General features: G+C 50.7%; 193 protein-coding genes, 4 tRNA genes and 1 riboswitch (2 of these 198 cut by a window edge). Of the genes, 78 read left to right on the top strand and 119 right to left on the bottom strand.

The annotated features are described in order from the left end of the window. Positions 1 to 449 carry the 3' portion of an HD domain-containing protein gene (locus HF324_RS07685; RefSeq protein ID WP_168862226.1) on the top strand. It extends 199 nt beyond the left edge of the window, so the window shows 449 of its 648 coding nt (coding positions 200-648); its start codon lies off the left edge, out of view; the stop codon is at positions 447 to 449. Beyond that, on the top strand, positions 446 to 1,027 hold the full coding sequence (locus tag HF324_RS07680; protein ID WP_168811071.1) for an LOG family protein: 582 nt from the start codon (positions 446 to 448) through the stop codon (positions 1,025 to 1,027). Before HF324_RS07685 ends, HF324_RS07680 begins: the two co-directional genes overlap by 4 nt. Before the next feature lie 106 nt (positions 1,028 to 1,133). On the opposite strand, the gene HF324_RS07675 is transcribed toward HF324_RS07680, so the two are convergent. Next, positions 1,134 to 2,219: a DUF4421 domain-containing protein gene (locus HF324_RS07675; RefSeq protein WP_168811069.1), complete on the bottom strand. Its 1,086-nt coding sequence runs from the start codon at positions 2,217 to 2,219 to the stop codon at positions 1,134 to 1,136. 35 nt (positions 2,220 to 2,254) lie between these two features. Further along, the gene (locus HF324_RS07670; RefSeq protein ID WP_258539453.1) at positions 2,255 to 2,728 is read right to left on the bottom strand and encodes a metallophosphoesterase family protein; all 474 of its coding nucleotides are present in this window, start codon (positions 2,726 to 2,728) and stop codon (positions 2,255 to 2,257) included. Positions 2,729 to 2,792: 64 nt separating this feature from the next. Between HF324_RS07670 and purU the strand changes: the two genes are divergently transcribed. Further along, positions 2,793 to 3,659, top strand: a complete 867-nt coding sequence (gene purU / locus HF324_RS07665) for a formyltetrahydrofolate deformylase (protein ID WP_168811065.1) — start codon at positions 2,793 to 2,795, stop codon at positions 3,657 to 3,659. A 97-nt stretch (positions 3,660 to 3,756) separates the two neighbouring features. Here purU and HF324_RS07660 read toward each other — a convergent pair whose 3' ends face one another. Then, a complete protein-coding gene (locus HF324_RS07660) occupies positions 3,757 to 4,350 on the bottom strand; it encodes a hypothetical protein (RefSeq protein WP_168862225.1) in 594 nt (197 codons plus the stop codon). A 106-nt stretch (positions 4,351 to 4,456) separates the two neighbouring features. Here HF324_RS07660 and HF324_RS07655 point away from each other — a divergent pair, with 106 nt between their 5' ends. Then, positions 4,457 to 5,284 (top strand): CHAD domain-containing protein, encoded by an 828-nt coding sequence (locus tag HF324_RS07655; RefSeq protein ID WP_168811061.1) that lies wholly within the window; start codon positions 4,457 to 4,459, stop codon positions 5,282 to 5,284. Positions 5,285 to 5,445: 161 nt separating this feature from the next. Here the strand turns inward: HF324_RS07655 and hutG are convergent, their stop codons facing one another. The 6 genes from hutG to HF324_RS07625 all read right to left on the bottom strand — a co-directional run bounded on the left by hutG (position 5,446) and on the right by HF324_RS07625 (position 12,467). Further along, positions 5,446 to 6,447: a formimidoylglutamase gene (gene hutG / locus HF324_RS07650; protein ID WP_168811059.1), complete on the bottom strand. Its 1,002-nt coding sequence runs from the start codon at positions 6,445 to 6,447 to the stop codon at positions 5,446 to 5,448. 4 nt (positions 6,448 to 6,451) lie between these two features. Next, on the bottom strand, positions 6,452 to 7,681 hold the full coding sequence (gene hutI, locus HF324_RS07645; protein ID WP_168862224.1) for an imidazolonepropionase: 1,230 nt from the start codon (positions 7,679 to 7,681) through the stop codon (positions 6,452 to 6,454). Positions 7,682 to 7,782: 101 nt separating this feature from the next. Then, the gene (gene hutU, locus HF324_RS07640; RefSeq protein ID WP_168811055.1) at positions 7,783 to 9,453 is read right to left on the bottom strand and encodes a urocanate hydratase; all 1,671 of its coding nucleotides are present in this window, start codon (positions 9,451 to 9,453) and stop codon (positions 7,783 to 7,785) included. Next, the gene (hutH, locus tag HF324_RS07635) at positions 9,431 to 10,999 is read right to left on the bottom strand and encodes a histidine ammonia-lyase (RefSeq protein WP_168811053.1); all 1,569 of its coding nucleotides are present in this window, start codon (positions 10,997 to 10,999) and stop codon (positions 9,431 to 9,433) included. The genes hutU and hutH overlap by 23 nt, the downstream gene beginning before the upstream one ends. 39 nt (positions 11,000 to 11,038) lie before the next feature. Then, complete coding sequence (locus tag HF324_RS07630; protein WP_168811051.1) at positions 11,039 to 11,530, bottom strand: MarR family winged helix-turn-helix transcriptional regulator; 492 nt, start codon at positions 11,528 to 11,530, stop codon at positions 11,039 to 11,041. A gap of 523 nt (positions 11,531 to 12,053) precedes the next feature. Next, entirely contained in the window at positions 12,054 to 12,467 is a 414-nt protein-coding gene (locus tag HF324_RS07625) for an SET domain-containing protein (protein ID WP_168811049.1), read from the bottom strand. A gap of 178 nt (positions 12,468 to 12,645) precedes the next feature. Between HF324_RS07625 and HF324_RS07620 the strand changes: the two genes are divergently transcribed. Next, on the top strand, positions 12,646 to 13,521 hold the full coding sequence (locus HF324_RS07620) for a bestrophin family protein (protein ID WP_168862223.1): 876 nt from the start codon (positions 12,646 to 12,648) through the stop codon (positions 13,519 to 13,521). Positions 13,522 to 13,580: 59 nt separating this feature from the next. Further along, positions 13,581 to 14,957, top strand: coding sequence for a magnesium transporter (mgtE, locus tag HF324_RS07615; RefSeq protein ID WP_168811045.1), 1,377 nt, complete (start codon positions 13,581 to 13,583; stop codon positions 14,955 to 14,957). A gap of 209 nt (positions 14,958 to 15,166) precedes the next feature. Here mgtE and HF324_RS07610 read toward each other — a convergent pair whose 3' ends face one another. Continuing rightward, positions 15,167 to 15,739, bottom strand: coding sequence for a histidine phosphatase family protein (locus HF324_RS07610; protein WP_168811043.1), 573 nt, complete (start codon positions 15,737 to 15,739; stop codon positions 15,167 to 15,169). A 65-nt stretch (positions 15,740 to 15,804) separates the two neighbouring features. On the opposite strand from HF324_RS07610, the gene HF324_RS07605 reads away from it, so the two are divergent. The 4 genes from HF324_RS07605 (at position 15,805) to HF324_RS07590 (ending at position 23,126) form a co-directional block, all read left to right on the top strand. Next, positions 15,805 to 18,174: a S9 family peptidase gene (locus HF324_RS07605; RefSeq protein WP_168862222.1), complete on the top strand. Its 2,370-nt coding sequence runs from the start codon at positions 15,805 to 15,807 to the stop codon at positions 18,172 to 18,174. 340 nt (positions 18,175 to 18,514) lie between these two features. Then, positions 18,515 to 20,350: a glutamine--fructose-6-phosphate transaminase (isomerizing) gene (gene glmS / locus HF324_RS07600; RefSeq protein WP_168811039.1), complete on the top strand. Its 1,836-nt coding sequence runs from the start codon at positions 18,515 to 18,517 to the stop codon at positions 20,348 to 20,350. Between the two features lie 14 nt (positions 20,351 to 20,364). Continuing rightward, the gene (locus tag HF324_RS07595) at positions 20,365 to 22,566 is read left to right on the top strand and encodes a DUF4954 family protein (protein WP_168862221.1); all 2,202 of its coding nucleotides are present in this window, start codon (positions 20,365 to 20,367) and stop codon (positions 22,564 to 22,566) included. Beyond that, on the top strand, positions 22,554 to 23,126 hold the full coding sequence (locus HF324_RS07590; protein WP_168811035.1) for a DNA-3-methyladenine glycosylase I: 573 nt from the start codon (positions 22,554 to 22,556) through the stop codon (positions 23,124 to 23,126). Before HF324_RS07595 ends, HF324_RS07590 begins: the two co-directional genes overlap by 13 nt. Positions 23,127 to 23,187: 61 nt before the next feature. Here the strand turns inward: HF324_RS07590 and HF324_RS07585 are convergent, their stop codons facing one another. The 9 genes from HF324_RS07585 to HF324_RS07545 form a co-directional block, all read right to left on the bottom strand. Then, positions 23,188 to 24,252 carry a cytochrome-c peroxidase gene (locus tag HF324_RS07585; RefSeq protein WP_168811033.1) on the bottom strand — a complete coding sequence of 355 codons (1,065 nt, stop codon included), beginning with the start codon at positions 24,250 to 24,252 and terminating at the stop codon, positions 23,188 to 23,190. 8 nt (positions 24,253 to 24,260) lie between these two features. After that, positions 24,261 to 25,037: an MbnP family protein gene (locus HF324_RS07580; RefSeq protein ID WP_168811031.1), complete on the bottom strand. Its 777-nt coding sequence runs from the start codon at positions 25,035 to 25,037 to the stop codon at positions 24,261 to 24,263. A gap of 64 nt (positions 25,038 to 25,101) precedes the next feature. Continuing rightward, positions 25,102 to 26,340, bottom strand: a complete 1,239-nt coding sequence (locus HF324_RS07575; protein ID WP_168811029.1) for a sugar MFS transporter — start codon at positions 26,338 to 26,340, stop codon at positions 25,102 to 25,104. A gap of 58 nt (positions 26,341 to 26,398) precedes the next feature. Further along, complete coding sequence (locus HF324_RS07570) at positions 26,399 to 27,181, bottom strand: L-fucose dehydrogenase (protein WP_168811027.1); 783 nt, start codon at positions 27,179 to 27,181, stop codon at positions 26,399 to 26,401. A gap of 22 nt (positions 27,182 to 27,203) precedes the next feature. Beyond that, positions 27,204 to 28,031, bottom strand: a complete 828-nt coding sequence (locus HF324_RS07565) for an amidohydrolase family protein (RefSeq protein ID WP_168811025.1) — start codon at positions 28,029 to 28,031, stop codon at positions 27,204 to 27,206. A 104-nt stretch (positions 28,032 to 28,135) separates the two neighbouring features. Continuing rightward, entirely contained in the window at positions 28,136 to 28,465 is a 330-nt protein-coding gene (locus tag HF324_RS07560; protein ID WP_168811023.1) for an L-rhamnose mutarotase, read from the bottom strand. Positions 28,466 to 28,471: 6 nt separating this feature from the next. Next, positions 28,472 to 29,323: a fumarylacetoacetate hydrolase family protein gene (locus HF324_RS07555; protein WP_168811021.1), complete on the bottom strand. Its 852-nt coding sequence runs from the start codon at positions 29,321 to 29,323 to the stop codon at positions 28,472 to 28,474. Positions 29,324 to 29,347: 24 nt separating this feature from the next. Beyond that, on the bottom strand, positions 29,348 to 30,100 hold the full coding sequence (locus HF324_RS07550; RefSeq protein WP_168811019.1) for a hypothetical protein: 753 nt from the start codon (positions 30,098 to 30,100) through the stop codon (positions 29,348 to 29,350). Positions 30,101 to 30,175: 75 nt separating this feature from the next. Beyond that, entirely contained in the window at positions 30,176 to 30,958 is a 783-nt protein-coding gene (locus HF324_RS07545) for an SDR family NAD(P)-dependent oxidoreductase (protein ID WP_220100698.1), read from the bottom strand. Between the two features lie 145 nt (positions 30,959 to 31,103). Between HF324_RS07545 and HF324_RS07540 the strand changes: the two genes are divergently transcribed. Continuing rightward, on the top strand, positions 31,104 to 31,787 hold the full coding sequence (locus tag HF324_RS07540; RefSeq protein ID WP_168862220.1) for a M15 family metallopeptidase: 684 nt from the start codon (positions 31,104 to 31,106) through the stop codon (positions 31,785 to 31,787). 59 nt (positions 31,788 to 31,846) lie between these two features. Here HF324_RS07540 and HF324_RS07535 read toward each other — a convergent pair whose 3' ends face one another. The 6 genes from HF324_RS07535 to leuC form a co-directional block, all read right to left on the bottom strand. Beyond that, positions 31,847 to 32,212, bottom strand: coding sequence for a hypothetical protein (locus tag HF324_RS07535; protein ID WP_168811014.1), 366 nt, complete (start codon positions 32,210 to 32,212; stop codon positions 31,847 to 31,849). Between the two features lie 124 nt (positions 32,213 to 32,336). After that, positions 32,337 to 33,842, bottom strand: coding sequence for a 2-isopropylmalate synthase (locus HF324_RS07530; protein ID WP_168862219.1), 1,506 nt, complete (start codon positions 33,840 to 33,842; stop codon positions 32,337 to 32,339). A gap of 27 nt (positions 33,843 to 33,869) precedes the next feature. After that, positions 33,870 to 34,949, bottom strand: a complete 1,080-nt coding sequence (gene leuB / locus HF324_RS07525) for a 3-isopropylmalate dehydrogenase (protein WP_168811011.1) — start codon at positions 34,947 to 34,949, stop codon at positions 33,870 to 33,872. 38 nt (positions 34,950 to 34,987) lie between these two features. Then, positions 34,988 to 35,587: a 3-isopropylmalate dehydratase small subunit gene (gene leuD, locus HF324_RS07520; RefSeq protein WP_168811009.1), complete on the bottom strand. Its 600-nt coding sequence runs from the start codon at positions 35,585 to 35,587 to the stop codon at positions 34,988 to 34,990. A gap of 12 nt (positions 35,588 to 35,599) precedes the next feature. Then, complete coding sequence (locus HF324_RS07515) at positions 35,600 to 36,349, bottom strand: methyltransferase domain-containing protein (RefSeq protein WP_168811007.1); 750 nt, start codon at positions 36,347 to 36,349, stop codon at positions 35,600 to 35,602. Positions 36,350 to 36,373: 24 nt separating this feature from the next. Further along, entirely contained in the window at positions 36,374 to 37,771 is a 1,398-nt protein-coding gene (gene leuC, locus HF324_RS07510; RefSeq protein WP_168811005.1) for a 3-isopropylmalate dehydratase large subunit, read from the bottom strand. 265 nt (positions 37,772 to 38,036) lie between these two features. On the opposite strand from leuC, the gene HF324_RS07505 reads away from it, so the two are divergent. Further along, positions 38,037 to 39,479, top strand: a complete 1,443-nt coding sequence (locus HF324_RS07505) for a hypothetical protein (protein WP_246269456.1) — start codon at positions 38,037 to 38,039, stop codon at positions 39,477 to 39,479. 17 nt (positions 39,480 to 39,496) lie between these two features. Continuing rightward, positions 39,497 to 40,066: an NADPH-dependent FMN reductase gene (locus HF324_RS07500; RefSeq protein WP_168811001.1), complete on the top strand. Its 570-nt coding sequence runs from the start codon at positions 39,497 to 39,499 to the stop codon at positions 40,064 to 40,066. Positions 40,067 to 40,576: 510 nt separating this feature from the next. On the opposite strand, the gene HF324_RS07495 is transcribed toward HF324_RS07500, so the two are convergent. After that, entirely contained in the window at positions 40,577 to 41,698 is a 1,122-nt protein-coding gene (locus HF324_RS07495; protein WP_168810999.1) for a hypothetical protein, read from the bottom strand. A gap of 1 nt (position 41,699) precedes the next feature. Next, positions 41,700 to 42,341: an ABC transporter ATP-binding protein gene (locus tag HF324_RS07490; protein WP_168810997.1), complete on the bottom strand. Its 642-nt coding sequence runs from the start codon at positions 42,339 to 42,341 to the stop codon at positions 41,700 to 41,702. A gap of 495 nt (positions 42,342 to 42,836) precedes the next feature. Here HF324_RS07490 and HF324_RS07485 point away from each other — a divergent pair, with 495 nt between their 5' ends. The 6 genes from HF324_RS07485 (at position 42,837) to HF324_RS07460 (ending at position 52,900) form a co-directional block, all read left to right on the top strand. Then, positions 42,837 to 43,811 carry a ribonucleoside-diphosphate reductase small subunit gene (locus HF324_RS07485; RefSeq protein WP_078671978.1) on the top strand — a complete coding sequence of 325 codons (975 nt, stop codon included), beginning with the start codon at positions 42,837 to 42,839 and terminating at the stop codon, positions 43,809 to 43,811. 134 nt (positions 43,812 to 43,945) lie between these two features. Continuing rightward, positions 43,946 to 46,321, top strand: coding sequence for a ribonucleoside-diphosphate reductase subunit alpha (locus HF324_RS07480; RefSeq protein WP_168810995.1), 2,376 nt, complete (start codon positions 43,946 to 43,948; stop codon positions 46,319 to 46,321). Between the two features lie 140 nt (positions 46,322 to 46,461). Beyond that, a complete protein-coding gene (locus HF324_RS07475) occupies positions 46,462 to 47,910 on the top strand; it encodes a coiled-coil domain-containing protein (protein ID WP_168862218.1) in 1,449 nt (482 codons plus the stop codon). Positions 47,911 to 48,655: 745 nt separating this feature from the next. Next, the gene (locus HF324_RS07470) at positions 48,656 to 49,087 is read left to right on the top strand and encodes a hypothetical protein (protein WP_168862217.1); all 432 of its coding nucleotides are present in this window, start codon (positions 48,656 to 48,658) and stop codon (positions 49,085 to 49,087) included. 11 nt (positions 49,088 to 49,098) lie between these two features. Beyond that, positions 49,099 to 51,984, top strand: coding sequence for an SGNH/GDSL hydrolase family protein (locus tag HF324_RS07465; protein ID WP_168862216.1), 2,886 nt, complete (start codon positions 49,099 to 49,101; stop codon positions 51,982 to 51,984). A gap of 145 nt (positions 51,985 to 52,129) precedes the next feature. After that, on the top strand, positions 52,130 to 52,900 hold the full coding sequence (locus tag HF324_RS07460) for a M57 family metalloprotease (protein WP_168810985.1): 771 nt from the start codon (positions 52,130 to 52,132) through the stop codon (positions 52,898 to 52,900). Between the two features lie 301 nt (positions 52,901 to 53,201). Here HF324_RS07460 and HF324_RS07455 read toward each other — a convergent pair whose 3' ends face one another. From HF324_RS07455 to HF324_RS07445, 3 genes are all read right to left on the bottom strand, one after another. Beyond that, entirely contained in the window at positions 53,202 to 53,582 is a 381-nt protein-coding gene (locus HF324_RS07455; RefSeq protein WP_168862215.1) for a hypothetical protein, read from the bottom strand. Positions 53,583 to 53,594: 12 nt separating this feature from the next. Next, positions 53,595 to 53,864: a hypothetical protein gene (locus HF324_RS07450; protein ID WP_168862214.1), complete on the bottom strand. Its 270-nt coding sequence runs from the start codon at positions 53,862 to 53,864 to the stop codon at positions 53,595 to 53,597. Between the two features lie 325 nt (positions 53,865 to 54,189). Beyond that, a complete protein-coding gene (locus tag HF324_RS07445; RefSeq protein WP_168862213.1) occupies positions 54,190 to 54,444 on the bottom strand; it encodes a hypothetical protein in 255 nt (84 codons plus the stop codon). Positions 54,445 to 54,865: 421 nt separating this feature from the next. Here HF324_RS07445 and HF324_RS33850 point away from each other — a divergent pair, with 421 nt between their 5' ends. Together HF324_RS33850 and HF324_RS07435 are read left to right on the top strand one after the other, a co-directional pair. After that, positions 54,866 to 55,036, top strand: coding sequence for a helix-turn-helix domain-containing protein (locus HF324_RS33850; protein ID WP_220101283.1), 171 nt, complete (start codon positions 54,866 to 54,868; stop codon positions 55,034 to 55,036). After that, positions 55,026 to 55,172 (top strand): hypothetical protein, encoded by a 147-nt coding sequence (locus HF324_RS07435; RefSeq protein WP_168862212.1) that lies wholly within the window; start codon positions 55,026 to 55,028, stop codon positions 55,170 to 55,172. The genes HF324_RS33850 and HF324_RS07435 overlap by 11 nt, the downstream gene beginning before the upstream one ends. 4 nt (positions 55,173 to 55,176) lie before the next feature. On the opposite strand, the gene HF324_RS07430 is transcribed toward HF324_RS07435, so the two are convergent. The 12 genes from HF324_RS07430 to HF324_RS07375 all read right to left on the bottom strand — a co-directional run bounded on the left by HF324_RS07430 (position 55,177) and on the right by HF324_RS07375 (position 78,325). Further along, positions 55,177 to 55,515, bottom strand: coding sequence for a hypothetical protein (locus tag HF324_RS07430; RefSeq protein WP_168862211.1), 339 nt, complete (start codon positions 55,513 to 55,515; stop codon positions 55,177 to 55,179). Further along, the gene (locus HF324_RS07425; RefSeq protein WP_168862210.1) at positions 55,515 to 63,671 is read right to left on the bottom strand and encodes an RHS repeat domain-containing protein; all 8,157 of its coding nucleotides are present in this window, start codon (positions 63,669 to 63,671) and stop codon (positions 55,515 to 55,517) included. The genes HF324_RS07430 and HF324_RS07425 overlap by 1 nt, the downstream gene beginning before the upstream one ends. A 34-nt stretch (positions 63,672 to 63,705) precedes the next feature. Beyond that, positions 63,706 to 64,494, bottom strand: coding sequence for a hypothetical protein (locus HF324_RS07420; protein ID WP_168862209.1), 789 nt, complete (start codon positions 64,492 to 64,494; stop codon positions 63,706 to 63,708). Positions 64,495 to 64,515: 21 nt separating this feature from the next. After that, positions 64,516 to 71,175: a PA14 domain-containing protein gene (locus HF324_RS07415; protein ID WP_168862208.1), complete on the bottom strand. Its 6,660-nt coding sequence runs from the start codon at positions 71,173 to 71,175 to the stop codon at positions 64,516 to 64,518. Further along, positions 71,172 to 71,696 carry a hypothetical protein gene (locus HF324_RS07410; protein WP_168810958.1) on the bottom strand — a complete coding sequence of 175 codons (525 nt, stop codon included), beginning with the start codon at positions 71,694 to 71,696 and terminating at the stop codon, positions 71,172 to 71,174. The genes HF324_RS07415 and HF324_RS07410 overlap by 4 nt, the downstream gene beginning before the upstream one ends. A 10-nt stretch (positions 71,697 to 71,706) precedes the next feature. Beyond that, on the bottom strand, positions 71,707 to 72,810 hold the full coding sequence (locus HF324_RS07405; protein WP_168810956.1) for a DUF928 domain-containing protein: 1,104 nt from the start codon (positions 72,808 to 72,810) through the stop codon (positions 71,707 to 71,709). A 6-nt stretch (positions 72,811 to 72,816) separates the two neighbouring features. After that, positions 72,817 to 75,261, bottom strand: coding sequence for a hypothetical protein (locus HF324_RS07400; protein WP_168862207.1), 2,445 nt, complete (start codon positions 75,259 to 75,261; stop codon positions 72,817 to 72,819). A 273-nt stretch (positions 75,262 to 75,534) separates the two neighbouring features. Next, positions 75,535 to 75,729 carry a hypothetical protein gene (locus HF324_RS07395; protein ID WP_168862206.1) on the bottom strand — a complete coding sequence of 65 codons (195 nt, stop codon included), beginning with the start codon at positions 75,727 to 75,729 and terminating at the stop codon, positions 75,535 to 75,537. A gap of 319 nt (positions 75,730 to 76,048) precedes the next feature. Then, a complete protein-coding gene (locus tag HF324_RS07390) occupies positions 76,049 to 76,390 on the bottom strand; it encodes a hypothetical protein (protein WP_168810952.1) in 342 nt (113 codons plus the stop codon). Positions 76,391 to 76,449: 59 nt separating this feature from the next. Further along, positions 76,450 to 76,986: a hypothetical protein gene (locus HF324_RS07385; RefSeq protein ID WP_168810950.1), complete on the bottom strand. Its 537-nt coding sequence runs from the start codon at positions 76,984 to 76,986 to the stop codon at positions 76,450 to 76,452. A 39-nt stretch (positions 76,987 to 77,025) separates the two neighbouring features. Continuing rightward, positions 77,026 to 77,424, bottom strand: a complete 399-nt coding sequence (locus HF324_RS07380) for a hypothetical protein (RefSeq protein WP_168810948.1) — start codon at positions 77,422 to 77,424, stop codon at positions 77,026 to 77,028. 301 nt (positions 77,425 to 77,725) lie between these two features. Continuing rightward, the gene (locus HF324_RS07375) at positions 77,726 to 78,325 is read right to left on the bottom strand and encodes a TrmH family RNA methyltransferase (protein ID WP_168810946.1); all 600 of its coding nucleotides are present in this window, start codon (positions 78,323 to 78,325) and stop codon (positions 77,726 to 77,728) included. Positions 78,326 to 78,455: 130 nt separating this feature from the next. On the opposite strand from HF324_RS07375, the gene HF324_RS07370 reads away from it, so the two are divergent. Then, a complete protein-coding gene (locus HF324_RS07370; RefSeq protein WP_168862205.1) occupies positions 78,456 to 81,164 on the top strand; it encodes an AsmA-like C-terminal region-containing protein in 2,709 nt (902 codons plus the stop codon). A 101-nt stretch (positions 81,165 to 81,265) separates the two neighbouring features. Continuing rightward, positions 81,266 to 81,649 carry an SdpI family protein gene (locus tag HF324_RS07365; RefSeq protein WP_168810943.1) on the top strand — a complete coding sequence of 128 codons (384 nt, stop codon included), beginning with the start codon at positions 81,266 to 81,268 and terminating at the stop codon, positions 81,647 to 81,649. A gap of 66 nt (positions 81,650 to 81,715) precedes the next feature. Here the strand turns inward: HF324_RS07365 and HF324_RS07360 are convergent, their stop codons facing one another. The 5 genes from HF324_RS07360 to HF324_RS07340 all read right to left on the bottom strand — a co-directional run bounded on the left by HF324_RS07360 (position 81,716) and on the right by HF324_RS07340 (position 89,574). Next, positions 81,716 to 84,898: an efflux RND transporter permease subunit gene (locus tag HF324_RS07360; RefSeq protein WP_168810941.1), complete on the bottom strand. Its 3,183-nt coding sequence runs from the start codon at positions 84,896 to 84,898 to the stop codon at positions 81,716 to 81,718. 29 nt (positions 84,899 to 84,927) lie between these two features. Continuing rightward, positions 84,928 to 86,064 (bottom strand): efflux RND transporter periplasmic adaptor subunit, encoded by a 1,137-nt coding sequence (locus HF324_RS07355; RefSeq protein ID WP_168810940.1) that lies wholly within the window; start codon positions 86,062 to 86,064, stop codon positions 84,928 to 84,930. Positions 86,065 to 86,082: 18 nt separating this feature from the next. Then, on the bottom strand, positions 86,083 to 87,417 hold the full coding sequence (locus tag HF324_RS07350) for a TolC family protein (RefSeq protein ID WP_168862204.1): 1,335 nt from the start codon (positions 87,415 to 87,417) through the stop codon (positions 86,083 to 86,085). A 384-nt stretch (positions 87,418 to 87,801) separates the two neighbouring features. Continuing rightward, positions 87,802 to 88,701 carry a lipoyl synthase gene (gene lipA / locus HF324_RS07345; RefSeq protein ID WP_078671940.1) on the bottom strand — a complete coding sequence of 300 codons (900 nt, stop codon included), beginning with the start codon at positions 88,699 to 88,701 and terminating at the stop codon, positions 87,802 to 87,804. Positions 88,702 to 88,737: 36 nt separating this feature from the next. Further along, the gene (locus HF324_RS07340) at positions 88,738 to 89,574 is read right to left on the bottom strand and encodes a hypothetical protein (protein WP_168810936.1); all 837 of its coding nucleotides are present in this window, start codon (positions 89,572 to 89,574) and stop codon (positions 88,738 to 88,740) included. A gap of 185 nt (positions 89,575 to 89,759) precedes the next feature. Here HF324_RS07340 and HF324_RS07335 point away from each other — a divergent pair, with 185 nt between their 5' ends. Beyond that, a complete protein-coding gene (locus tag HF324_RS07335; protein ID WP_168862203.1) occupies positions 89,760 to 90,167 on the top strand; it encodes an OsmC family protein in 408 nt (135 codons plus the stop codon). A 188-nt stretch (positions 90,168 to 90,355) separates the two neighbouring features. Here the strand turns inward: HF324_RS07335 and HF324_RS07330 are convergent, their stop codons facing one another. Then, positions 90,356 to 91,636, bottom strand: coding sequence for a DUF2851 family protein (locus tag HF324_RS07330; protein WP_168862202.1), 1,281 nt, complete (start codon positions 91,634 to 91,636; stop codon positions 90,356 to 90,358). Positions 91,637 to 91,765: 129 nt separating this feature from the next. Continuing rightward, positions 91,766 to 91,886: riboswitch (SAM riboswitch) on the top strand. 178 nt (positions 91,887 to 92,064) lie between these two features. Here HF324_RS07330 and HF324_RS07325 point away from each other — a divergent pair. Together HF324_RS07325 and HF324_RS07320 are read left to right on the top strand one after the other, a co-directional pair. Then, positions 92,065 to 93,243, top strand: a complete 1,179-nt coding sequence (locus tag HF324_RS07325) for a trans-sulfuration enzyme family protein (RefSeq protein WP_168862201.1) — start codon at positions 92,065 to 92,067, stop codon at positions 93,241 to 93,243. 63 nt (positions 93,244 to 93,306) lie between these two features. Then, complete coding sequence (locus HF324_RS07320; RefSeq protein ID WP_168810930.1) at positions 93,307 to 94,488, top strand: homoserine dehydrogenase; 1,182 nt, start codon at positions 93,307 to 93,309, stop codon at positions 94,486 to 94,488. 99 nt (positions 94,489 to 94,587) lie between these two features. On the opposite strand, the gene HF324_RS07315 is transcribed toward HF324_RS07320, so the two are convergent. From HF324_RS07315 to HF324_RS07300, 4 genes are all read right to left on the bottom strand, one after another. Then, entirely contained in the window at positions 94,588 to 95,157 is a 570-nt protein-coding gene (locus HF324_RS07315; RefSeq protein WP_168810928.1) for a Maf family protein, read from the bottom strand. Between the two features lie 24 nt (positions 95,158 to 95,181). Beyond that, positions 95,182 to 96,123 (bottom strand): geranylgeranylglycerol-phosphate geranylgeranyltransferase, encoded by a 942-nt coding sequence (locus HF324_RS07310; protein ID WP_168810926.1) that lies wholly within the window; start codon positions 96,121 to 96,123, stop codon positions 95,182 to 95,184. Between the two features lie 13 nt (positions 96,124 to 96,136). After that, on the bottom strand, positions 96,137 to 96,658 hold the full coding sequence (locus HF324_RS07305) for a KdsC family phosphatase (RefSeq protein ID WP_168810924.1): 522 nt from the start codon (positions 96,656 to 96,658) through the stop codon (positions 96,137 to 96,139). A 127-nt stretch (positions 96,659 to 96,785) separates the two neighbouring features. Further along, positions 96,786 to 97,550, bottom strand: coding sequence for a Rossmann-like and DUF2520 domain-containing protein (locus HF324_RS07300; RefSeq protein WP_168810922.1), 765 nt, complete (start codon positions 97,548 to 97,550; stop codon positions 96,786 to 96,788). A gap of 293 nt (positions 97,551 to 97,843) precedes the next feature. On the opposite strand from HF324_RS07300, the gene topA reads away from it, so the two are divergent. Both topA and HF324_RS07290 read left to right on the top strand, forming a co-directional pair. After that, entirely contained in the window at positions 97,844 to 100,198 is a 2,355-nt protein-coding gene (topA, locus tag HF324_RS07295) for a type I DNA topoisomerase (protein WP_168810920.1), read from the top strand. 6 nt (positions 100,199 to 100,204) lie between these two features. Continuing rightward, positions 100,205 to 101,077 (top strand): transglutaminase-like domain-containing protein, encoded by an 873-nt coding sequence (locus HF324_RS07290; RefSeq protein ID WP_078671929.1) that lies wholly within the window; start codon positions 100,205 to 100,207, stop codon positions 101,075 to 101,077. Between the two features lie 164 nt (positions 101,078 to 101,241). On the opposite strand, the gene HF324_RS07285 is transcribed toward HF324_RS07290, so the two are convergent. The 5 genes from HF324_RS07285 to HF324_RS07265 form a co-directional block, all read right to left on the bottom strand. Beyond that, entirely contained in the window at positions 101,242 to 101,529 is a 288-nt protein-coding gene (locus HF324_RS07285) for a hypothetical protein (protein ID WP_220100695.1), read from the bottom strand. 27 nt (positions 101,530 to 101,556) lie between these two features. Beyond that, a complete protein-coding gene (gene der / locus HF324_RS07280; protein ID WP_168862200.1) occupies positions 101,557 to 102,870 on the bottom strand; it encodes a ribosome biogenesis GTPase Der in 1,314 nt (437 codons plus the stop codon). A 108-nt stretch (positions 102,871 to 102,978) separates the two neighbouring features. Next, positions 102,979 to 103,848: a GTPase Era gene (gene era / locus HF324_RS07275; RefSeq protein ID WP_168810916.1), complete on the bottom strand. Its 870-nt coding sequence runs from the start codon at positions 103,846 to 103,848 to the stop codon at positions 102,979 to 102,981. Between the two features lie 117 nt (positions 103,849 to 103,965). Continuing rightward, positions 103,966 to 104,037, bottom strand: a tRNA-Met gene (locus tag HF324_RS07270). Positions 104,038 to 104,146: 109 nt separating this feature from the next. Further along, positions 104,147 to 104,554, bottom strand: a complete 408-nt coding sequence (locus HF324_RS07265; protein ID WP_168862199.1) for a single-stranded DNA-binding protein — start codon at positions 104,552 to 104,554, stop codon at positions 104,147 to 104,149. A 340-nt stretch (positions 104,555 to 104,894) separates the two neighbouring features. Here HF324_RS07265 and HF324_RS07260 point away from each other — a divergent pair, with 340 nt between their 5' ends. Further along, positions 104,895 to 107,270, top strand: a complete 2,376-nt coding sequence (locus tag HF324_RS07260; RefSeq protein ID WP_168862198.1) for a TonB-dependent receptor — start codon at positions 104,895 to 104,897, stop codon at positions 107,268 to 107,270. 582 nt (positions 107,271 to 107,852) lie between these two features. On the opposite strand, the gene HF324_RS07255 is transcribed toward HF324_RS07260, so the two are convergent. From HF324_RS07255 to HF324_RS07185, 16 genes are all read right to left on the bottom strand, one after another. Continuing rightward, positions 107,853 to 108,955, bottom strand: a protein-coding gene (locus HF324_RS07255; protein ID WP_168802981.1) for an IS3 family transposase whose coding sequence is annotated in 2 segments (ribosomal slippage) — positions 107,853 to 108,689 and positions 108,692 to 108,955 — 1,101 coding nt in all. Because the reading frame shifts where the segments join, the coding sequence is not laid out codon by codon here. 89 nt (positions 108,956 to 109,044) lie between these two features. After that, positions 109,045 to 109,458 carry a hypothetical protein gene (locus HF324_RS07250; protein WP_168810910.1) on the bottom strand — a complete coding sequence of 138 codons (414 nt, stop codon included), beginning with the start codon at positions 109,456 to 109,458 and terminating at the stop codon, positions 109,045 to 109,047. A gap of 16 nt (positions 109,459 to 109,474) precedes the next feature. Next, positions 109,475 to 110,374, bottom strand: a complete 900-nt coding sequence (locus HF324_RS07245; protein ID WP_168862197.1) for an RHS repeat-associated core domain-containing protein — start codon at positions 110,372 to 110,374, stop codon at positions 109,475 to 109,477. 45 nt (positions 110,375 to 110,419) lie between these two features. Further along, positions 110,420 to 111,286 (bottom strand): IS3 family transposase, encoded by an 867-nt coding sequence (locus HF324_RS07240; RefSeq protein ID WP_220100703.1) that lies wholly within the window; start codon positions 111,284 to 111,286, stop codon positions 110,420 to 110,422. A gap of 23 nt (positions 111,287 to 111,309) precedes the next feature. Then, positions 111,310 to 111,576 carry an IS66 family insertion sequence element accessory protein TnpA gene (gene tnpA / locus HF324_RS33360; RefSeq protein ID WP_168804560.1) on the bottom strand — a complete coding sequence of 89 codons (267 nt, stop codon included), beginning with the start codon at positions 111,574 to 111,576 and terminating at the stop codon, positions 111,310 to 111,312. Between the two features lie 31 nt (positions 111,577 to 111,607). Beyond that, positions 111,608 to 112,828, bottom strand: coding sequence for a hypothetical protein (locus tag HF324_RS07235; protein ID WP_168862196.1), 1,221 nt, complete (start codon positions 112,826 to 112,828; stop codon positions 111,608 to 111,610). A gap of 168 nt (positions 112,829 to 112,996) precedes the next feature. Continuing rightward, on the bottom strand, positions 112,997 to 113,503 hold the full coding sequence (locus HF324_RS07230) for a hypothetical protein (protein WP_168862195.1): 507 nt from the start codon (positions 113,501 to 113,503) through the stop codon (positions 112,997 to 112,999). 82 nt (positions 113,504 to 113,585) lie between these two features. Further along, positions 113,586 to 114,920, bottom strand: coding sequence for an argininosuccinate lyase (argH, locus tag HF324_RS07225; protein WP_168862194.1), 1,335 nt, complete (start codon positions 114,918 to 114,920; stop codon positions 113,586 to 113,588). Between the two features lie 71 nt (positions 114,921 to 114,991). Further along, the gene (locus tag HF324_RS07220; RefSeq protein ID WP_168810889.1) at positions 114,992 to 116,056 is read right to left on the bottom strand and encodes a M20 family metallo-hydrolase; all 1,065 of its coding nucleotides are present in this window, start codon (positions 116,054 to 116,056) and stop codon (positions 114,992 to 114,994) included. Positions 116,057 to 116,059: 3 nt separating this feature from the next. Continuing rightward, entirely contained in the window at positions 116,060 to 116,848 is a 789-nt protein-coding gene (gene argB / locus HF324_RS07215; protein ID WP_168862193.1) for an acetylglutamate kinase, read from the bottom strand. 2 nt (positions 116,849 to 116,850) lie between these two features. Beyond that, positions 116,851 to 117,801, bottom strand: coding sequence for an N-acetylornithine carbamoyltransferase (locus tag HF324_RS07210; RefSeq protein WP_168810885.1), 951 nt, complete (start codon positions 117,799 to 117,801; stop codon positions 116,851 to 116,853). Between the two features lie 5 nt (positions 117,802 to 117,806). Continuing rightward, the gene (locus HF324_RS07205; protein ID WP_168810883.1) at positions 117,807 to 118,931 is read right to left on the bottom strand and encodes an aspartate aminotransferase family protein; all 1,125 of its coding nucleotides are present in this window, start codon (positions 118,929 to 118,931) and stop codon (positions 117,807 to 117,809) included. Between the two features lie 33 nt (positions 118,932 to 118,964). After that, positions 118,965 to 119,948 carry an N-acetyl-gamma-glutamyl-phosphate reductase gene (argC, locus tag HF324_RS07200; RefSeq protein WP_078671910.1) on the bottom strand — a complete coding sequence of 328 codons (984 nt, stop codon included), beginning with the start codon at positions 119,946 to 119,948 and terminating at the stop codon, positions 118,965 to 118,967. A gap of 15 nt (positions 119,949 to 119,963) precedes the next feature. Beyond that, positions 119,964 to 121,154, bottom strand: coding sequence for an argininosuccinate synthase (gene argG, locus HF324_RS07195; RefSeq protein ID WP_168862192.1), 1,191 nt, complete (start codon positions 121,152 to 121,154; stop codon positions 119,964 to 119,966). Positions 121,155 to 121,211: 57 nt separating this feature from the next. After that, the gene (locus tag HF324_RS07190; RefSeq protein WP_246269449.1) at positions 121,212 to 122,006 is read right to left on the bottom strand and encodes a GNAT family N-acetyltransferase; all 795 of its coding nucleotides are present in this window, start codon (positions 122,004 to 122,006) and stop codon (positions 121,212 to 121,214) included. Between the two features lie 415 nt (positions 122,007 to 122,421). Then, entirely contained in the window at positions 122,422 to 124,479 is a 2,058-nt protein-coding gene (locus tag HF324_RS07185) for an alpha-L-fucosidase (RefSeq protein WP_168862191.1), read from the bottom strand. A gap of 259 nt (positions 124,480 to 124,738) precedes the next feature. Between HF324_RS07185 and HF324_RS07180 the strand changes: the two genes are divergently transcribed. Then, the gene (locus tag HF324_RS07180; protein ID WP_168810877.1) at positions 124,739 to 126,133 is read left to right on the top strand and encodes a Gfo/Idh/MocA family protein; all 1,395 of its coding nucleotides are present in this window, start codon (positions 124,739 to 124,741) and stop codon (positions 126,131 to 126,133) included. 94 nt (positions 126,134 to 126,227) lie between these two features. On the opposite strand, the gene galK is transcribed toward HF324_RS07180, so the two are convergent. After that, positions 126,228 to 127,403: a galactokinase gene (galK, locus tag HF324_RS07175; protein WP_168862190.1), complete on the bottom strand. Its 1,176-nt coding sequence runs from the start codon at positions 127,401 to 127,403 to the stop codon at positions 126,228 to 126,230. 315 nt (positions 127,404 to 127,718) lie between these two features. Further along, the gene (locus tag HF324_RS07170) at positions 127,719 to 129,041 is read right to left on the bottom strand and encodes a sugar MFS transporter (protein WP_168810873.1); all 1,323 of its coding nucleotides are present in this window, start codon (positions 129,039 to 129,041) and stop codon (positions 127,719 to 127,721) included. 195 nt (positions 129,042 to 129,236) lie between these two features. Here HF324_RS07170 and HF324_RS33355 point away from each other — a divergent pair, with 195 nt between their 5' ends. From HF324_RS33355 to HF324_RS07085, 18 genes are all read left to right on the top strand, one after another. Then, positions 129,237 to 130,562 (top strand): MFS transporter, encoded by a 1,326-nt coding sequence (locus HF324_RS33355; protein ID WP_220101282.1) that lies wholly within the window; start codon positions 129,237 to 129,239, stop codon positions 130,560 to 130,562. Then, complete coding sequence (locus HF324_RS07160; protein ID WP_193114987.1) at positions 130,538 to 131,155, top strand: MFS transporter; 618 nt, start codon at positions 130,538 to 130,540, stop codon at positions 131,153 to 131,155. The genes HF324_RS33355 and HF324_RS07160 overlap by 25 nt, the downstream gene beginning before the upstream one ends. Further along, the gene (locus HF324_RS07155; protein ID WP_168810871.1) at positions 131,127 to 132,092 is read left to right on the top strand and encodes an ROK family protein; all 966 of its coding nucleotides are present in this window, start codon (positions 131,127 to 131,129) and stop codon (positions 132,090 to 132,092) included. Before HF324_RS07160 ends, HF324_RS07155 begins: the two co-directional genes overlap by 29 nt. An 87-nt stretch (positions 132,093 to 132,179) precedes the next feature. Next, positions 132,180 to 133,070 (top strand): glycosylasparaginase, encoded by an 891-nt coding sequence (locus HF324_RS07150; protein ID WP_258539452.1) that lies wholly within the window; start codon positions 132,180 to 132,182, stop codon positions 133,068 to 133,070. 8 nt (positions 133,071 to 133,078) lie between these two features. Further along, positions 133,079 to 133,240 (top strand): hypothetical protein, encoded by a 162-nt coding sequence (locus HF324_RS33565; RefSeq protein WP_258539451.1) that lies wholly within the window; start codon positions 133,079 to 133,081, stop codon positions 133,238 to 133,240. 98 nt (positions 133,241 to 133,338) lie between these two features. Continuing rightward, entirely contained in the window at positions 133,339 to 134,103 is a 765-nt protein-coding gene (locus HF324_RS07145; RefSeq protein ID WP_168810867.1) for a copper homeostasis protein CutC, read from the top strand. 78 nt (positions 134,104 to 134,181) lie between these two features. Continuing rightward, complete coding sequence (locus HF324_RS07140) at positions 134,182 to 135,066, top strand: alkaline phosphatase family protein (RefSeq protein WP_168862189.1); 885 nt, start codon at positions 134,182 to 134,184, stop codon at positions 135,064 to 135,066. Between the two features lie 110 nt (positions 135,067 to 135,176). After that, on the top strand, positions 135,177 to 135,953 hold the full coding sequence (locus tag HF324_RS07135) for an endonuclease/exonuclease/phosphatase family protein (protein ID WP_168810862.1): 777 nt from the start codon (positions 135,177 to 135,179) through the stop codon (positions 135,951 to 135,953). A gap of 29 nt (positions 135,954 to 135,982) precedes the next feature. Further along, positions 135,983 to 138,271, top strand: a complete 2,289-nt coding sequence (locus HF324_RS07130; protein WP_168810860.1) for a glycoside hydrolase family 20 protein — start codon at positions 135,983 to 135,985, stop codon at positions 138,269 to 138,271. 261 nt (positions 138,272 to 138,532) lie between these two features. Beyond that, positions 138,533 to 140,458: a glucosamine-6-phosphate deaminase gene (gene nagB / locus HF324_RS07125; protein WP_168810858.1), complete on the top strand. Its 1,926-nt coding sequence runs from the start codon at positions 138,533 to 138,535 to the stop codon at positions 140,456 to 140,458. 198 nt (positions 140,459 to 140,656) lie between these two features. Beyond that, a complete protein-coding gene (locus HF324_RS07120) occupies positions 140,657 to 141,094 on the top strand; it encodes a phosphohydrolase (protein ID WP_168862188.1) in 438 nt (145 codons plus the stop codon). A 55-nt stretch (positions 141,095 to 141,149) separates the two neighbouring features. Next, complete coding sequence (locus HF324_RS07115; protein WP_168802062.1) at positions 141,150 to 141,719, top strand: hypothetical protein; 570 nt, start codon at positions 141,150 to 141,152, stop codon at positions 141,717 to 141,719. Between the two features lie 101 nt (positions 141,720 to 141,820). Continuing rightward, a complete protein-coding gene (locus HF324_RS07110) occupies positions 141,821 to 142,198 on the top strand; it encodes a hypothetical protein (protein ID WP_168810854.1) in 378 nt (125 codons plus the stop codon). Between the two features lie 137 nt (positions 142,199 to 142,335). Next, the gene (locus HF324_RS07105) at positions 142,336 to 143,178 is read left to right on the top strand and encodes a hypothetical protein (RefSeq protein ID WP_168862187.1); all 843 of its coding nucleotides are present in this window, start codon (positions 142,336 to 142,338) and stop codon (positions 143,176 to 143,178) included. A 96-nt stretch (positions 143,179 to 143,274) separates the two neighbouring features. Continuing rightward, complete coding sequence (locus HF324_RS07100; RefSeq protein ID WP_168862186.1) at positions 143,275 to 144,234, top strand: YeiH family protein; 960 nt, start codon at positions 143,275 to 143,277, stop codon at positions 144,232 to 144,234. Between the two features lie 176 nt (positions 144,235 to 144,410). Further along, positions 144,411 to 145,262 carry a class I SAM-dependent methyltransferase gene (locus tag HF324_RS07095; RefSeq protein WP_168810848.1) on the top strand — a complete coding sequence of 284 codons (852 nt, stop codon included), beginning with the start codon at positions 144,411 to 144,413 and terminating at the stop codon, positions 145,260 to 145,262. 82 nt (positions 145,263 to 145,344) lie between these two features. Then, on the top strand, positions 145,345 to 146,043 hold the full coding sequence (locus tag HF324_RS07090) for a type 1 glutamine amidotransferase (protein ID WP_168862185.1): 699 nt from the start codon (positions 145,345 to 145,347) through the stop codon (positions 146,041 to 146,043). Positions 146,044 to 146,056: 13 nt separating this feature from the next. After that, positions 146,057 to 147,019: a YpdA family putative bacillithiol disulfide reductase gene (locus tag HF324_RS07085; protein ID WP_168862184.1), complete on the top strand. Its 963-nt coding sequence runs from the start codon at positions 146,057 to 146,059 to the stop codon at positions 147,017 to 147,019. Positions 147,020 to 147,118: 99 nt separating this feature from the next. On the opposite strand, the gene murB is transcribed toward HF324_RS07085, so the two are convergent. Then, positions 147,119 to 148,132 (bottom strand): UDP-N-acetylmuramate dehydrogenase, encoded by a 1,014-nt coding sequence (murB, locus tag HF324_RS07080; RefSeq protein ID WP_168810842.1) that lies wholly within the window; start codon positions 148,130 to 148,132, stop codon positions 147,119 to 147,121. Between the two features lie 210 nt (positions 148,133 to 148,342). Here murB and HF324_RS07075 point away from each other — a divergent pair, with 210 nt between their 5' ends. Both HF324_RS07075 and HF324_RS07070 read left to right on the top strand, forming a co-directional pair. Further along, positions 148,343 to 148,999 (top strand): NAD(P)H-binding protein, encoded by a 657-nt coding sequence (locus HF324_RS07075; RefSeq protein WP_168810840.1) that lies wholly within the window; start codon positions 148,343 to 148,345, stop codon positions 148,997 to 148,999. 14 nt (positions 149,000 to 149,013) lie between these two features. Further along, positions 149,014 to 150,987: a hypothetical protein gene (locus HF324_RS07070; protein ID WP_168810838.1), complete on the top strand. Its 1,974-nt coding sequence runs from the start codon at positions 149,014 to 149,016 to the stop codon at positions 150,985 to 150,987. Here the strand turns inward: HF324_RS07070 and priA are convergent, their stop codons facing one another. From priA to HF324_RS07055, 3 genes are all read right to left on the bottom strand, one after another. Then, positions 150,988 to 153,429: a replication restart helicase PriA gene (gene priA, locus HF324_RS07065; RefSeq protein ID WP_168810836.1), complete on the bottom strand. Its 2,442-nt coding sequence runs from the start codon at positions 153,427 to 153,429 to the stop codon at positions 150,988 to 150,990. Continuing rightward, the gene (locus HF324_RS07060; RefSeq protein WP_168810834.1) at positions 153,426 to 154,199 is read right to left on the bottom strand and encodes a lysophospholipid acyltransferase family protein; all 774 of its coding nucleotides are present in this window, start codon (positions 154,197 to 154,199) and stop codon (positions 153,426 to 153,428) included. Before HF324_RS07060 ends, priA begins: the two co-directional genes overlap by 4 nt. Positions 154,200 to 154,624: 425 nt before the next feature. Beyond that, positions 154,625 to 155,074 (bottom strand): DUF4258 domain-containing protein, encoded by a 450-nt coding sequence (locus tag HF324_RS07055; protein ID WP_168810831.1) that lies wholly within the window; start codon positions 155,072 to 155,074, stop codon positions 154,625 to 154,627. 170 nt (positions 155,075 to 155,244) lie between these two features. Between HF324_RS07055 and mtaB the strand changes: the two genes are divergently transcribed. After that, on the top strand, positions 155,245 to 156,453 hold the full coding sequence (mtaB, locus tag HF324_RS07050; RefSeq protein ID WP_246269447.1) for a tRNA (N(6)-L-threonylcarbamoyladenosine(37)-C(2))-methylthiotransferase MtaB: 1,209 nt from the start codon (positions 155,245 to 155,247) through the stop codon (positions 156,451 to 156,453). Positions 156,454 to 156,461: 8 nt separating this feature from the next. Here mtaB and HF324_RS07045 read toward each other — a convergent pair whose 3' ends face one another. From HF324_RS07045 to HF324_RS07030, 4 genes are all read right to left on the bottom strand, one after another. Beyond that, complete coding sequence (locus HF324_RS07045) at positions 156,462 to 157,877, bottom strand: MFS transporter (RefSeq protein WP_258539449.1); 1,416 nt, start codon at positions 157,875 to 157,877, stop codon at positions 156,462 to 156,464. A 117-nt stretch (positions 157,878 to 157,994) separates the two neighbouring features. Further along, positions 157,995 to 158,603, bottom strand: a complete 609-nt coding sequence (locus HF324_RS07040; protein WP_168810825.1) for a DinB family protein — start codon at positions 158,601 to 158,603, stop codon at positions 157,995 to 157,997. Between the two features lie 56 nt (positions 158,604 to 158,659). Further along, on the bottom strand, positions 158,660 to 159,301 hold the full coding sequence (aat, locus tag HF324_RS07035; protein ID WP_168810823.1) for a leucyl/phenylalanyl-tRNA--protein transferase: 642 nt from the start codon (positions 159,299 to 159,301) through the stop codon (positions 158,660 to 158,662). A 15-nt stretch (positions 159,302 to 159,316) separates the two neighbouring features. Further along, positions 159,317 to 159,625 (bottom strand): ATP-dependent Clp protease adaptor ClpS, encoded by a 309-nt coding sequence (locus tag HF324_RS07030; RefSeq protein ID WP_168862182.1) that lies wholly within the window; start codon positions 159,623 to 159,625, stop codon positions 159,317 to 159,319. Between the two features lie 168 nt (positions 159,626 to 159,793). Between HF324_RS07030 and HF324_RS07025 the strand changes: the two genes are divergently transcribed. The 5 genes from HF324_RS07025 (at position 159,794) to HF324_RS07005 (ending at position 163,466) form a co-directional block, all read left to right on the top strand. After that, positions 159,794 to 161,956, top strand: coding sequence for a cation:proton antiporter (locus HF324_RS07025; protein WP_168810819.1), 2,163 nt, complete (start codon positions 159,794 to 159,796; stop codon positions 161,954 to 161,956). Positions 161,957 to 162,148: 192 nt separating this feature from the next. Beyond that, positions 162,149 to 162,223, top strand: a tRNA-Val gene (locus HF324_RS07020). A 36-nt stretch (positions 162,224 to 162,259) separates the two neighbouring features. Then, a tRNA-Val gene (locus HF324_RS07015) sits at positions 162,260 to 162,334 on the top strand. A gap of 32 nt (positions 162,335 to 162,366) precedes the next feature. After that, a tRNA-Val gene (locus HF324_RS07010) sits at positions 162,367 to 162,441 on the top strand. Positions 162,442 to 162,530: 89 nt separating this feature from the next. Further along, complete coding sequence (locus HF324_RS07005; protein ID WP_168810817.1) at positions 162,531 to 163,466, top strand: phosphate/phosphite/phosphonate ABC transporter substrate-binding protein; 936 nt, start codon at positions 162,531 to 162,533, stop codon at positions 163,464 to 163,466. 142 nt (positions 163,467 to 163,608) lie between these two features. Here the strand turns inward: HF324_RS07005 and HF324_RS07000 are convergent, their stop codons facing one another. Beyond that, the gene (locus HF324_RS07000; RefSeq protein ID WP_168810815.1) at positions 163,609 to 164,586 is read right to left on the bottom strand and encodes a DUF4174 domain-containing protein; all 978 of its coding nucleotides are present in this window, start codon (positions 164,584 to 164,586) and stop codon (positions 163,609 to 163,611) included. Between the two features lie 129 nt (positions 164,587 to 164,715). On the opposite strand from HF324_RS07000, the gene HF324_RS06995 reads away from it, so the two are divergent. Together HF324_RS06995 and HF324_RS06990 are read left to right on the top strand one after the other, a co-directional pair. Beyond that, positions 164,716 to 165,375, top strand: coding sequence for a metal-dependent transcriptional regulator (locus HF324_RS06995; RefSeq protein ID WP_168810813.1), 660 nt, complete (start codon positions 164,716 to 164,718; stop codon positions 165,373 to 165,375). 96 nt (positions 165,376 to 165,471) lie between these two features. Further along, entirely contained in the window at positions 165,472 to 167,343 is a 1,872-nt protein-coding gene (locus tag HF324_RS06990) for an Nramp family divalent metal transporter (protein WP_168810811.1), read from the top strand. A 9-nt stretch (positions 167,344 to 167,352) separates the two neighbouring features. Here the strand turns inward: HF324_RS06990 and HF324_RS06985 are convergent, their stop codons facing one another. After that, a complete protein-coding gene (locus HF324_RS06985) occupies positions 167,353 to 168,945 on the bottom strand; it encodes an MFS transporter (protein WP_168810809.1) in 1,593 nt (530 codons plus the stop codon). Between the two features lie 48 nt (positions 168,946 to 168,993). Then, positions 168,994 to 169,419, bottom strand: coding sequence for a MarR family winged helix-turn-helix transcriptional regulator (locus HF324_RS06980; protein ID WP_168810807.1), 426 nt, complete (start codon positions 169,417 to 169,419; stop codon positions 168,994 to 168,996). A gap of 144 nt (positions 169,420 to 169,563) precedes the next feature. Between HF324_RS06980 and HF324_RS06975 the strand changes: the two genes are divergently transcribed. Then, entirely contained in the window at positions 169,564 to 169,953 is a 390-nt protein-coding gene (locus HF324_RS06975; protein ID WP_168862181.1) for a thioesterase family protein, read from the top strand. Here the strand turns inward: HF324_RS06975 and HF324_RS06970 are convergent. From HF324_RS06970 to HF324_RS06945, 6 genes are all read right to left on the bottom strand, one after another. Next, positions 169,948 to 170,685 (bottom strand): LytR/AlgR family response regulator transcription factor, encoded by a 738-nt coding sequence (locus HF324_RS06970; protein WP_168810803.1) that lies wholly within the window; start codon positions 170,683 to 170,685, stop codon positions 169,948 to 169,950. The two genes, HF324_RS06975 and HF324_RS06970, sit on opposite strands and share 6 nt — an antisense overlap. Beyond that, entirely contained in the window at positions 170,663 to 171,727 is a 1,065-nt protein-coding gene (locus HF324_RS06965) for a sensor histidine kinase (RefSeq protein WP_168810801.1), read from the bottom strand. Before HF324_RS06965 ends, HF324_RS06970 begins: the two co-directional genes overlap by 23 nt. 22 nt (positions 171,728 to 171,749) lie before the next feature. Next, positions 171,750 to 172,103 (bottom strand): DUF4288 domain-containing protein, encoded by a 354-nt coding sequence (locus HF324_RS06960; protein ID WP_078671871.1) that lies wholly within the window; start codon positions 172,101 to 172,103, stop codon positions 171,750 to 171,752. 57 nt (positions 172,104 to 172,160) lie between these two features. Next, on the bottom strand, positions 172,161 to 172,901 hold the full coding sequence (locus HF324_RS06955) for a LiaF transmembrane domain-containing protein (RefSeq protein ID WP_168862180.1): 741 nt from the start codon (positions 172,899 to 172,901) through the stop codon (positions 172,161 to 172,163). A 317-nt stretch (positions 172,902 to 173,218) separates the two neighbouring features. Continuing rightward, positions 173,219 to 173,887, bottom strand: a complete 669-nt coding sequence (locus tag HF324_RS06950; RefSeq protein ID WP_168810797.1) for a ferredoxin reductase domain-containing protein — start codon at positions 173,885 to 173,887, stop codon at positions 173,219 to 173,221. A gap of 45 nt (positions 173,888 to 173,932) precedes the next feature. After that, on the bottom strand, positions 173,933 to 174,538 hold the full coding sequence (locus HF324_RS06945; RefSeq protein WP_168862179.1) for an SGNH/GDSL hydrolase family protein: 606 nt from the start codon (positions 174,536 to 174,538) through the stop codon (positions 173,933 to 173,935). Positions 174,539 to 174,728: 190 nt separating this feature from the next. Between HF324_RS06945 and icd the strand changes: the two genes are divergently transcribed. Together icd and HF324_RS06935 are read left to right on the top strand one after the other, a co-directional pair. After that, positions 174,729 to 176,000, top strand: a complete 1,272-nt coding sequence (icd, locus tag HF324_RS06940) for an NADP-dependent isocitrate dehydrogenase (RefSeq protein ID WP_168810793.1) — start codon at positions 174,729 to 174,731, stop codon at positions 175,998 to 176,000. A 375-nt stretch (positions 176,001 to 176,375) separates the two neighbouring features. Then, the gene (locus tag HF324_RS06935; RefSeq protein ID WP_168810791.1) at positions 176,376 to 177,605 is read left to right on the top strand and encodes an NADP-dependent isocitrate dehydrogenase; all 1,230 of its coding nucleotides are present in this window, start codon (positions 176,376 to 176,378) and stop codon (positions 177,603 to 177,605) included. Positions 177,606 to 177,766: 161 nt separating this feature from the next. Here HF324_RS06935 and HF324_RS06930 read toward each other — a convergent pair whose 3' ends face one another. The 8 genes from HF324_RS06930 to HF324_RS06895 all read right to left on the bottom strand — a co-directional run bounded on the left by HF324_RS06930 (position 177,767) and on the right by HF324_RS06895 (position 186,162). Beyond that, positions 177,767 to 179,395: a L,D-transpeptidase family protein gene (locus tag HF324_RS06930; protein WP_168862178.1), complete on the bottom strand. Its 1,629-nt coding sequence runs from the start codon at positions 179,393 to 179,395 to the stop codon at positions 177,767 to 177,769. Positions 179,396 to 179,693: 298 nt separating this feature from the next. Further along, positions 179,694 to 180,263: a helix-turn-helix domain-containing protein gene (locus tag HF324_RS06925; RefSeq protein WP_246269442.1), complete on the bottom strand. Its 570-nt coding sequence runs from the start codon at positions 180,261 to 180,263 to the stop codon at positions 179,694 to 179,696. A gap of 7 nt (positions 180,264 to 180,270) precedes the next feature. Beyond that, complete coding sequence (locus HF324_RS06920) at positions 180,271 to 181,125, bottom strand: hypothetical protein (protein ID WP_168810787.1); 855 nt, start codon at positions 181,123 to 181,125, stop codon at positions 180,271 to 180,273. A 14-nt stretch (positions 181,126 to 181,139) separates the two neighbouring features. Next, on the bottom strand, positions 181,140 to 181,685 hold the full coding sequence (locus tag HF324_RS06915; RefSeq protein WP_168810785.1) for a heavy-metal-associated domain-containing protein: 546 nt from the start codon (positions 181,683 to 181,685) through the stop codon (positions 181,140 to 181,142). 80 nt (positions 181,686 to 181,765) lie between these two features. Continuing rightward, positions 181,766 to 182,161 (bottom strand): HYC_CC_PP family protein, encoded by a 396-nt coding sequence (locus tag HF324_RS06910; RefSeq protein ID WP_168862177.1) that lies wholly within the window; start codon positions 182,159 to 182,161, stop codon positions 181,766 to 181,768. Positions 182,162 to 182,245: 84 nt separating this feature from the next. Further along, positions 182,246 to 183,262, bottom strand: coding sequence for a hypothetical protein (locus HF324_RS06905; RefSeq protein ID WP_168862176.1), 1,017 nt, complete (start codon positions 183,260 to 183,262; stop codon positions 182,246 to 182,248). 80 nt (positions 183,263 to 183,342) lie between these two features. Next, the gene (locus HF324_RS06900) at positions 183,343 to 185,268 is read right to left on the bottom strand and encodes a putative porin (protein WP_168810779.1); all 1,926 of its coding nucleotides are present in this window, start codon (positions 185,266 to 185,268) and stop codon (positions 183,343 to 183,345) included. Between the two features lie 72 nt (positions 185,269 to 185,340). Then, positions 185,341 to 186,162 (bottom strand): purine-nucleoside phosphorylase, encoded by an 822-nt coding sequence (locus HF324_RS06895; RefSeq protein ID WP_168810777.1) that lies wholly within the window; start codon positions 186,160 to 186,162, stop codon positions 185,341 to 185,343. A 129-nt stretch (positions 186,163 to 186,291) separates the two neighbouring features. Here HF324_RS06895 and sucC point away from each other — a divergent pair, with 129 nt between their 5' ends. Further along, positions 186,292 to 187,503: an ADP-forming succinate--CoA ligase subunit beta gene (sucC, locus tag HF324_RS06890; RefSeq protein ID WP_168810758.1), complete on the top strand. Its 1,212-nt coding sequence runs from the start codon at positions 186,292 to 186,294 to the stop codon at positions 187,501 to 187,503. A 180-nt stretch (positions 187,504 to 187,683) separates the two neighbouring features. Here sucC and HF324_RS06885 read toward each other — a convergent pair whose 3' ends face one another. Continuing rightward, positions 187,684 to 190,089: a penicillin-binding protein 1A gene (locus HF324_RS06885; RefSeq protein ID WP_168810754.1), complete on the bottom strand. Its 2,406-nt coding sequence runs from the start codon at positions 190,087 to 190,089 to the stop codon at positions 187,684 to 187,686. Positions 190,090 to 190,331: 242 nt separating this feature from the next. Beyond that, on the bottom strand, positions 190,332 to 193,364 hold the full coding sequence (porW, locus tag HF324_RS06880) for a type IX secretion system periplasmic lipoprotein PorW/SprE (RefSeq protein WP_168862175.1): 3,033 nt from the start codon (positions 193,362 to 193,364) through the stop codon (positions 190,332 to 190,334). Between the two features lie 335 nt (positions 193,365 to 193,699). On the opposite strand from porW, the gene HF324_RS06875 reads away from it, so the two are divergent. The 5 genes from HF324_RS06875 (at position 193,700) to HF324_RS06855 (ending at position 195,837) form a co-directional block, all read left to right on the top strand. Continuing rightward, entirely contained in the window at positions 193,700 to 193,984 is a 285-nt protein-coding gene (locus HF324_RS06875; protein ID WP_235021630.1) for a hypothetical protein, read from the top strand. A 230-nt stretch (positions 193,985 to 194,214) separates the two neighbouring features. Further along, positions 194,215 to 194,634, top strand: a complete 420-nt coding sequence (locus tag HF324_RS06870) for a bactofilin family protein (RefSeq protein WP_078671852.1) — start codon at positions 194,215 to 194,217, stop codon at positions 194,632 to 194,634. Further along, positions 194,558 to 194,824, top strand: a complete 267-nt coding sequence (locus HF324_RS33845; RefSeq protein WP_373997298.1) for an AtpZ/AtpI family protein — start codon at positions 194,558 to 194,560, stop codon at positions 194,822 to 194,824. Before HF324_RS06870 ends, HF324_RS33845 begins: the two co-directional genes overlap by 77 nt. Continuing rightward, positions 194,824 to 195,210 carry a hypothetical protein gene (locus HF324_RS06860; protein ID WP_168810746.1) on the top strand — a complete coding sequence of 129 codons (387 nt, stop codon included), beginning with the start codon at positions 194,824 to 194,826 and terminating at the stop codon, positions 195,208 to 195,210. Before HF324_RS33845 ends, HF324_RS06860 begins: the two co-directional genes overlap by 1 nt. Positions 195,211 to 195,216: 6 nt before the next feature. After that, entirely contained in the window at positions 195,217 to 195,837 is a 621-nt protein-coding gene (locus tag HF324_RS06855; RefSeq protein ID WP_168810744.1) for a SprT-like domain-containing protein, read from the top strand. Positions 195,838 to 195,858: 21 nt separating this feature from the next. Here the strand turns inward: HF324_RS06855 and HF324_RS06850 are convergent, their stop codons facing one another. From HF324_RS06850 to pyrG, 3 genes are all read right to left on the bottom strand, one after another. After that, positions 195,859 to 196,788, bottom strand: a complete 930-nt coding sequence (locus HF324_RS06850) for a M20/M25/M40 family metallo-hydrolase (protein ID WP_246269440.1) — start codon at positions 196,786 to 196,788, stop codon at positions 195,859 to 195,861. Positions 196,789 to 196,862: 74 nt separating this feature from the next. After that, positions 196,863 to 198,497 (bottom strand): membrane protein insertase YidC, encoded by a 1,635-nt coding sequence (gene yidC, locus HF324_RS06845; protein ID WP_168862475.1) that lies wholly within the window; start codon positions 198,495 to 198,497, stop codon positions 196,863 to 196,865. A 448-nt stretch (positions 198,498 to 198,945) separates the two neighbouring features. Then, on the bottom strand, positions 198,946 to 200,598 hold the full coding sequence (gene pyrG, locus HF324_RS06840) for a CTP synthase (RefSeq protein WP_168810740.1): 1,653 nt from the start codon (positions 200,596 to 200,598) through the stop codon (positions 198,946 to 198,948). Positions 200,599 to 200,936: 338 nt separating this feature from the next. Between pyrG and HF324_RS06835 the strand changes: the two genes are divergently transcribed. Next, a complete protein-coding gene (locus HF324_RS06835) occupies positions 200,937 to 201,458 on the top strand; it encodes an acyl-CoA thioesterase (RefSeq protein WP_168810738.1) in 522 nt (173 codons plus the stop codon). A 142-nt stretch (positions 201,459 to 201,600) separates the two neighbouring features. Here the strand turns inward: HF324_RS06835 and HF324_RS06830 are convergent, their stop codons facing one another. Beyond that, positions 201,601 to 202,251, bottom strand: a complete 651-nt coding sequence (locus tag HF324_RS06830; protein WP_168862174.1) for an HD domain-containing protein — start codon at positions 202,249 to 202,251, stop codon at positions 201,601 to 201,603. Between the two features lie 53 nt (positions 202,252 to 202,304). Between HF324_RS06830 and HF324_RS06825 the strand changes: the two genes are divergently transcribed. Beyond that, on the top strand, positions 202,305 to 202,646 hold the full coding sequence (locus HF324_RS06825) for a DUF488 domain-containing protein (RefSeq protein WP_168810734.1): 342 nt from the start codon (positions 202,305 to 202,307) through the stop codon (positions 202,644 to 202,646). Here the strand turns inward: HF324_RS06825 and HF324_RS06820 are convergent, their stop codons facing one another. The 3 genes from HF324_RS06820 to HF324_RS06810 are packed head-to-tail and all read right to left on the bottom strand — an operon-like array spanning position 202,647 to position 206,152. Then, positions 202,647 to 203,237 (bottom strand): precorrin-2 dehydrogenase/sirohydrochlorin ferrochelatase family protein, encoded by a 591-nt coding sequence (locus HF324_RS06820; protein ID WP_168810732.1) that lies wholly within the window; start codon positions 203,235 to 203,237, stop codon positions 202,647 to 202,649. It lies immediately after the preceding gene. After that, positions 203,237 to 204,013 (bottom strand): uroporphyrinogen-III C-methyltransferase, encoded by a 777-nt coding sequence (gene cobA, locus HF324_RS06815; RefSeq protein ID WP_168810730.1) that lies wholly within the window; start codon positions 204,011 to 204,013, stop codon positions 203,237 to 203,239. The genes HF324_RS06820 and cobA overlap by 1 nt, the downstream gene beginning before the upstream one ends. 27 nt (positions 204,014 to 204,040) lie before the next feature. Continuing rightward, positions 204,041 to 206,152, bottom strand: a complete 2,112-nt coding sequence (locus HF324_RS06810; RefSeq protein WP_168810728.1) for a ferredoxin-like domain-containing protein — start codon at positions 206,150 to 206,152, stop codon at positions 204,041 to 204,043. Positions 206,153 to 206,709: 557 nt separating this feature from the next. Here HF324_RS06810 and HF324_RS06805 point away from each other — a divergent pair. The 5 genes from HF324_RS06805 (at position 206,710) to HF324_RS06785 (ending at position 210,269) form a co-directional block, all read left to right on the top strand. Then, on the top strand, positions 206,710 to 206,910 hold the full coding sequence (locus tag HF324_RS06805) for a hypothetical protein (RefSeq protein ID WP_168810726.1): 201 nt from the start codon (positions 206,710 to 206,712) through the stop codon (positions 206,908 to 206,910). Positions 206,911 to 207,096: 186 nt separating this feature from the next. Beyond that, on the top strand, positions 207,097 to 207,759 hold the full coding sequence (gene hxpB, locus HF324_RS06800) for a hexitol phosphatase HxpB (protein ID WP_168810724.1): 663 nt from the start codon (positions 207,097 to 207,099) through the stop codon (positions 207,757 to 207,759). A gap of 19 nt (positions 207,760 to 207,778) precedes the next feature. Further along, positions 207,779 to 208,540 carry a cyclase family protein gene (locus HF324_RS06795; RefSeq protein ID WP_168810722.1) on the top strand — a complete coding sequence of 254 codons (762 nt, stop codon included), beginning with the start codon at positions 207,779 to 207,781 and terminating at the stop codon, positions 208,538 to 208,540. Between the two features lie 218 nt (positions 208,541 to 208,758). Beyond that, positions 208,759 to 209,556, top strand: a complete 798-nt coding sequence (locus HF324_RS06790; protein ID WP_168862173.1) for a hypothetical protein — start codon at positions 208,759 to 208,761, stop codon at positions 209,554 to 209,556. Further along, on the top strand, positions 209,496 to 210,269 hold the full coding sequence (locus HF324_RS06785; protein WP_168862172.1) for a LamG-like jellyroll fold domain-containing protein: 774 nt from the start codon (positions 209,496 to 209,498) through the stop codon (positions 210,267 to 210,269). The genes HF324_RS06790 and HF324_RS06785 overlap by 61 nt, the downstream gene beginning before the upstream one ends. Positions 210,270 to 210,341: 72 nt before the next feature. On the opposite strand, the gene rpsA is transcribed toward HF324_RS06785, so the two are convergent. Then, complete coding sequence (gene rpsA / locus HF324_RS06780) at positions 210,342 to 212,237, bottom strand: 30S ribosomal protein S1 (protein ID WP_168810718.1); 1,896 nt, start codon at positions 212,235 to 212,237, stop codon at positions 210,342 to 210,344. A 414-nt stretch (positions 212,238 to 212,651) separates the two neighbouring features. Here rpsA and HF324_RS06775 point away from each other — a divergent pair, with 414 nt between their 5' ends. Both HF324_RS06775 and HF324_RS06770 read left to right on the top strand, forming a co-directional pair. Next, positions 212,652 to 213,452 (top strand): rhomboid family protein, encoded by an 801-nt coding sequence (locus HF324_RS06775; RefSeq protein WP_168810716.1) that lies wholly within the window; start codon positions 212,652 to 212,654, stop codon positions 213,450 to 213,452. A gap of 34 nt (positions 213,453 to 213,486) precedes the next feature. Continuing rightward, positions 213,487 to 214,710, top strand: coding sequence for a 4-hydroxy-3-methylbut-2-enyl diphosphate reductase (locus tag HF324_RS06770; RefSeq protein WP_168810706.1), 1,224 nt, complete (start codon positions 213,487 to 213,489; stop codon positions 214,708 to 214,710). A gap of 312 nt (positions 214,711 to 215,022) precedes the next feature. Here the strand turns inward: HF324_RS06770 and HF324_RS06765 are convergent, their stop codons facing one another. The 7 genes from HF324_RS06765 to HF324_RS06735 all read right to left on the bottom strand — a co-directional run bounded on the left by HF324_RS06765 (position 215,023) and on the right by HF324_RS06735 (position 227,905). Next, on the bottom strand, positions 215,023 to 215,790 hold the full coding sequence (locus HF324_RS06765) for a LytR/AlgR family response regulator transcription factor (RefSeq protein WP_168810704.1): 768 nt from the start codon (positions 215,788 to 215,790) through the stop codon (positions 215,023 to 215,025). 48 nt (positions 215,791 to 215,838) lie between these two features. Further along, positions 215,839 to 217,788, bottom strand: coding sequence for a tetratricopeptide repeat-containing sensor histidine kinase (locus tag HF324_RS06760; protein ID WP_168862171.1), 1,950 nt, complete (start codon positions 217,786 to 217,788; stop codon positions 215,839 to 215,841). A gap of 637 nt (positions 217,789 to 218,425) precedes the next feature. Beyond that, on the bottom strand, positions 218,426 to 219,115 hold the full coding sequence (gene cmk, locus HF324_RS06755; protein WP_168810700.1) for a (d)CMP kinase: 690 nt from the start codon (positions 219,113 to 219,115) through the stop codon (positions 218,426 to 218,428). Between the two features lie 74 nt (positions 219,116 to 219,189). After that, positions 219,190 to 220,773, bottom strand: coding sequence for a T9SS type A sorting domain-containing protein (locus HF324_RS06750; RefSeq protein ID WP_168862170.1), 1,584 nt, complete (start codon positions 220,771 to 220,773; stop codon positions 219,190 to 219,192). Between the two features lie 8 nt (positions 220,774 to 220,781). After that, positions 220,782 to 222,788 carry a phage tail-like protein gene (locus tag HF324_RS06745; RefSeq protein WP_168862169.1) on the bottom strand — a complete coding sequence of 669 codons (2,007 nt, stop codon included), beginning with the start codon at positions 222,786 to 222,788 and terminating at the stop codon, positions 220,782 to 220,784. A gap of 97 nt (positions 222,789 to 222,885) precedes the next feature. Beyond that, positions 222,886 to 224,559 carry a phage tail-like protein gene (locus tag HF324_RS06740; protein WP_168810694.1) on the bottom strand — a complete coding sequence of 558 codons (1,674 nt, stop codon included), beginning with the start codon at positions 224,557 to 224,559 and terminating at the stop codon, positions 222,886 to 222,888. An 811-nt stretch (positions 224,560 to 225,370) separates the two neighbouring features. Beyond that, entirely contained in the window at positions 225,371 to 227,905 is a 2,535-nt protein-coding gene (locus HF324_RS06735) for an ATP-dependent Clp protease ATP-binding subunit (protein ID WP_168810692.1), read from the bottom strand. 305 nt (positions 227,906 to 228,210) lie between these two features. Between HF324_RS06735 and HF324_RS06730 the strand changes: the two genes are divergently transcribed. After that, on the top strand, positions 228,211 to 228,585 hold the full coding sequence (locus tag HF324_RS06730; RefSeq protein WP_168810690.1) for an STAS domain-containing protein: 375 nt from the start codon (positions 228,211 to 228,213) through the stop codon (positions 228,583 to 228,585). A 73-nt stretch (positions 228,586 to 228,658) separates the two neighbouring features. Beyond that, positions 228,659 to 229,567, top strand: coding sequence for a ribonuclease Z (locus tag HF324_RS06725; protein ID WP_168810688.1), 909 nt, complete (start codon positions 228,659 to 228,661; stop codon positions 229,565 to 229,567). Between the two features lie 116 nt (positions 229,568 to 229,683). Here the strand turns inward: HF324_RS06725 and dapA are convergent, their stop codons facing one another. Together dapA and HF324_RS06715 are read right to left on the bottom strand one after the other, a co-directional pair. Next, complete coding sequence (dapA, locus tag HF324_RS06720) at positions 229,684 to 230,559, bottom strand: 4-hydroxy-tetrahydrodipicolinate synthase (RefSeq protein WP_168810686.1); 876 nt, start codon at positions 230,557 to 230,559, stop codon at positions 229,684 to 229,686. An 82-nt stretch (positions 230,560 to 230,641) separates the two neighbouring features. Next, positions 230,642 to 230,686, bottom strand: partial view of an acetyl-CoA carboxylase carboxyltransferase subunit alpha gene (locus HF324_RS06715; protein ID WP_192023237.1) — the 3' portion only. 909 nt of this gene lie beyond the right edge of the window; the window shows 45 of its 954 coding nt (coding positions 910-954); the start codon falls outside the window, past its right edge; its stop codon occupies positions 230,642 to 230,644.

The raw sequence follows: 230,686 nt of genomic DNA, 5'->3' as shown, positions 1-230,686 counted from the left end.
CCGTGTTATATGCCATCTTCTTTCACGATATTGTATATGATGTACAGCGACGCGACAACGAACAACAAAGCGCCCTGGCCGCCGGGGAATACCTCCGGCAGACCCGCTTTCCCCCGGCAGACATCAATGCCGTGGAAGAATTTATCCTCGCCACGCAAACACATGTCAACCCCCTGCAGCATTCCGACCTGGACTACTTCCTGGATTTCGACCTTCAGATACTGGGGACCGCTCCGGACATCTACCAGGCCTATACGCAGCAGATCCGCCGGGAATACAGCATCTATCCCGATCAACTGTACCATCCCGGCAGAAAAAAAGTATTGCAACATTTTATGGAGATGCCTGCCATTTACCGTACCCCGCGTTTCAACAGCAATATGAAACACAGGCCCGGCAAAACATACAGGCGGAAATCGACAACTTATAACGGAAACAAATGCATATGAAAAATATCGTCGTTTTTTGCGGATCCAGCGCCGGACAGGAGCCGGTTTATATGGAACAGGCCTCTCAACTGGGCGCAGCTCTCGCCCGGCGCAACATCGGGCTGGTATATGGCGGCGCCAAAGTGGGCCTGATGGGCGCGGTGGCCGACGGCGCCCTGCAGGCAGGCGGTAAAGTGACCGGCGTACTGCCTCATTTCCTTCAGCAGAAAGAACTGGCGCATAACGGTCTCACCGACCTGATACTGGTAGACACCATGCACGAACGCAAAACCAAAATGAATGAACTGTCAGACGGCGTCATTGCGCTGCCGGGCGGCTTCGGCACCATGGAAGAATTATTTGAAATGCTGACGTGGGGGCAACTGGGGCTGCATCAGAAACCCATAGGCCTGCTCAATGTAAACGGTTTTTACGACGCGCTGCACCAGCTGTCGCAAACCATGACGGAGAAAGGCTTCCTGTCGGCCGCCAATCGTGACATGCTGCTGTACAGCGACCGGATCGACGACCTGCTGACGAAAATGGAACAATACCGTCCGGTGGAAAAACCGAAATGGATTACGCCGGCGCAAAGCTAGGCTCGCAAAGCAGGAAAGGAAGCAAAGGTGCTAAGATGGAGCGGAGGCTCGCGGAGAGGCACGCAAAGGCGCTAAGCAGCAAAGGAGCGAAGGGGTTTTGTGCCCCTTATATTTCGTCTTTTGCGGTCTTTTGTGTCTTTATATAGCCACCGCTTCCCCACAAGGGTTTCTTTAATGCGAAACGGCGGACCAGGCTCACCCTGAAATTGCCCGTACCAAAAGCCTGATAGGTATTCGGTACGGGCATTTTGCTGCGGGTGGTCATACCCACATAGTGGATCCCTGCAAAATACCGGCTGGAGTTATATCCCAGCGACGCCCTTACCGTGTTGCTGAACTGAACGCCCACATTATGGCTCACGTCGCCGTTGTCGTAGTGTAATCCTGTTTTAGCCGCGCCGATGCCTGTTGTCACCGACAGCGACAGGAAAAAATGCTGCCGGTAAACAAACGTATGTGCATACCCGACATTGGCAGCCAGGCTGGCGATACCGCTTTTATAATAGTGCTGGTCCCGCAGGAAGGCCGTATCCGCGATATTGGAGGGTACCAGCGAAGAATCTCCTTTTATATTTGCCAGGAAAAACTCCCCGCCAAGGATGAACGATCCGGCGCTTTTCTTCTGATATTCATTTTGCAGGTTAGGCGCGCGGTAGGAGAAGCGCCTGTCATTAAAAATATACTGCACATTCATGCCCAGTCCCCTGTTGCGGATATCCGGCCTTTGGGGATAAGGGTTTTGCCGCGCATATTCTTTTCCGAAAACGCTTTCCGGGTTAGCGACATAGTACCCTTTATAGGATTGCCCGTAGAAATCCACCACCAGTTTACGCAGGTAGATATGAGACTGCAGGTCAATATAACGGGTTTTGCCGAACCGGTCGTTTTGCCTGTTGATAAAAGGGAAGTTAAACCCCAGGTTGATGCCTATAAAGCGGTAGTTGGCCCCCACCCCTATGTTAAAAGGGGTATTGGGACGATATAATATGTCCTTTTTCTGCTTTCTGTCCCTGATGTCGTAGCTGGTAAATTTGCGTGAGCCATACAGGCGGAAGGTGATATCTTCCGTATGGTCTTCGATGTAGGCTGTATCATTCTCTGTCTGCAGCCACCTGAAGAATTTCCCCTGGGCAGCCGCTGTCGCCATGCATCCGCATAGTATTACCAATGTTACTAAAGTGCGTTTGATCATAAACATTTTTTACAGTTACAGGTCCATACAGGGGGTTAACCAGGTAATTCAATCACTTCCAGTTGTTCGATACGGCCCTGATCGAGCCGGAACCGGAGCAGGGTTTTTACTTTATGCCATCCTTGCTGGCCACAGGCGCCCGGGTTCATATGTAACAATTGCAATGCCGGGTCCGGCATTACTTTCAGAATATGGGAGTGCCCGCAAATAAAGAGTTTGGGAGGATTCTTTTTCAGTATTTCGCGGACACCGGGGGCATATTTCCCCGGATAGCCGCCAATATGGGTCATTAACACCTCTACACCTTCCACAGTAAAGCGCAACGTTTCCGGGTAACGGATACGGATATCCGCTCCGTCGATATTGCCGTAAACGGCCCTGAAAGGCTTAAAGGCCTCCAGCTGGTCTGCCAGTGCTACGTTGCCGATATCGCCTGCATGCCATACTTCATCTACTTCTTCAAAATATTTAAACACCTGTGGATGCAGATAACTGTGCGTATCTGACATTAACCCGATTTTTTTCAACGGAAATACTTTATAGCTTTATATGATTATTTTTTATTTTAGATCTATGCAAAAGCCCCCTGTACAAACGATCGCCTGCCTTTTGATATGCTGTCCCGACCAGCCCGGTATTGTGGCCGGCGTGTCCACGTTTTTTTTCCAACTCGGTGCAAATATACTCGATGCGAGTCAACACAGTACCGATCCGCGTGAAGGATTGTTTTTCATGCGTATGGAGATACAGCTGGACATTGCTGACAGAGCGGGACTGGAGCAGTCTTTCCAGGAAAAAGTGGCAACGCCGCTGTCCATGGAGTGGCAGCTGCATTACAGCGACCAGCGCAAGAAAATGGCCATTATGGTCTCTTCCTACGACCATTGCCTGATGGAGCTTCTGTGGCGCTGGCGTAACGGTGAGCTGGCCGTAGACATCCCTGTGGTGATCTCCAATCATACCAAACTGGAGAAAGAATGCACCCTGCTGGACATCCCGTTCCATTACCTGCCGGTCAATGCCGGCAACAAAGCCGAACAGGAGCAGGCTGCCATCGGCCTGCTGGAGCAGCACCAGGTCGATTTCACTGTGCTGGCCCGTTATATGCAGATCCTTTCGCCCCGTTTCGTGGGACTGTATCCCCAACGGATCATTAACATACATCACTCCTTCCTGCCCGCTTTCGCCGGCGCCCGCCCTTACCTCAACGCCTACACGCGCGGGGTGAAGCTGATCGGCGCCACCGCCCACTACGTGACCAACGAACTGGACGAAGGTCCGATCATTGAACAGGACGTAGCCCGCGTAAGCCACAAACACTCCGTAGACGACCTCGTGATGCTGGGCCGGGACATAGAGCGGCAGGTACTGACCCGTGCCGTCAAAGCTCATATCGAAAACAGGGTGATCGTGCATGGTAATAAGACAATCGTCTTCTAAAAGCCCCCTGTCAAAAGACAGTATATAAAAAAATCCCTGCTGATACGATGACCGGCAGGGATTTTTTGTATGATCTTTTATGTCAGACGTCAGATCACTATTTGTTGATGAACTTCGCCAGTTTCTTTCCGGAAACGGCGTAAGCTTCTTTAATACGTTCACCGGTATCGAAATCGAAGCCGCCGAACATACGGCCGGGCGCATTGTCTACGGAGATTTTAGCCACCGTTTTGCTTTTGTTGGCGGTTTCCACGATGAGCACTTCTGCATCGATGTAAGCGTTTTTACGCATCACGCCTACGTTGAAGCCCGGCTCCATGAAGGTGGTGTGGAAGATCAGGGTGTATTTGGCGCCGGAATAGTCGCCTACTTTGGTGTCGCTGTTTTCGTTGAAAAGAGATTCGAAGCTGGGCTCGAAGCGGTCTTTACGATCGTTTTTCCAGGCTTTGGCCCAGGTGTCGCCTTTACCGGCTTCTTTCTGATTGTATTCAGCTGTTTTTTTCTGAATGTAGTCTGCCTCATTATCAAACTTGCCTACTTTCAGCTGGTCGTAGGTGAATTCAACATTCAGCTGTTTTTCATTTTTCAGGGCAGTCAGATCGCCATCGACCAGCTTGATTTTCTGGGCTATGGCAGGTAGCCCGATCGCTGCCAGCAGCACCACTGCTGCCATTTTGGGGATGATTTGCATAATCGTGTGGATTTTGGGCAAAACTATGAAAAGGGAGAAGTATAACCGTGCGTATTTCTACCTATTTTTTCGCGGGGCTTCCCCCTTTTTCGTTAACTTTAAGATAATGCTGAAAACCATTCTGCACGAGTATCTGGAGACTACCTGCGCCGCTATTGTGACCGCATTTGAGCAGCTCCCGCATCCCTCCCGGCGGCAACAGGCTATCCATCAGCTGCGGGTGGGCAGCAAGAAGGTCCGTGCCCTGCTGAGGGTAGCCAAAGAGATACCCGGTTATCACCTGAAAACACGGAACTACCTCACTACCCTTCAGTTACTGCAAAACCTGGGCGGCACTTCCCGCGACACCCGTTTGCAGGAACAGGCGCTGACGCGCTATGAAAAGGCTATCGGCTGGCGTTTCTCCGTAGCGCACCTGTTGCTGAAAACGCGGCTGGTTACCGCTGACAGTGCGCTGGAAGCCACAGTAGAACGGCTTTCTATCAAAAAGCTCTCCCGGCTGCCGGATGCTTTTAAAGCCGCCATAGCCGGCATCGATGAAGCCGCCGCCACAGATGCCATCATCAGCCATGCAGCTTCAACCTACAACAACACCGTGTTGCCGGAAAGCCGCGCCCCGGCAGCAGCCTGGCATGATCTCCGGAAACGTATGAAACAGCTCTATTATCAACTAAGCATTATCACACAACTTCCTCACCATACCCATCGGCACCGGGAACAGCTGCGGCACACCAAAAAAGCCGGCCAGCTGCTGGGGCAGTGGCATGATGCCAGTGAACTGTTATTGTTTATAAAAACGACGGCAGCACAGGTCAGAAAGGAAAAAATAAGACTGCCGGCAGCAGCGGCACAGCTGACGCAGTTGTTGCAACGGGAAACCAGGGAAAAACTGGCGGACAGTGCCAAACACCTAAGAGATTTAGGGATTTTTTGATGTACGATTTTTTGATTTCGCGAATAAAAAAGACGGAAGCGGATGTGGACTGTTCCCTAAAAGTGTCTAAACTCCCGGGAAGCAATCTACATCCGCTTCGGTCTTCTCTTTCATTTATCGCTACATCAAAAAATCGTACATCAAAAAATCTCCAAATGATTTTATTCTTCCCCGCAATACGCCATGAGTGTTTCAAACACAATAGCAGCGCCCAGTTTAGCAGTGCGATTGTCCTGATCAAGCGAAGGGTTCAGTTCGGCGATATCCACTCCCCTTACTTTTCCGCTGTGCATGATAGCCCTGTAACATTGCAGGAACAGGCCTCCCGGCAGAATACCGTTGTAAGCGGCAGCGCTCACGCCGGGCGCGAAAGCTGCTGCAAACACATCGAGGCAGGTGGTCAGGTATACATGGTCCACCTGGCTGAGGAAATGTTGTATCGCGGCCAGCAGGGTATCTTTATCGTTCAGGTGGAAGGCGTCGGCACTGACGTGGGTAACGCCTTCTTCCCCGGCTATGTTAAAGAGCTGACGGGTATTGCCGTTTTTCTGGATACCGAGGGCGAGGTAGTTAAATGCTTCTCCGCTTTGTTTACAGTCCTGTGCCAGTTGCCAGAAGCCGGTGCCGGAGCTGGGACCTTCTGTGCCGGGGATGCGGATGTCGAAGTGTGCGTCGAAGTTGATCAGTCCGAGGCATCCTTTCTTTTGTGTGAATTTGCGGATACCACTGGCATGGCCATACGTAATTTCATGGCCGCCGCCCAGCAATACGGGCAGGTAACCGGCGGTGAGCAGGGCGTGCACCGCCTGGCTGAGCACTAATTGCGCTTCTTCCAGCGCGGCGCCGTTACAGACGATATCGCCGGCATCCAGCAGGACCGTATTTTCCACGAAGTGAGCGGGGAAGTTAGCGACGGCCTTTCTCAGGGCGCCCGGTCCTTCAACAGCGCCGGTGCGGCCTTTGTTGCGGCGTACGCCTTCATCGCAGGCGAACCCGAGGAATGCCACGCCTTTCTGGTCTTTTCCCAGGGGAGGAAGCGGCTGTTGCAACAGGTCCACCGGGCGGACCACCTGATGCCAGCGCAACAGGTCTGTTTCAGTACCATCGGTACGGCCGGTCCACACATCGGGGGCTGTTGGCCGGTAGCTATCCTTTGTTATCATAAGTCTATTGAACTAATTCTCCATTTTTCCACACCATTACCGGTTTCATTTTACCCTGGTAGTACAGGATATCCCTGAAATCGGCGGTGGGGTACGCCTGCATGTCGGCGGCGAAGCCTGCCAGCAGCTGGCCGGCTTCTTTCAGCTGCAACGCTGGTGCGGCCCTGAAGGTCAGGGCTGCCAATACTTCAGCGGTTGACAGTTTCTCCGCAGCGCTCATCACGGCCGCCTGCACCAGCAGATCGCCCATGGGGGCTGATCCCGGGTTCCAGTCGCTCGCAATGGCCACCGATGCACCAGCATTCAGCAATCTGCGTGCCGGGGCGTAATGCATGCCTAATCCGAGGGAGGCGCCGGGCAGTACCACCGCCACGGTGTCAGATTTGGCCAGCAGGTCCACTTCTTTGTCGCTGCTGGCTTCCAGGTGATCGGCTGACAGGGCGCCGGCCGCCACGGCTACCGCTGCGCCGCCGGCGCTGAACTGGTCCGCATGCACGGTGGCCGCAAAGCCCAGTTCACGGGCTTTCTGCAGGTAAGTGAGGGCTGCTTTCGCAGAGAAAGCAGTTTCTTCGATGAAGATGTCCACCCTGTCTGTCAGCGATTCCGCTTTCAGTACGGGCAACAGCTCTTCCAGCGCCCATTGCAGGTATTCGTCTTCCGTGCCGGAAAAATCGCGCGGTTTCATATGCGCTGCCAGGCAGGTAGGCACCAGGGTGGCGCCGGTGTGCAACGACGCCTGCCGGATAGCGCGCAGCATTTTCACTTCACTTTCAAAGTTAAGTCCGTAGCCGCTTTTCACCTCTATGGTGGTAACGCCCTCCTGAAGATGGCGGTTAGCCCGCGCCACCGTATTCTCTACCAGGGTAACGAGGTCGGCTACACGCGTTTTGGTCACCGAATCCCAGATACCGCCGCCGGCGCGGGCTATCTCGAGATAACTTTTCCCGGCGATGCGCATGGCGTAATCGCGGCTGCGGGTGCCGTCGTAACAGATATGGGTGTGGCAGTCGATAAAGCCGGGCAACAGCACCATGGGCTTATCGATGAAAGCCACTTCACAGTCGGGATGTTCTTTTAAGAGTGTTTTATAAGGCCCTGTGGCCACGATCTTTCCCGCGCTCACCACCACACCGCCTTTTTCAATAACGGTCAGCTGTTCGTCCTGCAAAGTACCTTTCAGCGGCAGGCCGCTGAGGGGAAAGATTTGCGAGAAAGGCCCCAGTAATATTTTCATGGTGCTTTTATTAATCATGGAATTTGGGGATTTTTTGATGTACGATTTCGGCGTTGGGAGGTTATTGTTCAAAAATCCCAAAATCAAAAAATCCCTGAATGTTATATGTTTATGCCGAATTTATCGGCCCATTGTTGTGCTTTTTCGTAGCCGGCGTCAGCGTGGCGGAAAATGCCCATGGCCGGATCGTTGAACAGCACGCGGCTCAGGCAGGCCGCTGCGCGGTCTGTACCGTCGGCCAGTACCACCATGCCGGCGTGCTGGGAGTAGCCCATGCCTACGCCGCCGCCGTGGTGGAAGGATACCCAGGTAGCGCCACCGCCGGTGTTGGACATGAGGTTGAGCAGCGTCCAGTCGCTGACAGCATCGGAGCCGTCTTTCATCGCTTCTGTTTCACGGTTGGGGGAAGCTACGGAGCCGCAGTCGAGATGATCGCGGCCGATCACGATGGGTGCTTTCACTTTACCGGTGCGTACCAGCTCGTTGAAGATCAGTCCTGCCTTTTCTCTTTCGCCGAGGCCGAGCCAGCAGATACGGGCGGGCAGTCCCTGGAACGCCACTTTTTCCTGTGCCTGTTTGAGCCAGTTGATCAGGTGGGTGTTTTCAGGGAAAGCTTCCATGAGGGCGCGGTCGGTGGTGTAGATATCTTCCGGGTCGCCGGAGAGGGCTACCCAGCGGAAGGGGCCTTTACCTTCGCAGAAAAGTGGGCGGATATAAGCAGGCGTGAAACCGGGGAAGTTGAAGGCGTTGGGTTCTCCTCCTTCTCTGGCGAATTCGCGGAGGTTATTGCCGTAGTCGAAGGTGACAGCGCCTTTCTGTTGCATTTCCAGCATGAAGCCAACGTGGCGGGCCATACTTTTGAGCGACAGTTCGCGGTAGCGGGCGGGATCTTTCTTACGCAGTTCCAGCGCGGCTTCCAGCGTCATGCCGTTGGGAACGTAGCCGTTGATCGGGTCGTGTGCGGAAGTCTGGTCGGTGAGCATATCGGGGATGATATTGTCTTTAAGCAGACGTTCCAGCATATCGCCGGCATCGCTGACCAGGCCGATGGACAGTGGTTGTCCTTTCACCATGGCTTCTTTGGCCCAGGCTACGGCTTCGTCATAGGAGTTGGTCATGCGGTCGAGGTAGCGGGTATCGATACGTTTTTGGATACGGGTAGGATCGATGTCGGCAGCGAGCATCACGCCGCCGGCCATGGTGGCGGCCAGTGGCTGGGCGCCGCCCATACCGCCGATACCGGCGGTGACGATCAGTTTACCCGACAGGTTGCCGTTGAAGTGCTGGCGGCCGCATTCCATAAAGGTTTCGTAGGTGCCTTGCAGGATGCCTTGAGTGCCGATGTATATCCAACTGCCGGCGGTCATCTGGCCGTACATCATGAGGCCTTTGGCGCGCAGTTCGTTGAAATGCTCCCAGGTGGCCCATTTAGGCACGAGGTTACTGTTGGCCAGCATCACGCGGGGTGCTTGCGGGTGGGTACGCACGATGCCTACGGGTTTGCCTGACTGCACCAGCAGGGAGTGGTCTTCATCCAGTTCCAGTAAGGTTTTAATAATTTTCTCCAGGGCTTCGCGGTTTCGGGCAGCCTGGCCAATACCGCCGTAAACCACCAGTTCATCGGGGTTTTCGGCTACTTCAGCGTCGAGGTTGTTGAGCAGCATGCGCAGCGGGGCTTCCGTCTGCCAGGATTTAGCATGCAGCTGTGCGCCACGGGGCGCTTTGTAGTGCGGGTGAGCCGCGTATTGTTTAATAAAGTCCAAACTGGTCATGGTAGATGCCATTTAAAGGTAATTGATGTTGTGCGGCGGCTTCGTTGGCTACGCGCACAAGAGAGTGGTCCGTGATGATTTGGTGTAATGCTTCGATATCGTAAGCGAAGATGCGGTCTTTGTCAGCGAAAGACACTTTTTCGCGGGCGTAGCGGTGTACGGCTTCCAGGATGGGGCCGGATTTGAGCGGCCGGCGGAAATCCACTGCCTGAGCGGCGTAGAGCAGTTCGATGGCGAGGATGTATTCCAGGTTGCCGATTACCTGGTTAAGTTTGCGGCCGCTGATGGAGCCCATGGACACGTGGTCTTCCTGTCCGAGGGAAGTGGGTACGCTGTCGGCGCTGGCGGGGAAACAGAGGGTTTTGTTTTCCGTTACCAGTGCGGCGGTGGTGTACTGTGGTATCATAAATCCGGAGTTGAGGCCGGCGTCAGCGATGAGGAGTTTAGGCAGGCCGTATCTTCCTTCGATCATCATGTAACTGCGCCTGTCGGAGATGTTGCCCAGTTCAGCTGCCGCAACGGTGGCGTAGTCCAGGGGCAGCGCCATTGGCTGGCCGTGGAAGTTGCCGCCGCTGATGGTGTCTGTATCGCTGAAGATGATCGGGTTGTCTGTCACCGCGTTGAGTTCAATGGTAGTGAGTTCGAGCAGGTGCAGCCATGCGGTGCGGGAGGCGCCGTGTACCTGTGGCATACAGCGGAGGGAGTACGGGTCCTGTACGCGGCCGCAGTCCACATGCGAAGCCATGATTTCGGAGTTGTCCAGCATGGTTTTGAGGCGGTGGGCCACCAGCTGGTTGCCGGGGAACGGGCGGATGGCGTGCAGGCGCGGGTCGAATGGTTTATGGGTGCCCATGAGTCCTTCGAGCGAGAGGGCGCCGATGATGTCTGCCGCTTCCAGCGCGTTGTACAGGCGTTGCACTGCTTTTACGGCGAAAGAGAGGATAAACTGGGTGCCGTTGATCAGCGCCAGCCCTTCTTTGGGGCCGAGCACCACGGGTTGTATGCCTTCCTGTTGCAGCACGGCTTCCATGGAGGTCGCCTGCCCTTTGTACCACACTTTTCCGAGGCCTATCAGGGGCAGGAAGAGGTGCGACAGCGGGGCGAGGTCGCCGGAGGCGCCCACGGAGCCTTTTTCAGGCACCAGCGGGGTGACATGGTGCTCTATATGCCAGATGATCCGCTCCAGGGTGGAGAGGGCGGCGCCGGAGTAACCCTGTGCCAGCGCGTGTACTTTGGTGATGAGCATGATCCGCGCGATCTCTTCGGGGATAGGGTTGCCTACGCCTACGCTGTGGCTTTGCAGGATATTGTACTGCAGGGCGCGGGTGTCTTCTTCAGAGATTTTGGTATCGCAGAGGGGGCCGAAGCCGGTGTTGATACCATATACCGTGGTATGCTGCGATACGATCTGTTGTACGTACCCGTTGCTGGTATTGACTTTGGTGATGACTTCCGGAGTGAGGACGCCTTTCGTTTTGCCTGCGGCAATGTCGAGCACCACGCCTACCGTCAGCTGGTCGATACCGTATTTGAAAATAACACTCATGGTTGTTGGTTTATGGACAAAAGATTGTCTGGTGTATGATTAGTCGTTTTGCTGAATGGCTTTGATCACTCTGGATGAAAGCGGCTGCTGTTGCACCGCCTGTTCCACCTGCGCGATGGCGGCCAGCAGTTGCTGGCTTTGTTTGTTTTCCGTGACCAGTTCCTCCATGGCAGTGGAAATCGCTTTCCAGATGGGCTGTATCTGATGCAGCATGTCTGTCCCTTTTTTGGTGAAGGCTACCAGTTGCCGGCGGCCGTCGTCTTTGCAGGGCGTGGTTTTGAGCAAGCCTTTTTTACGCAGGTTGGTCACCATCTGGCTCACGGCGGAGTGGGATATTTCCAGCTGTTCAGCGATGTCTATGATGGGCATCGGCTGCTGGCCGGCCAGGAGGTAGAATACGGGGAACCAGCTGGCGTCGAATGGGATGCCTGCCTGTTCATATACCTTGTTGACTTCCGCGAGGAAGTATTCGCTGAGCCGGCGCAGGCGGCTGCCGAAGACAAGGTACCCGAGTGAAGGATAAAAACTCATTGCGATTTATGGATTTTCTGATTTACGGATTTTTTGATTTCGGATTTCCTGGTCCGGAAACCGTGGTATTCCGGTAATCAAAATTATATAAGCGCTTATATATTTATCTTTTAAAAAGATGATAAACAGACGGAAGGTGCCAATGGAGGGCATCCGCGGTTATCATCGATCACTGATATCTGACAATGTATCTTTTATTTATTGCAACCACCTACAAGGCTAATGTCGTCCGACATCTTTTATAAAAAGGCACTTCCCGGCCGAGCGTCAGGCACATCTTCCTAACGCTTTATAAAGCCGTCGGGCCCCAAGGGGGTACAAGGCAAACCACATCTCTCCTAAAAATCACACTGCCAAAGCATAAATTGTATAAGTACTTATACAATATTAAGAAAAAATAACCAGGCACCAAGGGAGGTCAGGATTTTTTTCCTGTATCAGCCACGGGCCGGGCCATGTGCCGGTACCGGGGCTGATACAGGAAAAGTTACCGGGCGGAAAGCCGTATGGCCACCGTCCGTCCTTATTTGGCCTTGGCCTGGTTTTCCTTGTTGCGTTTCATATCGAACCAAACGGGGGAATCATCTTCCACGTCGCCGTTATAGTTAATAAACAGCTCTTCTCCCTTTTTGATATCGCGACGGGTGATGATGCTCATGGTTTCAGCCTCAAAATCCATTTCGTATATGCAATTGGGGTTATACTCGTGGTTATAGATGGAGCAGAACCCCAGAGCAATGCAGGAGCGGGTTTCGCGGACGCCCCAGAGGAAAATGTAGTTATGGAGCTTTGTTTTGTCAACAATCTCCGTATCGTCATAAGAGAGGACCAGCACGGGTGACGTTTCGATCCGGGTACCGGCGGGTATCCTTTCTTTGGTATATACGCCGCGGCCTCTTCCCTTAGACTTATCAATGTACAAGTATGGCTTTATCATAGCACTTATCGAATAAAAGAAAGGCGTAAAGTAAAGTTAAAGGAAGAAGTTATCAAAATCATCTTGAAAAATTTTAGGTTTGCGGCCCGATTTTATTTAGTTATTCCGTTATTTGGTTATTGGAAGGGGGTTCTTTGAATATCAAAATACCCAAATATCAAAATATCAAAATAGTAAAATGATCAATTACAACCCAAAGGACTGGTTTACCTTCATTTTCCGTATTCACAAAGCGGACACGGTGCGGAAGCTCTTTCCCATGTTTATTGCCCTGTCTATTTATTCCGCCATTGTAGCCTGGCTGGAGCTGTCGTTCTGGAAGCTGTCGGCCAACAGCGAGGTCAAAAACATATCCCTGATGCACGGGCTGCTGGGGTTTGTGATTTCTCTGTTGCTGGTATTCCGCACCAACACTGCCTATGACCGCTGGTGGGAAGGCCGTCGTCAGTGGGGCACGCTGGTGAACAGCTGCCGTAACCTGGCCATCAAGCTGCAGGCCATGCTGCCGGCAGACAATACAGAAGCCCGGGCGTTCTTCCGGGTCATGATCCCCAACTATGCTTTCGGCCTGAAGAACCATCTGCGGAAGCTCTACAAGGCAGAAGAGATGGAGGCGTTGCCGGAAGGCCAGGCCCCGCTGGACCTGACGAAACACGTGCCCAACCAGCTGGCCACCCGTATCCTGCAGAAAATCGCGGACCTGCAGCGTGAAGGGCAGCTGACCGGCGATCAGCTGATCGTGCTCAACAATGAGCTGCAGTCGTTCACCGAAGTATGCGGCGCCTGCGAACGTATCCAGAGTACGCCTATCCCCTTCAGTTACAGCGTATTCATCAAAAAATTCATCTTCTTCTATATCATGACCATGCCCTTCGGGTATGTCTTCAGCCTGGGATACCTCATTATCCCCATGGTGGTATTCCTCTTTTTTGTACTGGCCAGCCTTGAACTGATCGCGGAAGAAATAGAGGACCCGTTTGGGTTTGATGCCAACGACCTGCCTACCGACACTATTTCCAATAATATCCGGAAACACGTCGGAGAATTATTATAGCGTTAATCCCGGAGGCGTTTTATTTTAACTTATTTTCGCGCATAGAGTCAAATTAGTACATGGAAAATGAAGCATTACTGGAAAAATTCAGCACACTGAAGAAAGAAAAAAACTATCGCGAGCTCTCGGTGTACCTGGATGACCAGTTAATTACGGATATAGCGGACCTGATCCATGATAATCCCGAAGATGCGGGCATCATCATCCATCAACTGTCGATCACCCGGGCGGCAGCGGCTTTCCGTATCCTGGACTTCCCCCTGCAGGAAGATGTGATCCGGGCATTACCCCCGGCCAAGATAGCCGAGCTGATGAACGAGCTGCCGGCGGATGACCGTACCGCTTTCCTGGAAGAACTGCCCAGCGAAGCGGTAAAAGAACTGATCAAACTGCTGGACCCTGAAGAACGACGCATCACCCTCTCCCTGCTGGGTTACCCGGAGAACAGCGTAGGGCGTATCATGACGCCCGATTATATCGCCGTAAGGGAAGAGTGGACCGTAAAACAGGTACTGGACTATATCCGCGAGCATGGCAAAGACAGCGAGACCATTGACGTTATCTATGTGATCGATGAGCGGGGCCACCTGCTCGACGACTTCCGTATACGCGAGTTCCTGCTGGTAGCGCCCGACACGGTGGTGCATACCCTGATGGACGACCGCTTCGTATCCCTTCATGCCAACGACGACCAGGAAGAAGCCGTACAGGTGTTCCGGATGGAAAACCGGGTGGCATTGCCCGTTGTGGACGACAACGGCGTACTGCTCGGCATTGTGACCATCGACGATATCCTGTGGATCGCCAACGAAGAGCACACTGAAAACATCCAGAAGATCGGTGGTACCGAAGCCCTGGACGAGCCCTACCTCGACATGCCCCTGCTGAAGCTGGTAAAAAAACGTGTAGGCTGGCTCGTGGTACTGTTCATTGGTGAGATGCTGACCGCCACCGCCATGGGATTTTTTGAAGACGAAATAGCCAAAGCCGTCGTGCTGGCGCTTTTTGTACCGCTGATCATCTCCAGCGGGGGCAACAGCGGCTCTCAGGCTTCCACCCTTATCATACAGGCCATGGCACTGGGCGAAATCAGTATCAACGACTGGTGGCGCGTAATGCGGCGTGAGATCGTTTCCGGCCTGCTGCTGGGCAGCGTGCTGGGATGCATCGGCTTCATCCGCATCCTGCTGTGGAACAGCCTTTTTCATACCTACGGCGAACATACAGTGCTGATCGGGGCTACCGTCGGCATATCCCTCGTTGGCGTGGTGTTATGGGGCACCCTCTCCGGCTCCATGCTGCCCATTATCCTGAAAAAAGCCGGCGCCGACCCCGCCACTTCCTCCGCCCCGTTTGTGGCCACGCTGGTGGATGTGACCGGACTGCTGATTTATTTTTCCGTGGCGTATACGTTTATGAGAGGCATCTTGTTATAAATCACGCGGAGTTCACGCGGAGTTCTCGCAAAGCACGCAAAGGAGCAAAGAGCGCAAAGATTTTTTTAAGTTTAAATAAGAAAGCAAAGGAGCGGAGATCAAATCGAATTGATCTCCGCTCCTTTGCTTTCTCTGCTCGCTTATTTTATTCTTTGCGCTCTTTGCTCCTTTGCGTGCTTTGCGAGAACTCCGCGAGAACTCCGCGTGAGCTAGTAGCAGTCCTCCGTAAGGCTTGTTCCGGCAGATGTTTTATGAACAATGAACAGCCAGTTGTATTCGTCCTCTCCCAGCATGTTCATATGCGGTTTGGCGCGCAGGCCGCGCAGCGCGGGCACCAGCGTATTACTATGGCCAATCACCAAAATCCGTTTGCCCCAGTCGCCATGCCTTGTGATCTCATAAATCAGCGATTCCCCGGTGGTATCCGCCTTATAGAAGCAGGTATCCAGCTTTTGTTTGATCCGGAGGCTGTCGGCCGTCTGGACGCTGCGGAGGTAAGGCGTCAGGTAAATCTTGTCGAGATGGGCGTTTTTCAGCCGTTCATATAAAAGGCCGGCGCGTTGGAAGCCTTCCGGGGTGAGGGTGGTATCGGCGCCGCCGGGATAACGCTCCGCATGCCGGACGAGATAGAACGTGCCCGTGAGGAAAGTAGTGTCTTCCGATACCGGCACCGGTTGCCTTACAGGCGCCTTGGGTTTGCAGGCAGCCAGCAAGAGGAGGCAAAATATGACAGGCAGTAAACGCATAAGCTGCATGGTGAAAGACAGCCAACCGGCGTCCATCCAAAATTTGTAGCAATTTATGATTAAACTGTTACATTTATCGCCCAACAAAATACTGAACCGCTATGACAAAATGGGTATTGCCCGCCATTATTTTTTTATCAGCCAACAGTCTCTATGCCCAGCAACCAGGGCCGCTTACGGTAGAAAAAATCATGCGCGATCCTAAATGGATAGGCACTTCTCCAGATAATCTTTTCTGGGGGACCGACAACCAGACCGTCTATTTCAGCTGGAACCCTGACCAGCAAATGGCCGATTCTCTCTATGCCGCCGGCATCAAAAATCATACGCCGGTAAAGACCAACGCCGCCGACCGCGGCCTGATCTCAGCCAGGTCCCGTGGCTGGTACAATACCGACAGGACGCTGCTCACCTACAGTTACCAGGGCGATGTATACCTGATGGAGATAAAATCAGGCAAAACGGTCCGCGTTACACAGACCGCCGCCGCGGAAGTTAACCCGGAGTTCAGCTTTGGCGGCCGGCAGATCGTATATTCACAAAACCGCGACCTCTTTGCCTGGGACAGGGCCACCGGCGTTACCACCCAGCTCACCAGCTTCACTGCCGGTAACAAGCCTGCCGCAGAAAAAGACGAACTGCAGAAAGGCAACGACCAGGAGAAATACCTGAAAGCACAGCAGCTGGAACTGCTGGCCGTTGTGCGGGACCAGAAGGCCCAAAGAGACGCCCTTACTGCATTTAACAAACAATACGAAGCGAAGCCATTGCGTAAACTATACCTGAGCGACAAGAAGCTGAGTGCCGTACAGATCAGTCCCGATGGCCGTTATATCACCTATAAACTTTATAAGGAAGGTGACGGTAAAAATACCATTGTGCCTGAATTTGTAACCGCGACCGGCTTTACTACGGATATCCATTCCCGTGAGAAAGTAGGCGCACCGCAGGGCACACAGGAATCTTTCATTTACGACCGGGAGCGGGACACTGTGCTGCCGATAGTGCTGAAAGACCTGCCCGGTATCAAAGACCTCCCCGACTACAGTAAAGACTATCCCGGAAGAGACAGCGCCCGGGTGCGGCCTGTGGCCGTCAGCGGCATCATCTGGTCCGACAAAGGGACCCATGCCATTGCCGACATACGTTCCGATGATAACAAGGACCGCTGGATCGTGTTGCTGGACCTCAGTACCGGTAAGGTTAAATCCCTGAACCGGCAGCGTGACGAAGCCTGGATAGGCGGCCCCGGTATCAGCGGATGGCAGATCAGTTCCGGCCTGGGATGGATCGATGAAAATACCTGCTGGTACCAGTCAGAAGCCACCGGGTATTCCCATCTGTATACCACGCAGGTGGTGACCGGCCAGACCCAACAGCTCACCCAGGGCAACTACGAAGTACAGGAAGCTACGCTTTCCAACGATAAAAAACATTTTTACATCGTTACCAATGAAGTACATCCCGGTGAAAAACAACTTTATCGTATATCCGTTACCGGTGGCAAGGCTGAGCGCATCACTACCATGGAAGGAGCACATGAAGTAAGCATCTCGCCGGACCAGCAGTGGATCGCTTACCGTTATTCCTATTCCACCAAACCGTGGGAACTGTACCTGCAGCCCAACAAGCCGGGCGGCAAAGCGGTGCAGATCACCCATATGGCGCAATCGGCCGAATTCAAAGCTTATCCCTGGCGGGATCCGCAGGTGATCACTTTCACTGCGCGCGACAACCAGCCGGTATATGCACGGTTATACACGCCGGACCCGGCGAAGCGGAACGGCGCTGCCGTGATCTTCGTACATGGCGCCGGTTACCTGCAGAATGCCCACAAATGGTGGAGCAGCTATTTCCGGGAATACATGTTCCACAACCTGCTCACCGACAAAGGCTACACCGTACTGGACGTGGACTACCGCGGCAGCGCCGGCTACGGCCGCAACTGGCGCACCGGTATTTACCGCTACATGGGAGGCAAAGACCTGGACGATGAAGTGGATGCCGCCAAATACTTGGCAGAGAAATTGCAGGTTGACGCCGGCCGCATTGGAATTTACGGTGGCAGCTACGGCGGTTTTATGACGCTGATGGCGATGTTTACCAAACCAGGCGTGTTTGCAGCCGGTGCCGCTTTACGCTCCGTTACCGACTGGGCGCACTATAATCACGGATACACCAGCAATATCCTGAATGAACCGTTTACCGACAGTATTGCCTACCGCCGCTCTTCGCCCATTTATTTTGCGGAAGGGCTGAAAGGCAAACTGCTGATGTGCCATGGCATGGTTGATACCAACGTACACTTCCAGGATATTGTACGGCTGTCGCAACGACTGATAGAACTGGGAAAAGATAACTGGGAACTGGCAGTATACCCTGTGGAAGACCACGGGTTTACAACACCCAGCAGTTGGACGGATGAATACAAAAGAATCTTACATTTGTTCGATAATACATTGTTGAAATAATTACGAATTACGAATTACGAATTGAGGGCTGATTCGGGGATAAGCGTACTAACTTATTCAGATTTTAAATTTTAATGCTTAATTACGAATTAAAAATTCGTAATTCGTAATTGATCAAGAGGGAATATAGTGAACGATGGTCCGATATTAACATTCGGTTAATCGTGCACGATATTCCCTTTTTCATTTTAATTTTCATGTTGCGAAGAATGCACGTTATGTGAAAACGCACGCGTAAAACCATATCTTATATTATATTTTATTAACATCAAGTGATGTTATTTTAACAATTAATGCGATATTGCAATGAACACCCTCACCAAAAAACACGCTTAAACACATGTGTGGAATTGTAGCTTACATCGGGCACAGAGAAGCATACCCGGTAGTATTGAAAGGCCTTAAAAGACTGGAATACCGCGGTTACGACAGCGCTGGCGTAGCCATTATCAACGACGGACTGCGGGTTTACAAAAAGAAAGACAAAGTAGCGGCACTGGAAGAATATGCCTCCAGTTACGACATGCGCAGCCCCATCGCCATCGGGCATACCCGGTGGGCGACGCATGGCGAACCGTGTGACCGCAACGCGCATCCCCACGTTTCCAGTGACGGAAAACTGTCGATGGTACATAACGGCATCATCGAAAACTATGTACAGCTGAAACAGGAACTGGTCAACCAGGGACATGTTTTTCAAAGCGATACCGACACCGAAGTGCTGCTGCACTTTATTGAAGAGATCAAAAAACAAAACCAGTGCCCGCTGGAAGAAGCCCTGCGCATCGCCCTTAAAAGGGTCGTGGGCGCTTATGTGATCGTACTGATCGACGAAGACAACCCGGACACGCTGATTGCGGCGCGTAAAGGCAGCCCCCTCGTGATCGGCGTTGGCAAAGGAGAACATTTCCTCGCTTCCGACGCCTCTCCCATCGTGGAATACACTAAAGAAGTAGTCTATGTCAACGATTACGAAATTGCCATTATCAAAGCGGATGAACTGATCCTGAAAAATATTTCCAACGAAAGACAGACGCCGTACATACAGAAGCTGGACATCGAGCTGGCAGCCATCGAAAAAGGCGGCTACGCCCACTTCATGCTGAAAGAAATTTTTGAGCAGCCGCAAACGATCTTCGACAGCCTGCGCGGCCGTCTCGATGCTAAAAAAGGTACCCTCACCATGGGCGGTATCCGCGAATACGCCGAAACGCTCAGCAACGCCAAACGTATCATCATTGTTGCCTGCGGCACCTCCTGGCATGCGGGCCTCGTAGCGGAATATATGATCGAGGAGCTATGCCGTATCCCCGTGGAAGTGGAATACGCCTCCGAGTTCCGTTACCGTAATCCGGTGGTAGGCCCCGGTGATGTGATCATCGCCATCTCCCAGTCCGGCGAAACAGCCGACACGCTGGTGGCGATTGAAGCCGCCAAAGAAAAAGGCGCCATCATCCTTGGCGTATGTAACGTAGTAGGTTCGTCCATCGCCCGCCTCTCTCACGCCGGCGCCTATACGCACGCAGGCCCTGAAATCGGCGTAGCCAGCACCAAAGCCTTCACCGCGCAGCTGGCCGTGCTGTGCCTCGTAGGCCTGAAAATAGCCGCAGAGAAAGGCTCCGTTACCGCCCAGCGTTTCCAGCACCTGCTCGATGAACTTGACCAGGTACCTGAAAAAGTGGCGACAGCCCTTAAGCTGGACGACCAGGTACAGAAGATCGCCGCCAAATACAAAGACGCACGCGACTTCCTCTACCTGGGCCGCGGTTATAACTTCCCGGTGGCGCTGGAGGGAGCGCTCAAACTCAAAGAAATTTCCTACATCCACGCAGAAGGTTATCCCGCAGCGGAAATGAAACACGGTCCCATTGCACTGGTAGACGAAAACCTGCCTGTGGTGATCGTGGCCACCAAAGACAGCTACTACGAAAAAGTAGTATCCAACATACAAGAGATCAAAGCCCGCAAAGGTAAAGTGATAGCGGTTGTGACGGAAGGAGACCAAACCATTCCTCCCATGGCAGATGACGTTATTTTTGTACCTTCAGCAGATGAACTCGTTGCACCTATTATCTCCGTTATCCCCTTGCAACTGCTCGCTTATCACATCGGCGTCATGAAAGGGTTTGACGTAGACAAACCGAGGAACCTGGCGAAGAGTGTGACTGTTGAATAACCTAGATCTTATCCATGAACAACATCAAAAAGAAACCACTATCCGAACTGGGTTACAACTTTATTGAAACCCCGTTACCCAAGGGAAAAGACGAATACTACCTGCGCAATGAGCAATGGAGCCGGCAGGGCGAATACAGAAGACTGCTGGCGCATGAGGTGGAAGCCCTCGTGCGCAACGACAACAGTTCCGACGACTGGAACAATATTTTTGTGTCCAACGAATTCAACCCGCAGCTGGTGCAGCACTGCCACTTCTTTGGCATGGTGCGCATCGGTAAACTGGAACCGTATTATCTCGAGTTCCACAACCTGCGGCTGCCGGTAGGACTGTACAACAGCACCATCTGCGCCTGCGACTTCGGCGACAACGTCGTGGTACACAATGTCAACTACCTCTCCCACTATATCCTGGGCAATGAAGTGATCGTCGCCAATGTCAACGAGATGGCCACCACCGACTATGCCAAGTTCGGGAACGGGATTTTGAAAGAAGGCGAGTCAGAAAGCGGCCGTATCCAGCTGGAGCTTTGCAACGAAAACGGCGGCCGCAGCGTCATGCCCTTCGATGGCATGCTGCCCGGCGACGCCTACCTCTGGACACGTTACCGCGATGACCTGCAGCTGCAGCAGCAGTTTAAAGCTTTCACCGAAAAGCAATTCGACAAGCGCCGCGGCTACTACGGCATGGTCGGCGACCGCTGCGTGATCAAAAACTGCAAGATCATCAAAGACGTGACCATCGGCACCGACGCTTACCTTAAAGGCGCCAACAAGCTGAAAAACCTCACGATCAACAGCAGCAGCGACGCCGCCTCACAGATAGGAGAAGGATGTGAACTGGTGAACGGTATCATCGGCTACGGCTGCCGCGTTTTCTACGGCGTAAAAGCCGTTCGTTTTGTGATGGCCTCGCATTCACAGCTGAAATACGGCGCCCGCCTGATCAACTCGTACCTCGGTAACAACGCTACCATCTCCTGCTGCGAGGTGCTCAACTCCCTCATATTCCCGGCACACGAACAGCACCATAACAATTCGTTCCTCTGTGCGGCGCTGGTGATGGGGCAAAGTAATATGGCCGCCGGCGCTACTATCGGCTCCAACCACAACTCCCGCGGCGCTGACGGCGAAATCCTCGCCGGCAGGGGCTTCTGGCCGGGACTATGCGTAAGCCTGAAACACAATTCCAAATTCGCCAGCTTCACGCTCATCTCCAAGGGCAATTATATGTCTGAACTGCATATCAATATCCCTTTCTGCCTCGTGCTGAACGATGAGCATGATAACCGGCTCAAGATCATGCCCGGCTACTGGTTCATGCACAACATGTACGCCATTGCCCGCAACTCCTGGAAATATGTGGACCGCGACAAACGCACCGACAAAACCCAGCTGATAGAATATGATTTCCTGGCCCCGGACTCCGTAGAGGAAATGTTCCAGGGACTGGCTATCATGGAAGCTGCCGTAGGCAAAGCATGGTACGCGCTGCCGGAAAACACGCCAAAAAAGGAGATAACGGAAAAGGATATACGTAAAAAAGGAAAGGAACTCCTGTTGCAGCAGCCGGAAGAAGTGGCCCGCCTGACCGTCCTGGTCAGGGGCATGGAAAACAGCTCCCGCGAAGTGCAGCTGCTGAAGGTGCACAAAGCTTACGCGCTCTTCCGCGAACTGATTGTTTTCTACGGCATGAAAAACATCATTGCCGCCAAAAAGCCGTCATTCCTCGCTTTACAGGCTGCCATCAAAACAGCCAAACGCGGTGAGTGGCACAACATCGGCGGACAACTGATGAAAGCAGAAACCGTCAACCTGCTGAAGCAGAAAATCCGGAAAAATAAAATCGCCAGCTGGCCGCAACTGCACGAACAGTACATCGAAATCGGTAAGGAATACGCCACCGACAAACTACAGCACGCCGTTGCCAGTATGCTGGAAATAAAAGAGGTATCTTTGAAAAACTTTACCCCTGCATTACTCGCAGAATGGCTGGAAGACTCTACCCGCACCATGGAATGGATGGCACACAACATCCGCCATTCAAGGGAGAAAGACTATAAAAATCCTTTCCGCCAACTGGCCTACGAAAATGCCGACGAAATGAACGTAGTGGTAGGCAGCCTGGAAGACAATGCCTTTATCAACGAGACATTGAACGAACTGGGCGAATATAAAAACCGGGTCAGAAAAATTATCAATGAATGGGAACTGTAGAAAAAACCAGATGCGGCTGGAGCCTGAAAGATCAATTGTATAAAGACTATCACGACCATGAATGGGGAACGCCCAGTCACGACGACCGGCATCTCTTTGAAATGCTTTGCCTCGAAGGCGCACAGGCCGGCCTTAGCTGGCACACCGTGCTCACCAAACGGGAAAACTACCGCAAAGCTTTTGACAACTGGGATGCGAAAAAGATCGCTAAATACGATGATAAAAAAATCGCCAGGCTGCTGGAAAACGAAGGCATCATCCGGAACAAGCTGAAGATCAATGCCGCGGTCACCAATGCTAAAGCCTTCCTGGCTGTGCAGAAGGAATTCGGCACCTTCGATAAGTACATCTGGTCATTCGTCAATCACAAACCCATTGTCAACAATTTCAAATCATTACAGGAAGTTCCGGCGAAAACGCCTGTCTCCGACGCTATGAGCAAGGACCTGCTGAAACGCGGGTTCAAATTTGTAGGGTCTACTATCTGTTACGCCTATATGCAGGCTACCGGTATGGTGAACGATCATATAGCCTCCTGCTATAAAAGATCGAAGGGATAATACTTTCAGCGCATACTTCCTGCGAAGCCGCCATTGATATTTTATCGATGGCGGTTTTGTTTCAGGGCTCTATCAATACTTCGGAAAGATCTTTATTGTTGATCAGCGTATAATCGGTAAGGGTATTAAGGAACAGGTACAGCTGCCGCTGCTGTTGGCTGGTGAGCGGCACACCCTTGCGCACCAGCACGTCTGTGGTGATGGTATCTTTTACGCCATGATCGTAGAAACCGAACACCTGGAAGATATCGGAATACCGGCCATCGTGCATATAGGGGGAGCTCCTGATGATGTTGCGCAATGAAGGCACTTTAAATTTGAGGTAATCAGCCGTATTGCCGGTGATCTTCATCCGTCCCACATCGTTGAGCGCAGCCAGGTAGGGCAGGCCGTTGCTGCGATAACTCAGGTCGGTAAACAACGGTTCTTTGTGACAGGCCGCACACTTTTGCTGATATAGCGTATAGCCCACCTGTTCATCCGGCGAGAAAGCCGCTCCCGGCACTTTGCGGATAATGCTGTCGTAGCGGGAGTTACCCGAGATCATGGTGCCCACAAACTGGGTAATGGCTTTGAACATCCGTTCGCTGGTGACTTCTTCCGTACCGAAAGCCGCTTTGAACTGCTGCCGGTACCTGGGATCGGCCTGCATTTTCTGCAGCAGCTCTTTCAGGTCCACGCCCATTTCACGATGGTCCGTGAGCGGTGTCAGCGGTTGTATTTCCAGGTTATTCACCCCACCGTCCCACATGAATTCTTTCTGCCAGATCATATTAAAGATCGTTGGTACCGAGCGGTTGCCCTGCCGGCCGCCTACGCCGTGGCTCAGTGCATGATCGAAATGCCCGAAGGCGGCGAACTGCTGGTGGCAGAAGCCGCAGGAAACGGTGCTGTCTTTGGAGAGGCGATAATCGTAAAATATAAAGCGCCCCAGGGCTATCCCCTGCCTGGTCAGCGGATTACCGGAAAAGTTATATACCGGGTCGGGAAATCCGGGCGGCAGCGACAGCGTTACAGGCTCCGGCCCCGGACCACCGCTTCCGCCCCTGTTTTCCTTTTTACAGGCATGGGCAAGCAGTAGCAGGGTACCGAAGGCAACAGCGATATATAACGCTTTATGGCGCATCCGTGGTGCTAGTTTTTAATGGAGAACATCTGCTGGTAGTTTTTGGCGATGTTGAGCGCCGCTTCTCCCGGCGCCATGATAACGGGCGACTGCGCGAAGCTGGCGGTATTGGGCGCGAACCATTTATCCAGGCCGGCCACCACATTAAAACGCGGTATGGCTGCGGTATAGGCGCCTACATGGAAGGCCAGCGGCAATTCCACCGTTTTCAGCACATTGTAGGGACCTTTGAAACCGCCTACATGCCATTGGAACGCATGTGCGGGGGATGCGACCGCATCGGAGGTGCCTTCCAGCTTCGCCATGATATAGCCGCTGTTCCAGGTCCAGAACATGCCGTTTTCAGGGGCTAAAGCACCGGACTGGACGCCGCTGTTATTACGGGCGCTGTCTACCCCTACCAGGAAGCGGAGCGCCTTGTAGGTGCCGGCAGGCAGGCTGTCGAGCCGCAGGTGTTTGGTGGAATCCACCGCATCGTCTACCAGGAAATAGGCGGAGGCCAGCTGGATGGTTTTCCCGGCATCATCCACAAGCGCGAAATTGCTGAGATAATAACGGAACTGAGAAACCCGGAAGGTTTCACCGGCAGGATTCGTGTAAAGTTTTGTGTTTCTAACGAGCTGGCTGCCATTCATCTCGTGGGAGACATCCAGGTACATCCAGGTATAAAACGCCGGTGGCGTATCGTCTTGTTTATCTTTTTTTGCGCATCCGCAGAGCCATAGGACAGGCAGGCATATCAGGACACAACGGAAGATATAGAAAGTAAAAATCCGCAAGATCATGGTATTCCTTTTTGTATTAAGGAATATACGATGATTTTGCGGATTAAAGGATTAAAAAAGGTCCCTAGCTTCTCTTGTAGCCCCTCCAGCCGTAGTAGAACACCACGATGAAGCAGATCAGCGGGATGCCGTAGGAAATGGCGGTAGAATACATTTCTGTCACCACTCCCATCAGGTAGGGAACAGATGCCCCGCCTACGATAGACATCACAATAAAGGAAGCGCCCTTTTTAGTATGTTTTCCCAGGTCTTTCACTCCCAGGGCGAAGATAGTCGGGAACATGATAGACATAAAGAAAAACACGGCTATCAGCGCGTATACAGAAGCGGCCCCGTTGCCTGTCATCACAAAAGCGCACAAGAGTACGTTGATGAAAGCGTAGATCGCCAGCAGCTGATTCGGAGCGATTTTACGCATCAGGGCGGTACCTACGAAACGGCCGGCGAGAAACAGCACCATGCCGGCAGACAGCAGGTAAGCCGCCTTTTCGTTGGAAGTGCCCTGCCAGTATTCGGTGGCATAGTTGATAAACAGCGCGCCTACGCCTACCTGGGCGGCCACGTAAAAGAACTGGGCGATAACACCGCCAACAAAATGTTTATGGGCAAACAGCGGTCTTTCGTCTTTCATGACCGCTTCACCTTCCGCTTCCGCCTCTTTGATTTCCGGCAGTTTGGTGCGGTAAAAGAAAGCGGCGATGAGCAATACCACCACGCCGATAACGATGTAGGTGAGCTGTACGGATGTCAGGTCGTCTTTTCCACCGCCGAAGAAGAGGGCCCCACCGATGACAGGCCCGAGGAAAGACCCCAATCCGTTAAAACATTGTGACAGGTTCAGCCGCTGTTCAGAGGACTCTTTCGGCCCCAGCACAGTCACGTATGGGTTGGCTGCCGTTTCCAGGCAGGCCAGTCCGCAGGCCAGCACAAAGAGCGACAGCAGGAAGAAGTCGAAATTGAGCGCGCGGGCCGACGGGTAGAAAAGGAAGGCGCCGGCTGCATACAGCAGCAGTCCCATGATAATCCCTTTCTTGTAACCGAACTTGTTCATAAACATACCGGCAGGCAAAGCCATGACGAAGTATGCGCCGAAGTATGCGCCCTGCAGCAGCGTGGAGCGCTTGGGCGTGATGTTGAGCACTTCCTGGAAATGTTTGTTCAGCACGTCCAGCAGGCCGTATGCCAGGCCCCATAAAAAGAACAAACTGGTGACCAGTATAAACGGGAAAAGGTAGTTGCCAGCCTGTTTCCCGCTGGGGGGACTGCTGGTATAGGTGGAATTACTTACTGCGCCTCCGGCCATAACGAAGAGTTTATTGTTTTCAGGTAAAAGAGTAATGTATCAGTTTAGTCGGCAATGCTCAGCTGATGGACCTGTCGAGGTGTGTATAACCTCCGTCAACGAATAATATCTGTCCGGTTGTATGTGAGGAACGGGGAGACAGCAGGAACACGGTCGTGTTGGCGATCTCTTCTGAAGTGGTCATTCTCTGCTCAAAAGGAATTTTGGCGGTGATGGCTGCCAGTTTCTCTTTGGGGTTGGGGAGAGAGTTGATCCAGGTTTCGTACAGTGGTGTCCACACCTCGGCCGGGATGACCGTGTTGACACGTACGGAGTAAGGCAGCAGTTCTACTGCCCATTCGCGGGTCAGCGCGTTGATAGCGCCTTTGGAAGCGGCATAGCCGGAGGTGTTACCCTGGCCGGTGGTCGCTACTTTGGAGCCGATATTCACGATATTGCCTTTGCTGGTTTTCAGGTAGGGCAGCGCAAAATGGGCCAGGTTGTAGTAGTGTGACAGGTTGTTTTGCAGCGATTGCATGAAACGTTCCGGGCTGCCGCTTTCCAGTCCTACGCTGTCATTAGCGCCGGCATTGTTGACCAGGCCATCTATTTTTCCGTATTTTTCAACGGTTTCGGCGATCACTTTGCGGCAGTCTTCCACATTGGACAGCTCGGCCTTGATGCCGTGGGCCTGGCCTCCCGCTCCGATAATCTCGTTGACGGTTTTGCTGTTGTCAGCTTCATTTCTGCCGGCAATGATGACAATGCCTCCTTCCGCTGCTACCAGTTTTGCAATACCTTCTCCAATACCTTTGGCACCGCCGGTAACGATAATCACTTTTCCCTGTAATCCTAAATCCATATGCGTGGTGTTATGCTTTATATTATAGATGATAGAATGAGATGGCATTGCCTCCCATAATGTTGTTTTGTTCTGTTGTTGATAATTTACTGATGTAGCTGGTGACGATGTTTTTCACCTGTGCGTAGTCTGCTGCCAGCAGGCAAACGGGCCAGTCGGACCCAAACATGAGCCGGTTGGGGCCGAAACATTCCAGTACCACATCGAGGAACGGTTCGAAGTGTTCCTGCTGCCAGTACTGCCAGTCCGCTTCCGTCACGAGTCCGCTGAGCTTACAGTACACATTCGGTGACCGGGCGATCCGGCGCATATAAGCGGCCCATTCGTCCAGTTCCCCGGTTTTAAAATCCGGTTTGGCCACATGATCTATCACGAGGCGGTGGTCCGGGAATTTCTGTACAAAGGCGGCCGTGGCGGCTAACTGTTTCGGATACACGAGGATATCGTAGCTGAATCCGAATTCCGCCAGGGCGGCGATGCCGCGGCAAAAGTCGTCTCCGAGCAGGAAGTTCACATCGGGTTCGCCCTGTACAATATGCCGGAACCCTTTGAGTTTGGGATGGGCGGCATAAGCGGCCAGGCGGTCCCGCAGGTGGGGATCGCGCAGGTCTGTCCAGCCTACCACGCCTTTGATGAACGGATGTTTATCCGCCAGGTCCAGCAGGAAAGCGGTTTCATTTTCCGACTGGTCTGCCTGTACCGCCACACAACCGTGTACGCCGTTAGCGGCCAGCACGGGCTCCAGGTGTTCCGGAAAAAAATCCCTGCGGATGACCTGCATGGAGTCGTCTATCCAGGCGTCGCGGACGGGATCATACTGCCAGAAATGCTGATGTGCGTCGATTACCATAATATCATTTTGGGATTTTTTGATTTTCGATTTTTTGATTTTTGGAATAGAAAGCAGGTTTTGTTCCCCGAAATCGAAAATCAAAAAATCGAAAATCAAAAAATTTATAATGAGAAGATCTTATCCATGATGATCCATTTCTCTCCCGGTTTGGCTACCGGCAAAGCCTGCTGGTATTTCCACATCAGCTGCTCCCATTTCTGTACTGTGGGGTTGGCAGCGTCCATGGCGCCTTTGCGGTCAAAAGAGAAACTATCGTCCACTTCCATGATCATAAACAAGCGGTTGCCGGCGCGGTAGATTTCCATGTTTTGGATACCGCTGTCGGTGATGCTTTTTTTGATCTCCGGCCATACGTTGCGGTGATAGTCTTCATATTCGGCTATCAGCTGCGGATCGTCGACCAGGTCCAGTGCCAGGCAATAACGGTTCATATGCAGTTATTTAAAGGCTACTACTGTTTGTTTGGAAGTGCCGAGGCCATCGATGCCCAGTTCCACCACGTCGCCCGGTTTCAGGTATACCTGCGGGTTCATACCGAGGCCTACGCCTGCCGGTGTGCCGGTGGAGATAACGTCGCCCGGGAGCAGCGTCATGAACTGGCTCAGGTAAGCCACTACGAACGGTACGTTGAAGATGAAATTGGAAGTGTTGCCGTCCTGCATTTTCCGGCCGTTAACGGTGAGCCATAAACGCAGGTTGTCCACGTCTTTGATTTCGTCTTTAGTCGCCAGCCAGGGGCCCATAGGCGCGAAAGTATCGCAGCTTTTGCCTTTTACCCACTGACCGTTTCTCTCCAGCTGGAAGGCGCGCTCGCTGTAATCATTGTGCAGGCAGTAGCCGGCGACATAGTCCAGCGCGTCTTTTTCTTCCACGTAAGAGGCTTTTTTACCGATTACCACGGCCAGCTCCACTTCCCAGTCTGTTTTTTCGCTGTTACGCGGAATCATCAGGTCATCGTTGGGGCCTACCAGCGCGGTAGTGCTTTTAAAGAACACGATGGGTTCTGTGGGAATCGGCGCGTTGGTTTCACGGGCGTGATCGGCATAGTTGAGACCGATGCACACGATCTTGGACGGCCGCTGAAACGGAGCGCCCAGCCGGGTGCCGGCAGGTACCTGCGGGCAGGAAGCGCCATGCTGTGCCCACCATTGGGACAGGCGTTCCAGGCCGTTGGAAGCCAGGAATTGTTCTCCAAAATCTTCTCCAAAAGCGCTGACGTCAAACATCCCTGCTTCTGTAACAATGCCCGGTTTCTCTTGTCCCGGTAAACCAAACCTGATCAGTTTCATTTCAGTATTTTTTATTGTTATCCTTTAGTCTTTCCTGATTTCTTTCAGCGTCTGCACCTGTAAGCGGCCGTTGTCCACTTTCAGGTCGATGAAAGGTTCTGCCTTACCGTCTTTTACCAGTGAGAAGTACACGTGGTCTGCTTCCGTTGTTTGCTGTATGGTAGGCTGATACCCTGCCGGAATGCCGATGTACATGCTTTTTTGTACACCGCCGAATTCCACATAGAGTTCTATGCTGTCGGGACTGTTGTCCGGTCTGATTTCCGCGATGAAGTCGGCGATGATCTGGCCGGACTGCATGTTTTTGCTGTACTTTTTGGTCAGCGCCGCGGATGCGGACACTTTGCCCAGGCCCATGGTGTTCTCCATATATTTCCAGATACGTTCCGGCGGAGATGTGGCCCACAGTACTTTCAGATCGTTGCCATCCTGGCTGGCGTGGTAGTAACGCACGGCGTGGTTGGGCTTCAGCACCCCGATGTAGGCGCTGTTAGGCTCATCCCACAACACTTTAAAGAGCTCTGCTTCCGGCGCATCTTTCAGCACCATCTGCTCGAATGTTTTTTCTTTTTTCAGATCTTTTATCTGAAACTTAATGGTGATCGTCTGGGTGTCTTTGTCCCTGCCTGTAATGGCTACGTCCACGGTGCCGGCGGGCGTGGCAGGCGTGAGCGCTGCAGCGGTGTCGGCGCCGTTGTTTTTGTTTCCGTTTCCCGAATTACAGGCGGTAGCGGCCATTGCTGCCAGTGCTACCAGCCATACACGAAAATGTTGCATAATCGTTATTAATGATTGATGAATGAATAGATTGAAAGATAACAACCTTCAGCAATATTCATCACATTCAATCTATTAATTATTTAACCTGATAAAACCGCCGTCGATCGGATAGTCGCATCCCGTGATGAAACCAGCCTCATCCGAGCAGAGGTAGAGGGCCAGGTGCCCCACTTCCACCGGCTTGGCCATACGGCCTATCGGTTGGGTTTTGCTCAGTTTATCGAACATTTCCGCTTCTTTGCCGGGATAGTTTTTGGCGATGAAGCCGTCCACGAACGGCGTATGTACCCTCGCCGGGGAAATGCAGTTGCAACGGATGTTGCTGCCCAGGTAGTCCTTGGCGGCAGACAGGGTCATGGTGAGCACCGCGCCTTTACTCATGGAGTAGGCGAACCTGTCCGGGATACCCACACTGGAAGCGATAGAAGCGATATTCAGCACTACCCCGCCACCCTGGGCTTTCATTTGCCGGATGACTGCATACATGCAGTTATAAGTACCTTTCACATTCACCTGGTATACCCGGTCGAAATCCTGTTCGGTGGTGTTTTCGAGATTGCCTACATGGGCAATACCGGCGCAATTCACCAGGATGTCCAGTTTACCGGCCTGCTGCACAATGCTGTCCATTACGTTGATCACGGCGGCCTGGTCGGCCACGTTACAGGCATGTACCTGCGCCTGCCCGCCTGCCGCTTTAATTTCTTCTGCCGTGCTCCGGCCTCCTTCTTCATTCAGCTCTATAATATGCACGCTGGCGCCCTGGGCGCCAAAGCATTTTGCGATCGCCTGTCCTATGCCGCTACCACCACCGGTGATAACCGCCACTTTGTGATCTAATCTGAACAGCTCCATATTAAAAAATTTAAGGGTTCTAAAATACCTATTTTACTATGCGATTTACAATTGTATTTTCACTGTATTTCATACTTTCTTGCCTAATTTTCGCAAAATTCAATAATTTCCGGAGCAAATGAACGACTTTTTACCATTTGAGACTATGAGAAAACTGATATTGACAGCCCTTTTGGGAGGCCTTTTGCAACAGGCAACCGCCCAGCAGCTTAAACCCAATCAGTACGGCCTGCTGGTGGTAAACACCCCGGAACAATACGCGCAACTGGTAAAAAAGGACTCCAACCAGCAGCTGGTAGACCTCGAGACCTTTATACCGCATATCCGCAAGGACGTGCGATACGCCACCACCAACAATTTCACCCATCAGCAGCTTTACCGGCATACGAAGATCTATCTGCGCCGGCCTGCCGCCGAGAAGCTGAAAGCGGTGCAGGCAGCCCTCAATGAAAAAGGATACACGCTGCTGATATACGACGCCTACCGCCCCTACCGGGTTACCGAAGCCATGTTCAAAATTGTGCCCAACGACCTGTACGCCGCCGACCCGCGTAAAGGCTCCGGGCATAATCGCGGCGTAGCGGTAGACCTGTCCATGGCTGATCTTAAAACGGGAAAGCCCGTGGCGATGCCAACGGACTTTGACGATTTTACCCAAAAGGCGCATGAAAATTATGTTCCCTCCGATCCAACAGTCACGGCTAACCGTAAACTGCTGCGCGACACGATGAAACAATACGGTTTCAAAGGGTCCAGCACGGAATGGTGGCATTTCTATCTCCCGGATTATAAAAAATACCCGCTGATGGATATTACATCCCCGGACTGAAGCCCGGGGCGGCGATTTGGGACTACCATGTAAGCAGTCCCGGATAAACCCATCGCTTGTTAAGGAATGATAACAGTGTCGATCTTACCTGTATAAGGTCCCCATTTATAATAATAGGTGCCGGGGCCCGGCGCTTTAACGGTGTATGGCCGTTCCAGTCTCTGAAGCGAGTCTGTACAATTACAGGACCTGAAAAGGCTTTTTACGTACACCACATGTATGCCGGAGGAATCAGATTCTTTAAATCCGGTAAACTCCTCACAACGGGAACCGTAGTAGCTCAGGTTAAAGCGGATGCTGTCTGAGCTGCCCTCTACGCGTGATGCTGTTACGGGAGGATAATTTTCCTGTTCGCAAGTGGTTTTGTGACAGGCAGCAGCAGCAAACAGGCATACAATGCCCAACAAGACATGGTTAAATTTCATACTGTGTAGTTTAAAATGACTCTAGTTGATTTGTGTGAACGCAGTCAACAAAAACCATGCTACACAAAAAAACGGAGCCGCGGTTATTCGCCGCAACTCCGTTTGTACGTTCTGTTGGCAATAGTTAGTATATCTTATTGAGCGCGTCTACATAGGCGTGCACAGAGGCATTCACGATATCGGTAGAGTAACCGAAGCCGTAGAAAGACTGGCCGTTGTGTTTTACGCGCATATTTACTTTGCTCACGTCTTCGCTGCCGCCGTGCATGGCCTGGATGCTGAATTCATCCAGTTCAATATCATCCTTGATGATAGCGTGGATAGCGTTGATGGTAGCGTTCACAGGGCCGTTGCCGGCAGCACTGGCTTCCCGGTCTTCCCCGTTGATGCGCAGTTTCACGGTTGCCATAGGGCGCAGCGGATCGCCGCACACCACCTGTAACAGCGTTACTTTGATAGCTTTATCGCCATAGTTTTTATCATCTCCGTCGCCCATCAGCTGCTGCAGGTCTGCGTCGCTGATTTCTTTTTTCTTGTCCGCCATTTCGAGGAAGCGTTGGTATACTTCGTCGAGGTTGATTTTATCCATTTTGTAGCCCAGCCGCTCAAGGTGATGTTTCAGCGCGTGGCGGCCGCTGCGGGCGGTGAGGATAATGGAATTGGAGTTGATACCTACGTCTTCCGGGTTGAGGATTTCGTAGTTTTCGCGGTGCTTCAGCACACCGTCCTGGTGGATGCCGGAGCTGTGCGCGAAAGCGTTGCGGCCTACGATGGCTTTGTTGGCCTGTACCGGCATACGCATCATTTTCTCTACCAGCGTGCTGATATCGTAGATGCCTTTAGAGTTGATATTGGTATGGTATCCCAGTCCGTGGTGTGTTTTCAGGATCATGGCCACTTCTTCGAGGGAAGTGTTACCGGCGCGTTCGCCGATACCGTTGATCGTACATTCCACCTGGCGGGCGCCGTTCATTACGCCGGCGATGGTGTTGGCAGTAGCCAGGCCCAGGTCGTTGTGGCAGTGAACGGAGATAATGGCTTTATCGATATTGGAGACGTGATCTACCAGGTATTTGATTTTAGCGCCGTACTGGTTGGGCAGGCAGTAGCCGTTGGTGTCCGGGATGTTCACGGTGGTGGCGCCTGCGGCGATCACCGCTTCGATCATCTGTGCGAGGAAAGCGTTGTCTGCGCGGCCGGCATCTTCCGCAAAGAACTCTACGTCGTCGGTGAATTTACGGGCATATTTCACGGCCGCTACCGCGCGTTCCACGATCTGTTCGCGGGTGCTGTTGAATTTATGTTTGATATGAATATCGGAAGAACCGATACCGGTATGGATACGCTTGCGTTTAGCGAAGCGCAGGGCTTCTGCGGCAGCATCGATATCAGTGGTATTGGCGCGGGTGAGTGCGCAGATAACAGGTTCAGTCACCGCCTTGGATATTTCCACCACGCTTTGGAAATCGCCGGGGCTGGAGATAGGGAAGCCGGCTTCAATGATATCCACTCCCAGCGCTTCCAGTTTTTTCGCTACAATAATTTTTTCGACAGTAGTCAACTGGCAACCAGGGACCTGTTCGCCGTCACGCAGGGTAGTATCAAAGACGTATACACGATTTTTATCCATGATAGTGTAATATTTTCAATGAAAAAATTAGTTCAGGTTTTCCAGTACTTTGGCGCCCATGGCGTCTGTGCCCATGATGAATTCATTCACGGTATGCTTATTGGCAATGTCCATTGTCCTGTAGCCCTGGCGGAGGGTAGCTTCTACTGCTTTGATCACGCGTTGTGATTCGGTTTTGAGGCCGAAGGAGATGTCGAGCATGAGTGCGGCGGACAGGATGGATGCCAGCGGATTGGCAATGCCTTTACCGGCAATGTCATGTGCAGAACCGTGGATAGGTTCGTAGAAGCCTGTTTTATCGCCAACGGACGCTGAAGCCAGCATACCCATGGAACCTGCGATCTGGGACGCTTCGTCGGTGAGGATGTCACCGAAGAGGTTACCTGTTACCACTACGTCAAAACGCTTCGGGTCTTTGATCAGCTGCATGGCAGCGTTGTCGATGAACATATGTTCTGTTTCCACATCGGGATATTCTTTGGCTACTTCCTGCATCACTTCTCTCCACAGCCGGCTGGCTTCCAGTACGTTAGCCTTGTCTACGGAGCAGAGTTTTTTGCGGCGGTTACGGGCAGCTTCGTAGGCTTTGCGGGCGATGCGTTCCACTTCATAACGATGATAGATCATCAGGTCGGAAGCGGTGTTGCGGTCTTCTGTTCTTTTCTTTTCGCCGAAATACACGTCGCCGGTGAGTTCGCGGAAGAAAAGGATATCGGAGCCACGGAGGATTTCCGGTTTGATGCTGGAAGCTTCCAGCAGTTCGTCGAACAGCTTGATGGGGCGTAGGTTAGCGTACAGGCCCAGTTCCTTGCGGATCTTCAGCAGGCCTTGTTCAGGTCTTACTTTCAGCGTTGGATCGTTGTCATATTTCGCGTGGCCGATGGCGCCAAACAGGATAGCGTCGCTGTTTTTAGCCTTCTGCAGCGTTTCTTCAGGCAGCGGGTCGCCGGTGGCTTCGATGGCCACATGGCCCATGATACCTTCTTCAAACGTGAATTTGTGGTGATAGTTGGCAGCGATGGCAGTCAGTACTTTCTGCCCCCAGGTGGTTACTTCCTGGCCTATGCCGTCGCCGGGTATTACCAATATTTTCTTCTCTACGCCCATACAGGATATTGCTTTTATGTTGTTGTTTTAGTGATTGTTTAGAAATTGAATTCCCTGGTGCCTTCGTATTTTTCGATGTCCCGGCGAAGGCTCAGGAGGTAGTCGATATCATCATAACCATTAAGCAGACAGGTTTTTTTATAAGCATTGATATCGAAATTTTCCTGTTCGCCGCTGGCTACGATGCGGATAAACTGGTTTTCGAGGTCTACCTCTATCTGTGCTTTGGGATCTGCTTCGATGGCCTGAAACACTTTATCGAGGAAGGTTTCGCTGACCTGTACCGGCAGGATGAAGTTGTTGAGCGCATTGTTTTTAAAGATGTCTGCGAAGAAGCTGCTCACCACTACTTTAAAGCCATAGTCGGCGAGGGCCCATGCGGCGTGTTCACGGGAGGAGCCGCAGCCGAAGTTTTTACCGGCCACCAGCACTTTACCGCTGTAGATGGGATTGTTGAGCACGAAATCAGCTTTAGGCTGGTTGTTGGCGTCGAAGCGCCAGTCGCGGAACAGGTTTTCGCCGAAACCGTCCCGGGTGGTGGCTTTCAGGAAGCGTGCCGGGATGATCTGGTCGGTATCGATATTTTCTATGGGTACAGGTACCGCAGATGAAACAAGATGTTGAAATATTTTACTCATGATAATGTCTGTTTAGATTTTTATGGCAGCTATGCGCAGTCTCACATAATCTGCATAGAGCTGTCCGTCGCGGGTGATCTGCGGGGCCAGCTCCTGCTGTACCTGTTGCAGGATAGCCTGTTGATCGTTTTCCGGAACGCCGGCAAAAAAATGTTTACCGAACATCTCCAGCCAGTCGATGATGCCGTTGTTCACGTCGGCCAGTTGCGTGGGACGGTCAAAAAAGTGTACCCTTTCCACGCGGAAGCCGGCATTTTCCAGCAGGGTGGCGTATTCGCCCGGAGAGGGAAAATACCAGAAAGGTTCATAGCGGTAGCCTTTGGCCTGCATCACTTTGTCGAGTGTCAGCAGGATGCTGTCCACGTTTCCTTTGCCGCCCATTTCGATGACGAGGCGGCCGCCTTTTTTCAGGTGCGTGAACATGCGGTTGATGGCCTTTTCTTTTTCCCGCACCCAGTGCAGGGTAGCGTTGGAGAAAATGGCGTCGAACTGCTGCGGCAGCATAAAATTAGTGGCGTCGCCCACTTCGAAGGTCACTTCCGGGAATGACTGCCGTGCGGTGGCGATCATTTCGGGAGAGGCATCGAGACCGGTGACCCGGGCGCCGGTGGCTGCCAGTTGAGCGGTGAGTTCCCCGGTACCGCAGCCCAGGTCGAGGATGGTTTCCCCTTCCTGCGGTTGCAACCAGTCACCGATCAGGCTGTTGCCATATTGAAACACGAAGGCGTGTTTTGTTTTATATAAGTCGGCATCCCACTTCATTTTGACATTTTGATATTTTGGTATTTAGAAATTTTCCCTGACGTCTGTTACCCGGCCGGTGAGGGCTGCGGCAGCTGCGGTGAGCGGGCTGGCGAGGAAGGTACGGGCGTTGGGGCCCTGGCGGCCTTCAAAGTTGCGGTTGGACGTAGAGATGCAGTACATGCCGGCAGGCACTTTGTCTTCGTTCATGCCGAGGCAGGCGGAGCATCCGGGTTCGCGGAGCTGGAAACCGGCTGCAGCGAATACTTTGTCGATACCTTCTTCTTTGGCCTGTGCTTCCACCTGTTTGGAGCCGGGCACGATCCATACCACCACATCGTCGGCTTTGCGTTTGCCTTTCACGTAGTCGGCCACCAGGCGGAGGTCTTCAATACGGGAGTTGGTACAGCTGCCGATGAACACATAGTCGATTTTTTTGCCGAGCAGCGCGCTGCCGGGCTGGAGGTCCATGTATTCCAGGGATTTTTTGAAAGAAGGTCTTTCTTTCTCTTCCACCTGGTCCAGTGCCGGGATATGCTGGGTAACGCCCATGCCCATACCGGGGTTGGTGCCGTAGGTGATCTGCGGTTCGATATCGGCGGCGTCGAAGGTGAGGACTTTATCGAACTGTGCGTCGTCATCGGAGAAGAGTGTTTTCCAGTAAGCGAGCGCTTTGTCCCAGTCGGCGCCCTGCGGGGCGAACTGGCGTCCTTTAATATAGTTGAATGTCGTTTCATCCGGAGCGATCAGGCCGCCGCGGGCGCCCATTTCGATGCTCATGTTGCAGATGGTCATACGGGCTTCCATGCTGAGGTTGCGGATAGCCTCGCCGGCATATTCCACGAAATAGCCGGTAGCGCCGGAAGCGGATATTTTAGAGATGATGTAGAGGATGATGTCTTTAGACAGCACGCCGCTTTTCAGGGCGCCGTTCACCTCTATTTTCATGCGTTTAGGCTTGTATTGCAGGATACACTGGGTGGCCAGTACCTGTTCCACTTCGGAGGTGCCGATACCGAAGGCTACCGCGCCGAAAGCGCCATGGGTGCTGGTATGGCTGTCGCCGCACACGATGGTCATGCCCGGCAGGGTGATGCCCAGTTCGGGACCGATCACATGTACGATGCCCTGGTAGGGATGGCCGAGGCCGTACAGTTCCACACCGAATTCTGCTGTGTTTTTGGTGAGCATCTCCACCTGGTGGCGGCTGAGGGCCTCTTTGATCGGCAGGTGCTGCTCCAGCGTAGGTACGTTGTGGTCGGCGGTAGCCCTGGTTTTCTGCGGGCGGAATACCGGGATGCCACGTTTACGAAGGCCGTCGAATGCCTGGGGACTCGTTACTTCATGGATAAAGTGCGTGTTGATATACACCGCGTCCGGATGTTCCGGCTTGCTCATCACGATATGGCTGTCCCAGATCTTATCAAATAACGTTTTTCCCATCCTTAATGCTTTCCTTTTAAATTGTTTATACCTTCAAATCTAATGGGCAATATTTAATTGCCATATCGCTAAATTTGCTATAATTACAACTTTTAAAACACATTGATATACATCAACTGTCTGTTTATCAATTATTTATAAGATTTTATTAACGATGCCCAACAGTCAAACTGACGCTTTATTCATATTAATAAAAACGCTAACAAAAGCTGAAAAGCGGAATTTTCAGCTGGCTTTTAATAAGAATAATACCAAAGACGACGTATTGTTCATCCAGCTTTTTAACACGCTGGACAAAATGAAGGACTACGACGAGGAGCAGATACTGAAGAAAGTGCCGGACCTGAAGAAGCAGCAGTTGTCCAACGTGAAGGCGCACCTGTACAAGCATCTGCTGTCGAGCCTGCGGCAGCTGTACAAGCAGAAAGACCCGCTGATAGACCTGCGGGAGCAGCTGGACCACGCCAGGGTATTATATAATAAGGGGCTGTACAACCAGAGCCTGAAAATACTGGCCAAAGCCAAGACCATGGCGCTGGAGCAGGAAGAAGTGATGCTGAGCTATGAAATTGTGGAGTTTGAGAAGCTGATTGAATCCAGGCATATCACCCGCAGCCTGGAAAACCGGGCTGAAGCGCTCAGCGCAGAGTCCCGGCAGATCGAACACCAGCTCACGCATATCAGTCGCCTGAGCACGCTATCCCTGCGGATGTACGGTCTCTACCTGAAGCTGGGCCATGCACGCAACGAGCGGGACGCCGACATGGTGAAATCGTTCTTCGAAGGCCAGCTACCGCAGCGCGACGCTTCCCAGATGAGCTTCTACGAGAAGATATACCTCTACCAGGCATCGTGCTGGTACTATTATATCCTGCAGGACTTCGTGATGTACTACCGGTATACCCAGAAATGGGTAGACCTGTTCAAACAGTACCCCACGCTGCAACAGACCGATATGGACCTGTACATCAAAGCGCAGCACAACCTGCTGACCGCCCACTTCTATACGTCCAATTTTGAGAAATTCAAATCGGCGCTGTGCGACCTGGAGACGTTCATCCGGGCCAACGAAGAGAGCTTTCATGAAAATACCCGCACCTCGGCGTTCGTATACCTGTACACCGCCAAGATCAACCGTTATTTCCTGGAAGGTACTTTCAGCCAGGGCCTGGCCATGGTACCGGAGCTGGAATCAGAGATCAGCAATCATACGCTGAAGATAGACCAGCACCGGGTGCTGGTGTTTTACTACAAGATCGCCTGCCTGTACTTCGGCAGCGGCGATAACAGCAAAGCGATATTTTATCTCAACAAAATCATCAACCTGAAGATCGGCAACCTGCGCGCCGACATTCAGTGTTTTGCCCGCATACTGCATCTCATTGCGCACTACGAGCTGGAAAACTACAGCCTGGTGGAATACCTGATCAAATCCGTTTATCACTTCATCTCCAAACACAAAGACCTCGGGCTGGTGATGGAAGCGATCATGAAGTTCCTGCGCCGCTATATCTATGCTAACCCCAAAGAGCTGCGCAGCGCCTTTGTGGACCTGAAAGACAGACTGGAGCAGATCTCCGAAGATCCGTACGAACGCCGGTCGTTCCTCTACCTGGACATCATCTCCTGGCTGGAAAGCAAGATCGAGAACATCCCGGTGCAGGAAGTCATTCACCGGAAGTTCATCAATAAAGAAAGAAGAATTTAATCATCTAAAGTATCACCATGTCTGTCGAAAAAAAGTACCATTTCATTGCCTTCTGTGGCAGTCTGAGAAAAGGGTCCTACAACGAAATGGCGCTGAAAGCCATGCAACTGCTGGCGCCGTCACACATTACCATTGAGCAGGTCTTTTATGACCACGTACCGATGTATAACGCCGACGTACATACGGAGCTGCTGGAACAGGTAGTGCCGCTTGTACAGAAAATTGCAGCCTCCGACGGGGTTATTTTTGTTTCACCGGAATACAACTACTCTGTCCCCGGTGGCCTGAAGAACGTGATAGACGTGCTTTCCCGGCACCCCGACAAACCTTTCAATGAAAAGGCAGTAGCAATCCTGGGCGCCAGCCAGGGTAACGTAGGCACCGCACGCATGCAGTACCATCTGCGGCAGGTGATGGTGTTCCTCAACGCCCACGTAGTGAACAAACCTGAAATCATGATTGCCAACGCACAGCACAAATTCGACGAAACCGGCAACCTGACGGATGAATTCATCCGCAAGCAACTGCCGCTGATGCTCGAATCACTGGCAGCACTGAGCGATCGTTTTCCGCCTGCCGGGAAATAAATTACCGCACCGCGAATCACGCGCATTATTCCCAGGGTTCACGCCCCGGGCTACGATGTTGTTCAGGTCTTCATGCAGCATAGTGCTTTCGCTCTTGGGATAAGCCCGTCTGGCGATAGGGAAATAAGGCCCGCTCATCGAACCTGAACGGTTAAACGAAAAAACATTTTAGATTTTTGATTCTTTTCAAATGAATGAGGCTAACCAAATTGGTTAGCCTCATTCATTTGAACTGTTGTTACATGAATACAAACGCGCACTATTAAGCTTTGCGGTGGTTATATTCCATCAGCCTGCTATGCCGGCTATTTCAGCACCGGTTATGTAAGCGCTATATCGGCGGCATCCTATCCGTTTACTATATTGGCTATTTCACCACGCTACACCCAACCCATTATTATCATGACACCGCCGTAAAAGTGTCTGAACAACACCGTAGCCCCGGGCGTGAGCCCGGGGAATGAAATATAACGGACACACGGCATCGGAATTACGGACAATATGAAAATGTTACGGCTCGATGTAAGGTTCGTATTTACGATATTTTGCAAAGAAGACAATCGCAGAAAGCGCCTGCAGCAGCAGTATCGCCAGCCATTCATAATGCCCCAGCACCATAAACAGCACGACGAAGCATGTCAGCAGTACATAACGCACGTGCAGTTCGTTATTCATCTTCGGAAAATATAGGAGCGAGCGGAAGAACATCAACAGCGACAGCGCAATACCAAATACCATGAGCAGGGACAGCGGGGATGTTTTCGTATAGGCGTTCACAGTGATCATCACCATTTCCGGTATCCACATCATCAGGTAGATGGCCGCTATGCGCATATAGTGGCGGAAAGTGCTGATGGGCAGGTTTTCCATGAAGTTGAGCCAGGTATCGTCGAACGCGCGGTGATGGGTGAGCAATTGCAGATGCAGCAGTACGCTGACCATTACGCCCAGCTGGAGGCCGCGCAGGTCGAAGTAGCCGCCTTCCTGCATAAGAAAGAAGGTGAGCCACAGCACCACGGCGGAGATGATTTTGGCCGAGAGGATGCGGCGGGGAAACTGGGTGAACAGCTCATACAGGAAGTAGAGCACCGGCGGTTTTGTAAAGTGGCGGTTGAGCCACCGTTGCAGGTAGCCGGTAAAAAAGAAAGTGTCCGGCTGGAATAGTTTCCTGTCGTACAGCGCTACCGGCCATACGGCCATCGCGATGTTGAAAAGCAGGATGCTGACGGAGGCGCCGTAGTACTGATGCCGGAAGCCCACCACCATGGCCGTGCCGGCATACAGCCATACCGGCAGGTAGATGGCGTTATGGACCAGCAGCCATGCGCGGAGCCGCTTGTTTTTATCCATGCTGCCCATGGTAGGGTACAGGAATTCGTAGCCCTGGCTTTGCAGCACTTTCATGACGAAGCCTGTGCATTTGAGTGCATAGAGCGTCCACAGCGCGAAGACGAGCAGCAGGAAAACGATGTTTCCGAGGAAGCCCAGCATGAGTCCCCGGTGATACGGGAGCAGGCTGCCGCTGTCCACCACGCCGAACATCAGGTAGAACAGCACGAGGAAGAAGCCCGTGTTCCGGATATAAAATTGGGCGGTGAATATCTTTTGCAGGATGGCCGTAACTGAACGCATATCAATTGAGCGTAATATTTTTCTCCGCTACCCGCAGGGTGCCGGTGAGGGTGACCTCGTCGGGATCGAGCGGCTGGTGGGAGGTAATGACGAAAGTGGTGCCGTTGGCGTGCCAGGTGCGGACGAGGTCGTACATGATCGCCAGGGTGCGGGTGTCGATGGTGATAAGGGGCTCGTCGAGCAGGATGACTACCGGGTTGCCGGTAAACGCGAGGAGGAGCGACAGTTTTTTGAGCATGCCGCTGGAGTAGGTGCTGACCGGGTTATTCACAAAGGCATGCACGCCCATTCTTTCTGCTGTTTCGCCGATCAGGCGGCGGTCGCCCCCTTTGGTGCCGAGGTATAGCTCCAGCAGGTCGCGGCCTGTGAGGAAAGCGGGGTAGAACGGTTCCGCTTCCGCGTAGTTGATGAGGCGGCGGAAAGCGACGGGGTGTTCTTTGCTGCTGACATCGCCGCGAAGCCGGATTTCCCCTTTGAAGGGTATGAGGCCGGCCATCACTTTCATACAGGTGGTCTTACCCGCGCCGTTTTCGCCCTGCAGCCAGTAGATGCCGGCAGACAGTTCGAGGCGGGGAATATCCAGTACAGGCACGTTCTGGTAATTCTTTTTAACAGCGTGAAGGGCAATTACCGGTTCTGACATATGCGTAGTTGATCAGCCGTAAATATGAAAAATTAATCCTTATAATAATATATTCCGGTAGTCAATTTAACAAAAATTTGCCAGCGGCTTTTTTTCTACTGATGTTCATTGCTTTAGCCGATTCATAAGATTTTTGTGTATATATCGAACGGGCGGCCAGGGGAAGTTTCAGCGGATTTTCGCCCGTTTCCCATCCAAAATGTCACGCTTATTTCATGAAGAAAAAATGTTATACCCAGCGTTATCCACATAGGCGTGAAACATGCGCCGGCACTACATTCCAACAATGTTCACATTGTTTTTCCACACCTGTTGAAAACTAAAACAGCCCTCGCTAATGTCGTTCCTTACATTTGTAATCCCGGACGTAATGTGTTTTAGGATATTGATGCTGGAAGCAGGTGGGTAGTAAATGTGAGATATGCGAATTTTTCAGTATACCAACCCCAAATAGGAAAAACCGAAAAACCGCGACCCGAATAAAAAAATATTATTATGAGTAACGAGAATGAAATTCTTTTAAAAGAGAACAAGGACCGTTTTGTCTTATTGCCGATCAAATATCCGAAGATTTGGGAGCACTATAAGAAGCACGAAGCGAGTTTTTGGACGGCCGAAGAGATAGACCTGAGCGCAGACATGAAAGACTGGGCCAGCATGAATGACGGTGAGCGCCACTTTATATCCCATGTACTTGCATTTTTCGCAGCCAGCGACGGTATCGTGAACGAGAACCTGGCAGTGAACTTCATGAGCGAAGTACAGATCCCGGAAGCCCGTTGTTTCTACGGTTTCCAGATCATGATGGAAAATATCCACTCCGAGACATATGCTTTGCTGATTGATACCTATATCAAGGACCCGGCAGAGAAAGACCGTCTGTTCCACGCGATCGACACCGTACCTGCGGTGAAGAAAAAAGCGGAATGGGCGCTCCGCTGGATCGAGAACGGCACTTTCGCAGAGCGCCTGGTGGCCTTTGCGGCGGTAGAAGGCATCTTCTTCAGCGGCAGCTTCTGCTCTATCTTCTGGCTGAAGAAAAGAGGACTGATGCCAGGCCTGACCTTCTCCAACGAGCTGATCAGCCGTGATGAAGGCCTGCACTGCGAGTTCGCCTGCCTGTTGTACAGCATGCTGGAAAACAAACTGAGCGAAGAGCAGGTACACACCATCATCCGTGATGCGGTGAGCTATGAAAAAGAATTCATCACTGAAGCCTTACCAGTGGCCCTTATCGGCATGAACTCAGACCTGATGTCCCAGTACATCGAGTTTGTGGCCGACAGATGGTTGTCTGAGCTGGGCTACAGCAAGATATACAACGCGTCCAATCCTTTTGACTTCATGGAAATGATTTCATTGCAGGGCAAGACCAATTTCTTTGAGAAACGTGTGGGTGACTATCAGAAGTCAGGCGTAATGGGCGGCAGCAAAGAAGCGCAGACCTTCAGCCTGGAAGAAGACTTTTAATCATTTTGGGATTTTTTGATTTACGGATTTTTTGATTTTAGGGAGATTTCTAAATATCGAACTAACAAAATTTCAAAATCAAAAAATCTCAAAATTCCAAAATCATTTATCTAACCTCTTAAATTCACAAACCCATGTTCGTAATCAAGAGAGATGGACGAAAAGAAGCGGTGAAATTCGACAAGATCACCGCCCGTATCGAAAAACTGTGCTACGGTTTTAATACGGAATATGTAGACGCAATAGACGTGGCCAAGAAAGTGATCCAGGGTTTATACGACGGTGTGACCACTTCCGAGCTGGACAACCTCGCGGCTGAAACGGCGGCGTCCCTCACCACCAAACACCCTGACTACGCCCTGCTGGCTTCCCGCATAGCTGTAAGCAACCTGCATAAGAATACAGAAAAATCGTTCTCCAAAACGATGTGCAAACTGTACAACTACATTGACCCTAAAACCGGCAAGAACGCAGCCCTGCTGTCTGACGAGGTTTGGGAGATCATTGAGAAAAATGCAGACATCCTGGACTCCAACATTATTTATGACCGCGACTTCGCCTTCGACTACTTCGGTTTCAAAACCCTGGAGCGCTCTTACCTGCTGAAAACAGACGGTAAAGTGGTAGAACGTCCGCAGCACATGTTCATGCGAGTGTCTGTAGGTATCCACAAAGAAGATATCGAGTCCGCGATCAAAACATACAACCTGATGAGCGAGCGCTGGTTCACACACGCCACGCCTACCCTCTTCAACGCCGGCACACCGAAACCGCAGATGTCTTCCTGCTTCCTGCTCACCATGCAGGACGACAGCATCGAAGGTATCTACGACACCCTGAAGCAGACTGCCAAGATCTCCCAGAGCGCCGGCGGTATCGGTCTCAGCATTCACAACATCCGGGCTACCGGTTCCTATATCAGCGGCACCAACGGTACCTCCAACGGTATCATCCCGATGCTGCGTGTATTCAACGACACCGCCCGTTATGTGGACCAGGGCGGCGGCAAACGCAAAGGCGCTTTCGCCATCTACCTGGAGCCATGGCATGCCGATATCTTCGAATTCCTGGACCTGCGTAAAAACCACGGTAAAGAAGAAATGCGCGCCCGCGACCTCTTCTACGCCCTCTGGATGCCTGACCTGTTCATGAAACGCGTGGAATCCAACGGCACCTGGTCCCTCTTCTGTCCGCATGAAGCACCCGGACTGCACGAATGCTGGGGCGAAGAATTTGAAGCCCTGTATGAAAAATACGAAAAGGAAAACCGCGCCCGCAGAACCGTGAAAGCACAGGACCTGTGGTTCGCCATCCTGGACGCCCAGATTGAAACCGGCACCCCGTACCTGCTGTATAAAGACTCCGCCAACCGCAAGTCCAACCAGCAGAACCTGGGCACCATCAAGAGCTCCAACCTCTGCACCGAGATCATCGAATATACCGACGCCAACGAAGTGGCCGTATGTAACCTCGCCTCCCTGGCGCTGCCCCGCTTCGTGAACGAAGGACAGTTTGACCATCAGAAACTGTTTGAAGTAACCTACCAGGCTACTTTGAACCTGAACAAAATCATCGACTACAACTACTACCCGGTAGAAGAGGCAGAACGCAGCAACCTGCGCCACCGCCCGATCGGCCTGGGCGTACAAGGCCTCGCCGATGCGTTCATCCTGATGCGTTATCCTTTCGAAAGCGAAGAAGCACGTAAACTGAACAGCGAAATATTTGAAACCATCTACTTCGCCGGTCTTACCGCTTCCAACGACCTCGCCAAAAAAGACGGCCACTACGAAACCTTCCCGGGCTCTCCCGCCTCCAAAGGCATCCTGCAGTTCGATATGTGGGACGTAACACCGTCTTCCCGCTGGGATTGGGATTCGCTGAAGAAATCCATCATCAAAGATGGTATCCGAAACTCCCTCCTGCTGGCGCCGATGCCGACAGCCTCCACTTCCCAGATCCTGGGCAACAACGAGTGCTTCGAGCCGTACACCTCCAACATCTACACCCGCCGCGTACTGAGCGGTGAGTTTGTGGTGGTGAACAAACACCTGCTGAAAGACCTCGTGGAACTGGGCCTGTGGGATAATGACATGAAAACAAAAATCATTTCCGCCAACGGTTCTATCCAGAATATCGCAGAGATCCCGGCTAACATCAAGGAACTGTACAAAACAGTATGGGAAATCAAACAACGCAGCCTGATTGACATGGCGGCCGACCGCGGCGCGTTCATCTGCCAGTCACAGTCCCTGAACCTGTTCGTGGACACACCTACCGCCGCGAAGCTGACCTCCATGCACTTCTACGCATGGAAAAAAGGCCTCAAAACCGGTATGTACTACCTGCGTACACAGGCAGCTACACAGGCGGTACAGTTCACCGTTGAAAAACAAGGCGGCCAGCAGATCCAACCCGTTATCGCCAAAGGCGGTGACGTATCCATCGACGACATCCCTGAGGGAGCTGTCTGCACCATGGAAGAAGGTTGTGTTACCTGCAGCGCCTAAGATTTGCAAAGGGTTTATAAGTATAATTATCACCTCCCCGGTCTCAACGGCCGGGGATTTTTTTTGCCTGCATCTGAAGGATAATCCCTATCTTGCTGCCCTATAGCAGTCAGACTATTTTTGTAACCCGTACCTATAATATGAAACTATTTCACGCTATTATATTCCTGGTTTGTTGTTGCTCCCTGCAGCCCGTACTGGCACAGGATATCCTGGCTAAAAAAGACAGTGTGGCCGCCAAAGTGCAACAGGTACCCGAAAAATTTATTTCCACCGCCAAAAGCAAAGCCGACAAGCTCAATAAACAGGTAACCTCCCGCACCGATAAAGCCCTCAAACGCTTCCTGAAAGAAGAACAGGCCATGCAGAAAAAACTGTCCAAAATAGACAGCCTCGCCGCCAAAAATATATTCACCCGCAGCATCGACTCGCTGGGCAACCTGCAGGCGCGCCTCAAAGGCAAACTGGGGAAAGTAAAGGTACCAGCCGTCCTCTCCCAGCCCGGCGGCCCTTACCTGGACAGCCTGCAGAACTCACTCGCTTTCCTGAAAGGCTCCGGCGACCTGCTCAAACAAACCAAAGGTCTCACCGACAAACTGAACAACGCCAGCAAGTCCATGGACGCCCTCAAGGACAAGCTGCAGCAGGCCGAAGCCATCAAATCGTTTATACGCGAGCGTAAACAGCAGCTGAAAGAACAACTGGCCCAATACACCGGCTTCACCAAAGACCTTCAGAAAATGAACAAGGAAGCCTATTACTATGCCCAGCAACTGAAAGAATACAAAGAAGTCTTCAAGGACAAAAAGAAAGCAGAACAGAAAGCCATGGAGATCATCAAAAAAGTACCCGCTTTTAATGATTTCATGCAGAAACACTCCCAGCTGGCCGGCCTCTTCAACCTGCAAGGCGGCAGCGCTTCCCCACAGGACCTCGCAGGACTGCAAACCCGCTCACAGGTGGAACAGCTCATCCAGCAACGGCTGGGTGGCGGCCCCAATGCAGGCGCCGCTGTCGGTCAACAGATGGCCGAAGCCCGCAGCCGCATGAACGAGCTCAAAAGCAAATTCCCCGACCTGGACAACGCTGCCGACATGCCCAACTTCAAACCGAAAGAACTGAAGACCAAAAGTTTCCTGCAAAGGCTGGAATTCGGCAGTAACATACAGTTCCAGCGCAGCACCAAATTCTTTCCCACCACCAGCGACCTCGCCGGCCAGGTAGCCTATAAGTTCCACAAAAACGGCAGCGCAGGCATTGGCGCATCTTATAAGCTCGGTCTGGGTACCGGCTTCAATGATATCCATTTCAGCGGTCAGGGCGCCAGCATCCGCTCCTTCATCGACTGGAAACTGAAAGGCACTTTCTACCTCAACGGCGGCTATGAACAGAACTTCCAGCCGGACTACCCCGGAGCCAACGAAGGTATCGGTCAGGCCTGGACGCCCAGCGGGCTTATCGGTCTTAGTAAGAAGTATAAGATCAACAGTAAGTTAAAAGGGAATATGATGGTGCTGTTCGACTTTTTGTACAACCAGCATGTGCCGAGAACAGACCCTATTAAGGTGCGGATGGGGTATAATTTTTAGGTGTTGTCAGCGGACTGTTATTACATTCCCCTTCATATCGGTAGATACCCTGAGGGAAAATGCGCCCGCATCACCACCAGCTCTTTCAATGGTATACGTTGACCCAGGCGATAATTTAAAAAGACGCTGTGCAATGGGCTTCCCGTTTTTCTCCACCCGATAGGAAGGCTGAATCGCCTTAAAATCGACATAGGCGGACGGTTCCTCCAGGCTCTCCTAGCTGATGGAAAATTCCTCCTGAACAGCATTGTTCTTCAGATAAACAGCAGAGATACCTTTTGTGTTATCTGAGCGTAACACCTGGTGCTGCACATCAAAATGAAATTTATTGGACAGGCAGCTAGTTAGAAATAGTAGCAAGAGCACTACTATTGGTTTAAACATTGTTTGCATAATTAAGCGCCGATACCGGTTATGTTAAATTGGTCTTTCCACGCACGCGTCATTACATCATATCAATCCTTCCATCACTGACCTTCACATTTATCTAAAAATAATTATTCTACGCCGATTTCTACTTGTCGAGTAAGTCTTTTAAAAATCAGCCAATACCATTCACCAAAAAAACGTATATTCGGGTAATGTATTGAGAATGTTACCCTATCTGTAGTCCCTATACGATTCGTTACCCAAATACCAGCAATATAATTGCGATTACTACAGGTATAGTTCAACACATGCAGCTTTAGCAAAACACCTATACTATTACCAACAGCCCTTTTATTTTTTATTTAAAGCAAGCATTATGTTACGTTATTTTTCCGGGCTATTCCTTTGTGCCGCATTGTCATCCGCACGTGCAGAAGCCCAGTCAGCCCTCAGCGCTGTAAGAGATTCGTTAAAAGTAACCGGCGGAGAAATAGTTATCCGCAACCAAAGCAGACAAGTGCAGGGCTTCCTGTTCAACCAGTCCAACGGCGCCACCACCTTCAGGAAAGCCGGCAAGGGTATTCAGTTCACCGTCGGGCATGCAGGGTTTCCTGTCGCAGGCGACAGCACGTACACCCATCCCGACTTTCAACAGAAAAACATCAAAGTATGGCGCAACGGTTTACTTCAGCACCCCCTGATTGTTGACACAGTAGCAGGCAGGATCACCTTCCGGCCCGCGCTCGTATCACAGGAAACCGTTTATATAGAAGCGCTCAGTACGATCGTCCATGTGAATGCACATTAAAATCCTTTACCATGAACAAACTTATTTTATCCGTTCTTTTCCTGTTAACAGGAATGATTACCCACGCCCAGGCGCCTATCAGCATAGAAAAAGATTCCATTAAAATTCTCAATGCCGAACTGGTACTGAGAAACAAAACCAAAGATGTTAACGGTTATCTTTTTAACACCGGCGACGGCAAAACGCTTTTCAGGAAGCTGGGGCAAACCATCCAGTTCCGGGTGGGAGAGCCCGGGTATCCTGCCGCGGGCGACAGCGTTTATCAACATCCCGCGCTGGCCAACTATTTCATCAAAGTCATGAGGAACGGCTTGCTACAATACCGAAACAATACCAACGGCGTTGGTGTCAATGATCAGAGCGGTAAGATCGTCTTCTATCCGGCGCTGCAGGCCAATGACAAGATATACATCGAAGCGCTGGGCGGCGTGGACCTCTCCCTCGACGGCAGCGATGTGAACATCGGAACACCATCGCCTCCAGGCACGGTGCTGCCCAAAGCCGGCATCCTGGAAAGTGGCAGTAAAGCCTTTATATTACGGTGGGGCACCAACGCCAAAACGTTATACCTCAGCCCGAGGGTGGTGGGTATCGGTTCCTCTACGCTGGCCGGGTATGGCCTCAGCTACCCGGACCGTCTTGGTGACAAAATAAACGCCTGGCTTGTGGCAAATACCTATAACCCTACCTGGGACAACCTGGCCGTTGCCGGTTATAGCAGCAAGGATATACTGCCCGTTCAAAACGGCGGCACCCTGGGGCATAACATAGAAACAGCTATCAGCCTGAACCCGGATTTCATTTTTGTATCGCTGCCTTCAAACGATCCTTCTGCCGGTATAGCCATCAACGAGAGTATCGCCAACCTGAAGAAGGTCGACTCCCTCGCGCAGGCAAAAGGCGTCGTGGTTTTCTTTGAAACCACGCAACCCCGTACCAACTACACTGCTTCGCAACAGGGCATGCTGCGACAGCTGGCCGACAGCATCAGGACACTATGGCCACAGCGATATGTGGAAGGCTTCAAAGACCTTGTTGACCCCACCACTGCTGGCGCCATTCTGCCCGTTTACAACAACGGCGACGGCATCCACCTTACCAGCGCCGGCAACCAGTTTATCGCCAACAACCTTTTTGACAGGTGGCTCGATTATTTTCAGGCTGTCAGAGGCGTGAAGCGGTATGTCATTGATTCTTCGCTGGACAAAAACAGCTGGAGCCAGTTTGCCACAGAACAGGAAGCCAATGTGGTCAAGCGATCGTTTCCCCGGTTTAACAATGCGAAACAGTATTTCCGGGTAAAGGCAGAACTGAAAGATGGTACATCTTCCCCTTACTCCAATATCGCTACGCTGGACGAGAAACAGAACCCTTCTGTTCCCGGCGTAGATGATTACAATTACCGGTTGCTCGTTGACCTTGGCGGCGATGGTATTAATACCCTTAACGGCTCCACTCCCGACGGCAAACCTACCCCTGCGCCCGATACCTGGGGCAAGTACTGGAACAACTGGTATGGTGCGGGCGGCGTGGCCGGCTTCGCCGACAAAGCCGTTATCACCCAACTGAAGACCACTACCAATTCCGCCACCAGGATGAGTGTCCAGTTATTGGGCTTACCGCAGGGCACCTTCGGTTCTTCCGCCACCAAATCCATCAACTACAACGGGTTCAGCGTGCCGATAGGAGACTACCCCTACCAGGCGCTGTATGATAACATGTTCCTGCATTCCTCCATCAATCCGGATGGTATCACCCTGCGTGTGAAGGGGCTCGTTAAAACGAATACCTATTACATTAAACTGTGGGGCGCCCGTCTTGACGACAACGCTACTCCCCGTACGTTACAGGCCAAACTGGGCGAAGAGACCTGGGCTACTGCACAATCAGTGGATACCCGTTATAATCTCAGCGGCACCCCAGACTACAACAGGGCCGTTACGTTCAATGGCATCACCGGCATGGACTCCGTGGACCTGGTGCTGCGTGTAGGCAGCGGCAGCACTTTTGCGCATGTGAGCCTTATCGATATCGGCGTTATGGGCACATTGCCGGTACTTCCGCAGTTGACCCTGCGGGATACCACTACTACGCTGAGCACGATGCAGCTGACCGCAGTGCCCATCAACGGCGCAGTGATGAGCAGTTACCAGTGGAGCCAGGTTTCAGGCCCGAATACGACTACTATCAGCAATGGCAGCAGCGCCACCGCCAGCATCGCCGGGCTGACCAACGGCACCTTTATCTACCAGGTATCCGGCACCACCACTACCGGGGAGGCGTTGAGCACCCAGGCCACCGTGAAAGTGTATCCCAATAACAACGGGAAGAAAACACTGAGAGTACATTTCAGTAAGAACCCTGTCACCCCAATACCGGGTTGGTTCAATGTGTATAACCCTAACATCAACCAACGGGTAACCATGACGGACCCTGTCACCAACTGGACCATCGACAACGTTAGCGATGCCAAAGCTTACTGGTCGTCTTTCTCCGGAGCACAGGCCTCCGATACGGACGGCAGCACCACCAATAACAACAGTGGCGTGGTGCCTGATATCGTGCTCAAAGCATTCTGGTTCAACTATGCCCTGAAGTATACCACCGGCATGGACAATCTTCTTATCAAAGGATTGAACCCGGGTAAGACATATACTATCAAACTGTACGCTTCCCGCAATAGCAGCGCCGGCGGCGCCAGGTATGGCGTGTGGCGTGTAAACGGAGGTCCGGAGTTATTGCAGGATGCAGCGGACAATACTACCCGCGAGGAAGTAGTCACCAACGTAATACCAGACGCATCCGGTAATATCAAATTATCAGTACACTCTCCGTCAGTCACTACCAACGGCGATTTCTCCTATATCAATGCAGTAGTAATACAGGAAAATCCATAAAGTCATTACTAAAAAAATCCCGGTCCGTATGGACCGGGATTTTCATTTACCGCCTAAAATTCAAACTGCCATTGTATTACCGTGACAGGCGTTAGTTTTAGTGAATTATTCATTCTTTATTACTTAACCTAAAAACCTGTCTAGCATGAAACACTCTAATGGTTTCTACATGAGCGCAATCGTCTGTATTGCCTCCTTAACCCTCCTCTTCTCCTCCTGTTCCAAGAAAGACCAAGCACTGAACGACCCAACGCCCGCCCCCACCACCGTAGAAGAAATGAAGAACTACCTGGCCAACCAGGGATTTGATCGCGAGCACATTGTCTTTGAGAAAGACCGCGTTATTATCGAAGACGATATTATTATCACTATTGCAGACCTTCAACAACGTGTTGCCGACTCGAAAGCAGGGCCCAACACAGAACAACGACGTGGCACTTATATTGTCAGCAATGCCTACAACAGCGACATCAAGTTTTACCTTGAGCCCGGCATTCCCGCTGTATGGCAAACAGCCATCAGAGGCGCCATCGCCAACTGGAACGCCGTTAACGGCACCCGTTTGGGAATGTCTATCGTAACCTCTGCCGCAAGTGCCAACACCAGGATTTTCATGGGTTATGAAAACGCCAATTGGATCGCACGAGCCTACCTGCCAGGGTCAGACAGCAGGCCCGGTGTAACCGTTGAAATCAATTCCAAGTACAACACCATGTCTGCCACCCAGCAGTTGTTTGCCATCACCCATGAATTCGGTCATACTATCGGGTTCCACCACACCAACCAGACTTTCGGTACATTAATTCCCGGAACACCGACTTCAGATCCGAATTCTGTGATGAATTCAACCGTACTGCCATGGAATGGATTTACCTCATGGGATGTGCGTGCAACGCAGATATTGTATCCGCAGTAAATTACATTCTGAGATCTAAGACATACTTATCATAATGGTGATACGGGGAACAGCCGATGGCGAAGCCCCGTATTTATATTCATTTCATTGTGTTGAGCGTTGCTAAAACCTCCTCCACTTCGGGAAGATCGAAATAACACAGGTTATTTCTGCCGGGGTTGGGAGCAAGCTCAGCTCAATTGCACATTTTCTCTACTTTTAAACTGTTCGAGTCTAAGTTTAAAGATTTTTTCCAAAAAATACTGCTGATATGTAAACTATGATCAACTGAGAACATAGGCAAATGAACTGGATTAACGCACTAATCACCATCTATTTTCAACTCATCGAGCGTCCACCAAAGATCATCAGAACTACCATAAAACAATACAACACCTCCCGATGCTTGTAATTCAAATAAGCTATTCCTATCAAAAATTCTTGTTAAGTAATGCTGTCCAGTATTATCAGAAGCATTCTCAATAGTAAGGTCCGACTTTTCCCAAGAAAATACCCCCTGTACATGTTCGCATCCAGCAGCTAAAATATACAGCACTTCTTTTTGCTTGGTAAATGATAATCTAATCACCAGCCTCTTGAGCGAGATATGAAAAGTCCATATCTGCGCATAGGCCTCTTTAAATTCACCCAAAGCTTCACTATAATCTTTGTTATCAATAACTTGAATCACACCATTTTTCATTAAAAATTCCCTTTAACATATTAACAATGCTATAGTTAATATAATAACACTATTCGGTTTTTTCCTGTAGACAAAATTTGTAATATCAAAATCAATAAAATCGGCATTTTTAGCTGCCTGACAAAAAGATTCCATAAAGTAGTAACTATCCATAGATGTCCGACCAAAGTCTCCCCGTGTCAAGCCTGCTCTTTGCCAACCTTCCTCCTTCCAGATAATAGCCCCTCTTCTCCAGCGGTTACGCAAATCTTCATCAACACCGATGACTTTCTTGTCCGTCATATCCTCATCCTTATCCTTGACAGTGGTGCCTTTTCCAAACTTGACCCAGTAGGATTTTCCTGATTCAAGCTTTAGATACTACAGTCGGTTTTTTCTTGAAGAAGCTAACGATACCAACATACTTAAAGACCCTAAAATGATGAAGCGGCTTAATGAGATTAATGAACTTTCAGACAGAGACAAAGAGTGTGTATATACTCTCCTGGATGCTTTCCTCGCTAAAGCAAAACCACAAGCGATTCTTAAATGATAAAGCCCAGCCAAGCAATAGCTGATCTTTATCTTATATTTAAAATAACCACTCCTTAATCAGGAATGAAAATACTCAATCAAGTCCATCCAGGTACTCTCCAAATTTATTCCTAAGCCAGAACACATCCTCTTTACTTCCTTGCCACACACTAGAATTAACAATTAAAGAATCTGCTTCTCTTAATGGCATTTTCAGATTTTTAATTAAGAGCATAACAGATTCCATCTGAGTTGCACCCGCATTTTTTAATGCGGTCAACAAAACGTCTAAACTGATTTGACTTCCATCATAAATGGAATCAAAAATATCATCAAATTTATTTATCATTAATCAACCTGTTTTCTTAAGTCAAAGTGAGCTTGCAATCAATCACCTCAGCATTACCATAAGGCATAATAGTATCTCCTAATGGATCACTAAACAATACTGGATTATTCGCAAACCCAGCATACTGACTGATACCAGCTGTCGGTTTCGGGTCTAAATTCCATCTCCTTCCTCTCCTTGGTTCATACTCCCAAAACTGGGCTGTATAAGTATTTTCCGCTCCAGCTATTTCGTCATTCCTCTCCTGCGCATTAAACCGATAACGATAACTCACGCCGTACCCTCCGTACCACCACTACCTTCACCTGGCACACTGCCGCCTTGTCCAGGCGCTTACTCAAAGAACTTCCATAAATATATTCCTTTTTCTTCATTTGTTTTTTTTAGACGAAAGAAAAAAATCCGGGTAGGCGCTCACGCTGTGAGCGCGTTCGTGAGGCGCATTCGCACTTCTAACTATAGCAAAATAGAACATGGAATAAGAGAACCTTCCATTGAGGCTTTAAAGAAGATTGCACGCCTGTTCGGCATGACCATCGATGAACTGGTACACCCGGAAGGTAAAATGCCAAGAAGTAAAAGTGGAGGATAAAACCGTAGCAGAAAAACTACGCCTGATTGAACAGCTCGAAGACGAAGACAGGCAAGCATTGTACCGTATCATCGATACAATGCTTACCAAATCTAAGTTTAAAGATTTCTTCCAAAAAAATATTGCTGATATGTAGAGTCTTATTCATTATTAAAAACCAACACCCCGAATAACACAGTCATGTCAACATTGGTATATATCATTAAATCTCTTTTGTCCCTCAATATTGTATTCGAAAGAATTCTTTCATCGTTTGTTGATTCAAATGACACAATAACCTCATTTAATGCCTGGGCCAATTGAACATTTAAATTTGAACTTTTTTGCCTACGCTTGAAAACTGACAAAAAGTTCTCCCTCTCCAGCTCAAAATAATGATACTCTACCTTCGAATTGGCATCAAAGAATTTGGTTTCTATTTCTTTATATTTAGAAGTAAGTAATTTCCTTACTTTGTTAAGTCTTTCCTTATCTGTCATTATCTACTTTTTTTTGGAGGTAAAACAGCGGCCCCTGTAACAACTCCAGGGACTAAAACTTCTAATTCATCAAACCTGTCTGGCGAAGGAATTAAGCGTGAAATCTTAAATTTTTTCTTTAGCAACACTCCTCCAGATCCGCGTTCGTTAGCCTTCTCAATTGCTGCATCCTCAGATATAGACCAAGAAGTAAATATGCTCTTGGTCTGATCTTCGTTGTGTTTTATAGGATCATTATGCCCACCATTAAGCCCCCAGGGAACCGCCATTCCACGACGAGCATTCGGCATATCAGGATGCCCAGCATACACCCCTCTATAGAGTGTGACTTCTTCCTCATCTCTTTTATCGATAGACCAAACCTCTCTTCTAAGTGGACTACCTATTGGTATCCTCTTTAATGCCTCATCTGTTCTTATTACAGGGTATGACTTTCCGCTCTCATCTTCATAAAACCGTACTTGTCCAGATAGATTTATTCCATGCCGATTCTTCCACGCTTCACTACCTTCAGGGTTTGCCATAGACTGAGGAAGAATAGTAAGGGCCACCGTCATTACTGCAGCTCCTAATGCGGCGCCGCTTCCTTTCGTTACCAACTGTCCAGCAGCGCTAACTGCCATTCTTTTACTAAGTTCGACAGCTCCTTGCCTAACAGCAGTTGCAGTAGCTGGGGCAAAGACTGCCATTCCAGACTTAATTTTCAGAAAGCGGGGTTCACTATGACTAGCAATCAGCTCTAGCCCATCCTGATCCACACCTAAAACGGGGCTGTTACTTGCAAACTGATACGGCGTCAACTCAGGATACTGTTTCGTAATTGGATCTACAGATAAGAACTTAGCAATTCGGGGATCATAGATTCTAAACCCATAATCCTGCTGATTCCCCTCTCCCTTCACTTCATTATCATTCTCCTTCCCGTTAAACCCATACCTATACCCTCCGCTCAAACTCCACTTCCTTCCCACCATCTGCATCCCGAACGGCGCATAATCTACTGTTGAATATACCGTGGCGGCGCTACCTGTTTTCGTATCGGAGATAGTAGCCATCACATTGCCCAGGTGGTTGGACAGTTCATACCGCATCAGGTTCGTCTGTCCCCAGAGCGTGGCGGCGTTGCCGGTAGTACCGCCGCTGACCACCATCTCCGGCATCCACATACCGAGGCGGGAACTGCCGTATAACTGCTGTTCTTTCCAGTAGACCTGGCTACCGCCATTGTCGCTGTAGACGGCGAGCGTGTTGCCCTGTGCATCACGGCTGTACCATGTACGGGTGGTGGCACCATTTTTCTGGAACGCTTTGTAGGTGCGGTTACCGCTGGCATCGTATTTATAAACCAAAGAGCTGTTGTCATCGAACAGGATGCTGCTGATCTTACCGTATAGGTTCCAGCTGACCTTGATACCTGCAGCCTGGTCTTTGACCAGGTTGCCGATGTTATCATAAAGATAATTATCATCGTTCATATTATCTATATCCGATTTGTAGACAGCATCACCCACTGCATCTTTAACATGACGCAACTGGTTGGATACCAGCTTTCCATCGCTATTACGGGGATAATAATAGGTGAGGTTGTCCATAGAGACACTGGTATCGCGGGTACCGTTACGCAGGTACGACAGGATATTGCCATTACCATCGTAGCTGATGTCCTCTTTAAAATCATCCACGGACTGGGCGAAGCCCCAGGTGGTAGTACCTGCCGGCGGCTGGTGCTGCCGCATGCGCACCAGCCTGTTGAGCTGATCGTAGCGGTAACTGTAGCCTACCGGGGCGCCGTTGTTCAACTTACTGAGCGCCAGCGTAGTGCGACTGATATTACCGTTGAACAAATTATGACCGGTGATATCACTCGCGGAAGAGGCATACTTCATCGCCAGCGCGTTGACGGAGTTGTCGATAGGCTTATAGTCGCCGGTAAAGTAATCAAGTGAATAACCCATTACATCCGGAGCGAAAGTACTACGGCCACCCGTGGCGCCGTCCTGCCCCATATCCTGCGCCGGTGTAAGCCCGGTGCCATTGATGCCTTTCAGCCAACCCTGCAGCGTATAGGCATAGTCGATGCCCTGCACCTCTTTACCGATTTCTGTACGGGCCAATGGGCCGTGCAGGTAATACCGGTAGTTGGCATTTCGGTTGGCGCCATTGGAGGAGAATATCTTCCAGCCATCGCCGGCGTGGGTCACATTGCTGTAGGCGCCGATTAATCTGTTTTCCGCATCATATTCATAGTTGTAGAAAAACTGGTCCGGCTTATTATACTGATACCGCACGGCATTCACCTTGCCGCTAACAAGGTCGTAGTTATAGTCGGTCTGCTTCATTTCGTAAAGGCCATACAGTTGCTGCCACAGGGTTTTCACATTACCGATGGCATCATAGCTGTAATAGCTGCCCACTGCGGCCGACTGCGGCGTATCCCGGTACAGGCTGGCGGACACCCGCTTGCGCAGGTTAGCCTGGTCATAGGTGGTCGGCAGTAGCGGCGTATCATAATAGGTATTGGTGATCTGCGATTTAGTACCTGATGCGTCAAAATTACTTAATACCGACTGCGGAATAAAATCAGGGACACCGAGATTAAAGGCGTTTAGCCTTTCCCCTACTTCAGTAATACGCCCTAAGAAATCATAAACGGTATAACTGTACTGGTTAGGCTTCTCTACCTGAACAGCATTACGGGAAGCTACCAGACGGCCTTTATAATCGTACCAGAAATAGCTCATTCCCGCATCGGGGGACCGCTGCTGTACTACCTGGCCCAGGGAGTTATACGCATAGTCGGTGGTCAACCGGTGACGGGGATAAACCGCCAATATCTGCCCTTCTGTAGTACCCTGGCCAGGCACCGTGGTAGGCGATCCGGGCTGCGGCGTATTGAGCCTGGCCCATATCAGGGTGTCCCGCAGCAGCGCCGTGCTGTACGCCGGCGCCATACCCATACACACTTCCTGCGCGTTGGCCGCGATCTCCGCGCCTGACAATTGACGGGTATACACGCGCAACTGTTTCAGATGAGTAAGGTCTGTGGTGAAAGTGGCATTACCATTAGTCCCGATACCGATGGTCCATTCGCAGGCCGTCGGCAGCGGATCTGCCAATGGTGTAAAAGCACGGCCGTTGACGAAAATATTTAGCGCCGCAGAGGGGTCCGATAAATTGGCACCCTGTACCACCACATGTGTAAACTGGCCCAGTGGCAATATCGCGCTCAGGTCTACCGTCACATGCTTGGATGACAGGATATCGACGTTCGTCTGCGAAGGATACGCCAGGTTGTAGATAGATACATTCAGGTATTTATCGCTCTGACAGAGATAGAAATAGATCTTATTGTTGCCCGCCGGTGTGATTACCTGCGATGCGCTGCCATTCTCATTGTGTACCCAGAATTCCACGGAGCGGTTGGCCGTATTGGTAACGGAAGCAGACAGCATGTCCAGCGCCGCCTGCGGGTTTGTATTGACTACAGGACCGTTATAGGAGCAGCTGCTATAATCCACACGGCGTGCCTGGTCGATCCTGTCCAGCACCTGCTGGTCGGTGATGATGTCCACTCCTTCCGGCGGGACCGTACGTACCAGCGAACCTGCCTGATCATAATAATACAGCGTATAGTGATAATGCTGCTGCGATGTTTCCAGCGTGACTTTCGGCTGAACGCCACCGCACAACAATACATATTCATTGCGGAACGCCCGCCGCACGGAATCCACATACGTAGCATATAACCGGGAAGCACCGGCCACTGCACCGTCTGTCAGCTCCAACATGCATTGGTAAGGGGTTGCAGGCACCGCATCATATACCGGGTTGTTACACAATATCTCCTGAGGAGCGCTTTCCAACTTTTGCCGATAGGTCTGGTATTCTAAATAACTAAGAGTGAAGCCAAACCGCTGATTCATGAAGTTGCGGTATACATCCTCATAATTAACATGCGATGTATTGGGCGACCCACCAAAAGCAGTATTAAAAGCCGCGTGTGCTGTATTAAAAGTTGCGGCGCTGATCCAGCCGCTGGCATTACCATCCAGGAATACAGGCAGTTTCATCTCCCTGTCCAACAGGTGGCGGCAGTTGCTACAGCCTTTCACCAATGCATTGAGTTCAGGCTCCGTCAGCGTCATATTAGCGCCGAATTTCGCTACCAGGAAGTTGTATAGGGTGGCAGCTGGCTGAGTACTGTTCTTTTCTGTAATGTAAGCATTCAGGCGGGTACAGATCCCCCCGTCGGTGTTACTGATTAGTCTTGCCACACTTTGAACGGGTGTCTCGTACGGATATAAAGCATCCTGCACCCATGGATTAACGTCAAGACTAAAGGTTCCCAGATAGCGGCGCATTACCTGTTCAAAGGTCGCATCACCATCTGCATTTACCCTGCCTGGCCGTACGGAGCTGGACCCGTTTATATGCGCACTGTCGCCACCATTGCGGCATACTTCTTCCAAACGGGCGCGAAGTAACACCTGTTTATCGGGAGGCAGACTGGTAAACTGCGTTGATAGCGCCGTTAACAGGCTTTGTACATTAGCAGCACAAGACCGGCTCAGATGGAGCCTCATGGAATCCTTCCCTGCATTCAGGCTGGAATCGAGATTCACAGATGCAGCGGCCTTATACGCCAGATTGTTTACATGGGAAATTTTCCCTTTAAAAGCGGCAGGACATGCAGAATCAGGATCTACAATATACCCGGTACAGCTTAACTCCAGGGTCCTGTAAGGATTCGATGGTAAAATGACGATCTTCCTGGTAGGAGAATTATAAGTAAAAAGTTCTGTATCCACTAACGTCGGTGTTCCACCCGGATCAAACAGATTCACGATAAGCGTAATACCCTTGGGAATAGGTGGTCCACTTACTTTCTCCAGGTAGCATAACGGATGAATATCGTCCGGTGGCGTAAACTCATAGTAACTGAACATGCTGACATCAAACTGTGCGCAAAGATCCGCCACGCTGGCCGTGCTACCCTTGGACACTCCCGGATACCCGCCCACTACACACTGTCCTTTACATGGCCCTTCATTCCTGAACTGCTGGTAGTATTTTTCTTTTAACTGAAGATAATATTCCACGTATTGCTGCCATTCTCTGTCAGGCACGCGGCAGGAGGCAGCAGGCGCACAATTATTCCAGCGGTGATCCCCGTAACCGGTACCATTGGCATTAGTGGTACCCAGAGAGTCGGCACAATACAACTGATAATCTACGTAGGCACTGAGATGTTTATTGTTCAAACGGTTATCAGTTACCCCCAATATATTTCTGGAGTAATTATTCAGGTCCGCCCTAAATGCGTCCACCTTCGAACTTCCCGGCCCTTTGAAAAAAGGGTCCGCATCTACCAGCCAGTCGCCATTTGTATAACTATACTGCTTTCCGGGCGCTACCACCGGTATATCTGCAGCACTGGTATGTATCTCGCGTAAACGTTGATCCCATCCGATATAGGAGCTGTTATTCCGGCAATAGGTTAACGCACAGTATTCCGGATGATAAATGATAAACTTCGCGGCCCATTCCGGCTTCCAATAGCGCCTTACCAATGCCCAGCCAAAGCCGGCATCATGCGGACTAATATAGCTACCGTCTTCCAGTTCAATTTTCTCTCTTTCATACTCAGCCGAACCTTGCGCCTGCACCGGAAAAACAGTCCGCCAGTAATTAAATACAACATTGACCGCTGAGTCCTGTGGCGTACCGTCTTCTTTAAACAGCGCAAACTGCCCTCCCGGCGTTACATCTGCTTTCAGCGCACGTTCCAGCCTGTCGCACGGGGAAGCCATACAGCTCGCCCGCAACGTCTGACAGTTGGCATACAACGCATCATACAACCCCTGCGCCCAGGTGTTAACAGCTGCCGCGTTGGTGGTTACGTCCACGCCGTTACGTTGCAGCCGGTCGCGTAGCGCGTTCACGAAATCAGTCTTCTGTCCGAGGGTAGTTTTACAGGTAGTGCACTCCGCGAAACAACCACTAAAGTCCTCTTTGGCCAGCGCCTCCATCACAAACTGAAAATGTGTTTTCAGGTTGGTATTACGGGTGATGAAATCTTCGGTATACGCAGCGATCACTTTAGGGTTCAGCGCCAACTCAAACGTAATGTAATACTCACCTACCTTGTTGACAGGCACGGCGATAGTACTGGCATAATCCGCAGTGGCGCTGCAATCCGACAACTCTTTGCCGGTCTTCACATTGGTCATCTCCACCAGCTTATTGTTACAGTCGTCCGCTACCACTACCTTCAGTTCATAATAACAATTGCTGCAGATGCTGACGCCATTCTGCTGATACCGTTTGATAAGGCTCGGCATACTGAACTTCAGGTTGTCTGTAACATTCGGTACGGAAGCGAGGTAAGTTGTGGATGCCGTGAGCTTCAGCAGCTGCGGGTCAAATACAAAACGGCCGGGCTGCAGCAACGTAACAGTAGACCGCACCGCTGCCGGACGGGATGCCAGCGGCAGCAGGCTGGTATTCGGATTGGTACCGGTCAGCGCTGTGGCCACCGTTTTACCGGCAGCATTCTGATAACTGATAGAGACTTCTCCATTGGGGTCTACCACCATATTTTTCAGATAGTGATTCGCATAACCGGCATCGTTGCCAAACAGGCGGTCCAGCTCCCACTGCTCCGGTTTACCGTAATAGTAACGGGTAGCGTGACTGTTGGCTGGAATAGGATCTGGTTGCAGCGCAGGGCCCACGCCTCCCTGTTGACTGATACGACCGGTATTGTCCGGCGTATAGGAAGTGATGGCCAGCGGATACCCTTCTGCATCTGGAATGTATTTTCTGAAATCACCACCCAGCGTCTGATTGGCAGGTGAATAATAATAGGCGGCTCCGCTGGAAGTGTTCAGCGGGTCCGGCTTCCCGATACAGTTACCGGTCAGCCCCTTGAAAATATTGGCGGCGGTATAAGCGCCGCCGCTCGTGTTTTTGTTGAGCAGCGGGTAATAATCAATTTTATTGGCTGCCAGCGGGGCGGGCAGGATACTGGCCACCGGCCGGCCAAACTGGTCCAGCACGGATTCCGCCGCTACCGCCACCTGGTCGCTGTTGTTCAGCGTCACCGTCTGGCGGTTACGCAGCGTACCATCGAGATAACTCATCACTTCCTTACGCTTACCATCTTCCGCGAAGCTGATACTATACTGCCAGTTCAGTCCCGGCCGGTGCCAGGCGGCATCCAGCGCAATAATACCTGGCTGTTGCACGCCATCCAGCTTACAGGTGTACACCCAAGGGCCTTCCGTTCTGAACTGACCGCTTTCATCGACGGTACGGATACGCACCAACAGGAATTTGTACTGCTGGGTGACCGGGATGCGGTAACTGTTCTCCATCACCGTCACCCGGCTGGAGTTATTACGGAAAATGATGGCCAGCGTCGCCTCCGGCTGATTAGGATTCTGCTCCAGTGAACGGCCAATGGTCGACTCTTCATCCACAAACGTCCATTCCAGGTCAAACTTCTGGGCGCCGTTGGCATCCCAGCTAATCTGCACCTGTCCCGCGCCGGCGCTGGCATTGGCGGCCGCAAAAGCAGCCATGGTGGTTTCGGTCGACGCGCGCGCAGGCACCATGGACACCACCGGCTCCAGCGTATGCTCTTTCTGCGGCAGGTAATCCCGGTTAACGACCACCTGCGCTTTCAGCAAAAATACCGGGGGCAGCTCTCCCAGCTCGGCGCTGCTGATATCATTAATGGTGATCTTTATTTTGTACGCGTTCTTAAAATCATATTGGTCAGACAGCTGGTACACCGCGCCCACCGCCGTATCATAACGGATGGTCAGCGGTATATGAGGCAGGGTAATAGGGTTATCCTGCCCAGGACTGCTCCAGTATTCTATTTTAAGATCAATCTTACAGGAGAAGTTCTTGCCGAACGTTACCAGCGTATCAGGGTTAACGGTAAAGGTGATACGGTCCAGCACTCCATAGTTCCGGATCATTTGCCAGTCATAGGCAGGATTTTCGAACTTCTCATCCTTTACCAGCAGCGTATCTCCTTTTTTCAGTTTCCCTGAAAGCTGCTGCTGATAAGGCTCAATGGCTGCATGGGCAGCGCCTGCCCATAACAGCAGCAACGCTGTTACCAGGCAGGAAACCCATGTTTTCATATTGCGGTATAGGGACATATCTTCGGATTAACAATTAAAGCTTATTGATCAATTCATAATGACGGTAATCACCGGCCGGCTGCAGGGAAGACTTATTCCCCCCCAGGTAAGTATGTGCCTGCAACAACCCGTCGGGAACATACCCCTCTTTCCAGGTATCCAGCGTGATACGCATCTCCCGGTCCATCTCCTCATTCAGCGGATCGTCCAGGTTAGTCATTCGCATATAAAGCTCCCGGAGCGATACAGCGGAAGGATCGAATACAAACCGGTACTCCTTGCAGGAAGCGTGATTGGCGCAACGCAAGCTCACCACGGAGTCCTGTCCGCTGACACTGCCCGTTACCCGGTAGTTTTCACTTTCCCAGATTTTCATCAGTGTATCTACAGGCAGCTGAAAAGGCGCTACCAGCTTCTTCGGCGGAGACACAATGATCTTTTCCGCCTGATGGCTGATGGTAATGAACCGGTCTTTCAGCGACACCATCTCCACATCTCCCAGCTGGTAGTACAACTCATCACCGTTACGGCAAAAGCGGAAAGACTGGTGCATGTCAGCGGTACTGTCTGCCGGGTCCATAGCACGGATGCTGCCGCTCATGAACAACCTACGGCAGGTGTCTATATGGGCATACAGGTTAAACACGGAGGTCATTATCGCTTTTTCTTCCTGCGAAAAATGATATTCTGTCCACACGGCCGTATTATCCGCCGGCGCTTTCGGCGCCTGTTCAAATACCGGTGAAGAAGCCACCGCTATGACTACACCAGCCATGAGGGTCAACGGGAGAAAAGTTTTAACCAACAACAAGATCTTTTTCATATCCTGATAATTTCCTTTTTATTAATTCGCTTTTCTGAAAGCTGATCTGGTTTCTTTCAGTGTCATAATGCCTCTTTCTGTTTCTTTCTTCACCCGCACCAGCGTTCCTTCTTCATCGTATTCATAAAAAGTGGCGTAATTGTTTTCATCCATTTCGGCTGCCAGCTTCAGCGCTTTGTTATCATAAGCGAAAGTTTTGATGTTGCCGTTGTCCGGGAAGATGCGGATATCGTCTATCAACAGGTTAGTGGCGCCTGAAATATTGAGTTGCAACTGCGTCGCCGTGCTTTCGACATTGATCGTACCCTCCATCAGTTTCCAGCCTTCCACCACTGCCTTTTTCGCCAGGGGAACATTGGTTTGATAATTTATTCCGGCAACTGTGACAGTTATATTAGGATTGCTGGCAGGGGCCGCCTTGTCCTTTACCCATACAGAAAGTATATACTTCCCGCCGGGCCCCGGTTGGAAACCATCTTCATACAAACCCGGGCCAGGCTTGCGTATATATTGACCCAGGCCATCCAGGGCAGTGTAGTTACCGTAACCCGGTTTCTTTTCTACCTGGTGCACTTTCGCGGTCAGTATCAACGGCTTGTCCAATTGCATGGAAAACAACCCGGTATGCGACTCATTGCTCACGATAGTAGCGCCGGTATTCCGCAGGCTAAAGCTATCCTTATTACAGCCGGGGCTGGCATAACAGAGATAGTAGAACTGATGATCTTCAAAACCATCATAGAAAATTTCGCGTTTGCGGGCGTTGCTGGCCACCGCCAGTGGCACCGCGCCATCATAGCCGTATAACACGCTGCTGTAGCGTAACAGCGCGTCTTTATTCTCCAGCTCCTGCCCGTATTTATCGTACGCGGTCACATAACGGCTGCTGGTCCATCGGGAGGTTAACTGCGTCCATGCACTCCATGGACTGCCTGCACCATAAAACCAGTAAGGCATAAAATCTCTATAGTAGCCGCTGGTACGGAGATTTAAGCCTCCTCCCTGGTTGGCAAATATTTGCTGGTCTTCCCGGTTCACCAGGTAAGCCTTCTCTTCTGAAGGCCGCCAGTTGCCCAATATGCCAAACAGGTACGGGTTGATGGCAGTAACCACATCACAGGAAAAAGGATATTGTTTGGAACAATCCAGTGTCAGGTATGCGCCGTTACAGGAATAACGCATCTCCCGGATACTTCCGTCGGGGTTACTGATAAAAGAATTGTAAGGTTTTCCTTGTGTCAGCTGTTTGGTGTTAAACAATATTTTTGTTTCAGCAAGATAGCGCTCCATACCGTACAACTCATCGGGTGTAGCGTTATAGAGTTCCACTCCCAAATGTGCATCACCGTAGTCGGAACTCCCGTTATTCGTATTGTTAAAAACGACTTTCAAAGCATGAGAACCTGCGGACAGGGTTACAGGTACCACATGCCAATATCTGTAGTCTTCTGCTACAGGATTGGAACCCCTATCGATGGTCAGCACGCCATCCACATACAGCCGCATCAGGTTGTCTACACCATAGCCAATCGCATATGTTTTGGATTCAGGGACTGTCACGCAGGTCTCGATTCCCAGCCAGGTGTCATGCAGGGCGTACTCCGCCCCTTTCAGCCAAACGCTGGTTGCATTCAGGCGTCCGCAAACAGTTGCCTGACAATCGCCACTCGCGGCAAGCGGAGCAATGATGGGTTGAGCGGTGGCGGTTTTCATCAAACCTAATCCGCCACAGTCACCTCCCCAAAATTGGTTTTTCTTCCCGGCGGTCCACTGCCCGTTAACTAACTTAAAGGTTGCCCCTTCCGAACCATTGCTCGTAGAAGATGCCATACACTCCAGCTTCAGCGTATCATTCGGGTTTTCATCCAGCAGCTTGATACAGGCCGTCCCATCCGGACTGGGAACATATCCTCCCGGGCAACAAACAGGCGCATTCCATTCTTCTTCAAACAATACGGTTTTGGCATCGAGCACCTGGTACACATTCGCCGCATTGGAGGTACTGGTCAGTACACCCAGTCTATTGCCTGCCACAGGATTTTTTAAACATAATAAAGTAGCTGTGGTAGCCGCTGTCTGGTTACGGTAACCCGAACGCAGTATCCGTACTTTGCCACTGTAGTTTTTCACTACCTGCCCGGCATCATTGATCAACCGGAACTGCTTATCTGAGCCATTCTGCACAGGCGAATGGATCACCCACAACCGCTGGCCGCTCACCTGCGCAAACAGTTCATCACCGGCAGTAAAGTAGGCCTTATTGGAAGTGATCACACCATTGGCATCTGTGCCCATGAACAACAACGTCTGAATGTTGCGATAGGCGCCACCCATCTTGTTATACACCCAATAGGCAGGCATATTAACACTGTACACAGGATCACCGAACTCATTGGTGGTACTGGTCACCACCGGTTCGCCGGTATTCCGGTCAAACACCAGGTTAGCAGATGTCACAGAAGAGCCATTTACGGTCTTGACTACACGGTCTACGATCGCAGTTTGCTGGATCGTTTTTAAGGTAGACGCAGAACGGAACAATTTATAGTTATCGTTTTCCTTGCGTGGCCAGTGCGGTATGGGCAATGGGAACCAGATAAAGGGAATGATATCTAACCCCAGGTGGATAGAAGTCCCCTGGTCGATACTCTCCTGTTCCCGCATATCGGTCATCATTTCTATCTCACGGCCCAGCATTTCCTCCTGGTTGATCACCCCGTTTTCGTTGATGGTGGCCACGGTACTGTTGAGCCGCAGCTTACCACCGTCCAGCGGGGATGTTTTATAATAGATAACATTGGAAGATATCTCGGCACCCGACTGATTAAAAATTCTTTCCGCCTTGGGCTTACCATGCATATCATTCAACCATACCACATACCCTTGTGACATCGCCAGTTCATATACCTGCGAACCGCCGGTAAACGATGCCCATCCGGAAGGACCATGACGTCTGGCATCGGGTTTGGCATCCGCCTCCACGATCACAGGAAAATCTTTTGCCGTGTAAAACTCGTGCTGCGTCCATCCGGTGAGCGCCTTTGGATCAGCATCTCCGTTAGCATCCAGCTGGCGCACCACCACGTTGCGATAGCCCACCTGCGGCGAAGGGAACAACGACTCTCCAAAGGGCTCTTCCAAATAGAAATAGTTGGTGAGGGCCCCTTTCGACTCCTGGCTGTAAGGCACAGGCATGCGCATAGGATTTTCATCAGCGCCGGTGTAGGGCTCATAGGCCGCCACACCGCTGCTGATGGTCTTACCGTTTTCTGTGATACGGTATTCATACTGCTGTCCATAGGTGGCGGAAGGAGCAGCGGTCCCTGTCAGGAGAGACCAGTTATCTCTGATACGCACCCTTTTCACGCGTGCGGCGCCGCCGAGCTTAATACCATTGCCTTTGGCCATCCGGACAAAACTCTTGCTGAGATCCACTTTGGAGGCAAATCGTTTCCGCATGGCACGTTCATAGAAGTTCTGACGCAGCTCCGCCAGGTTGCCGATAGCGCTCACCAGGGCGGACAGTGCTTCCTCGATACCTACGTCCTGGGATATACGGTTTTTATACCCCGGATAGGCATACATCGGATATTCCAGCTTCATCTTCTGCCAGGCAGCCATGGTAAACGGGTTTACCGTCACCCGTCCCTCTGTCCTGTCTTTAAAGAGAATATTGTAGGTACCGTCATGATTGTCCCTGATTTTTGTCACTTCCGCATAACACGAGACGAAATCGAAGTCTTCTTTTCCACCCGTAGCCGGATGGTCCGTGACATTGACATACAGCCGTGCATAAAGATCATTGCGGCCCCCCATATAGTCGGCTACGAAATTCCGCAAGATAGCGGCATCATTATCGCCCCGCAATGGTCCGGGCGCATCTACCCTGAAGCCGTGAGCCAGCGCCAGATCGCTGGTGGTTGTGCCGGTGCTGTCTGTAATCAGGTTTTTTATTCCGTTCATGACCATGGCCGGCCGGTCCTGCACATAGGCATAATCTCCTGCCTCATAGTCCACTTCTATTTCTCCGCCGGTGGGCAGTTTAACCTTCTTCAGGTTCCATCCGTTTGCATTTCTGTTAGCAATTACGGGGTTCTGCACGGCATACGGGAATTCATCGTTGAACATATTCTCGAAACCAAAAGACGCGTTATCATGCTTCGCTTTGAAATTACCCCAACGGTCGGAAGACATGTTTTTATAGCCGGAAACATTGTGATATTCGAAGACGTACGGATGGTGTTTTCCGCGGGTGGAGTTATTGTACGTGAAATACAATGAATCCAGCGTGAGCTTTCCGCCGCCGTTGACATTGTTGGGCGCCTGCGGACATAAATTGTAGTTATATCGCAACACCACCGTTTTAATCGGCGTTAACGGGTCGCTTTTGGAATACAGGCGGATCTCGGAGAGCCGTCGCTGCTGGGCATTGGCATCATTCCTTGTACCATACAGATTAGCAACGCCCCTGGCGTCGTCCCTGTTCTCCGTAAAAAAATAAACGATCTTGGTTTTAGTTTCGATGGAGTGCAGGTACCATATTTCTTTCTCTCCGTATACAACATTGCCTTTATCATCGGCGCCGTCAGCCTGCTGCCCGCGGCTGTATTGCGCCTTACCAGCTTCCACCGGTGTTCTCCACTTATAGGTGTCTGGCAACCTGGAATAGTTGAACTTGATGGCCGTACCCGGATCGTCCGGCGTAATACCATCGTTATTCAGGTCCACATAATCAGGGCTCAGCAGCTGCGTCAGCAGATAAGAGGCGGCATAAGCCGGCTGGCTGTCGCGCTGGTAGAAGTAATCCCGGCCATAATTATGTTTAAAGCCATTTTCTCCGTCCATTTCCACCGGGATAAGGCTTATCCCGGTATCCGGTTTGTTTTGCGGGTTTACGGCAAACGTATATTCGTCTTGTCTTATATTGTATACCGGCACACCATATACAGCCCGTTTCCCGTCCGGCTCCGTTACCGTGATCTCTCCGATATGATGGGGCTTGCGGTAACCTATCACCCGGGACATGTTCACAGGGTTCGTTGGCCCGCAAGACGGTATGCCCGATGAAGGCGTTAATAAGGGGAAAGACTGTAAGGAAGGCCGGTTCTTTGTCCGGCTGAGCTCTCCCGCCGTCATATAACTCACAACGGTATTACGCATCTGACGACCGGTCTTCTTCAGCTCTCCGCTGACAGGCGTTGCATTGCCCTGTTTATCTTTCAGCTGTCCTAACGCCGTCCTGTTCCTCAACGGAACGGAAACCACCTCGCTGCCTTTTATTTTAGCAGTAAACCCGGCATCTTCAGCTGTCTGTTCACCCATCACTTTGAAATAGGCCTGTTCTTCGGTGGAATCGGTGCCGGTGAGCTTATAGTCAGATACCGGCAGGAAAGCGTTGTCTCTTTTCCATTTGCTGGTAGTATTGGTGATCTGCTGATCATAGAATGCGATACCGCCGTGGAAATAAGCGCCGGCGCCGTATTCCATGGACAGAGAATTATTGCTGGCAACGTCTGTGGCATAGTTGTCAAACATCACACCGGCGTTGCCCCTGTTCAGCCTGAACTGGCCGCTGCCGGCCTGGTTGGTGTAGGAAAACACGTCCGGCGTAGCAATAGGCAACGGCAGATTAGGCAGGTTAGGGATCACCGGGTTTTCTTTCTCCCGCTGAAAATCCATTACTGCCTCCTGTACATTCGTACCCTTGTCGGCATACAGAAAACCATAGGCTTTCGTTTTCTTAACGGCATCCAGGACTTCCGATTTGGTTTTATACCCCGTAAGACCGAAGCCACTGAAGATACCCCAGCCATTAGGACCAAAATCCAGCGAGAAAGAACCGTTGGTAGACTTATATCCAATGTTCACTTTAGGATTGAAAGGCGGCGTATTGTAACCGTATATACGCTTCGGCCCGAAATCATTCTTACCAACCGTAAAGGAAGTACCCAACGTCAGCTCCTTAATACCTTCACGGGTGTTGTAACTTAAACTGGCAGAATATCCTACAGAGATATTACCACGATAACCTTTCAGGAAATTGGCATCAAGCGACAACCCTGTTTCAGTAGATACGCCGCTGTTGGTATTCGAGTTTACGCCCACATTCATATTCAGGCCGCCACTCAGCATTCCCGAGTTCATCAGCTGCAGACCCAGCCCGGCATTGGCGCCAAATTCCGCTCCCATGCCCAGGTAGTTGTCACTGAAAACACCTACGGAGACAGAGCCTCCCAGTTTAATGATGTTACCGCCAAACACTTCCATTCTGACGGTACCTCTGCCGCCGTAGGAAATCTTGGGTTTGGTATAGTGTTCTGTCATGATCTGGTCTCCTCCCATATCATCCGGCAAACCGCGCAACTGGCGGTTAATAGCGCCCACGTTGAGGTTCCAGCCAAGGCCCACCCAGCTGGCTTCATCGTCCATACCGGCGCCGGAGACATAATTGAGGTTAATAGGATATCCGTCCACATCCAGCAGCGGGATATTGTATTTAAATCCTCCGGTGAACAGGTCCACCATATCGTTGGCGCCATAGGGAGAAAACTGGGTATGCTCCGGCTGTACCGGTCCGGATGTTAATGCCAGCGCTCTTAAAGGCAGTACGGTTTCCATCACTATCAGCGAAAGGAAAAACAACGCCAGCGCTCTTTTTACTTTGATATTTTTTATCATCATAGCCTGCAGCTTAGAGAGTCTGATTGTAACAATGAATTTATTTTCAGGGGGAAGACCAATCGCGTGGTAGTGAACACCTGGTCTTTAAATATCAGGGCGGCGGTCCGCTTCTTTTCCAGCGCCGGTCGCTGCCAGGTAACCAGGTATTCGACACCGCCCATATTACCGTTGGCGATACGTTGCGCGATCACCGGCGACAAAGTATCTTCATCGGCTACCAGCTGAAAAACTTCTTCCAGTCCGTAGTTGGCTGCCTGCTGTGCGCTCTTCTCTTTCATACCCGGTTTATCAGCACGGATATGGACCTTAAACGACAGCTCACTATCCGCTTCAGCAACTTCCGGCGTACCGGGGTGGTCCCAGCAACGCGGCAGATAAGTACAGGTGACTACAGTGCCGCCTATGTTTTTTTCGGTCACCAGTCCGGTGTTGGTATCCTGCATCATCGTTTGCAGCTGTTGCCGGTTACTGTTGCCGCAGCCTGCGATCAACAGCGTGATGATGATCATTCTTTTTTTCATATGCAGCCGTTTATTCCGTTTCCTGTTTATAGATAAACCTCAGCTTACGTTCACCGCCATCGGGCAGCTTCAGTTCCAGCTGGTAATAGTGACCATCTTTGAAGCCACGGTTATCAGATAGATCGATGAGGATATGATTACTGCCGTGCTTTAGCCGGATAGCGGGCAACTTGCGGATGCGCGCCGAAGGATCAGTAATGCCACTGATCGTATAGGACAGGTTGGCCGGCCCATACGTATTGCGCACCGCAAAACGCAATGTTCCTTTGGCTAGATAGAAATTGCCCAGCGCCAGGTCTTCGATATCACGGTAGCTCCCCGCTGACCGGCTCTCCGAACTGTCCGTGCAGTTCACCCGGAACGTCCACATTTCAGAAGTGGCCAGCAGCATATCTCCCCTGTAGGCTGTCACCTGCCAGATATATTCTTTGCCTTCATTTAATTCTCTTGCAGCTGGCGGAAAAAACAACATAGGCATGTTGATAAACTGCTGGTTGATCAGTGGCATGTTGTAACGCAGTGCCTCTGCTTTCGCCTGACCGGGTTTCACTTCGCTCAGGATAAGGCGGTACTGCATACCCGGGACGGCTGGCAGCAGCGGCTGCCAGAAAAACGTGGGACGTTTGTCGCAGATAACGTCTTCATCGGCCGGAGCCGCCAGGATAAGCGGCGAGAAAGGCTGCAGCATATAGTCGAAACACTGTTCTCCCAGCACCGGCGCGCTATTTCCTTTGCCGGCATCCGCTATTTCAAAACAGTATTCATATTCCGCTTCCGTGAAATATCCCGACTGCCGGCACATATCGGCAATGCGGTTGTTGCCGAAGCGGATATCGGCGCCGGACAGCAGCCCTGGTGGCAGGGCATTCAGTCCTGGCATGAGCCGGAAAGCGGGTGTTTTGATGGACACCACGGTACCTACTGGTTTAGCCGTTACTGTTATCGTCAGTACTACGTCCTGTCCCCCGGCAGCCTGTCCGCCTACCCGTACCTGTAAAAGGCCGTCCAGCGTCCTTCCCTGCACTTCCGGCATAAAGGCAAAGGACACCTGGGCCTTCGCCTGTATCTGCCCCAGCAGTATCATCAGTAACAATCCAATACAGAATTTTCTCATAACCTGTCAGTTCAATAAGTAATGTATCATCAGCTGTGTGCTGAAATTTCCAAAGAGATAGTTTTGAGTGGTGTTGACGATGTTCTTCCGGCAATCGAGGTACAGGTTTACATTCAGCCTGGGCAACAGCTCTGTGCCGACGCTCTGTTTAACGCCGGCCTGTTCCACCACCGTTTTGTTGTTCAGATAGGTGATACCGCTGGTGCAGGCCAGTTTCTTCAACACCGTGTAACTCCATCCTGTTTCCGCCGTCAGCAGGTCGCCATACAGCGCCTGTCCTTTTACATCTTTATTATACATCAAGCTAACTGTCAGCATGTTGGCATTAATGATGAAGCTCTGGTTGACATTCAGGTTCACCAACAGGCTTTTCACCGGCAGGATATCCATCTGTTGCAGGCTGAAAGTGACGTTGTTGCTTTGCGGCAATGACCAGAGTTTTCCGCTGTATTGGGAAGAAAGGCTGATATGCCTGTTCACATATCCCGGCTGGTCCATCTTATCGCTGATACCCTTCATAACGGACTGACCTATACGTGTGGAAAGGGAGAAGTTCTTTTTCACTTTCACGCGGGCATCCATGGTATAGGCGCTGTTTTTCCAGTGGCTGTTGGTCAGCGCCGACATGCGCATATCCTGTAAATCTGCGCGGAAGCCTACCGTAACGCGGCGTTTATTCCATGAGCGCCGCAGGTTGAGGCCATAACGCACCGTTCCCCTGGCAGATCCAGGCGCAGCGGGGTTGCTGTAGCCAAGACCCGAATAACTGATATAGGCACGCTGGGAGAGGTCCAGCGACTTTACGGTGCCGGTATAGTCCAGCCCTACCGAGATTGTCTGCCAGAAATCGTTGAACAATGTAAAAGCAGCGGCTTTGGAGGTAAGCGCGTAGTCGTTGCCGGCAGCGGCATTCCTGTATTCGCTGTTTGACTTGGAAATTTCCGCAGCGATAGTACCATATTCCCCGAGGCTTACCTGCTCTGATACCGCTCCGACGAAGACGTTGCGGGCGAGGGTATTGGGGTTGAGCTGATGCCCGGAAGCTGCACGACTATTGGCATTCACGATACCGATGTGGCTGTGCGGCCCCGACACGTCGCCTTTACCCAGTTGCAGGAACTGCATGGAGAAGGAAGACGGGTCTACACCTTCGTTCAGGCCTATATTTTTGATATCTGCGGCGTCGTTGCGTACACCGGCGCCAAGCATCATAAACTTATCGTCGTTGAGAAAGCTACCTGCGGCGCCACTCATAAAGAGGTCTTTTACCACGCTTCCTTTCTCGCCGGCAGCGATTTTACCTGCCTGCAAGCTTTTGGCTTGTAGCAGCAGGCGTTGCAGAAAATTGAGCGGCAGCAACTCTTTTATGTTTCTTACTTTGCTGTCGTTATTGTTTAGCCCTTTCCGGATGCTGTTTTCCACGGCCGTTTGCGTCGCCAGTGTTTGCTGTGCCGTCAGCCCTTGTGACAGGGTAGACTTCAGCTCCCATAATTTATGCAGATAGCGGCGTGCCATCGCTGTTTTTGGGGAAAGTGCACTGTCGGGCAAATCGCTCAGCAACCGGGCTTCTTCCACCTGGAAACCAGGGATATCGAGTACAAGGTTTTTAATCTGGTTACTATCGAGATAAATCAGCTGCTCCGGAGATATCAGGTTACTGAGCGCCGTGAGCTGCTGCCCTTTGTCGGCGACCAGCCGGGACATGTCTTCTCCCACCTTCTGCAGCTTCTTGTCTGCATAATCTTTAAATGCAGCTCTCACGTCAATGTCCTGCAGAAAGTATTTATTAAGATCAAAAGCTTTATTCACATATTGGTTCATCCGCTCGATGTAGGCTTCTTTGTCAAAGGATACTTTACCGAGAGCATTGTTAAGCGCATCCCGATCGATAAAAGACTGACCTGCGATGTGGGTGAACTGCAGGTTCACCGGGATATTTCCCAGGGTCACATTATCCTGTATGCGGGCATTGATGACTGCCGGCATGAGCGCGCCGGCGGCGTTGTCCGTAAAAGCTTCCGCAGCCGCGCCTTTGAAGCGATTACTATAAGCGCCGGCTTTCAAAAAACCTGCAACATCGGTGTTACCTTTCAAGGCATAGAACCCGCGGAGTTTTTCATCCAGGTACCGGCCGATCCGGGCGGTATCTTTCAGCAGCCCGAACCCTTTTTGCACCTGTTGCAGTTGTTTATCCCCGTAAAGTTGTTTTACATAGGCATAAAAGTCCTGCTTCGCCACAGGAAGCAGTGCTGGCCCGACGTCTTTAACAGCGGCGCCGGACGCCCTGCTGTTGATCGCATTGATCATAGGCCCCTGCAACAGCGGTGCTGCAGCCGGAAGCACCGTTTTGAGGTGTTTGGGCGGAACGTCTTTTTTATCAGCAGGCGACTGGGCCAACAGCGTCGCCCGTAACATCAGCATTAACAATAGAACAGAAAATAGCGATTTCATGATGGTATAGCGTTAAACAGAACAGACAAATGCAAACCATAGGGTACGGGGCATTCTCTTCTTCCTGCCGGGAGTAAAATTTTCTGTTTGGTTGCAATGCCATGCCCGGTAGCTCTCACCGGGCACGGCATTATTGTCAGTTTACATATTCTTCGATAATAATAGCGGATGCGAGACCCGCGCAGGAAGACACATTTTTCGCATAAAATACAAATGTTGATCTTACCGTTTGCGGGAATCACGAGGTTGTCGGGTATAGCGGATTTGTTGCTACTAAGTCTGATTTTTAAATTCCGTATAACCATTGCCGTTATTAAACAGTACACCGGGCACAGACCGGGTGCTATTTTGAATAAGCAATTCTGCATTGCGGACAGCGACAGTATCACGTTTCACCATCAGGCTCGACTGGCCTCTTACCTGGCACAGCGTCAGTAGGGCAAACAAACAGAGTATAACATATTTCATGGTACATGGATATTTACACCAGGCATTCATCCGTTGTCACTAACGGAATGAAACGACCGGCCAGGCTGGCTTTCAGGCCAGACACGACTAAATAACGATAACATTTAATTTCACAGACTAGCTATGATGGATACAGGATTACTGTATACATACAATTCAATTCAATTCATTTTGATTGGATTTTCCTGCATAACGAACCATCGCAAGAAGTTAACAATACATTATTCTGGTATAGGTAATTTATTAGGTTACAAATTCAAGGTCGCAATAAAGATACAATAATTTCCAGATTACAAAATATTTATGAAAAAATTTTCAATTATTTATTGATGATGATATAATCACCATCATCACCAGCTGTAAAACAGATGGGCTTTACAACCAGGCTGGCCGCCACTATCTTGTTATCATCCACAAATATCCTGGCATATACTTCCTGTCCACAACTGCTGCAATCATTTTCTGCAATACCTTCCACCAGCACAATTTTCGCGGCAGCATCGCCCGTATCCATGTATCCTGCCCATTCCACGGCATCAAACAGTCTATACTCCAGCTGCCGGCAAAGGCCGTATTTAAACTGAATGGTCCAGTTCTGGATTGTTTTACAGGCAGGACAGCATAAGTAGTTATTTAACAACAACATGTTAAAAGCTCCCATGACGATTCATTTTTAATAAGGTGGTGAAGATCTACTTTATGACGGATACCAACCGCTTGCTATGCTGAAATGATCGCTCTAATCTCACCAAGCTGACGGGCAAAAACCTCCGTTTGTATATCATCCTCTATAATAATCACACTCCCATTTATCCTCGTAATCTCCACCGTACTTAAGCCCAATATCCTTAACATTCCTGCAAAACAAGTCGCTCTGATACTATCATCTTCATCATGATTATAAAGTGAATAAAACAGCTTTAAAAGCTCAACATCCGAAGTACCCATGTAAGCTTGCGACAAACCGGACAAACTAAACAGTCTCAAGTCTAAGTCACCATTGGGATCATTAATGAATCGAAGCGCTATCGATCTATACTTTTCATGTCGAATTTTCAATCCGAACAGCAAACCGTAGATAGCAATGCGCTTTATATCGGAACGTTTGTCATTCAAATAGGAGGCCAGGGCTTTCTCTATAACAGCTATATTTTTTATACGGTTTGAATAGTAGAGATTCTTCAAATAGCTATATAATTCTGTTGTTTTATCTTTTATCTGATTAATCTCCTCTTGAACCAGCTTTTCTTCATTCATTTGTATACTTGTTACTTGTTTACAACTATGGTCAACGCTCTAACGCTCCTTACTTCTGTTTAACCACTTTTGCCAATACGCTTCCTGATCAGATACAGTTCCTATTCTCTCCAATTCATCTGTCGCATCCAAAATATTAACGAGATCCTCCTTTGCTGCGGCCTTATCTATAACCAGCCTGTACGCCTTAAAGCTTTCCATGAAAAATCCGGAAGGGTATACATCAATCCTTGCCCCGTTGCATAGAAGTTTCACCCCATGGTCTTCCAGGTATAATCGTATTTTTTGCAATGCTAAGAACGGAAAGTGGTCTTCAGCGGTAAAATAAATACGGTCAGTCTCTAATACAAAGACTACTTTTCTGCCATTCCTTTCTGAACGAATAGTGGCATCGAAAAAGACATTTCCATTAAAACACTTCAAATAGTAAGTACTCATATTTAAAATTTAAGCTGCCGCAACAAAACACTATCCAACCTTTCACGCTGAATACGCCCGTCCATCGATATGTTATACGCTGAAAAAGCAATGGATCAAAAGACCGCAGTTCTATTATAAACCGGCGTCGCTACTTCTTCCTTTTTCGGGCGCACGAACAGCTCCCCGTTGTTGACAGGACAACTGAAGCATCAAAACAAAGGCTGCCAGGATAAAATATTTTCTCACGGGAATAAAAGTTAACAACACTCACACGGTACAGGCATCCACCTAAAGATACATCAAAATAAAAAAGGAGGGGTTATTCCCCCTCCTCGTGTATCGGATATCCCCACTGTTCCAGCAGGGTATTGTATTGATCAGGGGGTAAGCCGGGCTTATCATAATGCCCTGCCAGCGTCTTCTGGCGCATGGCTTCATAGATGCTCACGGCGCAGGCGACGGATATATTCAGCGACTTGATAATACCCATCTGCGGGATGATGAAGTTGCCGTCGGAAAGTGACCTGATCTTTTCACTGACGCCCATCTGTTCATTACCGAATACCAGCGCCACCGAGCCGGTGAAGTCGATATCATACAGGCTGATGGCATCTGTGGAGAGATGCGTGGTAAAGATCTTGTCGTATTTTGCCCGCAGCGCGGCCATGCATTCCTCTACATTGTCAAACTGGTGGATGGTCAGCCACATAGCCGCGCTGCTGCTGCTTCTGTGCCCCCATTTCTTCCGGCGCGGCGCCATGGTACTGATCACATACACATCCTGGATACCTACGGCATCGCAGGTACGTAATACGGCAGAAACGTTATGCGGGTCCTGCACATCTTCCAATACAACGGTTAAATTGGCCTGCCGCCTGTTCAGGGTGGTCAGTAACCGCTCCTTCCTTTCTGGTGTCATACGTCTGATATTTTCACGAATACCGCAAAAATAGTAAAAATGGCAGGAAGCTGCCAGGTTCTCCCCGGAACGCTTTGCTCCTTTCCCGGAAAAAACTACCTTCACATTCATAAAATTCAAAAGATAACCTATGCTCAAAAAAATCCTGAAGATTGTAGCGGTTACACTGGTAGTACTTATTCTGGCGGCTATCGCCATTCCTTATTTCTTTAAGGATAAGATCATCGCCAAAGTAAAAACAGAACTCAATAAACACCTGACAGCCAAGGTCGACTTTAAAGACGTGGATATCAGCCTGTTCCGGCATTTCCCACGGCTGGCCGTAGGACTGGACGAGCTCCGGGTAACCGGTACCGGCGAATTTGAAGGAGATACCCTCTTGGCGGTAAAGCAGATTGACGTAGCCCTCAACCTGATGAGCGTCATCAAAGGCGGTAAAATGGACATCTATAACGTGGCCCTCATCAACCCACGGATATACGCCGTTGTTCATAAAAACGGCGCCGCCAACTGGAACATTACCAAACCAGACACCACACAGGCCAGCCCGGCGGATACCGGCAAAACCACCTTCGCCCTGAGCCTCCAGCAATATAAAATTGAAGATGCACTGATCAACTACGACGATCAGCAAGGCAATATGCAGCTGATCATCGATGGCCTCACCCACCAGGGCAAAGGCGATTTCACACAGGACCAGTTCACCCTGTCCACCAGCACCGAGGCAGACGGCATCACCTTCCGTTACGGCCCTATCCCCTATCTCAACAGCGTAAAGACCAAACTGGACGCGGATATCCAGATAGATAATACCACGAGCACGTATACACTGAAAGAAGGCAAAGCTGCGCTCAACAGCCTCGAGGTAGCTTTGCAGGGCTTCTTTAAGCTGGTAAACGACTCCACCTACGGCATGGACCTCAGCTTCAAAGCCCCTTCCACCAACTTCAAGGATATACTGTCTCTCGTCCCGGCCATCTACAAAGCCGATTTCGATAAAATTAAAACCAGCGGCAGCGCCGCTTTCGGCGGATACGTAAAAGGCAACTACTCCCCGGTACAAATGCCGGCCTTCGGTCTGGACCTGAACGTGAAAGATGGCTTCTTCCAGTACCCCGACCTGCCCAAACCGGTGAAAAATATCCAGATCGCCATGAAAGTGAGCAATCCCGACGGCGTGCCTGACCATACCGTAGTAAATATGCCTACCGCGCACCTGGAAATGGATAACACCCCGCTGGACCTCCGACTGCTGGTGAAAACACCGGTGTCCGACATGTACGTGGACGGCGCCGCAAAAGGTAAAATAGACCTCTCCAAAGTCACCCAGTTCGTGAAACTGGACGCCGGCACCACCCTCAACGGCCTCCTCGACGCAGATATCTCCGCCAAAGGCAATATGAGCGCCATCGAAAAACAACAGTACGACCGCTTCTACGCCGCCGGTACCCTGCAACTCAGCAATATGCTGTACAAAAGCAAAGACTATCCCGATGGCGTGAACGTAAAAAATCTCTCCCTTCAGTTCAACCCCAAAAATGTGACCGTAAAAGACCTCAGCGGCCAATACCTGGGTACCAACTTCGAAGCCAACGGAGAAGTGAATAACCTGCTCGCCTATACGTTTAAAAACGCTCCCCTTGATGGTAAGCTCAACTTCAAAGCCGACCAGGTGAATGTGAATAAATTCATGGGCTCCGCCAGCACCCCGGCAGACAGCAAAACAGCCGCTCCCGCTAAAGCAGATACCGCTGCCATGACGCCGTTTGCCGTTCCGGGCAACCTGAACATCACCCTGCAAACCGCCGTTGGCAAAGTACTGTATGATAAAGCAGTGCTCGAAAACGTTACCGGCGCCCTGCTCGTGAAAGATGAAACCGTGACCATGCAGCAACTGAAAGCCAACGCCCTGCAAGGCACCATGGAAATCAACGGCAGCTACAGCACCAAAAACAGCAAAACCAACCCGGACATCAACATTGCCTACGATGTGCAGAACCTGGACGTACAACAGACTTTCAACACCTTCAATACCGTACAAAAACTGATGCCCATCGGCAAGTTCCTGTCCGGCAAAATCACGTCGCAGCTGAAAATGCACGGCAAACTGGGCAAAGACATGAGCCCGGAACTCAATACCCTCACCGGCGACGGTAACCTGCTGCTAATACAAGGCTTCCTGAAACAGTTCGCACCGGTAGACCAACTGGCCAATACGCTCAATATCTCCCAGCTGAAAGACATCTCCCTGCGCGATATCAAAAACTATTTCGCCTTCGAAAACGGCCGCGTAAAAGTGAACCCGTTCAAAGTAGCTGTCAACGGCGTCTCCATGAACATCGCCGGCTCTCACGGCTTTGACCAGTCGCTGGACTATACACTGCAACTGGCCGTGCCCCGCAGCCTGATGGGCTCCGCCGGCAACAACCTGGTGAACAACCTCGTATCACAGGCGCAGAACAAAGGCATCCCGGTCAACCTGGGCGACAGCGTACACCTGCAGGTGCTCATGGCCGGCAACATCATGAAACCGAGCCTTAAAACAGACCTGAAAGAGAGCGCCAACAACCTGAAAAACCAGGCCACTGAACTGGTGAAAAACAAAATAGATACCGTGAAAAACGTGGTGCGCGACTCTGTGAACCAGATCAAAAACAATGCTGTCAACGCACTGAAAAACGAGCTGAAGAACCAGTTGGGCGGCAAGAAAGATTCCGCTGCGCAAACCGGTGGCAAACCACTGGAAAACGTAGGCAAACAAGCCGGTGAATCCGTGAAGAACACGCTCAACGGCCTGTTCGGCAAGAAAAAACCGGCCGCCGATTCCACCAAACATTAATCATCTGACCCATTATCATAAAAAAGCTCCTGATATGCTCAGGAGCTTTTTTTATGTACCCATTATTTTTTCGTAACTTATAGTAACCAAACCCCTCTCCCATGTTCATGAATTTCTTGCATTCCACCTATTGTAATGCAGCTATTTTCGCAGGGATAATCTTCGTCTTCATGGGGTATTTTATCCGGCGTTACCCTCCTAAGAGCATTAAATCATGGTACGGCTATCGTAGTGCCCTGGCGTCCCGCAGCCCGGAAATGTGGCAGGCCGCCAATCAGCACGCCGCTTACATCTCCCGGCGCATCGGCATCATCCTGATTCCTACCGGCCTCGCCTGCGCCCTCTTCTTCGACAGCCAGACCGACTGGTTCTGGTACATCACCGTAGGCGCCGTAGTAACAGGCGCCATGTACATGGTAGGTTATACCGAATGGCAGCTGCAGCAGATAGAACCCGAATCTCCGGAGGACAACGATAACCTCTGATAACACCCCATAAAAAAAGCCCCCATTGATATAAAATCAATGAGGGCCACATGATGTACTTACTACTTACAGTTTGCCCTGAATATCATGTTCGGGCACTGCCTGGTAATTCTCTTTCATCTTCCGCAGTTTCTCTTTACCATATGCCAGCCGGGTGATGACCACATACAGTACCGGTACAATGAAGATGGCAAGGAACGTGGCGGTGAACATACCGCCCAGTACGGTCCAGCCCATGGTTTTACGGGCTTCGGCGCCGGCGCCGGACGATACCACCAGCGGCATGATACCCAGCAGGAACGCCAGCGAGGTCATGATGATCGGACGCAGACGCAGCTTGGCAGCTTCCACGGCGGCGGTCACCAGGTCCATCCCCCTGTCCACACGTTCTTTGGCAAACTCCACGATCAGGATGGCGTTTTTGGCCGACAGACCGATGAGCGTGATCAAACCAATCTGCGCGTAAACGTTATTACTCAGTTTAGGCAGGAACGTGAGCACCGTGATAGCCCCGAAGGCGCCGATAGGCACCGCCAGCAGCACGGAGAACGGTACAGACCAGCTCTCGTACAGCGCTGCCAGGAACAGGAACACGAAGATGATGGATAACGCGAAGATATATACGGTTTTAGAACCGGACAATATCTCCTCGCGGCTCAGGCCGGAGAATTCATACCCGTAACCTTCCGGCAGCACCTGCGCCGCCACCTCTTTCAGCGCATTGATAGCGTCGCCGCTACTGTAGCCGGGAGCAGGGTTACCGTTGATTTCCGCGGAACGGAACAGGTTATAGTGGGAGATCACCGGCGCGTTCTCTATCACTTTGTAGGAAGTGAGTGCACTCAGCGGCACCATGGTACCGGCACTGTTGCGCACATAGAACTGACCGAGATTTTTAATATCTCCGCGATACGAGGAGTCCGCCTGTGTTACCACACGGAAGTTACGGCCATATACGGTAAAGTCGTTGATATAAGCACTACCCATATACGTCTGTAAAGCGGTGGCGATGTCGGAAATTTTTACGCCCATCTTCTTGGCTTTTTCGCGGTCGATGTCCAGCTGGTAACCAGGCGTACGTGCCGTGAAGAAGGAGAAGGCGCGCGCTATCTCCGGCCGTTTGTTGATAGCTCCGAGGAACTGCTGCAACACGCCTTCGAAAGCTTTGATATCGCCGCTTCCGCGCTGCTGCAATACAAAGGAGAAACCGGCCGTCTGGCCCAGACCGGGGATCGCCGGCGGCGGGATCACCACCACATTGGCTTCTTTGTATTTACTGAGTTTTTTCTGCACCGCTGCTACCATCCCGAAGATCTGGAGAGAATCGGGCTTACGCTCGCTCCATGGTTTCAGGGAACAGAAGATAGTGGCACTGTTGGATTTGGTGGAGAAGTTCACCGCGTTCAGGCCACCCAGCGCTGCATAGTGATTGATGCCCGGCATCTCGTCGAGGTCCTTCATCATCTGGCTCATCACGGCTACCGTACGCTCTGTGGAAGAGGACTCCGGCAGGTCGAAGGTGATGATCAGACGGCCCTCGTCTTCTGTGGGGATAAAGCCGGTCGGTTTGGCTTTAAATAACATCAACGTACCTACGAAGATGCACAGCAGGATAATGAGCGCGAAACGGGCATACCGGATGCTCTTTTTCACTCCCATGGAGTAGCGGGAAGTGGTATGGCCAAACCAGCGGTTGAATTTATAGAAGAACTTGTTGAGCCCTTTGGAGTCTTTATCCAGGTGCATGGGTTTCAGCAGCAGCATACACAGCGCCGGTGTGAGCGATAACGCCACGAAAGCGGAGATGAGTACGGATATGGCGATAGTGATCGCAAACTGCTGGTACAGCCGCCCTACGATACCGGGGATAAAGCCCACCGGTACGAATACCGCCGCCAGGATCAGCGCGATGGCGATCACCGGTCCGGAGATCTCTTTCATCGCCTGTATGGTAGCGTCTTTCGGCGACATCTTCTCGTGGTCAATATTATGCTGCACCGCCTCCACCACCACAATGGCGTCGTCCACCACGATACCGATGGCCAGCACGAAGCCGAACAGCGTCAGGGTATTGATGGTAAAGCCCAGCGGGATAAAGAAGATAAACGTGGCGATGATAGACACCGGGATCGCCAGGATCGGGATGAGCGTCGCTCTCCAGCTCTGCAGGAACAGGAACACCACGATCACCACCAGTATCAGCGCTTCTACCAGGGTATGCAACACTTCCTCGATGGATACTTTCACTACAGACACTGACTCGAACGGCACTACGTAATCCACATCGTTGGGGAACTGTTTCTTCAGCTGTTCCATGGCCTCGGTCACGTTGGCTGCTGTTTCCAGCGCGTTGCTGCCGGGCGCCTGGTATACCAGGAGGTAGGCGGCGCGTTTACCGTCCACATAGTTGTTACCGGCGTAGTTGAACTTGCCCAGCTGAATGCGGGCCACGTCTTTCAGGTATACGAGGGAACCGTCGTTCGGGCGGGTTTTGACAATGATATTGCCAAATTCTTCCGGCGTGGTCAGACGGCCTTTGGTAAAGATATTGTACTCGAAAGTCTGTCCCGTCTGTTGCGGCGGCGCACCTACCGAGCCGGCGGTGATCTGCGCGTTCTGTTCGGCCAGTGCCGCGCGGATGTCTTCGGCGGTAACGCCCATCTGCGCCAGCTTGTCCGGCTTCAGCCAGACACGCATACTGAAGTCGTCCGCACGGGTGAAGATATCACCCACCCCTTTGGCACGCAGCAACGCGTCTTTTACATACACGTTGGTGTAGTTGTCGAGGAAGGTAATATCGTGTGTGCCTTTGGGTGAGTACAGGGCCACCAGCATCAGGATGCTGGGGTTACGCTTTCTAACGGTAAGACCTAAACGCTGTACTTCCTGCGGCAGGGTGGGCTGCGCAATACCTACACGGTTCTGCACGTCCAGGGCGGCGATGTTGATATCGGTACCTACTTCAAAGTTGACCGTCATGCTCATCTGACCGCTGCTGGTGTTGTTGGTGGAGATGTAGGTCATGCCGGGGGTACCGTTTACCTGCACCTCCACGGGTGTGGCCACCGTTTGTTCTACCGTCTGCGCGTCCGCGCCGGTATAGTTACCGGTTACCTGTACGGTAGGAGGCGAGATCTCCGGGTACTGCCCTATGGGCAGGGTCATCATCGCCAGTATCCCTACCAGCACCAGTACAATAGAGATCACTATTGCGGTCACCGGCCTTTTTATAAAAGTATCTGCAATCATGAGTTTCTGCTGTTGATTCTACTAATAAACTATTTCTTCTGCGGCGCGCCCTGTGCGGGAGGCATTCCTATCTGTATCCGGCCGCTGTCGCGCAGACGCTGGAAACCTTCGGTGATCACTTTATCGCCGGCCTGGATACCGTCCATGATCACGATCTTGTCAGCGATCTTCGGCCCGAGGTGTACTTTTTTCTGTATGGCGATAGTGTCTTTTGCCACGAACACGAAGTATTCACCCATTTGTTCGGTAACGGCTTTATAAGGCAGCAGCAGGCGGTGGCCGGACTGCTCGTTGAGTACCTGCAGTACGCAGCTCATCCCGTCTTTCAGCTGATTTTCAGGATTGGAGAATTCGATCCTCACCTTTACGGTAGCGGTCTGGTTGTCCACGCCCCTGTCGATGGCCAGTATACGGCCGCCGTGCTGGTACATGGAACCATCGGGCAGCTGCAGGCGGAAAGTGGAGTCGCCGGCGCCGATGCTTTTACCCTGCAGGGCAGCGAAGCGGGAGAGGTCTGTTTCGTTGATCACAAAATCCACTGCGATAGGGTTTTCGCTGGAGATGGTATTCAGCAGCGTAGTGCCGGGGCTTACCTGGGCGCCCAGCCTTACCTGGGAGATACCGATGCGGCCGGTGAACGGCGCTTTCACGAGGGAATAGTCCAGATCGGTGCGAACAGCCGCCAGGTTGGCTTCTGCCGCTGCCAGGGCGCTGCGGGTAGTTTCCAGGGAAGCTTCTGCATTGTCCAGGATCTGACGGGCTACCGCATCCTGCTCGGCAAGACGCTTATAACGTTCGTCATCTTTTTTGGCCCTGTTGTAGTTAGCCCTCGCGCTGGCGATATTGGCTTCTGCCTGAAGATAGGCAGCCTGGTATTTGCGGCGGTCTATTTCATACAGGGGTTTTCCTTGCTGCACAACTTCACCATCCTTAAAGAAGATACCGGTGATAAAACCGGCTACCTGGGAACGCAGCTCTACATTATTCAGTGCGGTGACGGTAGCGGGGAATTTATCATAATAAACGGCCGGCGCTTCGGATGCCTCCGTAATATTAACCGATGTAGGGGGCATGGCTGGCGCTCCTTTCTGGGCTGGCCCTTTACAGGCGGCGAAGCCCAACAGGCCGGTAGCGCTGATTAAGACAAAGTGGTTCATTTTTTTCATATCCGATCCGGTTACCATTTAATAATTAGCAGTTAAGGTTCCTAATGCTTTTTGCAGGTCTATCTTGCTGGACAGCACCTGGTACATAGCGTTGTAATAACTCAGTTGCGCCGTGCGCAGGTCTGTTTCTGAAATCAACACATCGAGGTAAGTCTTGATGCCTTCCTTGTATTGCAGTTGCAGCATGTTATAGACGTCCTGCGCCATCGCCACGTTTTCTTTCAGCGTATTGAAATCGTTCAGGTTACTTTTATAGGTGGCCATCGCCTGCGCATACTGTGTATTGATCTGGTTCTTCAGCGTAGCGAAATCCCAGTCGATGCGCTGCAGCTGCAGCTCAGCCATTTTGATATTATGTATCCGCTTACCGCCCTGGAAAATGGGGAGCGACAGTTTCAGCCCCAGCAGCGAGTTAGGATAGTCGGTGCTGTACAATTTGCTGAAGGTCTGGTTCTGCCAGGCGAAGTTGTAATTCACAAAAGCCGACACGGAAGGCAGGAAGCTCCATTTATTGTATTGCAGGTTGGCTTTCTGCAGGCTTTGTTGTGTTTGCAGCTGTTGATACTCGATCCTGTTCTGGTAATCGGAAGTAAGCGTGGTGTCTTCTCCCGTCACCAGTTGCAGCATCTGTGTGGTATCGTAGGCCAGCGGTACATTACCGGCGCTTTCCGGATACCCCATCAGCTGTTTCAGGTACACCTGTTTGGCGGTGAGCAGTTCACGGGCCGACTTCTGCTGGGCGCGTGCATTGTTCAGCGAGATGCTGGCGCGCTTGTAGTCGATCTTGTCCACAGTACCGCTTTCATACTGGTTACGGGCATCTTTGAGGCTGCGTTCCAGCCTTATGATGTCTTCATCCAATACCTGTATCTGCTGGTTGGTCAGCAGAATGTCATAATAAGCCTTGCTGACATCGGCCACCACATCAATCTGGTTGCGGACGGTGTTCTGCTTACTTTGTTTTCGTACAGCCTTGGCCGTGTTGGAGGCCAGTAACAGGTCACGGGTGAAGATGTTCTGGTTAAGCCCAAAGGCGGCGTTGGAAGTGTTGGCCACGCCTACCTTGGTAGGGTTACCACCAAAAATAGAGGTGGGCAGCTCCAGGTAGTGCTGGATGTTGTAGTCCAGGTTGATCTGAGGGTACCAGTCGGCCAGCTTGCTTTTGACGGTCCGGTCGGTGATAGCTTCATCCAGTTGTGATTGTTTCAGCACAGGTTGATGGGCCAGGGCATACCGGATACAATCCTGCAGCGTGGCGCTGGTTAAAACGGAATCTGCCGGTTGCTGCGCATCCAGCGGTGGCGATAACATGATCCCACAGGCAGCTGCCAAAAAATAAAATGCTCTTTTCATAAAAGGCTTTTGTCATTCAGTTCTTCATTGTACCAATCGTGAACACGAAGCATCCGCAGGCGCACCTGTTAGAGGCGTTCATGCTCATTAATGCTAAAGATTTTCCTCTGCACATAGTCAACCGTATTCAGTAATGACCACGACATGTTGCAATCGCAGGAAAACAGGCAGGTTAGATAAATTGCCGCTTATTCAGGTAACACCGTGGCATAGTCCACAGGCGGGTTTGACCTTCTGAACAACATCCAATAACAGCGAAGTAGGTAGGGTAACAGCAGATCTGTTACTTAGGTAAAATTAAAATTGAGGCGCTAAGATAACTTTCTCTAAACAAAAATCCACCCATTGGGTGGATTTTAACAATTACCTGAAATTCTTTCCCGGTCATCCTTTATTACGACCGCTGAAAATATGTTTCTCTGCATGATAGGAAGATCTTACTAACGGTCCGGCTTCTACGTAGTCGAGTCCCATGTTGTAACCGATCTCGCGTAACTCGGCAAATTCATCCGGGTGAACGAAGCGGACTACCGGCAGATGTTTGGGCGTAGGCTGCAGGTACTGGCCCAGTGTTACTACGTCACAACCGTTGTCGTAGAGGTCCTGCATGGCCTGTACCACTTCTTCCTTGGTTTCTCCCAGTCCGAGCATGATACCGCTCTTGGTGCGCATGCCTCCTTCTTTCAGGCGGCGGATCACTTCGAGGCTGCGGTGGTATTTGGCTTGTATTCTTACCTGTTTGGTGAGGCGTTCCACTGTTTCCAGGTTATGGGAAACGATTTCGGGCGCTACGTCGATGATACGCTGGAGGTTTTCCCACTGGCCGCGGAAGTCAGGGATGAGGGTTTCCATGGTGGTCTGCGGGTTCAGCGCTCTTACGGCATTGATGGTATTGGCCCAGATAATGGAACCGCCGTCTTTCAGCTCGTCCCTGTCTACGGAGGTGATCACCGCATGTTTTACCTTCATGAGGTAGATGGCCTCGGCTACACGCTGCGGCTCATCGAAGTCCACGGCTTCCGGACGGCCGGTGGCCACGGCACAGAAGCCGCAGCTGCGGGTACAGATATTGCCCAGGATCATGAAAGTGGCTGTACCGGCGCCCCAGCACTCGCCCATATTGGGACAGTTGCCGCTTTCACAGATGGTATGTAATTTATGGGTATCTACCAGGTTTCTTACCTGTTTGTAGTTTTCGCCTATCGGTAACTTAACGCGCAGCCAGTCTGGCTTCTTCACTCTGGTGGTGGCTGGTTCTGCTGCTATAACGGGTAGTTCTTGCATCGTTAACTCCTTTCTTTAAAAAAACAAAGTTAACACTTATCTCCTATTCCAGCGCTTACCAAATTGCAAGCTAACATATGCATTAAAAAAGAACTGTTTATCTTTCTGTTCTGCCATAATCTGTATCTTTTTTGAATACATTTCGGCGTTCACCCCCACCTCGAGGGCGCTGACAATTTCATTGAAATGGGCCCAGTCGAAACGGAGACCGGCCCGTGCGTGCAGCCCCGGTACAAAGTTCAGATCGCTCCATCCTTTGCCGAAACCGGCGGCGCCGATGATCTTATCTTCCTTGAGGAAGTTATTGTCCGGGTTGTTGGGGTCATATTTCACTTCCCTTTCAGGACCGTCCTGGCTTTTTACGTTGACATAATAGGGTTTGAGCAGCCCCAGCGTGATACCGCCATAATAGATAGCGTCTACCTCTACCCCGTTTTTATTGGCTTTGCCCCCGATCAGGTAACGCTGGCCGATGCCCAGCTTGGCCTGGTAGAAATTATTCACCTTACCATATATAAAAGGCCTCTCCGTAAAGGAAAAGCCGCTGCCGCCGGTACCCTGGCGCTTGGTTTCCTTGGGGTCCTTTTTCTCCGCGAATTCAAACTGGAAATAATTCACCACCTTCCGGCTCTTGCGGTAGCCCATTTCCACAAAACCGGACCAGCCATCGGTATTCAGACGGGCGCCCACGGAAAAGTCGCGCTGGAACAGGTTCTCCCCCTCTTCCTGCTCACGGAAAACGGAGATCCGCTTCAGTTTACGCTGTTCTTTTTCGCTTTTTTTCGAGGAGGGTGCAGATTCCCGGCCTGTTGTCTGTGCGTACAACCCGCCGCTGATGGTTGCTAAAAATAGGATGATGTATAATTTCTTCACAGTGAATGGGCTATTATTGTAATAAATAAACGCTTGAACAAAGGTATTGTTATATTAATATTACAAACGTACCTAATTTTTTTTGAGTTTGCCAGGCCATCTTCTCCGGTCTTCCTGATCTACTAAAAATACATTTATTTTACGGTTGAAATCAAACCGCTAAAACATCTCCTAAAAATAAAATTATGGCAACAGCTGAAATAATTTACAACGGCGATCTGAGAACCACCGCTACGCACCTGAAGTCCGGCACTGTGATTGAAACCGACGCCCCGACCGACAACCAGGGCAAAGGCGAACGCTTTTCCCCCACCGACCTGGTAGCCACCGCACTGGGCAACTGTATGCTCACCATCATGGGCATCAAAGCCAGAGATAACAACTGGAACATCGAAGGCACCAAAGTGAGCATCACCAAGATCATGGGCACCGACCCCCGCCGCATCACCGGCATCACCGTGGTTTTTGACATGCCGGCCGGCCACAACCTCGGCGAAAAGGAAAGGACGATCCTCGAAAGAACCGCCCATACCTGCCCGGTAGCCTACAGCATCCACCCGGATATCAAACAGGAGATTACGTTCAACTGGTAGTTTCCCGCCAAGCCGTCACGCAAAGGCGCAAAGCAGCAAAGACGCAAAGAATAAAATATAAGCGAGCAGAGAAAGCAAAGGAGCGAAGATCAAAATCTGATCTTCGCTCCTTTGCTTTCTTATAATTCTTATCAATCCTTTGCGTCTTTGCTGCTTTGCGCCTTTGCGTGACGGCTTGGCGGGAACTTCTATTGCGAGAGTATCCGCGTTCCTACGGCACATTCAAGGCATCTTTTCTGTTCACAGTAATATTGTTTCAGTTCCAGCATGGCCTGTGAGCCCAATGCCTGCCCCGGCGCCACGCCCAGCTGTTCCCATTCCCGGATGATATGGTTGTCTTCCGGCGGCAGTTCGTGCAACAGGGCAAGCGCCAGCTCCTGGTAATCGGGCCGTTGTACCTGGCGGCCATACAGGTGCATCAGCGGCAGTACGCTGTTGATCAGCACGGCGTGCAGCGCCTGTCGTCCCGGCTGGCGCGCTTTCCCGACGGGGTGATCAAACCGGTAGTGGGTATGCCAGTACGGAGAAGGGGGCGCGGAGAACAGCTGTTCCAGCTGCCGGCGGGCCGCCACGTCCAGCAGGGCGGTAAACAGCCGGCGGCTGCGTTGCAGCAATGCCGCCAAAGCGGCTATGCGCATGGTGGGAAAGGAAGACGGGCGCATCCGCAGCCAGCGCCAGCCATGGGCGGGCAACGGCTCCAGCCGGTGCTCCTCCCGCAGCCGGCGGTATACCTGTTGTAACTGCAAGGGATATACGTCGGAAAAGGCCGTTTCCAGCATGCCTGCCTGTCCAAACAGCAGCGCTTCCGTAGCCAGCGGCTGGTCGTGGTACTGCTGCAGCAGCCGGTAGGGCAGCGATTGTGCCAGGGCCAGGAATGCCGGGGCATTGACCGGCGCGCCATAACTGCGGGCCACCGCCCAGTAGCAGGTCTCCTCCCAGTCGTGGCGGTTGACCGACAGCCAGTGCTGCAGCTCCTGCTGCCGCCGCTCCCAGCGCTGCGCCAGCAGGCGGTCCTGCCAGGAAGTCCATACCAGCGGCGGCACACGGCCGGCATGGGTGCTGCAGGGCACAAATGCGGCCGACTGCCGCAGCTCTTCATACCGTTGCAGCAACAGGTTGGAGATATACGGCTGCAGCTCCAGGCAGCGTATATGCCCGCCGATACCGGCAGGCAGGTCGTGCACATACACGATGTGTAAAATGATATGCCCGTACTGCGCATTGCCGGCATGGCCATGCCGGTGCCAGTCGGACGAGCGCAGATGCAGCTCCACCGGGCCTGCCCATAGAACAGCGCCAATTTTTATCCGGGCGCCCGTAAAATCCGGGCCGCTATGATGATTGTGGGTACCGGGGCTGATCACCTGCACCGTTTCACCGGTGGTGGTCACCAGGCCTTCATGCCGGTACAGCCGGCACTTCCAGATATGCTGGAAAAGCGCTTCAGAGAGCGGGGGGTTAACGTACATAAGATATGGTTGGTCAGTCAAACAATACTATTAAAGATAACAAAACGCGGGCGGCCGGAAAATAAATTTGCCGCCCAAATTTGGAAAATTGATAAAACTGCTGTTACCTTTGCACCCAGTTCTTAACATCACTTATCCAGAAAGGCGGAGGGACTTGGCCCTGCGATGCCTTAGCAACCTTTCCGGACCAGCATTTGGTCGGGAAAAAGGTGCTAATTCCTGCCCCGGTGTTACCGGGGAAAGATAAGTTGGCAGAGATTAATCTTCACCAGATATATAATTGATTCAAAGCTCTTCCAACTCCCGGAGGAGCTTTTTTTATGCCCTCTCCCGCCCACTTCCTGGAAAAAGGTTGTTAAAATAGATTTTTAATGATAAAGTTGCACGAAACTGCGTGACCTTCGTGACATCATTAAAATTTTATTAACATGAAAACAGCTACACAACTGATTCACAGCATTCCGGTAGACGAACTGACAGGCGCCATTTCAGTGCCTATCTATCAGACGTCCACCTTTGTGCAGGAATCACCGGGCATCAATAAAGGTTTTGAATTTTCGCGGGCCAACAATCCCACGCGTAAAGTGCTGGAAGAGCTCATCTGTAGCCTGGAAGAAGGACATGCCGGCTTCGCTTTCGCCAGCGGCATGTCTGCCATCGACGCTGTACTCAAACTGCTGAAGTCCGGCGATGAAATCATGGCAGTGGAAGATACCTACGGCGGCATCTTCCAGATCTTCAACCACATGTTCGAACGCTTCGGCATCAAAGTAAATTTCGTGGACACCAGCAACCTGGACAAGGTTTTGGCCGCCATCACGCCCAAAACCCGTATCATCTGGCTGGAATCTCCTACCAATCCGACTTTGCGCGTCTCTGACATCAAGTCTGTCAGCAAGATCGCCAAACAACACAACATCCTGCTGGCGGTAGACAACACCTTCAGTACTCCGCTGCTGCAGCAGCCACTGACGCTCGGCGCCGATATCGTGATCCACAGCGCGTCCAAATACCTGGCAGGCCACTGCGACGTGATCGCCGGACTGGTAGTGGTGAATTCAAAAGCGCTGGCCGACCAGATACGGTACAACCAGAACATCTCCGGCAGCATCCTGAGCCCGTTCGAAGCCTGGCTCACCATCCGCGGCATTGAAACGCTCTACCTCCGGTTCGAGAAACAATGCAGCAACGCCAGCGCCATCGCCAACTGGCTCGCCGCCCATCCGGCCGTTGACAAAGTGTTCTATCCCGGGCTGGCCACGCATAAAAATCATCACATTGCCCGCAAACAGCAGAAGAACTACGGCGCGCTCGTCAGCTTCTCGCTCAAAGCAGACAATATCAAAAACGCGATCCGCATCGTCAACGCTACCAAGCTGTTTAAACTCGCGGAAAGCTTCGGCGGCGTGAAAAGCATGCTGGCCCACCCGGCCACCATGACACACCGCACCATACCGGAAGAATTCCGGAAAAAAACCGGACTGCAGGACTCCTGCATCCGCCTCTCTGTAGGGATCGAAGATGCAGAAGACCTCATCAACGATCTGAAACAGGCGCTGGATAAACTAAACCATCCGGCAGGCAAACAAATTACTGTTTTACAATAGCTGTCAGCCACCAACGGCCGCCCGCCGGAACACTGACAGCACCAACCAATTATGAACTAAAGTATGGAAAACAAGATCATCAATCTGGGTATTTTCGGTTTCGGCGTCGTAGGCCAGGGCCTCTACGAGGTATTGAACAGAACCAAAGGGATTAATGCACGCATCAAAAAAATCTGTATTAAAGACCCCAACAAATCAAGACCTATCGACAGTAGCTATTTTACAACGGATAAAAATGAAATCCTTGAAGATCCTACTATCGATGTAGTGGTGGAGCTAATCAACGATACAGAAGCCGCTTTCGACATTGTCAGCACTGCCCTTCGCAACGGTAAAGCCGTTGTCAGCGCCAGCAAACGCATGATCGCGGAAAACCTGCCGGCCCTGTACGAACTGCAGTCGGCCAACAAAGTGCCTTTCCTGTACGAAGCCTCCAGCTGCGCTTCTATTCCCATCATCCGCAACCTCGAAGAATATTACGATAACGACCTGCTCAATGCAGTGGAAGGTATCTGTAACGGCTCTACGAATTATATCCTGACCAAAATATTCGAAGAAAACCTCAGCTTCGAAACTGCCCTGCAACAGGCACAGGAACTGGGTTTCGCCGAAACAGACCCCACCCTCGACATCGAAGGCTACGATCCGAAATTCAAACTCGTGATCCTGCTGCTCCACGCTTTCGGCACCTTCGTGAAACCGGAAGAAGTGTACAACTTCGGTATTCACCACCTCAACGACTTCGATATCCAGTTTGCCAAACAACGCAACTGTACCGTTAAACTGATCGCGCAATGCCGCCGCCAGAACGGAAGCGTATTCGCCTATGTGCTGCCGCACCTCGTAAAAGAGCATAACCTGCTGTACGATGTGTACAACGAATACAATGGTATCCTCCTCGAGAGCGCATTCACCGACAAACAGTTCTTCGTGGGCAAAGGCGCCGGCGGTACCGCTACCGGCAGCGCCGTACTGTCAGACATCTCCGCGCTGCTTTACAATTACCGTTATGAATACAAGAAAATCAAACAGAACAACCAGCCCAATTTCACCAACGACGTGAAACTGAAAGTGTACCTGCGCTATAAAACGCCCGACCAGGTAGACCTGGCCGAGTTCTTCAACATCTCTGAAAAATATGAATCACCGGAGTGGAGATATGTAGTGGGCACCATCAACCTGCAAAAACTGAAAGATGCAGGCTGGCTGAAAAAGAAAGACGTTAACCTGTTGGTCCTCGAATAAAACATTGGTGCCATAGGCACAACCAACCACATATACGGGCCAATCCCTTCGGATTGGCCCATTTTTTTTAGAATCCCGGAATCCCGGGCCGGATGATGATCAAATTCGATGGAGTTCTTCCGCCACTTTGCTGATGGGCAGTCCCATCACATTGTAAAAACAGCCATGGATACTGTCAATGCCTACTGCGCCGATCCATTCCTGGATCGCATAAGCGCCGGCTTTGTCATAGGGTTTGAAGTTATCCACATAATACGTTACCTGCTCGTGGGAAAGCGGCTTAAAATGTACGGTGGTAGTCTGTGAGAACGCTTTCTCCTTACCGTTGCAACGGATCACGACCCCTGTGATCACACGGTGTTCCCGGCCGCTGAGCGCGGTAAGGATACGCACGGCATCGTCGCGGTCTTTCGGCTTGCCGATGATGGTTTCATCGAGCACCACTACGGTATCCGCAGCAATGACGATCTCTTCAGGCTGACAAAGCGACGCCACAGCCTCCGCTTTCTGTTGCGCGATATGAACAGGGATCTGTTCGGTGGCCAGTCCGGGAGGATATGTCTCTGCGGTTTCCACCACTCTTACCTCGAAAGGAATGCCTGCCTGTTCCAGCAACTGTTTTCTGCGGGGCGACTGGGAAGCCAGTACTACGGGAGCGCCTTGATACATTTTGATATTTTGATATTTATGGTGCTACAGATAGCATTTAAAAAAGATCATGGATAAAATCCCGGTCAGCATAATCCATTTTACGATGGAGCTGACGCGGTGATAGTGTTCCGGCAGATGGGCTTTCCTGAGTAACACATAAGCATATACGCAGGGGGCCTGTACCAGCAGTACCAGGTAGGCGATAGCGATATACCAGCCCAGCAGCCATACCCTTACTTCCACGGCGATGATGGTCACCTGCAGCGCCAGCAACAGCATATTGCACAGCCTTTTGGCCGGCAGCACGCCCCAGATGATGGGGATGGTACGGCAACCGTCTTTGCTGTCGCCGATCATGTCTTCCAGGTCTTTCACCACTTCGCGTACCATGGAAATAATAAAGGCAAACAAGGCATATACGCCGATGATCTGGATCAGTTTACGGCCGGAGGGCGACATGATGGCCTCGAAGCTCTCGTAGATCTGTTTCTCGTAAAAGCCCACCACGGATACCGACAGAGCGGTCAGCAGGGAGATGACCACATTACCGATCAGCACCTGCCGTTTGAAGGAGGTAGAATAAAACCAGAGCAGCAGGGAGCAGATCACCTGGGTAAAGCCCAGGTAAATCTGGCCGGTTTTCCATGCCACGATAAAACCCAGCGACACGCCTGCCATATTAAATATGGTATGCCAGGCCATGGCCCAGCGGCGGCTGATAATTTTATCCAGCACCATCTTGTCCGGTTTATTGACAATATCGATGTTGATATCAAAATAATCGTTGATAATATAACCCGCGGCCGCAATGAGTATGGTGGAAAGGCTCAGCAGTACAAACTGGACTACCGAGAGGGAGGGTTCTTCGCCACTGCTGTGCAACACCGGCTCCACCACGCAATACTGCAATAAGAACTGGGTAAGGGCAATATAAATGAGGTTGGGATATCTCACCAGCTTAAAAAACGCAGCCCAGAGCTTCATAGTGTTCTGTTTATTATTTCGATGCAATGCCTTCGTCCATCAGCCAGTGATTATTGAGCTTCAGAACTTTTTCTATTACCTCCCGCACGCAACCTTGTCCGCCTGCTACCGGGGATATATACCGGGAGATGCTTTTGATCTCGCTGACCGCATCTGCCGGGCAGGCAGGCAGCGCTACGAGCTGCATCACCTGGTAGTCAGGGATATCGTCGCCCATGTACAGGATTTCGTCCCAGGTGAGATCATGCTCAAACACATAATCCTGGAGCTTTTCTTTTTTATCATGGATACCGGTATAGATATCGGTGATACCCAGGCCCTGCAGCCTGCTCACCACGCTCTCCGATTTTCCGCCGGAGATAATGACCACCCGGTATCCTTTTTTAACGGCCAGCTGTAAAGCGTAACCGTCCTTGATATTCATTTTGCGTGACATTTCCCCGCCGGGCAATAACTGCAGCGTTCCATCCGTCAGCACCCCGTCCACGTCCAGTACGAAAGTGGTAATAGGCTTGAATAAAGCTAGTACGTTCATCCGGCAAATGTAATTACGAATTACGAATTACGAATTACGAATTTGGGAGGCGGCATAAATACATTCCATTATTTCACTATAAAACAGGGCCATATTGCAGCCCTAATTCGTAATTCGTAATTCGTAATTATTTCTTGTGAAACCGGTAAATAGCTTCGCTCATCACTTCGTACACCCGTTTCAGCTGTTCGTTGCCGGCCAGCAGGGTACGGTGCAGGGCCATGGTCGTTTCATCGTTACGGAGGGCCGGGCCTGTCTGCACGGTTTCGGGGGCGTAACGCTCCAGCCGGTCGAACGTCTCCTTAATAATAGGCTGCAGCAGGGAGAAGTCCAGCTGTTCCCGATCACAATAAGCTTTCGCTTCCGCGAAGAGATGGTTGGTGAAGTTATTGCACAGCACTGCGGTGAGGTGATATTTCAGGCGCTGGTCCGAATCGGCGATGGTGATGCGGGAGGCCAGGCTGCCGGCCACCGCCTGCAGGCGTTTCAGCACGTCGTCATTACCGGCTTCCAGCATGATGGGGATGGGCGGGTAGTTTTTAAGTTCTTTGCGGATGGACTGCAGCGGGTACAGCACCCCGGTGTTGACCGAGATCCGGGAGATAGCGCTCAGCGGTACTGCTCCGGCCGTATGGGCCACGATCCGTTTGCCGAGGCGGAGCTGGTCATTCATTTCCGGGATGGCAGCATCGCTGACGGCCAGCAGGTATACGTCTGCCTCCATATTAATATCCATCAGGTCAATGGTGAAGGAGGCGTTGAGCATCTCTGCCAGCTCCCTGGTATGTTCGGCGTTACGGCCTACCACCTGTTTGATCTGGTGGCCGTGCAGTTTTAACAACTGTCCGAAACAATGGGCCACATTTCCGGTGCCAATGATTACAATATCCATGAATTAAAATTACGGATTACGAATTACGATTTACGAATTATAGATCGAATAATTATTGATTAACATTATATTCGATTTAATATTATTTAATATATAATAAATTATGAAAGGTAGATATTAAAGCAATGGGGAGAGAGAAACCTGTCAATTCGTAATTCGTAATCCGTAATTCGTAATTTTACAAAAAGACGCCTTATTTTTTATTTTGAAGGTACTTTTATATCATTGCAAAATCCTATTAGTATTTATTTTACGATTTTTTACGTATTTAGCAGCACATTAAAGAAGCATACATGGCAAAAAATTTAGTTATAGTGGAGTCCCCGGCAAAGGCCAAGACCATTGAAAAAATTCTGGGCAAGGACTTTGAAGTCAAATCCTGCTTCGGGCACATCCGTGACCTGGAGAAGGACGACATGGGGATAGACATCGAAAATAACTTCAAGCCTAAATATGTAATACCGGAAGATAAAGAAAAGGTGGTAAAAGACCTGAAGAAGCTGGCAAAGGAAACCGATGAGGTTTGGCTCGCAACGGATGAGGACCGTGAAGGGGAAGCCATTTCATGGCATTTGTGCGAGGTATTGGGCCTCGATCCGAAAGAAACCAAACGCATTGTATTCCACGAGATCACCAAACCGGCCATCGAAAATGCGGTACAGCACCCCCGCAAGCTCGATATGGACCGGGTAAACGCCCAGCAGGCCCGCCGTATCCTCGACAGGATCGTGGGCTTTGAGCTCTCCCCCGTATTATGGAGAAAAATGAGTATGCGTAACTCCCTTTCTGCCGGCCGTGTGCAGTCGGTGGCGGTACGCCTGATCGTGGAAAGGGAACGGGAGATCAACGGTTTCACCGCCGTGAGCACCTTTAAAGTAGAAGCATGGTTTACCGGTAAAGACATCAACGGTAAAAACATCTCCTTTAAAGCCGAAGGCCCCAACAAGTTCAAAACAGCGGAAGATGCGGAGAAATTCCTCAAAGACTGCGTCAGCGCGGTCTATTCCGTAAAAGATATACAGGTAAAACCCGGCAAGAAGTCACCTGCCGCCCCTTTCACCACTTCTACCCTGCAACAGGAAGCCAGCCGCAAACTGGGATATAGCGTGTCCAAAACCATGTTGCTGGCCCAGAAGCTGTATGAAAGCGGTTTTATCACCTATATGCGTACCGACTCCGTCAACCTCTCCGATACAGCGGTGGCGGAAATCGAAAAAGCGATCAAGACCAGCTTCGGCGATCGCTACCACCAGTTCCGCAAATTCAAAAACAAAAACGAATCCGCCCAGGAAGCGCACGAAGCGATCCGCCCCACCTACATGGAAAACTCCACGGTAGATGACAGCGACACCCGCAAACTGTACGAACTGATCTGGAAACGTACCATCGCCAGCCAGATGGCGGACGCAGAACTGGAAAAAACCATCGCCAAAATCAGTATCTCCACCAACAACGAAGAGCTGACCGCCAGCGGTGAAGTACTGAAATTCGACGGCTTCCTGAAAGTATACATGGAAAGCCATGACGATGAAGACATTAACGAAGACGAAGCACAGGAAGGGTCACTGCCGCCACTGGCCGTGAAACAAACGCTGGACCTCAGAGAAATGAAGGCCACCGAAAGGTTCTCCCGCCCTGCGCCCCGCTATACAGAGGCCAGCCTCGTTAAAAAACTGGAAGAACTGGGCATCGGCCGCCCGTCTACCTACGCCCCTACCATCACCACCATCCAGAAAAGAGGATATGTGGAAAAAAGGGACAAAGAAGGCATAAAAAGGGAATTCCGCATCCTGATACTGAAAGCTGATAAAATCAGCCAGCAGACAGACAGCGAAAATACCGGCGCCGAAAAATCCAAGCTGTTCCCCACCGATCTCGGCATGATCGTGACCGATTTCCTCAACCAATACTTCAATTCCGTGATGGACTACGGTTTCACCGCCAAAATTGAAGAAGAGTTCGATGAAATCGCCAACGGCAAGAAAGTGTGGAACAAAATGCTGAAAGAGTTTTACAGCCCTTTCCATAAAGATGTGGAAAACACGCTGGAAAACGCAGAACGCGTGAAAGGCGAACGCCAGCTGGGCGTGGAAGAATCCACCGGCAAACCGATCGTGGCCCGCATGGGACGCTACGGCCCCATGATCCAGATCGGTAAAGTGGAAGACGAGGAGAAACCCCGCTTCGCCAAACTGAAGACGACCCAGAGCATCGAAACCATCTCCCTGGAAGAAGCGATGGAGCTGTTCCGCCTGCCCCGCAATCTCGGCCAGTTCGAAGATTCAGAGGTGATCGTCAACATCGGCCGCTTTGGCCCGTACGCACAGCACGACAAAAAATTCTATTCCCTGAAAAAGGAAATGGACCCATACACCGTGGAACTGGACGAAGTAGCGCCGCTCATCGTGGAAAAGAGAGCAGCCAAAGACGAGCGGACCATCAAAGTATTTGAAAAGGAAAAGATACAGATCCTGAAAGGGCCTTATGGTCCGTACATCAAACAGGGCCTGAAGAACTTCAAGATACCGAAAGAGAAAATTGACACCGCTGCGGACCTGACCGTGGAAGAAGCCAAAGCTATCATCGAAGAAGCCAAAGCCAATCCGCCCAAGAAAAAAGCGCCGCCGCGGAAGAAGAAAGCTGAATAACCCAACATGCACGAAAACAAGGAAATAAATGCATTGTTCCACCTGTTGGATGATCCGGACCAGGAAGTATTCGACACTGTCGCCAGCAAAATACTGCTGTACGGCAAAGAAATCATTCCCAACCTGGAGAATTTGTGGGAGAATACCGTGGACGAATCCATACAGGAGAGGATAGAACTGCTGATCCACCGGGTCCATTACCAGGACCTGCAGGCGGCCTTGCGTGCATGGAGCCAGTCGGAGCTACAGGACCTCATGCAGGGCGCTATCCTGGTGGCCCGCTACCAATTCCCCGACCTGGCGCCTTCCCAGATACTGAACGAAATAGAACGCATTAAACGTAATATCTGGCTGGAGCTGAATAACTACCTGACGCCGCTGGAAAAGATCAATGTACTCAACAGCATGATCTACAACTACTTCGGCCTCAAAGGGGAAGAAGTGTCCTACCAGCGGAAAAACCAGTTCTTCATCAACCAGGTGATAGAATCCAAAAAAGGCAATCCCGTTACCAACGGCATCATCTATCAGAGCCTGTGCGCCATGCTTGACCTGCCGGTATACGCGGTGAATATCCCCCGGCAGTTTATCCTCGCTTATTTTGATACCTTCATCGATTTTGATGAACCGATAGATCCGGACGACCAGCGCATCCTGTTTTTCATCGATCCCATTCAGGGACAGATCTATACCCAGCAGGATGTGGACACTTACCTGAAAAGGGTTTCCGTTCCTTCCGTGCCGTCTTACTTCAAACCACAGTCCAACAAACGCATCATCCAGTTCCTGCTGGAGGAGCTGGCCAAATGTTTCCGGGACGACAAAGACGCTTACCGCCAGGATGAGCTCAGCAACCTCGCTTCCCTGCTCGAAGACTAAATCATTTAGGAATTTATTGATTTACGGATTTATTGATTTCGTGATCATTGAGGCGAAATCAATAAATCCGTAAATCAATAAATTCCTAAATAAAAAAGCCGATCGCTAAGCGATCGGCTTTTTTATTCTTGCAAGAATTGATATTATTCAGAAATAATATTCGCTTACTTAGCAGGAGTTGCAGCAGCAGCAGTGTCAGCAGCAGGAGCTTGCTGAGCAGCAGAATCAGTAACCGGAGCTACAACAGCAGCAGAATCAGTAACTGGAGCAACAGGAGCAGCGTTCATTGTGTCTACAGTAGTAGCAGTAGAATCAGTAGCAGGAGTGCTACCACCGTTACAAGCTACGAAGAACATACCAGCTGCGATTGCAAATACAAATACTTTTTTCATTTTAGTTTGTTTTATTTTTTTAAAACCGCGGCAAAGGTATAGAATAATTTCAGAATACAAAATCTATTCATTCCCTTTTTTTACGGCTTATTTTTTCCGGAAAAAGATCTTCACGGGGACGCCGCTGAAGTTGAAGTTGCTACGGAGCTGGTTTTCCAGGTAGTTCCGGTAGGGCGCCTTCACATCGTCGGGCAGGTTACAGAAGAACGCGAATGCCGGCGTGTGGGTAGGCAGCTGTGTTACGTATTTGATACGGATGGGCACACCTCTTACTACCGGCGGGTGATAAGCTTCGATGGCTTTCAGCATCACCTCGTTGAGGCGGGCTGTCTGCACCCTGCGCAGGCGGTTTTCGTACACGTCGAGCGCGGCTTCGATCGCTTTGAAGATACGTTGCTTCTCGATCACGGAAGTGAAGATGATGGGCACGTCGGAGAAAGGCGCCAGGCGGCTTTTCAGTTCTTTCTCGTAGTCGCGGGCGGTGTTGGTGCTTTTTTCCACCAGGTCCCATTTGTTGACCAGCACCACTACGCCTTTACCTTTGCGGGCGGCGAGGCTGAAGATGCTGAGGTCCTGAGCGGTGATGCCTTTTTCGGCATCCAGCAGCAGCATGACCACATCGGCTTCATCGACAGCTTTGATGGCGCGGATCACGGAGTAGAACTCCAGGTCCTCGTTCACCTTCTGTTTACGGCGGATACCGGCCGTATCGATCAGGATGAAGTCTTTCTGGTACATATTGTACCGGGTATGGATGGTATCGCGGGTAGTGCCGGCGATATCGGAAACGATGTTACGGTCGGTGCCTACGAGGGCGTTGAGCAGGGAGGATTTACCTACGTTCGGCTGGCCGATGATGGCGATCTTCGGTACGTCGGCCTCCAGGCTGGGGTCTTCCATATCGTCGGTGATATGGGATACCACGGCGTCCAGGAGTTCTCCGGTGCCGCTGCCGCTCATGGAGGAGAGGAAGAACGTATTTTCGAAGCCGAGGCTGTAGAATTCATTGGCTTCCAGCTGACGCTGGGCGTTGTCCACTTTATTGACAACCAGGTACACCGGTTTGGAGGTACGGCGCAGCAGGTTGGCCACTTCTGTATCGAGATCGGTGATACCGGTAGACACATCTACCATGAAAATGAGTACGTTTGCCTCATCCATGGCCACTTTCGCCTGTTTGCGGATTTCCCGCTCAAAAACATCATCACTGTTGGTCACAAACCCGCCGGTATCGATCACGTTGAAGGATTTGCCGTTCCAGTCGGCGATACCGTACTGACGATCGCGGGTAACACCGCTCTGATCGTCCACGATAGCGCGGCGCTGTTCCAGCAAACGGTTGAACAACGTTGATTTGCCCACGTTCGGGCGGCCCACTATAGCTACTGTAAATCCAGCCATTTTAAATTAATTACGAATTACGAATTACGAATTACGAGTTTAATTGCGAATTACAGATGACGAACTACCTCTTCATTCGTAATTCGTCATTTGTAATTCGTAATTGGTTTAGTACCCGTATTCTTTCAGGTACAGGTCATTGTCCCTCCATTTGCCGCGTACTTTCACAAACAGTTCGAGGAACACTTTGCGTTCAATGAATTTCTCGATGTCCTGTCTGGCCAGTGTGCCCAGCTCACGGATGGACTTGCCTTTCTCTCCGAGAATGATGCCTTTCTGTGTATCACGGGTAACGATGATCTCCGCCGTTATCTTGGTCAGTGTTTCCTTTTCCTGGAACTGGGTCACGATCACGGTGGTATGATAGGGGATCTCTTCTTCAAACAGCTGGAAGATTTTCTCCCGGATCATTTCCGCCACGAGGAAGCGTGTAGACTTGTCCGTGAGGGTATCGTCCGGATAGAAGGCGTTGCCTTCGGGGAGCAGCGCTACGATCTCCTGCATCAGCTCTTTGATGTTTTTCTGCTGACGGGCGGAGATTGGCACTACTACTTTGGCTTTGCCCCAGGCCCTGGCTTTCTCCAGCAGCGTGTCCATGTCTGCTTTGGAGAGGTTGTCCATTTTGTTGAGGATGAGGATGGCCGGTACTTTGAGCCGCAGGGAGTCGAACAGTTCGAGGTTCTCTTCCAGCGAGTCTTTCGCGTCCATGATGAGCAGGGCCACGTCTGCGTCTTCCAGTGCGGATTTCACCGCACCCATCATTTTCTCGTGCAGTTTGTATTTCGGATCGATGATACCCGGAGTGTCCGAGAATACGATCTGGTAACCTGGCTCGGTGATGACACCGGTAATGCGGTGCCTGGTGGTTTGCACTTTGGGGGATATAATAGCCAGCTTTTCGCCGATGATGGCGTTGAGCAAGGTGCTTTTCCCCGCGTTGGGCTTACCGAATATGTTTACAAAACCTGCTTTGTGCATGACGATCTAATAATAAAGGCTGTGCTGCTTTTTCTCTACTCAAACTTACGGAAATAAAAAAAGCCGAATTTCTTCGGCTCTTTCTGGTCTCTTTACCAGCGCTGATGCGCTCTTTTGTAGCGAGGAGCGGATTCGAACCACTGACCTTCGGGTTATGAGCCCGACGAGCTACCTCTGCTCTACCTCGCAATGAGGGTGCAAAGATAGTATTAATTTCATTTGCACCAAAACTTTTTTAAAAGAAATTTAAAAAGCCAACCATAACTGGTTGGCTTTCATATTGGAATGCATGTACATTTTAGAAGGGCAGATCATCGGCGGGTTGTTCTTCCACCAGTTCCTGTTCCGGGACAGCCGGGACTTCTACAGGGGCAGGGCGGCGTCTTTCCTCGTCCTTACGGCTGAGCAGCTGCATGTGGTACACCCGGAGCCTGACGGCCGCGGCGGGCTGGTCCGTCCGGGTAATATACCCTTCCACCCTGGGGCCGCCTTCCACATATACCAGTGTACCCTGATGCAAATGGGCCGCCATCACCTCCCGGTTCCATAAAGAGCAGTCCACCCAGGTGGTGCGTTCTTCCAGCACCCCTTCGCGGTTACGGAAACGCTCGTTAACGGCCACCGGAAAATTAAGCACCACATTGCCGTTCACTTCTTTTCTGACAACATCCCGGCCCAGGTAGCCGATAAACTGTAGTTTAATCATCTCATAAAGATTTAATGGTTAAAAATGAATACAAGATGATTGAGAGAAGCGTAAAAGGAAATTAAGGAATTTTTTGTTTCACGCAAAGAATTATCACGCAGAGAATTATAAGAGAGCAAAGCGGCAAACGGCCTTTTGTTTATTGTTTAACGTCAGGTCCGCTAAGAAAGCAAAAAGGCGAAAGATGTTTTTTTATGCTACCTTTGTGCCTTCGCAGGGACTTACTTATTCCCCTGCCATATATGGGGTGCCTTACTTTTCAGGCTGAGATCACACCCACAGAACCTGGACCAGGTAATGCTGGTTAGGAATTTAAAAAAAGAAAACAGACATACTAAAAATGAAACAGCTGATGTTGCTGGTGCTGCTGTCCATGGCAGGCACTTTACATGCACAATCCCTTGTTACTGGTACCGTTACCAGTAAAACCAACGGTAAGCCACTGGAAGGCGTTACCATCTCTGTGAATCAAACCGGCGCCTTAACAGACAGGCAGGGGCACTACGCTATCCATCTCCCTAAAAAAGGACATTATACGCTGCAGGCCAGCTATATCGGGTACAAATCACACGCTGTTACCCTCCAGGCCGGCAACGGCGCACAGATGGCGGACATCACCCTCGAAGAGACCGGTCTGCTTGTAAAACCGGTAGAGATCAGCAGTCTCCGCGCCGGTAAAAACGCGCCGTTCGTCAACAGCACGCTCACCGCCGCCGACATCAAAAAAGGCAATCTCGGTCAGGACCTGCCCCAGCTGCTGGACCAGCAGCCCGGCGTAGTCACTAACTCCGACGCCGGCACCGGCATCGGTTACACCGGCATGCGCGTGCGTGGCTCCGATATCACCCGCATCAACGTCACCGTCAACGGTATCCCCATCAACGACGCGGAATCACAAGGCACCTTCTTCGTGAACATGCCCGACTTCGCCTCCTCCGTCAGCAGCATCGAACTGCAACGCGGTGTGGGTACCTCCACCAACGGCGCCGCCGCTTTCGGCGCCACACTCAACCTCAGCACCAACGAATACCGCGAGAAAGCCTATGGCGAAATCAGCAGCAGCTACGGCTCGTTCAACAGCTGGAAAAATACCGTCAAAGCCGGTTCCGGTCTCATCAACGACCACTTCACCATCGACGCACGCCTGTCCAAAATCAGCTCCGACGGCTACATAGACCGCGCCACCTCCGACCTGCGCTCCTTCTATACTTCCGCCGCTTACATATCGCGCAAAACGGCCATCCGCCTCAATGTTTTTTCCGGTAAAGAAAAAACCTACCAGGCCTGGAACGGCGTGCCCGAAGCCATGCTTAAAACCAACCGCACCTATAACTCCGCCGGCACCAAAAAAACCGGTACCCCTTACGATAACGAAACAGATAACTACCAGCAGGACCATTACCAGCTGTTCCTCAACCAGGAAATTAATTCCAGCCTGAACTTCAACGTAGCCCTCCACCTCACCCGCGGCCGCGGCTACTACGAAAACTACAAAGCCAATAAGGCCCTCAAAGATTATGGTCTGCCTCCATACAACCACAACGGCACGGTCATCGATACCACCGACCTCGTGCAGCAACTATGGCTCGATAACTACTTCTATGGTAGCGTGTTTTCCGTCAACCGTACCGGCGAAAAATTCAACTGGAGCCTCGGCGGCGGTTGGAACCGCTACACCGGCGACCACTACGGTAAAGTGATCTGGGCTAAAGCTGGCATCGATAAAGACCACGAATACTACCGCTACCCTGCCGACAAAAATGACTTCAACATCTATTGGAAAGGAGAATATAAAATCACGGAAGCGCTGCGTGTCTTCGGCGAACTGCAATACCGCAACATCGCCTACAACATGGACGGCTTCGAAGCCGCCCCCACCTACATGCCGCACGTGAAGTACAATTTCTTCAACCCCAAAGCCGGCGTGACTTACTATCTCAGTCCCGCCAGCCGCGTATTCGCCTCCATCGCCATCGCGAACAAAGAGCCTAACCGCGTAGACTTCGAATCCAACTACGGCGTAGCCGAACCCAAACCGGAAATGCTCCGCGACGTGGAAGCCGGTTACTCCTGGAGCAACAACATTGCGTCTCTGCAGGCCAACTTGTATTATATGAACTACAAAAACCAGCTGGTGCAAACCGGCCAGCTCACCGACGTAGGCGCCTATGTACGCACCAACATCCCGAAAAGCTACCGTATGGGCGTAGAAGTAAGCGGCAACGTAAAACTGGGCAATATCTTCTCCGTAGCAGCATCCGCCGCACTGAGCCAGAATAAAGTGCTGGACTACAACGCCATCTCTTACGACAGCAACTACGTAACCCATACCCAAACCTATAATAAAACAGATATCTCCTTCTCCCCCGCTTTCGTCGGCGGCTACATGTTGACCGCCCGTCCGCTGAAAAACCTGACCATAGACCTGATCGGCAAATACGTCAGCCGCCAGTATATGGACAACACCTCCAGTAAAGCCGGCAGCCTCGATCCATATTATGTGAACAACCTGAGGTTCAACTACGTAGTGCCGCAGCCGTTATTCCGTGAGCTGGGCGTGCAACTGCTGCTCAACAATATTTTCGACGCGAAGTATGAGCCGAATGGAAGTACCTACAGCAGTTATGACCTGAAGCAGAACAGGGTAGTGTATGACAGTTATTATTACCCTATGGCAGGGTTTAACTTTTTTGTAGGGGTGAATGTAGGGTTTTAAGCTCCTGTTACAACATTAAAATTAAACAGGCCTTCTCAAATGAGAAGGCCTGTTTGATTTTAATGAGACGGCAGCGTCTCGATATGCTTATGTAGGAGAATCGCTGAGATAAGGAACAATAAATGGTAAACTATGATTGTCGCGGAATATTGCCTCTTTCTTTTAAGTGACCACCGATCAAATCGCTTCATCAGTTTTTTGTTATTCGCCACAGTAAAATGAAATCCAAAAAACACAAGGGCCAAAAAGCTCACGGCCAGATGAGCATCCAGATAGTAATTATCCCACCACTTTCTGTTGAAAAACAATAAAGCGACAAAACTATACAGACAGTTGAATGTTAACAATACCGATAACACGAAATGACCAGCAGCCGATCGGTAGGCGGTATTTGAATCTTTTGACCAATAGTGGTGAAGTTTAAATGAAATGTAAAATAGAAGGTCAATTGTGAGCTTGTACCCAATCCTGGACACGGTAAATTAGAGATTTTGGGCGTTTTGAGCTTGTACCCAATTCTGGACACGGTAAATTAGAGATTTTGGGCGTTTTGAGCTTGTACCCAATTCTGGACACGGTAAATTAGAGATTTTGGGCGTTTTTATGTCTTTCAACGACCTCGTTCGGCGTTAGGTTATTAAGCGAACTGTGGGGGCGAAAATTGTTATACTCCCAGCGCCAATGTTCGATTTTCTCCTGGGCATCCTCAAGGGATAAGAACCAGTTCACATTCAGACACTCATCCCGGAAGCTACCATTGAACGATTCGATAAAAGCATTATCAGTGGGCTTTCCGGGCCGGGAGAAATCCAAAGTTACGTTATTTTCATAAGCCCATTTGTCAAAATCTTTGCTGATAAATTCACTCCCGTTATCAACCTGGATTCGCCGGGGAATGATATTTTTTTGACGTTTTAAATCTTCCAGAATTTTCACCACATCGATGCCTTTTATCGATTGCCCAACCCCGATTGTCAGGCATTCGCGACTAAAATTATCCACTAAAGTTAAGGTCCTGAATTTCCGTCCGTCAAACAGCTGATCTGCCACAAAATCCATCGAACAGCACTGGTATATTCCAGTTAAGCCAGGCCGTTCCAACCGATGTGCTGCTGCTTTACTTCTGCGTGGACGCTTACTTCTGAGATTAAGCCCCTCTTCCTTGTAGATACGATGTACGCGCTTACGATTGTCTTTCCAGCCTTCTCTACGCAACAGTATATGAATCCGGTTATAACCATATCTTACCCGGGTCGCGGCAATCTCCCTGATTCGCTGTCTGACCGGCAAATCACTCTTCCGTTTCGATTTGTAATACCACTTCGAACGGGCATACTTCACCACCGAGCACGCACGCTTTACAGCCACCTTATAACTGGATATCAGGTACTGCGCATGTTTCTTTATCTGAATACGCGTTAAACACTTTTTTTTAGCACATCCTGTAACATTTGCTTGTCCAGGCTTAGATCTGCGACAATCTGTTTCAGCTTGAAGTTTTCCTCCTCCAGCTGACGCAATCTCTTAAGCTCGGTGATGCCAAGCCCTCCGTACTTCTTTTTCCAGTTGTAGAAGGTAGCTTCACTCACTCCCATCTTTCGACAAACCTCTTGTACCGCTACCCCTGTTTCTGCCTGCTTCAGCGCAAAAACGATCTGTGCCTCCGTAAATTTGGATTTTTTCATGGCAATTACCTCCTTTTTAAAGTTATCAATAATTGCCCATTTTCTCTAATTTTAAACTGCCCGATTTTTCGGTACAAGGTCAAATACCTTTACCTATACAAAGACCAATCTATTTTACTCATTAGATAAAACATAAAAATCAAATTCGCAAAAATTAAAAATACTAGTGACCAAACAACTAAACCTCCTATAAGCTGCTGTCTTTTAGATTGTTTATCCAATTCTTTAATATATAACTTCCATTTGTCGTTATGCAGAAAAAAAAAGTAGTTAAATATTGTAATTACAACTGCTTGTGTAATTGTTACTAAATTATCGTATCCAGGAATAATATCATGCTTGAATATAATTGAAAAGTATCCTTCCAATGTCATAAGAAACATTATTTCTAGAACAACTACAGATAACATTGCCTTCCACTCACTCCACCATCTAGACGGTGCATTTTCAGCAAATCTATACATCTTATAAAAAAAATAACTATACCCTTTTTTTAACATCATAAACTCAAATTAACCATTATTGCTTTAATGCTCCGAACGGAGCTGTTATAAACCCATCTCCCAATATCTGCTGATTAGCATTCAGCAACTGCTCATAATTATCCGTATAACCTGGCCAACCACCAGGATAAAAAGAATCCACGCCAAAATAAACACCTGCTGCCAGAGGATTATAATACAACCCATAAAGGCCCATACCTAAATTCAATCCCGCTTTTGCAGGATGTGTTGAATTAGGATCATCAGCACCTTTCTTATAATAATTGTCGACGGCTTTAATATCCATAGCCGTTCCTATCGCCAAACTTAACACTCCTCCTACTTTCGCCCACCTAGCAACCTTGTACGTTTTAATACCTGCTTTACTTCCACCTATCCAGCCACTATTATAATATTTAGGACTAAATTTTCTTTGAACTCCATTAGTAATTCTAAATGTACCAGGTAGCGTTTCCAATACAGAAGTGGTATTTCCATATATATAATTTCCTCTGCCGCCCCACGTGTACCAACTTGAAGAAGAAGCTATAGTATTTGCTGTACCACTACTTGATTGATCTGATCCCGAATTAGGGGTAATCGTGACCGGATTTAAACCAATTTCATTATTCTTTGTATCAAAATTAGGCCAGCTAACCTGATTAACAGGTACTACAGAATCACCATTAATATCAATGTACAAAAGAGGATTATTATTAGCATAATGATAAGGAGAAAAATCCTCCGCTAGCTTTGCATATCTGTCAATCTTACCAAATCTCCCTATCTGCGCATCATACATCCTCGCTCCATAATCATACCACTCTAACCCGCTTCCATCCCCAAACTCCTTACGCTGCAACTCTTTTCCATTATACTTCAGCCTATTCTCCTGATACTTACTTCCTGCCAGCGCATTAGAAGATATCCCCGCCATCGTCAGCCCAAAAGGATAATAATGCGTCTCTTCTGAAAGCTTCCCTCAGACAGTAACGTTTTCAACTAAGGTTTCCCACTCAAATCCTTCATCTTTTTGAAGAGTAGGAAATGTGTTGGTTTTTTGATGCCGACATAGAAAATCTATTGGCGATCTGTAACCCAGTGCCTTGTGTGGTCTTTGGTTGTTGTACACCCACATCCAGGCGTTTGAAAGTATTTGAGCTTCCCCCAGGCGGGTAAAACAAAATGCATCCAATACTTCCTCGCGGTAGCTTCTATTGAAGCGCTCCATATAACCATTCTGGAAAGGTTTACCCTTCTGGATGAATTTGAGTTCGACACATCGGATCTCAGCCCATTGAGAGAGTGCTTCAGCAACAAACTCCGGCCCATTATCGACTCTGATCTTTAACGGTTGTCCACGCCAGGCAATCAATTGGTCCAGCTGCCTGATAATACGCTTGCTGGTTAAGCTGGTATCAATAGTGATGTTTAGAGCCTCTCTGTTATAGTCATCGATGATATTAAATGATCTGAAAGTAACACCATTGCTTAGTGTGTCATGCATAAAATCCATGGACCAGGTTATATTAGGTCTGAGAGGCTGTAGCAATGGCTCCATTATTCTTGCTGGTAGGCGTTTTTTATGCTTACGCCTCATATTGAGTCCCATCTCTGTATAGACCCTGTATACCCGCTTGTGATTCCATTTGTGGTTCAGATTACGCAGATAATGGTGCATCATCCAGAATCCCCAGCGATTATGCAATTGCGACAATTCAGATAATTTCTCCCGAATATCTTCGTCACCGTCTGGCAATGGTTTATAATAGTAAACAGAAGGATGGATTTGAAACAATCTTAACGCCTGCCGGATACTCATTTTATGGCTATCACGGGCATAATCCACCAACTCACGCTTATCTGCAGGCGTTAGAGCTTTTTTTCTATGACATCTTTCATTACGGTGATCTGAAAGGCTTGTTCCGCTACTATTTTTTTGTACTGGGCAAGTTCCGACTCCAGATCCTTCAGTTTCTTTAACTGATTGACTTCAAGCCCGGAGTATTTCGACTTCCACTGATAAAATGTCGCCTGGCTTATTCCATGATCACGACAGATGTCGGCTACCGATTTGCCTGATTCCTGGCCATTTAGAATCCCAATAATCTGGCTTTCTGTAAATTTTGATTTTTTCATACCCATTAAATTTAACGATTATTCGATATTTTTAACCGTTACGTTTTAATGGGAAGCTTTCAGAACCTCCTTTACCATTGTAATATCCCCAATGATCCTGTGAAGAAGAATTAAGTAACGGTAACTCATTTTCCCGATTGTAGGTAAGTTTATAGGGTGGATGGCTTCGACCATTACCATCGTACTCAATAACGGAATCCAATCGCAGCTTGTTACCACGGGTATAATAATTATAGTTGAACTGAAACTTACGAAGCCTGTTTTCGGATTTATCCACATAGACAACAGAGTCTACTTTACGATCATCTGTATCCACCCTGCCGGAGTAATAGAACCTGATGCGGAAATCCTTCCCGGTGATAGTATTCAGGTACTGGCCATGAACAGACTGATAGCAGGAAGTATGCTCAGTTCTGTCAGGTACGCCGCCCAATGAATAACAAATTTTCCTCGTCTCTGATACCTCCATCGTTGGAAGTTGGTATAGCCGTTTTTCATAGCTAAAAACAATGGAGTCCCGGCCATCAGGTGAAAGCATTTTAGTAATATACCAGGCTTGCGGACATGACTGCTCACCTTCACTGTAAGTATAGGAAGTTGTCACCACCTCTTCTGCCGTGAATTCATAGACATAACCGTTTTCATCGACGATCTTCTTCGAAAAAGCCGGTAAATCGCTAATCTGCAATTTGGAATAGGGTATGGTCTGGTAGCCATTGGCAAAATGGGCATATCTCCCCGCACGGCCGTTGAAATTGAAAAAATATAAATCAGCCTCTCCATCCTCCAAACCAGTGGCGATCCTTTTAAGATAAACATCACCAGCCTCGGTTGCGCCATAACCCGGCAATGGCTTTCCCTGTTGCTGGATATTATTATAACCGAGACTCTTTTCATCTGCAATACCACGCACAGTCCTCGTTACACAGCCGCCAGCATTCAACGTCCAGCCAAGACCGGTACGGGAAGCTATTTCATCCACCCGGATACCACCTGCATGATAACTTAACGACAAAGGAATTTTTAGTTGCCCGCTTCCTGCGGTGAACAAGGGTATATCTATCGAAGGAATACCTGTATACTGGTTAACCGGGATCTCTCCATAACGTGCCAGGGCCGCAGCATTCGGAGGTGGCGGCGTTGCATAAGAATTGATCTGGGAAACATCACTCTGCGCTTTTGTATCTATACCCACATATAAACACAACAGTACAAGCAGGCATTTTCTTAACAAACACTTCATAGGTAACATAAACTACTTTCTAAAAATCACTTTTAAAAACGATATATCCGGGAACAACTCATAGGTCTGGAAAACGGGTTATCGCTGAATTTTGGTCTTGTCTTTTCACAGATTCGGGTTACACAATACAGATCTAAGGTATGCATTTATAACGTCTTTTCAAAGATTGATTATTGATTATTCTTTATTGACATACCAGTTATCTTTCGCCTCCCGATAGTGCTTTTCATCAAAAACTGGCATATCCATTTTCCCAGCCACCCTTATCAAATCCGGCTGATCATGTGTTATCCAGACAAACACATTACCGGTACTGTCCACATCTAAACCATCTACATGGTACTGAATAAACTTCATGGCTAATTGCTGTTTAAAAACACTGTCCGGATTACTGGCGTCCTTCATCAGATGCGTGCTCGTCCCCACAATTTTTCCGGATACACGGTTAACCTTAACCAGATAAGGACCATCATCCCTTTCATCATAAACAAACAGTATCGACGAATGATCGCTGTGATCTATGCCTCGATTCAATATGTACTTATTTCTGAATGAGGAAAAATCTTCCCTACTATACTTTTCCAGGAATGCCTCACAAGGCGACTTACAACAATCGGCAAAAATAACCCAGGCTGAAAGTGCAGCCAGCAAACCGCCGATATTCAATGATAATTTGGTATTCATGGTAAAATCCAACACACTCCGAAAATAAAAAACCCTCTCCGCATATCACGAAGAGGGTCACTATTTTCCCATCAAGACAACTTTACTTCTCCAGCAATTCCCTTATCGCTTTCTCCACCGCCTCAAACGGAAACCCTTTGATCACCGCGTCCATCTGCGCGGCTATCTGCGCGGTGCACAGGTTACCGATGCTGCCGGCATGGGTGTGTTTCACCTCCCTGGACGGCGAGAAAGTACCATGCTCAATGTCCATGCCTACCTGCTTGTAAGCCTCGCGGAAAGGCGTGCCTTGCAGCACCAGGTTGTTCACCACTTCCACGCTGAACAGGTACTGGTACTTGTCATCATCGAGGATATTTTCTTTGATGCGGATATTCTCCAGCATAAGGCGACTCATATCGATGCAGTCGCGCAGCGTCTGGAAAGCGGGGAACAGGTTCTCTTTCAGCAATTGCAGATCGCGGTGGTAACCGGAAGGCAGGTTGGTGATCATCATGGCGATTTCGTTGGGCAGCGCCTGCAACTTATTGCCATGAGAGCGGATCAATTCCCATACGTCCGGGTTCTTCTTGTGCGGCATGATGCTGGAACCGGTGGTCAGTTCATCCGGGAAGCTGATAAAGCCGAAATTCTGGTTCATGAACAGGCACGCGTCCATGGCCATTTTGGCGATGGTAGCAGCGATGCCGGCCAGCGCGAAAGACACGATCTTTTCAGTTTTACCGCGCCCCATCTGGGCATATACCACGTTATAGTTAAGCGTGTCGAAACCAAGCAAACGAGTGGTCATCTCACGGTCCAGGGGGAACGAAGAACCATAACCGGCAGCGGAGCCGAGCGGATTTTTGTTCACCACTTTATAAGCCCCCTGCAGCATGGTGAGATCATCGACGAGGCTCTCCGCATAAGCGCCAAACCACAATCCGAAAGAAGAAGGCATGGCGATCTGCAGGTGCGTATACCCAGGGATCAGGTGATCTTTGTATGCTTCGCTTTTCTGTTGTAACAGGTCGAACAGCGCTTTCACGGAAGACACCATCATCTGCAACTCGTGACGGAGGAACAGCTTCAGGTCTACCAGCACCTGGTCGTTGCGGGAACGGCCGCTGTGTATCTTTTTACCTACTTCACCCAGGCGACGGGTCAGCAGCAGCTCCACCTGTGAGTGAATATCCTCCACGCCTTCTTCCAGCACAAAATTACCATCCTGGATATCCTGGTAGATCTTCTTCAGCTCCTGCTTCAGGATAGTCAGCTCACCGGCTTCCAGCAGCCCGATGCTTTGCAGCATAGTGATGTGCGCCATAGAGCCCAGCACATCGAACGGCGCCAGGAAGGCATCCATTTCGCGGTCTTTGCCCACCGTGAATTTCTCTACGGCATCCAGCGATGCCTTATCTTTTTGCCACAGTTTCATAAAAAATTTTTTATAGTAAACGCCAACTGCTTAGCGCTCTTTGCTCTCTTAAAAACTTTGCGTGCGCGGGATTACTGGATCATCTCCAATATCCGGATATAACTATCGATACCTGCTTTGATCTCTTCCAGGTAGATGAATTCATCTGCCGTATGTGAACGGGCGGAATCGCCGGGCCCCATCTTCACGGAGGTCGCCGGTATCAGCGCCTGGTCGGATGTGGTGGGTGAACCGTACCACGTCTTGCCCAGCGTGATGCCCGCTTGTACAAACGGGTGCTCCATTGGAATAAAAGAAGGCCGCATCCGCATGGAACGGGGCTTCACCTCGCATTGTACATTGGCACGGATGATCTCCAGCAGCTCTTCCAGCGTGTACTGGTCGGTAGCGCGTACGTCCACGACGAAGCTGCAGTCCGCCGGCACTACGTTGTGCGCCTTGTTGGAGGTGTTGATAACCGTCACGCTCATTTTTACCGGCCCCAAGGTTTCCGACTCTTTAGGGAAACGGAAATCGCGGAACCAGGTAATGTCCGGCAGCGCTTTATACAAGGCATTCTCACCTTCTTCCCGTGCGGCATGGCCCGCCTTGCCGTAAGCCGTGCAGTCCAGCACCATCAACCCTTTTTCGGCGATGGCCAGCTGCGTCAGCGTAGGCTCGCCCACAACGGCGAAGTCGATGGCCGGCAGTTTATCGAGAATACTCTCAATACCGTTGGCGCCGCTGATCTCTTCTTCTGCAGTAGCCGCCAGCACAAAGTTGTACTCCAGGTCGGTGCGGTGATAGAAATGCAGGAAAGTGGCGATCAGGCTTACGAGGCAACCGCCAGCGTCGTTACTGCCCAGCCCGAACAGCTTGCCGTCTTCCACATCCGGACTAAAAGGGTCGCGGGTGTATTGCGGATTAGGCTTCACGGTATCATGATGGGAATTCAACAGGATATTACGTTTGGCGGGATCAAAATGTTTGTTCACCGCCCACACGTTGTTCAAATGCCGTTCGTGCGGTATGTCCATGGCGGTCAGGAAGTCGCTGATCACCTGGGCGGTACCGTCTTCCTCCCGGCTTAAAGAAGGCGTGGCTATGAGCTGTTTTAACAGCGCCACAGCCACGTCATATAATTTTTCGTTCCACATAAACTAGCATATTAAAGTGCCTGCTACCGTATCGGTGGTATTGCTCAGCACATCGTCGGCGTGTCCTATCAGCACTTCCTTCACGCCGTTGTTGATGGCGGAGAAGGCGTTTTCCAGTTTAGGCAGGATACCGGCCGACAGCACCTTGTCTGCCAGCAGCTGCTGGTAGATATCTTTGTTGATCAGGTTGATGACGGCATTGTCATCATTAGGATCATGCAGCACGCCTTTTTTCTCGAAACAGTAGATCAGCCTCACCTGGTAGCTGGCAGACAATGCTATAGCCAGCGAAGCGGCGATGGTGTCTGCATTGGTGTTCAGCATCTGGCCGTTACCATCGTGGGTAAGCGGGGCAAATACCGGCGTGAGTCCTGCTTCCAGCAAAGCTTTCAACGCGGTTGTCTGCACCATCTCCGGCTTTACATCGCCTACAAAACCGTAGTCGATTTCTTTCACCGGCCTTTTGGTGGCCGGGATGATGTTGGCGTCTGCGCCGGTAAGCCCGATGGCGTTGCATTGCGCAGCCTGCAGTTTAGCTACCAGCTGCTTGTTCACCAGCCCGCCATATACCATGGTCACCACGTCGATCGTAGCGGCGTCGGTAATACGACGGCCATCTACATATTTAGACTCGATGCCCAGCTGATCGCCGATACGGGTGGCGATTTTACCGCCACCGTGTATCAGTATCTTTTTACCGGGGATGGTGGCAAACTTCTCCAGGAAAGCCTGCAGCAATACCGGGTTATCAATAACGTTTCCGCCTACCTTGATAATAAACAGGTCAATCATGATTATCCTTTCAATATTTCGCTTAATACCGCCTGGGCAGCCCATACACGGTTGCCCGCTTCAGGGATCACGATGGACTGAGGCCCGTCCAGCACTTCGTCCGCAATCACCACATTTCTTCTCACCGGCAGACAGTGCATTACTTTGGCGGTATTGGTGTGTTTGAGTTTATCGTTGGTCACCATCCAGCTGGGGTCAGTGCAGGTGATCTTACCATAGTCCCTGTAGGAAGACCAGTTTTTCACATACACGAAGTCAGCGCCTTCCAGGGCTTTGTCCTGGTTGTATTCGATACGGGCGTTGCCGGAGAATTTTTCGTCCAGCTCATACCCTTCGGGATGAGCGATCACAAAATCCACTTCGCCCCATGCGTTCATCCACTGGGCGAAAGAGTTGGGAACGGCCTGCGGCAGCGCTTTTACGTGCGGTGCCCAGGTCATCACCACTTTCGGCTTGCGGGGCTGCTGCCAGTTTTCCTTGATGGTGATCACATCGGTCAGGCTCTGCAAAGGATGCAGGGTAGCGCTTTCCAGGCTCACCACCGGTACGCCTGCGTATTTAATGAACTGGTTGATATATTTCTCCGTATAGTCTTCTTGTTTATCTTTCAACCCCGGGAAGGTGCGGATAGCCAGTATATCGAAGTACTGTCCCATTACGGCGGCAGCTTCTTTTACGTGTTCGGTGGTATTACCATTCATCACTACCCCGTCATTCATCTCCAGCGCCCATCCTTCTTTATCGATGTTGAACACCACCGCTTCCATACCCAGGTTTTTAGCAGCTACCTGTGTACTTAAGCGTGTTCGCAAACTGGGATTCAGGAAGATCATTCCCAACGTTTTGTTTTTTCCCAATTCCTTATCGATGAAAGGATCTTTCTTGTAGTTCATGGCAATGTCCACCAACCGCGGGACACTGGGCACATCTGCTGTTGAAATAAATTGCTTCATTATTGCTATTTGACTTCTTTTCTAAACGCTTCCAAAAACTGATCTGCATGGGCTTTGGTCAATGCCAGGGAAGGCAGCAACCGAATCACGTTCGGCTTGGCTTCTCCGGTAAAGATCTTATGAACGCCCAGCAGGTTCTTTCTTACATGGGCCAGTTCTTCCGGCATCTCGATACCGATCATCAGACCGCGGCCCCTTACTTCTTTTACCTGGGAGAACTTCCGCAGCTCTTCCATCAGGTAAGCGCCTACGCTGGCGGCGTTGTCGATCAGCTTTTCGCTTTCGATCGTTTCCAGTACCGCGAGGGCTGCTGCACAGGCCAGGTGGTTACCTCCAAAAGTGGTGCCCAGCATACCATGTACTGCTTTGAATTTCGGGGAGACGATAATGCCGCCTATCGGGAAACCGTTACCCATGCCTTTTGCCATGGAATAGATATCAGCATCCACACCGGCAAAATCGTGGGAGAAGAATTTACCGCTTCTGCCATAACCGCATTGTACGGAGTCAGCGATAAAAACGGCGTTGTGCGCATCGCACAGGCTCCGGATCTTCCGCAGGAAAGACTCGCTGGCTACGTTGATGCCGCCTACGCCCTGGATACCTTCAATGATAACAGAAGATACTTCATGTTGTTTAAAAGCGGCTTCCAGTGCAGCTTCGTCTTCCCATGGCAGGAACACTACATTGTCGGTCTCGTTCACCGGCGCTACGATCTTCGGGTTGTCGGTGGCTGCCACGGCGAGGGAAGTCCGTCCGTGGAATGCTTTGCGGAAAGCGATCACTTTCTTTTTACCGTTATAGAAAGACGCCAGTTTCAGCGCGTTCTCGTTGGCTTCGGCGCCGGAGTTGCACAGGAACAGCTGATAGTCGGCTTTGCCGGACACTTTGCCCAGCAAGGCAGCCAGCTCTTCCTGCAGCGGCATCTTCACGGAGTTGGAATAGAAGCCTACCTTATGCAGCTGGTCGGTCAGCCTTTTTACATAGTGCGGGTGGGTATGACCGATGGAGATAACAGCATGACCGCCGTACAGGTCCAGGTATTCGGTGCCTTTATCGTCCCATACGTTGGAACCGGCGGCTTTGTCTATAATGATATCGTTTACAGGATAAACGTCGAAAAGTTTCATGATGTCGGAAAAAATTGAAAATGATAAAAACGGTTAGAACACGATGGACTTCAGTCTGAGTCCGGCCGTTTCATCCAGTCCGCACATAAGGTTCATGTTCTGTACAGCCTGACCGGAAGCACCTTTCACCAGGTTATCTTCGATGGAGTGGATCACCAGTTTGTCGCCCACTTTCTCGAGTTGCAGCAATACCTTGTTGGTATTCACTACCTGCTTCAGGTCGATCTGCTTTTCGCTGACATGCGTAAAAGGATGACCGGCATAGTAGTCTTTGTACAACTGCACCGCTGCTTCCAGCGTCAGGTCGCTCTGCAGGTAAGAGGTGACCCAGATGCCTCTGGGGAAATCACCGCGCACCGGTACAAAGTTGACCGTTTCCGCGAAGCCGGGTTGCAACTGTACCAGGCTTCGTCGTATTTCTTTCAGGTGCTGATGGTTCAGCACTTTATAAGTGGAGATATTGTTAGCCCTCCAGGTAAAGTGGGAAGTGGCCTGCAGGCTCTGGCCGGCGCCGGTGGAACCGGTGATGCCGGTGGTATGTACTTCTTTCAGCAGACCGGCTTTGGCCAGCGGCAGGATGCCCAGCTGTATGGCCGTGGCAAAACAACCGGGATTGGCGATATTATTCGCCTTTTTGATTTCTTCCCGCTGCAGTTCCGGCAGCCCGTACACAAATTCCCGTCCTTTAACGCTTTCGCCTAAACGAAAATCCTGACTGAGGTCTATTATTTTCACATGCGGAGCAACGTCTGTTGCTTCCAGGAATTTTTTGGATTCCCCGTGCCCGAGGCAGAGGAACATTACGTCTATATCGTTGCTCAGCTCGGCGGTGAAAGACCTTTCTGTCTCGCCCAGCAAGTCGGCATGTACTGCGTACAACGGATTGCCCGCATTACTACGGCTATGCACAAACGAAATGGATACGTCCGGATGGTTCAGCAATAACCGGATCATTTCTCCGCCGGTATAGCCTGCCCCACCAACAATGCCTGCCTTTATCCTTTTATCATTTGCCATGGTTGCGATGCTGATTTAGATAGAGTTTTTTACCTGATGCCAGATCATGGTCTGGTTACCGAAAATTTTGCTGAAGCCTCTTACATCTTCGCCGGACCAGCCGCTGTTCATTTCGCCGTACTTGCCGAATTTGCTGCTCATCAGGTCGTAGGGTGACTGGATACCGGTCACCTGGAAGCGGTAAGGCATCAGGGTAACGAACACTTCACCGGAAACATTTTCCTGTGTGTGTTGCAGGAACGCCTCGATGTCGCGCATCACAGGGTCCATGATCTGCCCTTCGTGCATCCAGTTGCCGTAGAACTGCGCCAGCTGGTCTTTCCAGGTCAGCTGCCATTTGGTGAGCACATGTTTCTCCAGTGCGTGGTGCGCTTTGAGGATCACCATGGGAGCGGCGGCTTCAAAGCCTACGCGGCCTTTGATACCGATGATGGTATCACCTACATGAATATCACGGCCGATAGCGAACGGCCCTGCTATGGTTTGCAGGTATTGGATCGCTTCAGACGGGTGAGCGAATTTCAGGTCGTTCACGCCAACCAGTTCGCCCTGCTCAAAAGTCAGTTTCACCTGTTCTTCTCCTTCTTTGGTCAGCTGGGTAGGCCAGGCTTCTTCCGGCAGCATACCGTTGGAGGTCAGTGTTTCCTTACCGCCTACGGAAGTGCCCCACATGCCTTTATTGATGGAGTACATGGCTTTCTCGAAGTTCATGTTCACTCCTTTGGAACGCAGATAGTCAATTTCAGCTTCACGGCTCAGTTTCATGTCACGGATCGGGGTGATGATCTCCACACCTGGGATCATGATATGAAACACCATGTCAAACCGCACCTGGTCGTTACCCGCGCCGGTGCTGCCGTGCGCTACCGCGTCAGCGCCCACTTCTTTCACATATTCGGCGATGGCCAGCGCCTGGCTCATACGTTCTGCACTCACGCTCAGCGGGTAGGTATTGTTTTTCAGTACGTTACCAAAAATCAGGTATTTAATAACGCCGTCGTAGTAGGAACGGACCGCGTCAACAGTCTTGTGACTTTTAACGCCCAGGTTATAAGCGCGTTTCTCAATTTCCACCAGTTCTTCTTCGGAAAAACCGCCGGTGTTAACGATTACGGAATGCACCTCATATCCTTTTTCTTCAGTCAGATATTTAACGCAATACGAAGTATCAAGTCCTCCGCTAAATCCCAGTACTACTTTTTTCATTTTTACGACATCATTTATATATTGAAAACTATATTGTCAGACAGTGGGTGGCAGGCTTCAGAACAGGAAGAATTTTTTCCTGGTGCCGGTAGCGCCGCCTTCTTTTTTGCTGTTGAGCAAAACAAATCTTTTAAATCTTAACCAGCGCTCGTACAGCTTTATGTTTCCTTTAAATCTCCGGCGCCTTTTCTCGTGGTGGATCTGGCCGGCAGCGGTCACAGACAGCTGGTTGACAGGCTGCAGGGCAGTGGCGGCCGCTTCCTGTTTGGCTTTGGCGTCGGCCATGGCACGCTCTTCCGCCTCTTTCAGCTTCTCAGCGGGATCGTACAGCATAGCAGTGCACAGGCAGTTCTTCCGCTCTTTGCTGGTGAGGATATCGAAGTTCACACAGCTGCGGCAGCCTTTCCAGAACTCTTCGTCGTCTGTCAGCTCGGAGTAGGTAACGGGCTCATAACCCAGTTCTGAGTTGATCTTCATCACTGCCAGCCCGGTAGTCAGACCAAATATCTTGGACTCGGGGTAGGTTTCTCTCGACAGTTCAAAGATTTTCTTTTTGATGGACTTGGCCACGCCATGCCCACGGAAGGCAGGATTCACGATCAGCCCTGAGTTGGCCACAAATTTGCCATGCCCCCATGCTTCTATATAACAAAAGCCTACCCAGTCCCCTTTGTCGGTTACTGCAATAACAGCTTTGCCCTCCTGCATTTTAAGCTCCACATAGGCCGGTGAACGTTTGGCAATTCCAGTCCCACGCGCTTTAGCAGACGCCTCCATCTCATCAGTGATGGTTTTTGAATAGTGTATATCGTCAGGTGTGGCTACCCTAACGATGATATGCTGATTTTCCAACTTTTAAAATTGAAATCGTGAATCAATAAACTACATTGAAGTCTTCCATTACGGAACATTCACCGGACATGGGGATATCCGGTGCGATAGCGGTTGTATGACAAGCGCTATCAAATCCTGGGTCGTCGGGAAAGGAATCTAAAGACATTGAACCCAACAGAATATACCCCTTTATTTAAAGCGGGATGATATGCAGAGATGTTGGTATGAGTTGCGGTTTTTTCCAACTTCAGTTCAGCGTTAAATTGTTATAAATATTGTCTTTAGTTTAGATTAACCGCAAAGTTATAATAATATCTTTTTAATCAATCGAATTTTTTTTGGGGAATGCCGATTTTTTTCAAACCGTTAACAAAAAGGCGGCTGAACCCAACTCCTCGGGATCCAGCCGCCTTATACTTTAATTATTTATATACTATTTGGTGATAATCCCCAGCTCGGCGATACTCGCCCTGTTATCCTTTTCGGTGGCTGGTGTGAGGGCCACCAGGCGTATGAACCTGGCTTTCACCGGCGCAAAGGTGATGGTTTGCGCTACCGGGTTGTTTTTGATGTTGGCGAAACTGCCGGTGGCGGCCGGTTGCCCCCAGCTTTTACCGTCGGCGCTGGTATAAAAGGCATACCCGTAAATCACGCCGCCGATATGCTCATTGGTGGTAGGCGTGTAGGTAAAGCCTTTCAGCGTCAGCGTTTCACCCAGGTCTACGTCCAGCTGGTGCGGGTATTGTGTCTCTTTTTTGTCAGATGTCCACACGGTGGCCGGATTGCCGTCGATCGCCCTGGCGGCTTCCGCTGTGGCCGGGGCCACTACCTGCCATTTGGCAGGCGCCACGTCGAAGCTGGCTTTCACTTCCGGGCTGGCTGCCTTCGTTTTGCGCAGGAAAGCCCTGGCTTTCACCGTGCCGCCCTGCGGCAGGCTGATCTCCGTCTGCGGTGTGTACAACGGCGAGTTCAGCGCAGGCGCGGTACCGTCGGTGGTGTAACGTATTTCCGGGTCGGCGGAAGCGGCGGTGATGGTCACCTTCCCTTCTTTGTCCCGGTGGATCTCCGGCGTGGCCAGCATGCCGGGCGCTTCGAACAGCTGTATCTCGCTGATCACGGGCGCCGCTTTGGCATCCAATATATTAATATACACTTCCGTGGTGGTATAGTCCGGCAGGCGCAGGATACGCTTGTGGCCGACGGTGGTCTCCCGCGCTATTTCCTTTTTCACGCCTTTGTCCAGTATTTCCACGCTGAAAGCTTTCACCCGCTGCCCGAGCGCTATATATTCCTGCAGCACCACCCGGTTGAAGGTAACCGGCTTTTTGAAAGTCAGCTTCACGGTGGTGGCAGTCACGTTGTCCGGCGTTGCCCAATAGGTAGCGTTGGTACCATCTGTTAGATGAGACACCTTTACCTCCGGGTTATTCTTACGTGTATCCGTTGCCGTTACTACCGCATTTTTAGCGAGGTTATTTTTGAAGGTGGCATCCAGCGTACGGCGCAGCTCCATCAGGCGGGTAGAATCGTTCGGGTGGATCAGTCCTTCGCGGTCAATAGGCACGTTCAGGATCAGGTTACCATTGCGGCCTACGGAGCCGTAGTAGATGTCCAGCAGCGTGTTGAGCGACTTCACCTTGTCGTCTGTATCGGGGCTGTAGAACCATCCCGGGCGGATAGACACGTCACATTCGGCCGGGATCCACTGTTCACCGTCCTCGTTGCCTTCGTTGAGCGACTTCGTAGGGGGGCCGCCTGCGCCGGGCGTAAACCCTTTCACGTTGAGCGTGCTCCAGTTGGTGGTGCCGGCGATACCGTTTTCATTGCCCACCCAGCGGCAGCCAGGTCCTACGTCGCTGAAAATAACGGCGTTCGGCTGATGTTTGTATACTACTTTATGGAACAGGTCCCAGTCATAAGGCTGTTTGATATTGCCGCCATTAGCGCCATCGAACCACTGCTCAAACACAGGGCCGTAGCTGGTGAGCACTTCTTCCAGCGTATTGGCGAACACCTTGTTGTACGTGGCGGTGCCATACTCGGGATGGTTACGGTCCCAGGGCGACAGGTACACGCCGAACTTCAGGCCGTATTCCTTACAGGCGGCCGAAAGTTCTGCCAGCACATCGCCTTTGCCGTTTTTCCACGCGCTCTCCCGGACAGTATGGGTGCTGTATTTGGAAGGCCATAAACAAAAACCGTCATGGTGCTTGGCGGTGATCACGATGCCTTTCATACCGGCCTGCCTGGCGGTACGGGCCCATTGACGGGCATCGAGGCGGGTAGGATTAAATACCTTCGGATCTTCATCCCCATGCCCCCACTCTTTGTTGGTGAACGTGTTGGGCCCGAAGTGGATGAACATGTAATATTCCATGTCATTCCAGGCTACCTGCGCTTTGGACGGCAACGCGCCATACGGTTGGATCTTCTGTGCCGAGGCCATGCCACAGGCAAACAATCCGGCTAATAATAAATTTGTCTTTTTCATTTCACTGGATAAATTACGGATTACGGACTATCTCAAAAAATCCTCCCTGCTTCATGCTGAGCGAAGATAATCCGCCTCCCGCACCGGAGATGATCGGGTATTCTCTATTCATAATTCAATATTAACCAACAATCGCTTGCATATTCTGCCGTTTATCACAAAAATGTAATAAAAAGGAGATCCGGGTTGGTTTACACGCAGCATTTTTTATAAATTTAGTCCCTTCACAACGTATCCATATACGATTAAAAACTGAACAATGAACAAACAACCACTGCATCGCAGAAGTTTCCTCAAAAACACGGCGGCCGCAGGTATAGGTCTTTCTATGCTCGGCTCCTCTGCAAAACTGTTTGCCAATGAAAAGAAACCCAAGGTAAGAATTGGTCTGATCGGCGTGGGCGCCCGCGGCCTGAGTCACCTCAGCCTCTGCCTGCACCGCGACGACGTAGACGTGGTAGCTTTTGCGGACCCTGACACGGCTTACACCGTTCCGAAAGCAAGAGATATGATCACCAAGGTATACGGCGGCAAACGAAAAGTGGCTGAATACACCAACGGCCCGGAAGATTACCTGAACCTGCTGAAAAGAGATGATGTAGACGCAGTGATCATCGCCACCCCCTGGGAATGGCATTCCATTATGGCCATCGCTGCCATGAAAGCAGGCAAAACCCCTGCGGTGGAAGTATGCGGCGCCTCCGACATCCAGGAATGCTGGGAACTGGTCAACACCAGCGAAGCTACCGGCGTACAGGTTTTCGGTATGGAAAACGTATGCTACCGCAGAGACGTAATGGCCGTGCTGAACATGGCGCGCCAGGGCCTCTTCGGCGAACTCACACACCTGCAGGGCGGCTACCAGCACGACCTCCGCGCAGTGAAATTCAACAACGGCAAACAATATTACGGTGGTGGCGTGGAATTCGGCGAAAACGCGCTGTCCGAAGCGAAATGGAGAACCAACCACTCCGTTCACCGCAACGCTGACCTGTACCCGTCCCACGGCCTCGGTCCCATCGGTAACCTGATCAACATGAACCGCGGCAACCGCCTCATGACCATCACTTCCGTGGCCACCAAATCCCGCGGCCTCCACAAATACATTGTGGACAACAGCAGCGAAAGCCATCCCAATGCCAAAGTAAGATTCAAACTCGGCGATATCGTTTCTTCTTTGATGACCACCAGCAACGGTGAAACCATCATGCTGTCCCACGACACCAACTCCCCGCGCCCCTACTCCCTCAACTTCCGCGTTCAGGGCACCAACGGCCTGTGGATGGATGATCAGGACTCCATATATATCGAAAAGAAAAGCCCGTTCGACGAGTGGGAAAAAACCGGTAAACCGGAAGATGCCAACAGCTACTTCGGTAAATACGACCACCCGCTCTGGAAACGCTACGCCTCTGACGCCAAAGGCGCCGGTCACGGCGGTATGGACTGGTACGTGCTCAACTCCTTCGTGGAAAGCATCAAACGCGGCACGCCTTACCAGCTCGACGTATACGATATGGCTACCTGGTACGCTATCACTCCGCTCAGCGAACAATCTATTCTCGAAGGCGGCAGCGTACAATACATCCCTGACTTCACCCGTGGTCGCTGGATGAACAGAAAACCCATCTTCGGACTGGATGATCAGTACTAGTATTGCACTATAACAGAAAATCGCCCATCGACAATAGTCAATGGGCGATTTTCTTTTTAATACAATATGAACAATAACCTCAGGTTATCCACACTTATGCCCGCGCATCGGGCGCGCCTGCAGCTACTTTCTGCACCGTTGTTCCGTTCTCGATCGTGGTCACATATATCTCCGGCACTTTACCAAACTGCTGCTGGTACCTGTCTGTCACAAACCCGCGGAAAGCATCCACTTTATCCTGTTTTACCAGGTTGATGGTACAGCCGCCGAAACCACCGCCCATCACACGGGCGCCGGCTACCTCCGGCCGCTCTTTGGCCAGCGACACGAGGAAATCCAGCTCCGGACAACTTACCTCATAGAGCACACTTAACCCTTCATGGGTGGCATACATCAGTTGACCGAAAGCCTGCAGGTCGCCTTTCTTCAGCAATTCGGTAGCATCCTGTACCCGCTGAATTTCTTCGATCACATATTTACAGCGGTCGTATACTTTGGCCGGCAGTTGCGCTTTTACCGCCTCCAGCATGGGCATGGTGGCGTTACGGAGCGATGACACCTCCGGATGTTGCGCCTGGATGGCTTTCACGCCCTCCTCGCACTGGTGACGGCGAACGTTATATTCTGATGAGGCGAGTGAGTGGTGCACCATGGAATTACACAATACAATGCGGTATTCAGGGAAATCGAACGGGAAATATTCGTATTCCAGGCTGCGGCAGTCCAGCCGTACCACCTGGTCTTTTTTGCCATGCAGGTTGGCGAACTGGTCCATGATACCGCACTTTACGCCGGGAAACGAGTGCTCCGCGCGCTGGCCCAGCAAAGCCATGTCCATCCGGCTCATGCCGTACCGGAAGATCTCATCCAGCGCCGCTACAAGTCCGCCTTCCACCGCTGCGGAAGACGACAGGCCTGCGCCTACCGGAATATCGCCGGCAATCACACAGTCAAACCCTTCTACCGGGTAGTGGCCCTGTTGCAGCTGATATACCACGCCCATCAGGTAGTTGATCCATCCCGACGTAGGCACCACATGGTTGAGGTCGAAGGATACCGTTTCATTGGTGAAAACCGCGTGGGCATTGCATTGACGGGTGCCGTTCAATGCTACCGCATACACGATTTTTTTATCGATGGCGGCAGGCAATACAAAACCGTCGTTATAGTCGGTATGTTCGCCAATGAGGTTAATTCTTCCCGGGGAAACTACGATCAGCGGCTCTTTTCCAAATAGCGCGATGAATTTCTCCCTTGTTTGCTGTATCATCAGAAAATTATTAAACGTAAATTTTACGCCTAAAAATATAAATAAAAACAAGAAAAGCGAAGGATGTTTGTGCAGAGGGGAGATTTTTTTCGGGGAAGCGATTTTCCCTGCGTGCGGATACAGGTTGTTTTAAACATTCCCTCCCAACAATCCGCAACCGATTGTCATAGTCCGGGCGGGCTACTGTACCGGACAATCAAAAACAGCAGCGGCCTGCATCCGACGTGACAATGAATGTCAGATCTTATGCAGGCCGCTGCTGTTAACTGTCTTTTATTTTCAGGTAGATGCAGGACATCTTCCCTGCATATATACTTATTTTCTGCCGATCTTATCCCCTACCAGTGAGTAGAACAGGATGTAGAGATAACAAGGCACCATGCAGTACAGGAAGGCATGTCTGAAATCGATGCTGCTGCTGTAGAGGAAGTTGAACATGCTGTGCTGGTCGAACATACCGCTGTAGATCTGCGGGATAACGCCACCGCCGGCAATACCCATTACGAGGAGCGCAGAGCCGATTTTGGTGAAGCGGCCCAGGCCGTCGATCGCCATCGGGAAGATAGCGGGCCACATCAGTGCGTTGGCCAGGCCCAGCAGCGCGATGAAGGTTACCGCAGAGAAGCCGGTATTCAGGTAAGCGCCGATAGTGAAGAGCACGCCCAGTACAGCAGAGATCTGCAGACCTTTTTTGCCGGTGAGGTATTTCGGGATGGTAGCGATACCGATCACATAACCTGCCAGCATGGCCACCAGTGTGAAGGTGGTGAAATAGCGCGTATCAGCGATGCTCATGCCCAGTGCTTTACCATACTGACCGATCACGTCGCCGGCCATTACTTCCACACCTACGTACATGAAAATACAGATCACGCCCAGCACGAGCTGAGGGAACTGGAACACGCTGGTTTTTCCGTTGGTGGAAGCAGCGGTAGTAGCGTCTTCTGCGTCGGTGTCGATTTCAGGCAGGGAAGAACGTTTCAGCAGGAAAGCGAGGATGGTCAGCACAACAGCGATAGCTATATAGGGGCTGATCACACGGGAAGCCAGGCTGTCGAGCAGCGCTGCTTTCTGTACAGGGTCTACCGCCGCAGCGATGTCAGCCTCCAGCTGCTCCGCTCCTTTCAGGATAATGGAACCGAGGATGAGCGGCGCCAGCGCGCCCGCCGTTTTGTTACAGATGCCCAGGATGGAAATTCTTTTGGCCGCACTCTCCTTAGGGCCAATGATACTGGCGTATGGGTTGGAAGCCGTTTGCAGCAGGGCCAGTCCCGCTCCCTGGATAAACAGACCGGTAAGGAACATACCAAAGCTGCGGGCATTCGCCGCAGGAATGAATACCAGCGAACCGATCGCGATGATCAGCAGCCCTAACGCCATCCCGTTTTTGAAACCTGTCTTGTTCAGGATAAAAGAAGAAGGAATCGATAAGAAGAAATAAGCCATGAAAAAGGCCATCGTTACCAGCAGCGCCTGCGACACATTCAGTTCACACACAATCTGGAAAAACTGGATCAGCGTTCCGTTAAGCCAGGTAACAAAGCCGAACACGAAAAACAAAATGCAGATGATTGCCATCGCCTGGCCGTACCCCGCCTGTTTGGAAGGTATATTCATTGTTGCTGTTTGGTTGGACATAGCTGTCTGTTTGATTTTTAGATAAACGCGAACATAGTGAAACTCCGTTATATTTTATGCTATAATTCATAAATATATTAGCTAAAACGTTTTACTATCGAAAAAAAATGCAACGGTTTATTCGGTTTTTTAGAAATTCCTTAAAAAAATATTATACATTTATCCGGCAAAATTTCACTGTAACTTAACACGTTTATGGCTCAGCAAACAAAGCAAGGCTCACAAAGCACACACCCGTCGTTCTTTGTGCTTATACTGGTGTTCTTTTTCTGGGGTTTCCTGGCTGCATCCAACAGTATATTCATACCTTTCTGCAAATCTCATTTTAACCTTACCCAACTTGAGTCTCAGCTGATTGACTTCTCCTTTTACAGCGCCTACTTCATCGGCTCCCTCATCCTGTATCTGGCATCTGCAGCAAGAAAAGTGGATATCCTCAATAAAATAGGATATAAAAAGGGTATTATTTACGGTTTATTAATTTCCGTGCTGGGATCGGCGATTATGATCCCCTGTGTCAACAAGGAAAAGATCGTTCCCATTAAGGAAACCCTGAGTGACATCAGCAGTTTCCAGGTAGAACAACAACTGCAAACATCTGACCGCCAGGTGAAAATCCGCCGCGAAAAAGAAAAAGACACTTACGCACTGCTGATCTCCGGCAACGAAGCGGCCGATAAATATATCAACAACCCGCACCTGCTTGCTGAAATACCGCAGGGATTCACGAAAGACGAAGAACATCACCAGTACGCAGGCATCTTCAATAAATCCAGCCTCGAAAAAGTGATCAACACCCTCGACGCTGACCACCAGCAAACAGTGACCTTCGGTTACTTTGCCCTGATCCTGATGGCCCTCTTTATTGTGGCGCTCGGTTTCTCGCTGCAGCAAACGGCCGCCAACCCGTTTGCCATCCTGCTGGGCGACCCGGCCAAAGGCGCGCACCGTCTCAACCTCGCCGGCGGTATCAACTCCTTCGGCACCACTATCGGTCCCATCATCGTGAGCATGCTGCTGTTCGGTAACATCAAAGGCGGCGACGTCAGCACCGATATCAGCAAAATCAACACCCTCTATATCCTGCTCATCGTACTGTTCCTCGTGGCCGCAGCCATCTTCGCCTTTGTGAAAATGCCGGAAAGCTCCGACCAGAACGAAACATTTGAAACATCTCCGAAAGCCACCAAATCCATCATAGGCATCACCCTCATGTTCATCCTGATACTGCTCGGACTGATACTGAAATATGAACTGCCTTTCTTCGTGGCCGGTATCGTTGGTATCATCGGTATCCTCTTCTTTGCTAAAACCGCTTCTACCGGCAACAGCGAAGGATGGGGCGCCATGAAATACCCCCAGCTCACCCTGGGCATGCTGGCCATCTTTATCTATGTGGGCGTGGAAGTAACCATCGCCAGCAACCTCGGCGCACTGCTGAAACACCCGGGATTCCTCACCCGAAAGGACTGGCGGAATCTGAACTGGACCCGTACGTGTCGCTCTTCTGGGGCAGCATGATGATCGGCCGCTGGACAGGCGCCATCAGCGTATTCAACGTATCCAAAGCCACCCGTAAAATATTGTGCGTCATCGTGCCGTTTGTGGCCTATGGCGTCATCCTCGGCGCCAACGTGATCAAAGGCAACGAAGTGAGCGGACTGTATCCGTATGTGATCTGCATCGTGATCCAGATCATCGGTTTCTTCGCCGGCCAGGACAAACCTGCCAAAACCCTCATGGTATTCGGACTGCTGGGCGTAGGCTCCGTACTGGTAGGCCTGTTCACCACCGGCTCCCTGGCGACCTTCGCCTTCATCAGCGGCGGCCTGTTCTGCTCCGTGATGTGGCCCAGCATCTTCGCCCTCTCTATCGGCGGTCTGGGTAAATACACCGGTCAGGGCTCCGCTTTCCTGATCATGATGATCCTCGGCGGCTCCCTCGTACCTCCGGTACAGGGCGGCCTGGCAGACATCCCAAGCATCGGCATCCACGCCTCTTATATTATTCCGGCGCTGTGCTTTGCTTATCTTGCATTTTTTGCATTCAGAGTTAAAAACATATTAAAATCTCAAGGAATCGATTATGAGTCAGCAATTAGTGGTGGGCATTGATATCGGAGGGACTAATACCAAATTCGGCATTGTAGATCGCAGAGGTAATATTTTGTGTGATGGTCGTATGTTAACGAATAAACATGAAGACGTAAACTGCTTTCTGGACGAACTCCACCAACAGTTATCCACATTGATAGCACAGGTGGGGGGCATCGAAAATATCAAAGGTATCGGCGTTGGCGCACCCAACGGTAACTATTACAACGGTAACATTGAATATGCTCCGAATCTGCGCTGGAAAGGCGTAGTTCCCTTAGCCAGCCTGCTCGAGAAAAAATTCGGGCTCCCGGCCGTATTAACCAATGATGCCAATGCTGCCGCACTGGGCGAACTGATCTACGGCGCCGCCCGCGGCATGAAAGACTTCATCGTGATCACCCTCGGCACCGGCGTCGGCAGCGGTATTGTCGCCAACGGGCAGCTGATCTACGGTCACGACGGCTTTGCCGGTGAACTGGGACACATCATCGTGATCCCCGGCGGCCGCTATCACCCCGGCACCGGCGCCTACGGCTCCCTCGAAGCCTATGCTTCCGCTACCGGCGTAACCAACACGGCCATCGAATTCCTCGCCACCCGCCCGGAAGTGCCCAGCATCATGCGGGAACATACCAAAGAGGAAATCAATTCCAAACTGATCTACGAAGCTGCCATGAAAGGCGATCCGCTGGCCATGGAAGTGTACGAGTTCACCGGCCAGATACTGGGCGCCGCCCTGGCCAACTTCGTCATGTTCTCCAGCCCGGAAGCCATCATCCTCTTCGGTGGCCTCACCCAGGCAGGCGATGTCATCATGAAACCGGTCAGAGAGCACATGGAAAAAAATCTGCTCCCGATCTTCCAGAATAAAGTTAAATTGCTGTTCTCTGAACTGAAGGAAAGCGACGCCGCCATCCTCGGTGCCAGCGCCCTGGCCTGGGAAATGAAAGACTAGGCCATTCAATTACGAATTACGGATTACGGATTACGAATTGAATGAGATATAAGACCATACTGATTTTTAAGTCATATTAGTATTGATATGAATAACAATAAGAATAGAAGAAGTTTTCTGAAAACAGCGGCCCTCGGTGCCGCTGTTTTCTCTTTAGACAGTGTAACAGCCACGGCTGCACGCGCACAAGCCAAAGCACCGGTAAAAGGGAAGCCTATCGTCATCTCCACATGGGACTTTGGCCGCGCCGCCAATGAAGCCGCATGGGAAATACTGAAAAAAGGCGGCCGCGCCCTCGATGCCGTAGAAGCCGGCGTACGCGTGCCCGAAGCCGATCCCAACAACCACACTGTAGGCTACTCCGGTTTCCCTGACCGCGACGGCCGCGTGACCCTCGACGCCTGCATCATGGACGAACACGGCAACGCCGGCTCCGTGGCAGCACTCGAGCATGTCACCCACGCTATCTCCGTAGCCCGCCTCGTCATGGAAAAAACACCGCACGTCATGCTGGTAGGCGACGGCGCCCTGCAGTTCGCACTGGCCAACGGTTTCCAAAAAGAAAACCTGCTCACGCCGGAAGCGGAGAAAGCCTGGAAAGAATGGCTCAAAACATCGGAATACAAACCCGTCATCAACATAGAAAACAAATCATACACGCCCGCCAACGGCGCTACAGCCTTCAACCCGCTCATGCTGCCGGGGAATGTGTATAACCACGACACCATCGGCATGGTGGCCATGGACGCGGAAGGCAACCTCTCCGGCGCCTGCACCACCAGCGGCATGGCCTTCAAACTCCATGGCCGCGTAGGCGACTCCCCTATCATCGGCGCAGGCCTCTATGTGGACAACGAAATCGGCGCGGCCACCAGCACCGGCGTCGGCGAAGAAGTCATCAAAATCGTCGGCAGCCACCTCGTCGTGGAACTGATGCGCCAGGGATATCCCCCGAAAAAGCCTGCAAAGAAGCAGTAGACCGCATCGTGAAAAGAAGTCCCTCTAAAGCGAAAGAAATACAGGTAGGCTTCCTCGCCCTCAACAAAAAAGGACAATACGGCGCTTACTGCCTCCAGAAAGGATTCAGCTACGCCGTCCTCAGCAAAGACGTGAACAACACGCTGATCGACGGGAAACACTATTTCTAATTTGGGATTTTCTGATTTACGGATTTTTTGATTTGAAGGAGCCCGCATCCCCGAAATCAAAAAATCCGCAAATCAAAAAATCCGTAAATCCACTGCTTATGTCTTTTGTCCTCGAAATATGCGCCGGTTCTGTTGCTTCCTGCATCGCAGCCGAAGAAGGCGGCGCCAATCGCATTGAACTGTGCGATAACCTGCTGGAGGGCGGCACCACCCCCAGTTACGCTACCATCGCAGTAGCCCGCGAAAAAGTAAAAATCGACTTATACCCCATCATACGCCCAAGAGGCGGCGACTTCCTCTATTCCGACCTGGAATTCGAAGTAATGAAAAAAGATATCGCCCTCTGTAAACAACTGGGCTGCAACGGCGTTGTCATCGGCATCCTCACCCCCGACGGACGGGTAGATAAAAAACGCTGTAAGGAACTGGTAGACCTGGCATGGCCCATGGGCGTTACCTTCCACCGCGCTTTCGACATGACCGACAACCCGTTTGAAGCGCTGGAAACCATTATTGAGATCGGCTGCGAACGCATCCTTACCTCCGGCGCCCGCAATACCGCCGTGGAAGGAGCCACGCTGCTGAAAGACCTCGTGGAACGCGCCAACGACCGCATCGCCATCATGGCCGGTTCGGGCGTAAGGGCCAATAATATCGCAGACCTGATCAAAACCACCGGCGTCACCGAATTCCACACCTCCGCCAAAGCCTACGAAGAAAGCGGTATGGTATACCGTAATCCCAACGTGAGCATGGGCGGTATCCCCGGCGTACCGGAATACGGTATCTCCCTGACCCAACGCCAGGAAGTATTATTAATTCGTGAAAGAGGGGAAAAAGCCTTGCAGGAGATCAATCCGTAGGCTATATTAGCAGGGAACAATCGTATTTTGCTGCACGGCTCCTATACAGCCGTGCAAGCCTTAAAAGTGAACAACGAAATGAAAAAACTGATCATCGCAGCCGGACTGTTGCTGGGCGGACTATTCGCGCAGGCACAGGTCAAAGGCGTAAAACATGTCATCCTGATCGGCATGGATGGCTTCGGCGCTTATTGTTTTCCGAAAGTGGACAATCCCAACATGAAACAGCTGATGAAAGAAGGCTCCTGGACACTGCAGGCACGCAGCGTTCTGCCCTCTTCCAGCGCTGTCAACTGGGCATCCATGGTGATGGGCGCAGGCCCGGAGATACACGGTTATACCGAATGGGACAGCCGTAAACCGGAACTGCCTTCCCGCACCCTCGATCAATACGGCATGTTCCCCTCTATCTACACGATACTGCGCGAACAGAAGCCCAACGCGGAAATAGGCGTGATCTACAGCTGGGAAGGGATCGGATACCTTTTCCCCAAAGCGGCGGTCAACAAGGATTTCGGCACCAAAGACAATGACAGCCTGGCCACCGAGGCGTCTGTAGCATATATCAAAGAGAAAAAGCCGGACTTCCTTTTTATACATTTTGACCAGCCGGACGGTGTTGGGCACAATATTGGTCATAATATCCAGCCCTACTTCGACCAGGTGAAGAAAAATGACGAGCTGCTGGGCAAAATATTACAAGCCGTCAAAGATGCCGGCATATGGGATAACACTATTATCCTCCTCACCGCCGATCATGGCGGTATCAAAAAAGGCCACGGCGGCAAAACCATGGAAGAAATGCAAATTCCGTGGATTATCCGCGGCCCGGGCGTAAAGGCAAACAAAGAGCTTGGCAACAGTGTTGTTACGTACGACACCGCCGCCACCATCGCCTGGATCTTTGGCCTGAAAACACCGCAGGTATGGACCGGAAGACCTGTGACAGAAGCGTTTAAATGATTTTCGATTTTTTGATTTACGGATTTTGGAATTTATTACGACGATTTTATTATTTAAAAATCCCCGAAATCGAAAATCAAAAAATCGAAAATCCCTAAATTATATATGTTATGAAAAGATTGCTGCTCATCACCGTCGTTTGTCTGACAGGCCTCGCACTCCCTGCCCAGCAGGTGCAGAAAGTGAAAGTGCTGACCTACAACATCCATCACGGTGAAAACATGAAAGGCCTGCTCGATATCCAGGGGATCGCCAATGTGATCCTCGCTACCAATCCGGACCTGGTAGCCCTGCAGGAAGTCGACAGCGTTACCCAGCGTACGCAAAACACCGACCAGCTCAAAGAACTGGCAGCGATCACCGGCATGTACACTTATTTTGCCAAAGCCATGAACTTCGATGGCGGTGGCTATGGCACCGGTATCCTTTCCCGCTTCCCCATCACGGAAGCCAGCACCCTGTCTCTCCCCTCCGTCTCTAAAAACGAAGTGGAACCCCGCGTTGCCGGTATCGTTACCGTGAAACTGCCGGGCGACAGCCTGCTGCAGTTCATCAGCGCCCACCTCGATGCGGAAAAGCCGGCGGCCAACCGTATCGCGCAGGCCAGCCAGCTGGTGGCCTACTTTAAGGAAACCAAAACACCGGTGATCCTCGCCGGCGATTTCAACGCCATCCCCGCCAGCAAAGAAATACACACACTCAAAAAATTATTCGCTGACGCTACCCAGCAGATGGGCCCCACCTTCCCGGCCGACTCGCCGAAGGTGAAACTGGACTATATCATGGTCCACCCGCAAAACCGCTGGAACGTAACAGGAGCAAGGATCATCGAAGAAGCCGTAGCTTCCGACCACCGCCCGCTGCTCAGTGAACTGGAACTGAAATAATTCTCATCATCGAAATGCTAAAAGTGTCAATGAAAAAATTATTCTACCTGTGCCTCCTGGGTGGCGCCGCCGCCCTGGGCAGCTGCTCCGGCTCGCGCCATGCAGACGCGCCCAAAGGGAAAGTAAGCATCATCCCGATGCCGGCCAGCATCACGGAAAAACAGGATTCGTTCCTGCTCGACAAACACACCGTGATCGTCGCCACCGGCGAAGCCGACCGCAAAACAGCGGCCCTCTTCAACGCCTGGCTGAAAGAACTGACCGGCTATGAACTGGATATTAAAGAACAGGGCGACAGAAACGCCATCACCCTGCACACCGGTAACGATACTACCAACGCCGAAGGCTATACGCTGAACGTGGACAACAAAGGCGTTGTCATCAATGGAAACAGCGGCGCCGGCACCTTCTACGGCATACAGTCGCTCATCCAGCTGCTGCCCGTACAAAAGGCCGAAGCCATGTACATCCCCGGCGTCAGCATCACCGACGCTCCCCGCTTCGCCTATCGCGGCCTTCACCTCGACGTAGGCCGTCACTTCTTCCCGGTGGAATTCATCAAGAAATACATCGATCTGCTGGCCATGCACAAATACAACACCTTCCACTGGCACCTCACGGAAGACCAGGGCTGGCGCATCGAAATCAAAAAATATCCGCGCCTGCAGGAAGTGGCCTCCAAACGCAAAGAAACCATGGCCGGCCGTTATGCCGATAATAAATTCGACGGAAAGCCCTATGGCGGCTTCTATACACAGGAACAGGTAAAAGAAGTGGTGAAATATGCGACCGATCATTTTGTGACCGTCATCCCTGAAATAGAGATGCCAGGCCACGGGCTGGCCGCTCTCACTGCCTATCCCAACCTGGGCTGCACCGGCGGCCCCTACGAAGTAGGCACCCGCTGGGGCGTGTATGACGATGTGTTCTGCGCCGGCAACGACAGCGTGTTCGCCTTCCTCCAGGACGTGCTGGATGAAGTACTGCCGCTGTTCCCCAGCAAATACATCCACATCGGAGGCGACGAATGTCCCAAAGTGCGCTGGGAGAAATGCCCCAAATGCCAGGCCCGCATGAAACAGGAAGGTCTTAAAGACGCCCATGCCCTGCAGAGCTACTTCATACAGCGCATGGAAAAATACCTGAACAGCAAAGGCCGTCAGATCATCGGCTGGGACGAAATCCTCGAAGGAGGCCTCGCCCCTAATGCCACCGTGATGAGCTGGCGCGGCATCGAAGGCGGTATCGCCGCCGCAAAACAGCATCATGATGTGATCATGACGCCGGGCAGCTTCTGCTACTTTGACCACTACCAGTCACAGGGCCACAACGAACCGCTGGCCATCGGCGGCTATACCCCTGTCAGCAAAGTGTACAGCTATGAACCCATACCCACCGGGCTGACCAAAGACGAAGCCAAATATATAAAAGGCGCACAGGCCAACCTGTGGACCGAATACATCGCCAACACCGACTATCTCGAATACATGGTGTATCCCCGCGCCTCCGCACTGGCAGAAGTACTGTGGTCGCCAGCTGACAAACGCAACTACGATAACTTCGTGGACAGGCTGAAAATACATGTAAAACGCCTCGACCAGAAGAAGGTCAACTACGCCAAACACGTGTTTGAAGTGACCGGCGCCGTGACCGACAATAAAAAAGGCGGCGTGGAAGTAAAACTCGGCAGCAAACTGGATGGCGGCAAAATCGTATACACCCTCGACAGCACCGCTCCCTCCCTGCAGTCCAACGCCTATAGCGGCCCCGTACAGATACAACAGTCCGGCACCCTGCGGGCGCAGGTATTTGAGGGCGATAAACCTTTCGGCAACGAGTACAGCCAGCATTTCCTGTTCCACAAAGGGCTGGGCAAAAAGGTGACCCTCGCCGCCCCTCCCTCCAAAGACTACGATCCCGGCAGCAGCTTCGCACTGGTAAACGGGATCGAAGGCATCGCCTCCTATAACGACGGGCAGTGGTTCGGCTACAACGGCAAAAACATGGAAGCCGTAGTGGAACTGGACAGCGTACAGGATATCCGCGTGGTAGGCCTGAATACGCTGAACCTGCGGCCCAACTGGATATATCCTCCCAAACAGGTGACTTTCTCCGTATCAGAAGACGGTAAGACGTATAAAGAGGTCTATAAACAGGCCGCCTTCAACCAAACCGGTATCAACCAGGTACGGGGCAAGGTGGAAGCCCGCGGACGTTTTGTGAAGCTCAACGCCACCAATTTCGGGACCATCCCCGCAGGAGGCGAAGGCGCCGGTAATCCCGCCTGGCTCTTCGTAGATGAAATGATCATACAATAAATAATGGAACCGCCCGGCTTACAGGCCGGGCGGTTCCATTTATGAATGACTCCTACACCAAATTAATATTCATCACATCGCAGTCCGGGTTCAGTCCTGGGGAACAGTGCCGGATAAGAATGTATTACAATATAAAAAACGTTCTTATTAAGTTAAAATAAATTTAAATTAAATAAGAGCTAAAATTTAGCAGAGATTAGCAGTATTTTTTTTAATTTTCCGGCTCGTTTTTAAACCGCATCTAATCAAAAACGTTTACAAATGACGATTAATCATCAGGAAATCGAACTGATTGACAGCTTTGAGCAAATTGCTGTGGAAATACATCCCTCTGCCAAAGAGGGTTCCAAAGCAGCAGCCCATGAAATAGCTGCATTGATTCGCGAAAAAGCAGCCGCCAATCAAAAATGCGTGCTGGGCATGGCCACAGGCTCTACCCCTAAATATCTCTACGCCGAATTGGTTCGTCTGCACAAAGAGGAAGGACTGAGCTTCAAAAATGTGATCACCTTTAACCTCGACGAATATTACCCCATAGAGCCGGATGCGCTGCAGAGCTACAACCGCTTTATGAAAGAACACCTCTTCAACCACATCGATATCCCGGAAGGACAGTACCATATTCCTGATGGCACCATCCCGAAAGATCAGATCAAACAATATTGCGCTGATTACGACAGACGTATTGAAGAAGCCGGCGGTATCGACATCCAGATCCTGGGTATCGGCAACAACGGCCATATTGGCTTCAACGAGCCAGGCTCCAACATCAACTCACATACCCGCCTGGTAACGCTGGACAACAGCACCCGTCTGGCTAACGCCTACGAGTTCCCCAATATGAGCCAGGTGCCTCGTCTGGCCATCACTATGGGCCTGAGCACCATCTTCAAAGCCAAAAAGGTGATCCTGATGGCATGGGGCTCCCATAAAGCGAAAATCGTTTGCCGTTCTGTAGAAGGCCAGAGCACTGACCAGGTGCCTGCGTCCCTGCTGCAACAGCATCCTAACTGCAAATTTGTGATCGACGAACAGGCTTCTGCTGAGCTCACCCGCTTTAAAGAACCCTGGCTTACCGGCGACTGCGAATGGACTCCCGGCCTGATCCGCAAAGCCGTGACCAGCCTGGCCCTGAAGCTGAATAAGCCCATCCTGATGCTCACAGATAAAGACTACAACGAAAACGGTCTCAACGACCTGATCGTACAGTACGGTTCTGCCTATGAGCTCAACATCAAAGAATTCAACGCTATCCGCGATACCATTACCGGCTGGCCTGGCGGTAAGCCCGGTCCGCAGCTGCCTAACCATCCGGAACGTTCCGAGCCTGCCAAAAAAACCGTGCTGATCTTCTCTCCGCACCCCGATGACGACATCATCTCCATGGGCGGCACCTTTATCCGTCTGCACGAGCAAGGCCACGACGTACACGTTGCTTACCAGACTTCCGGCAACATCGCTGTTACCGACGAGTTCCTGCTGCGTTTCATCGACTTCGCCGTAGGCTTCGAAGGTATGTTCGATATCGATAAAAGCAAAAGCTCCCAGATCCTGGAAGAAGCCAAAGCCTTTATCCGCGGTAAAAAACCAAGCCAGAAGGATACGCCGGAAAACCGCGCTATCAAAGGCCTGATCCGTCGCTGCGAAGCGAAAGCCACCTGCCGCTATGTAGGCATCCCCGAAGAAAACGCTCACTTCCAGAACCTGCCGTTCTACGAAACAGGTCTCGTGGAAAAGAAACCAATGGGCGAAGAAGATGTACAGCTGACAGTAGACCTGATCCGCAAAATAAAACCACAGCAGATCTATTGCGCCGGCGACCTCGCCGATCCGCATGGTACCCACAAAGTATGTCTGGACATTATCTTCGCAGCCCTCGATAGACTGAAACACGAAGAATGGATGAAAGACTGCTGGGTATGGCTCTACAAAGGCGCATGGCAGGAATGGGATATCCATGAAATCGAAATGGCGGTACCCATGAGCCCCGACCAGGTGCTCCAGAAACGCCTCGGTATCTTCATCCACCAGAGCCAGAAAGACGTGGTGCCTTTCCAGGGTACCGACCTGCGCGAATTCTGGCAACGTGCGGAAGACCGCAACGCCAACACCGCTAACCTGTACGACCAGCTCGGCCTGCAGAAATACTCCGCGATGGAAGCGTTTGTGCGTTACCACTTCATGTAGTTCACGCAAAGGCGCTAAGCAGCAAAGAACGCAAAGAGAATAAATAAGAAACAAAGAAAGCAAAGGAGCGAAGATCAAATCGAATTGGTCTTCGCTCCTTTGCTTTCTTATTAACCTTATAAAAACTTTGCGCCCTTTGCTGCTTAGCGCCTTTGCGAGAACCTGCCCCCTTTGCGTGAAAAATACTACATTTACCCCATGGATCTAACCCGTGCAATCACTATTGCCACTGAGGCCCACCAGGGCCAGGTGGATAAATATGGCCAGCCTTACATTACCCACGTGCTCCGCGTAATGCAGATGGGCCGTACTACCGATGAAAAAATCGTAGGCGTACTGCATGACGTAGTGGAAGACAGCCGCTGGACCTTTGAAGACCTCGCCCGCGAAGGGCTGGCGCCACACCTGCTGGAAGCCCTCCGCTGCGTCACCAAACAATCAGAAGAAGAGGACTACGAACATTTTGTAAACCGCACCCTGCAAAACCGTTTGGCCGCTACCGTTAAGCTCAACGATCTGACAGACAACATGGACATCCGCCGTATGACCACCGTGCAGGAGAAAGATGTGACCCGTCTGAACAAGTACCTGAACGCTTACCGGAAGATCGCTGCCGCACTTATCCAGGACAAATAATTTGAATACCTTTCCGATTAAACCATTAAATTACAGTATAAACGAAAAGCCATCAATGGAAAACGATATCCTCATTGACTTCCGGTTTGTTGCCAAAGATAAACCCCGTTTCGGCGAATTGTTCCTGATCACGGGGGAAGAACATCCTAAATTCCCGCCCCGGAGCCAGACCTTTATGCAGCTGGCGCCGCTTGGATTTGAACAACTCGATGATTTTTTTGGCATCCTGAATGATGAAGAAGCCGGAGACGACGTACTGATCTGGCTTTTCCCGATGCTCAACGGCGAGGAAGTATTTCATAACAGCGGCCCTTTCGATGCCATCCGGCTTTCGTATAGCGCGCTGCGTAATGCACCCGCCAACATCAGCCTGCTGGAAGCCTGCTTTAACGCCATCAAAGCACTCCCCGATGTGGAAGTCCGCTTTGATGAAAAAAAGATCGACAGCTTCGACGCCGTACAGAAAAAAAACGATGAAATAGTGGCCCACTGGCGCGCTAACAATATCGAACCCGGCTCCGATGAAAGCCTCCTGATCGAAGAAGAGGAAGACGACTGGGATGAAGATGAAGACTGGGACGAAAGCGAAGAGTGGGAAGATGACACCGACACGAAAAGAAAATAAAACAACCTATTGATACTGAGCAGGCTTACAGCCTGCTTTTTTTATTCATATATTTTCGTACATTCGGGCATTACCTGTACTACCACAACTGCCAACTGACCATGAAAAACAAAGCCAACAACAAAGGCCCGGCTACGCTGTTGATTGTAGCCAGCCTCCTGCTGATACTGCTTATTTCAGGCATCCCCTCCACACGCCGGATCAGTAAAACCAGCTGCAAGCCCGTCACCGGCCAGGTAGCAGAAGTCACCAAAAGCACGCCCGGCTACGTAGTCCATCTGAAAGACGATCCCCGGATTTATTATATCAAACCGGCCGCCTTCCCATCAGCCACCACTACCAGCCTCTCCCGACAGCTGCAGGGACGCCCGGTGCAACTGTTCACCGCCGACGCATGGTCGCCCCTCGACCCGTTCTCCAGCATGAAAGAAATCCGCCGCCTTCAGATAGGCGATACCGTTATCTTCTCCGACTACTGACATGGACAGGTACACGGAAAAGCGGGTAGCACAACGGGAACAATGATGCCCGCCGGCATATCCTATGCCATCTATCACGGCCGCCAGCCGCCGATTGGATAATTTTAGCTATCTTACATTCTGTGTACCAATCAATTATGAAGAATTTTTGTTATTTGGCCCTGGCGATGGTATTGTTTGCCTGCCATTCAGATAAACACAGCCGGTTTGGCAATGAAACAGAAACCGAAACCAGCACCGGCACTGCCAACAAAACCAAAAAGAAACCTGCAGGCAAAAAAGTCGCTGCCAGCGTGGGAGCTGCCATTATCGGAGAACGGGTATCCCCCGGTACGGTGATCCGCTCCGGTCCCAAAGGCGATGTCATCGCCACCCTCGCCGATTATATTCCCGTCCACTGCGCCCCGGCGAAAGACGGCTGGTGCCCTGTCAGTGTAGATATCGACATCAGTGCCGCAGAGTATACCAAACCACTGTTCCGCAAAGGCCGCAAATTTAAGGTCAACGGCGTGGACGCCGGCGTGCTGGAAAAAGATATACGCCTCCCCGTAGCCACCAACGGCGAAAAAATGTGGGCTAACCTCAGCGGCTATACGGAAAAGAAAAACATCCGCGGCGGCACCGTAATAGAAACGGCGCTGGTCAACTATCTCCGGGAACATAAGGAACACCGCGAGGAAGATATGCAGGCATTTATCAGCAATTTTAAACTGGAAGAAGATAAAACCCTGCGCCCTTACACCCTCTATTTCAATTACGAAAGCGGTATCGACGATCCCAGTCCGCTGTACCGCATCGTGCTGGTATGCCAGGGAAAACAGCTGATCGGCGTGGTTCATTCCCGCCCGCTGCAACTTCCCGGCGCCACCACCCGGAGACTGCAACGCAACTTTACCATCCACTATTTTAATGGCATCGAAAAGAGCCTACAGGAAGACTTTGCGGGTAAATTCAATAAGTTTATCGTGTCCGTGGATTAATGAAGGTCATAACCATTAGTTATGGAAGATCACTTTTGACCATTTGACTCCGGCAGCAAATGAACAGACCTTTGTGTCTGAAAAATCAATGCTGCTATGCAATTACAAAAGACCGGACAGAGAAGGGAAGCACTTCATTTACCTAAAGTAGTTTTTATCGCCGCGGCAGCCGCCACGCTGCTGCCGGTGGTGCAACCACCCGTAGCCTTGCTGCTCGGGCTGGCGCTGGCGCAAACAACCGGCAATCCTTTTGCACACATCACGCCCAAAATAACGCACTGGCTGCTGCAACTGTCCGTCATAGGACTGGGCTTCGGCATGAACGCCCATGCCGCCCTGCAGGCCGGCAAAGCCGGCTTCCTGTTCACCATCGTCTCTATTGCCGGCACGCTCCTGCTGGGCCTCGTCACCGGCAGGCTGCTGAAAATAGAAAAACAAACCTCCCACCTGATCGCCTGCGGCACCGCCATCTGCGGCGGCAGCGCTATCGCGGCCATTTCCCCCGTGATCAAAGCAGGGGAAAAACAAATCTCCGTAGCGCTGGGCATCGTGTTCCTGCTCAATTCCCTCGCCTTGTTTATATTCCCCGCGGTAGGCCACTGGCTGGGCCTTTCCCAGCAACAGTTCGGACTATGGAGCGCCATCGCCATCCACGATACCAGCTCCGTAGTGGGCGCCGCCAATAAATATGGCGAAACAGCGTTGCAGGTGGCCACCACCGTAAAATTGTCCCGCGCACTCTGGATTATGCCCGTGGCGTTTATCACCACCCTGCTTTTCCGTAACAGCAACGGTAAAATAAAAGTCCCCTGGTTCATCGGCCTCTTTCTGCTCGCCATGGTGCTCAATACCTGGGTGCCTGCCGTCAGCACCGTCGGGCCGCTGCTCGTACACAGCGCTAAAACAGCCCTCTCCCTCACCCTCTTCCTGATCGGTGCCGGCCTCACCCGGCAGGCCTTCAGGGGCATCGGCTGGCAGCCGCTGTTGCAGGGCGTCCTGCTGTGGGTATGTATCAGCATCGGCGCCCTGGTGGCCATCTTACAACTGATAAGATAACAGGAGGGTGATTTTCCCGGACTCAGATTGATTATTTTACGATATATTTGATATTCAAGTCAAGTGAAAAATAACCAATAGACGACCGAATCTTCCCCCGAAGAAACTATTCACCACACAACCACCAAGTTAAAGTCCTTATGAGTAAGGCGCCATCAACCAAGTCCGGGACCTATATGGCTTTGTTCCGGGCCATTGAAAGTACCAAACCAGCTGAAGAGCGGCTATTTCATGATCCGTACGCAGCAGCCTTTTTATCGGGTTACCATCAAACGCTGATCTCCGGCTGCAGGGTTCCTTTTTTCAGAAAAATGCTGGCAGCCTATATTCAGCTTCGATGGCCCGGCACGCACACTGCCGCCATCGCCCGCACCAAACTGATTGATGACATGGTGGTACAGGCGGTCCGCGAAGATGACATCAACCAGATCATCATCCTCAGCGCCACCTTCGATACCAGGGCCCATCGCCTCGATGTGGGCAAACCGGTCAGCTTTGTAGAGGTGGATCATCCGGACACCCAGCATTTCAAACAAAGCCGTCTCTGGGAACTGATTAAATCACCTGCAGTACACCTGGATTATGTGAAACTGGACATGAACCAACAATACCTCGCTGATGTCATCTCCCCTTATTTCGTCCAGCAACGCCATTACAACAAAACACTCTTTCTCTGGGAAAACCTCACCACACACCTGGAAGCCCGCCACGCAGAAGCCATGTTCGGCTTCATCCGCAGCTTCCCGCCCGGCACACAGGTCATCGTCACCTACCCGGACAAAGCAGTGCTGGAAAACCCGCATCAATTCCGCGGTTTCTCCCGGATCAACAGCACCCTGCGCCGTGCCGGTGAAAACTGGGATTACGGCCTCGATCCCAGGAACATCACCGCGTTTATGCATGAACGTAATATGATCGTCCGTTATGACGGCGGCGCCGATAAATACCGCCAGCAATATTTCGGGGAGAAAAGCCGCAAAATGAAAGGCTATGAATACTTCCGCGTAGTGAAAAGCGAACTGAAATAACCATACCCCCTGCCGGTAAATTCGGGTTATCAATCTTCAGGATTGCAACGTATCTTCGGATAACCATTTACCAGGACAGACCATGCATATCCACTATTTTCAACACGTGCCTTTTGAAGGCCTTGCCAGCATAGCCGACTGGATCGCACAGGGAGAACATCCCACCAGCCATACCCGCTGGTATGATGAAGCTCCCGATACCACCGGCCTGAAAGATGCGGAACTGCTCATCATCATGGGCGGCACCATGGGCGTATATGAACAGGATATTCATCCGTGGATGCTCACCGAGATAAACCTTATCCGGGAAGCCATCGCCCGCGGACAGAAAATACTGGGCATCTGCCTCGGCTCCCAGCTGCTGGCCCATGCCCTCGGCGCCAACGTATATCCGCATACGCAACCGGAAATAGGGTGGTTTCCCATAGACTTCACTTTCCAGGGACAAGCCGCACCACTCGAAAATGTGCTGCCGCACCGCCTCAACACCTTCCATTTCCATGGCGACACCTTCGATGTGCCCGCCGGCGCCACCCGCTTCGCGGCTTCCGCCGCCTGCAGCAACCAGGCGTTTATCTACGGCGACCGTATCATCGGACTGCAGTTTCATATGGAAATGAACAGCGCTGCCATACTGGAGATACTACGCTGCAGCGGCGCCGCCTTTGAACACAGCGCCCCCTTTGTGCAGAGCCCGGAGAAAATAGAACAGTACCTGCACCTGGCCAACGAAAACAATCAAACCATGTTCCGGCTGCTGGACTACCTGGCCGGACTATAAAACGAAAGACATTATGATCGCTGCTTACGACGTATTGATAATAGGAGGAGGACCCATCGGAATAGCCTGCGGACTGGCCGCAAAAAGAGCAGGGCTCAGCTATGTCATCATCGAAAAAGGTTGCCTTGTCAACTCCCTCTATAACTACCCGCTGTACATGACCTTCTTCTCTACTTCTGAAAGACTGGAAATAGGCGGTATCCCTTTTGTATCCATCAATCCCAAGCCCTCCCGGCCGGAAGCGCTGGAATACTACCGCCGCGTGACTACTTCGGAAGCCCTCAACATCAACCTGTTTGAAGAAGTAAGGGAGCTACAGCCCAATGGCAGCGAGTACTTCATCACCACCACCCAAACGGCCTATCATGCCCGGCACGTCATCATCGCCACCGGCTTCTATGATATTCCCAACATGCTGGACGTACCAGGGGAAAACCTGCCGAAAGTCACCCACTACTATAAAGACCCGCACTACTACGCTACCCGTAAAGTGGTGGTGGTAGGCGCCCACAACTCAGCCGTGGACGCGGCCCTGGAAACCTATCGCAAAGGCGCACAGGTCACCATGGTCATCCGCGAAGGTGAAATCGGCAAACGTGTGAAATACTGGGTAAAACCGGATATCGAAAACAGGATCAAAGAAGGCTCCATCAAAGCGTATTTCCATTCGTCCGTCAAAAGCATCGACGAAACTACAGTGACCATCACCACACCGGAAGGGGAAGTCACTTTCGCCAATGATTTTGTGATCGCCATGACCGGCTACCAGCCCGACTTCGGGCTGCTGCAGAAAGCCGGCGTCCAACTCTCCGACGACGCCAAAAAACTACCGGTATACAATCCGCTGACCATGGAGACCAACATGCCACATATCTATCTCGCCGGCGTAGTGTGCGGCGGCATGGACACCCATGTGTGGTTCATCGAAAACTCCCGCGATCACGCAGAAAAAATTATTCACTCCATTCAGAAATAATTACGAATTACGAATTACGAATTGAGGGCTGTCTTACAGAGCGGTTATTTAGTAACCTTTCCAAAAGACAGCCCTCAATTCGTAATTCGTAATTCGTAATTATAAAATATTTACTTCCCGTTCCAGCTCCACCCCGAACTTCTCCTTCACGCTGTCTACCACTTTTTGGGACAACGCGTAGATCTCGCTGCCTTTGGCATGGCCGTAGTTGACCAATACCAGCGCCTGTTTGGCATGTACGCCGGCATCGCCCTCGCGGTAGCCTTTCCAGCCGCATTGTTCAATCAGCCAGCCCGCCGCCAGCTTAAAATGACCGTCGGCCAACGGATACGCTACCACCTGCGGGAAAGCGGCTTTCAGCTTTTCATATTGCGCCGCATCTACCGACGGATTTTTGAAGAAACTGCCTGCATTCCCGATCTTAGCCGGGTCCGGCAGTTTAGACGTACGGATATTGATCACCGCCTGGCTGATCGCCTGTATCGACAGCTCTTTTACCCCCATGCGTTCCAGCTCTTCGTTGATAGCGCCGTAGCTGGTATTAAAACGCGGCACTTTGTTGAGCCTGTAAGTAACATTCAGGATAGCAAACTGGTTACGGTATTGTTTTTTGAAGACGCTTTCCCTGTACCCGAAAGCACAGTCATTGTTCGAAAACGTGACCACCCTGCGATCTTCCAGGTGCAGGGCCTCCAGTGAATGAAACGTATCTTTTATTTCCACGCCATAGGCGCCGATGTTCTGCATGGGACTGGCGCCCACATTGCCCGGTATCAGCGACAGGTTTTCCAGCCCGGCCATATCAGCGGCGAGGCAGTACTGCACCAGTCCATGCCAGTTCTCGCCGGCGCCGGCTTTCACATATACGTGGTCCTTATCTTCGTTCACCACCTTCATCCCCCTGATGTCGTTTTTGAGCATAAGCCCGTCGAAATCTTTTGTAAACAGGATGTTACTGCCGCCGCCGAGGATCATCCGGGGCAGCCCCTTGGCCCGCGGCTCGTCCAGCAATGCCAGCAGCGCCGCCTCGCTGTCAAATGAAGCGAAGTAACGGCTCCTCGCCGGAATACCAAATGTATTATAGGGTTGCAGTAACACGTTTTCTGATACCATAATAGCTTAACTTTATACGAAATTACGAATTACGAATTACGAATTACGAATTGGGAACCCAAACATGGGCTTATTCTCCTATTGTAATTTGTGATTCGCCCATTCGTAATCCATAATTCGCGCCGGAATTATAATCGTAATTAGCGCCCGAATCGTAATTTATCGTTCGCTCCGGAATCGTAATTCGTAATTCGTAATTCGTAATTGATTATGAAAACTGCTATCGTCATCGGTGCAACAGGACTTACCGGTACTCACCTCGTAGCTGCGCTGTTGCAGGACCACTATTTCAGTAAGGTAAAGGTGCTGGTACGGCAGCCCTGGGCCCATCAGCACGCGGGGCTGGAAAGCATTATCGTTGACTTCGATGACGAGCAAAGCCTGTCAGCCGCCATAGAAGGAGATGTGTTTTTTTCCTGTATCGGCACCACCATCAAAAAAGCCGGCACCCAGGAAAACTTCCGCGCTGTGGACTACGGCATCACCACCCGGTGCGCCGCTATCGCCCGCCGCAAAGACATCCCGCAGTTCCTCATGATCTCTTCCATCGGCGCCAATCCCAAATCTTCCAATTTCTACCTGCGCACCAAAGGACAAACGGAAGAAGCCATACTGGCCATGGAATTTGTCGGCACCTATATTTTCCGCCCCTCCTTCCTCATCGGCCAGCGCAACGAGTTCCGCTTCGGTGAGTGGCTGGGTAAGTATCTTATCCAGTTGTTCTACTTCCTGCTGCAGGGCCGCTGGAAAAAATACAGGGGCATCAAAGCCGCTACCGTAGCCCATGCCATGGTCAGGGTCGCCAAACAGTTCGATCCCGGCATTCACATCTTTGAATCAGATGCCATACAAAATTTAGGAATTTAGATACCTTCGCTATCATGAAACGACTTATATTCTTCCTCTCCGTTATATACATTGCCGGCTTTCCAGTATTCGCATCCGCCCAGATCAACAACTACTATCCTGATACCTGGAAAGAAAATGCCATGCCCGAAACACCGGCCCTTAGCGGCGCGGCAGCGGAAGCACCTTATTACATCTCCAGCTATAAGATAGCGCGCGACTTCAATATCACCAATCGCGATAAAGCAGAAGCGGTCACCCATTATAAAACGGTTTACAAAAGAATACACATTAACTCCGCCGCGGCGGCCGACAGCCTCACCCAGCTGGCGCTGACGCTGGAAAACGGGGAACTGCTGCGGGGCTTCCGTATCCGCTCGCTCCTCCCCGACGGCAAAATGATCAACCTGACCGATCAGACAAGGTCCCTCAAACTCAGCGACGGCCGCACCGCCGTGGTAGTCAATAACATCCGGGTGCAGTCCGGCGGGGAACTGGAATATGAACTCAGCCTCAAAGTGATGTTCGATTATGCCGGCGCCGATTACCTCCAGTCCGGCATCGCCAGCGGCCAGATCCGGTTTATGCTGGTGGCGCCCCGCAACCTGCAGTTCAACTTCCATGCGGCCAACGGTGTTCCCGGCATTACCGACAGCATCGCGGGCAATAATCACTACCACGGGGTAATGGTGCAGGATGTGCCGGCACTGAAAAACAACGACTTCTATTACTTCCTGCCCCAGCTGCAACGCATCGATTTTGCGCTGAGCACCGCCGTGGAAGGAAGGGATACCACCCGCCTCACCTGGCAGCAGTTCGGACAGGATATTTATATCCCTTACGTTTCCGTAGATAAAAACGAACAGAAACAATTGGTAAAAGAGCTGGACCGCTGGCCCTTCCTGAAATACCGGCTGCCCGTTCCGCAGCTGATTTATCTGGTGGAACAACATATTAAATCGAACTACAGCCTCCGGCCGTCCAGCGACTTCTTCGAGGCGCCTGACCTGGGTACCATCATCCGCAGCAAACAAACAGACCGGAACGGGATGATCAAACTAATGATGGCGGCGTATTACACGCTCAACATTCCCGTACAGCTGCTGGTGACCGCTTCGCGGGACACCATTCCCTTACAGAAAGCGCTGGTCAACCGTGCCTCGGCCAATAATATCCTGTTGTATTTTCCTGCACAACAGCAGGCACTGGCGCCTACGGAAATGAATACACGTTATCCATGCTATCCGCCACTGTGGGGCAATACCCTGGCGCTCCGCTGCCGCGACACACTGATAGGGGCAGAAAATAAAGTACTCACCGACTTTATCGTAACGCCGCAACCAGCCTACACTTTCAGCAACAGCACCCTGGAAGCCAGCCTCAGTTCCGTTACCCATCCCGTGTGGAAAATCAGCCAGTCTTTCGGCGGCTATGGCGGCAGCAATGCCAAAAACGCGTTCCTGCAGGCCACCACTACGGAACTACGAAACAATATCTTCAACGCGCTGCTGCCTTTCATGCCGGCCGTCCGCACCGTCGTGTCTGTAGAAGCACAGAATGAGAAATTTACCAACGCGCCGCTCGACAAACCCGTAATAGTCAACAGTACACTGGAAACACCCGGACTTATTGTCCAGGACGGCGACCGCTACATGCTCAGCATCGGGCAGCTGCTGGCCGGCCTGCAGAACTACCAGTACACGCTGCCGGAAGGCGACCTCGCCGTACAACTGGCATTTCCCTATTACCAGGAAAAGCGGGTACACATTGACCTGCCGGCAGGGTACACCCTGGCAGACAAGTCTGCTTTTACCGCAGACATCTCCCATAACAATATACTGGGCCTCAAAATGAGATGTGAGGAAGAAAATAGCCGGCTGCACATTTTTATTATTGAATGGTACAGCCAGAGCGAGTTGAAAGGGGAAGACAAAAAAACGCTGGGAAATATACTGGACCGGCTCAAAAAATTACAGCAACAGCAGCTGACACTGGTGAAGAAACAATAGTTATACGCAATCCACGTCCGGCACAATGACCACCGAACGGAAACGTTTCTCCGCCAGCAGGTGTACGAAAAACTCGCGCAGCACATTTTTCACGTGAGCGATCACTTTAGCGTCGCGCGGCAGCTTAATGAGCATCTCCTGCAGGTAATTGTTCCGGACCCTGGCCACCAGCGGGGCGGCCGGTCCTACCAGTTGCGCCCCGAGATGCGGTTGCAGCCAGCCGGCCAGTATCTGCGCCGCCTGCTCTACTACCTGCTGGTTCTTGTGGCGCAACGTCAGTTTCAGTACCCGGAAAAACGGCGGATAGCCAAACTGTTGCCGCTCGGCGATTTCCGCTTCGTACATGCTTTTATAGTCGTGCTCTTTTACAAAATGCAGGACAGGATGCCTTGTATTGCTTGCCTGTATCAATACCTTGCCCATGCCGTGTTTACGGCCGGCGCGGCCACTCACCTGCTCCATCAGCTGAAAAGCTCTCTCATTCACCCGGAAATCCGGATAACTCAATAAACTATCGGCACTGAGGATGCCCACCAGGTTCACATTGTCGAAATCCAGTCCTTTCACCACCATCTGGGTGCCTACCAGGATATCGATCTCCTGCTCTTCCAGCAGCCGGATCATTTTATTATGGCTGTCCTTGTTGCGGATAGAATCCACGTCCATACGGGCGATACGCGCTTCGGGAAACAGCTGTTGCAGATCGTCTTCTATTTTTTCGGTACCAAAACTTTTCGGAATGAGCGATTGGGAACCGCAGGCTTCGCAGGTATACACGTAAGGGTAACGGGTGCCGCAATAGTGGCAATGCAGCTTGTCCTGGTTACGGTGATAGGTCAGCGATACATCACATTGTTTGCAATGCGGTATCCAGCCGCAGGTGGTACACAGCAGGAAAGGCGCATATCCGCGGCGGTTCTGGAACAGGATCACCTGCTTTTTCTCCGCGAGGCTCCGGGTGATCGCTGTTTTTAGCGCCTGGGTGAAATTGCCGTCCATGGTTTTTTCAGCCATCTCCTGTTTGATGTCCACCACTTCTATGGCAGGCATCTGTATACCGCCAAAACGTTCGTTGAGCTCTACCAGCCCGTATTTGCCCTGTTGGGCGTTGAAATAGGATTCCAGCGCAGGTGTGGCGGAGCCCAGCAGCACTTTGGCTTTAAAGAGGCTGGCGTAATAGATGGCCGCATCGCGCGCGTGATAGCGGGGCGCAGGGTCCTGTTGTTTATAGGAAGCGTCGTGTTCTTCATCGAGGATGACCAGCCCGAGATCGCGGAAAGGCAGCAACAGGCTGGAACGGGCGCCCAGCACGATCTGTACTTCACCGTTCTTTACCTTGTTCCATATCTCCACCCGTTCGTTGTTGCTGAAGCGGGAGTGGTAGATGGCGATGCTGCTGCCGAAATGTTTCTGCAGCCGGGTGATGATCTGCGCGGTAAGCGCTATTTCAGGCAACAGATACAGCACCTGCCGGCCGGAGGCCAGGCATTCTTCCATCATCTTCACATATATCTGTGTTTTGCCGCTGGAGGTTACGCCATGCAACAGGGTGACCTGTTTTTCTTCAAAATGCCGGCGGATAGCCTGCAAAGCCACTTCCTGCGAAGGACTCAGGCTGAAGTCGATCTGCGCGTCTACTTTACTGGTACGGATCCTGTCGACCGTCCTTTTCTCAATCCAGAGAATATTTTTGTCTACCAGCCCTTTCAGTTGCGCAGTAGTAGCGCCGGACTTTTTCAGCAGATCGTTCTGTTTTACGTTGCCTTCCGTTTTCTGCAGGTGGAGGTAGGCCAGCAACAGCTCCATTTGTTTGGGGGCGCGGCCCATGTCATTGAAAAGCGCCGCCAGCTGTTCTTCGTTATGGTAGTCTGCATGCAGCTGCACGAAGTTTTCCTTTTTTTCGCGGTATACTTCTTTCAGCTCTTCATAGATCAGGCAGACTTTTTTCTCGATCAGTTTTTTGATCACGGAATATACTTCCGACTTATCGAGGATGAGCTGCACTTCTTCGATGCGCAACTCTTTGCGGATATGCAATGCTTCTGCGATGAGGTATTCATCGTCATCGAGTGCGGTAAAATCTTCGCCGTAGGCGTCATTATATAACAGCAGTGTTTCGCTGGACAGCTTCAGATGGGCGGGAAGGGCTGCATTGAGTACTTCTCCTTCGCTGCACATATAGTAGCTGGCTATCCATGACCAGAAGGCTAACTGTGTGGGATATACGACCGGATCTTTGTCCAGCATATCCAGCAGTGGCTTGGTCTTATAGGCAGGCGCCTGTTCGTGTACCGCTTTTACGATACCTGCATATTTTTTTTGTTTTCCCAGCTGTACTGCCACGCGGCTTCCCGGCTGTAAAGCATTTTCCATGCTTTCAGGGACTGCATAAGTGTAATTTTTAGGAAGGGCCAGCGGCAGTATTACATCAGCGTACTTCATCCTACGGGTTGCAATGTTGGGTAATGGCGGTATTTCCTGAGCTCCCTGTCCATGATATCATAGGTCTGTTGTTTCAGGGTGTTGATATCATCGAGGGTGAGCCCTGCCACCGGGATGGCGGGCAGAAATACCACACGGCATTTGCCGGGGTTCAGATGCATCGGGCCGGTATGCGGCAGCCGGTCGCCGGCGTCTACGTATAAAACAGGTTTAATAGGTATCTGCATTTCAATAGCCATCCGGAAAGCGCCGTTGTGGAACGGGCGCAGGGGCTGATTGGACTCGTTGGTGGTGCCTTCCGGGAACACGAGGATGGAGATGCCGGCTTTGAGGGCGCTCATCATCTCGCGTACGCTGCGGGCGCGGGCTGCCGCGTTGGAACGGTCCACGGACACCACAGAGTTTTTGTAAATAAAACCGAAAGCCGGAATTTTGGCCATTTCCACTTTTCCCAGCGGCCGGAAAGGCAACCGCATCACTTTCACCGCGATGGCCGCATCCAGGTAGGAGCGGTGATTCACCACATAGATACACGGCTCTTTATCTTTTTCTTTTCCACCGTCATATTTACGGGTAACCCGCATTCCCACCGCCGGAAACCACACATGGGCCCAGAAGCGGAGAAAATAAAAGATGATATTTCCACCTTTTTCCTTTCCTAGCAAAGACGCCAGGAAAATTGGCGGCAGGATCAGGAACATGATGGACAAGAAAACGATAGCGGCGTACACAACATAAATTACACGCAACGGTTTCAATAGAAAATTCATAAACGCCTTGTAGAAATGTGAATGATGGCGGAAAACTACGACTTTTTTCCCGCAACGGAGCATAAGGCTCGCAAAGAAGACTTAATACCTGCGTTTTGCTTTTATGTCTCGCAAAGGTGACATAAGACCTGTGTTCTGTTTTTAAGCTCGCAAAGGAGACATAAGACTTGTGTTTTGCTTTTAAGCTCGCAAAGGTGACATAAGACCTGTGTTTTGCTTTTAAGCTCGCAAAGGAGCGGAGCTTTAAGCGGACTATTATTTCATTTATTTATTATTTTATTTATTTGACTATTATAAAATAAGAAAAATAAGTAAATAATAAAATAAGTAGATAATAAAACATAAGGTGGGTTCTTTGCGAGCTTAAAAACAGAACACAGGTCTTATGTCACCTTTGCGAGACTTAAGCGAGACTTGAGCGTGCCTTAATCGCAGCTGCAGCTCCAGTCTTTCTCCAGGTCAATACAGGTGATCACCTTAGCGTGCTGAGGATCACAGGGAGCAAATACAATACGCAGATGCTGCCCTTCATGGGAATAACCTTCCAGGGCATAGGTGGGGCATGGCTGGTCATTAGGATTGGATTTTTCCGGGTTGATCCTGCCGGTGGACAGGATTTCCTGTACCTCCTCCCGGGTCACATGGCGGCAATCCATCCGACAAATGGCATGTTTAGTATATTCCAGACGCGCCTGGCGGTTCAGCAGTCCTTCCGATACACTGGCAGCCATTCTGCCGGAAGGTGTTACCACAGGCTTGTCTGTAATGGGTGCGGAAGCCTTTTTATCACTTCCTTTCCACCATTCCTGATGCCATCCGGCAAACAATAATATTCCCAGTAATATAACGGGCAGGTACTTTTGCAATGATCTCATATTCAATAAACGGGACTCACCTTTTAAGAAAAGCGGCCCTAAATTACTTAAAATTACTTACCTAACTATGACATAAAAAGTTCCTACCTTTGCCATCCTTTATGGAACAGGTTAAAACAGTAGCATTTCATACACTCGGCTGTAAGCTGAATTTTTCAGAAACCTCTACTTTGAGCAGGTTACTGGAACAGGATGGGTTTGTCAAGACGGATTTTGAGAATACAGCAGACGTGTATGTGATCAATACCTGCTCTGTGACCGATAATGCGGATAAAGAATGCCGGCAGCTGGTACGCCGTATTCAGCGCCGCGCGCCGGAGAGCATGGTGGTGATCACCGGCTGTTACGCTCAGCTCAAACCGGAGGAAATCGCTTCTATAGAAGGGGTGGACCTGGTACTGGGCGCCGCGGAGAAATTCAATATCACCGAGCACCTGAAATCACTCACCAAAGGCAACAGCGCTAAGATCTGCTCCTGCGACATCGAAGATGTCAATACTTTCCATTCCTCCTATTCTGTCAACGACCGTACCCGCACCTTCCTGAAAGTACAGGACGGCTGCGATTACAGCTGCACTTTCTGCACCATCCCCATGGCCAGAGGCAAAAGCCGCAGCGACAGTGTTGCCAGCGTGGTGGACAACGCCATCCAGCTGGCGGCCAGCGGCGTGAAGGAGATAGTGCTTACCGGCGTGAACCTCGGCGACTTCGGCAAAGGCTTCACCGGCGGCAAAAAAAGAGAAGAAACTTTTTACGAACTGATACAGGAACTGGATAAGGTGGAAGGTATTGAGCGTTACCGCATCTCCTCCATCGAGCCCAACCTGCTCACCAATGAGATCATTGAATTTGTGGCCAACAGCCGCCGGTTCATGCCTCATTTCCATATACCGCTGCAGAGCGGCAATAACGAGATACTGGGCCTCATGCGCCGCCGCTACCGCCGCGAACTGTATGCGGAAAAAGTGGCGCTGATCAAACAGTTCATGCCACACTGCGCCATCGGCGTAGACGTCATCGTAGGCTTCCCCTCCGAAAGCGACGCCCATTTCCAGGACACCTGCGACTTCCTCCACAGTCTCGACGTGTCTTACCTGCACGTATTCACTTACTCTGAACGCGCCAACACGCCCGCACTCGACATCAAACCCGTAGTGCCGGTCAATGTACGCCATGAACGCAACAAACAACTGCGTAACCTCAGCCACAAAAAACAACAGTTCTTCCAGGAACAACATCTCAGCGAAACCCGCAAGGTGCTGTTCGAAAGCCACAGCAAAGACGGCATGATGGAAGGTTATACCGATAACTATATCCGGGTAACTACCCACTTCCGCGAAGAATGGGTAAACCAGCTGGTGGACTGGGAGCTGCGGTAAATCAGCTGTCAGGACGGCTTACGGCGTAATATATATCCCCAGAAACGGTCGTGCAGGGTAACGAGATTGCCTATCAGGTAGTAATCTTTCAGGTTGTTTTTGATGCTGCTGCGCATAATGCGCACCACTACATTCTTTTCCACCTCGCCGGTCTCGTTTACCACCATCAGCATCTCCAGCGAGATAAGCGCTATCACTGCCGCTATGAGGAACAGGAAGTTCCATTCATGCAACGCCACCAGGTGCAGCAACAGGCTGCTCTTTTCCCCCTGCCACTGCGCATCTATACGAAGTGACTTATGTTCGAAGAAGTCCGCCAGCACCCCGCCCGCTATCGGCCCCAGGGCAGAAAACACGGCAGTAATAATATTTTTGGCAGACAGGTAAACGATGGCGTCTTTGGAAGGTGCCAGCTTTAAACCGATATTGGTAATAGACAGGTTGATGCCTGCATTGGCAATACCCATCAGCATATGCACGATCACCAGCAGGATGATATTGGCATATAGCTTTGTATAAATGCCCACAAAACACCATAGGATCAGGCTGATGATATACAACGGCGCACTGATGGCGATAATGGTCTTGTTGCTGTAACGGTCTGCAAACTTGCCCCAGATACGGATCGTAAAAATACCGAACAGCTGGCTGATGATCGTCAGCACCGTAATGGAAGACAACGAAAGCCCCATCCCCTTCATCATATATACCGTAAAAAACGGCTGCGCGATATTCATGGCAAACACCCAGGCAGAGTTGAATACCAGGAGGCGTACAAAATTCAGGTCTGACAACGGGCGCTTCAACAGCCGGAACACATTCTCCTTGTCCATATACATCTGCGGCTCCGGCGCGCGGGAAAGGATGGCCGCCCCTGTCAGACCGGCAGCGCCGGCCAGCAAAAACAGGAAATAATATGTATCCAGCTCGTACTGCGGATACTGCCTGCGGATATAATCCACGCCCAGGGCCGCCGCCAGGCTCAGCACCACGTTCAGTGTCTGGGTATAACTGCCCCTCCTCGAAAAATAACTGCCCAGCATGGATTCCGGCACCAGGTCTTTTATCCACGCGTTCCAGGCGGGGCCGGCCAGCGAACCGAAAAAATAAAAGCACGACAGGAAAACGATCAGGAAATGTATACTGGCAGCGCCGGGAAAAAGCAGCGGTATCACCCCGATCACCACCAGCGGTATCCTCGCCACGATGGTACAGATAACGGTCACGGCCCTACGATTATTCGAGCGCCTTACCAGCCAGATAGATATCAGCTGAAAAATATTGGTGAAAGTAGGCAACGCCGACAACACCCCGATTTGTAGATTACTGGCCCCTAACATCAGGGCCATAGCGACCAGGAAGGCGCCGCTGGTAAGCGTTGTCATCACTTCGGCCGCAAGGCCGTCGCCGATAACGAGTTTCATGCCCCTCTCCGTATCCTGCTCAGTGAGCTTTGCAACAGGTTTCCACATAATGCTGTTGAAAAAAGATACAGAGAGGGTTCAATGATAATGCCACATACACCGGCCTGAGGGGCTTCCCTATTTAGGGAAACCCGGGTCAGCCTTCACTTCGTCGATCTGTTTGATATGCCTCATCGTATGGGCGGCATTAAACAGTAACAGCTGGTAGGCATCCACTGTACCGAGGTTGGGATCGTCTGTAATATGCTCCCGCAGCTGATCGTTGGTGTTGGTGACGTAGTCTGTCAGCTGGTCACGCTGTGCCACAAAAGCGTTGATGGCGTCCGCCGGCGCGGCATAACTGTGTTTGGGCATGCCCATGGGTGGTGTTTGTTGTTTCTGGCTGCGGTCTTCAATCATCTGCAGCAATTTCTCATCGGTAAATTTCAGGTCTTTCTTACGCTGGGGATTGGCAGGCTGGGTCACCAGTTTTTTTTCCGCGTCCATCATCAGTTTTTCGATGATGGTAAGATGTTCCACACAATCGATGACAGACCACCGGTCGGGCGCCGGTTTGAATTCCAGCTGGGCGTCTGTCAGCCCTGCGATGCTCTTCAGCAGCTGGTCTTTAGAGTCTTTGAGTTGCTGGATCAACAGGGATTTGTCTTCATGTTTTGCGGGATGCAGCGGCGGGAGGATAAAACCCGAAAACAGTACTACGGCCAAAGATAAAAGCACTTTTTTCATAGCAGTAAGTTTAGGTGGAGAAATGGGGTCGGTAAGCCACCACAAAGCTACAAAAATCAGGGCACTTGTATCAGTTCCAGGAAAGTATCGCGCGGGATGAAACCTGCTCCCAGCGAGGCGAGATGTTCCGTTTCCACCTGGCAGTCGATCAGCTTCAATTCATGTGCGTATGCCTGTACAAAAGTGATAAAAGCCGCTTTGGAAGCGTTGCTCACATCAGAGAACATGGACTCACCGAAGAAGCAGTCTCCTATTTTGACGCCATAGAGGCCGCCTACGAGCTCGTCATCCATCCAGCTTTCCACGGACATGGCGTATCCTGCCTGATGCAGGCGGATATAGGCTTCCTGCATCTCATCGGTGATCCAGGTGCTGTCCTGCCCGGGGCGGGGAATACGGCTGCATCGGGCGATGACAGCGGGAAAATCGGCATTGTAGGTAATACGGAACTGGTTGCGGCGCAGCACCTGTTTCATGCTGGAAGACACTTTCAGGTCGGCCGGAAACAATACGAAACGGGGATCGGGGCTCCACCAGAGAATAGGACGTTCGTCGAACCAGGGGAAAATACCGGAGCGGTATGCCAGCAGCAGTCTCTCCGCGGAAAGGTCGCCGCCCACGGCCAGCAGGCCATCCGGCTCAGCGAGATGTACCGGAGGGAAAAGCAGTTGTTTTTTATTGAGACGGAAAACGGGCATGGAAAATAAAATCGGTTAGCTGTCCGCCATCTCTTCGATAGTGGCGCTGATACCTCTTTCTACCAGCGCTTCCCACATTGGGCGCAGCTTGGTGTATTCCCCTTCCTTTACAGCATATTTACCGTTATGATGAATAATAAGGGCGCATTGCTCCGCCTGCTGGTGGGTATGGCCGCATACTTCGATCAGGGAAGCGATCACCCAATCGAAGGTATTAACATCATCATTCCACACGACCAGGCTGAAGGGAAACTGCTCGTCTTCTGCTACGAGCACGTCCTCCAGTTCTTCCGTAAATACCTGTGTATTAGTTCTTTCGCTCATTTTTAAATAAAGCTTTACGCAAAATTACATGGATTATTCGTTAATTTATTCATATTTGACCCAGAGAAATGATTATTTAAGATTTGTTTATTTTCATATTTGCTGTTTCACCCCGCTGTTTGGCGCCGGAATGGTAACCAGATAATAAACAAAATAACAATGTGTTATATGGTCCATAGCTTGGTTTTATTGATGGATACCCATCTGCCGCTGAAAGATCCGGTACCCATTTTCTCGCTGGTACTGTTCATTATTCTGCTGGCCCCGATTATTCTCCGCAAGTTCCGTATCCCCAGTATTATCGGGCTGATACTCGCCGGTATGGCTATCGGCGAGCATGGGTTTGGCGTGATTGAAAAAGGCAGTATCGATCTTTTTGGCAAGGCGGGCTTACTGTACATCATGTTTCTCGCCGGCCTGGAGCTGGATATGACGGAGTTCCGCAAGAACCGGTACCGCAGTATGGTGTTTGGAGGCCTGACCTTTTTTATTCCCCTGGCGCTGGGGTTTGTGGTGTGCACCTATGTGCTGCATTTTAACTTCAAGGCCACGCTGCTGGTATCCAGCATGTTCGCCACACATACGCTGGTAGCCTATCCGCTCGCCAGCAGGCTCGGTATCACCAAAAACGAAGCCGTGACCGTGGCCGTGGGCGGCACCATCATTACCGATACCGCCGTGCTGCTGATCCTGGCCATTATTACCGGGGCGCAGGCAGGCAACCTCAATACGTATTTCTGGGTGAAACTGGGCATTTCACTGACGATATTCGCGCTCATCATCCTCTGGCTGATGCCCATGCTGGGCCGCTGGTTTTTTAAGAAGATCAAGGACGATAAAACCTCCCACTTCATCTTTGTACTGGCCCTCGTGTTCGCCGCTGCCTTCCTTGCGGAACTGGCAGGCGTGGAAGGCATTATCGGCGCATTCCTCGCCGGCCTGGCCCTCAACCAGCTGATCCCGCATACTTCGCCGCTGATGAACCGTATCGAATTTGTGGGCAACGCCCTCTTTATCCCGTTCTTCCTCATCAGCGTGGGCATGCTGGTAGACCTCCGCGTATTGCTGAAAGGGCCTGAAGCGCTCATCATTGCCGGCGCCCTCACCATCATGGCCCTCAGCAGCAAATGGTTCGCCGCATTCTTTACGCAGCTGATCTTTAAATACAGCCCTACCCAACGGAACGTGATCTTCGGCCTCAGCAGCGCCCACGCTGCCGCCACCATCGCCGTGATCCTCATCGGTTTTAATATGGGCATCGTAGATGAACACGTGCTCAACGGCACCGTAGTGCTCATCCTCATTACCTGCCTGGTAGGCTCTTTCGTGACCGAAAACGCCGGCCGCCGCCTGGCCCTCCAGGAAGCAGAACAGAAGCCTGAACTGCCGGACCAGCCGGAACGTATACTGGTGCCCGTCTCCAACCCGGAAAAGATTGAAGCGCTGCTGGACTTCGCCGTCATGATCAAAGACGCAAAGGTGCCTACGCCCATCTATCCGCTGGCCGTGGTGCAGGACAACGAAGAAGCGCGCGACAAAATCCATCTCACCAACAAAATGATGGAAAAAGCCGTAATCCATGCAGCCGCCACAGAAAGCAATGTGCAGGTAGTCACCCGCATCGACCTCAACGTGTCCGATGGCATCGCCCGCGCCGCCAAAGAACTGATGATCAGCGACGTGATCCTGGGCTGGACAGACAAAACCAGCACCACCGACCGCCTCTTCGGAAATATCTTCGGTACCACCATGGACAACGTATTGCAGAGCGTATGGGAAACCGTATATGTGTGCAACTTCCTGCACCCGCTCAGCACCACCAAAAAAATGGTGCTCGTACTGCCGCCTAATACCGAATATGAACTGGGCTTCCTGCACTACCTGCAGAAAATGTTCCTGCTGGCCAAACAGGCCGGCGCCAAACTGCTGGTGTTTTCCAACACCCGGACGAAGTCGGTCACGGAAGCTTTCATCACCCAGTCCAAACTAAGCGTGGAAGTCACTTTCAAACCCTTCGACACCATCGAAGACTTCCTTATCCTCTCCCGTGAAGTGACCCGCGACGACCTGGTGGTAGTGGTGACGGCCCGCAAAGGCACCCTCTCCTATCATGCGTACCTGGAGAATATACCGGCGAAAGTAAGCCGTCATTTTAAAGACAATAATGTTATCCTGTTGTATCCGGAACAAACGGAAATTGATTACCTCGAAGCCGGACTGCAGCCAGACGACCTTACCCTCGCGCCGATACAGGAACAACTGGCCAATCTGAACAAACTCGGAAAAGCCTTCAAACGCATCTTCAAAGGGCCCAAAAACAAAGGGTCATAATCGTACATTATGTATACAATTCATCATTCATATCAGGAACGATAAATATTTTTCACCCGCTTCAAACCCTTTAATACAAAGGGTTTGAAGCATCCTCCTTCCTAATATTTGAAAAAATATTTGGTAGAATAAAAATAGTTTATACCTTTGCAATCCCATCGAACGAAAGGCTCGGTGGTAAACAAAAAAGAAGGGAGCTTAGCTCAGCTGGTTCAGAGCATCTGCCTTACAAGCAGAGGGTCACTGGTTCGAATCCAGTAGCTCCCACTTCCGTTTTTTGAATTATTGAAAGGATCTTTTTTAGGGAGCTTAGCTCAGCTGGTTCAGAGCATCTGCCTTACAAGCAGAGGGTCACTGGTTCGAATCCAGTAGCTCCCACACTTCATCGTTATTTAAAAGATCTTTTTCCCGGGAGCTTAGCTCAGCTGGTTCAGAGCATCTGCCTTACAAGCAGAGGGTCACTGGTTCGAATCCAGTAGCTCCCACACAAAGCCATTCAGTAGTTCTACTGACTGGCTTTTTTGTTTTAATACCTACCTTCGCCACACACATCCCCACTTATAAATAAGTACATATGAAACAGCTTATGTGGCTGACAGCACTGCTGATCACCGGCAGCTTCCATTCCACCGTTGCCGCAGGACAGCCATCCCGCGATACACTGGTACTGGCCACCTACCAGTACAGCACCAACACCAGGACCGCCAACCTGCAACCACTGGCCCTCACACTGCAGCAACAGCTGGGCAACCCTGTCAAGGTAATGAGCTACCCTTCAGTTCAACAACTGATAACCGGCCTTTCCAAACAGGAAGTGGACATCGCTTTTATCAGCACCATGGGCTACCTGTTGTATGACCAGCAATCACAAAAACACTATACACCCACCGTATCCCTGCAGTTTCCACCGGACACGGCCAGCGACCACTACAAGTCCTGCATCGTGGCCCGGCACGACTTTGCCGGCACCGATATCCGCTCGCTGCAAGCGGTAAAAGGAAAAAATACGTTCGCCTTTGTCAACAAAGGTTCCACTTCCGGCAATCTCATCCCCCGCCTCGCACTTAGCGGCGCCGGTATCTCCAGCCCGGAAGCTGTTTTTTCCGACATCGTTTATACCGGCAATCACAAAAGCGCGCTGGAAGGCGTGATCAACGGGCAATACCAGTTTGCCGCTTTGGGTAAAGAAGAATATGCCACCCTGCGCAAAGACAATCCGGCCGCAGCAGCTGCTGTCAAAGTACTCTGGTCGTCAGCCGAAATTCCGCTGGGCCCGGTATTGCTGCGTGCTGATATGAAACAAAAACATAAAACGCAGGTGGTCCGTGCGCTGCTGCAATTACATCAGCAACAGCCAGCCGCCTTCGATGCCATCAAAGCCGGATGGACGGAAGCCAGATATGCCACGGCGTTTAAGCCCGTTACCCGTGCCTCCTATTACCGGTTCCTGAATGTACAGTCCACCCCCGGAGTGGTAAAAGAAATACTGGAGCAGTTTGGGGTTATGTGAAGTATCCCGCAGGCGCGTGGGGTTCCTGCAAAGGCGCAAAGCAACAAAGAGCGCAAAGATTTTTTTAAGTTTAAATAAGAAAGCAAAGGAGCGGAGATCAAATCGAATTGATCTCCGCTCCTTTGCTTTCTTTGCCCGCTTGTTATAATCTTTGAGAGCTTTGCTGCTTGGCGCCTTTGCGGGAACCCTTCTCTGCTTTTTTCACATAGTTTCCTTCGAAGAAACACTTGATGCCACGGTAAGCGCCACAACCGCCTATCTCGCGGATAGTTACCTTGCCGGCGGAAAACTGGAAGGCGATGCCACAGGAAGATTCCTTGTCTTTAAACTCGCCTCTGTTACCTGCAATGTAATGTCCTCTTCCGCTCAGTTCACCTTTACAGCTACCATTATTTTTAGAGAAGGTGATGAAGAACTGGAAAGTTTTAGCGTCTTCCCCGTCACGGATGGAGATCAGGCTCATGTCGCCGGAAGTGTAATCGCCGGAGAACTTATGCTTGCGCGGCAGTGTATCAATAGGGTTGAAGATTTGTCCGGGCGTGGTGGGACCATTGGAGTTGGTCATGATCAGCTGCACCATACCATCTTTACCCACGGCATAAAAATCCTCTCTCAGGGCAGTGCTGCTGCTGCTCAGTTTTTTTTCCGAGCTGATTTTGATCACATTTTTAGTATCGATGGAAGTGGAAATAACTGTACCGTCGGCACTACCGGTGTTGGCTATACGCAAGCGGTTCAGGTATTTTCCTTTTTTGTCGAGTATGCAAAGATAACCGGTTGTCTGTGTGCGGCCTACCGCTTTCATGACCATGTAGTTGGTCACGTTTCCCGGGATGCGGGTGAGCGGGAACAGCTTTACTTTTTCCGTTTTGCCATAATCTCCCTGGGTGAGGGTGTCGGTGAGAAAGCGGCTCACGTCAGCAGCTCCCACCGCAAGCGAGTCGGCCATTTTCAGCTGCAGGGAGTCTGCATTCAGTTTATACGGTAATGTTCCGGGTGTAAACAGTTCCTGGAAGTCTTCAAATGTCATCGGCTCATTAGCGCCTTTGCCAGGTTTCTTGTTGGATTTACAGGCTGCCAGTGCACCAATTGTCAATAATAATAACAGGTAACGCTTCATGCAAAGTTGATTCAGGGCGAAAAGTTAGATATAATTTTTATATGTGCGCAGCTAAAATCAAAAAACATACCGGATGAGGAAAAGTTCAACAAAATTATTTAGATTTGTCTAAATAATATTTTAGACGATATGAACTTATCTATTGCAGAAGAGAACTACGTGAAAGCCATTTACAAGCTCCAGGAAGGGGATACGGCGGTTACCACCAACGGACTGGCGTATGAACTGGATACCAAACCGGCTTCTGTAACGGATATGGCCAAGAAACTAAAAGAAAAGCAACTGATAGATTATGAAAAATACAAAGGCATCACCCTCACTGCGGAGGGCCGTAAAACGGCGCTGCAGATTGTGCGCCGCCACCGGCTGTGGGAATGTTTCCTGGTAGACAAGCTGGCTTTCAGCTGGGAGGAGGTGCATGAGCTGGCCGAAGAGCTGGAGCATGTGCGCAGCGAAAAGCTGACTGACCGCCTGAGCGACTACCTCGGTAATCCGACCGTAGACCCGCACGGCGACCCTATCCCCGACGCTCACGGCAGAATGGCCAAACCGCGCCCGCAGACATCGCTGGACCAGGCCAACGCCAAAAGGCTGGTGGTAACGGCCGTCACGGACCAGTCGGTCGCCCTGCTGGCTTTCCTCAACGCCAAAGGCATCCGCCTCGGCACCCAGCTGGAGATCGTCGCCCATTACGAGTATGACAATTCCATCGAAATCAAAATGAAACACCTGCCTGCCCTCACCATCAGTGAGCAGGTAGCTAAAAATATCATGGTAAGACCTGTTTAAAAAAATTACGAATTACGAATTACGAATTACGAATGCGGACTCCTTCGTCAGCCGTAATTCGTAATTCGTAATTCGTAATTCGTAATTGAATTTATTATGGACTACAATCACGCAACGTCGCTGAGTGAGGTACATCAGAGTATTGATACAAGCAACAAATCAAAGTGGAGGAAACTATTCGCCTTTTTCGGGCCGGCTTACCTCGTTTCTGTAGGATATATGGACCCCGGCAACTGGGCCACCGACCTGGCCGGCGGCAGCCAGTACGGCTATAAGCTGATATGGGTGCTGCTGATGAGCAACCTGATGGCCCTGCTGCTGCAGAGCCTCAGCGCCCGGCTGGGCATTGTGCGGGGCCGCGACCTGGCGCAGGCCAACAGGGAGACTTATCCACGCAGCGTTAACTTCGTCCTGTACCTGCTGGCGGAGGTGGCCATCGCCGCCACCGACCTCGCCGAAGTGCTGGGCATGGCCATCGGGCTGCAACTGCTGACCGGCCTGCCGCTCATATGGGGCGTGAGCCTCACCGTGCTGGACACCTTCCTGCTGCTGATATTGCAGCGGTACGGTATCCGCAAAATGGAAGCTTTTATTGTGGCGCTCGTTGCTGTGGTAGGCGTTTCCTTTCTCGTGCAGCTCGTCATGGCCAAACCCGATATGCGGGAAGTGGCACAGGGTTTCATTCCCTCCATCCCGGATAATACCGCGCTGTACATCGCTATCGGCATTATCGGGGCGACAGTGATGCCGCACAACCTCTACCTTCACTCCGCACTGGTACAGACCCGTAAAATCAAAAGAGACGATGCCGGTATCAAACAGGCGCTGAAACTCAATTTTGTGGACAGCACCATTGCACTCAACCTCGCTTTCCTGGTCAATGCCGCTATCCTGATCCTGGCCGCTGCCGTGTTCTTCAAAACAGGCCGTACAGACGTCGCTGAAATACAGGATGCACACCAGCTGCTGGAGCAGCTGCTCAGCAGCAAGCTCGCGCCCATCCTCTTTGCCGTGGCGCTGATCGCGGCAGGACAGAGCAGTACCGTGACCGGCACCCTCGCCGGACAGATCATCATGGAGGGGTATCTGCACCTGCGTATCAACCCATGGCTGCGGCGGTTACTGACCCGCCTGCTCGCCATTGTACCGGCGTTCCTTGTGATCCTCATCGCCGGAGAAAATGAAGTGGGCGCCCTGCTGGTCTTCAGCCAGGTACTGCTGAGCATGCAGCTGGGCTTCGCCATCATCCCGCTGATCCATTTCGTGAGCGATAAACACACCATGGGCAAATTTGCCATCAAACCCGCCACCAAAGTGCTTAGCTGGGCTATCACCGCTTTGTTGGTATATTTGAATATGCGTATGGTGTACACAGAAGCGATGGGCTACATTTCCGGCAACGGTAACGTCTTCGTGGACGGCATCATCATCGTGGCCTCCCTTGGCTTTGTGGCGCTGCTGATCATCACGGTGGTATATCCGCTCGTGAGCCGCTACCGCCAGGAAACATCCGGCGGTATCCACACCCCGCAGGTCTCCCTCGGTGAACTGGAAAAGCCGGAATACAAACGCATCGCCATGGCGCTGGAATTCAGCAAAAAAGACGAACAGATCATCTCCAACGCCATCGCTCACGGTAACGAGCATACGGAATACCTGTTGATACACATCGTGGAAAGCGCTTCTGCCAAATACTTCGGGAAAGATTCGGATGACTTTGAAACGCGGAAGGACCAGGAACAGCTGGACACCTACCTGGCGCTGCTGAACAGCCGCGGCATCAAAGCCAGGGGTATGCTGGGCTTCCGTCACCGCGCCAAAGAGATCGCCCGCATCGTTAACCATGAGAAAGCGGACTTCCTCGTACTCGGCGGCCACGGCCACAAAGGCATCAAGGACTGGATTTACGGGGAAACCGCCAACCAGGTACGTCATTTTGTAAAAGTCCCCGTACTCGTGGTGCAATAACGGGAACGATTACACGATTTTGTATTTGTTTTTCGCCGCTATTTCGTGCATTTCAAACCGGCGTACCAGCAATACCAGTACAGCCGCTATCACCGCTATGACGGCCACATACATCGCGATGTCGCGCAGGGACACCAGCATGGCCTGCAACTGCAGTTTCTTTTGGATCACAGCCTGCGCCGCGAGCGTGGCATGCTGCAGGTCCATGCCGCGGGACTGGTACAAAGCAGTGAAACTGCCCAGTTCCCTGCTGTACAGCGGGTTGCCGGCAGTAAGGCGCTCAGACAGCGATGCTGCATGCGCGGCCGTACCCCTGAACAACCAGTTGCTGTACAGCGAGTAACCGGCAAAGGAACCGATGATGTAGCGGAAAGACAGGCTGCCCATCACCCTGTCCCCGTTCATATGCCGCGGCACATTGGTAGCGGCAAACGTGGAGAGTGTGGTGAGCACCAGGCCATAAGCCATGCCCTGCAGCAGAAACGGGACCACCAGCGCATCAAGGGAGGCAGCAGTTTGTATGTTGTTGCAGAAAAGATATAACGAACCACCATACAAAAGAAAACCAAGGCTCAGCATCACCCGGCGCTGCGCCCCTTTATAGAGCAGCCAGCCGGTCAACGGAAAACTGACCAGGTAAGCGCACAGCGTAACAACAGCCACCTGTGAAAGATAATTTTCTTCTCCCCGGAAGTTATACCCGGCATAATAGTTAAATAACAGGTTGGTACTATAAAACACATACAACACCAGCATAAAGGCAATTCCCAGCGGTACCTGGCGGTACAGCCGGAACACCCGCAGGTTCCAGAAAGGCCGCCTCACCTGAAACTGCCGGTATATAAACAACGCTGTACTGATCATACAGCCAACCAATGCATATACCATCGTATCCTCCTCAAACCAGTCCAGCGTTTTTCCATAGGTAAGGATATACGCGAAAAGGAAAGCGGCGGCCACAAACAATAACATGCTGAGCCAGTCCACCTGGTACAAAGGCACGCGCCGCTGCATCCGCTGACGGTGGAACAAACACACGCATAACACCATACAGATAGCTGCCGCTGCAGCGGAAATAAGGTAGATATCCCGCCAGTCGTCTGCCTCCAGCACAGGGTTCACCAGGATATTGGCCAGCTCTCCCCCGAATCGCGCAATAGTATAATAGATACCGTAAAACAGCGCCCGGTGGCGCATGACAGGATATTCGTTCGTTAGCAGCGAGATAAAATCCAGCAGGCAGGCCAGCTTCAGCATACCGATGAAAAAGTTGCCGGTCAGCAACAGCGGTGCATCGTTAACGGTGAAACACAGCAATGACAACACCACCTGTAACCCCAACGCCAGCTGCAGCAGGTCTGATTTCTGAAAGTACATCCGCAAACGGTAGTAGACCGGTATAATGGCCACCATGCCAATGGCGCCGGCCTGCGAAAACCAGGTGACCGTTTCCGGCGCTATGCCGTAAAACGCTGCCAGCCGCGAAGCGGTGGCGCTGGTGATGCCCAGTACAAAAGACTGCAGGATGATCAGCACGATAATGACCGGCCCTTTTACGGTCCGGGGTACAAAAGACCGGTAAGGTGATAACGCATAAGCCATGAAATAATTCATTTATAGTTGAACATGCAACTATTTAAGTAAAATTTTTTATTGCAGCTGGCGGATAATGGCAGACAGCACCCCCCGGGCAGCAGCCAGTTCTTTTTCATCGAAACCAGCGGTAACGCTGTCCAGGAACGGGTCCAGCACGGGCAGCACCTTTTCTTTGAGCGACAGGCCTTCAGCAGTGAGCATAATTTTTTTGTTACGGGCATCGGTTTCATCCGCCATGCGTGCCACCAGTCCACGTTTTTCCATATTGTGGATAACTTTGGTGATACTGGCTTTGTCTTTATGCAATACGTCGGCTATCTCCTGCTGTTTACGGCCTTCCCGGTGCCACAGTATCCGCAGCACCGTTACCATTTCAGACGTAAGGTCAATGTGGTGCTGCGCCAGCAGGGCATTGATACGCTGGCGGTAAAGCCCCAGCGCCTGGGAGATTAATAAGCTGATCCGTGGTGACTGGTCCATGAAGCTGTTTTATTGATTTTACAAAGGTACAAAATTAGTTGCATATTCAACTAAATGATTTTTTCCTGATCTGAACAGACACAGGCGTCATCCTGTTCCTGAACGATTAATACCTTAACTTAGGTCAGATCAAAAAAGTGAAATATGCGAGCCATTTTTCAGCCCGGCGATGTGAAACACTTTACCCGTCATGTGCGGGCTGAAGATTGTGCGTCTTTTGACAGCGGCACGGTGCATCCGGTGTACGCCACCTTCGCGCTGGGCCGCGACGCCGAATGGTGCTGCCGGTTGTTTGTGCTGGAAATGAAAACAGCGGAAGAGGAAGGTATCGGCACGATGCTGACCGTAGAACATCTTTCACCGGCCCTGCAAGGCAGCGAGGTACATTTTACCGCCACCATCACCGCCTTGCAGGGAAATGAAATTATCTGCAGTTATGAAGCGTATTGTGGCAGCCGGCTCATTGCCCGGGGCACACAAGCACAGAAAATACTGCCGAAAGAAAAACTGGAGCGGCGTTTTGCTGCCTTATAGCCCCAGCGCGGCTTTCAGGCGGGGATAACCGGTTTTGCTTACCAGCACCCTGGCTCCGCTGCGCAGAATGGCCAGGTGGTTCTCTTTCTCATAAGGATCGATGCGGGTCACCTGGTTAACGTTCAGGATAAATGAACGGTGCACCCGGGTGAACTGCTGCGGGTCCAGCGTCTGCTCAAAAAACGACATGGTTTTGTTCTTCAGGAAACTGCCTTCCTGCGTCACAATCTTTACATAATCATCTGCGGCTTCCAGGTAGTGAATGTCCTGTACCGGGATGATTTTGATTTTGCCGTTGATCTTGATCACCACCCGGTTGTTTTGCAGGGGCGTAGCGGCGGCTGTGTCCAGTAATGCAGCCGTAGCGGCGGCATTGTTATTATGTTGCTCCATCCATTTCTGAAAGGCTTTGTCAAAACGATCGCGGGAGAAAGGTTTCAGCAGGTAATCCACCGCATGTACTTCGAAAGCGCGGAGGGCGTGTTCTTCAAAAGCGGTGGTGAATATAACGGCCGGCATATTTTCCACCAGCTCCAGCATTTCAAAACCGGTGATTTTCGGCATCTGGATATCGAGGAAGATGATATCCGGCTGATGTTGCTGAATGGCTTTCAGTCCTTCGAAACCATCGTTGCATTCCTGCATCAGTTGCACCTGCGGATAGGCTGCCAGGAACTCCTTTACCACTTCACGTGCCAGAGGTTCATCATCAATTATTACTGCTTTTATCATGTGTTTGTGGTACTTTAATCAGCGTGGTATAAATATTCTCCTGAGCGCCCGTCTCCATAAGGTCCTGCCTTGCGAACAGCAGATACAGCCTTCTTCTGATGGAGGTAAGCCCGAAACCGGTGCCTTTATTGGGCTGCTGCAGTTCGTTGTCAAAAGGGTTTTTCACTTCCAGCATCAGCATTCCTTCTTCCACAAAAGCCCTGATGGTAATGGTGATATCTCCTACAGTATCATAAAGCCCGAATTTAATGGCATTTTCCACTACCGGCTGCAGCAGCATAGGCGGCATATACATGGCTTCTGCGGCTTCGTCGTAACTAACGCTGGTGGTTAAACGATGTCCGAATCTCACTTTCTCGATATCGAGATATAACTGGAGATACTGGAGCTCTTCTTTCAGGGAGATCCAGTGATCATCTTCCCGTTTCAGGGAACCCCGGAGGAAGTCGGACAGTTTGAGCACCATTTCACGGGCCTGTTCAGGGCGCAGCATAATGAGCGCGTTGATAGAGTTGAGGCTGTTGAACAGGAAGTGCGGTTGCAGCTGTTGCCGCAGCTTGTACAGTTCTGCCTCCCGGATAATGGCTTCGTTGGCCTCTCTCCTTTCCCTTTCGCCCTGTTCCTCTTCTTCGTCGTACCACAGCTGGCTGCGGTAACCGATGCCGGCGATGATCATGCATCCTACGATGAAATGGATGGGGATGGCGCTGTTCAGCCAATGCAGGTAAACCGGGTCGTTGTCGAAGGTGGTTTCCAGTAACCAGTGGGTGAAGAACACCCAGAGGGCGGCCATCACGGAACTGACTACGGTCACATACAGGAACTTGTTGATACCGGCTCCGGGGCGGTAGTACGACAGGTTGCGGCTGATCAGGAATCCGGCGCCGCCCAGCAGGACCACATGTACAGAACTGTCTGAAATGGCCTGCCATGCGGTGAGGTTAAACCAGTAATACAACAGGGCGGCATACAGCACCAGCCAGATCAGGAAAGAGGTAAGGAAACTCCACCGGGAGTTTCCTTTGTATAATTCTTTTGCCAAATGTGCGCTTTTAATGTCCGTTTTAAACGTTCACCTCAATATATTGTTGTCCCTGCAGCTGGGCAGATTTCATCTGCAGCCAGGCAATATAGGAGTTGGGATCTCCCGGCTCTTCTATACGGGAATACAGTTCCATTCCGTCTGTCAGTTGATCAAGGGTATATACTTCAGGCACATTGATGAATTTCCACTGTACCAGTTCCTGTTGTTGGTTTTTGAATGCGTATTGTTCCTGCATTCCGATTTCCCTTGCTTTCTGCCAGGCTTCTTTTTTGGAGATGGCGCTGATCAGTCTCAACTGTTCATCGAATTGCGGCGTATGACTGCCATTACCGCAAATGATCTGATAAACTACTTTAGCAACAAACCAATACATACAATAAGATTTAAAAAGTTGGTAAGATAGTGCGCTGATATGGTTTCCGGGGGTTCGTTAAGCGAAGCTTTTGATCTCCACTCCACCGAAAATACAGGAGCCTTTCAGCAGCAATACTTTGTCTTTATCAATACTTCCCAGCAGGGCGGCCGGGCGTTTTTCCTCTACGCCGCCCATGATGGTAGAGATGTCTACTTTCACCGTCCAGTTGGCCGGTACTACGATTTCACAGCCACCGAAGATAGCGGTCACTTCCAGCGTTACGGTACCGTTGATGTCTGCCTGCATCAGGTTAAGGTCTGTACCGCCAAATACGTTGGAGACATAGCCGCCTTTGAAGTTTTTGGAGGTCACCACCTTTTCCAGGCCACTGAAGCAGGAGGATATGTTGATGGTATCGTCGTCGGCCGAAATATCGCTGCTGGTACGGTCTTTTGCGAAATATCTTGCGTCTGAGAAATAATTTTCATTTTGCCTTTTAAAGAGAGCGGTAATACCGATGGCGATCAACACGACCGGCCAGATGAACTTGGCGGTATTGTAGGGCCAGTGCAGAATTTCACCCGCCAGGAAAATGCCGCCTACAGTGATCATCGCAAACCAGGGACCGCCTCTGAAATTATGTTTAAAGCCCAGTGCCAGGCCAATTACGATCAGAATCATTTGCCAGGAAAACATCCAGTTGGGGATGTTTAAATCAAGCCGCTGCAGCAGCAGTGCGGTACCGATGAGGATAAGAATAATACCACCGATGCCGCGTCCTCTTCTTCTTCTGGCGACAAAATCATCTTTAATCATTGTTTTGCTTTTTTCATTGCTGGAATGTTTTAACAATACAAAAGTAGGACGGCCGGAGCGGCTGTAAAAGCGCCATTAGGCTAAAAATGCGGTTTTACCGGTAAAAAGCAGGAAAAGACCGGTGAAAATACCCCTGGCGCTTTGGCCGGCGGCTATATCATTGCATTTCCCCGGTGAAAGGCCGTTTGAGCGCCGCCAGGGGCCACAGAAAGCGGCTATATCGTAACATGGACGGTAGCGGGCTTCCCAAAGAAACCTTACAGCCCTTATACAACAGGCCACGCGCGTGGGCCGGGGAAACCCGCCAGGCCGGGAAATCAGATTTCGACCGTCACCAGGTCGGCTTTACCGGAGAGTTTTTCCAGCACCGCCTTGAGCTGTTGCACCATCGGATCGGGGCCACAGATGTAGAAATGCTGGTTGAAATCGGAGATTTTCCTTTTCAAATAAGCTTCATCAATAATATGATGATCATAACCGGGCACTTCTTCCCTTGTGATGGTATTAATGAAGTTGTTACCCAGCATCTCTTCAAATTCTTCTTTAAGAATGATGTCAGCGTAGGTGCGGTTGGAGAAAATCAGCTTGTTATTGCCCAGCTGTCCTTTATGCTGCAGGTCGCGGAAAATGGCGATAAAAGGGGTAACGCCGGCGCCGCCGGCAATAAAAACGCCTTCCCCTTTGTACTGGATGGCGCCCCATACATCGTGCAGGACCAGGCTGTCGCCCGGCTGGATATGCCCCAGCAGGTCAGTCACGCTGTGATGATCGGGATAACTTTTGATAGTGAATTCGAGGTGGTCCCATTCATTGAGACCGGTGAAAGTAAAGGGTCGGCGTTCGTCTTCCCACCCGGGCTTGTTCACTGCTACTTCGGTGGCCTGACCGGGAACAAACACATATCCCGCTGGCTTTTCCACTTTATAACGTCTTACATTATGTGTAACGGGGGTAACGGATAGTACTTTAACGATATGGCTTTCCATAGTGTAGGTTTTCTGGTTTGATATGAATATAGGATATTTTTTTGGTCAACGCAGTATCTCCGCAGACAGTGCGGCCAGGTCTGCAGCCCAGCGGGCATAGTCCTTTCCGGAAGGATGCAGGCCATCAGCCGCCACCAGCGACGTATCCTGTGCCGCTTCGCGGGTATAGGGCGTAATATCCAGCCAGTGTACGCCTTCCGTCGCCGCAACGGCTTTATTGACCGCATTAAAAGCATCTATCTCCCGGGCGATGGCGGCCCGGTCGCGGTCGGCCGCAAAAGGCGTTAAGCCCCAGTCGGGGATAGACAGCACCACCACATGCCCCCGCCGGCGACCGGCGAAATCGACGGCTTGCTGCAGCAACCGGGTAAACTGTTCCCGGTATTCGTCCAGGCTGCGGCCACGGTACTGGTTATTCACCCCGATCAGCAGGGTCACCAGGTCGAAAGTGCCGGTGATGCCTGCTTCCCGGATACCATTCTCCAGCTCGTCGGTCGTCCAGCCGGTGACGGCCACGATCCGGGGATCGGCCATGGCGACGCCTTTGTCCCGGAGCAACCGGGCCGTCTGCATCGGGAAACGCTCCGTCTCCGCGACGCTTTCACCGATAGTATAGCTGTCACCCAGCGCCAGGAAAGAATATGGGACCATAAGGGTATCTGCGGTTTTGTCGTGATAAAAAAACGAACAGCAAAATAGCATTAATCCTAACATAAGCAAAAAGTTATATACACCCTCTTTTTCACACAGATTTAAGCAGAAAGTTGACCGCCCTTAACCCGGAATGCTGTACCTTTGCACCCGATTACAACAATTACGTAACGCATAAAGAAACCGTTTTATGCCGGCAGAAAAAATATCGATGAACAATGGCCTGTTACAGGTCCCTACCCACCCAATCATACCATTTATTATAGGCGACGGAATTGGTCCGGATATCTGGAAAGCCAGCGTCCGTGTATTCGACGCAGCTGTGGAAAAAGCCTATGGTAGTGAGCGGAAAATTGAATGGAAAGAAGTATTGGCAGGCGAAAAAGCCTTCCAGGAAACCGGCGAATGGTTGCCTGCTGCAACGCTGGATGCGTTGAAAGATTACCTGGTATCTATTAAAGGCCCCCTGTCTACCCCCGTGGGTGGCGGTATGCGTTCCCTGAACGTGGCCATGCGCCAGGAACTGGACCTCTACGCCTGCGTAAGGCCTGTACGCTGGTTCAACAAAGTACCTTCTCCGGTAAAACATCCCGAGAAAGTAGATATGGTGATCTTCCGTGAAAACACAGAAGACATCTATGCCGGCATCGAATATATGACGGGCACGCCTGAATGCGAGAAACTGCTCAACTTCCTGCAGAACGAAATGGGCGTGAAAAAAATCCGCTTCCCGCAAACTTCTTCCCTCGGCATCAAACCGGTGTCTATCGAAGGTACTGAAAGACTGGTACGCGCCGCCATCCTGTATGCGCTGGAGCACAAACGTCCTTCCGTTACCCTCGTACACAAAGGCAACATCATGAAATTCACCGAAGGCGGCTTCAAAAACTGGGGCTACGCACTGGCGGTAAGAGAATTTGGTGATCAGGTGTACACCTGGGAACAGTGGGAGCAAACCAAGAAAGAACAAAACGAAGAAGCTGCCAATAAAGCACTGAAAGTAGCGCTCGCAGAAGGTAAACTGCTGATCAAAGACGTGATCGCCGACAACTTCCTGCAACAGATACTGCTGGCTCCGCAGGACTACTCCGTAGTAGCCACGCTGAACCTGAACGGCGACTATATCTCCGACGCACTGGCTGCGGCGGTAGGTGGCATCGGTATCGCACCGGGCGCCAATATCAACTACCTCACCGGTCACGCGGTGTTTGAAGCCACACACGGTACTGCGCCCCGCTTCGCCAACACCAACACCATGAACCCGTCTTCCGTTATCCTCAGCGGGGTAATGATGCTCGAATACATGGGCTGGAAAGAAGCCGCCAACATCATCGTGCACGGCCTGAGCACTGCCATCGCCCGCAAACGCGTTACCATCGACTTCTACAATCTGATGGACGACGCCACCCTGGTAAAAACCAGCGAGTTCGCAGATGAAGTGATCAAACAAATGCAACACTAGTTCACGCAAAGACACAAAGTACCGCAAAGGCGCTAAGTTTTTTAATAAGATAAAATAAGAAAGCAAAGGAGCGAGGATCACCTTTAATGAATATGCTGTGTTATTATTGTATTATATTTTAATATAATATAGCATAATATAATACAGGGTAGCAATAAAGGAGATCAAACGCCTTTGCTTTCTTATTTTATCTTATCTTATTAAAAAACTTAGCGCCTTTGCGGTACTTTGTGTCTTTGCGAGAACCTTACGTGTGAAAATGTTTTGTAATTTTCCCAGCTATTTGTATTTTTCGTGATTATCCCTTTTAGGGACTTGCTTGAATAGTTGTTCGTTTTTTGTTGCTTTTAATCTAATTTTTTAAAAAAAACCGTAATGTCAAAAATTAAAGTAGCTAATCCGGTGGTAGAACTGGATGGAGACGAGATGACACGGATCATCTGGAAATTCATTAAGGATAAACTGATACTTCCATATCTGGACGTAGAAATCAAATACTTTGACCTGGGTATGGAACATCGCGATGCTACCAACGACCAGGTTACTATTGATGCTGCTAACGCTATCCGCGAAACAGGCGTAGGTATTAAATGCGCCACCATCACCCCTGATGAAGCCCGCGTAAAAGAGTTTAACCTGAAACAAATGTGGAAATCACCGAACGGCACTATCCGTAACATCCTGGATGGTACTGTGTTCCGTGAGCCCATCGTGATGAAAAACGTGCCGCGCCTGGTTCCCAACTGGACCGCTCCTATCTGCATCGGCCGTCACGCTTTCGGTGACCAATACCGCGCTACCGACTTTGTTACCAAAGGCAAAGGCAAACTCACCATCAAATTTGAAGGTGAAAACGGCGAAGTAATCGAGCACGAAGTATACAACTTCAAAGGCGACGGCGTTGCGCTGGCGATGTACAACACCGACGAGTCTATCAAAGGCTTCGCACGCGCTTGTTTCAACCAGGCCCTGATGAAAAAATGGCCGCTGTACCTGAGCACCAAAAACACCATCCTGAAAAAATACGATGGTCGTTTCAAAGATATCTTCGAAGAAATCTATCAGCAGGAATTTAAAACTGCGTTCGATGCCGCCGGCCTCACTTACGAGCACCGCCTCATCGATGACATGGTGGCTTCTGCCCTGAAATGGAACGGTAACTTCGTATGGGCTTGCAAAAACTACGACGGCGACGTTCAGTCCGACACCGTAGCACAAGGCTTCGGCTCCCTCGGCCTCATGACTTCCACCCTCGTTACGCCTGATGGCAAAACGATGGAAGCAGAAGCGGCTCATGGTACCGTTACCCGCCACTACCGCGACCACCAGGCCGGTAAGCCTACCTCCACCAACCCTATCGCCTCCATCTTCGCATGGACCCGCGGTCTGGAATTCCGTGGCAAACTGGACAGCAACCAGGAACTGATCGACTTCTGCCAGGCGTTGGAACAGGTTTGTATCGAAACAGTGGAAAGCGGTAAAATGACCAAAGATCTCGCAGTTTGTATCCACGGCAACAAAGTGGAACACGGCAAACACTACCTCTACACAGAAGAATTCCTGGAAGAGCTGGATAAAGCCCTGAAGACAAAACTGGCTAAATAATATTTTGGGATTTTTTGATTTACGAATTTTTTGATTTTGTTTGATAATACGAGCGAATCAATCAACATAAAAAAGACCGAAGCAATCGCTTCGGTCTTTTTTATTCGCTCATATTATCAAACAAAATCAAAAAATTCGTAAATCAAAAAATCCCAAAATCTCTACAGTCCCATCTGCCTGCGTACTACTTTATCTTCTGCATAGATATCATCGTAAAATACAAGGGTGCCGTCTTTTCCTTCTGCAGTGAAATAACGGAAGTAGATCGGGACACGACGGGTAAGGTCTACCTGCCGTTTCTCCTCCCGGTCAATCCAGGCGCGGATGCTGTCGCCTCTGTGGTTTGCGGTGTCCGGTGAAGACACCAGGTACTGCGCCAGGCTGTCCCACTGTTGCACCCGCACGCAACCATGACTCATGGCGCGCATTGAGTTTTTAAACAGCCCGCGGTTGTTGGTATCATGCAGGTATACGCTGTATTTGTTGCGGAAGTTGAACTTCATAATGCCCAGTGAATTGTCCAGCCCGTCCATCTGTCGTAATACATACGGGAAGTGCCCTTTCGACAACTTGCTCCAGTCTATCGTATGCGGATCTACGGCGTTGCCGGACGCATCGATCACCTCCAGGTTTTTAGCGGCCAGGTATCCCACGTCTTTCTTAATAGCCGGCAGCATCTCTTTAAACACAATGCTGTAGGGCACGCGCCAGTAAGGGAACAACATGAAGTTGGTCATGTAGGAGTTCAGGATAGGCGTACGCGTACGCGGCGTCCCCACGATTACCCGTGATTCCAGCTTTACTTCCCCGCTATCCACCACCTGCAGCGTATAGCCAGGCAGGTTAACCATGATATACTGCTTAGGCAGCGTATCCGGGAGTTTGCGCCAGCGGTCGAGGTTTACGGCAGCCTGCATCACCCAGTCGTGTACCGAGCGGTTCAGGGCCATGACGGTCCTTTTACCGGGCACGCCGTCCGGATAGATATTAAATTCTTTCTGAAAGGCTTTTACGCCTGTCTTTATCAGGGCACTGTCTATTTCTTTGCCGGTAGTGTCCAGGTGGCCGCTCTGTACCAGGCGGTCAACGACCATCAGGCGGAAAGCGGGTGTATCCGTATAGTTCAGCGGTAAGGTGTCCCAGTGGTAGCCGGCGTATTTTTCCTTGAAAGTGCGGATGCCTTCTTTCAGCGCCACATAGCCGGGATGTGTGGGCTCGAGGTCATGCAGCAGGGTGGTTACCTCTCCCTGCTCCAGCACCTGATGGAGTTTGGCTGTCAGTTCTGTGTCGGTGAACAGGGAATCGGCTTTCAGCGTAACGCTGTCGCGTGGCGCTGCTCCGAAACGCAGGTCAGACGCCATTCGCATAAAAGCGTCGGTCAGCATAACGTCCATCCGTGCCCACAAGGCAGCGTCTTTTTTGGCGGCAGGATCGTTGCTGAGTTGTTCCCAGGCGGTGTTCAATGCAGGTTCATGGTAACGCGCCGGCAGCAGGCCTACGTCTTCCGCCTGTTTGATAGCATCTATCATGGTGGCGGCAGCAGCATTTGGCACACCGTCTTTCGACCAGCGGCTGGCATTTTCCTTTTCTTTGTAAAACTCCTGCAAGGCTTCGGGCCGGAAGGCGGGAAGACTGTCTTCCATCAAACCATCATTGTCCTGAATAGCTGACAAGCGTTCGGTGATACTTTCTTTGACCACTTCGTCCAGCTGCCGGATGTTGGCGACAATCTGTTTCTTTTTGGGGGTTGCGTGCTTCTTTCCATGTCCACAAGCTAATAACAAACACATTCCGGAGCCGCATAACAAACTAAAAATAAAAATCTTGTACTTCATCTGAAAAAATCGATGGGTAAAGATATATAATTTCCATGCCAAAAATAAAAATCCCGGAGCATCGGCTCCGGGACAATACGGTCGGCACCAGGTATACCGTTAACGGCAACACTCTTTTTTGGTGAACAATGACTGTATGAATTTCAACACAGACAATAATACTTTTTTCATCTCCCGTGATTTTTAAAGAAGAGGCTGCGGTGTGCAGCAGCCTCTCTTTTCAACTAAAACTAAAACAACTAACTTCTAACAACTATAGTTTATCAAGGGGAATACGCTTGGGTGTTTTCAGTTGTTTGAACTGGCTGGGCGTCAGGCCGGTCACTTTTTTGAACTGCGCCGACAGGTGCGCCACGCTGCTGTACCCCATCTTATAACTGATTTCACTTAAACTCAACTCGTTGTAGTCCAGCAGCTCTTTCACCCGTTCAATTTTTTGCTGAATGATATACTGCTCGATGGTCACTCCTTCCATTTCGGAAAAAAGGCTGCTCAGGTAATGATAGTCTTTTTGCAGCTTGCCGGCCAGCAGGGTGGAGAAATTTTCTCTCATGTCATCCAGCTCTGAATAATGGACGGTTTCTACAACGATATTTTTGATGGCAGCCACCAGTTGCTGCTTTTTATCGTCTATCAGCAGAAAGCCTTCCGCCTGCAAAGCAACTGAAACTGCCTGCAATTGTTGTTCAGTCACCTTTCCATCCACGGTGGCTTTGCCCAGCTGAATGTCTGTGACGGTGAACGGTACGGCTTCCAGCACTGATTTGACTACCTTAATACAGCGCGGACAAACCATATTTTTTATGAACAGATCTGTTTTCACGCAGGTGTTATTTTTTAATATTAAAAATATTGTGTTCTATACGTACCAAAAACGAATTGAACGAATTACGCGCCATATCTCCGGTGAGTTGTGTGCGGTAAGAAAGATCCAGCCGGGTAGTACTGTTGAAAATAAACTGTACTGCCGGCGCAATGTCCAGATAGGACCCTTTTCCTGCTGCGTCTGCATTGGTTTTGCCTAACAGTTCCACATACAGGTTCAGGTTGGTCTGGTTAAAGTTCTTATATCTTACCGGAAGCAGCAAATATCCTGCGGACAGGCTATAATTTACGGAATTTTTCGGGAATCCCTCCGGGATATTATCCTTTATATTGTTCATATAACGGGAATACCCTAACGTAGTTGACAGCGCCAGTTTATGCAGCAGCTGTGTGGCGATAACGCCGCCGCTTACGCCGGAAGTAGCTCCTTCCAGGTCCAGGTCCGTATTGGCATACGGCTTTTTGGTAGCATGCGTGGCCGGCAGATAAGGGTTGTCGATTACCGAGCCCTTCACATAGGCGGCCATCCGGAAATGGGCATGCTGCTGGTCCAGCGACAGGAAACGGTATTTGGCGTAGATGCTGCCGCCTTCCATGCGGATGGAAGACTGCATCATGTTGGCCGCATAGCCGATGGCGTGTACCATCAGTTTTTTATTGATGCCCCACATGATTTCCGGTTCAAACCGCATTCCCGTGGTACCGTCATGTTCCATTTTAAAGAACTTGTTGGTCAGCCGGATGCCGAGTGAATTAGCCGCCATATTACTGGCAGGCTCTGTGTTTACGTATAATTCCTGTGCTGTTGTTACCTGGCTGAAGGCGAAGCACGCCGCAGCCATCATCAAAAATTTGCGCATCTGAAACCGAAGGATTAAATAGTGACGTGATAGATCCTTTTGGAAGCCTTGGCGTCGTGCGGTGTGCAGCAGTCAGCCATTACCCCTGTCTTATAGCAGGGCATCGTGGTTTCAGTTGCGTATTTTTTAAACTGTTTGGCAGAAACAAAATCCTTGTCGATCACCGTAATGTCTTTGTCGCCGTTCAGCACCTGGTCTTTTACCTGCATAAAATGCAGGGTGCTGCCCGCAAAAGGCACATGGGCATCGTTTTGCACCTTCACATCGCTGAAGCTGGCGGTCACTACCAGTTTGCCAACAGAGAAACCGGCGTCTTCCACTTTCTGCTTAATGGCGTCAATATTGACAGCCGCCCCCTGTTTAAAATGCAGGATAAAAGTGGTGTTGTCAAGGTCGGTGTCTATTTTGTCCACAAATGGCAGGGTCTGGAGCGATTCCAGGGTAGCCCGTGAACACATAGCGCAGGTGAGGCCGGAAGCCTGCAGACTGGCTTTTTTATATTGCGCCTGAGCGCCAAAGGAAAGTCCTAATGCGAGTAAGATAACAGATAATATTTTCATGATCTGATGATTATAAATTATAAAATACAACAATGCCTATATTTTTCCGCACAGCGGAAAACAGTAACAGGAAGTTGTTATCAGATCAGGAAAACGCAGTTGCGCAGGAAAACGGGCGTGGCAGCGCCCATATCGGGGGGATCATGCGGATAGCTGCTATGATGCAGCTGTAAGGCAGACAGAGACGGCGTTTGAAGGATTTTTACCGGCAGCTGCAAGTCGGCAGATACCGGCGCATCCTGCTGAAGGGCTTTGGCCGCCTGGTGAGAGGTGGTCACCTTACAGAACTTTGCCTCGTTTTTACAGCAGTCCATACTTTTTACCGGGCGGCCGCACTTCTTGCATTGGTCCTTATCGGAGACGTTCTGCAGCTTTACGGACGCCAGTTTGCCCATGCAATAATGCACGTTCACCGTAAACCCGCTGGTTAACAGCGTGTAGAGGAAAGCAAAAAATATGGCAAAAAAACGTTTCATGTCAGGTACAAAAGTACTACAATAAATTGTCTTTTATAGTGACCGCTGTCATTTTCAGGATGCGCCGGTTATTTTAACATTCGGTTAGCGTTTACCGTTTTTTCGTTTTTCGGGAGATACCGGCCTTTTTTCCAGTTGCTCCACTTTCGCTTTTAGTGCTTTGTTCTCCTCCTGCGACCGGATCATATGCAGCGTAAGCTCCTCTACTTTTTGTAACAGGAGCCGGTTCATCTCACCAAGGTCCAGTCCGCTCTCCCCTATCTGTTGGGCGGAAGGCATGCCTGGCAGGCGGCCGTTTGCAGAGATGAAAGCAGCCGTGCTGTCCAGTGAAGGGAGCCGGTAGTCCGGATGGAATACATAGTCCGGCCAGTCGGCAGCGTTTTGGGTGACTTTTACCCTCTTTGCATAGACCTCTCCGCTGACAGAGAGAGAAGCTTTAGGGTTAAAAGTACCGATGCCGACTTTACCATCTTTTACAACAACCGCTCCCGTAGTACCTCCCACAACATATTTAGTGGGGATGGTTACATCGCCGTCGGTATTCAGTACAACATCCGCATCTTTTCCCTGGTAGTAGTCGATCGCTCTGAGGTATATACCGGAAATCTTTGCTACTGCAGATGGTACAGCGTCACAGCCCGACACACGGGCGTCTATCCGCCAATATCCGCCATACGGGTCTGTATTAGCGATACCAGCCGCCAGGGCCTGCGCTGCTGTTCCGGGAATTTGTACCAGCGCATACCCGCCTTCATTCACTTTTCCATTCCACTTTGAAACCTTGAACTGATGTCCGGCTTTGTTCTTCCAGGAAAACCAAAACCTGAACTGGATTTCTCCGCAGGTCATGTTATCCGAACGCGCAATCAATATGTAGTACTGTCTGACATATCCGGGATTTAATGCCCCGCTAAGCAATTGTTCTATGGTAAGATAACTCCCCTTCGTGACGGTCTGCCACGAATCGCCGCCATTCAGCCAGGCGGCTCCTTCTTCGTTACCATAAATTTGAAGGATATTATGCTCAATCGGCGCCTGAGCACGTGTCACTGTTGTAAATAGGGCCTGCAGCAGGCATACAGCAAGGATAAAACGTTTCATAAAATATAGGATTTGGGTTGAACAAAAGTAAATATAGCGTTAACTGCCCCTTGTACCACCGGAGTACAAGGGGCAGCTTATTAATTGATAAACCACCAGCGCAGTCCCAGCCTGAAGGCGAAGTTATTGTACGGGTACAGCGGGGCGGCGTGATTATTTTCAGCAAAGAACACATTCAGGTTTTCTGCGCGCACGAAGGCGGAGAAAGACTTGATGCGGAAATGGGCAAACGCGGAAATATCCGGTGCGTTGTATTTCACGTTGGTGGTGTTCTGATACACGAACTGTCCGAGCAACGGAGAATAGTCGTCAGCGTAATACGAAGTATTGTAGCGGAATTCCAGCCCTGTCATCAGGTTCAGGTTCCGGTACAGCAGTTTTTCGAAGGAAAAGCGGTGGCGTGTCCAGATGGTGGGCACATTGAGCGGCCCTTCGCCGTGGCGTTGCTGGAAAGCTACTTCTGCATACCAGGAGAACGGACGGATGTTGAATTTCTTGCTGAATACTACCTGCAGCAGGTTAAACAGGTTGGTGGCCTGTGCGCTGTGATAGTAGTCTTTCAGGTAAGTGTAGTTGGTAAACAGGAAATAGTTCACCGCCAGATTATACTGCAGCTTGCTATTTTCAGCGGCAAACTGCAACTGGGTGGTATTTTCCTTGGCGGTGGTGCTGTTGTACCAGGTATCGCGGTTGCTGTTGAAAAACTTATAGACGTAGGAAGGCTCCCGGTTAACGTTGCTGACAGAGAGTTTAACATCTCCCAGCAGGTCGTTGATATGCCGGCGCAGGCTACCGTAGATACTGTAATCCCCGATATTCTGCCCTACTACGTAAAACTCACCACGGGCAGAGAAATCCCACAGCTTATTCCGGGTTTTGTTGCGGTATTCACCATGCAGCGCGAGGTTGGTGAAGTTGATGTCTGCATCGAGGAAAGTACCGGTAATGCTTTCAAACCGGGCGCCGAGGTTGATGAAGTGTCCCAGGTTGCCCAGTACAGGAAACTGTATCAGTGACAGGTCATTGGATATTGTTTTCCATTTGTGCTGGGCATGGATGGTGTCCCGGGTGATGAAGTCAAACCCGTAATGCCGTGTATAAAAGGTAGTATCCTGGTTATTGTCGATGAACTGATAGTTGTCGTTCTGGTAGTTGAACGTATACTGTACCCGGAAAATGGGCCGGTAACGGTAATAGTCCGTTGTGTCGTTGATGTGCAGGGTATCGCCGCGGCCCCAGTCGTACTGTTGCTGAATCAGCAGTCCTGTTTGCTGGTACTGCGATTTCACGGGGATTTTGGTGCCGAAGAAAGCATACTGGCCCACTTCCTGGTTACCAAGGTTTACACCAATGGCCTGGCGGTTTTTGTACTTGTCGTTGGACAGGAAGGTATCGCTTTTGATACCGCCGTTTTCGCCGCCCTGGAGCTTATTATAATAAAAGCTAAAATAGGTATTGGCTCTTTTGTTTTTACTCTGGTAGCGGGCGGTCAGCCGGTAGGTATCGTGGTTGGTGGTTTGTGAGCGGTAAAAGCCGGGGGCGTTCACTTTCCTGTAATCGAAGGCAAAGTTGAAACGGTCCGTGCGGTTCTGCGTGTGCGTTACCCCGATCACCTGTTCCTGTTTGCTGCCTACGAGGTAGTTCAGTTCGGAGTAGGGCCGGTTGGTGTTATAAAACCGGGCATTAGCGTGACTGTTACCATAGATATCGTAAGCATGGAAGCCGGCATCGAAGCCGGGTTTCATCAGCGGCGTAAAGATAATATTGCGGGCAGCCGAACCGCTGTTGCCCAGCGTCATGTAGTTGGCCGGCACTTTCAGGAAGTCGATATTGAAATCCGCCACAGAGGAGTCGATGGTAAAATCTGTCGGCTCGCCGAGGTAGCGGTAAGTCAATGTAAGGGTGTCCGGCTCTTCGTGGTGGTGCATGGTATCGCGCTGCATTTTGCTGGAACCGCCGCCACCGCCGCCCATACCCCCGAAACGTCCGGTATTGAACTGTGCCATTAAGGAATGACTACCTGCCAACAGCAGGGCTATGAAAATAAGAAGATGCCTCATCCGAAAATGACAAAACGTTTATAGTTGCCGGATTAATTCACTAAAGATAAGCGTAAGCTTGGGTTCTGCCGCATTGGCCGCTTCCAGTACCTCCTCGTGGGTGATCACATTTTCCTCTTCACGGATGCCGATATCGGTAATAACGCTCATGGCAAAGACTTTCAGCCCGGCGTGCGCCGCTACGATCACCTCCGGTACAGTGCTCATCCCTACCGCGTCGCCACCGATGATGTGCATGTATTTGTATTCCGCCCTTGTCTCAAAGGAAGGTCCCTGTACGCCCACATATACGCCTGTATGCAGTGAAATATTGTTGGCAGCGGCAATTTCATGGGCCGCCTGGATCAGCGCTTTGGAATAGGGTTCGCTCATATCCGGGAAACGGGGGCCCAGTGTATTTTCGTTACGGCCACGCAGCGGATGTTCCGGTTGCAGGTTGATATGGTCCCTGATCACCATCAGGTCGCCCACCTTAAACTGCTGGTTCATCCCCCCGGCAGCATTGGAAATGAACAGGGTATGGATGCCCAGCTCTTTCATCACCCTCACCGGGAAAGTGACCTGTTTCATGGAAAAACCTTCATAATAGTGGAATCTGCCGGCCATGGCCACTATGGGCTTACCCTGCATATATCCCAGGATCAGTTTTCCTGAATGCCCTTCCACAGTGGATTCCGGGAAATGTGGAATATCACGATAAGATATTTCGATGCTCCGTTCTATCTCTTTGGTCAGGTTACCCAGCCCGCTTCCCAATATCACCCCCGCTACAGGCGTTTCCTGCCAGTGCTTCCGGATATAATCACCAGCTGCTTTGATCTGGTCCGTTAATTCACTCATTTGATTATGTAATTAATTAAAAGTCGGATTTAAAAATCAAACCCGCGCAAAGTTATTTTTTAATTCACAAATGACTGCAGTTTTATATTTAAATCATAATGACCTATTTTAGCGGCAAATTTTATTGCGATGAACTTACACGAGTACCAGGCTAAAGAACTGTTGAAAAAATATAATGTACCGGTTCAGGAAGGTATTCCGGTAGAAACACCGGAAGCAGCTGCCGAAGCTTACAAGCAACTGAAGGTGCAATACGGTAATGAGTTTGCAGTGGTTAAAGCGCAAATTCACGCTGGTGGACGCGGTAAAGGTAAAATCCGTGGAACTGAGCAGAGAGGTGTGGCAGTTGGGAAAAATGCGGAAGATGTGAAAACCATTGCAGGTAACATCCTGGGTGGCACACTGGTGACTATCCAGACCGGAGAAGCAGGCAAGCTGGTGAACAAAGTGCTGGTAGCACAGGACGTATACTACCCGGGCCCCAACCCGGTAAAGGAATTTTACCTGTCTATCCTGCTGGACCGCGCCAAAGGCCAGAATGTGATCATGTATTCTACCGAAGGCGGTATGGATATCGAAGAAGTAGCACACAGTACTCCTGAGAAAATATACAAAGAGTGGGTAAAACCCAATATGCCCCTGCAGCCATTCCAGGCCCGTAACATCGCGTTCAACTTCGGTCTGAGCGGCGAAGCGTTCAAAAACATGGTGAAATTTGTGACCAACCTGTACAACGCTTACGTAGGACTGGACTGCAGCATGCTGGAAATCAACCCGTTATTCAAAACCAGCGATGAAAAAATCATTGCCGTTGACGCCAAAGTAAACCTGGACGACAACGCCCTGATGCGTCATCCCGACCTGGAAGCGCTCCGCGACATCACCGAAGAAGATCCGACAGAAGTAGAAGCAGGTAAATACAACCTCAACTTCGTAAAACTGGACGGTAACGTAGGTTGTATGGTAAACGGCGCCGGTCTGGCCATGGCTACCATGGACATGATCAAACTGAGCGGCGGCGATCCGGCCAACTTCCTGGACGTAGGCGGTACTGCCAACGCACAAACGGTAGAAGCAGGCTTCCGCATCATCCTGAAAGACCCGAAAGTAAAAGCCATCCTGATCAATATCTTCGGCGGTATCGTTCGTTGCGACAGGGTTGCTCAGGGTGTTATCGACGCTTACAAATCTATCGGCAACATCAACGTGCCGATCATTGTACGCTTACAAGGCACCAACGCCAAAGAAGCAAAAGAACTGATCGAAGCCAGCGGCCTGAAAGTACAGTCTGCTACCCTCCTCAGCGAAGCAGCTGACCTGGTAAACAAAGCACTGAACTAATCATTTGATCATTTGATTATTTGATCATTTGATTATTTGATTATTTGATTATTTGATTATTTAGATATTAAAAAAAAGCGGAGATCAACATACTGATCTCCGCTTTTTTATGCTCAAACAAATAATGTATAATATATTAAATACAGGAAGGGCCGACCTTGTGGGTCAGCCCTTGTATCATCAATTATCTTTTTTAGGAGGATATACCGCTTTGGGGGCGGCGGCAGGCGTGCCTTTGTCTTTGTTATCTTCTTTAGGCTTAGGCGTCGCCGGCTTTTCTTCCCTGGGCTTCGGCGTTTCCTGCGCCGGCTTGTCGGCCCCCGGCGAGTACATGTCTTCTTCGCCGGTTTGGTAGTCGGATTCAGAACCGTTACCGATGTCTTCCGCTTCTGCACCGGGTTTCACGTTGGTGTCGAAGTTGGAATAGGTTTCATCGGTCATATTGGCCGGCACCTGGAATTTGTCGCTGCTGCTCACTTTCAGCGTATTATCGGCAAATACTTTCTGCATGAAATAAGCCCAGATAGGCAGGCCGGTGTTAGCGCCCTGACCGATACCGGTGGTGGCAAAGTGGATAAAGTTGTTTTCGCAACCTACCCAGGCGCCTGCCAGCAGTTTAGGTGTGTAACCCATAAACCAGCCATCCGTGTTATCGTTGGTGGTACCGGTTTTACCGGCCATTTCACCCTGCATTTTATAGGTGCCGCGCATACGGGCGCCGGTGCCGCCGGGCTGCAATACGCCTTCCATCATCTTCACCATGGTGTAAGCTTCTTTCTCGCTGATCACCTCCCGTTTCACCGGGGCGAAAGTTTCGAGGATATTGCCATAGCGGTCTTCTATGCGGGTAATATAGATCGGTTTGGTATTGATGCCCCTTCCCGGGAACATCGTATAAGCCTGTAACATCTCGTACAGGGAAATCTCAGACACCCCGAGCGCGATGGAGGGATAAGGCTCAATTTTACTGGTAAAGCCGATCTTGTTCTGCGCAAAATCTGCAAACGCTTTGGCGCCGATCTGTTTGATCAGGTAGGCCGACACCAGGTTGAGCGACCTGGCCAGCGCCCCCGCCATGGAGATGCTGCCGCCCACGCTGCCTTCAGAGTTGCGGCTCAGTGTCCAGTTACCGATGGTGATCGGTTCGTTGGGCAGCATGGTATTGGGTGACATGCCGTTCATGATGGCAAAGCAATACAGGAACGGTTTGAAGGTAGAGCCCACCTGACGGCGGGTTTTAGCGACGTGGTCGTTTTTGAAATAGCGGAAATCAGGACCGCCTACCCATGCTTTCACCTCACCGCTTTCCGGGTCCATGGCCATAAAGCCGGCCTGTAATACCGCACGCATGTATTTAATGGAATCCAGCGGCGTCATCACGGTGTCGATCTCGTTCAGATCTGGTTCCGTATAACTTCTCCAGGCGAACACCTTCATTTTGGTAGGTGTGTTGAACGACTTGGTGATCTCTTCATCAGACGCTTCCGCTTCTTTCATGTTGCGGTAACGGTCAGACTCTTTCGTGTATTTATCGAGGTACTGCGGCCATTTTTTCCATACGCTGCCTGTTTTTACATCATTCTGGTTAGACAGGTATTTCTGCAGGGTCTGCAGGTGGCGGGATACCGCTTCTTCCGCATACAATTGCATACGCGGATTAATAGTGGTATATATTTTAAGGCCGTCACGGTAAAGGTTATACGGAGTACCGTCTGCTTTATTATGGTCTTTGCACCAGGCTTTCACCTCATCACGCAGCACTTCCCTGAAATAAGGCGCCAGTCCTTTATTGTGGTCTATCTTATTATAATGTAATACAATGGGCTTGCTTTTAGCGGCGGCGGCTTCCGCAGGGGTGATGAAGTTAGCTTCCACCATATTATCGATCACCGTATTGCGGCGGGCGAGGGCCAGCTGCGGGTTACGGCGCGGGTTATACAGGGTGTTGCCTTTCAGCATACCGACCAGTATAGCGGCTTCCTCGATGGAGAGGTGACCGGCATCTTTACTGAAGAAGGTGCGGGCGCCATTTTCAATACCATATACGTTATCACCGAAGGCAACCGTGTTCAGATAAAGTGTGAGGATTTCCTGTTTGGTGAAGTTTCTTTCCAGCTTCACGGCGATAATCCATTCCTGCAGTTTCTGGAAGCCCCTGCTGATAGGGTTGGTAGCACGTTGCTTACCGAGGTTGTCTGTTTGCAGGTTGAGCGCCAGCTGCTGGGTGATGGTGCTGGAACCACGCTTTTTACCAATCAGCAGGTAAAAAGGGATGGCCAGCGTGCCTTTGGCGTCAATACCGGAGTTCTGGTAGAAGCGGGTTTCTTCGGTAGCGATCAGGGCGTTGATCACATTTTTGGAAATTTCATTGAAATCGCTGCTGGAGCGGTCTACCTGGTAGTATTTGCCCAAAATGGTCCCATCGTCGGCGATCACTTCGGAAGCCAGCGCAGCGCGCGGGTTTTCCAGTTCCTCCATAGATGGCATATTACCAATGACCCTGAAGTTGATCAATAAGATAAAGAGAACAAACAGTGCTAAAATACCAAACGCCACACGCCACAATATTTTCACCGATTTTTTCATGCGCTATATAAGTTTGTTTTACGGCGTACGCCGAGTTTTTTGGACAGTTGCTAGTTGGCTGTTAAACTAAATATTTAATAAACGGCCTCTAACAGCAATAAACAGGCCTGTTTACTAACAGTTTGACCCACAAATCTATTAAATATTTAGGGATTTACTGATTTTGAGCTTTCGGGATTTCGGGTATTATGGCGCAACAACCATTCAATCATAAAATCACCAAATCACGAAATCCCTAAATATCATTGTGTTACATAGTTGTCAGTAAAAAACTTCCTGTAACCGACCAGGTCTTTGGTGCTGTTCAGCAGGATGAAGTTATCTCGTGAAATGACAAAAAAGGAATAATCGCTCGGCCGGATCCGGGGGATGATGCTGATGGCAGCCTCTTCCCGGATTTCGTCGAAGTAGTTCAGTGCTTTGTCTTCATTCGGGAAGATCCTGAAAATCAGCATCGTTTCAGAAGGAGACAATACAAAGCTGCCCACCTCGATTTTATCGGTAGCGTGTTTAGTGGCATTGTACCGGGTGAACTGGTTGAGCCCTTCGTCCATCAGTTCTTTGGAAACGCGCTGGAATGCCAGTACGACGAAGTGCGGGTTATCTGCCGAAAGTTTATAGGGCGTTACGGGTTTAGGTGGCGGCGCTACGGTGGCGATGGGCGCTGTAGGCACGTTGCCGGCTATTTTGCCGGACATGTGTGCGGAATCGGCCGATGCGGCGGGCGTTTTGGCGCCGTTGAGGCGGTCTACCAGCACCGGCTGCGGATTTTGCCAGGGGTAACGCATGGAGATGTTTTCATCTACCAGCGGGCCACCGTCGCTGTCTTTCCTGATTTCCAGTTTAGCGAGGTAGTTCACCAGTTCGTTGCGATGGTCGAGTGCGTCCAGCAGGGCTTTGGTCTGTTGCTGGATACCGTCGTCGCCGGGGTATTTGTCCATCACGGCCAGCACGGCCCTGCGGGAGGCCTGTGTGGAGTCCACGCCGATGAGGGTGTCCTGTTTTACCAGCGCCATGGCTTCGAGCAGGTCAAATTTCCCCTGCATGAAATTGGTGCCGTAGGTGCTGTCGGCGCGGCGTTTGATGGCCAGCGCACCGGCTACGTCTCCACCGCGGAAAGCCGTATAGGCGGAGTCGTAAGTAGCGCTGATGGTTTTTTTCCGGGCCAGGTCTGTATCACGGTTGCCGCCGGAACGGATGATATCTGCGTAGTTGGTGTTGCCGTACTGCGTAAGTATCATGTTTTTATAACGGGCGGCTTCTGCCGGATGGTTCAGTTTGCCCTGCCATACGTAGAGGGAGTAGAGGATCTCCGGTTTACGCGGATGGTCGGGATATTTGAGCAGCAGCGAGTCGTAGGTTTCTATCGCCAGCGGATAATTTTCGAGTTTATCGTAGTACAGTTTACCCAGTTCGAAGCGGGCATCCTGGTCCATTTTGCGGGAGTCGACCAGTTTTTCCGGCGTCAGGGGCAGGCCCTGTGCGAGGCGTTCGGCGGTGATGCTGTCTGCCGGCAGGTTCTCCGGTGAGGATGCAGCGGTGGCCGCGTCGGTACTTACCTGTACGGGGGCGTCGTTGTTGTTGCCGGCAGTGTGAAGGTTACCTGCCTGGCTGCGGCGCCAGTTATCGGCCACCTGGCGGCTGCCCCAGCGGCGCTTGAATTCGGAGTAACCGGTCGATTTGCTGGCCGGGTTATAGAAATACCAGTCCCCTTTTTCTTCTTTGGGGCTGTAGGCGCCGCCGTTGTTGTTCATCCCGAAAGCGGGATTGTCGTACGGATTGGCGGCCTGCATGGCGTCTTTCTTTTTCTTTTCGGCGGCAGCGGTTTTGAGGGTGGCTGCCATTTTCGCGAGGAAGATGTTGCGGTCAGATTCCGGCATGGCGGCGATGCGCTGCAGGCTGTCCTCCCGGTGGATGATGGTCAGCTTGGCGGCAACGTCGGCGAGTACCGTCTTCCGGACGTTGACGGTGGCGGCGTCCACGAACTCGGCGGTCATGGTGCCGGCGGTGCTGTCGTAATATTTTTTGGCGTCCAGGTACTGGCGTTGTTCGTAGTAGATGTCGGCGATGGCTTTATAGGTCAGCGTACGCTGCACCATATTATCGCCGCCTTCTTTGAGGGATTTGCGGAGGTACCCCAGGGCTACGGCGGTGTCTCCCGGATACGAGAGGGTGCCCATGGTGTAGAGGATGGCATCGCGGAAGTGGCTGAAACGTTCTTTTTTCAGCATATGGCGCAGGCCTTCCAGGCTGCGGGCCAGTCCGCCTTCTTCTTTCGCATTGATTTTAGCTATCTGGAGGCGGGCCTGGAAGTCCATCATGGGATCGGGCTTGCTGGCGATCACATCGCGGAACTTGTCCATGGCCGAATCGGCGTGGTGCAGCTGCAGGTACAGCTGCCCGAGAATGAACGACATCCTTGCTCTGGCCACGCGGTCGCGGCTTTTATCGATGGCTACTTTCAGCGGTTCTATTGTTTCGGGGTAGCGGGCCTGTACGTAGTTGCTGTAGGCCCTTACCTCTGCCAGTCCGCCGTCGAGGCGGTGCGGGAAGTTGGGGTCGGTGCTCAGGATGTTGAGCAGCGCCTGTACTTCATCGTAGTCTTTTTGTTCCAGCAGGGTTTTAGCGCGCCAGAGGAAGGCATCGTTACGGGCGGCTACGTGTTTGAAGCGGCCAAAGAGGCCTTTGCGTTTTTCGCGGGTGGCGATGGAGATATGATCGTTTTCACTGGCGCCTACCACGGTTTTGTATTCGTCTTTTTTCTTGGGGGCGAAAGTGAGGTTGATATACTGGAAGGTTTTGTTGGCATTTTCCAGGTCGCCTTCATAGAAGTAGGCGCGGCCCATGAGGAGGAAGCAGTCGTCGATCCACTTACCCCTGGGGTCATGCAGCTGGATGGCCATATTGGTTTTTTCGATCACGGAGTCCAGCTCTGTTTTGCTGAATCCCTGACTTTGCAGGCTGGTAGGATAAAACGGCAACAGTACGTTGTAGTTGTCCTGACCGTCACGGTTGACCGTCTTCACTACCTTGTCCAGTTTCACCCGGGCATGGAAGTAATAATTATAACGGGTCGCCAGGTTCTGGAAGAACCTGCGTTTGAAATTCCAGTGCTTCTTTTCCAGCATCACTTCGGAAGGAGGTCTCCTGTCCTGTATCCGCGGCTCTTTTGGTTTGAAGAGCGGCTTATTGAGTAGCGGCCTTGGGGACTGGCCCTGAGGGTCCTGCTGTGGTTGCTGCTGCTGTGCCTGGCTACGGGGCTTGATTTGAGCCAAAACCGCCGGAGATCCCATGCACAATAAAAAAAATAATACCGGATAAAGACGTAGCGATTTATAGCAATTCATGGATGCCAGGGTGTATAGGCTATATATATAACTGTAAGTTTGAAAAAATATTTTAAAGATAGGATAAAATAGTGGATTGATTGGGGGGATTGATTAACTTTAGCCGCCTGAAAACGAATAAATCTCTATAAGCACACCAAAAAATGGCCAGGAAGGGGAAAAAAAACAACAGACGAAACCTTGAAAAACTCAGTCATAAGTACCGTCTGGTAATTATGAATGATGATACCTATGAAGAAGTGACATCCTTCAAATTGTCCAGAATGAGTGTGTACATCGCTTTGAGCACCCTGTTTGTATTACTGGTAGCTATTACGGTGGCAACGGTAGTATTTACGCCATTAAGATATTACATCCCGGGCTATGGAGACCTGAAACAGCGCAAGGAGTTCATCCATCTGAAGATGAGGGCGGATTCCCTTGAGACAGCCATTAATCAGCGGGACCTCTACCTGAAGAACATCAAACAAGTGATCAATGGGGATTTTACCGGCAAGCTGGACACAACCATGTTAAAAGTGCCGAAAGTAGACAACAGCACGTATTAATTTAGAAATTTAGCTATTGGGCTATTTTGATATTGCAGATGTTCGAAGAATAAATATTTTAATTTTTATATATTTTAATATTTATAAATTTGATATTTAAATTTTATTTAAATTTAATAAGTGAATGGTTTTGTGAAATGTAAAGGCCATATCATCTGTATACCCAATGATCAAATACTTAAATAAAAAAATAGCAAAATATATTTAAGGGCTGAAAAACCTGAAAACCTATGTTTAATAACAAATCAAACTCTAAGGGTGACAACAAGAACCTGTTACCCACATCGACTGTTAACATTATAGGCAGCGGCACTTCTATCCAGGGCGATATCGTATGTGAAGGGGATATCCGGATAGACGGCCAGGTAAACGGGCTGGTATCCACCAAAGCCAAAATCGTGGTAGGGCCCGAAGGCGACATCACCGGCGACCTCGTATGTCAGAGCGCAGACATTCTCGGTAAAGTGACCGGTATCATCAAAGTGGAAGAACTGCTGTTCCTGAAAGGGAACGCCCTGGTAAAGGGAGATGTGTACACTGCTCATTTTGAAATGGAGCCGACTGCCAAATTCAATGGCCGCTGCTACATGGATGAACAGCAGCCAGAAACGCAGAAACATGGAAAATCCGTCCTCCAGGAAGCCGAATAAACGTAATAATCCGGTACTGCGCTATGCCGGACTGGCGTTTCAAATGATGGCCACATTAGGGTTGGGAGTATTTGCAGGGTACAAACTGGACCAGAAAACGGGCTGGCGGTTCCCCGTGTTCCTGATCATTTTTTCTTTACTGGCTTTAGCCATACTTTTGTGGCAAATTATAAAAGACACCCGTCGGTAATGAGCGATAGATTTTTAATCAGATTATTTTCGATTTTCGGCATATTGAACGGCCTGATCATATTTTTCAAACCCAGATTGCTGGACAATGGCATCCATTTTTATGTGCTGCTGGCCGGCAATCTGGCTATGGCTTTGATCTCCCTGGCCTCCTACCTGATGAGCCGCAAAGGGCTCGCTTCTGCCAACCACAATGCCTTTATCCGCGCCGTATACGGTTCCACGCTCAGCAAACTCATGCTGTGCGTGATCGGCATTGCCGTTTATGTGCTCATTTACCGGCCCAACGTCAGTAAAGTGACCATCTTTTTGCTTTTGTTCCTGTACCTGTTGTATACCGTATTTGAAACATGGAGCCTCTTCCGGCTTACCAGGCTTAAAAAGTAATTGGCATTGAAAAAAGAGGCGCCCCTGCATGCATTAGCGTCCTATTTGCCCGACGGCACCTTTGACCAGGTGATGGCGTTTCTGCTCCAGTATAAAGTGCATCTCACCATCACCCGGGAAAGGCAAAGCATACTGGGTGACTACCGTCACCCCGATGGAAATGGAAAAGGACACCGGATCAGCATCAACGGATCGCTGAACAGGTATTCTTTTCTCATCACCCTGCTGCATGAAATAGCCCATCTCACCACTTTTAATAAATACGCCAACCGCGTACCGGCACACGGCAAGGAATGGAAACAGGAGTTTTCCATTATTCTCCGTGACTTTGTAGGCAAAGGCTACCTGCCCCACGACGTGGAACAGGCTGTACGCCAGAGCATGAACAATCCGGCCGCCAGCAGCTGCGCCGACGAAAACCTGATGCGCGTGCTCCGTAACTACGACGACCGCAAAGAGACGCACTTCCTGGTGGAACAGCTCCCGCTCCATCAGCTCTTCAAAACCAAAGACGGCCGCATCTTCCGCAAAGGGGAAAGAATAAGAAAACGCTACCGCTGTGAAGAGGTAGCGTCTAAACGTATTTATCTGTTCAGCCCCGTTTACGAAGTAGAAGTGCTGAACTGATTTCGAAATTTTGGTATTGGGTTATTTTTCTCCCACATAGTGTAATTCAGTGTAGGTCATCGCTTTATTGATCAATTGAATACCCAGCTGCAGAATAGCCGCTTCGGAAGCCGCCTGTAATTTGGGCGCATCGTCGGTAGGCTTGTGGTAATCGTCATGCCCGCCGGTATGGAAAAACAGGACCGGCACTTTATTCACATAAAAGTTATGATGATCGGAGGCGCCTTTGCCGGCGGCGTCCGTGAAATGTTTAATGCCTGGTTGCTGTACGTCCTTAAACACTTCCGGCCATTCCTGCGCGCTGCCGAAACCGCCGATACCGATGCCTCTTTCCGGGTTGTAGCGGCCGATCATGTCCATATTGAGCATAAAATGCACTTTGTCCAGCGGCATCAGCGGATGCGCGGTGTAGTATTTGGAGCCCTGCAGGCCCAGCTCTTCCCCGCCGAAAGCGATGAACAGGAAATTGAAAGGTTCTTTACCGGCATTTTTCACATAGTGGCGGGCCAGTTCCAGCAGGCCGGCCACGCCGGAGGCGTTGTCGTCGGCGCCGTTGTGTATCTGCCCGATGGGATATTTGCCGTCAAAAAGACCGGCGGTGCCGAGGTGATCGTAATGTGCACCGATGATAATCGTACGGGCGGCGCCGTTATCCAGGAAACCGGCCACGTTGCGGCTCGGGATATTTTTATGCGCGTTGCGGTCGAACGTAAAATCCTGGAAATAGCTGCTGCCGTTAACAGGTTTCAGTCCCAGTTTTTTAAACTGCCGCGCCACAAAGCGGCTGGCGGTGCGGCCGCCTTTCTCGGCGGTGCCTCTCCCCTTCAGTTTGTCGGAAGCCAGGTAATTTACAATCTCCCCGATACGGCGGGCGTCGGGAATGCTGTCTTGTGCAAAGGCGGCAGACATTCCTCCTGCCAGCATCATCATCAATAACAAGCTTTTTTTCATATGACTATCGGTTGAAAAAAGCCCCCGGCGATTGCCGGGGGCTTTACAATATATTTTGAATAATGGTCGGCTGCTTATTTTTTGCGCTGCTGCATGTCCTGCTGACGGCGCTGTACTTCTTCCAGTTTCTCCTGCCATTTGGATTTGGAGACAGGCTTTTTCTTGTTTTCCTGGATCTGCGCGTGGATTTTGTCATGGTTGATGACAAACGTCTGGAGCACCCATTGCAGCAGGATGCTGATCACGTTGGACAGGAAGTAGTAGAAGGTAAGTGCGGCAGCCAGGCGGTTGAAGATACCCAACAGCATGATCGGCATGATGTAAGGCATGTACTTCATCACCGGGTTGCTCTGATCGGTCATGCCACGGTTGTAGAAGGCCAGGATCAGGCTCGTGATGGTCATCAGGATGGTGAACAGGCTCACGTGGTTACCGTAGAAAGGTATGTTGAAGCCCAGGTTCAGGATGGAGTCGTAAGTAGACAGGTCTTTTGCCCACAGGAAACTTTCCTGACGCAGCTCGATGGAAGACGGGAAGAAGCTGTACATGGCCACCAGGATAGGCAGCTGCAGCAGGGCTGGTAAACAGCCGCCCAGCGGGTTCACCCCGGCACTCTTGAACAGTTTCATCTGCTCCATACCGAAAGCCTGCTGGTCTTCGCCGTGTTTGGCGCGCAGCTCATCGATTTCCGGTTTCAGCACTTTCATTTTCGCCTGAGAAACGTAGCTCTGGTAGGTGAAAGGCAGTATCAGCAAACGGATGAAGATGGTGAGCAGGATGATGATCATACCGTAGTTGCTGATAAATCCGCTGAGGAAGTTAAACACCGGGATGATGATCCATTTGTTCACATATTTTACGAAGGCGAAGATGCCGGAGCCCAGGGGGATGATTTTCTCGAGGCCCAGATCGAAAGACTTCAGTGTTTTGTAGTGGTTAGGGCCATAGTAGATATCAATCGGGAAAGAGAAATCATTGGCGCGGTTGTAAGGGATCTGGATGGTCGTGAAAGCCTGACCCACGATGTTACCGCTCTGTGGCACTTTGGTGTTCACGTCTGCCGCGTCGAAGCTGCCGCTTTTAGCGATCAGGGTGGTATTGAAGAACTGTTGTTTTACGCTGATCCATTTCAGCTTGTTGTCCAGCTTCTCGTGGCTGCTGCGCTGCAGCGTGAAATAGTCATGTTTATCATTGGCATACATGTAGTGCACCTGGTTGTTGAGGCGCTCGTTTTCCATGTCATGCTCCTGTTTGTCGTTCTGGCTGTTCCACTGCAGGTTCAGGTAGTTCTGATTGCCCGGCAGGATATTCTGGAAGCCAACGGCGTGTACGTTATAGCTTACCACGTAGCTGCCCGGTTTGATACCGTAAACGAATTCCAGGTAGGTAGCAGGATTGGAAGTATTGAGGCGGTAGCTGATGGACTGTCCGCCGTCTGCCAGTTTCTGTACAGGGCCGGCAGTAAAGAACAGGTCAGCGCTGTTCAGCACTTTTGTGGCGCTGGCAGGCACTTCCAGGGAGAGGCGGTTAAAAGATCCCTGTGCCAGCATTAAAGGACCACCTTCTGAAGTTTTAAATTTTTTCAGTTGAACGCTGACCGGCTGGCCACCTTTATTTGAGAAAGTAACTTTAACATCGTCGTTTTCCATCACTGTGGTCTGTACCGGCGCTACCGCAGCGGCGGCAAAAACGCCAAATTCGCCTGCCAGTTGAGCCTGGTGGCTGAATCCAGTGTTCTCCGTTGGCGATGGCTGTCAGTGAATCGGCAACAGGCGCTTTAGGCTTGTTCAGATTGGCAATGGAATCCTGCCCGGGCTTTCTCCCTGGCGATATTTCCCTGTTGTTTCTGGTTATAGAAAATATATCCTACCAGTAAAACACCTAACATTAAAAACCCAATAACCGAATTTCTATCCATGAAATGCAATTAAAAATTTAGGCAGCAAAGGTAAGCATGATTTATGATTTGCCGCCCCCGTTTATTTGATTATTTGATTATTTGGTTATTTATACATTTTAAATTTTGTTATCCCTTGATTTTTTGATTTCAGGGCTTTTGGACTTTTATTAAATCCTTGCGATTTAATAAAAATGCAGCAGATAACTATATCCGCTGCATTTCAAATTCATAAATAACAAAATATTTAAATATCTAAATTATTGTGCGATCTTTTCCTCTGCCATCTTCGTTTTACCGTTTTTATTCTCCGCATATTGTTTAGCGGCTTTAATAAACGATACAAAGAGCGGTGCGGGGCTTTCCACGGTGCTTTTCAACTCGGGGTGGAACTGGGAGCCCACGAAGAAGGGGTGTCCGGGGATCTCGACCATTTCCACGAGGCCGCTTTCAGGATTTTTACCGGAAGGGATCATACCGGCTTTTTCGATCGCCTCGAGGTATTCATTATTGAATTCGTAGCGGTGACGGTGTCTTTCGCTGATAGACGTGGCGCCGCCGTAGATTTCAGATGCTTTGGAGCCGGGTGTCAGGTCGCAGGCATAGGCGCCCAGACGCATGGTACCGCCTTTGGCAGTAATTTTTTTCTGTTCTTCCATCAGGTTGATCACCGGGTGGGAGGTGTCCGGGTTCATTTCCACGGAGTGCGCGTCTTTCCAGCCGAGCACATTGCGGGAGAATTCCACTACGCTCATCTGCATACCGAGGCAGATACCGAAGAAAGGCAGGTTGTTTTCGCGGGCATACTGGATAGCCACGATTTTACCTTCGATACCGCGGTGGCCGAAGCCCGGCGCTACCAGCAGGCCGTCGAGGTTTTTCAGTTTCTCGCACACATTTTCCTGTGTAATATGTTCAGAGTGAATATTCTGTACGATCACCTTGCACTCGTTGAGAGAGCCGGCATGTATAAAGGATTCGAGAATAGACTTATAAGCGTCCTGCAGCTCTACGTATTTACCGATCAGACCGATGGTCACCTTGGATTTCGGATATTTCAGTTTATCCAGGAACTCGCGCCATTTGGTGAGTTCCGGTTCTTTTTCCACCGGCAGGTTCAGGCGCTTCAGCACGGAAACATCCAGTTTTTCGCGCATCATTTCCAGCGGCACTTCGTAGATGGTAGGCACGTCGTTCGCTTCAATCACCGCATCTACCTGTACATTACAGAACAGGGCGATTTTCTTTTTCAGATCGCGGTACATCGGCTCTTCCGTACGGCAAACGATGATATCCGGATGCACGCCGTATTCGCTCAGCAGGCGCACAGAATGCTGTGTAGGCTTGGTTTTCAGCTCCTTAGCCGCACGCAGGTAAGGGATGAGGGTGAGGTGTACCACCAGGCAATCTTCTTCGCCCAGCTCCCATTGCAACTGACGTACCGCCTCAATATAAGGGAGCGATTCAATGTCGCCCACGGTGCCACCCAGCTCGGTAATCACGATATCATATTTACCGTCTTTTCCCAGCAGGAGGATGCGGCGTTTGATTTCGTCGGTGATGTGCGGGATCACCTGCACGGTTTTGCCCAGGTAAGCGCCTTCTCTTTCCTTGTTGATAACGGTCTGATAAATACGGCCGGTGGTAACGTTGTTGGCCTGAGATGTAGGCGTGTTCAGGAAACGCTCATAGTGTCCGAGGTCCAGATCGGTTTCCGCGCCATCTTCTGTTACGTAACATTCCCCGTGCTCATAAGGGTTTAACGTTCCCGGATCCACGTTGATATATGGATCGAACTTCTGAATAGTCACTCTAAAGCCGCGTGCCTGCAATAGTTTTGCCAGCGAAGCTGCTATAATTCCTTTACCCAAAGAGGAAGTAACACCTCCCGTAACGAAGATATATTTTGCCATAAAAACTAAAATTCAGCTAAAAATACTTGACCTAAATGGGGGAAGTGCCAGATTGCGTTTGGTGTTATACCTGTCAAGTAAACTACTTCCGGAGGTCATGCAAAGTTACACAAATTTGCTTCGCTCCCAAGTTTTTTACGCAGTGGCTTTATTTGTTTGTTAATTTTTGCGGGTTTCTGTTCAGCTCTTATCATTGAACCACAGCGCGTTTTAAAGAATTTTCAAGTGAGGGAAATTATTTGTTAAAAACCTGCATTAGCAGGTATTGTTAATACAGAGACTTTCGTTCCTAACAAATAGAAACTGTAAATTTGCGTCCGAAATACATAAATAAAAAGATGACTTTAACGCCTAAGAGAGCGCAGGATTCGCTCATCCAGATGACCGAACTGGTTCTGCCCAACGATACCAATACTTTCGGCAACCTCATGGGAGGCCGTCTGATGTACTGGATGGACATCGCTGCTGCACTGGCCTGTATGAAACACTGCAGCGCCCCTGTGGTCACCGCCTCCGTTGATAATATTTCTTTCGAGAATCCGATTAAGCTGGGGAATGTGGTACATATCGAAGCCAAGGTAAGCCGCGCCTTCAATACTTCCATGGAGGTACACATGCGCGTATGGGGAGAAGACCCGGTACAACAATACCGCTACAAATCCAATGAAGCGTTTATGACCTTCGTTGCCCTGGACCCTAACGGCAACTCCCGTCCCGTGCCCGGTATCGTGACCGACACAGAAGAGGAAAAAAAATTATATGATGGCGCCCTCCGCCGCCGGCAGCTCCGCCTTATCCTCGGTGGTAAAATGAAACCGGAAGATGCTGACGAACTGAAAGCATTGTTTTTCGACAAATAGAACTGTGACGGCCCGGATCTTTGCTGATTTCGCTGATCAGCAAAGATCCGGGCAGAGGGTGAAAATATATATATAAATAAAAGAAAGCATCCCGTTTGATAATGATATCAAACGGGATGCTTTTTTGTTTACAATATTTGCCTTACAGCCGCGTCTCTTTATAGAACTGGTCAAGGAACGCTTCCATAAACCGGTGCCGTTCCTCCGCCATCACCTTGCCGGTTGCGGTGTTCATACGGTCTTTGAGCAGCAGCAGTTTCTCGTAGAAGTGATTGATGGTAGGAGAAGCGTTGCTTTTATACTCCTCCCGCGTCATAGACATATTGGGTCCAATAGACGGGTCATAGATGGCCCTGTTCTTAAACCCGCCGTAGTTGAAGGCCCTGGCCACCCCGATGGCGCCGATAGCATCCAGCCGGTCGGCATCCTGTACCACGCTCAGTTCCGGGGAACGGAAGGCGTTGTCATTATGTCCGCCTTTAAAAGAAATATACCGGATGATATTTTCCACGTGAGCGATGGTTTCCTCCGGCAGGCCCTGTGATTCCATAAAAGCGCGGGCACGGGCGGGACCGATGTTTTCGTCGCCATTGTGGAATTTGGAATCTGCAATATCATGCAACAAAGCGCCCAGTTCCACCACCAGCAGGTCTGCCGTTTCCCGGGCGGCTATCTGCCGGGACAGCTGCCATACCCTGTAAATATGCCACCAGTCGTGGCCGCCCTCTGCTCCTTCCAGGGAGGTTTTTACATATGCTACCGTAGCATCGATGATTTCCTGATTATTTTGCATAACGGTAAAGATAATACGTAAAACTTTCCCGCCCTTCCGGCCGTTATGAGATTATGATACAGACCAAACGCGTATATGAAGATTTTTCCGAAAGTGACGGATACCGCATCCTGGTAGACCGTTTATGGCCGCGGGGGTTGTCCAAAGACAAAGCCCATGTGGATGAGTGGCTGAAAGATATTGCGCCGAGCGATGTGTTGCGGAAATGGTTCCATCATGAGGACGGGAAATTTGACGAGTTCCGTACCCGTTATCTGGCGGAGCTGAAAGACAAAAAGGAATTACTGGAAGGTATCCGGCAGCGGGCAAAACATCACCGGGTGACTTTATTATATGGAGCTAAAGATACGGTCCACAACCAGGCGCAGGTATTGCTGGAAGTGTTAAAGGGTTAATCAGGCGTTTTCTTTTTCCGGCTTTACCAGCACGTCTGTGATATTGTTCAGCTGTTTTACTTTGGCGGCGAAATCTCCTTTCAGCTTGTCACGGATGATGTGCAGTTTTTGTAAAACCTCATCGAGGGCGTCAGGGATAGCTTCCTGCAGCACCTGTTTGAGACGTTTGGCCACGGTAGGTGATTTCCCGTTGGTGGAAATGGCAATTTTCAGGTTGCCTTTCTGTACGATGGACCCCAGGTAGAAGTCGCACAGCTCGGGGGTGTCTGCCACATTGATCAGCACCTTCGCCCCTTTCGCTTTTTCCCACACGGTATAATTGAGTGTTTTGTCGTTGGTAGCGGCGATCACCAGGTCTTTTCCGAGCAGGTCGCCGCAGGAAAAGGGTTTGCGTACCAGTTCCACGTTGGGGAACTGCCGGGCGATGTCTTCCAGTTCAGGCAGGAAGTCCAGCGAAACGATGGTGATATTGCTTTCCGCGCAGTTTTGCAGGATAGCGTTCGCTTTCTCCAGTCCAATATTGCCACCGCCTACCACGAGGACGTGAAGGCGGTTGAGCTTAAAAAAAACCGGGAACAACTGATTTTCCATTATACAGCGATTTTAAGTTCTTCGGCTACCCTGGATTGCAGGGTGGTAAAATCTTCATGAAATCGTACTACCTCCCCTACAACGATGATGGCCGGATTGCAGAGCTGTTGCGCAGCGGCAATTTCCTGCAGGTCGGCCACGCGGCCCATGCCGATCTGTTGATTGGGCAGGGTGCCGTTCTGGATGATAGCGGCGGGCGTATCGCCTCTGCCGCTTTCAGCAAATATACCAGCTATTTCCGCCAGTTTGCTCATTCCCATCAGAATAACCACGGTGGTGTTGGCCTGGATGGCATATTGGAGGTCCCTGGAGAGGTTGCCGTTGCGGGTATTGCCGGTGATTACCCAGAAGCCTTCGCTGACGTTGCGGGCCGTCACCGGGATTTTATTGACACCGGGGACAGAAATAGCACTGGAGATACCCGGTACTACTTCTGCCGTGATGCCAAATTGTTGTGCAAATGCTATTTCCTCCTGACCGCGGCCAAACACGAAAGAGTCGCCGCCTTTAAGTCTTACCACGCTTCCGTAGCTGAGCGCATATTTTACAATCATGCGGTTGATTTCATCCTGTGTGTACACATGCATGCCGGCGCGTTTTCCTACGAAACGGCGGAGGCAACCGGCAGGGGCATAATCCAGCAGTTCGTTGCTGGACAGCGCATCGTAGAGGATTACCTTCGCTTCCTGAATGGCTTTCATGCCTTTTACGGTAATCAATTCCGGATCGCCGGGACCGGCGCCTACCAATGTGAGTTTAGGTTGTATCTGTTGCATGATGTGTAGTATTAAATGATGATCGGATTATGCCTGCGCCGGTTCAGCCGTTTTCTGCCGGTAAACCTGTGCTGCATTGTAAAAAGACAGTGCCTGCTGGAAGTAGGCGTTAGCGAAACTTTCCGTAGGCTCGTTCCCGTTAATCTGCAATACCTGTGTCTTGAAGTCTGTTTCGAAGCTGAATTTACCGGTAGCTACAAAGTGTTTATCGAAATCGTTGATAATGCCGATCTGGGTGTTACCGCTGACGCCTTCGCCGAGCAGCAGCGCTTTAGCGCCCTGTACAAAGGTGGAGTAAGCGTGATAGATACCGTCTGCATAAGCGCCTTTGCTGATAGCGAGGGTAGCGAGTTCGATTTTCTCTTCCGCTTCCAGCAGCAAGGTAGCTACCAGGTCGATGATGACGCCGGCGCACTCGCCTACGCCGATGGCGGTGGCATAGTTTTCCACCTGGCCCCAGTCGATAAAGTCTGCCGGGGTAAGGGTGGTCAGGTCTGCCAGCGGTTTCAGCAGTTCGTAGAAATACTTTTCGCCCTGGCGGTCGTAGTAATCGTTGAACAGTTCATTTTCCGCGCCGTTGATTTCGTAGTCATGCAGGAGGCTGCGCAGTACGTCGGGGCCGCGGCGGCTGGGCACTTTGATCACTTTGTCCGCTACGCGGCCTACGCCGTCGCCTACGATACCGCCGCCCAGCAATACCTGAAGGGCTGGCAGCACTTTACCGGCGCTTTTCATGGAAGAGCCATGGAAGCCGATGCTGGCGATACCGTGCTGGCCGCAGGAGTTCATACAGCCGCTGATTTTTATTTTGATGTCCTTGTTGTAGATCAGGTCGGGGAATTCGTCGGTGATAACGGATTCCAGCACTTTGGAGATACCGGTGCTGTTGGAGATACCGAGGTTGCAGGTATCCGTGCCGGGGCAGGCGGTGATGTCCGCGATGCTGTCGAATCCCGGTTCAGCGAAGCCGGCGGCTTCCAGTGCGCTGTATACGTACGGCAGGTGTTCCGGCAGGATGAACTTCAGCAGCAGTCCCTGGTTGGCGGTCACTCGCACATCGTCCGCGATCACCGGGCGCAGCGCTTCTATCAGCTGGCGGCTGACAGCAGAGCCGATGTTGCCAAGGGTAATTTTCACGTAAGCGCCGTAGTAGCCTTTCTGCTTCTGTTCAAATACGTTGGTCTTTTTCCAGGCTTCGTATTTTGCCGGATTTTTAATGGTGTAAGCGGGGATTTCACCAATCACCGGCGGTTGTGTTGCCGGCCATGCAGCAGCGTCTACCGGTACGCTTTTCACTTTCACCGCTTTGTATTCCTCTTTGACGAGGCGTTCAAACTCCTCCATGCCTATTTTCTGGATAAGGAATTTCATGCGGGCTTTGTTGCGGCTGGTCCTTTCGCCATAGCGGTCGAACACGCGCAATACGTTTTCGATGTAAGGGATGAGGAGGTCTGTTTCCAGGAACTCATATACCGGTTTAGCCAGGAAGGGCTGTGCGCCCAAACCGCCGCCTACCAATACTTTGAAGCCTCTTACTTCCCTGCCGTCGATGATTTTCACTTTGGGGATCATGCCGAAGTCGTGCATGAAAGCCCAGGCAGTATCTTTTTCAGAAGAGGAAAAAGCGATTTTTATTTTACGGCCCATCTCCTGGCTGACAGGGTTGCGCAGGAAGTAGCGGAAGGTGGCGTCTGCATAAGGTGTTACATCAAACGGTTCCTCCGGATCGATGCCGGCGCGGTCGGAAGCGGTGATGTTGCGGACGGTGTTACCGCAGGCTTCGCGGATGGTGATTTCGTCCTGTTCCAGCGTGTGCCACAGTTCCGGTGTTCTGTCGAGGCTCACGTAGTGTATCTGCACATCCTGGCGGGTAGTCAGGTGCAGGTTGCTGGTAGCATATTCGTCGGATACTTCTGTAATACGTTTCCACTGTTGCAGTGTCATTTTACCATAGGGTAATTTGATGCGCACCATTTGCACACCGGGCTGACGCTGACCATACACCCCTCTCGCCAGCCGGAGGCTACGGAATTTTTCGTCCGTGATAGCCCCTTCGCGGAACAGGCGGATCTTCTTCTCCAGGTCGATGATATCCTGTTGTACAATGGGATTTTCAAGTTCTGTTCTGAAGCTTTGCATATAAAGTATTTTCAGGTGGTGGTAAAAATCGTGGTAATTGGTGGTAAAAAAAGCCCCCGCTGTAGGCGGAGGCTGTGTATAACTGAGATGAGTGTTATTAAATAAACTTATCCATGTTGCATACTACACGCGTTCCGCTGCTGCTGCACTGCAACAACAATTATAGTGGCTGACCATCATCCTCGCTTCCTTATTACCCATATTCCCTATAATTTTAGTAGAGTAATACAAAGATAAAAACGCCCTTGGTCTTTCCAAAAAATTTTTTGCCTGAAAATGAGGCTAAAGAGACAGCGAAAAAATGAGCCAAAAGTATTAAAATATCATCTTACTAATTAGTAATCAATTAGATACAATTACCCTACCCTTCTCTCATCATAACCTGCGCTTATTGCGGATAACATTTTGTTATAGAGAACCCAGCTTGGAAAGTCGTGTTCCGGGTGTCAACTTCTCCCGAATTCATGATAGTCGACATCAACACATTAAAATAAATTATTATTTTTATATCCGTTTAAAATCCCATACCCTGATCGTTCATTTCAACATTGTTACCTATGAAAGAAATCAGAAAATCAGCTCCCCGAAGAAATGTTACCGGTTACCTGCCGGCGTTTTTACTCCTGGTGCTTTTTGTCATAGTAGTCCTGTGTACAGGGCCGGTGACGGCCATTACTTCTCCCGGTTTGGCGGCCGGCATTGCCCGGGTGCTGAAGGCGGTGACCGTTGGGCTGGCCGGAACTATTACCTTACATTGACAAAGCATTACGGTGATAACGCATGGCGCGCACCGGAGGGGCCAGCCGCCTTAAAATGAATTAACGCCGGATGCCTCCCCTCCAACCCTTATTCCCGGCTTCTTTTACCGCTATTCCGCCATCACGCCGCAAGAATTCAGCGGTGGTCATCTTTCCATGATTATCTTTGCGGCGTAAAATGGCATTATGATCAATACGGTAATATTCGATATGGATGGCCTGCTGGTGGACTCAGAGCCACTGTGGGGCATTGCGATGAGAGAAGTTTTTGCGACGGTGGGCGTCACCCTGTCCCCCGAACTGACCCACAAAACCACCGGGCTTCGCACCCGGGAGGTAGTCAGCTACTGGCACAGCTATTTTAAGTGGGAAGGCAAAAGTGCGGAGCAGGTCACCAACGAAATCATTGACAGCGTAACGACTAAGATCATCGCGGAAGGCAAGGCGATGGAAGGGCTGCAATACATCCTGGAGTTTTTCAAAGCGAAGGATTTTAAAATCGGACTGGCCTCCTCTTCTCCCCTGCGGCTGATTGAGGCGGTGCTGGCCCACCTTGATATCCGGGAATACTTTCAGGCGGCATATTCTGCAGAGTTCGAGGATTATGGTAAACCGCATCCGGCCGTGTACCTGGCCTGCGCCAAAGCGCTGCACGCCGATCCGCTGGACTGTATCGCTTTTGAAGACTCCGTTACCGGCATGACCGCCGCCAAAGCAGCGCGGATGACTACCGTGGTGGTGCCGGAGCCGCATAACCGTCACGACCCGCGTTATGCGCTTGCCAACATGCAGCTGGATTCCCTGCTGGACTTCAACGACCATCGGCTGACACTGCTCCTGCAACACTAAAAACTCCCTTGTTATTACCATGAAAATCATTGACCTGTCCAAAACGATCGAATACAATAAGCAGGACCCCTGGTTTATGCGTATCCGTGTCAAACACAAGCCGCACCGGCAAAGCCGCGCGCTGATCCGTTTTTTCCTGGGCCTGCCGGCGAAGCTGTTCCCCAAAGGATTTCAGGGCTGGGCAGACGATAAGATCGTGAGCATGGGCGTTCATGCCGCCACGCACATTGATGCGCCGTGGCATTATGCGCCGGAAGTAAACGGTCAGCCTGCCAAAACCATCGACCAGATACCGCTCGAATGGTGCTATGGCGACGGTGTGGTGATCAACATGACCCATAAGGCAGATTTCGAGGAGATAACGCTGGCGGATATACGGGAGAACCTGCAACAGACCGGGGCTGTTATCCAACCGGGCACGATCGTATTAATTTATACGGGGCGCGACCAGTACATCGGTACGCGTGAATACCCGATGCGCGGCACCGGTATGAGCGCGGAGGCCACCCACTGGCTGATAGACCAGGGCGTGAAAGTGATGGGCATCGATCAGTGGGGATTTGATCTTCCCCTGAAATATATGGTACAAAAGGCCAAAGCAGAAGGAAAAAGCGATTATTTCTGGCAGGCGCACCTGGTGGGCCAGCAGAAAGAATACTGCCATATGGAGCAGCTGGTCAACCTCGGCGCGTTGCCACCGCACGGTTTTAAAGTGGCGGTGTTCCCGCTGAAGATCAAAGGCGCCAGCGCCGCGCCGGCGCGGGTAGTAGCGATGATATAAGCCCTTCGTTATTGCTATACGAACAGCGGGACCTGCCTATAAAAAGCAGGTCCCGCCTCATTATTAGTGTTCCGGCAAAAAATCTTTTATCTTTATAAAGCCCCCGGTCAATTTGGAATGCCGCATGTTCCCTCACATGCTGGTATTGTGCACCCTCGTCAACATCGGATTGAAATAACCAGAATGTATCAACCATCAGATAACCAAATACAACGATTATGAAGAACCTTTACCTCCTTCCACCGGTATGCATGAAAAAGATGCTGCTGGTCTTTATCCTGTTTTTTTCACATCTTGTTTTATCAGCACAAACGCCCCGCGACACCACCTACGCCACCACTCAACGTACGGGAACAAACGGGCTTTGCCTGGGTTGTAAGGTCAGCGATAGCCTTAATGCTGTTACCAACAACAACCTGGATGATTACACAACGCTTTCACTGGGAGTCAGCTTACTAGGCGCCAGTGTCTCCCAGACCTTGATTTTTCCCAAGATCCATCCCGGCCTTCCCCGAACAGAGATCACGATTGAAATCGCCCACAGTGACGGGTTATCGGTTAATCTGTTGGGAGCCGTATCTGTCGGCACTGCACGGGGCAATATTGACAATGGCGACCAGCATATTATACAGGGTAGTGCTCTCAGGCGGAAACCCAATTCCAACCGGCTTACCTATACTTTCCCGGCATTGGTGGAGTGTGACCGGGTCACGATCCGGCTTCATGCAGGTATATTGGCCCTTGGCGCAGGATTGAGAATTTATTCGGCTTATGCCGCTGTTATCCCGCGGTATAGGTGTGCCGGTTCGCCGGCGGGCGCTTATGCATACTATCCATTGAACGGAGATTTTTATGACAAAGGTCCCCGTCAGCTTCACGGTTTTGCCGCGTTCCGTTATTCCGCGAACGCCGTTTGTGGTTTGGCGGCGTCCGACAGCGTTAGCGGGGGCCAGGTTTGTTTGCCATCCCCTATCCGGAGCTCTCCGATACCGCTATCACTTATTCATTTTGGCTAAGACAGCTTCCCTGGGAAGCCTCCGGCTATGCAGATGCAACTTTTGGTTGGCATACCAACCAGCATGCCATCAGCGTTTCCAAAGACAGTATTCTTTTTTTCTTTGCTGATTCAACCTATAGAAGCATATTCCTCGAAACACCTGTTATCAGAGTAAAAAGCAGGCTAAGCACCAGTTATTTTATTCATATAGTAGTAGTGTGTAAAAGAACCGGCGCAACTTTATATATCTCCGGTGTTAAGGCAGGCACCATTGACGGAGTGCTTTCGCTACAAGGTTCCCCTGCCGGCAACTTTAGTGGTTACCTTCAGAATATGAATATGGATGAGCTGATCATTTATAACAGGAGCCTGACCCAGGAGGAAGTTGAACAACTGGAGGCTTCCTATTCCCCGGAATACCCGATATATCAGACACTGTCCGTGCAGGCATCCGCACCGGAAGGAACAACATCCGGCGAGGGTGTGAGGCTGATCATTTCTCCAAATCCCACTGCCGGGACCTTCCGGATCAACAAGGAAATAGACGTGGAAAACGGGATGGCTGTACTATCAGACCTGTCGGGGAAAGAGGTGTTTCGTACCTATCTGACCACTCATACCGTAACGCTGCCGGAGAAAGTGCTGCCTGGCGTATATGTGTTCAGGTTAAGGACAAAAGACGGGAAGATCTACAATACCAAAGTAGTAGTAGGTAGTGGCAACACCTTTTAAATCAAAATTATCGCCACAAAAAAGCCGTTCTGATAACTCAGAACGGCTTTTTATTATTTTCCAAAACGGATCTTATTGTGCGCTTTTTTCTTCGCCACCTTCAGATTGTTTCAGTTTTTCTCTCAGTTCAGCTAAAGCACCCAGGTCACCTAAAGTAGCTTTTTCTACTTTACCCTGAATGTTTTTCACTGCTTTACGGGTTTTGTCAGCTTCAGCTCTTTTCTCTTTCACAACAGCTTCTTTCTCTTCAGCCTGTGCTTTTTCCCATACTCTGGTGTGAGAAACCAGGATACGTTTTTCGCTGCGATCGAATTCGATGATCATGAATTCTTTCACGTCTTCAACGTTGATTGGTTTTTCGTCTTCTGTTCTCAGGTGACGGGCAGGAGCGTAAGCTTCCAGACCGTATTGCAGTTGAACAGTAGCACCTTTCTCATCTTTCTTCACAACGGTACCTTCGTGTACGGAGTTGATCGGGAAGATAGTTTCGAAAGTGTTCCACGGATCTTCTTCGATCTGTTTGTGACCGAGGCTGAGTTTGCGGTTTTCTTTGTCAATACCCAGGATCACTACATCTATTTCGTTACCTACTTTAGTGTATTCAGATGGGTGGTTGAAACGTTTGATCCAGCTCAGGTCGGAGATGTGGATCATGCCACCGATACCAGTTTCCAGTTCAACGAACACGCCGTACGGAGTGATGTTTTTAACGATGCCTTTGTGACGGCTGTCAACCGGGAATTTGGTTTCGATAGTAGACCATGGGTCTTCTGTCAGTTGTTTGATAGACAGAGACATTTTACGTTCTTCTTTGCTCAGGGTAACTACCACTGCTTCGTATTCTTCGCCTAATTTGAAGAATTCTTTAGCGTTGATAGGAGTAGAAGCCCAGGAGATTTCAGAAACGTGTACCAGGCCTTCTACGCCCGGCATGATTTCCAGGAATGCACCGTAGTCTTCGATGTTAACCACTTTACCTTTAACTTTAGCACCTTCGGTGATAGTAGCCGGTAAAGTATCCCACGGATGCGGGGTGAGTTGTTTGTAGCCGAGGCTTATGCGACGTTTTTCGTCGTCGAAGTCCAGCACCACCACGTTGATTTTCTGGTCCATCTGGAGCACTTCGCTCGGATGGGAGATACGGCCCCAGGAGATGTCTGTGATGTACAGCAGACCGTCCAGACCGCCCAGGTCGATGAACGCACCAAAGTCGGTGATATTCTTGATGGTACCTTCCAATACCTGGCCTTTTTCCAGTTTGGAGATGATATCCACTCTCTGTTGTTCGATATCGCTTTCGATCAGTGCTTTGTGGGAAACTACGGCGTTGCGGATGGTTTCGTTTACTTTCACCACTTTGAACTCCATGGTTTTGCCTACAAACTGGTCGTAGTCGGTAACCGGTTTCACGTCGATCTGAGAACCAGGCAGGAATGTTTCCATACCGTATACGTCCACGATCAGGCCGCCTTTGGTTTTGCTGGTAACAGTACCAGTAACCACTTCGCCTGTTTTGTAAACTTCCACGATTTTTTCCCATGCACGTTTCTGGCGAGCCTGTTTACGGCTCAGGTGCAGGTTACCGTCGCGGTCTTCTTTTTCTACCACCAGCACTTCCACTTCGTCACCGATTTTCAGGCCCGGTAAGTCACGGAATTCGTTCAGGGAGATCAAACCGTCGGATTTGAAGCCGATGTTGATCACCACGTCTGTGTTGGTAATACCTACCACAGTACCGCTCAGCAAGGTGTTTTCTTCAAACACTTTGAAGGTGCTGTCGTAAGTCTGATCGTACTTTTCTTTCTCTTCTTTGCTGTAGGAAGAAACGTTACGTTTGTCCACGCTCCAATCGAAATCGTCGTGGGCGGTTGCTACTACAGGAGCCTTTGTTGTCGCAGTTTCTGCCGCAGCTGCCTGCGGTGCCTGTTGTTCTGCGTTTTGTTCGTTAATAATGTTGTTTTCGCTCATAAAAAATTGAAATTTTAAATCCGGAATACCCGGACTCCCTGTTTTATGGGACGGCAAAAATACGAAAAAATCCCCGGTTAACCTCATTTTTAGCGAAGAAATCCCCTTTTCCGGCCCTCATTTAACGTTCTTTTCGGATATTTTTTTATCATATTCAAAATAAAATAACTATAAACGGCAGGCAGCGTTCTTTTTTTAGCCTTTATATGCAACCAGAATAGCGAAAATTTGTTATTTATTCAGTGTCCAATTGATAATTTTCTGCAGTAAAAAAAGTTAAATTTCATCAACTGAAAATCTGCCCTGTAAAGGGCTTTAAATCCCGGATTTTTATTTTAATTTGTGTATATGAACGGGACCTCATTTCAATCGGATATTCGCTTTTGGCTCAGACAAGGCAACACAGTCAATCATTTGCTTCTCTGGAACATTGTCATTTTTCTCGGGATCAACCTGATGTATCTTATCTCTCCCGGTACCGCCTTTGCATGGACATTTGACCAGATAGCCCTTCATTCCCTGCCGGCCGTTTTTATCCGGAAGCCGTGGGGTCTGATCTCCTACATGTTTACCCATGTGGAGTTTTTCCATGTGCTTTTTAACCTGATCAACCTGTACTGGTTTGGTAATCTCTTTCGTGACTTCCTGGGCAACAAACGCGTGCTGCCGCTCTACCTGATGGGGGGCATCGCCGGCGGTCTGTTGTACCTGTTGTGCTATACGCTCATTTTTCCCGGCTTTGAATCTACCATGATCGGCGCGTCTGCCTCTGTCATGTGCATGCTGGTGGCCTGCGCCACCCTTATGCCCAACTACGAGATCGGCCTGCTGTTCATCGGCAATGTTAAACTGAAATGGCTGGCCCTGGGCCTGATCGTACTGGGGGTGATCTCCATACCGCGGGGAAACCTCGGCGGCATCATCGCCCACATGGGCGGCGCCCTTTTCGGCTTCTTCTATATCCGCTCCCTGCAAAGCGGCACAGACCTGTGCAAACCCCTGATATGGCTCTTCGATGCTGACACCCGGAGAGAACAAAAACGGGCGCAGGCGAGGACCAAACCCAAAAAATCACCGCTGAAAGTGGTGAAGAAGCCGGAAGATAACAACCAGCTGCGGCTGGACCAGCTGCTCGATAAAATCAATGAGAAAGGCTATAACAGCCTCAGCGCGGAAGAAAAAGCCTGGTTGGACAAAGTGAGCAAAGAAAACTGATTACCTTTGCCTTTCAATTTTTCGCCCTTTTACGATGAAAACTTTTAATGTTCCGGTCATATATCGCAGTCCGCTGATCAGCACCATCAAAAACCAACGCAAACAGCAGGACCGCATGAAAAAGGACTTCACGCCTACCGCGCTTGATTTTGGTCCGCTGAAAATATTGCTCGCCCGCCACTTTGGCTTTTGCTACGGGGTGGAAAATGCGATCGAGATCGCCTTTAAAACGGTGGATGAAAATCCTGACAAACGGATCTTCCTGCTCAGTGAAATGATCCACAACCCGCATGTCAACAACGACCTGCTGGAACGCGGCGTACGGTTTATCATGGACACTGCCGGCAACCAGCTGGTGCCCTGGGAAACCCTGCAGTCCGACGACATCGTGATCATCCCAGCCTTCGGCACCACCATTGAAACGGAAAACAAACTTGCCTCCCTCGGTATCGAACCGCTGAAATACAATACTACCTGTCCCTTTGTGGAAAGGGTATGGAACAAGGCGGAACAAATCGGTAAAAAAGATTATACGGTGATCGTGCACGGCAAACCCAAACACGAAGAGACCAGGGCCACTTTCTCCCACAGCCAGTCCAACACTCCTACTATCGTGGTAAAAGACATGGCCGAAACGGAAAAACTGGCCCGTTACATCACCGGTGAAGCCGCCCCCGACACTTTCTATGAAGCGTTCAAAGGCCAGTATTCACAAGGTTTCGACGTCACCAAAGACCTGCAGCGCGTAGGGGTGGTGAACCAGACGACCATGCTGGCCAGCGAAACCCAGGCCATCGCCGACTATATCCGCCAGGTGATCGTTGCCCACTACGGCCTTACGGAGGCCAATGCAGGCGAACGTTTTGCCGATACCCGCGACACCCTCTGCTACGCGACCAACGATAACCAGAGCGCCGTTATCGGTATGCTGGAGGAACCTGCCGACCTGGCGATCGTGGTAGGCGGCTATAACAGCTCCAACACCTCTCACCTGGTAGAACTCTGTGAAGAAAAACTGCCAACCTATTTTATCAGCGCACCTGAACAGATGCGCAGTGCCCGCCAGGTTGACCATTGGGATTTCCACCACAAACAGGAAATTCACAGTGATACTTTTTTACCGGAAAAATCACAGGTCACCATCCTGCTGACGAGTGGCGCATCCTGCCCCGACGCCCTGGTGGAAGGGGTCATTCGCCGGTTGCTGTCTTTTTATGGACTGGAGCACAAAGCCGACGAACTGACCTTGGTTGATTAATAAATACTATCCGTAAACAGATTAGCCTAAAATATTTCAAAACAAAAAAGACACCAGAAGGTGTCTTTTTTCTTTGGGGCTAATCACGCTAGTAATGCAGAGAATAAAATTTATATATAGCGCTAAAATTGAAATCGTAATTCAAAAGTAAATCTTCCTGAAAAGGCATACAACAGCCATTTATTATCTGGTAGTTTATTGACTATAAGTGGCATAAAAAAGCCTAAAATCGGAAAGCGTTTTTTGCCGGTCATAAAAAGCAATCGTTTTCCATAGAAGCCGCACCCTTACCGGGCATACGCCTTTTGGCGGTCAGAACTGCATGGCCCGTTTCAGGAAATCGGCTTTGCGTCTCCTGGACACTTCCACCTGCGCCCCGTCGCTCATTAGCGCAAAGCCGCCTTCTCCCTGGATATAGGATTGCATCTGTTGCAGGTTGATCAGGTGGGAATTGTGTACCCGGAAGAAATCCACATCGGCCAGCAGTTCTTCGAATTCCTTCAGGGGCCTGGACACCATCAGGTTCTTTTTGTCTGTAAAAAAGATGCGGGTGTAGTTGCCGGTGGATTCACAGCGTACTATATTCTGTACAGGCATAAACACCAATCCGTTGATGGTAGGGAGGGCAATTTTTTTGTGTGACTGCTGCAGTGTTTTCATGTTTTGCAGGAACACATCCATCGGAGAGAGGCTGTTGGTATCCCGCTGCCGCTGTTGCTTCTTCTCCCGGCATTTGTCCAGGGCATCCTGCAACTCCTTTACACTGAAAGGTTTGAGGAGATAATCCAGCGCATTGAATTTGATGGCCTTAAGGGCATACTGTTCATAGGCAGTGGTAAAGATAACGTCAAACCCGATCTTCTCGAACTGTTTCAGTAACTCAAACCCGTTCTGGTGAGGCATTTCCACATCCAGGAAAACCAGATCGGGGTGGAGTTCATCCACCAGTTCCTTTGCTTCTTTGACTCCTTTGGCTGATCCTACTACCTCTACTCCCGGGCACTTCCTGACTAACATGGTTTGCAAGGCATCGATACAATGTTGCTCATCATCTACGATGATAGCTTTTATGTCGCTCATGCTGTGGTAGGTTTAGCGGTACGGCAACGCCGTCCGTTTTTGATAATGCTAAAATATGAATTCGGCCGGTAAAATAATAGTCACCATCGTGCCGGCCGGTTGCCCGGCAGTATCTGCCAGGTCGTTGACCGTTACTTTGGCTTCCTTGTTGTTGATTTTACGGATCAGATCGATCCTGCCCTCGGTCACTTTCATGCCGACGGAATTATGCCCCTTCCCTTTCTTTTCCTTGATCTCCATCGCTTTTTGCCGGCCGATACCGTTGTCGGTAATGGTACATACCAGGCTCCTGTCTTTCAGCACGATATCGATATCGAGCTGGCCTTTCTCATTGTGTTTGTGTACCAGTCCGTGCCAGATGGCGTTTTCCACATAAGGTTGCAGGATCATGGGAGGGATCAGCACTTCCTCGTCGTTGATATCGGGCCCTACGCGGATATTATATTCGAAGATACCGTTGCAGCGGAGCGATTCCAGGTCGAGGTAGAGGCGGAGCGATTCCAGCTCTTTGTTAAGCGTCACGAAAGTATGCTGCGTATTGTCCAAAATAAGGCGCATCAGGCGGGAGAATTTGGTCAGGTAATCGGAGGCCTCTTCCTGGTTATTGCTCCAGATATAACGGTGTATGGAGCTCAGGGAATTGAAGATAAAGTGCGGGTTCATCTGGGAGCGCAACGATTTCAGTTCCAGCTGGAGGGTCTGTTTATTGGCTTCCAGGTTACGGTGACGGATATAGAAAAAGCCTCCGATCATCGCCATCAGCAGGAAGCCTGCCAGCGCAAAGATGAACATTACGTTACGTTTTCTTCTCAGTTCACCGATCACTTTATCATGCTCCAGTGTTTTGATCTGGTTGTCTTTCCGGTCTACCTCGTAGATGGTCTGCATTTGCTGGAGTGCCATGGCAGATTTCTCGTTGAGGATGCTGTCTTTGTACAACAGGGATTTGTCGGCCGCGTCGAGCGAGCGGCGGAAATCGCCGCTGGCCTTGTAGTCTGCTGCGAGTGCCTTATAGGCTTCCATGAGCATGGACTTAAAGTTCCAGAACATGCTCAGTTCTATGGACTGCTGCATGTATTTACGGGCCTCTTCGTGTTTGTTCTGCGCACTGAGGAGTTTTCCGATGTTGAGGTAGCTTTCCGCCACGTGGACTTTATCATCTACCTTATCATTTACCGCGAGGGCCTTTTGGAGGTATTCCATGGCGGTGGCGTAGTCCTTTTTTTCCTTGTAGGCGGCGCCGAGGGCGTTATAGCATATAGCCATTCCCGTAGGATTGTCTATTTTCTGGTTCACCGCAAGGGAGCGGTGATAGTAGTGGATAGCGAGGTCCAGTTTGTTCTGGCCCTGGTAGGCATATCCGAGGTTGCCGAGGTTGATGGCCACCCCGAGGTCGTTATGGCTTTGTTCTTCCAGTTTCAGCGCCCGGTCAAAATGGCGGATGGCGTCTTCATAGTTTTCCGCTGTCAGCTGGATATTACCGATGCTGTTGGTGGCCACGCAGATGTTGCGGACGTCGTTGATTCTTTCCGCCAGCTGCAGGGCGTGGAGGTGATAGTCGAAGGCCTGCTGCAGTTTATCCTGGCGGCGGCAGTCTACCCCGGCGTTATTGAACGACAGGCACATCAGCAGGGTATCGTTGGCTTCTTCGGCGTATTTAATGGCTTTTTCGTGGTAATCTTCCGCCACCAGGTACTGGGATTTGTTTCTTTTGGAGGTGCCCAGTTCATTATAGACGAGGGCCAGGCTCCGGGCCGAGCGCAGTTTATGTGCCAGCGGGAGGGCTTCCTGCCAGAAGAGGTTTTCCGACCTGTGGTTATCGAAATAGCGGCTGTATTGTTTACCTGCCCTGATCAGCAAAGATACCTTGGCGGTATCGTTGGGTAATGTCCGGATGGAGTCGAAGGTGTGATACATCCGCAGGGAATCCTGCGCATCAGCGGCCCAACAGGCCCCCAACAGGAGCAAGCCTAAAAGACACAGACTTTTAATAGACATTGGCTGAACAGTGTGACCACACAATTTAAGAAGAATTACGAATTATGGATGACGAATTACGAATCAGGGGGCTGTTTTTGGGAATAATTTCTACAAAGCGGGCTTTAAAGGGGATAAAAAAGCGAAAGGGCGAAAGAATTCGCCCCTTCTTCCTATTAACCGAATACACCTACTGAAAATATGGAACGGCTATGGCAAGCCATGCCATCCCACATTTCTCTTTATGCCGGACAAAGCGCCATAAGGCGCGCCAGGCGGAATTTATTTATAGTTAGTTCAATAATCGGTTAATAGCAAAGGTTTTGTGGATATAGTTACAAATAAGACTTTCATATAGACAGCAATATCTTATACGCTTCTGCGCTCACAATTTCAATGGTTGTCTTATTGCATGTTTTATGCGGTCAGGCATCAGCCGGGCGCGCAAAAAACATTGCCCACTTCAGTAACCTTGGCAATATTTCAGGTCAGATAAGGTTAAAGCATGGAAAACCCCGTCAGTTATTGACATTGTTTCACATACAAACATGTAGCAGGAAATTCTTCAGGATGTGGAAAATTATTGGGATGGTCCGCTGGTGGTTAAGCAGGGACAAGGCAAATGTATAAAAGACTTTCAATAAAAGAAAATATTATTTCAGGGGGTGTGTGCCAGCGTGGCATCTTCCACCCATTGCATCACGAGATCCATCTGATCTTCCCGGCTTAACTGGCTGTTATCCAGTATAATAGCATCTTCGGCCTTGCGAAGGGGGCTTATTTCCCGGTTGGCATCAATATAGTCTCTGAGTTCCAGATTTTCTTTTACCTCTTCTATAGTGATGTTTTTATTTTTCTCGTAGAGTTCTCTGAAGCGGCGTTCCACCCGGATAGCGATATCAGCGGTCATGAAGATTTTGAGTTCGGCATGGGGAAATACCACCGTACCGATATCGCGGCCATCCATGACGATGCCTTTGCGGGCGCCCATTTTTTTCTGCTGGGCAACGGCAAACTCGCGTACTTCTTTCACGGCAGCCACTTCGCTGACTTTTTCTGCTACGAGCATTTCACGGATCATGTGTTCCACATTTTCTCCGTTGAGGTGCATTTCGCTGGCGCCTGACACCGGGTTGTATTCAAACTCGAGATGAATATCCGCCAGCGCCGCTACAACAGCCGGCTGGGAGGCCCAGTCTACGCGGTTCTGCAGGAAATAAAGCGTGATTGCACGATACATGGCGCCGCTGTCGATATACACATAATCCAGTTTTTTAGCCAGTTGTTTTGCCAACGTACTTTTGCCACAGGAAGAGTAGCCATCTATCGTGATAATGATTTTTTTCAATTTCGCTTATTTAACCGCCTGGTGAGATAACCTCACAAAATTGAGGGAATTATGCGAAAAAAGCAAAACAAACCTTATGGCACCACGACTACTTTGCAGGTGTAGGCTACTTTCTGGGTGTCTTTATGATAGAGCACCATGAAGTAAGTACCGGCCGGCAGGTCGCTTATGCTCAGATCATTGTCCTGGCGCACGTCATATTCGCGCATCACCTGGCTCCAGGTATCGCGGAGCTGCATTACCAGTGCTCCTCTTATACCACGGATACGTACTTTGAACTTGCCGTTATTCGGGTTGGGGAATACGTCGATCTGTACAAACGGCGGTACAGCACGGATTTCGGAATACACTTCCTTACCATTGCGGGACACGGCTTTGATGCGGTAGTAGGTCCAGCCGTCATAGTCATTAAGGTCCTGCATGGTGTAGCTCAGCGGCACGTTACTATTGCCATTGATGGCTTTTGTGGGCACGATGGCTATACGGGAAAATACTTCTTCCCGTTCATAGCGCCGTTCCACTTCAAACAGCAGGTTGTTGACTTCGCGGCTGGTGGTCCAGTCGAGCTGCACCATGAGTGGTGCTACCCGGTAGGCTTCAAAGCTGAGGAAAACAGCAGGTTTAGCTTTGCTGACGAGGGTTGTTTTGGCGAAATATTCATTTGTCCCCAGGCCGGTGAAGACGCGCATATGCATGGTGGCCGGCGTAGCGAGGCCATTGGTTGTAAGGGTACCGGGTTTGGGCAGGGTGGCCAGGGAAGGCACCTGGTCCCATATGCTGCCGGTGAAACGGGTAATATAGCTGCTATCGCGGGCAGCGGTGTAGGCAGGCAGTTCTTCCCCATCCATATGCTGGAGAATGACGGTTGCCGTTCCGCCGGAAGCGGCACGGGTGATTTGCCAGGTTTTATTCACGAAGCTGTCGGGATAAGCGCGGCCACTGATAGCGAGACTGTATACGCTGTCATATGCACGGACGCTGAACATGTCGGTGGCGCCATCGAGCAGCAGCGCTGCGGGGGAATAGCTGCTGATGGTTGTTCCCACCGGGAACACTACTTTATTGGCCGCATCGTTGATGCCGTTACGGTAGAGTGCGCCGCCTGCGGCGGCGGTGCCGTTCACTACAAAGCGCTGATCGCTGTAGCCGGTAATGGTGCCGGGGTTGTTTTCTCCGACGAGGAGGTTCCAGCCGTTAAGGAATATATGTCCGTCAGCGAAATGCAGGTTGTTCCGGATTTTGAGATCGCTGAGATCATCCAGGAGCAGTCCTGCGCTGTTATTGATTTCGAGGTTGGGGAAACTGCTGCCCTGCCGGGTGGCGAGGCTGTAGTTGCCGAATATGGTCTGCCGGCCGATGTTGCCGTACAGCGGGTTTTGCCCCAGGAAGAGGAATCTGCCACCGATACCGGAGCGGCCATCGGCGCTTTCATCAGGCAACGTAGCAGCGTTGCCGTTAGTCCATTTTTTACTGAGGAAATAGAGGGTGGCCGTCGGGTTGGAACCGAGGATACCGTTGTTGGTGAGATCTGAAAAAACGCCTGAGTTACCGGACAGCCATACGGATGCGCCATCAGGGATATAGACGCCCTGTTGTGCAGTTGCCGGGAGGATGATTCCCAACATAAAGGCCAGAATGGAGAGCAGGTATTTTTTCAACTTATGTTTTATTGAATGACAGTGACGTTAAGCCTCAATGGGTTTGGAATGGTATAGCTGGTACCGCCGGAATTTACAATAGACACTCTGATGGTGTTACTGCTGCTGACTCTTGACCAGCCAATAGAGATCGGTGGATTTGCCGTACCCAGATCTCCCGTTGGATTAACGATCAGGTTTGCATCTGTGCTTAATGCCGGTGTGCCCGCGGGTACAGTGATAGAGAGGATCAATTGCCGTTGACCGCTGACGGAGCCTCCGCCTGTATAAGACACCTGAAATTTATTCATCCCATTCAGCACCGTTCCGTTCTGGCCCATTTTAAAATCACCGTTCACATCCAGCGTAGCCTGTGGATTACTGGTTCCCAGGCCCAGTTCTTTATTCGTGTTATCCCAGAAAAGATTACCAGCGTCCTGTGCCGTTTCGGTAGAGGCGTCGCTGGTTTTGTAGCCGAACAGCAGTCCTCCGGCCGTAAAAGTGTTATCACCATAGGTTGTCACCACTTTATACCATGGATTAATGGGTGTGCCTGTGTTGGGCGCCAGTGGTTTTTGGCTTCCCTCCCATTCGCGTATTGCCAGTGTGTTTTTATCAAAATACAGATGAGTCGTATAGTCTCCGGACCTGAAGGCCAGCACGCTCCAGGCGAAAGCGCTGGTACCGAGCGGTCCATACTGAACAGTTCCGGCGCCTATACCCGAGGGAGACGGGCCTTGCCAGATTTTCATGCGGTACCGTTCATCCGGCGCGTCGGCGTTACGAATATCGCGCGAGCCCAAGGTGCCATAAGAGGCGCCACCGGTAATATCTTCAGCGGGGGTATACATTTGTGTGGCGGCGTTCCATTTCAGCACATCACCGTCGGCCGGTGCGGTGGTAGCAACTGCATTGTTCTGGATCCTGTTTGCGTTCCAGATGTTTTTAAAGCTGTCAACGCTGATCTGCCATGTTCTGTCGGCAGAGAGGTCCTGTTCTCCGGCGGCGCCGAAGTTGATGACACCGCTGCCTGCCACCAGCTTTATTTTACGGGTAGCTGGCAGGGTTTGGGTGACGATCACGTCACCGGTTGCGTTCAGTGACAATACTTTGCCGTTTGCAGCGCCGGGGGTGGCGGATGCCAGGCTGTTTAAGGTCAATCTGCCCATGAGCAGTGCATTTCCTGACATCGTAGCGTTCCCTCCTACCTGCAGGCTGCCCCCGATGTCGCCACTGCCGGCAATATTAAAGCTGGCGCCGGCTTGTGTGGATGTTCCGTTGAGAATATAATTTCCGGCGCCTCCGGCGGGTGCTTTAGGCTCCCATTGGGTGCCGTTGAAAGTCAGCACCTGGTTGGCGGCCGGTGCTATGGCGGACACGGGTACAGAGGCCAGTTTATTGGCGTTCCAGATAGCCGATCCGTTATCCGCGTCGATGGTAAAAGCGGGATTGATGTTCAGGTCTTTAGTAGCTGTGGTAGTCGTTTTCATGCCGGTGCCGGCAGTGAGCGTCAGTTTGCTGGCCCATGGCAGGTAAAAGGAAGCATAGTCTGTTGCGGCTGGTGCGATATTTCCGGTAGCATCCGGAGTACGGCCTGCAAAGGTGAGTACGCCGGTGTTGCTGATAACGCCTGCGGCGCTGATGTTGATACCGTTGCCGGCAGAGAAGGCCGCTCTGGCCCTTGCCTGTGTAAAATACAGGTTGGTGGCGCCTTCAGGGATATTATCCGTGGTGATGCCTGAGAAGTCGGCCACTTTTTTCCATGCACCATTGGCTTTGATGTAGAGACATTTTTCTCCCGGGTCTGTTACGTATACAAACATACCGTCAGTGGCGCTGAACAGCGGGCCGCCGGCGCTGATGGCACTTTTAGGCACCCTGTTCAACAGCAGCCCCTGGCTGTCGCTGTTCAGTTCCAGCAGTGCTTCTTTTTTGAGCAGTGTTGGCTGAAGCCCCAGTTTCATTTGTTGCGCAGTGGCCCGGACTGAAAACAGGAGTCCCAGTCCCAATACGGGTAAGTATCTTAAAACAGTCATCTTCCTAAATTAATTACATGGAAATCGGCAGGGCCGGCGAAGGCAGATAACGGTCAGGACTATACGCATTTTAACGTATACTCCTGACCGTTATTTCTTAGTGTCTGATGATAAACCAGTTGGCTCCGTCAGATTGCAGGGTTACGAAAGTCCAGTCATTATAGATGAAGTAGTCTGTACCGTCTTCGATTTTCTCACCGCCTGTTGTGACGATCTGTAAAGATTTAGCCAGTGTACCGCCAATTTTTTTGACAGTGATGACTCTTCCTTTTCTGCCGGCGGCAGAGAGGAGGGTTACAGTAAGATCACCGCTGGTGCAGTTCATGAGGATGGTATTGTCATTGTCTGTCATGGTATAGTTAGCGTTCTGGCTAACGATATTGAGAGACAGGGAACCTGCTACCTGGAGGGTAGAGTTAGCAGCAGCGAGGGTATCGCCTACGATTACTTTTGTACGTACAGCCAGGTCGTCATTAAATTTTTTAGCGCCTTTGAAAGTCTGGCCGATACCGGTTACCAGGCCTCTGTCGGCCACGAGGGAAGCAGAAGGAACGTGGAGGGTAAGGGAGTTGGTAGCTGCGTCTTCAGTGTAGTGTACATCCGGACCGTCGGAACCGTTTTTGAAATCCCTGAAGGCAGCGGTGGGCAGGGTCTTTTTGATCACTTCGCCGGTGGCGCCTAACATCAGCACTTCTTTATCCGCGTCTGTACCGGTGGCTACGCTGCCGAGGGTTACTTTGCCTTTCAGTTCGGAGGTAGTACCTACCTGCAGGGATTTTTTCAGTATCGCGTCGTCGTTCAGCGTAGTGGTGCCGGTAACCGTCAGGCCGTTGTTGATGGTACCGCTGCCGTCTACGATGACATTGTTTTTAAAGGTTTTGTTACCGCCGATGGTCTGTGCTACGGCAGTGAGAGCACCCGGGTTGTTTTCGTCTGCCGCGTGCAGGGAGAGCGACGGGTTGCCGAGAGCGTCTGTTCCGATGCTCAGACCGTTGGTGGTGGGGGTTGCATTGAACCCGCCGATAACCAGTGCTTTAGCAGCTTTGTCGAGACGGTCCCAGTCGGCTTTGGAAAGGAGACCTACCGTTTTGGTACCGTCCTGTGTAACGATTGTCAGTTTGTGGTCGCTGCCGGCAGACGTGAAAGCGTAGTCTGTGCCGCCTGCTGTAGTGAGTGTCTGGTTAGGGCCGGTCAGTCCATTGATGGAGTTGATAGCAGAGTTGAAGGCTGTCTCGCTGATTTTGCGGGAAGATACTTTCCCTGTGGCCGGATCTACCAGCAATACATCTACGCCGGCAGTCACTGCGTCCAGTTTTTTCAGGAAGGTGTAACCGTTGTCAATGATCAGGCCTTCTACGCCCTGTCCTTTCAATACCAGTGGTACGCTGCCCACGTTGGTACCGATGAAGTTGCCGGCTACGGCGTCGTTGCCGGTAAGTTTCCAGTTGGCGGTAGCGTCTTTATCGTTCGCCATTTTCTCCCAGGCGTTGTTTCTCCTGATGTAGAGTCCTTTTTCGGCAGCCTTGGCCGGGTCGGTGGGGGCGTAATAAACGATCATACCATCCGGGGGTGTCAGGGCATCGATGTCGGTAAAGGAGGTAAGGCGTGGGAGCAGGAGACCTTGCCTGTCGGATTCCAGTTCGAGTACGGAAGATCTGTTGATCTTGGTGGGCTGGTTACCTACTTTAAGCTGAGCGAAGGCGTCTGTAGCCAACAAGGTGATGCTTCCCAGTATGATACCGCGGAATGCGACTTGTAAAGATTTAGTCATTGGTATAAGGATAAATAGTTAAAATGATCTTCCGGTAGGCCGCGCATGGGGCGGACAGTCTAATTTCTGTGTGTTCGGTTATAAGGAAGTCAGGATAAAGATATAGGCAATTTTATAATATATATAAGAGTTAGATGTATATCTAATTCTTATACAAAAAATAATAGAGGTAGATATTATTTTATGTGACAAAAGTATGCATTATAAAAATTCTAAAAATGACATTATTATGCTATATTTTATATTTTAATAATATTTTCTATACCTGCATTTTAGGCGGGGCAAAGGTTTGGAGATCGATTTCGAAATGCAGCAAGGACACAGGAAAGCGCTTACAAACCATCAACTTATCATGAAAAGTCGTTGGTTAACATTTTCATGTGAGAAAGGGGTAAATGCGGCAGCGCCTGGGGTGGGGAGTGGGTGGCTCGAGTGGACGTTCGGGAGGAGGCTTTGGGTGGTGGGGCCGGAGCGGCGGCTTGGGGTGAAAGCCCGGAGTGGTGATTGGGAGTGATGGCCCGGAGTGGTGGCTTCAGGTGAAAGCCCGGAGCGGAGGCTTGGGGTCGAAGCCCGGAGCGGTGGTTGGGGGGTAGAGGCCCCGAGCGGTGGCTTTGGGTGGAAGCCTGGAGCGGTGGTTGGGGGTGGAAGCCTGGAGCGGTGGTTGGGGGTGAAAGCCAGGAGCGGTGACCCGGGGAGGTGGTTAGAGACGGTGTCTTTAGGGAGTTCGAAGCCAGGCGCCGGCAAAAGCAATAAAAAACGGCTGCCTTTTTACGGGCAGCCGTTTGTGGATAATTATATGCGTTGTATTTACTTACGCTTCAGATTTTTCTGATTTGCTTTTAGAAGAGTTGTTCTTCAGGGTGAACACCAGTTTCTGGTTTTCCTTGTCGAGGTCAGCGACGAGGATATCGCCATCATGGATGTTCATATTGAGGATTTCTTCTGCCAGCGGGTCTTCCAGGTATTTCTGGATGGCCCTGTGGAGCGGTCTTGCGCCGAACTGCTGGTCGTAGCCTTTGTCTGCCAGGAAGCCTTTTGCTTCGTCTGTGAGTTCCAGGCTGAAGCCCAGGTTGTTGAGGCGTTTGAGGACGCTTTTCATGGTGATATCGATGATGGTATAGATGTGTTCTTTGCTCAGGGAGTTAAAGATGATCACATCATCGATCCTGTTCAGGAATTCCGGTGAGAAGGTCCGTTTCAGTGCTTTTTCGATCACTGATTTGGTATTTTCTTCCTCGCTCATGGCCTTTGCGGAGGTGGTGAAACCTACGCCGGCACCGAAGTCTTTCAACTGGCGGGCGCCGATGTTGGAGGTCATGATGATGAGGGTATTTTTGAAGTCCACTTTACGGCCGAGGCCATCAGTGAGGATACCGTCATCGAGTACCTGCAGCAGGAGGTTATAGATATCCGGGTGTGCTTTCTCGATTTCATCGAGCAGGATCACGGAGTAAGGTTTGCGGCGAACTTTTTCCGTCAGCTGACCACCTTCTTCGTAGCCTACGTAGCCCGGAGGCGCGCCAATGAGGCGGCTTACAGAGAATTTCTCCATGTATTCGCTCATATCGATACGGATGAGTGCCTCATCGGAGTCGAACATGTAGCGGGCCAGTGATTTGGCCAGTTCGGTTTTACCCACGCCGGTCGGACCGAGGAAGATAAAGGTACCGATTGGTTTTTTCGGGTCTTTCAGGCCTACGCGGTTACGCTGTATGGCTTTGGTGACTTTGCTGATAGCATCGTCCTGTCCCACCACGGCGCCTTTGAGGTCTTCGCCCATGCGGCGCAGCTTCTCTGTTTCGGCCTGTACCATCCTTTTAACGGGGATACCGGTCATCATGCTCACTACTTCCGCGATAGCTTCTTCATCGATCGGGTAGCGTTTATGCTTCACTTCTTCTTCCCACATGGCTTTAGCGCGTTCCAGGTCTTCCCCCAGTTTCTTTTCAGTATCGCGCAGGGCAGCGGCTTCTTCGAAGCGTTGGCTTTTAACGACTTTATTTTTCTCCTGTTTGATATCTTCTATCTGTTTTTCCAGATCGAGGATATTCTGCGGCACATTGATGTTTTTGAGGTGAACGCGGGCGCCTACTTCATCCAGCACGTCGATGGCCTTGTCGGGCAGCAGACGGTCGGTCATGTAGCGGTCGCTCAGTTTCACGCAGGCATCGATGGCTGCGTCGGAGTAGCTTACGTTATGGTATTCTTCATAACGGGGCTTGATATTGTTGAGGATCTGTATGGTTTCATCCACGCTGGGCGGTTCTACCATTACTTTCTGGAAACGGCGGTCCAGTGCGCCGTCTTTTTCGATATACATGCGGTATTCGTCCAGGGTGGAGGCGCCGATGCATTGGAGCTCGCCTCTTGCGAGGGCAGGCTTGAAGATATTGGAGGCGTCCAGGGAGCCGGAAGCGCCGCCGGCGCCAACGATGGTATGGATTTCATCGATGAACAGGATCACGTCCCTGTTCTTTTCGAGTTCATTCATGATCGCTTTCATCCTTTCCTCGAACTGGCCGCGGTATTTGGTACCGGCTACCAGGGCTGCGAGGTCGAGGCTTACCACGCGTTTGTCGAACAGTACGCGGGACACTTTACGCTGCACGATGCGCAGTGCGAGGCCTTCCACGATGGCTGTTTTACCCACGCCGGGCTCACCGATCAGGATGGGATTGTTCTTTTTACGACGGGACAGGATCTGCGAAACGCGTTCAATTTCCTGTTCGCGGCCTACGATCGGGTCCAGGCTGCCGCTTTCAGCGAGCTTGGTGATGTCCCTGCCAAAGTTATCCAGTACGGGTGTCTTGGATTTGGTGTTGGTCTGTTTGGCTTTGGATGCAAAACTCTTGCGTTCATCTTCGAACTCCTCTTCACCCGGATCATCGAATTCGGATTTGGGATCGGCAGATTTTACAAAGCCCAGTTCGTTTTTAAAAGTATCGTAATCCACGTCAAATTGTTGTAAGATTTGAGTACAAACGTTTTCCTTGTTCTTGAGTATGGAAAGCATGAGGTGTTCGGTTTCCACAGTAGCGCTTTTGAGCGCTTTCGCTTCAAGTACCGTCACCCGGATGACTTTCTCAGCCTGTCTGGTCAGGGGTAGACTGTTAATATTTGCAATATTCTTTCCAGTCTTATCTTTAACAGCTAATTCTACTTCTTTACGTAATTCGTACAGGTCTACGTTTAAAGCTTGCAGAATCTTTACGGCCGTGCCTTCGCCTTCGCGGATAATACCCAACAGCAGGTGTTCAGTACCGATGAAATCATTCCCCAGGCGTAAAGCTTCCTCTCTGCTGAACGAAATGATCTCCTTAACTTGCGGTGAAAAATTCTGGTCCATTGTGAGAATATTAAATGATCAAAAACCCTTACGGGGCTTGCTTATACAATAATAACGAATAATTCTGAACTTAGATTATCACGCTATTTACTTTAGATGAAGTTATTCCTTTTTTGCACTTAAACAACTTACACTTTAATAGTATAAGATTTATTTTTGTGGTGAAGCGGGGATAGCGTTCAAAAATACTTACGAGGAAAAAGCGGCTTTTGTTTTGATCTCCTTTTTTATTTTAGTTTTTAATAGGCTGGGTTTCCCTCTTTAAATTGATTTTTTTACTAAATGTATAAAACAACGTCCAACGCATGAAATTCAAAATTGATACCAAAGAAAAAATTGTTGTTTTTTGTCCTGAAGAACCTGCTTTGGATGCTAATTTGTCAGCCGATCTGATTTCCACCATCGGCTCCCTGCCGGAGCTGGAAACCCGCAATCTCATACTGGACCTGACATTGATCGAAAAAAACGACCCTGAGGGCGTTCAAGCCATTTTAACAGTATATCAAAATATCTATGACAAAGGCCGTTCCTGCGCGATCACCGGCGTTAACAACGCATTAACAAAGGAACTGAAGGCTGCGGGCGGCGACATGCTCAACATCGCCCCTACAATGGCCGAAGCCATAGACCTGGTGATGATGGAAGAACTGGAGAGAGAGCTCCTGAACGGACTGGATTGATAAAAAGCGGCCTTGTTTCCGCCTTTAGCCGTCAGGGTTAGGGCCAGAAGCAGGCGGCGAAACGTTTCACATTATGTTTGCAGTAACAATTTTAGGTAATAACTCAGCGATCCCCACGCTGGACAGACACCCCACCGCACAGATCGTTACCTGTGATGAGCAGCTGCTGCTGGTCGACTGTGGCGAAGGCACACAGCTCCGCATCGCCCAATACCGCATCAAACGCAGTAAAATCAGGTATATTTTTATCAGCCACCTGCATGGCGACCATTATTTCGGGCTGATTGGCCTGTTGAACACCCTCAGCCTGATGGGGCGGACAGAGCCCCTCAGCGTATATGCGCCGCCGGAACTGGAGCCCATTATCCAGCTGCAGCTGGACTGCTCCGGCACCCAGCTGCATTATGAGCTGTCTTTTGTGCCGCTGCAAGCGGGATACAGCGGTATCATCCTGGAAGACAAGGACCTCACCGTACGTTGTTTTCCCACGCAGCACCGCATTTCCTGTTTCGGTTTCTCCTTTACCATGCAGAAAAAGAAGCGGAAACTGATCCCCGAACAGGCCCGGGCCTACGAAATTCCCGCCTCCTACTATGGTAAACTGCAGGAAGGCGCCGATTACGTGCGAAAAGACGGCACTATCGTCAAAAACGACTGGGTGACCCTCCCTCCTGCCAAAGGCAAGCGGTATGTGTACTGTGCCGATACGATTTATGACACCGGCCTGCTTCCCGAGTTACAGGACGCTGACCTGGTATATCATGAAACCACCTATCTGCATGACCTGGAGACCCGGGCAGCAGAGCGTTACCACAGCACCTCGGTGCAGGCGGCGTCCCTGGCTGCCGCAGCCGCCGCCAAGCGGTTGCTGATCGGGCATTTTTCATCGAAATACACGGATTTACAACCTTTCCTCGAAGAGACGAGGCCGGTGTTTGCGGCCACGGACATCGCGGAAGAGGGCGTAACCTACTACGTTTAGGCAATTACGAATTACGGATTACGAATTACGAATTGAGGGCTTTCTTATAGAGCGGTTACTAAATAACCTTTCCATATGAAAGCCCTCAATTCGTAATCCGTAATTCGTAATTAGTATTAATACTGTTTCAGGTATTCACCAATCTGACGGTAAAGCGCATCAGTAGCGGGGAGCACTGGCAGGCGGAAGTAGTTTCCGATGATGCCGGCGTGCGCCAGGAACGCTTTGATGCCGGAAGGATTATTTTCCGAGAACATCAGTTCAAAGCCCTGCATCATTTTGTAGTGCAGAGTGCGGGCAGCCGGATAGTTATTCTCCAGTGCTGTTTTAACCAGTGCTGAGAAGTCTTTCGCGAAATAGTTGGCCGCTACGGAGATCACACCGTCCATGCCGCAGGCCAGCTGAGGCAGGGCCAGCGCGTCATCGCCGCTGATCACGAGGAAATCTTTCGGTTTGCCCTGGATGATCTGCATGCACTGGGCCATATCGCCGGAAGCTTCTTTCATGGCCACGATGTTTTCCACGTCGTGCGCGAGGCGCAGCGTGGTGTCGGCAGTCATGTTACGACCGGTACGGCCGGGCACATTATAGAGAATAATGGGCTTCGGAGAAGCGGCTGCGATGGTTTTATAGTGCTGATAGATTCCTTCCTGGGTAGGTTTGCTGTAGTACGGCGCCACGCTAAGGACAGCAGCAGCTTCGTCCAGCGGGCATTTTTCCAGTCTTTTAACCACATCACGGGTATTATAATCGCCGATGCCGACCACTACCGGCACCCGCTTCGACACCTTTTCGAAAGTGAATTTCATCAAATCCAGCTTCTCGTCTGCAGAAAGCGTGGGCGTTTCGCCGGTGGTACCTAAAGTCACCACGTAGTTTACGCCGCCATCAATTACATAATTGATCAGGTTTTCCAAAGCATTCCAATCTATGCTTTCATCTGCTTTAAAGGGTGTTACCAAAGCCACCCCGGTGCCTTTTAACTGTTCCATGTGTGTTTTTACGGGAAAAAAATAAAAATTCGAATTCCGAAGGCCGAAATTCGAATTTTTTATTGTGATCTCTAAATTTTTTTTAGTGTTCTTCGTAAAAACCCATGCGGGAGAACTTGTCAATACG

It is taken from the genome of Chitinophaga oryzae (assembly GCF_012516375.2).
In the GTDB taxonomy this organism is placed as follows: Bacteria; Bacteroidota; Bacteroidia; order Chitinophagales; family Chitinophagaceae; genus Chitinophaga; species Chitinophaga oryzae.
The sequence above is the reverse complement of the archived record's forward strand: the minus strand, read 5'-3'. Positions and strand labels throughout refer to the sequence as shown.

Coding starts and splice junctions, on each gene's coding strand:
- HF324_RS07680 (WP_168811071.1), top strand. CDS start 446: ATGAAAAATATCGTCGTTTTTTGCGGATCCAGCGCCGGACAGGAGCCG.
- HF324_RS07675 (WP_168811069.1), bottom strand. CDS start 2,219: ATGATCAAACGCACTTTAGTAACATTGGTAATACTATGCGGATGCATG.
- HF324_RS07670 (WP_258539453.1), bottom strand. CDS start 2,728: ATGTCAGATACGCACAGTTATCTGCATCCACAGGTGTTTAAATATTTT.
- purU (WP_168811065.1), top strand. CDS start 2,793: ATGCAAAAGCCCCCTGTACAAACGATCGCCTGCCTTTTGATATGCTGT.
- HF324_RS07660 (WP_168862225.1), bottom strand. CDS start 4,350: ATGCAAATCATCCCCAAAATGGCAGCAGTGGTGCTGCTGGCAGCGATC.
- HF324_RS07655 (WP_168811061.1), top strand. CDS start 4,457: ATGCTGAAAACCATTCTGCACGAGTATCTGGAGACTACCTGCGCCGCT.
- hutG (WP_168811059.1), bottom strand. CDS start 6,447: ATGATAACAAAGGATAGCTACCGGCCAACAGCCCCCGATGTGTGGACC.
- hutI (WP_168862224.1), bottom strand. CDS start 7,681: ATGAAAATATTACTGGGGCCTTTCTCGCAAATCTTTCCCCTCAGCGGC.
- hutU (WP_168811055.1), bottom strand. CDS start 9,453: ATGACCAGTTTGGACTTTATTAAACAATACGCGGCTCACCCGCACTAC.
- hutH (WP_168811053.1), bottom strand. CDS start 10,999: ATGAGTGTTATTTTCAAATACGGTATCGACCAGCTGACGGTAGGCGTG.
- HF324_RS07630 (WP_168811051.1), bottom strand. CDS start 11,530: ATGAGTTTTTATCCTTCACTCGGGTACCTTGTCTTCGGCAGCCGCCTG.
- HF324_RS07625 (WP_168811049.1), bottom strand. CDS start 12,467: ATGATAAAGCCATACTTGTACATTGATAAGTCTAAGGGAAGAGGCCGC.
- HF324_RS07620 (WP_168862223.1), top strand. CDS start 12,646: ATGATCAATTACAACCCAAAGGACTGGTTTACCTTCATTTTCCGTATT.
- mgtE (WP_168811045.1), top strand. CDS start 13,581: ATGGAAAATGAAGCATTACTGGAAAAATTCAGCACACTGAAGAAAGAA.
- HF324_RS07610 (WP_168811043.1), bottom strand. CDS start 15,739: ATGGACGCCGGTTGGCTGTCTTTCACCATGCAGCTTATGCGTTTACTG.
- HF324_RS07605 (WP_168862222.1), top strand. CDS start 15,805: ATGACAAAATGGGTATTGCCCGCCATTATTTTTTTATCAGCCAACAGT.
- glmS (WP_168811039.1), top strand. CDS start 18,515: ATGTGTGGAATTGTAGCTTACATCGGGCACAGAGAAGCATACCCGGTA.
- HF324_RS07595 (WP_168862221.1), top strand. CDS start 20,365: ATGAACAACATCAAAAAGAAACCACTATCCGAACTGGGTTACAACTTT.
- HF324_RS07590 (WP_168811035.1), top strand. CDS start 22,554: ATGGGAACTGTAGAAAAAACCAGATGCGGCTGGAGCCTGAAAGATCAA.
- HF324_RS07585 (WP_168811033.1), bottom strand. CDS start 24,252: ATGCGCCATAAAGCGTTATATATCGCTGTTGCCTTCGGTACCCTGCTA.
- HF324_RS07580 (WP_168811031.1), bottom strand. CDS start 25,037: ATGATCTTGCGGATTTTTACTTTCTATATCTTCCGTTGTGTCCTGATA.
- HF324_RS07575 (WP_168811029.1), bottom strand. CDS start 26,340: ATGGCCGGAGGCGCAGTAAGTAATTCCACCTATACCAGCAGTCCCCCC.
- HF324_RS07570 (WP_168811027.1), bottom strand. CDS start 27,181: ATGGATTTAGGATTACAGGGAAAAGTGATTATCGTTACCGGCGGTGCC.
- HF324_RS07565 (WP_168811025.1), bottom strand. CDS start 28,031: ATGGTAATCGACGCACATCAGCATTTCTGGCAGTATGATCCCGTCCGC.
- HF324_RS07560 (WP_168811023.1), bottom strand. CDS start 28,465: ATGAACCGTTATTGCCTGGCACTGGACCTGGTCGACGATCCGCAGCTG.
- HF324_RS07555 (WP_168811021.1), bottom strand. CDS start 29,323: ATGAAACTGATCAGGTTTGGTTTACCGGGACAAGAGAAACCGGGCATT.
- HF324_RS07550 (WP_168811019.1), bottom strand. CDS start 30,100: ATGCAACATTTTCGTGTATGGCTGGTAGCACTGGCAGCAATGGCCGCT.
- HF324_RS07545 (WP_220100698.1), bottom strand. CDS start 30,958: ATGGAGCTGTTCAGATTAGATCACAAAGTGGCGGTTATCACCGGTGGT.
- HF324_RS07540 (WP_168862220.1), top strand. CDS start 31,104: ATGAGAAAACTGATATTGACAGCCCTTTTGGGAGGCCTTTTGCAACAG.
- HF324_RS07535 (WP_168811014.1), bottom strand. CDS start 32,212: ATGAAATTTAACCATGTCTTGTTGGGCATTGTATGCCTGTTTGCTGCT.
- HF324_RS07530 (WP_168862219.1), bottom strand. CDS start 33,842: ATGGATAAAAATCGTGTATACGTCTTTGATACTACCCTGCGTGACGGC.
- leuB (WP_168811011.1), bottom strand. CDS start 34,949: ATGGGCGTAGAGAAGAAAATATTGGTAATACCCGGCGACGGCATAGGC.
- leuD (WP_168811009.1), bottom strand. CDS start 35,587: ATGAGTAAAATATTTCAACATCTTGTTTCATCTGCGGTACCTGTACCC.
- HF324_RS07515 (WP_168811007.1), bottom strand. CDS start 36,349: ATGAAGTGGGATGCCGACTTATATAAAACAAAACACGCCTTCGTGTTT.
- leuC (WP_168811005.1), bottom strand. CDS start 37,771: ATGGGAAAAACGTTATTTGATAAGATCTGGGACAGCCATATCGTGATG.
- HF324_RS07500 (WP_168811001.1), top strand. CDS start 39,497: ATGTCTGTCGAAAAAAAGTACCATTTCATTGCCTTCTGTGGCAGTCTG.
- HF324_RS07495 (WP_168810999.1), bottom strand. CDS start 41,698: ATGCGTTCAGTTACGGCCATCCTGCAAAAGATATTCACCGCCCAATTT.
- HF324_RS07490 (WP_168810997.1), bottom strand. CDS start 42,341: ATGTCAGAACCGGTAATTGCCCTTCACGCTGTTAAAAAGAATTACCAG.
- HF324_RS07485 (WP_078671978.1), top strand. CDS start 42,837: ATGAGTAACGAGAATGAAATTCTTTTAAAAGAGAACAAGGACCGTTTT.
- HF324_RS07480 (WP_168810995.1), top strand. CDS start 43,946: ATGTTCGTAATCAAGAGAGATGGACGAAAAGAAGCGGTGAAATTCGAC.
- HF324_RS07475 (WP_168862218.1), top strand. CDS start 46,462: ATGAAACTATTTCACGCTATTATATTCCTGGTTTGTTGTTGCTCCCTG.
- HF324_RS07470 (WP_168862217.1), top strand. CDS start 48,656: ATGTTACGTTATTTTTCCGGGCTATTCCTTTGTGCCGCATTGTCATCC.
- HF324_RS07465 (WP_168862216.1), top strand. CDS start 49,099: ATGAACAAACTTATTTTATCCGTTCTTTTCCTGTTAACAGGAATGATT.
- HF324_RS07460 (WP_168810985.1), top strand. CDS start 52,130: ATGAAACACTCTAATGGTTTCTACATGAGCGCAATCGTCTGTATTGCC.
- HF324_RS07455 (WP_168862215.1), bottom strand. CDS start 53,582: ATGAAAAATGGTGTGATTCAAGTTATTGATAACAAAGATTATAGTGAA.
- HF324_RS07450 (WP_168862214.1), bottom strand. CDS start 53,864: ATGACGGACAAGAAAGTCATCGGTGTTGATGAAGATTTGCGTAACCGC.
- HF324_RS07445 (WP_168862213.1), bottom strand. CDS start 54,444: ATGATAAATAAATTTGATGATATTTTTGATTCCATTTATGATGGAAGT.
- HF324_RS07430 (WP_168862211.1), bottom strand. CDS start 55,515: ATGACAGATAAGGAAAGACTTAACAAAGTAAGGAAATTACTTACTTCT.
- HF324_RS07425 (WP_168862210.1), bottom strand. CDS start 63,671: ATGAAAACATGGGTTTCCTGCCTGGTAACAGCGTTGCTGCTGTTATGG.
- HF324_RS07420 (WP_168862209.1), bottom strand. CDS start 64,494: ATGAAAAAGATCTTGTTGTTGGTTAAAACTTTTCTCCCGTTGACCCTC.
- HF324_RS07415 (WP_168862208.1), bottom strand. CDS start 71,175: ATGATGATAAAAAATATCAAAGTAAAAAGAGCGCTGGCGTTGTTTTTC.
- HF324_RS07410 (WP_168810958.1), bottom strand. CDS start 71,696: ATGAAAAAAAGAATGATCATCATCACGCTGTTGATCGCAGGCTGCGGC.
- HF324_RS07405 (WP_168810956.1), bottom strand. CDS start 72,810: ATGAGAAAATTCTGTATTGGATTGTTACTGATGATACTGCTGGGGCAG.
- HF324_RS07400 (WP_168862207.1), bottom strand. CDS start 75,261: ATGAAATCGCTATTTTCTGTTCTATTGTTAATGCTGATGTTACGGGCG.
- HF324_RS07395 (WP_168862206.1), bottom strand. CDS start 75,729: ATGAAATATGTTATACTCTGTTTGTTTGCCCTACTGACGCTGTGCCAG.
- HF324_RS07390 (WP_168810952.1), bottom strand. CDS start 76,390: ATGGGAGCTTTTAACATGTTGTTGTTAAATAACTACTTATGCTGTCCT.
- HF324_RS07385 (WP_168810950.1), bottom strand. CDS start 76,986: ATGAATGAAGAAAAGCTGGTTCAAGAGGAGATTAATCAGATAAAAGAT.
- HF324_RS07380 (WP_168810948.1), bottom strand. CDS start 77,424: ATGAGTACTTACTATTTGAAGTGTTTTAATGGAAATGTCTTTTTCGAT.
- HF324_RS07375 (WP_168810946.1), bottom strand. CDS start 78,325: ATGACACCAGAAAGGAAGGAGCGGTTACTGACCACCCTGAACAGGCGG.
- HF324_RS07370 (WP_168862205.1), top strand. CDS start 78,456: ATGCTCAAAAAAATCCTGAAGATTGTAGCGGTTACACTGGTAGTACTT.
- HF324_RS07365 (WP_168810943.1), top strand. CDS start 81,266: ATGTTCATGAATTTCTTGCATTCCACCTATTGTAATGCAGCTATTTTC.
- HF324_RS07360 (WP_168810941.1), bottom strand. CDS start 84,898: ATGATTGCAGATACTTTTATAAAAAGGCCGGTGACCGCAATAGTGATC.
- HF324_RS07355 (WP_168810940.1), bottom strand. CDS start 86,064: ATGAAAAAAATGAACCACTTTGTCTTAATCAGCGCTACCGGCCTGTTG.
- HF324_RS07350 (WP_168862204.1), bottom strand. CDS start 87,417: ATGAAAAGAGCATTTTATTTTTTGGCAGCTGCCTGTGGGATCATGTTA.
- lipA (WP_078671940.1), bottom strand. CDS start 88,701: ATGCAAGAACTACCCGTTATAGCAGCAGAACCAGCCACCACCAGAGTG.
- HF324_RS07335 (WP_168862203.1), top strand. CDS start 89,760: ATGGCAACAGCTGAAATAATTTACAACGGCGATCTGAGAACCACCGCT.
- HF324_RS07330 (WP_168862202.1), bottom strand. CDS start 91,636: ATGTACGTTAACCCCCCGCTCTCTGAAGCGCTTTTCCAGCATATCTGG.
- HF324_RS07325 (WP_168862201.1), top strand. CDS start 92,065: ATGAAAACAGCTACACAACTGATTCACAGCATTCCGGTAGACGAACTG.
- HF324_RS07320 (WP_168810930.1), top strand. CDS start 93,307: ATGGAAAACAAGATCATCAATCTGGGTATTTTCGGTTTCGGCGTCGTA.
- HF324_RS07315 (WP_168810928.1), bottom strand. CDS start 95,157: ATGTATCAAGGCGCTCCCGTAGTACTGGCTTCCCAGTCGCCCCGCAGA.
- HF324_RS07310 (WP_168810926.1), bottom strand. CDS start 96,123: ATGAAGCTCTGGGCTGCGTTTTTTAAGCTGGTGAGATATCCCAACCTC.
- HF324_RS07305 (WP_168810924.1), bottom strand. CDS start 96,658: ATGAACGTACTAGCTTTATTCAAGCCTATTACCACTTTCGTACTGGAC.
- HF324_RS07300 (WP_168810922.1), bottom strand. CDS start 97,550: ATGGATATTGTAATCATTGGCACCGGAAATGTGGCCCATTGTTTCGGA.
- topA (WP_168810920.1), top strand. CDS start 97,844: ATGGCAAAAAATTTAGTTATAGTGGAGTCCCCGGCAAAGGCCAAGACC.
- HF324_RS07290 (WP_078671929.1), top strand. CDS start 100,205: ATGCACGAAAACAAGGAAATAAATGCATTGTTCCACCTGTTGGATGAT.
- der (WP_168862200.1), bottom strand. CDS start 102,870: ATGGCTGGATTTACAGTAGCTATAGTGGGCCGCCCGAACGTGGGCAAA.
- era (WP_168810916.1), bottom strand. CDS start 103,848: ATGCACAAAGCAGGTTTTGTAAACATATTCGGTAAGCCCAACGCGGGG.
- HF324_RS07265 (WP_168862199.1), bottom strand. CDS start 104,554: ATGATTAAACTACAGTTTATCGGCTACCTGGGCCGGGATGTTGTCAGA.
- HF324_RS07260 (WP_168862198.1), top strand. CDS start 104,895: ATGAAACAGCTGATGTTGCTGGTGCTGCTGTCCATGGCAGGCACTTTA.
- HF324_RS07250 (WP_168810910.1), bottom strand. CDS start 109,458: ATGATGTTAAAAAAAGGGTATAGTTATTTTTTTTATAAGATGTATAGA.
- HF324_RS07245 (WP_168862197.1), bottom strand. CDS start 110,374: ATGGCGGGGATATCTTCTAATGCGCTGGCAGGAAGTAAGTATCAGGAG.
- tnpA (WP_168804560.1), bottom strand. CDS start 111,576: ATGAAAAAATCAAAATTTACAGAAAGCCAGATTATTGGGATTCTAAAT.
- HF324_RS07235 (WP_168862196.1), bottom strand. CDS start 112,828: ATGTTACCTATGAAGTGTTTGTTAAGAAAATGCCTGCTTGTACTGTTG.
- HF324_RS07230 (WP_168862195.1), bottom strand. CDS start 113,503: ATGAATACCAAATTATCATTGAATATCGGCGGTTTGCTGGCTGCACTT.
- argH (WP_168862194.1), bottom strand. CDS start 114,920: ATGAAACTGTGGCAAAAAGATAAGGCATCGCTGGATGCCGTAGAGAAA.
- HF324_RS07220 (WP_168810889.1), bottom strand. CDS start 116,056: ATGTGGAACGAAAAATTATATGACGTGGCTGTGGCGCTGTTAAAACAG.
- argB (WP_168862193.1), bottom strand. CDS start 116,848: ATGATTGACCTGTTTATTATCAAGGTAGGCGGAAACGTTATTGATAAC.
- HF324_RS07210 (WP_168810885.1), bottom strand. CDS start 117,801: ATGAAGCAATTTATTTCAACAGCAGATGTGCCCAGTGTCCCGCGGTTG.
- HF324_RS07205 (WP_168810883.1), bottom strand. CDS start 118,931: ATGAAACTTTTCGACGTTTATCCTGTAAACGATATCATTATAGACAAA.
- argC (WP_078671910.1), bottom strand. CDS start 119,948: ATGGCAAATGATAAAAGGATAAAGGCAGGCATTGTTGGTGGGGCAGGC.
- argG (WP_168862192.1), bottom strand. CDS start 121,154: ATGAAAAAAGTAGTACTGGGATTTAGCGGAGGACTTGATACTTCGTAT.
- HF324_RS07185 (WP_168862191.1), bottom strand. CDS start 124,479: ATGAAAAAGACAAATTTATTATTAGCCGGATTGTTTGCCTGTGGCATG.
- HF324_RS07180 (WP_168810877.1), top strand. CDS start 124,739: ATGAACAAACAACCACTGCATCGCAGAAGTTTCCTCAAAAACACGGCG.
- galK (WP_168862190.1), bottom strand. CDS start 127,403: ATGATACAGCAAACAAGGGAGAAATTCATCGCGCTATTTGGAAAAGAG.
- HF324_RS07170 (WP_168810873.1), bottom strand. CDS start 129,041: ATGTCCAACCAAACAGCAACAATGAATATACCTTCCAAACAGGCGGGG.
- HF324_RS33355 (WP_220101282.1), top strand. CDS start 129,237: ATGGCTCAGCAAACAAAGCAAGGCTCACAAAGCACACACCCGTCGTTC.
- HF324_RS07155 (WP_168810871.1), top strand. CDS start 131,127: ATGAGTCAGCAATTAGTGGTGGGCATTGATATCGGAGGGACTAATACC.
- HF324_RS07150 (WP_258539452.1), top strand. CDS start 132,180: ATGAATAACAATAAGAATAGAAGAAGTTTTCTGAAAACAGCGGCCCTC.
- HF324_RS07145 (WP_168810867.1), top strand. CDS start 133,339: ATGTCTTTTGTCCTCGAAATATGCGCCGGTTCTGTTGCTTCCTGCATC.
- HF324_RS07140 (WP_168862189.1), top strand. CDS start 134,182: ATGAAAAAACTGATCATCGCAGCCGGACTGTTGCTGGGCGGACTATTC.
- HF324_RS07135 (WP_168810862.1), top strand. CDS start 135,177: ATGAAAAGATTGCTGCTCATCACCGTCGTTTGTCTGACAGGCCTCGCA.
- HF324_RS07130 (WP_168810860.1), top strand. CDS start 135,983: ATGAAAAAATTATTCTACCTGTGCCTCCTGGGTGGCGCCGCCGCCCTG.
- nagB (WP_168810858.1), top strand. CDS start 138,533: ATGACGATTAATCATCAGGAAATCGAACTGATTGACAGCTTTGAGCAA.
- HF324_RS07120 (WP_168862188.1), top strand. CDS start 140,657: ATGGATCTAACCCGTGCAATCACTATTGCCACTGAGGCCCACCAGGGC.
- HF324_RS07115 (WP_168802062.1), top strand. CDS start 141,150: ATGGAAAACGATATCCTCATTGACTTCCGGTTTGTTGCCAAAGATAAA.
- HF324_RS07110 (WP_168810854.1), top strand. CDS start 141,821: ATGAAAAACAAAGCCAACAACAAAGGCCCGGCTACGCTGTTGATTGTA.
- HF324_RS07105 (WP_168862187.1), top strand. CDS start 142,336: ATGAAGAATTTTTGTTATTTGGCCCTGGCGATGGTATTGTTTGCCTGC.
- HF324_RS07100 (WP_168862186.1), top strand. CDS start 143,275: ATGCAATTACAAAAGACCGGACAGAGAAGGGAAGCACTTCATTTACCT.
- HF324_RS07095 (WP_168810848.1), top strand. CDS start 144,411: ATGGCTTTGTTCCGGGCCATTGAAAGTACCAAACCAGCTGAAGAGCGG.
- HF324_RS07090 (WP_168862185.1), top strand. CDS start 145,345: ATGCATATCCACTATTTTCAACACGTGCCTTTTGAAGGCCTTGCCAGC.
- HF324_RS07085 (WP_168862184.1), top strand. CDS start 146,057: ATGATCGCTGCTTACGACGTATTGATAATAGGAGGAGGACCCATCGGA.
- murB (WP_168810842.1), bottom strand. CDS start 148,132: ATGGTATCAGAAAACGTGTTACTGCAACCCTATAATACATTTGGTATT.
- HF324_RS07075 (WP_168810840.1), top strand. CDS start 148,343: ATGAAAACTGCTATCGTCATCGGTGCAACAGGACTTACCGGTACTCAC.
- HF324_RS07070 (WP_168810838.1), top strand. CDS start 149,014: ATGAAACGACTTATATTCTTCCTCTCCGTTATATACATTGCCGGCTTT.
- priA (WP_168810836.1), bottom strand. CDS start 153,429: ATGAAGTACGCTGATGTAATACTGCCGCTGGCCCTTCCTAAAAATTAC.
- HF324_RS07060 (WP_168810834.1), bottom strand. CDS start 154,199: ATGAATTTTCTATTGAAACCGTTGCGTGTAATTTATGTTGTGTACGCC.
- HF324_RS07055 (WP_168810831.1), bottom strand. CDS start 155,074: ATGAGATCATTGCAAAAGTACCTGCCCGTTATATTACTGGGAATATTA.
- HF324_RS07045 (WP_258539449.1), bottom strand. CDS start 157,877: ATGAAACTCGTTATCGGCGACGGCCTTGCGGCCGAAGTGATGACAACG.
- HF324_RS07040 (WP_168810825.1), bottom strand. CDS start 158,603: ATGAAAAAAGTGCTTTTATCTTTGGCCGTAGTACTGTTTTCGGGTTTT.
- aat (WP_168810823.1), bottom strand. CDS start 159,301: ATGCCCGTTTTCCGTCTCAATAAAAAACAACTGCTTTTCCCTCCGGTA.
- HF324_RS07030 (WP_168862182.1), bottom strand. CDS start 159,625: ATGAGCGAAAGAACTAATACACAGGTATTTACGGAAGAACTGGAGGAC.
- HF324_RS07025 (WP_168810819.1), top strand. CDS start 159,794: ATGGTCCATAGCTTGGTTTTATTGATGGATACCCATCTGCCGCTGAAA.
- HF324_RS07005 (WP_168810817.1), top strand. CDS start 162,531: ATGAAACAGCTTATGTGGCTGACAGCACTGCTGATCACCGGCAGCTTC.
- HF324_RS07000 (WP_168810815.1), bottom strand. CDS start 164,586: ATGAAGCGTTACCTGTTATTATTATTGACAATTGGTGCACTGGCAGCC.
- HF324_RS06995 (WP_168810813.1), top strand. CDS start 164,716: ATGAACTTATCTATTGCAGAAGAGAACTACGTGAAAGCCATTTACAAG.
- HF324_RS06990 (WP_168810811.1), top strand. CDS start 165,472: ATGGACTACAATCACGCAACGTCGCTGAGTGAGGTACATCAGAGTATT.
- HF324_RS06985 (WP_168810809.1), bottom strand. CDS start 168,945: ATGGCTTATGCGTTATCACCTTACCGGTCTTTTGTACCCCGGACCGTA.
- HF324_RS06980 (WP_168810807.1), bottom strand. CDS start 169,419: ATGGACCAGTCACCACGGATCAGCTTATTAATCTCCCAGGCGCTGGGG.
- HF324_RS06975 (WP_168862181.1), top strand. CDS start 169,564: ATGCGAGCCATTTTTCAGCCCGGCGATGTGAAACACTTTACCCGTCAT.
- HF324_RS06970 (WP_168810803.1), bottom strand. CDS start 170,685: ATGATAAAAGCAGTAATAATTGATGATGAACCTCTGGCACGTGAAGTG.
- HF324_RS06960 (WP_078671871.1), bottom strand. CDS start 172,103: ATGTATTGGTTTGTTGCTAAAGTAGTTTATCAGATCATTTGCGGTAAT.
- HF324_RS06955 (WP_168862180.1), bottom strand. CDS start 172,901: ATGATTAAAGATGATTTTGTCGCCAGAAGAAGAAGAGGACGCGGCATC.
- HF324_RS06950 (WP_168810797.1), bottom strand. CDS start 173,887: ATGGAAAGCCATATCGTTAAAGTACTATCCGTTACCCCCGTTACACAT.
- HF324_RS06945 (WP_168862179.1), bottom strand. CDS start 174,538: ATGGTCCCATATTCTTTCCTGGCGCTGGGTGACAGCTATACTATCGGT.
- icd (WP_168810793.1), top strand. CDS start 174,729: ATGCCGGCAGAAAAAATATCGATGAACAATGGCCTGTTACAGGTCCCT.
- HF324_RS06935 (WP_168810791.1), top strand. CDS start 176,376: ATGTCAAAAATTAAAGTAGCTAATCCGGTGGTAGAACTGGATGGAGAC.
- HF324_RS06930 (WP_168862178.1), bottom strand. CDS start 179,395: ATGTGTTTGTTATTAGCTTGTGGACATGGAAAGAAGCACGCAACCCCC.
- HF324_RS06920 (WP_168810787.1), bottom strand. CDS start 181,125: ATGCGCAAATTTTTGATGATGGCTGCGGCGTGCTTCGCCTTCAGCCAG.
- HF324_RS06915 (WP_168810785.1), bottom strand. CDS start 181,685: ATGAAAATATTATCTGTTATCTTACTCGCATTAGGACTTTCCTTTGGC.
- HF324_RS06910 (WP_168862177.1), bottom strand. CDS start 182,161: ATGAAACGTTTTTTTGCCATATTTTTTGCTTTCCTCTACACGCTGTTA.
- HF324_RS06905 (WP_168862176.1), bottom strand. CDS start 183,262: ATGAAACGTTTTATCCTTGCTGTATGCCTGCTGCAGGCCCTATTTACA.
- HF324_RS06900 (WP_168810779.1), bottom strand. CDS start 185,268: ATGGCACAGTTCAATACCGGACGTTTCGGGGGTATGGGCGGCGGTGGC.
- HF324_RS06895 (WP_168810777.1), bottom strand. CDS start 186,162: ATGAGTGAATTAACGGACCAGATCAAAGCAGCTGGTGATTATATCCGG.
- sucC (WP_168810758.1), top strand. CDS start 186,292: ATGAACTTACACGAGTACCAGGCTAAAGAACTGTTGAAAAAATATAAT.
- HF324_RS06885 (WP_168810754.1), bottom strand. CDS start 190,089: ATGAAAAAATCGGTGAAAATATTGTGGCGTGTGGCGTTTGGTATTTTA.
- HF324_RS06875 (WP_235021630.1), top strand. CDS start 193,700: ATGAGTGTGTACATCGCTTTGAGCACCCTGTTTGTATTACTGGTAGCT.
- HF324_RS06870 (WP_078671852.1), top strand. CDS start 194,215: ATGTTTAATAACAAATCAAACTCTAAGGGTGACAACAAGAACCTGTTA.
- HF324_RS33845 (WP_373997298.1), top strand. CDS start 194,558: ATGGCCGCTGCTACATGGATGAACAGCAGCCAGAAACGCAGAAACATG.
- HF324_RS06860 (WP_168810746.1), top strand. CDS start 194,824: ATGAGCGATAGATTTTTAATCAGATTATTTTCGATTTTCGGCATATTG.
- HF324_RS06850 (WP_246269440.1), bottom strand. CDS start 196,788: ATGAAAAAAAGCTTGTTATTGATGATGATGCTGGCAGGAGGAATGTCT.
- pyrG (WP_168810740.1), bottom strand. CDS start 200,598: ATGGCAAAATATATCTTCGTTACGGGAGGTGTTACTTCCTCTTTGGGT.
- HF324_RS06835 (WP_168810738.1), top strand. CDS start 200,937: ATGACTTTAACGCCTAAGAGAGCGCAGGATTCGCTCATCCAGATGACC.
- HF324_RS06830 (WP_168862174.1), bottom strand. CDS start 202,251: ATGCAAAATAATCAGGAAATCATCGATGCTACGGTAGCATATGTAAAA.
- HF324_RS06825 (WP_168810734.1), top strand. CDS start 202,305: ATGATACAGACCAAACGCGTATATGAAGATTTTTCCGAAAGTGACGGA.
- HF324_RS06820 (WP_168810732.1), bottom strand. CDS start 203,237: ATGGAAAATCAGTTGTTCCCGGTTTTTTTTAAGCTCAACCGCCTTCAC.
- cobA (WP_168810730.1), bottom strand. CDS start 204,013: ATGCAACAGATACAACCTAAACTCACATTGGTAGGCGCCGGTCCCGGC.
- HF324_RS06810 (WP_168810728.1), bottom strand. CDS start 206,152: ATGCAAAGCTTCAGAACAGAACTTGAAAATCCCATTGTACAACAGGAT.
- HF324_RS06805 (WP_168810726.1), top strand. CDS start 206,710: ATGAAAGAAATCAGAAAATCAGCTCCCCGAAGAAATGTTACCGGTTAC.
- hxpB (WP_168810724.1), top strand. CDS start 207,097: ATGATCAATACGGTAATATTCGATATGGATGGCCTGCTGGTGGACTCA.
- HF324_RS06795 (WP_168810722.1), top strand. CDS start 207,779: ATGAAAATCATTGACCTGTCCAAAACGATCGAATACAATAAGCAGGAC.
- HF324_RS06790 (WP_168862173.1), top strand. CDS start 208,759: ATGAAGAACCTTTACCTCCTTCCACCGGTATGCATGAAAAAGATGCTG.
- rpsA (WP_168810718.1), bottom strand. CDS start 212,237: ATGAGCGAAAACAACATTATTAACGAACAAAACGCAGAACAACAGGCA.
- HF324_RS06770 (WP_168810706.1), top strand. CDS start 213,487: ATGAAAACTTTTAATGTTCCGGTCATATATCGCAGTCCGCTGATCAGC.
- HF324_RS06765 (WP_168810704.1), bottom strand. CDS start 215,790: ATGAGCGACATAAAAGCTATCATCGTAGATGATGAGCAACATTGTATC.
- HF324_RS06760 (WP_168862171.1), bottom strand. CDS start 217,788: ATGTCTATTAAAAGTCTGTGTCTTTTAGGCTTGCTCCTGTTGGGGGCC.
- HF324_RS06745 (WP_168862169.1), bottom strand. CDS start 222,788: ATGACTGTTTTAAGATACTTACCCGTATTGGGACTGGGACTCCTGTTT.
- HF324_RS06740 (WP_168810694.1), bottom strand. CDS start 224,559: ATGACTAAATCTTTACAAGTCGCATTCCGCGGTATCATACTGGGAAGC.
- HF324_RS06735 (WP_168810692.1), bottom strand. CDS start 227,905: ATGGACCAGAATTTTTCACCGCAAGTTAAGGAGATCATTTCGTTCAGC.
- HF324_RS06730 (WP_168810690.1), top strand. CDS start 228,211: ATGAAATTCAAAATTGATACCAAAGAAAAAATTGTTGTTTTTTGTCCT.
- HF324_RS06725 (WP_168810688.1), top strand. CDS start 228,659: ATGTTTGCAGTAACAATTTTAGGTAATAACTCAGCGATCCCCACGCTG.
- dapA (WP_168810686.1), bottom strand. CDS start 230,559: ATGGAACAGTTAAAAGGCACCGGGGTGGCTTTGGTAACACCCTTTAAA.